The following is a 224,592-nucleotide window of genomic DNA, read 5'->3' on the forward strand; positions in this document are numbered from 1 at the left end:
ACTTGGTGATTGCTGCGGTCAGCGTCGTCTTGCCGTGGTCAACGTGGCCAATCGTGCCAATGTTGACGTGCGGTTTTGTACGCTCAAACTTTTCCTTTGCCATGATGGCCTCCTTTTTCGGAAATGAAGGGAGCCCGGGCAGCAGGCTCCCTCTATTTTTCGGTTATGCGTATTTTGCCTGGATCTCTTCCGCGATGTTCTGCGGAACCGGATCATAGTGGTCGAACTGCATGGTGAACTGGGCGCGGCCCGACGACATCGAACGCAGAGTGTTGATGTAGCCGAACATGTTGGCCAGCGGCACGAATGCGTCGATCGCAATCGCGTTGCCGCGCGGCTCTTGTCCAGACACCTGGCCCCGACGCGAAGTCAGGTCGCCGATGATACCGCCGGTGTACTCTTCCGGGGTGATCACTTCGACCTTCATGATCGGCTCCAGCAGTTTCGCGCCGGCCTTTTTCAGACCTTCGCGCATGCACATCCGCGACGCGATTTCGAACGCCAGAACGCTCGAGTCGACGTCGTGGAATTTACCGTCCAGCAGGGCAACCTTGAAGTCGATCACGGGGAAGCCGGCCAGCGGGCCGCTGTCCATGACGGACTGGATGCCTTTTTCGACACCGGGGATGTATTCCTTCGGAACGGCACCACCAACGATGCGGCTTTCGAACGAATAACCTTCGCCCGGTTCGGTCGGAGTGATCTCGAGCTTGACCTCAGCGAACTGACCCGAACCACCCGACTGTTTCTTGTGGGTGTAGGTGTGTTCGATCGGCATCGAGATGGTCTCACGATAGGCCACCTGCGGCGCACCGATGTTGGCTTCGACCTTGAACTCGCGCTTCAGACGGTCAACCAGGATGTCCAGGTGAAGTTCGCCCATGCCCTTCATGATGGTCTGACCCGATTCCAGGTCGGTTTCCACGCGGAAGGACGGGTCTTCGGCGGCCAGACGGGCCAGACCCTGAGACATCTTTTCCTGGTCGCCCTTGGTTTTGGGCTCGACCGCGATCTCGATCACCGGATCGGGGAAGGTCATGGTTTCCAGAACCACGGGATCCTTCGGATCGCACAGGGTGTCACCGGTGGTGGTGTCTTTCAGACCCGCCAGAGCGATGATGTCGCCTGCGAACGCTTCTTCGATCTCTTCCCGGTTGTTCGAGTGCATCATCATCATACGACCGATGCGCTCTTTCTTGCCTTTGGTCGAGTTCAGGATCGAGTCGCCCTTGTTCAGAACGCCCGAGTAGATCCGGGTGAAGGTCAGCGAGCCAACGAAGGGGTCATTCATGATTTTGAACGCCAGGCCCGAGAAGGCCATGTCATCGTCAGCGCGACGCGCGATGTTACGGACTTCTTCCTCGTCACCGGGTTTGAAGCCCATGTAGTCGACAACGTCCAGCGGGCTGGGCAGATAGTCGATCACGGCGTTGAGCAGCGGCTGAACACCTTTGTTCTTGAACGCCGAACCACCCAGAACCGGCACGAAGTGCAGCGCCAGGGTACCCTTGCGCAGCAGTTTGCGCAGGGTCGGAATGTCGGGCTCGTTGCCTTCCAGGTATTCCATCATCGCGTCGTCGTCTTCTTCGACGGCCGCTTCGATCATCTTGCCGCGCCATTCTTCAGCCATGTCCTTCAGGCTGTCGCGGATCGGAGCCTTGACCCAGCTTGCGCCAAGGTCTTCGCCCTGCCACAGCCATTCTTCCATGGTGACCAGGTCGATCAGGCCTTCAAGTTCGTTCTCTGCACCGATCGGGATACCGACGGGAACGGCGCGCGCGCCGGTGCGGTCTTCGATCATGCGAACGCAGTTGAAGAAGTCCGCGCCGATCTTGTCCATCTTGTTGACGAAGACCATGCGCGGAACCTTGTAGCGGTCAGCCTGACGCCACACGGTTTCGGTCTGGGGTTCGACACCGGCGTTTGCGTCCAGAACGCAGACGGCACCGTCGAGAACCGCCAGCGAACGCTCGACTTCGATGGTGAAGTCAACGTGGCCGGGGGTGTCGATGATGTTCAGGCGGTGCTTGGGGGTATCGGCGGTCTGACCGTCCTCGGTGCGCTCCCAGAAGGTGGTGGTCGCAGCCGAAGTGATGGTGATGCCGCGTTCCTGCTCCTGCTCCATCCAGTCCATGGTGGCTGCACCATCGTGCACCTCACCGATGTTGTGGGATTTGCCGGTGTAATACAGGATACGCTCCGAGCAGGTGGTCTTGCCTGCATCGATGTGCGCCATGATACCGAAGTTACGGTATAGTTCGAGCGGATATTCGCGTGCCATTTGGATAAGCCTCTGGGATTACCAACGATAGTGGCTGAAGGCTTTGTTCGCCTCGGCCATCTTGTGGGTGTCTTCGCGCTTCTTAACGGCAGTACCGCGGGACTGTACGGCGTCCAGCAGTTCGCCGGCGAGGCGTTCTTCCATGGTGTTTTCGTTGCGGCCGCGCGCGGCGGTGATCAGCCAGCGGATGGCCAGAGCTTCGCGGCGCTCGGGGCGCACTTCGACCGGAACCTGGTAGGTTGCACCACCAACCCGGCGCGAGCGAACCTCGACCGACGGCTTGATGTTGTCGAGTGCTTCGTGGAACACCTCGACAGGAGCGCGCTTGATCTTGCTCTCAACGCGATCAAAGGCGTTGTAGACGATACGCTCTGCGACCGACTTCTTGCCGTCGATCATCAGGTTGTTCATGAATTTGGTCAGGACCTTGTCGCCAAATTTGGCGTCAGGCAGGACTTCGCGTTTTTCGGCGGCGTGACGACGTGACATATCAGCCTCTCCTTCTTACTTGGGACGCTTCGCGCCGTACTTCGAACGACGTTGCTTACGGTCTTTGACGCCCTGGGTATCCAGAACACCACGCAGGATGTGGTAGCGGACACCCGGAAGGTCTTTCACACGGCCGCCACGGATCAGAACAACCGAGTGTTCTTGCAGGTTGTGGCTTTCACCCGGGATGTACGAAATGACTTCGTAACCGTTGGTCAGGCGCACCTTGGCAACCTTACGCATAGCCGAGTTCGGCTTCTTCGGCGTGGTGGTGTACACGCGTGTGCAGACGCCGCGCTTCTGCGGGCACTGCTCCAGGTGCATGGACTTCGAGCGTTTTACTTTGGGCTGCCGCGGTTTGCGGATAAGCTGTTGAATAGTTGGCATTCCGGTTTCTTCCCCGTTTTGCAACACACATGACATGCACGCGCGTTGCGTGCGGCTAACTTCGCTGCGCCAATGCGTCCACAAGCGCAAAACCCGCGAGCGTTCCCATTCCGAGGTGAACGTCGCGGTTGGTTATCAGAGGGCGCGAACTGCAAAATTGTCCGGGCCTTGACCAGTTCAATACTGAAATCGGTTTTGGGGCGGCCCCCGGTACCGAGATGACGGGCGTATAGGGGGAGTCGGCCCGACTGTCAACAGCCCCGGCAGATGGCCGCCCGCCTCGCAGCCGTGCGTCGCGGCGGAAGCGACATCGGTTGCGGTGTCACATCCCTCGGGGCATAGTCCGCACTGGTGTATTCCTACCGGAAGTGAAGATGCAAGTCATTGGTCTGTGCCGTTTCTCCTACCCGGCCATCGGCGGGTTCCAGACCATGCACGAGTCGGTCGAAGCGCGCCGGCGCCACTTGTACGACCCCCGGCGTCTGGACGAGCGGTTCCGCCTGTTCGAGACCTGCGCCCTGCCCGCCCTGCGCGCCCAAACCGATCCGCGGTTTCAGTTTGTGATCGTGACGGGGACCTGCCTGCCTCGGGTCGCCCGTGATCGTCTGAACGACCTGACTTCGGGCATGAAACAAGTGCAAATCGTCTCGCAGGAACCCGGCCGGCATCGCTCTGTCATGAAGGACGTCCTGAATCGGGCACGCTTGAACCCTGACCTGCCATGCCTGCAATTCCGCCACGATGACGACGATGCGGTTGCGGTGGATTTCGTCGAATTACTGCGCCGCGCGGTTCAGGACGCCGAAGGGCTGGTACGGCGCAACAAGATGGTTGCCATCGATTTCAATCACGGCTTCCTTGCCCGGTTCGACGCCAGCGGAATCCAGGCCACGCCGGTTCACCGGTCGCTGCTGGGTGTTGGTTTTGGGATGTATGTGCGCGGCGGGTGTGAATTGACGATCATGAACTTTGCCCACCACAAGATCGGCAACTTCATGCCAGTCATCAGCCAGAACGAACCGCCGATGTGGGTGCGCAGTCTCAACGGGTTCAACGATTCACCCAACACCCGCACAAGCAAGGCCAAGCTGGAACCGTTGACCCCCGCTCTGGCAAAGCAGTTCGAAACCCGGTTTGCAATTGATCAGACGGTGGTCCGACGCGTCTATTCGGACGCCTGAAGCGCCCGCTCACGAAAGAGGGTGAACAGCCCCGCGCTGACCACCAGTGCAGCGCCCAGCATGGTGATCCGGTCGGGCCAATCCCCGAAAACCGCCCAGCCCAGACCCAAGGCCCAGATCAGGCTCGAGTATCGGAACGGTGCGACAAAGCTAACCTCGCCAACGCGCATCACCATTACGCTGAAGAGATACCCGAGCAGGACGAAAACCGCTGCCGAGGCAATCAACATCCCCGACCCGGCCGTCATCGGCACCCAACCCTGAAAAACCGAGGCAATTGCCGCACCGGTGGTAATCGTCAATGAGGTTGCCAAAGTAACGACCATCGACGGTACCTCGGGCGACATTCGGCGGGTGATCAAATCCCGAGCCGTCACGCAGATGACGGCAATCAGGGCATACATGGCATAGATGCTGAATCCGTCCGGACCCGGTCGCACGATCAGCAGCATGCCCGCAAACCCCAATGCAATGGCCATGATCCGCCGCCACCCGATCTGTTCCGAAAAGAACAGCGCCGCACCCAGGGTTACGGTCAGCGGCAGGGCCTGCAGAACCGCGGTCACATTGGCCAGTGGCATGTGCATCAACGCCGTGAGGAAGAAGAACGTCGCCGACAATTCCGCCACGCAGCGAAAAGCCACCAACCAGCGGTCGTGCCGCCCGAACTGCAGATGCAATGCCCCCAGATGCCGCGCCAACGCAAAAACCAGGATCGTCGCCAACAACCCACGCAGAGCCACCAGCTGGAACAGTGGCACCTCCTGACCGGCCGCCTTGACCAGCGTATCGTTCACAGTGAATGCGGCCATGCTGCCCATCATCAGCAGGGCGCCTTTGACGTTCGGTGTCATTGCCATGGCCCGGTTTCAATCTGGTCCCGGCATTGGCATCTCACCTGAGCAGATTGTCAACTTGTGATACGGCCAATTCGATTTTGTTTGGTCCGATCGCAGTTGTACCTGATCACTGCCATGGGGTGGGTTTCTGCGTTGCCGCCTACAGGTAGTTCAGCTTCTGCGTGACCCAGAACAGTATCTCTGCAAGTGGCGAAATCGGCCCGGCCTTGTCGGTCATCACAAGCGCGGTGCCCGACGCGCCGAATTGAAGTGTTTCCAGAGGTACATCGCCAGGAAGTTCGATGAGGACCGGAAAGCTGGTGATCCCGACAAGTTCGCGCATCGAGGGCAAACCGGAGCGGAGATCCAGTGCGCCCTCAGACAGGGCCGGCGGAAACCCTGAAATAGTTCCCGTGATCTCGGATCCCGGCTGGGTTCGCAGCGCCACACGGATTTCATCGCCAAGGCCGACATTGGATCGGCTGGATTGGGGCAGCGAGGCCACCAACGCGTGGTTCGTCGGATCTATGAAGGTCAATGCGCCCTGGAAGGTTGTCGCGCGATTGCCCGGGCGCAGCGTGACCGCACTGACGATCCCGTCGCCCGGCGCAAAGACTTCCGTCTGCTTTAGGTTCCATTCGGCCTGCGCAAGCGCCTGTTCGGCCTCCACGACCGCCACATCCTCACCGTCGATCTGAGCCGCGATCCGGCGCTCCAGCCCTGCTTTTCGGGCTTCTGCTGCACGAATGCTTGCGGTGAGTTGTTCGATCGTCGCGACCGCTTCCTGCAGTTTGAAGGTGGTGGATGCGCCACGCTCTTCCAGTTGAACGATGTCATCCCGCCGCTGCTGCCCAAAAACAAGTTGCGCGGTCAATGAAGCGATATCGGCTTCGGCAGCCGCCAGATCCGTGGTCAATTGGTCCGCTACCGACCGGGCGGCTTCCAGAGATGCCTCCAGCCGCGCTACCTCGAGCACGTAGAACTCGGGATCGATTCTGAACAAGAGATCGCCTTCGTTGACCTTCTGGTTCGGCTCAACGGCAACTTCGACGACCGTTCCGGAGACATTAGGCACAATGCTTGTCTGAACACCCAGAACCGACACAGGCCCCGTAGGCGCCGTGTGGTTGAGTGCGCCGATGACAACCAACGCGACGACGGCGGCCCCACCGTATGACACGGTCTTCCAGAAGCCATTCCAAGGCAGCAGGCTGAACTTGGAAAAGACCAGCCAAATCACGCCAAAATACAATCCGAGGACTATGAGCATCCGTGCAAGACCCGTGTTGAATTCCAAACAGCGGTTACGGGAGCAACTCCATTACCACATTCCGATTTTTGAGTATGCGGCAGTTCCGTTTGAAATCACAGTGTTTGGATGGACCCCTGACCGCTTCCGGTACCGGCCAAAACAAAAAAGGCCCTGCGGAACCGCAGGGCCTTTCTGAGTTTCTCGTCGCCGATATTATTCGCGGCTTTCCGGAGTTTCCACCAGCGAGTCCAGCTCGTCGCCGACCATGTCATCATCCATCATCGGAGCGGCCAGCGCGGCTGCGGCCTCGGCCTCTTCGCGACGTGCCTCGATGACGACATTGTCACGCTGCTGCGCGATCTGGCGGACTCGCTGTGTCGCACCACCGGTACCGGCCGGGATCAGACGGCCGACGATGACGTTCTCTTTCAGGCCAACCAGCTTGTCCTTCTTGCCCTGAACCGAAGCTTCGGTCAGCACGCGGGTGGTTTCCTGGAACGATGCCGCCGAGATGAACGAACGCGTTTGCAGCGAAGCCTTGGTGATCCCCAGAAGGATCGGCTCGCCCTGGGCCGGACGACCACCGCGGGCGATGGTCTTCTCGTTGGCAGCATCGAACTCCTGTTTGTCGACATGCTCGCCCTTCAGCAGGGTGGTGTCGCCCGAGTCCAGGATCTCCCACTTCTGCAGCATCTGGCGTACGATGACTTCGATGTGCTTGTCGTTGATCTTCACGCCCTGCAGACGATAGACGTCCTGCACCTCGTCGATCATGTAATCCGCCAGCGCTTCGACACCCATGATGGACAGGATGTCGTGCGGAGCCGGGTTACCGTCCATGATGTAGTCACCCTTCTGCACGAAGTCGCCTTCCTGCACCGGGATGTGCTTGCCCTTGGGCACCATGTACTCGATCGTCTCCAGCGACTCGTCGACCGGCTCGATGCTGATGCGGCGCTTGTTCTTGTAATCGCGGCCAAAGCGCACGTAACCATCGGCTTCCGCGATGATTGCGTGATCTTTCGGACGACGCGCTTCGAACAGTTCGGCCACACGCGGCAGACCACCGGTGATGTCCTTGGTCTTGGCGCCTTCACGCGGAATACGCGCAACAACGTCACCGGCCTCGATCTTCTGACCGTCTTCGACCGACAGGATCGCGTCCACAGACATCGGATAGTGAACCGGGTTGCCCGCATCGTTTCGGACCGGCTCGCCATTGTCATCCACAAGAATGATCTCGGGCTTCAGATCGCTGCCTTTGGGGGCGGCGCGCCAGTCGATCACGATCTTCTGGGTCATGCCGGTTGCATCGTCGGTCTCGTCGCGGACAGCAATGCCCGAAACCAGGTCGACGTATTTTGCGGTACCGGCTTTCTCGGCGATGATCGGCAGGGTGTAGGGGTCCCACTCGAACAGCTTGTCGCCGCGCTTGACCTTGGTGCCTTCCTTGACGAACAGCTTCGAGCCGTAGCCCAGCTTGAAGCTGGCGCGCTCTTCGCCGTGTTCGTCGTTGATCACCAGCTTCATGTTCCGGCCCATGACCAGGCTTTCGCCGGCGGCATTGACCAGGATCTGCGGGTTCTCAAAGGCAACGACACCGTCCTGGTTCGCTTCCTGGAACGACTGCTGACCACCTTGCGCAACACCACCGATGTGGAAGGTCCGCATCGTCAGCTGCGTACCCGGTTCACCGATCGACTGCGCGGCGATGATGCCGACAGCCTCACCGGTGTTCACCATGGTCCCGCGTGCAAGGTCACGACCGTAGCAGGTTGCACAGACGCCTTCCTCGGACTCACAAGTCAGAGGCGAGCGGATGCGCATCGAGGCAACACCGGCCTCGTCGATCGTATCGGCCATGCGTTCGTCGATCAGCTGTCCGGCGGCGACGATGACCTCGTCGGTACCCGGACGCAGAACGTCATCTGCGGCCACACGGCCCAGAACGCGTTCTGCCAGCGACGCGACGACTTCACCGTCATTGACCGCAGCCTCGGCCGTGATCGCACGGTCGGTTCCACAGTCGACCTCGCGCACGATGCAATCCTGCGCCACGTCAACAAGACGACGGGTCAGGTAGCCCGAGTTCGCCGTCTTCAGAGCGGTATCCGACAGACCCTTACGGGCACCGTGGGTCGAGTTGAAGTATTCAAGAACGGTCAGACCTTCCTTGAAGTTCGAGATGATCGGCGTCTCGATGATGTCGCCGTTCGGCTTGGCCATCAGGCCGCGCATACCGCCCAGCTGCTTCATCTGGGTTACCGAGCCACGCGCACCGGAGTGCGCCATCATGTAGACCGAGTTCGGCTCTTTGTCGGCGCCGCCCTCATCCTTGGCCACGGCCGAGATGGTGCGCATCATGGCTTCGGTTACGCGGTCGTTACACTTCGACCAGGCATCGACAACCTTGTTGTACTTTTCGCCCTGAGTGATCAGGCCGTCCATGTACTGCTGTTCGAAGTCTTTCACCTGTTCGCGGGTTTCGTCCACGATGCCCCACTTGTCTTCGGGGATCACCATGTCGTCCTTGCCGAACGAGATACCGGCCTTGAACGCTTCCTTGAAGCCCATCGACATGATCTGGTCGCAGAAGATCACCGACTCTTTCTGACCGCAGTAGCGGTAGACGGTGTCGATCACCTGCTGCACTTCTTTCTTCCGCAGCAGGCGGTTGACCAGATCGAACGGCGCCTTGTTGTTCTTGGGCAGCAGAGCCCCCAAGCGAACACGGCCCGGCGTAGTTTCAAAACGCTTCTGAACCTCGTTGCCTTCTTCGTCGATCTGGGTGATCCGCGCGGTGATTTTCGAGTGCAGGTGCACCTCGCCCGCGTCCAACGCGTGCTGGACTTCGTCGATCGAACCAAAGACCTTGCCTTCACCCGGCATGCCTTCGCGTTCCAGGGTCACGTAGTAGAGACCCAGGATCATATCCTGCGACGGAACAATGATCGGCGCGCCGTTTGCAGGCGACAGAACGTTGTTCGTCGACATCATCAGAACACGCGCTTCCAGCTGCGCCTCAAGGCTCAGCGGAACGTGCACGGCCATCTGATCCCCGTCGAAGTCGGCGTTGAAGGCCGAACAGACCAGCGGGTGCAGCTGGATGGCTTTACCTTCGATCAGAACCGGCTCGAACGCCTGAATGCCAAGACGGTGCAGCGTCGGCGCACGGTTTAGCATGACTGGGTGTTCGCGGATCACCTCGTCGAGGATATCCCACACTTCGGGACGCTCCTTCTCGACCAGCTTCTTCGCCTGTTTCACGGTCGAAGACAGACCCTTGGCTTCAAGGCGCGAGTAGATGAACGGCTTGAACAGTTCCAGCGCCATTTTCTTGGGCAGACCACACTGGTGCAGCTTGAGTTCCGGACCGGTCACGATGACCGAACGGCCCGAGAAGTCGACGCGCTTACCCAAAAGGTTCTGACGGAAGCGGCCCTGCTTGCCTTTCAGCATGTCCGACAGCGATTTCAGCGGACGCTTGTTGGCGCCGGTGATCACGCGGCCGCGACGGCCGTTGTCGAACAGAGCGTCCACGGATTCCTGCAACATCCGCTTTTCGTTGCGGACGATGATGTCAGGCGCGCGCAGTTCGATCAGACGCTTCAGACGGTTGTTCCGGTTGATGACGCGGCGATACAGATCGTTCAGATCCGACGTTGCAAAACGGCCACCATCCAGTGGAACCAGCGGACGCAGTTCCGGCGGAATCACCGGGATCACGGTCATCACCATCCACTCGGGCCGGTTGCCCGACTCGAGGAAGGATTCAACAACCTTCAGACGCTTGATGATCTTCTTGGGCTTCAGTTCGCCGGTCGCTTCGGCCAGATCAGCACGCAGCTGCTCGGCTTCGGCTTCCAGATCGATCTGGGCCAGCATCTCACGGATGGCTTCAGCACCGATGTTCGCGGTGAACGCGTCCATGCCATAAGCATCCTGCGCATCCATGTACTCTTCTTCGGTCAGCATCTGGCCGTAGGTCAAGTCTGTCAGACCGGGCTCGATGACGACATAGTTTTCAAAGTACAGAACGCGTTCCAGATCGCGCAGCGTCATGTCCAGCATCAGACCGATGCGGGACGGCAGCGATTTCAGGAACCAGATGTGAGCGACGGGCGCGGCCAGTTCGATGTGGCCCATACGCTCGCGGCGGACTTTCTGCAGGGTGACTTCCACACCGCATTTCTCGCAGACAACGCCGCGATACTTCATCCGCTTATATTTGCCGCACAGACATTCGTAATCTTTGATCGGGCCAAAGATACGCGCGCAGAACAGACCGTCACGCTCGGGCTTGAACGTCCGGTAGTTGATGGTTTCGGGTTTCTTGATCTCGCCATAGGACCAAGACAGGATCCGCTCGGGCGACGCCAGAGAGACCTTGATCTCGTCGAAAACCTTCGGGGGCGTCAGCGGGTTGAACGGGTTGTTGGTGATTTCCTGGTTCATTTGTTACCTCAAATCTTGCGGAAGGGGGGACGGGAGAAAGGGCAGCGCCCTTACTCCTCAACCTCCGCATCCAGGAGTTCCATATTCAGGCCGAGGCCACGGACTTCTTTAACCAGAACGTTGAACGATTCCGGTACGCCCGCCTCGAAGTTATCCTCGCCCTTGACGATCGACTCATAGACCTTGGTCCGGCCGGCGACGTCATCCGATTTCACGGTGAGCATCTCCTGCAGGGTGTAGGCGGCGCCGTAAGCTTCCAGCGCCCAGACCTCCATCTCACCAAAGCGCTGACCACCGAACTGCGCCTTACCACCCAGCGGCTGCTGGGTCACCAGGCTGTACGGCCCGGTCGAACGCGCGTGGATCTTGTCGTCCACCAGGTGGTGCAGTTTCAGCAGGTACTTGATGCCCACGGTCACCGGACGCGCGAACTGCTCGCCGGTGCGACCGTCGAACAGGATCGACTGACCGCTTTCCGAGAAACCGGCGCGGATCAGCGCGTCGTTGACGTCGGCCTCTTTGGCGCCGTCAAAGACCGGGGTTGCGATTGGAACACCGCGGGTCACGTTGCTGGCCGCTTCGATCAGCTGATCCTCGTCCATACCGCTGATGCCCTCTTCGTAGACATCCTCGCCATAGGCGTGTTTCATCGCATCACGGACCGGCGTCAGGTCGCCCGAGCGGCGGTATTCCTGCAGCGCCTCGTCGATCTTCAGACCCAGACCGCGCGCGGCCCAACCCATGTGGGTCTCAAGGATCTGACCGACGTTCATACGCGACGGCACGCCCAGCGGGTTCAGACAGAAGTCGACCGGAGTACCATCGGCCAGGAACGGCATGTCCTCCATCGGCACAACCTTCGAGATCACACCCTTGTTCCCGTGACGGCCGGCCATCTTGTCGCCCGGCTGCAGCTTGCGCTTCACGGCGATGAAGACCTTGACCATCTTCATCACGCCCGGCGGCAGGTCGTCGCCACGGCGGACCTTTTCGACCTTGTCCTCGAAACGGGCATCCAGGGCGCGCTTCTGCACCTCGTACTGCTCGTTCAGCGCCTCGACGATCTGAGCGTCCTTCTCGTCTTCCAGCGCCAGCTGCCACCACTGACCGCGGGTCAGCGACTCGAGCAGCTCTTCGGTGATCTCCGAGCCCGCCTTGACGCCTTTCGGCCCCTTGACGGCGGTTTTACCCAGGATCATCGACTTGAGACGCGCATAGATGTTGCGGTCCAGGATTGCCAGCTCGTCGTCCCGGTCACGGGCCAGACGTTCGACTTCCTCACGCTCGATCTGCAGCGCACGCTCGTCTTTCTCGACGCCGTGACGGTTGAAGACGCGGACTTCGACGACCGTACCGTAATCGCCCGGCTTCACGCGCAGCGAAGTGTCGCGCACGTCAGATGCTTTTTCACCAAAGATGGCGCGCAGCAGTTTTTCTTCCGGGGTCATCGGGCTTTCGCCCTTCGGAGTGATCTTGCCGACCAGAATATCGCCCGGCTCAACATCCGCGCCGATGTAAACGATGCCCGCCTCGTCGAGGTTGCGCAGCGCTTCTTCACCGACGTTCGGAATGTCGCGGGTGATCTCTTCCGGACCCAGCTTTGTATCACGGGCGGCGACTTCGAATTCCTCGATATGGACCGAGGTGAATACGTCGTCACGCGCGATACGTTCCGAGATCAGGATCGAGTCTTCGTAGTTGTAACCGTTCCACGGCATGAACGCGACGACCACGTTCTTGCCCAGAGCCAGTTCACCCATATCGGTCGACGGACCATCGGCAATGACCTCGCCCTTCTGGACGGTGTCACCCACCTTGATCAGCGGACGCTGGTTGATGCAGGTGTTCTGGTTCGACCGCTGGAATTTGCGCAGACGGTAGATGTCCACACCAGCGTCGCCCAGTTCCAGATCTTCAGTGGCGCGGATAACGATGCGCTGGGCATCGACCTGGTCGATGATACCGGCACGTTTCGCCTGGATCGCAGCACCAGAGTCAATCGCAACCTTTTCCTCGATCCCGGTACCGACCAGCGGTGCCTCGGCCCGCAGCAGCGGAACCGCCTGACGTTGCATGTTCGAGCCCATCAGAGCGCGGTTGGCGTCGTCATTTTCAAGGAACGGGATCAGCGAGGCCGCAACCGAGACCAGCTGCTTCGGCGACACGTCGATCAGGTCAACATTCTCGCGCGGGGCAAGCGTGTAGTCACCGGCCTGACGGGTCGAGACCAGATCGTTGATGAACTTGCCATCCGTATCCAGCGTCGCGTTGGCCTGCGCCACGGTGTGACGCATTTCCTCGGTCGCGGACATGTAGTGGACCTCGTCGGTCACCTGCCCGTCTTTCACGACGCGATAGGGGGTTTCGATGAAACCGTACTTGTTCACGCGGGCAAAGGTGGCCAGCGAGTTGATCAGACCGATGTTCGGACCTTCCGGCGTTTCAATCGGGCACATCCGGCCATAGTGGGTCGGGTGCACGTCGCGCACCTCAAAGCCCGCACGCTCGCGCGTCAGACCACCCGGGCCAAGCGCCGACAGGCGGCGTTTGTGGGTGACTTCCGACAGCGGGTTGGTCTGGTCCATGAACTGCGACAGCTGCGAGCTGCCGAAGAATTCACGCACGGCGGCCGCCGCCGGTTTCGCGTTGATCAGGTCCTGCGGCATGACGGTGTCGATCTCGACCGACGACATACGCTCTTTGATGGCGCGTTCCATGCGCAGCAGGCCGACGCGGTACTGGTTTTCCATCAGTTCGCCGACCGAGCGCACACGACGGTTGCCCAGGTGGTCGATATCGTCGATGTCACCTTTGCCATCACGCAGTTCGACCAGCGCTTTGATGCAGGCCACGATGTCTTCGCGTCGCAAGGTGCGCAGCGTGTCCGGCGCATCCAGAGCCAGGCGCATGTTCATCTTTACACGACCAACAGCAGACAGGTCATAGCGTTCGCTGTCGAAGAACAGTGTGTCAAACAGGGCCGACGCAGCCTCGACGGTGGGCGGCTCGCCCGGGCGCATGACGCGGTAGATGTCCATCAGCGCGCTTTCGCGGCCCATGTTCTTGTCCTGCGCCATGGTGTTGCGGATGTACGGACCGACGTTGATGTTGTCGATGTCCAGAACCGGAATATCGGTGATGCCGGCATCGATCAGCTCCTTCACGGTGCCGCCGATCAGCTCGCCATCCTTGTCATATTCCAGCGTCAGCTCATCACCGGCTTCGACATAGATCGCACCGGTTTCTTCGTTGATGATGTCCTTGGCGACGAACTTGCCCACGATGTGGTCGAACGGCACCAGAAGGTCGGTGACCTTGCCCTCGTCAATCAGCTGCTTGACCGCACGCGGAGTGACTTTCTTGCCGGCTTCGGCAATCACTTCACCGCTTTTTGCGTCGATCAGGTCATAGGTGGGACGGGTGCCGCGCACACGTTCGGGGAAGAACGGGGTGACCCAGCCCTTCTTCTTGTTCAGCTTGTAGGACACGGTGTCGTAATACGCGTCCATGATCGCTTCCTGGTCCAGGCCCAGGGCATAGAGCAGCGTGGTCACCGGCAGTTTGCGGCGACGGTCGATCCGGGCATAGACGATGTCCTTGGCGTCGAACTCGAAGTCCAACCAGCTGCCGCGGTACGGGATAATGCGGCAGGCAAACAGCAGCTTGCCCGAGGAGTGGGTCTTGCCCTTGTCGTGGTCGAAGAACACGCCGGGCGACCGGTGCATCTGGGACACGATCACACGCTCGGTGCCGTTCACGATGAAGGTGCCGTTCGGCGTCATCAGGGGCATGTCGCCCATGAACACGTCCTGTTCCTTGATGTCCTTGACCGATTTGGCCCCGGTGTCTTCGTCGACATCAAACACGATCAGGCGCAGGGTGACCTTCAGCGGCGCGCTGTAGGTCATGTCGCGCTGCATGCACTCTTCAACGTCGTATTTCGGCTTTTCCAGCTCGTATTTCACGAATTCCAGTACGGAAGTTTCGTTGAAATCCTTGATCGGAAAGACCGATTGGAACACGCCGTTGATACCTTCGCCGTCGGTCGGCTGGTCGGCATCGCCAGAGCGCAGGAATAGATCATAGGAGGATTTCTGGACCTCAATGAGGTTCGGCATTTCCAGGACTTCGCGGATTTTGCCGTAGTATTTCCGAAGACGTTTCTGGCCAAGGAACGATTGAGCCATGTCAGATGTCACCTTTCGATGTTCTCAGCGGGCAAAAACACCGTCGGGCCCCGGCGCCTTGCACATACGAGACGACACGTCCGGATCAATTCGTGGCCACCGTCCCGAATGGTAGCCTCCCGATCCGCGAACCGCGTCTTAGAAAACGCCCCAGCATATGAGGCCCTTTCTAAGACAGGTTCGGCTGGACCCGGATTTCTCCGGGCCCAGCCAAATTCCACGGCGCATCCGCGATGCACCGAAAGACAGGCTTAGGCCAGCTCGACCTCGGCGCCAGCTGCTTCCAGCTTGCCCTTGATCTCTTCGGCTTCTGCCTTGTCCACGCCTTCTTTGATCTTGCCGCCGGCTTCGACCAGTTCCTTGGCTTCTTTCAGGCCCAGGCCGGTGATGCCGCGAACTTCTTTGATGACGTTGATTTTCGAAGCGCCGGCGTTCTTCAGAACGACGTCGAATTCGGTTTTCTCTTCCTCAGCTGCACCGCCGGCATCGCCAGCTGCGCCTGCGACCATGACGGCGCCGCCAGCTGCGGGCTCGATGCCGTACTCGTCCTTGAGGATGGTTTTCAGTTCTTGTGCTTCCAGCAGGGTCAGACCAACGATCTCTTCTGCCAGTTTCTTCAGATCAGCCATTGTATCAGCTCTTTCCGTTTACAGTGTGTGTTCCAACGTCAGGGCATGTGCCCCACGCAGATCATTCAGTGCCAACCGCTTACGCAGCTTCCGCCTTCTCTTCGATGGTGGAAAGGATGCTTGCGATGTTGCTTGCAGGTGCGCCAATTGCACCGGCGATGTTCGAAGCAGGCGCGCCGATGCAGCCCACGATCGAAGCAATAAGCTCTTCACGCGACGGCATTTTCGACACGGCTGTGACACCAGCCCGGTCCAGAGCGTTCTCGCCCATTGCACCGCCAAGGATCTCGAACTTCTGGTTCTCCTTGGCGAAGTCCTCGGCCACCTTGGCTGCTGCCACGGGGTCCTCGGAATAGGTCAGAACAGTCATACCCGTCAGCAGGTCAGCAATGCTCGCACATGGCTTACCGTCGAGGGCGATTTTGGCGAGCCTGTTCTTGGCAACACGCACGGAGCCGCCCGCGTCACGAGCACGTGCGCGAAGGTCCTGCATCTCGGCAACTGTCAGACCGGCGTAGTGAGCAACCACTACGACGCCAGAGCTTTCGAAGATTTGGCCGAGTTCCTCGACCACTTTCTCTTTCTGGGCTCTATCCACAGTTCTCTCCAAGTTAGGGGCGATGCTTCACCCCGGCTCATATTTGCCGAGGGCTGCGCCCCGGCGTTCAGGTCCGTTGTTACGGGATTGGCCAAAATGCGCCCGAGGGTCTGGACCCTCGAAATTCTTTGGTCTTACCCGTCTCAGGCAGGGAATTAAGGGGCCGGAAGGACCCACCCACCGTCTTGGACGAAACGAAATAAAGCGCACGACGAATCGCACGCTTTACTCCGCAACCCTCTTTAGGGCAGATGGCCGGGGTTTCCAAGGGGTAAATTGGCCCGCACCCCAAGCCGGTAGACAATGACCGCAAACCCGAACAGGATCAACGGATGATCAAATTGAAATCCATTTCCAAGCCGCAATTCCTGTTTCGTCAGATTTCTCGCCAATTGTGGGTTCGCACCAGCCTGATCGCCGCTCTCGCCGTGGTCAGCGCAGGGATTGGCACCTACCTCGGCGGCTTCGTCCCCGACTTTCTCACACAACGGCTGAGCACCGAGGCCGTGGCAAAGATCCTCGGCATTCTGGCGTCGTCCATGCTGGCGGTCACGACCTTTTCGCTTTCGATCATGGTCGCAGCACAGCGATGGGCCTCGAACCAGTCCTCCCCGCGCGCCCAGCAGGTGATCGAAGAAGACAGTGTCTCGCAAAACGTGCTGGCCACGTTTCTCGGCGCATTCATCTTCGCGCTCGTATCCCTGATCCTTGTCGAAACCGGGGTCTACACCCAGCAGTCCATCGCCGTTGCGCTTGCGTTCACCTTGGTGGTGATCTTTTTGGTTACACTGGCGCTCTTGCTCTGGATCGACCAATTGCCCAGCTATGGCAGCATCTCCGAGACGGCGCGCAAGATAGAAAAGAACGCCAGGGACACCATGGCCCGAGCCATGGAACTGCCGAGCCTCGGAGCCATTCCGTATCAAGCCGCCGCGGATGTTCCGCAAACCGGTCACGACGTGCGGGCCAGTTCGACAGGGAATGTGCGCCACGTGGATGTCGGTATGCTGAATTCCTGCGCCGAAGAGAATGACTGCGAGATCTGGATCATGGCGCTGCCGGGGCAATTCGTGACCGAAGGCCAACCCCTGGCCAGAGCGACCCGGAAAATGGATGGTGAAACCATCCGGGAAGCCTTCGTGATCGGAACCGAGCGCAGCTTCAATCAAGACCCCCGCTTTGGCATTCAAACCTTGTCCGAAATCGCGCAGCGCGCGCTCTCGCCGGGTATCAACGACCCAATGACGGCAATTCAGATGGTCGAGAGGTTGCTGCGGGTTCTTCTGCCAATTGGCTCGCGGCCCACCCAGCCCGCCGACCCGCAATTCCCGAGAATCCATGCCCCCGAGATCGCGATCGACACGTTCCTGCGTGACGCTTATGCGGCCATTTCCCGGGATGCCGGTGACAAAGTCGAAGTCCACGAGGCCATTCTCAGCGCGCTGACCCGACTGACGCAGACTCAAGACGGAGCAATGACAACCGCCGCCCGCGCGGCTGCGAACCAGGCATTGACCGTTGCCGAGCGCGACCTCAGGCTGGAGGCCGACAAGGCACGCGTACGCGAAATACCCAATCAGGTCACAGTCGAACCTGCTATCTGAGAGCAAAAGAAAACCCCGGGCAGCATGACCGCCCGGGGTTCGACTTTTCGAAAGAACGTGTCGGCTTATTCGCCCGCAGCTTGCGCCACATCCACGGTCACGCCGGGGCCCATGGTCGAGCTCAGCGCGATTTTCTTCATATAGGTGCCCTTGGCGCCCGACGGCTTCGCCTTGGCAACGGCCGAGATGAAGGCACGGACGTTTTCTGCCAGCTTGGCTTCGTCGAACGACGCCTTGCCAACGCCTGCGTGCACGACACCACCTTTTTCCGCCTTGAACTGAACTTCACCACCCTTGGCTGCTTCCACGGCCGCTTTCACGTCCATGGTCACGGTGCCAACCTTGGGGTTCGGCATCAGGTTGCGGGGGCCCAGAACCTTACCCAGACGGCCGACGATCGGCATCATGTCCGGGGTTGCGATGCAACGGTCAAAGTCGATGTTGCCGGCCTGGATGCTTTCCATCAGGTCCTCGGCGCCGACGATGTCCGCACCGGCTTCTTTCGCCTCGTCAGCCTTGGGGCCGCGCGCGAAGACAGCAACGCGCATGTCCTTGCCGGTGCCGTTCGGCAGACCGACGACGCCGCGCACCATCTGGTCTGCGTGACGGGTGTCGACGCCCAGGTTCATGGCGATTTCGATGGTTTCGTCAAACTTCGACGTTGCGTTGGCCTTGACCAGTGCAACTGCCTCTTCGACCGACAGGTTTTCCTTGCCGGCGACGGCTTCGCGCGCTGCGCGGGTACGTTTACCGAGTTTTGCCATCTTACTTCACCTCGATGCCCATGGAACGGGCCGAGCCCAGGATGATCTTCATTGCGCCTTCGACGTCGTTGGCGTTCAGATCCTTCATTTTGGCTTCGGCGATCTCGCGCACCTGCTTGGTGGTTACGGTTGCCACGGTCTCACGGCCGGGGTTCTCCGCGCCACGAGGGCGGTTACGCTTGCCGACCGGCTTCAGACCGGCCGCCTTCTTCAGGTAGTAAGACGCGGGAGGCGTCTTGATGTCCATGGTGAAGGACTTGTCCTGATAGTAGGTGATCACGGTCGGGCACGGAGCGCCGGGCTCCATGTCTGCGGTCTTGGCGTTGAACGCCTTGCAGAATTCCATGATGTTGATGCCGCGCTGACCCAGCGCCGGACCAACTGGCGGCGACGGGTTCGCCTGACCTGCAGGAACCTGCAGCTTCATCGTACCAGCAAGCTTCTTGGCCATTTGGTTTTCCTTTCAACGTGAATGGGACGCGTCCCATCCGGTTTTATGTTGCGTGGTCCGATCCGGAATCGCGATCCCTGCGATCTCCCACGAGAGAATCTCGCCCGAAGACGATAGGGGCGGCGTTTACAGGGGAACGAATGGGTTGGCAAGAGCATGCCACTGAAAACAGGATGGCTGGCGAAGCCTCCTTCCCAACGGCGTCCGTCGGCATGCAGGCCCCGCCCCCGCTATGGACCGGCAGACGACTCCGGCTGCACGGCGCGCTGGTAGAGATGCCAAGTGGTATGCCCAAGGATCGGCAACGTAAAGACAAGCCCAAGGAACGCCGGCACCAACGACAACAGCATAGTGACCGAGATGATGGCCGCCCAGCCTAGCATGACCACAGGGCTTTCGGCGACAACGCGGAGCGATGTAAGCATGGCCGTTACGAAATCGGTGTCGCGATCCAGCAGCAAGGGCATGGCAACAACAGTCACCGAAAACAGTACGGCGGACAGAAACGCACCGACGCAGGTGCCAACAGCCAGGAAAGCCCAGCCTTGGGGGGTAAAGAACACGGTGTTCAGGAACCCATCGAAATCCGAAAACGAGGCATTCTGCAGGATGATCGCCAACCAAAGCCGAACCTGGTAGATCCATACCCAGAAAACGAACAGCGTAACGAAGGCCATCCAGCCCATTTCCCGCTTACGCTGATTGGCCATGACCGTCAGTATTTCCGACCAGCCAAAATCCTCTCCGGCCTGAAGTCGACGCGACATCTCATAGAGGCCTGCAGCAGCGAAGGGGGCGACCAGCGGAAATCCCACGACGGCGGGAATGATCATCCAAATCTTGCCAAGCCAGACCAGGCTCCAGACCAGCAGAAATCCGAAGACGGCATAGAACAGTCCGAAAAAGCCGCTCATGATGGGACGCGCCAGGAAGTCGGAAAACCCGGCCTTCAGCGAGTCGGTGATGTCGGCGGCGGTGACCGTGTTGACCACAGGCATCGTCCGCTGAGGCGGGGTCGGCCTGTCGGGTGGCGCGGGGCCTGCAGCCTTGGATGTCATGACAGAGTCCTCCCAAAGCATCACTGCGGGCAAATCCTCTGGCCCATGAGCCCGGCTGCGCAACGGTCATGCCTGTACCAAGTATAAGTGTGCATCAGGCAAGGAGTTAGGGCAAGCGGCCAAGGCTGTGGCGAAACCTTACCGGCAACCACCTGAAACAGTTGCGCCGCCTGTTACAGCGGCGCGTTCGATTCCTGCAAAGTCAGTTCCTGAAAGAAAAATCAGCTCTGCTTGGTGACCTGCGTAAAGTCCAGCTCGACCGGAGTTTCGCGCCCGAAGATCGAGACGGTAACCTTCAGCTTCTGGTTCTCGTCGTCCACGCCCTCGACCATACCGTCGAAATCCTCGAACGGGCCGTCGTTGACTTTGACCTTCTCGCCAACCTCGAAGCTGATCATCAGCTTGGGTGCTTCCTCGCCTTCCTGAACACGGTTGAGGATCTGGTTCACCTCGGCGTCGCGCATCGGCATCGGGCGGCCCTGCGGACCCAGGAAACCGGTGACCCGGTTGATCGAGTTGATCAGGTGATAGCCCTGATCCGACATTTCCATGTGCACCAGTACGTAGCCGGGCATGAAACGGCGTTCAGTCGTGACCTTCTTGCCCCGGCGCACCTCGATCACCTCTTCGGTGGGAACCAGAACCTCGTCGATCTCGTCCTCAAGGCCGTGCTCGGCCACCGACGTGCGGATCTGCTCTGCGATCTTCTTTTCGAAATTCGAAAGAACGCTGACCGAGTACCACCGTTTCGCCATGAACCTGTCGTCCTTGTTTGCCTTTGGCGCGCCGCGTCGGGCGGAAGCACCTGAATTGAAATTTCGTCGCGGCCCGGCCGCGTGTTCCGGAATAAAAAGCGGCGCGCAGTCCGAATCGCCGCACGCCCATCCCGAAAGGTCCCGCGTCAACTACTCTGACATTGCCTGCTGTGCAAGGGGGCAGTGCCGGTCGGGCGCCCGAAGCGGGCGCGTCTCGGCGCGATCCGACGGGACCCGGCAGTCGGCTTTAGCTGAACATACCCAGGATCAGTTGCAGACCGCCGCGAATGCCCAGATCCACCAGAGCAAAGAACACGGCAGTCAGAGCCGCCATGATGAACACCATGACCGTGGTCAGCAGAACCTCGCGCCGCGTCGGCCAGACGACCTTTGCAACTTCGGAACGGACTTGCTGAATGAACTGGATCGGGTTTGTGGTGGCCATTAGGCTTGGTCTCTCTGCTAGCGGATGGGCCGGACATAGCCGGGCATTGCGGCAATTTCAAGGGCCGTCGGCATCACGATTGCACCCGGTCAGGACTTGGGGCGATCATCCCACTCGTCGCTCAGAATCCGTCGGGCATCGCCTTCGGGGTCGTCATATTGGTTGCTGCGGACCGTATAGATGAATGCCACCAGCCCAACACCGCCCAACAGCAGCGAAATCGGTATCAAATAGGCCAGAACTTCCATAAGGATCACCTCAGGCGCAGAGCGTTCAGGGATACGGTAATCGACGATGTGGACATCGCCAAGGCCGCGATCAAGGGCGTCGCAAGGCCGGCAACGGCCAAAGGCACCGCGATGACATTGTAGATCGTCGCAATCTGAAAATTCTCGCGGATGCGCTGCGTCGCCCGGACAGCAGTATGGCAGGCATCGGCGATCGGCGACAGGTCATTGCCCAGCAGAACGATGTCCGAAGCCACACGGGCCGCATCCAGTGCCGAAGCCGGAGAGATCGAGGCATGGGCCGCCGCCAGCGCGGCTGTGTCGTTCAACCCGTCACCGACCATCAAAACCCGGCGGCCTTGGTCTGCCAGCTTCTGAATGTGTCGCGCCTTGTCCTGCGGCAGTGCCCGCGCGATCCAGGTCTCGATCCCCAGCTTCTCGGCCAGAGCTTTCACGGCGTTGGTCGTGTCCCCGGACATGAGGATGACGTCCTTGCCCGCATCACGCAAAGCCGCGACCGCGTCGGCGGCGCCGGGGCGCAAAGAGTCGGCAAAGCGGAACTCGACCGGGCGATCGTCCCCCACCGCCAACCAGGCCGCGGTGTAATCACCTTCCGTCGCGCCCACCCATTCGGCTCGGCCCAGCCGCACGAGTTGCCCCTGAAACTGGCCCTCGGTCCCGTGACCGGGAATCTCGGTGACGTTTTCAACCTCGGCCGGGGTATACCCCTCGTCCCGAGTGGCCCGGGTCAGGGCGACCGCCAGCGGATGCGCCGAAGCCTGTGCCAAGGCCAGAGCGATCTCGATCTCACGGCCTGTGTGTTTGCCACCGTTGACCAGTTGAGGCGCGCCTGATGTGAGCGTTCCGGTCTTGTCGAACACCACGGTGTCGACCTCGGCCAACCGCTCCAACGCCGTGGCGTCCTTGATCAGCATCCCCTTGCGGAACAGCCGCCCCGAGGCCGCGGTGGTGACCGCAGGAACCGCCAACCCCAACGCACAGGGGCAGGTGATGATCAGCACAGCGGCGGCGATGTTCAGCGCTGTGCGCAGATCGCCAGAATAGATGTACCAGCCAACGAAACTGAGTGCGGACAGGATATGAACCCCGGGGGCATACAGCTTGGCCGCCTTGTCCGCCAAGGACGTATAGCGCGACCGCCCGGATTCCGCGATGGCCACAAGATCTGCCATGCGGTGCAGCGAAGTCTCTTCGCCCACCGCCGTTGCCTGAATGATCAGCGGCCCGGTCAGGTTGACCTCACCCGCGCTGACTTGCGTGCCTGGCTGGGCAAATACCGGCAGGGTTTCACCGGTCAGCAAAGACCGGTCCAACTCGGATTCACCGGTCACGATCTTGCCGTCCACCGGCATCCGCCCCCCTGGTCGCACCAGGATCAGGTCACCGACGGCCAGTTCGGCAACGGCGACCTCGCGTTCGGCCCCGTCAACAAGACGGATGGCGCGCGGCACCTCGAGGGCTGTCAGCTCTTCCGCGGCGGACCGGGCCGCGGCACGGGTGCGGTAATCCAGATAGCGCCCCGCCAGCAGAAAGAACGTCAGCGTCAAAGCCGCATCGAAATAGGCGTGCTCACCGCTCAGCGCCGTTTCCCAAAGCGAAGTGACCAAGGCCAGCAGGATTGCCAGAACGATCGGCACGTCCATGTTCAGGCGGCGAACACGCAGCGCGCTCCACGCGTTGGCAAAAAACGGTTGGGCCGAGAACGCAATGGCCGGGAGGGCGATGGCCGCCGATATCCAGTGAAACATGTCGCGCGTCGCGTCAGTGGCGCCGGACCAGACGGACACTGACAGCAGCATCACGTTCATCGATGCAAAGCCGGCGACCGCGAGCCGCATCAAAAGGTCTCGTCCGGCCTTGTCTGATTGCGTGGCTGACAGGGCACCGGGATCCAGCTCATGCGCCTCGTACCCGGCCCGATCGAGGACCGGGATCAGGTCCGTTGCCCGAACCTCGGGGCCTGCCTTGATCAGAGCGCGCTTGAGCGTCAGGTTGACCCGCGCGTCCTGTACGCCGGGGTGCGCGTTCAACGCACGTTCGACATTGGCAATACAGGCCGAGCAATGAATGCCCGGCAGTGACAGCGCGATCTGAACGTCGACCGGTACCGGCCTGGCCGGTTCCGCCGGAGCCGCGATGCAGCCCGGACAGGCCGCGGTCCCGGATGTCACCTGCGACGACATCGGCCTAACCCTTGATGTACAACGGAATGCGCCGACTGAATTCCGCGCCGTCCGCATCGCGCGCGACAATACGGACATTCCAGTTGCCTTTTCCAAGCGTCGCCGGGGTGGAATACGCCACACCGTCAAAGGTGAAGTCCGGCGAAAAATCCTCGCGCATATGAGTTGCGCGGCCGACCACGGCCTGCAGTTCGGCCACCCGCACAGGCACGCCTTGCGCATCCGTGATGCGAAGGATCAGCAGGCCGCCCTTGGTTTCCACCTCTGCATCCCAGCCCAGAGACTGCTGCTCCTTCAGCTTTTCATTGAACTCCTGACTGGCAACGTAGGAGTTCTTGACCTCGAGCCCGGGGAATGTCGCGACTGCCTTGTAGGCCAGCACCAGATTAACTGCGATGATGACCCCGAAGGCCCCGACAAAAACCGCAAGAGCGTGCTTTCCGGTGAATTTGCGCTCGGCCATTATTCAGTTCCCCCGCCCGTTGAACGTGGTGTCCTTGTAGGCGCGCTCGCCGCTTTGCAGGTCTTCGACCCAGATCCGGACCGGTGTCGTTTCAGCCATTGCGGGCGCTGTGTCTTTCGCGGCGACGATGTAGACCCGGGTCAACTGTGCCGTGTCCGCAGTTACGTTTACCGTATCCAGTTCCGTTCCTTCAATCTGAACCTGCAGGCTTGGGTCACCGACCAGAGACAGTTTGAACAGGCGGTCTTCGCCATGTTTGTTTCGCAACCGCACGTCGTAGGTGTTGCGGATCGAACCGTCGGACATGGTCACGAATGTCGGATTGCGCACTGGCGCCACCGTCAGATCGATATCCGACCGGATGAACAGCGCAAACAGCAGGCCAAAACCCACCAACGACCAAAGCGCGGTATACATGATTGTCCGGGGCCGCAGGATGTGCTTCCACACATTTTTTGGGGGGTGGCCCGCGCGTTCACGCGTTTCGTCGCTGAGCGCCATATAGTCGATCAGACCGCGCGGCTTGCCGATCTTGGCCATCATGTCGTCGCAGGCATCGATGCACAGCGCGCAGGTTATGCACTCCAGCTGTTGGCCATCACGGATGTCGATCCCGACCGGGCAGACATTGACGCAGGCCATGCAGTCGATGCAGTCGCCCAGTTCAGAGTCGGCCGTCCGTTTGCCCTTGCCGCGCGGCTCGCCCCGCCACTCTCGGTAGCCAACCACCAGCGTGTCCTCGTCCATCATCGCCGCCTGAATTCGCGGCCACGGACAGGCATAGATGCAGATCTGCTCGCGCGCGAACCCACCGAAGAAAAAGGTCGTGCCGGTCAGAACCAGCATGGTGGTATAGGCGACCGGATGAGCGTTGCCGGTCACAAGGTCCCGCGCAAGGGTCGGCGCATCCGCGAAATAGAACACCCAGGCCCCGCCGGTCGCCAGACCGATCAGGAACCAGACCACCCATTTGGTCAATCGCAGGCGAACCTTGCGGAAATCCAGCTTCTTCTGACGATGCAGGCGCAGGCGGGCGTTTCGATCGCCCTCGATCCAGCGTTCGACCAGAATGAAAAGGTCGGTCCAAACCGTCTGTGGGCAGGCATAGCCGCACCACACTCGGCCCAAGGCCGACGTAAACAGGAACAGGCCCAAGCCGGCCATGATCAGCAGACCGGCTACAAAATAGAATTCGTGTGGCCAGATCTCGATCCAGAAGAAGTAAAAGCGGCGGTTCGCAAGATCCAGCAGCACCGCCTGATCCGGAAGGCTGGGCCCCCGATCCCACCGGATCCACGGCGTCACATAATAGATGCCAAGCGTGACGGCCATTATGATCCATTTGAGGTTCCGAAACTTGCCGGAAACGCGCCGTGGAAAGATCGGTTCCCTTGCGGCGTAAAGGCTGGGGGCTGGGGTGTGATCGCTCACGGCATGGCTCCGGATCTTGCTGTTTGTCGGGCGACTTGTTCCAGATCATACACCGGACAACTTTGACATGGGTCAAAAGCGCATCGCGCAGACACCTTTTGTCACACCTGGTTCGCTTGGCGTTTCAGCCACCCGACGAACGTCTTCACCGCCTTTCTCTGCGGCGTTTGCGCGGTCACGATGTGGTAGCCTCGGGCGTCAGGTGCGACATGAAGTTCAACTAGTCTTCCGGCCACGATATCACGTTCGACGAAATGTCGCACCGTCACCGTGACCCCCTGCCCCGCGCGAACGCCCTCAAGGACCAGGTTGCCCGGCAGACTGGTCCGTCCGGCGCCTGGGTCCATGGCCGCCCCATGTTGTGCCAGCCATGTGCTGGCTTCGGTCGTGCCCACCTCTTCCAGCCACGGCAAACGGGCCAGATCAGCCGGCGACCACTCGGATCTGGACCCTAAGAGACTGGGCGCGGCAACGATGACCATCGGGGTTTTCAACAACATCTCGGACCGGACGCCCGGCCAACCGCCTGCCCCGTATCGAATCGCGACATCCACCCCGCCGGGGCGCAGATCGACCAGTTCCGGTGACGGATCCAAGGTCAGATCGATCCCCGGGTGATCCGACCGGAAAATCGGCAGCCGCGGCATCAGCCATGAAGCTGCAAATGAGGAGGTCAGCGAAACGTGTACCGGCCGATCCTCTCCCGCGTGCACCAGGTCCGAGACCGCCGCATGGATGGCGCCAAACCCCAGCTGAACGCTGCGGGCCAAGTGTTCGCCATCCGACGTCAGGACCAGAGTCTTGCCCGACCGGTCCAACAGGGTCACGCCCATATGCGCCTCAAGCGCGCGCAACTGCTGGCTTATGGCGGCATGACTTACATTCAACGCATCGCCAGCCTTGACGATGTTTCTGTGCTCGGCGAATGCAGCGAAAGCCCGTAGCGCCGATAGTGGCGGAAGGTTCAGCCAGTCCATATGTAACCTGTGCTTACATATGAACACGGTAATTGAGTCGCAAATATCCGGTCAAGAGCCGATGCTGGAACCCGAGTTCATCGCATCAGGAGAAAGACCATGCTGAACATCTACGCTGCTTCCTTCATGACCGCCACGCGGTTGAACGCACCCAAGCTGCGCGACGCGCCCAAACCGAATGCGCCAAAAAGGAAAAAATGGCTGCCCGCCGGACACTGGTGGGTCAGCAAGAGCCGCGAGTTGGATCCGCGCAACCTTTAGGATCAGTTTGCGTGCCCGCGCTGGACCGGGGCCATTGTCGGCACTATTTTCGGAAAATGCGGTGCCGGCTGTTCAGGAAACGCGCGAACAGATGGAACAGCCGGCACCTGGGCCTTCGGGCGGCACGCCGCCCGAAGGTGTTCTCGGATCTTATTGACCGCCACCCAACTGGTGGACATAGGCCGACACGGCGCGGATCTGCGCCTCGGTCAGACGCGTGTCCCAGGGGGGCATGACGCCAAACCGGCTGTAGGTCACCGTTTCGGTCAGCGTTTTCTCATCGCCGCCATACAGCCAGATCGCATCCGTCAGGTTCGGTGCGCCCTGCGCAATATCGCCCTTGCCGTCTTCACCGTGACAGGCTGCGCAATTGTCCTCGTAGACAACCTTGCCCGCCTGCGCCGCAGCATCGTCGGTTTGGGCGTTGGTCAGCGACATCACATATTGCACGACCTGGGTGATTTCCTCGGGCTCGAGGATCTCGCCGAACGCCGGCATTTCGGAGTAGCGCGCGTCGTCGCTTTCTTCGTTGCGAATGCCGTAGCTGACCGTTGTGACGATGTCATCCAAGGTGCCGCCCCACAGCCAGGCGTCGTCCAGAAGGTTCGGGAAACCCTTTGCGCCCTGCGCGCCCGAACCGTGGCACTGAGCGCACCAGGTGCGGAACACGGCGCCACCGGCGTTGACCGCATATTGCTGCAGCTCGGCATCCTTGGCGATATCATCCAGCGGTGTCTCGACCAGCTTGGCGTTCCACGGAGCGTTGGCCTCTTCGAACGAAACCATCTCCTTCTGCACCAGCTCGCGCGAGGACCAGCCAAGCACACCGGCGGTTGCAGATTGCACCAGCGGCCACGCCGGATACATGATCGTGTAGATCACACCCCAGAAGATGGTCGCGTAGAAGGTCCACAACCACCAGCGCGGCATCGGATTGTCGAATTCCTCGATGCCATCCCAGCTGTGACCGGTCGTCTTGGGGTCACCCGGCTGTTTTTCAGGTGTCTTGCTCATTTCCGCGCCTCCTCGGATGTGGCGGGTTTGTCTTGATGCCGGAACGGGATGTTTGCGGTGTCCTTGTATTCCTTGCTGGCACCGGGGCGGAACACCCAGATGACGATGCCGACAAAGAAGGCGAACAACAGCAGCAGCATCCAGCTATCCGCGAATTGCCTCAGGATCGTGTATTCTTCCATCACACCCTCCTTTAGCGGCTTGCATCCGGGGTGAAGGTCGAGAAGTCGACCAGCGTTCCCAGCATCTGCAGATATGCAACCAACGCATCGGCTTCGGTCAGTTCCGGCTGACCATCGAAGTTGCGCACGTTGACGTTTTCGCCGTAACGCTCCAGCAGCCCGTCATAGTCGCTGTCCGGATCGGCCTGCGCCCGGAAATCGGCAACTGCGTTTTCCAGCATCTCGTCTGTGTAAGGCGTGCCCAAAACCGCATTGGTGGCCATGATGTCACCGATATACCGGCCGTCGATCTTGCGGTTTTCCAGAAAGCCGTATTTCGGCATCACGGACTCCGGCACCACCGATTGCGGATCACGCAGATGGTCCACGTGCCATTGATCCGAGTAGCGGCCACCCACACGGGCCAGATCAGGCCCGGTGCGTTTGGACCCCCACTGGAACGGGTGGTCGTACATCGACTCGGCCGCCAGCGAGTAGTGGCCATAGCGCTCGACCTCGTCCCGCATCGGGCGGATCATCTGACTGTGGCAGACATAGCAGCCTTCGCGGATGTAGATCTCACGCCCCGCCATCTCGAGAGGGGTGTAAGGGCGCATGCCCTCCACCTTCTCGATTGTGTTCTCAAGGTAGAACAGCGGGGTGATCTGAACGATGCCACCGATGGTCACGACCAGGAAGCTGAAGATCAGCAGGAGGGTCGCGTTGGTCTCGAGGATCTTGTGTTTGTCGAGAATTGCCATTGCTCCGGCCCTCCTTATTCAGCCGGGACCGCGACGGTCAGGCTGGCCTCTTTGGCCGGAGCCCGCCGGACGGTCATCCACAGGTTGTAGCACATGATCAGCGCACCAGCGACGAACAGAACACCGCCCAGCGCACGCACCACATACATCGGGAACTTGGCCGCAACGGTGTCGGCGAACGAGTTCACCAGGAAGCCGTTGGCATCCACTTCACGCCACATCAGGCCTTCCATGATACCGGTGACCCACATCGACGCGGCGTAGAGCACGATGCCGATGGTGGCGAGCCAGAAGTGCCAGCTGACCATCTGCAGCGAGTACAGACGCTCGCGCTTCCAAAGAACCGGCACCAGGAAGTACAGCGCACCAAAGGTGATCATGCCGTTCCAGCCCAGCGCGCCGGAATGTACGTGACCAATGGTCCAGTCAGTGTAGTGCGACAGCGAGTTCACCGCGCGGATCGACATCATCGGACCTTCGAAGGTGGACATGCCGTAGAAGCCGACCGAGATCACCATCATGCGGATGACCGGGTCGGTACGCAGCTTGTCCCAAGCGCCCGACAGGGTCATCAGGCCGTTGATCATGCCACCCCACGAAGGCATCCACAGCACGACCGAGAACACCATGCCCAGCGTCGAGGCCCAGTCAGGCAGCGCGGTGTAGTGCAGGTGGTGCGGACCAGCCCAGATATACAGGAAGATCAGCGCCCAGAAGTGGATGATCGACAGTTTGTAGCTGAAGACCGGGCGTTCGGCCTGCTTGGGAATGAAGTAATACATCATGCCCAGGAAGCCCGCGGTCAGGAAGAAGCCCACGGCGTTGTGCCCATACCACCACTGGATCATGGCATCCTGCACACCAGACCAGACGATGACCGATTTCGAACCCCAGATGCTGACCGGAATGGTCATGTTGTTGACCAGGTGCAGCATCGCGACGGTAACGATGAACGCCAGGTAGAACCAGTTCGCCACATAGATGTGGGGCTCTTTCCGCTTGACGATCGTCCCCAGGAACACGGCCAGATAGGCCACCCAGACGATGGTCAGCCACAGGTCCACATACCATTCAGGCTCGGCATATTCCTTGGACTGGGTCCCGCCCAGCACATAGCCGGTCGCGGCAAGAACGATGAACAGCTGATAGCCCCAGAACACGAACCAGGCAAGGTTTCCGCCCCAGAGACGCGCGGCGCTTGTGCGCTGCACGACGTAGAAGGATGTGGCGATCAGGGCGTTGCCGCCGAACGCGAAAATGACCGCTGATGTGTGCAGCGGGCGCAACCGGCCAAAGTTCAGAAGCCCCTGCGCCCATTCGAAGTTCAGCACCGGAAAGGCCAGCTGGAACGCGATGAAGGTTCCCACCAGGAACCCTACGACACCCCAAAAGGCGGTTGCGATCACGCCATAGCGGATCACGCCATCCATGTACTCACCCGAACGATCGACAAGAATATCCGGCTCATCCGTATTTCGCAGCGTCCAGATGAACAGGCCACCGGCGATGAGCATCACCAGTATCGCGTGCACCTGATACGCCAAATCCCGCGCATAGTTGGATCCGATCGCTGCGAACAGCACGACCAGACCAAGCGCGATCAGCTTGATGTAATTCGACATATTGCGTCCCTTTGCCATGCTCCGGGCGATTCTTGTGCCGCATGGAGCTTTCGTTGACTGGTTGCTGTATGATCCATGCACAACCAATGCTGCTTTGATCTGCATCAAGACAATAGCCTGAAAACTGTGACAGGCATAAGCAAATGAATGGGTTACCTGGTCGCACAGGTTTCAGAACCCGAAACACGAGGTCGAAATGGCTTATAAATCTCTTCTCACCGTCATGACGGAAACCAAGTTTGCCGAGCCGGCTCTGGCCCAGTTGGTCGCCTTGGCCGAAGCGCAGGACGGCCATGCCGAAGCGCTGTGCCTCGGTGTCGACCGTAGCCAGACCGGCTACTACTACGCGGGCGCAAACGCCCTGATCCTTCAGGAGACCTTGAAGCGCGCAAATGCCGAGGCCGATGAAGTGCTTGCCTTTGCCGAGGATTTCCTGGGCAAGTCAGGCGTACGCTGGTCCGCTGAAAACGGCGTGGCGCAGATCGCCGACTTGGGTCGGCACGTCGCGCACCGGGCCCGTTTCTCGGACCTTGTCGTTTTGCCCCAGCCCTATGGCAAAGATCGCGGCGCCGAGGCCGAACCGATCATCGAGGCCGCCATGTTCGAGGGTCACGCCCCGGTTCTGGTGGTACCGGATGAGGCGAAACCATTCGCCAGCCCTCGGACGGTTCTGATCGGCTGGAATGAGAGTGTCGAGGCGATGAATGCCATTCGGCGCGCGCTGCCGTTCCTGCGGGCGGCCGAACTGACCCGGATCGTTGTGATCGACCCGCCGCGTCACGGCCCTGATCGCTCGGACCCGGGCGGTATGCTGTCGCAAATGCTGTCCCGCCATGGCGTGAAATGCGAAATCGACGTGCTGAGCAAGACGATGACGCGTGTGTCCGACATTCTGAACCGTCACGCCGCAGACGTCGAAGCCGACATGATCGTGATGGGCGCCTATGGTCACTCGCGGTTCCGCGAGGCCATTCTGGGTGGCGCGACACGGAACATGTTGGAACAGTCCTCGGTTCCGGTTTTCCTGGCCCACTGAACTGCGGGCACGGCAAAAGAAATAACCGCCCCAGACGGGGCGGTTATTTCGTCAGACCTTTTTGACCAAACCGATCAGGAACAGAAGGATGACGGCTCCGATCGTTGCAAAGAAAATCGACGACACCATACCGCCGCCGACGGAAAACCCGAGTGCGGGAAAAATCGTTCCGGCGAGAAAAGCGCCAACGATCCCGACGATGATGTTCCCGATCACGCCAAAGCCGCGCCCCTTCATGATCCTGCCCGACAACCAGCCCGCGATCGCGCCGATGATCAGCATTGCCAATAGGCTACTGAATTCCATGCCTTGCTCCTGAATATTGTTTCACGCAAAGGCATTAGAACACGGCCGGGCCGTTGGGTCACGCACGAACGTAGTGCATCCCCTGGAACCCGGATCGCAGATCCCGCACCTTGGGCGCAACCGATGCGGGATCATCCGCCGACAGTGCCTCGGCGAACAGGGCCACAAGGTCTCCGGCATGTTCGGGGGTCACTCCCCGCCGGACCAACTCGGGCGTTCCGATCCGCAATCCGTTCATGTCACCCGCAACCGAGGCGATCGGCAAACCGATACCACATGCCAGGAACCCAGCCCGCCGCAGGTGTTTTGACACCGCCTGCCCGCCCCCATAGTCGGCGGCCTTCAGCGCGAATTGGTGCGAGGTGGTGACGCCACCAGCCCCCTTGAACACTGGCAATCCCTGATCTTCCATCTCGCTGGCAATTGCCTGCGCAAGATCGATCATCGCTTGCCCATAGGCCGGCCCGCAGTCGACCCAGTCCAGCAATGAAATTGCCAGAGCCGCCGATTTCGCGGCATCGAAATTGGCCGTCATTCCGGGAAAGGCGATGGCGTCCAGCCGTTCGGCAATTTCGGCGTCGTTGGTGACGATCAGCCCACCCGCAGGGCCGCCTAGGCTTTTGTAGGTGCTCATCGTCATCAGATGCGCGCCTTCATCCAACGGATTCGCCCAAGCCCCGCTGGCAATGATCCCGCATTGGTGGGCCGCATCGAACAGAACCTTGGCCCCAATTTCGTCGGCAATTTCGCGCACGGCCGACACAGGATGCGGAAACAGGTTCAGCGAGCCACCAACGGTGATCAACCGGGGGCGGTGCGTTTTGGCCATGTCGCTCAGCGCGGCCAGATCCAGACTGTACCCGTCCGCATCCACTGGTGCATTGATCGTTTGCAGCCCATAAAGCCCTGCGCAGCCACCCTCATGGTGGGTCACGTGCCCGCCGATCGCTGCCGGCGGCGTGATGATCGTATCGCCGGGCCGTGTCAGAGCCATGAAGCCATACAGATTGGCCAAGGCGCCGGATGCCACCCGGATTTCGGCGTATCGCGCGTTGAACACGCGGGCCGCAAGCTCGGCCGCGATCACCTCGATCTCCTCGATGGCCTCAAGCCCCATCTCGTATTTGTCGCCCGGATAGCCCAAAGATGGACGACTGCCCAGACCCGCGGCGAGTGCAGCTTCAGCCCTTGGATTCATGACATTCGTCGCCGGGTTCAGATTGAAACACTCGGCATCATGAATATCCGAGTTTCGCGCGATCAGCGCGTCGATCCGGGCCTCAATCGCCTCCGAGCTGCTGTCGGCAACTTGCCGGGCGATGGTCTGAACAAGGTTTTCGCAGTCGCCCGGAACCCAGGCACGGTGAGCAAGGTGCTGCATCTGATCCTCCGTCTTTGCGGCCAACGATGCAAAGATCCTGACTTGCGCGCAAATCAGTTTTGCGAAAAATTAGGGTCAGAAAAATTGAGCCTAAATCCATGCCCGTTGCTCCACCGCGCCCCAAGCCCCTACCTTTGAACGCGCTGCGGGCGTTTGAGGCCGCTGCCCGCCTGGGCGGGTTCTCGGCGGCGGCTACGGAACTTGGCGTCAGCGCAGGGGCGATATCAGCCCATGTCAAAACGTTGGAAGACGAACTGGGTGCGCCCCTGTTCGAGCGCACCGCGAGAGGCGTTGCCCTGACCGCGCTGGGGCACAAGGCGTTGCCGGACCTGACCAAGGCCTTCGACACCTTGGGACAAGCCACGTTGACCATGCGCGCCCAGGCACAGCCGCAGGTGGTGCATATCGTGACGCTACCCTCGATTGCACAGCTATGGCTGTCGCCAAGGTTGCCCGAACTTCGAGCCGCAGAGCCGGAAATCGAAGTTTCGCTCACGGCCGAGGAAACCCCGCCCAACCTCAAGCGCGCGCCCTTCGACATCTACCTGTTTTTTGGCGGAGACTTGGGGGACCCCATCGCCGAAGACGCCATCTTTCCGGTTTGCGCGCCGGCCTTGGCGCATCGCCTGACTACGCCCGAGGACCTGGCGAATGTGACCTGCCTGTCCGACTCTACCTGGTTCGACGATTGGCAAACCTGGGTGGCCGCGGCGCGACCCGGATGGGCGTTCACACCCCGCGGGCCGGTCTTCTCTTTGTACGCGCTGGCAGTCGAAGAAGCGCTGAACGGTGCGGGAGTGTTGATGGGACACAGGGCGCTGGTCCAGCCGCATCTGGACAGCGATCGACTGGTGGCTCCGTTCGAAACGGTGGTCACTCTTCCCGACAGGCTCAAGCTGTGGTCGCCACGTGCGGTCCGGTCGCAGACACCGGTTGGGCGCGTTGTCGAGTGGCTCAGAAAAACCGCTTAGACCAGAAACCCGCCGTCCGAATCATCCCCGGCCTCTTCCATCAGGCGGCCGATATCTGGAACGGTCACGTGGCGCTTGCCCTGCAGCAGGATCACTTCATCCTTTTTCAGCGCAGATATCTGACGGCTGACGGTTTCGAGCGTCAGACCAAGGTAGTCGGCCATCGCCTCGCGGGTCAGCGGCAGGTCGAAGACGATTGGGCCGGATGAACCCTTCTGGCTGGCAGACGCATCGCGGCGCGCGATGATCGACAGCAGGCTGGCAATCTTCTCGCGCGCGGTCTTGCGGCCAAGAACCAGCATCCATTCACGCGCCGCGTCCAACTCGTCCAACGTCATCTGCAACAAGCGGTGGGCAATATGCGGCGTGCGGCCCATGAGGTCCTCGAACGGTTTCTTGCGGAAACAGCACATGACCACGTCGGTGGTGGCTTGCACGTCATAAGGCGCCGAGTCGCGCCCCGGCCGCCCTACGAAGTCGCTGGGCAGCAGCAGGCCCACCATCTGGGTGCGCCCGTCCTCCATGGTTTGGGTCAGAGACGCGATCCCGGACACGACCGAGCCGACGAAATTCATTTGATCGCCCGACCAGATGATCGTCTGACCGGCCTCGAAGCTGCGGTAATACTTGATCTCTTCCAAAGCGACCAACTCGTCCGCATCGCAGCGCGCGCAGACGGCTCGATGCCGAATTGGGCAGTCTTCGCAATTGGAGTGGTCAACGAGGGTATTCAGAGTCATGCGCGCGTCCACTTGATCTCGGTCAAGGTTTTCTGGTCGTCGAGCCTATACCGGTGTCGTCATGATAGTAAAACCTCAATTGGCAAAGCTCGGACTTTTTGACGCGAAGGTACCGCGTTATACCAGCTATCCGACCGCCCCCCACTTCAGCAATGACGTGGGGCCCGACATGTTTGGCGACTGGATTTCCGCCATCCGGCCGGGCAGTTCGATCTCGCTCTATGTCCATGTGCCGTTCTGCCGCCGGCTGTGCTGGTTCTGCGCCTGCCGCACCCAGGGCACCCAGACCGACAACCCGGTCATCGCCTATGTCGATGTCCTCAAGGCCGAGTTGGACCTGCTGGCCGCGCGCCTGCCCAGCGGGGTGACCCTGTCGCGCCTGCATTGGGGCGGGGGCACGCCCACGCTGCTGAACCCCGACCTGATGCGCGAACTGGCCGCGCATATTCTGGGCATCGTCCCACTGGGACACAACGCGGAATTCTCGGTCGAGATCGACCCCAACGAGGTGGATGCCGCCCGGTTGGATGCGCTGGCCGAAGCCGGGATGAACCGCGCCTCGATCGGGGTTCAGGATTTCGATGACGAGATCCAGAAGACTATCGGGCGCATCCAGAGCTATGACACCACCCGCGAGGCGATCGACATGATCCGCGAGCGCGGCGTGCCCAGCCTGAACGCTGACATCCTGTATGGACTGCCACACCAGACCAAGGCGCGGATGACCGAAAGCGTGCAAAAGCTGCTGTCGCTCAACCCCGACCGGGTGGCCCTGTATGGCTACGCGCATGTGCCGTGGATGGCGAAACGCCAGCAGCTGATCCCGTCCGACGCCCTGCCGACGCCGGAACAGCGGCTTGATCTGTTCTATACCGCCCGCCGTCTGTTCCTGTGGGACAATTACAAAGAAATCGGCATCGACCATTTCGCCACCAAGGATGACGGGCTGACCCATGCACTGAAAGCCGGGCGGCTCAAGCGGAACTTCCAGGGCTACACCGACGACCAGGCCGAGGTTCTGATCGGCGTCGGCGCCAGCTCGATCTCGCGCTTCCCGCAGGGCTATGCGCAGAACGCGCCAGCCACGTCGGCCCATACCAAAGCGGTACGCGATGGCCGGTTCTCGACCTCGCGCGGGCATCTGTTCAAGGATCAGGACATTCTGCGTGCCCGTTTGATCGAGGCCCTGATGTGCGACTTCCGCATCGACACGGCCGAGATCCTGCGCGACCACGACATCTCGGCGGCCGAGCTGACGGCGATGTACCAGCGCGCCAATGACACCTTCGACGGGCTGTTGCAAGTCACCGATGACGGGCTGTTCATCCCGCCCGAAGCGCGTGCCTTGACCCGGATGATCGCCCGCACCTTCGACGCCTATGACCTGAGCAAGGCGGGCCACAGCTCGGCGATCTAACGACAGGCGGCAGGCCGCATGCCGGCCAGTCGCCACAATGCTAAAAAGCGGGGGGTTGACGCGCGCGGTGGGTTTTCCCCACACTCGGAAGACGGGCGGCAGGCCGCCCGACGCCGAGGCAGGCCATCATTCAGACAAAACTCGCCGGCGCATCCGCGTCCGACAGGTCCTTTCGTGCAGCCACTCTGCAACTTGACGAAGGGACTACACCCATGCGCGTTTTCACCGTCCTCGGCCCCAGCCAATCGGGCAAGACAACACTGGTCGAGGCCATCAGTCGCCTTGATGGCCGGCCCACCACATTCGACCTATCCGGAACCGTGCATCTGCACGGTTTTTCTTATCTGGACGAACCGTGGTGCGCGATCGACGTGGATGGCGGGGGCGATGCGCTGGCCTATGCCGGGCCCGCCATGGCCATTTCCGACGCGGCGGTGGTCGTGGTCCCGCCGGATCCGGACGCGGCGGTTTTATGCGCCCCCTATCTGCGGCTGGTCGAGGAGGCGGGCATTCCCTGCTTTCTGTTTATCAACCGGATGGACAACCCCAACGGCCGCATCCGCGACATCATCGCCGCGCTGCAGACCTATTGCAGCCATCACATCACCTTGCGGCAGGTTCCGATCCGTGAAGGCGAAACCATCATCGGGGCCGTCGACCTGATTTCGGAGCGCGCGTGGAAATATCAGGAAGGTCAGCCCTCGGCGCTGATCGAACTGCCGCAATCGGTTGCGGATCGCGAGGCCGAAGCCCGCACCGAACTGCTCGAAACCCTGTCGGATTTCGACGACAACTTGCTCGAGCAGCTGATCGAGGACAAACAGCCGCCTAGCGCCGAGATCTATGACTTGGCAGCGCAGGTGTTGCAGAACCACCAGCTGATCCCGGCCTGCCTGGGCGCGGCCAGCCATGGCAACGGGCTGACCCGCCTGATGAAGGCCCTGCGGCACGAGGCGCCCGAGTTCGACATCGCCGCCGACCGGGACGCGGCGCCCGAGGCCGCCCGCGCCATCGCCGGGTTTGCCGACGTCAAGAAGCACATCGGCAAGATCATCGTCCTGCGGGGGCTGGGCGACGGGATCAAGGCGCATGACCCGCTGGGCGGCGAAACCGTTGGCAACCTGACCGCGCTGGACGCCAAAACCCAGATCGACGGGCTGAAGGCCGGCGAGATCGGGCTGGCGGTGAAATCCGATCACCTCAACCCCGGCAATATCTATGACAGCAGCGGCTCCACGCCGCTGCCGGATTGGGCCAAGGCGCATCCGGTCGCCTATCGGCAGGTGGTGTCGCCGGCCCATGAACGCGACGACGTGCGCCTGTCCAACGCGCTGTCCCGGCTGGTCGAGATCGACCCGGGCCTGACGCTGGAACAGGACGAGCTGAGCGGCCACGCCGTTCTGGGCTCGCAAGGCCCGCAGCATATGCGTCGGGTGGTCGCCAAGCTGGCCGAGGATTTCGGGATCGAGATCGAAACCTCTCCGGTCGAGACTGCCTATCGCGAGACCATCCGCGCCACCGTCGAACACCGGCACCGCCACCGCAAGCAATCCGGCGGCGCGGGGCAGTTCGCAGACGTGGTGATCTCGGTCGCGCCGCTACCGCGCGGATCTGGCTTTCAGTTCGACGAGGTGGTCAAGGGCGGGGCGGTGCCCAAGAACTATATCCCCTCAGTCGAACAAGGCGCGGTCGATGCATTGGCGCAGGGCCCCGAGGGTTTTCCCGTGGTGGATGTGAAGGTCACGCTGCATGACGGCAAGCATCACAACGTGGACAGTTCCGATTTTGCCTTCCGGACGGCCGGCAAAAACGCCGTGCGCGAGGCCTTGCCCCAGGCCAAACCCGTCGTGTTGCAGCCGATCCTGAACGCCGAGATCCATGTTCCGTCGGCCTTCGTGGGCGATCTGGTACCCACGATCAGTTCGCTTCAGGGGCAGGTCCTGGGGTTCGAGGGCAACCCGAACGCGCCGGGCTGGGAAATCTTCAACGCCAAACTGCCCGCCGTGGCCGAGGACGAGCTGCACCGCACGCTGGCCAGCGCCACGCGCGGGACCGGCTGGGTCAAGCTGCAATTCGACCACTATGAAGAGCTTCGCGGCCCGGTGCCGAAATCGGCGGCGCGCGAAGCGGCCAACGCCTAGCCCGCCGCTGCGATCAGTTCGCGGGTATAGTCATCCTGGGCGTTGACGAAGAGGTCTTCGGCAGCGCCCATCTCGACCACGTCTCCGTTGCGCATGACGATCACCTTGTGTGACATCGCCCGCACCACCTTCAGGTCGTGACTGATGAACAGGTAGGCCAGCCCGTATTTCTTCTGCAGGTCGCGCAGCAGTTCGACGATCTGCACCTGCACCGTCATGTCCAACGCACTGGTAGGTTCATCCAAAACCAACAGCTTGGGCCGCAGCACCATGGCGCGGGCAATCGCGATGCGCTGGCGTTGCCCGCCCGAAAACTCGTGCGGGTAGCGGTCCATGGCCGCCGGGTCCAGGCCCACCTCGGTCATCACCTCGGCCACCAGCTCGCGCGGGGCGCGGTGCGGATCAACCTTGTGGATCGCCAGACCCTCGGCAATGATCTGCTGGCAGGTCATACGCGGGCTGAGGCTGCCGAACGGGTCCTGAAACACGATCTGCATGTCCTTGCGCAGGCGGCGCAGTTCACGCGTGGACCAGCGGCGCACATCCTGCCCGCGGAAGGTGATCCCGCCCTCGGAGGCGATCAGCCGCATGATCGCCAGCGCCAGCGTGGTCTTGCCCGAGCCGCTTTCGCCCACGATCCCAACGGTTTCGCCCGCCCGCACGCTGAGCGTAGCGTCGTTCACGGCCTTCACATAGCCGACCGTGCGCTTCAGGAACCCGCGCTGGATCGGGAACCAGACCTTCAGATGCTCGGTCCGGGCCACTTCTTCGGCCGCGGGGTCGATCGGGTCGGGTATGCCCGTGGGTTCGGCCGCCAGCAGCTTGCGCGTATAGGGATGCTGAGGGTTGTCGAAGATCTCGGCCACAGGGCCGGTCTCGACGATCTCGCCATCCTTCATCACGCAGACCCGGTCGGCGATGCGTCGCACGATGCCCAGATCATGGGTGATGAACAGCATCCCCATGTTTTCCGATTTCTGCAGTTCGGCCAGCAGTTCGAGGATCTGCGCCTGAATGGTCACGTCCAGCGCGGTGGTCGGCTCGTCAGCGATCAGGATGTCGGGCTGATTGGCCAGAGCCATGGCGATCATCACCCGCTGCCGCTGTCCGCCGGACAGCTGATGAGGATAGGCGTCCAGCCGTTCCTCGGGGTCGCGGATGCCGACCTTGTTCAACAATTCGACGATCCGGGCCCGCGCCGCGTCGCCCGTCAGCCCCTGGTGCAGGGCCAGCGATTCCGCCATCTGCTTCTGGATCGTGTGCAGCGGGTTCAGCGAGGTCATCGGCTCCTGAAAGATGAAGCTGATGTCGTTGCCGCGCACCTCCATCAGGCGCTGCTCGGATGCGCCGATCATCTCTTGCCCGTCATAGGTGACCGACCCTTCGACAATCGCGCTGTCGCCCAGCAGCGACACGGTGGACAGAGCCGTGACCGATTTGCCGGAGCCGGATTCGCCCACCAGCGCCACGGTTTCCCCGCGATCGACATGGAACGACACACCCCGAACCGCCGTGGTCACCTGCCCATCCTGACGGAACGAGACCTTCAGGTTTTTGACATCCAACAAGCTCATGAGAAGGTCTTTCGCGGGTCGAACGCGTCACGCACGCCTTCGAAGATGAAGACCAGCAGCGACAGCATGATGGCAAAGGTGAAAAAGGCAGTGAAGGCCAGCCACGGCGCCTGCAGGTTCTGCTTGGCCTGAAGGGTCAGTTCACCCAGCGAGGGCGCCGAGGACGGCAGGCCAAAGCCCAGGAAATCGAGGCTGGCCAGCCCGCCGATCGTGCCGGTCACGATGAACGGCATGAAGGTCAGCGTGGCCACCATCGCGTTGGGCAGCATGTGGCGGAACATGATGGTCAGGTTGCCCACGCCCAGCGCCTTGGCCGCGCGCACATATTCCAGGTTGCGGGCGCGCAGGAACTCGGCCCGAACCACGCCCACCAGGCCTGTCCAGGAAAACAGCACCATCAGGACGACCAGCAGCCAGAAACTGCGCCCCAGCACCGCGAACATGATGATGATGACATAAAGCGACGGGGTGGATGACCAGATCTCGATGATGCGCTGGAAGATCAGGTCCAGCCAGCCACCGAAAAAGCCCTGCAGCGCGCCGGCGAATATGCCGATCAGGCTGGCGGCGCCGGTGACGATCAGGGTGAACAGGATCGACAGGCGGAAGCCATAGATGACGCGCGCCAGCACGTCGCGCTTGGTGTCGTCGGTGCCCAGCAGGTTCTGCCGGTTGGGCGGCAGCGGCGCGGCGCCGGGACGATCGACGCTGGTGTTGAAAGAATAGGGGATCGGCGGCCAGATGGCCCAGCCACGCTCGAAACCCTCGGCTTGGAACGTTCCCGCCTCAATCTGCTCGATGATGCCTTCGGGGTCATCGAAACAGTCATCCAGTCCGCCGCTGTCGATCAGGCAGCGGACCTCGGGGTCGCGGTAGATCGCCTCGGTCTGGAAGTCGCCGCCGAACTCGGTCTCGGCGTAGAAGTTGAAGATGGGCGTATAGAGCTCGCCCCGATACTTCACAAGGATCGGTTTGTCATTGGCGATGAATTCCGCGAACAGCGACAGACCGAACAGCACCGAAAAGATGATCAGCGACCAGAAGGCCCGGCGGTTGCGGCAGAAATTGCGCCAGCGACGTTGGTTCAGAGGAGAAAGTGCCATTTACCCCTCGCGTTTCTCGAAATCGATGCGCGGATCGACCAGCACATACATCAGGTCGCTGATGATGCCGACGACCAGACCGAGCAGACCGAAAATGAACAGCGTCCCGAAGATTACCGGATAATCTCGCGCCACTGCGGCCTCAAAGCCCAGACGACCAAGGCCATCCAGCGAGAAGATCGTCTCGATGATGATCGACCCGCCGAAGAACACGCCGATGAACACCGCCGGGAAGCCGGCGATCACGATCAGCATCGCGTTGCGGAATACGTGGCCGTACAAAACGCGCTGCTCGCTCAGCCCCTTGGCGCGGGCGGTCATGACGTATTGCTTTTTGATCTCGTCCAGAAACGAATTCTTGGTCAGTAGCGTCAGCGTGGCAAACGCGGAAATCGTAAGTGCGATGGTCGGCAGGGCGATGTGCCAGAAGTAGTCGGCCACTTTGCCCAGCAGGCTGAGGTCTTCCCAATTGTCCGAGGTCAGCCCGCGCAGCGGGAAGATCTGCCAGTAGGAGCCGCCCGCAAACAGCACCAGCAGCAGGATCGCAAACAGGAAGCCGGGAATCGCATAGGCCACGATGATGGTCGCGCTGGTCCATGTGTCAAAGCGTGAACCATCCTTGACCGCCTTTCGGATGCCCAGCGGGATCGAGACCAGATAGGCGATCAGCGTCGACCACAGGCCCAGCGAGATCGAGACCGGCATCTTCTCGAGCACCAGGTCGATCACCGAGACCGAGCGGAAGTAGCTTTCGCCAAAATCCAGCGTCAGATAGTTGCCCATCATGTTCAGGAACCGCTCGACCGGCGGTTTGTCGAAGCCGAATTCTTTCTCCAGTTCGGCGATGAATTCCGGCGGTAGGCCGCGGGCGCCCACGTATTTGTCATCGAAAACGCCACCGCCGGGTTCGGCCCCGGCACCCGCGTCACCGGACCCCGCAAAACCCGCAAATACATCGCCCTGCCCTTCGATCTGGGCGATGATCTGCTCGACCGGACCGCCGGGCACGAACTGCACCAGCGTGAAGTTGACGATCATGATGCCCAGAAGGGTCGGAATGACCAGCAACAGGCGTCGAAGAATATATGCGCCCATGTTAACGCAGCGCGCCTTCTGCTTTCAGGGCCGCTTCCTTTTCGGGATTGATCCACCACAGATCAAGGTATCCCAGCGCATAGGGCGGCAACTGATCGGGGTATTCGTACATGTTGTAGTAGGCTGTCCAGTATTCCGCGATATACCCATCCGGTATGATGAAGAACTCATAGCGCAAGGCGCGATCCAAGGCCATAAGCGCTGCGTCCTGATCAGTTTGATTGTTGGTCGCGAAAGACGCCTCGATGATGGCGTCCACCAACGGGCTGGCAAGGCCTGCCGGGTTGAACAGGCTGAACTCGGCCTCTTTCGAGCCATACATCTGACTGAGGCCACCGCCAGTGGACAGGAACGCGCCATAGCGTGTTGAATAAACCATGTCATAGTCACGCTCGCGGCTGCGCAGGGTGTACTGCGCCGGATCGACCTTTTCGGCCGACGCATCCACGCCCAGCGCCTGGAGGTTTTGGACAAAGGTCTCGATCATCGTGGCTGTCGATGTCGGCAGGTTGGACGGATAGGGGATGTTCACCCGCAGGGTCTGACCCTGAGCATTGCGGCGCAAGTTGCCGTCGCCCACCGGCCATCCGGCTTCGTCCAACAGTTTTGAGGCTTTGCGCAGGTTGCGCCGATCGTTCAGGCGCGCCGGGTTGGATTCGTGAACGGTCGTCACCGGTTCGGAAAACAGCTCGGGTGGAACCACGTCGCCCAAAGCTTGCAGAAATGCCAGCTCTGGCCCCTGCGGTGTATCCATCGCTTCAAGCGGCGTGCCTTCGATGAACGAATCGCGGGCCGAGTTCAGCCCGAACAGCAGAGACTCATTGGCCCATTCAAAGTTGAATGCCAGCGCCAGTGCCTTTCGAACATTCTTGTCCGCAAATTGCGGACGCGCGAGGTTGAACACAAATCCCGACGGGGTCGGCGGACTGCCATTCGCAATCGCGTCCTTGACGACATAGCCCTCTTTCAACTTGGGGAAGTCATAGCCGGTCGCCCACAGTTTGGGATCGCTTTCGATCCGCAGCGTGTATTCGCCTGCCTTGAAGCCTTCAAAGGCGGCTGTCTGGTCCGCGAAATACTCGACTCGGATGGTATCATAGTTGTGCCGGCCCTTGTTGAACGGCAAGTCCTTGCCCCAGTAGTCGTCCCGGCGTTTGTAGACGATGCGCCGGTTGATATCGTAGCTCTCCAATTTGTACGGCCCAGATCCAACGGCCACTTCCAGGCGCGGCTCGTCGAGGCGACGGGACGGATCGGCCTCGAACCACGCTTTCGAAAATACGGGCGTCGCGCCGACGGTTTCGATCCGGCTGCGGGCCGTCAATTCGGGATTGAACGTGAACTTGACCGTGTGCGTATCCAGCGCCTCGGCGCCGGTCACCATCCGCCCGACGGCCTGCGCATATGACGGCAGGCCCTGTTCGATGAACAGGCGGTGGCTGTAGACCACATCCTCGGCGGTGACGGGCGTGCCATCCCAGAACGTCGCTTGGGGGCGCAGGTGGAAAATGACCCAGTTGCGGTCGGCGTCATACTCCAGGCTCTCAGCCAATACGCCGTAGTACTGGCCGACACTGTCATCGGTGCTGTCCATCAGCCGATCGTATTGCAGTGTCGTCAACGCTCCGGGGCGACCTTTGCGTGAATATGGATTCAGGGAATCAAACGTGCCCGATGCGGCCAATGACAGCTCGCCGCCCTTGGGTGCATCCGGGTTGGCATAGTTCAAGTGCGTGTAGTCGGCGGGGTAGTCGAGATTGCCGAAGTACGAGTAGCCATGGCTGCGAATGATCTGGTCCTCGTCGGCCCGGACTGGCCCCGCCTGCCCCAGAACCAACGCCGCCGAAATGCCCAATGCCGCGACCCAATGACGAAAACCTTGTTCGCGCGCGCCAGGCAGATGGGAAATCATACGGGTCATCCTTCGATGTTGTCTTCTGTCCATGTCCTTGTGGGCAAGCTAAAAGCCCAGCACTGACACTTGCAAGTTTAGAATGCGTGAGCGCTTTGTGAAGTTTTGCTCAGACAAAAAAAGCCGCTGCACATGGCAGCGGCTTTCGCATTTCGGTGTCTGGATGGGCAGATCAGCCGCCAATCGTCTGCAGGTACGCGATCAGGTCTGCGCGTTCCTGAGCCTTTTTGAGACCGGCAAAGCTCATCGAAGTGCCTTGGATATAGCCTTTGGGGTTTGCAATGAACGCATCCAGCTCTTCCGGGGTCCAGTTGCCGCCGTGCGACTGCATCGCCGCCGAGTAGCCGAAGCCCGCGGCCGCCGCGACCGGGCGGTCCACGACGCCATACAGGTAGGGACCGGTGCCATTGGCGCCTTCTTCCAGCTTGTGGCAAGCCGAACACTTGCGGAAAACCTTCGCGCCCTTTTCCGGGTCAGCTGCGGCCAGCAGATCGGCAAAGACCACCTCTTCGCCGTCAGCGCTTTCGCCCGAGCTTTCGGTTTCAATAACATAGGCGGCTTCGCCGTGCCCGCCGACATGGTAGAGAACGTCGCCCCCCCATTTTGCCAGGAGGAGTACAAGGAAGGCACCGAACAGGCCGGCTGCGGCCTTGGTAACTGTCATCGTGTCGAACATTGATCGCGAGTCCATTTCAGCTGTCTTCGGGGTGTCTAAGGCTTCCCCTTGCAAGAGGCAAGGTATAGACACCGCGACGAAACGCCCAATTCTGGAACTTGTTGCACGGAATCGACCAAATGACCAAACGCATCGCCTTTCAGGGGGAACCCGGCGCCTACAGTCACGAAGCCTGTCGCAATGCGCGTCCGGATATGGAGGCCCTACCCTGCCGAACATTCGAGGACGTGATCGAATCGGTGCGCTCGGGCGAGGCCGATCTGGCCATGCTGCCGGTCGAGAACAGCACCTATGGACGAGTGGCCGATATCCACCGCCTGCTCCCGCACAGCGGGCTGCACATCGTGGACGAGGCCTTCGTGCGGGTTCACATCAACTTGCTGGGCGTGCCGGGCGCAAAACTCGAAGATATCACCGAAGCCCATTCGCATCTGGTGCTGTTGCCGCAATGCGCAAGCTTCCTGAAGGCCCATGGCATCCGCGGGCGGGTCAGCCCTGACAACGCCCGCGCGGCGCGTGAGGTCTCGGAAGCGGGTGAGAAACATTCGGCGGCCCTGGCCAGCGAGCTTGCTGGCGAAATCTATGGCCTTGAACTGCTGGCGCGCCACATCGAAGACAGCGACGACAACACGACCCGCTTTCTGGTGATGTCGCGCGAGGACGACCGCAGCCGCCGTGGCGAGCACGGGATGATCACCAGCTTCGTGTTCCAGGTCCGGAACATTCCGGCGGCGCTGTACAAGGCCATGGGCGGTTTTGCCACCAACGGCATCAACATGACCAAGCTGGAAAGCTACATGGTTGATGGCTCGTTCACGGCGACTCAGTTCTACGCGGACATCGTCGGCCACCCGGAAGACCGCAACGTGCAACTCGCGATGGATGAACTGCAGCATTTCACCACGAATGTGGAAGTGCTGGGCGTGTACCCCGCTGCTCGACCACGCGGTTAGTCTGCTCCCACGCGCAAGCCGCTTGGGACTGCTGGAGGCCGGTCAAATGCCGGCTCTCAAGCCCCGTGCAGATAGCGTTCTTCCATTTCGCGCGCAAAATCGCTCAGTCGCATCTGGAACTGGCGTCGGAATCTGGCCTTGCCCAGCTTCAACGACTGCAGAAGCAGACGCGCAGGCAAGGTCTTGGCCGCCAGTGACATCTCGATGCTCAGCCGCGTCTGCTTCTGCGACAGCGACAGAAGATCAATCGTGGTCAGGCCGTTCATCCCCTTGCTTGTCGATCGAAACCGCATGGCTGTGGGGCGATCGAACTCGGCCACCTCGACCGCGACGTGGCGGGGCTTGCCACGGATCATGATATCGGCTTCCCAGCACGACCCGACCCAGTGACCCGGCATCTCGACGGTGCGTCGAACCTCGACACCGCGGCGCATCGCCATGCGCTCGAACCGTTCGAAATCCGCGACCATGTCGAACACCGCATCGATCGGCGCCTGGATATCTTCGCGTGCTGAAACCTGCATGTCGGCCTTTTCTGCTCAGTCAGGGTGCCAGTGTTTCGTCAGTCCAGCGTATCTGCAAGCCAGTTACGCAAAAGAAAATGCGCGATTGCCCCCTTCCGCGCTGGCAGAAGCTTGGGGTGCTCGCCTGCAAAAGCCTGCATCATCTCGGATTTGGTGACCCACATCGCGTCCTCGATCTCGACCGGGTCGATCGTGATCTCGCGCGACAGCGCCTGCGCTGCACACCCGAACATCAGCGACGACGGAAATGGCCAGGGTTGACTTGCCAGATAGCTGACGGGTCCGACCGGAACGCCGGCCTCCTCCATGACCTCGCGTCGCACGGCGGCCTCAAGGGTTTCGCCCGGTTCGACGAAACCGGCCAGCAGTGAATACATACCGTCGGGCCACCCCGGAGATCTGCCCATCAGGACAGTATCACCATGCGTGACCAACATGATCACCACCGGATCGGTGCGTGGAAAGTGCTGCCCGCCACAGGCCGGGCACAGCCGTTGCCACCCGGCCTGTGAAATGTTGGTCGGGTTGCCGCAGCGCGCGCAAAACCTGTGCGTCTCGTGCCAGCCGATCACGGCCTTGGCGGTGGCTGCCAATTCGGCGTCCCGGGCCGACAGCCGGGTCATGATCCGACGAAGCTCGGCGAACACGTGGCCCACGGGCAGCCCCGGATGCTGCTGTTCGGTTCGGTCCACGAACGCTCCAACGCCCGACAGGTCCAACCCGTCGGCAGACCAATTCGAAATGTCCATTGCAAACAGCGGCGCACCCGCATCACTGCGCCCCAGCAAGATCGGTTGGTCAACCGCCCCGCCGGGTCCGTTCGCAACCAGATCGTGGTCCATCGGAACCAAGGCCAACTGGTCCAGCGCTTCGCCCATGACCAGCGGTTTGCCCCGCCACATCAGGATGCACCGCGCCGTGCGATCGGACCGTGCTGCCTCCAAAGCTCTGGCATCGGTACGGATCTGCGCCGCCCGGTCCAGTCCAGAGCTGCCAAATGTCACGCTTTCCGCCCGTTTCATGCCTGTCCCTTTGGAATTTGCACAAGGGCTGCCACGACTTGGGCACTGGTGCAATGGGAATTCACACTCGCAAAAAGCATCGTTGTCGCAAAGGACGCATGGAAGCCCTGACGATTACCTGTATTCTACCTTTCAGTGAAAACGTATGCACAACAGCAACTAAAAGAAGAAAATTGGCTCTGAAATCCTCCCTGCTTCAGGCACATCCCCACTTGAAAACCGCGCACATCCGGATTCTTGCAACGACCGATCTGCACATGAATCTGACCAGTTTCGACTATTATGCTGACCGGCCGGAACCGAGTGTGGGCTTCACCCGAACCGCCAGTTTGATCCGCTCTGCACGTCGAGAGGCGGAAGAGGCAAATGCAACTGTCCTGCTGTTCGACAACGGCGATTCCCTTCAGGGGACACTTCTGGGTGACTGGGCGGTCGAACAGACCGACGCGACCCACCCTTTGATGTCCGCCTTTGGGCGCTTGGGCTACGACGCAATTGCGCTGGGGAACCACGATTTCGGCTTTGGTCTGCCAGCTCTGGGCCGGATCGTTTCTCGGGCACCTTGCCCGGTTTTGTGCAGCAACATGCAGTGTCTGACCGGGGTAGCGCCCTGGCAGAAACAGGCCATCCTGACCCGTCATGTCCACATCAACGGCCAAAGCACTCCTGTCCGAATTGGCGTGTTCTCGATCCTGCCACCGCAGACGGTGAAGTGGGAAGCACCACAATTGGAAGGCCAGGTTGCAGCCGAGGATGCCGTCGCCACGGCGCGCCGGATGGCCGAGAATTTGCGTCGTCAGGGCTGCGACCTGATTGTGGCTCTTGCACATTCTGGTCTAGGCGAGCCCGACGTCGCGCCGATGTCGGAAAATGTGGTCGCACAGCTTTCTGCTCTGGACGGTATTGATGCAATCGTGGCCGGACACACGCACCTGACACTGCCCGACCCAAGCGATGGTAACCCGCAGCAGGCCAGACCCGTGGTCATGCCCGGATCAGCGGGGTCGCATTTGGGGGTGATCGACCTCACGCTTGCTATGAACGCCGCGGGAGAAGCGAGAATTGCTGGTCACAGCGCGCATCTGCGCGCGATCTGCCCGGGCGGGGCTGAAGCCGGAGATTGGGTCGTTCCTGAAGACCCTGAGATGGTCGAACTTTTTGCCGCAGCCCACAAAGCGACCCGCAAAGCCGCTGCCCAGCCGGTGGGCCGGATCAATCGTCCTTTGCATAGCTATTTCACCTTCTGCGGGGTGGATCAGGGGCTGAACTTGGTCGCCGCAGCCCAGGCGGCAGCCCTGCGACCGGTTCTGGCCGGGACGGCCTTTGAGACTCTGCCAGTTCTGTCCGCAGCCGCACCTTCGAAATTCGGAGGCCGGGCCGGCCCAAGACACTACACCGAAGTCCCGGCTGGCGATGTCACCGTACGGCATGTCTCGGACTTGCATGTGTTCCCGAACCAATTGGCCGCCATGCTGCTGGATGGCCGCCAGATCGCCGATTGGCTGGAGATGTCGGCTGCCCAATTCTCGCAACTTGGCGATAGCGACGAGCAGGTTCTGATCAACCCCGAGGGCACCGGGCACAATTTCGACGTGCTGCATGGGGTGACCTACAGGTTCGATCTGACGCAGCCCGCGCGATATGATTTGGGCGGCCAGTCGATCGACACGTCCCATTCCCGCCTGCGCGATCTTGCCTATCAGGGTCGCCCCGTCGATCCGGATGAACAATTCGTCGTTGCATCAAACAGCTACCGAGCCAATGGCGGCGGCAACTTTCCCGTCCCAGACCCGGCCCGGCTGATCCCGGTGCCGCCGCTGAGCCTCCAGGGAATCTTGCGCGACTACCTGGCGGGACGATTGGGTCCGGATCCGGTGGAAAACACCGCCCAAAGCTTTTCCTTTGTTCCGCAGGCGGGCCGGTCCGTGATTCTGAAGACCGGGCCACGCGCTGCAAACTACCTGCGCGAGCTCGACCACTTTGCAGCCACCACCGACGGGCAGGACGCGCGCGGGTTTCTTAGGGTACGCCTGTCTTTGTGACGGGTTGCCAAGCGGGTGCGTGATGCCTATATCGTCGGTCGAGAGGTTGGCGCGGGCAAGCGCCTCGCCAACCTGGTCAGGTCCGGAAGGAAGCAGCCACAACGAGCCCCGCTTGGGTCGATGTCCAACCTCTCACTTGACGCCGCGCCACGTATTCGGCCCGGTCAATCCAACCTCTGTATTTCGTCGTTGTTCCTGAAAACCGCGCTTGCGGGCGGGTCAGGCGATCAATCGCGGCCAAACGGCACTGCTGCGCCGGGCGAAGGCGCCGATATGACCGATTTCGGACAGTCCGAAATCCCTCGGCTCCAACAAATGCCGACGGGCGGTCGGACCATAGAGTTCAGCCAGCCGCCAGACGGCGGGCGGTGGCACAGTCTGGTCATCCTCGAACGCAATGATATCCGCCGTGGCGTTCGCCCGACTCCAATCCGCTTGGGGAAGCGTGTCTCCCAATTCGGGCAGATAGCTGGTGGGCGATGTACACCACTTGCGCCATTGCCAATAGACGCCCGCCGGCAAATCGGCTCCGAATCCCAGAAGTTTCCCCGGCAGGTACCCCAGAAGACGCACCAGAGGTGGCACGTGGCCATACCAGAACAAAGTCGCCAAGCCCTTGTAGGGCCACGGGTGATCGGCCACCGTCACCAAACCTGCGCACACACAGATCATCCGGTCGATCTGTTCGATTTCCGGTTGCAGCGGACCCAGCATTCCACCGACCGAATGCCCGATCACCCACAGTTTTGCCTGCGGGTATCGACGGCGCATCTCGGCACGCGCTGCGGGCATGTCGATCAGCGCCCAGTCCGCCATCGTGGCCTTCGAGTCTTTCAGCCGCCCGGTCAGCGAATGCTCGAAATCCCGGTAATCATATGTCAGGCAAGCCATACCGCGCTCGGCGGCCAGCCAGCGAGCAAAGTGCTGATAGTAGTCACGTGGCACTCCTGTTGCGCCGTTCAGCACAACAACGGTTTGCGGCTCGACCGCCGGAGTGTAAAGCCGCGCCGCCAGCTGGGTCTGGCCCGACGGAAACTTAAAGTCTTCCACGTCAACCGCGTGCTGCGAATCCAACATCTTTGCCTCCAAACACTCTGGACCGATCGGTCTAATACTTTGTGTCTGGACCAATTGGTCTAGGCCTGTCAATATTTGGCCTGCATGACCCAACGTCCACCAAACACCAAAGATCGCCTGATCGTGACTGCCGCCCGACTGTTCCAGCGCTCGGGCTATAACGGTGTCGGTCTGGCGGAATTGCTGGCCGAAGCGCAAGCCCCCAAGGGTTCGCTTTATCACCATTTTCCAAAGGGCAAGCCGGATCTGGCCCTGGCGGCGGCCAGTTGGGCCTCGGACGGGATGTTGAGCATGATTGCTGCGGCATTCGACGACGCCGCGGATTTTCGCGACGGGGTCACCACCCTGTGCCACAAGATCGCGAAGCTGTTCGACACCTCGGCCCAATGGGAGACCTGCCCGATCGCCGCCACCCTGTTCGAAAGCCCCGACAACCGCGCGTTTCGGGAACATGCCGACCGTCTGTATGAAAGCTGGATCATCGAAGTTCGAAACCACGCCGCGCGGTTCGGAGTTTCCGACCCTGAAAATGCTGCGGACACCCTGTTCATCGTGATGCAAGGCGGCTGGCAATTGGCCCGTGCCCGCAGGGATTCGAATGTGCTGCGCAGACTGCCTGATCTGTTCCCTTGGGACTCACTCCGGCAACCGGGCTGAAACCGTCTTGACTCGATCCCGGATACACCGCTAGCGATGAGGGGATGGTTCCCGTGCCGTTTCGGTCCGGGATGAAAAGGGAACACGGTGCGGTCCAACCCGGAACTCCGGAGCGGACCAAGGCCGCGACTGCCCCCGCAACTGTAGGCGGAGAGCGATGCCTAAATACCACTGACCGCAAGGTTGGGAAGGTCGGCAAAGCAAAGACCCGCAAGTCAGGAGACCTGCCATCAAACGTGAAACCGAAACTCGGACGGGGTGTCCGGGCAGGGTCTGGCCTTGAAACCGGCGTCTGTCCAAATCCACCTCGCCCAGCGCGCGGAGGGCGCAACATGATTTGGAAGACCGATACCCATGAATTCGCGGCAACCATCTGCCAGCGCACCGGAAAGACCTGCCCGGCATTGGCGCGCATGGCACGGGCCATCGCGCAGGCAATGGCGACGGCGCAGGCCGCTACATCCCCCGACTTCCAAGTGGAAGGCAGTAGCGAACTGGCCCATTGCGAACATGGCTGCACGGCGCGGTTCGATGCACGTCCCGAACGGATCCGCGTGTATTGCGGAGCGGCCGCCGACACACCGTCCGACTGCCTTGATACCTACGCCGACATGCTGTTTGACGACCAGAGCGACGCCCTGCCTGCGCAGGTCATCAGTGATCGACCCTGTGCGATGCTGCAGGCCACGGCGATCATGCCCGTGGTCAGGGCCGAGCGCGAGTTCCGCGCAACCGCCTGAAGGTCAGGTCGCCAGTGCCTCGCGCGCCGGGGCGACGGCCCAGTCCATCTGAGCATCAGTCTCGACCGCGCAGGGGCGTACGGCCCGCAGGCGTTTCAGGGCCTGTTCCGGCTGCTCGCCGCTCTCGATCATCAAGCGCAGAACAACCATGCCAGACCGCCCACAACCGCCCCGGCAGTGGACCAGTACCCGCCCGCCGCCCGACAGCGCATGGCGGGCGGCGGCGCTGACTTCGGGCCAGCGGCCGGATATCTCGGTCGACGGCGCCGAGAAGTCGGCGACCGGCAGATGCGCCCACCGACAGGCGCGCCGATGAATGTCACAGCCCAATTCGCCTGCACCCACAGAAACCAGTTCGGCAAGGGTTGTCATCGAAATCACCAGCCCCGGCGCCCAGGCTGAAATCAGGTCCAGGTCTCCTTCATAGTCGCCGCCACCGCCGGGAACCGAGGTCAGGGCCAGCGTGCCGCCACCCACCTGCAATGCATGAACCACAAGATTTGTCATCAGACGTTCCCCCCGAAACTGGCTGATTGAACTTGATCCGCGCAGTATGCCTCACACGGCGCGCTCGCCAAAGCGAAAAACCTGCACCGGCGCTGTGGACGCGGGGCACCGGGAACTCTACCCTGCATCGTCAGTACGAATCCGTCAGAGCAGACATGACCACACAGTCCAGCCCCGCCTATCAGGTTCTCGCCCGAAAATACCGCCCGGAAACCTTTGCCGATCTGGTCGGTCAGGATGCCATGGTGCGCACGCTGAAAAACGCGTTCGAGGCGGACCGGATCGCGCAGGCCTTCATCATGACCGGCATCCGCGGCACCGGCAAGACGACCACGGCCCGGATCATCGCCAAGGGCATGAACTGCATCGGCCCCGACGGCAATGGCGGCCCAACGACCGAACCCTGCGGCCAGTGCGAGCATTGCGTGGCCATCATGGAAGGTCGCCATGTGGACGTGCTGGAAATGGACGCCGCCAGCCGAACCGGCGTGGGCGACATCCGCGAGATCATCGACAGCGTGCGCTATCGCGCCGCCAGCGCGCGCTACAAGATCTACATCATCGACGAAGTCCACATGCTGTCGACCAGCGCGTTCAACGCGCTGCTGAAAACGCTGGAAGAGCCGCCCGAGCATGTGAAATTCATCTTCGCCACGACCGAGATCCGCAAGGTTCCGGTCACCGTGCTGTCGCGCTGCCAACGGTTCGACCTGCGCCGGATTGAGCCCGAGGTGATGATCGGCCTGCTGCGCAAGATCGCCACCGCCGAAGGCGCGGAAATCTCGGATGACGCGCTGGCCCTGATCACCCGCGCCGCCGAAGGCTCGGCCCGGGATGCGACCTCGCTGCTGGATCAGGCGATCAGTCATGGCGCCGGCGAAACCACTGCCGACCAGGTGCGCGCAATGCTGGGACTGGCCGACCGGGGCCGTGTGCTGGACCTGATGGACATGATCCTGCGCGGCGATGCGGCCGGGGCCCTGACCGAACTGGGTGCGCAATATGCCGAAGGCGCCGACCCGCTGGCGGTGCTGCGCGATCTGGCAGAAATCACGCATTGGGTCTCGGTGGTGAAGATCACCCCTGACGCGGCCGAAGACCCGACCGTCTCACCAGACGAGCGCACCCGCGGCCAGCAGATGGCCGAGGCGCTGCCGATGCGGGTGCTGACCCGGATGTGGCAGATGCTGCTGAAGGCGCTCGAGGAAGTCTCGGCCGCCCCCAACGCCATGATGGCCGCGGAAATGGCGGTGATCCGCCTGACCCATGTGGCCGATCTGCCCAGCCCGGAAGAGTTGATCAAACGCCTTCAGGACAGCCCTCCGCCGCCCGTCGGCGGGCCGGGGGGCGGCGTTCCGGTTGCCGGCAACACCGCCCCGCCCGTGACCGCGACGGCCTCGGCCCATGCGCCGGCCCCGCGCGGTGTGGGCGGCGCGCCCACGGCGGCGTTGGCTCAGGACGTGCAGACCGCGCTGGCGCGTTATCCAACGTTTGAGCATGTGGTCGAGCTGATCCGCGCCAACCGCGACGTGAAACTGCTGGTCGAGGTCGAGAACGGCGTCCGCCTTGTCTCGTACCAGCCGGGCCGGATCGAGTTCACGCCCACCGAAAAGGCGCCCACCGACCTGGCCGCGCGGCTCGGGTCCGCGCTGCAGCGCTGGACCGGCAATCGCTGGGCGGTCTCGATCGTCTCGGACGGGGACGCGCCCACCATCGCCGAACTGCGCGACGCGGCCGAGCTGGCGCTGAAGGCCAAGGCCGAAGAGCACCCTTTGGTGCAGGCGGTTCTGACACAGTTCCCCAAGGCCCGCATCACCCGGATTGAAACACCCGAGGACCGTGCGGCCAAGGTCGAAACCGAAGCCCTGCCCGAGGTCGAAGACGAATGGGACCCGTTCGAAGAAGACTGATCATCCGCGCAGAAGGCGCGCTGCCCTTGTGAAGGACGCAGACGGCCCGTATTTAGGCCGCAAATCGAATGACAGGAGACATACAGATGCTCAAAGGACTCGGCGGTCTGGGCGACATGGCCAAGATGATGAAATCCGCGCAGGAACTGCAGACCAAGATGGCGCAGATGCAGGAAGAGCTGAACACCATCATGGTCGTCGGCGAATCCGGCGCGGGCCTGGTCAAGGCCACGGCCTCGGCCAAGGGCGAACTGAAAGGTCTGGACATCGACCCCTCGATTTTCAACAGCGACGACAAGGAAGTGGTCGAGGACCTGATCCTGGCCGCAATCAAGGACGCGCAGACCAAAGCCGCCGAGCGGTCGCAGGAAGAAATGGCCAAGCTGACCGAAAGCATGGGCCTGCCGGCGGACATCAAGCTGCCGTTCTGATCTTCGCCCCTCAAACCCCCGCCGCCAAAGCCACGCAGGACAGGCCATGAGTTCGAACAGTGACATCGACGCCCTGATCGATCTGATGGCCAAGCTGCCGGGGCTGGGACCGCGCTCGGCCCGGCGGGCGGTGCTGCACCTGATCCGCAAACGCGCCCTGCTGCTGACGCCGTTGTCGGACGCCATGCAGCAGGTCGCCGCCACCGCACGCGAATGCCTGAACTGCGGCAACGTGGGCACCACCGACATCTGCGACATCTGCAATTCCGAAGACCGCGCCACCGGAGAGCTGTGCGTGGTCGAAGACGTGGCCGACCTGTGGGCGATGGAACGCGCGGGCGTGTTCAAAGGCCGCTACCATGTGCTGGGCGGAACGCTCTCGGCGCTGGACGGCGTCGGCCCGGAAGACCTGCGCATCCCCCGCCTACGCGACCGCGTCACCGCCGAAAACATCACGGAAGTAATCCTGGCCCTGAACGCGACCGTCGACGGGCAGACCACGGCCCATTACATCGCAGATCAGTTGGAAGGACAGGTCCGCCTGACCTCGCTGGCGCAGGGCGTGCCGATCGGGGGCGAGTTGGACTATCTGGATGACGGGACCATCACCGCAGCGCTGCGGGCGCGGAAAGAACTGTAGCCGCCGCGTGCTGCCTGCAAGCAGCACGCTCTCGCCCCTCCTCGATTGCAAGGTACCACTTTACCCATCGGTCAGGTGTAGGCACCCGACGAGTAGGTCAATTCATAGGAATGGCTGTAGATCTCGAAGACTATCCCAAACGGATCCTCGACATAGACCATGCGGTAGGGTTTCTCGCCGGGGTAGTAGTATCGGATAGGCATGCGTTGTTTCCCGCCGGCCGCCACGATTTTTTCCACCAAGCCTTCGACATCAGGATCCTGGACGCAGAAATGGAACGTCCCGTTCCTGCGAAAGTCGATGTTGTTTTCCGGCGCGTAGTTTCCATCAAACTCAAAAAGCTCGATCCCGATACGATCGGCGGTCGCCAGATGCGCGATACGCAGTTTTTTCCAATTCGGGCCAAACACGTCCGTGCACATCACGCCGATGTCCGTGTCATCCTCGACCACGTCGGTTGGCGGCATGATCACGTAAAATCCCAAAACCTCGGAATAGAATTTCACGGCTTCGTCCACGTTCGGGACGGACAACCCGATGTGAGAGAATGTTCTTGGATGTTGAGGCATGGCTTGCTCCTTGGTCTATTGGGCAAGACGTATTTTGCAACGTCCTTGTTTCAAGCGCCCGCCCCACAAGGCAAAGCCGTGTTGTTCCATGCACATAGATCATCATGCACTGCTGCCGAGGCCTAGAATGATCTTTCCGTCGACCCCCCACCGTGTACTATGCCCTAGCCTGACCCATTTGATATCGGAACCCGCCATGAAACGCCTTCTCGCCCTGACCTTCGCCGCCTTCACCGCCACTTCCGCGTGGTCACAGCAACTGGTCGACAAGGGGTTCGTCGAAGGCTGGAACATCATGATGGACCCCAATCTGGGCAACGGCTGTCTGATCCAGACAGTGTATCAGGACCTGTCCGTGGTGCGCCTGGGCTATGATGCTCTGGACAATCGGGGCTATTTCACCGTTTTCCACAAGGGGTGGGGCAACATCGAGCCCGGCAAATCCTATCCGATCCGGTTCGAGCTGGACGGCAAGAGCTTTGACGCCACAGCCATCGGGTTCAAGCAGGATCGGGTGCCCGGTGCGACCGTTTTCTTCACCGACCGGAACTTTGTTGCGGCCATCGCCCAGAACAAGACGATGACGATCTACAACCCCGCAGGCGAGCGGGTTTTGGCGATCGATCTGAAGGGCACCGCCAAGGCATTGGACTATGCGCGGGACTGCCAGAACAAGAAGCTCTAGCGAATCGGATCGAACAACGCATCCGAAGCGGTGCAGTCCCGGATCACGTCCCGCCCACAGGGCACCGGGTCCAGATCACGTGACAGACAGACGCGCACTTCTTCGATGTAACCCTGCTTGCAAGTGACGGTGATCATGTCTGGCTCGAGCCCCGGATTGGCGTCGAGGAAGGCATCCTCGACCACGCGCGCCGGCAGTTTCACGGCTTTGTCCAACTTGCGAAACACCGGCGGTCGGGTGATGCGGTCATAGGCTTGCCGGGACAACGCGTAGTAGTCCGCTGCGGACAGGCCCGAACAGGTGCCGTGTTTCTTCCACTGGTACCAGGCCAGACCCGAACTGCCTTGAATATCTTCCATCTGTCGGGTCATCGCACGGGACGGCGGCGCCTTGGCTGTCGGGCAATAGGAGGGCCAGCCTTGGTGATATTGCGGCCACAACCCGTGCAGGATCCAGCCGTGATCGTGGCGCGCATCGCATTGGTCGGATCCGCGCGCGTCGCCTTCGCGGGCGCACCAGTTGGGCGACCAGCTCAGCGACAGGACGTAATAGTCGAACACGCCCGACTTCTCGCCATCGGCCAGCGCGGCCGTCGCGCCCAAAGTCCACACCAGCAGCCCCAATAACGCCCAGCGCATTCGCCTCTTCCCTTCTTGCATCTGCACGACTATATACGGGCCAAGTTCCCCGACAACGGAAACCTGCCCCAAGACCACGGGGCCGCCGAATTCCGGCGACGGGACAGATGTATTCAAAGGAGACGGGCTGATGGCAAAACCCCTGATGGCCAAGGCAACCGCCGTTTGGCTGGTGGACAATACCACGATCAGCTTCAAGCAGATCGCGGATTTCGTGGGCATGCACGAGTTGGAAGTGCAAGGCATCGCTGATGGCGATGTGGCGGCAGGCGTTAAGGGGTTCGACCCGATCGCCAACAACCAACTGACTCAGGAAGAGATCGACAAGGCCGAGAACGATCCGCTGCACAAGCTGAAGCTCAAGTTCAACCCGGCCGCCGCCGGCGAGGAAAAGCGCCGCGGTCCGCGCTACACGCCGCTGTCCAAGCGTCAGGACCGACCGAACTCGATCCTGTGGCTGGTCAAGTTCCACCCGGAGCTGACCGATGGCCAGATCGCCAAACTGGTTGGAACCACCAAGCCCACGATCCAGTCGATCCGCGAGCGCACCCACTGGAACATCGCCAATATGCAGCCGATCGACCCGGTCGCGCTGGGCCTGTGCAAACAATCCGAACTAGATGCCGCCGTCCAGAAAGCCGCCGCCAAGAAGGCCGCCGAAGGTGGCGTCATGAGCGATGACGAGCGCCGCAAGTTGGTCTCTACCGAACAGTCGCTGGAAATGGATGCCGCTCCCAAGATCCCCACGGCGATCGAGGGGCTGGAAACCTTCTCGCTGTCCGATGACGGCGACGAGGAAAAAGAAGACGAAGCAGTGGTGGATGCCGACAGCTTCTTCAACCTGCCCAAGGGCGGCGCCGAAGAAGACGACGAGGACGACCTGCGCAACTGACACTGTGCTGGCCCCGGTCCGATGGACCGGGGCCTTTTTGGAACTGGACCATGCTGAACATTCTATCGTCTATCTTCGGGCCGCACCGGGCGGTTTCGATTTACGCTTTCGCAAAAACCAAGGGACTGGCCATTCTGGGCGGCGTGGCCGTTATCGCCGTAGCTGCCGGTCTGCTGCTGTTCAGCGGCGATGGGAAACACGAACACAAAGCGTTTCTGACCGTTCCCGTATTATCGGCCACACCGATCAATGGTGATCTCAAGAACGGGGTCATCGCGTCGGTTCGATTGCCGGACGGATCGGCAACTTCAATCACCGCGACCGAGGCGCCGATCGCGCGCAGTGTCGGAACCACGGCCTGTGTAGAAAAGCGGGTTTACGTGGACAGCGGCGAACCGCGCTATCGGTTCAAATTGCCAAGCAACTGCGGCGCAAGCTGATTTGCAGAACCGCCCGGAGAATACTCCGGGCGGTTTTCTTCTTACAAAAGCTGGAACAGGATCCCGGCTGCAATAGCTCCGCTGATCCCAAGCCCGATGTAGGCTGCGAACACACGGGGTTTGACCAGAGACCAGACAGCCGCCATGGCCGGAATGGAACTGACGGCCCCGGCGATCATGAAGGACATCGCAGCGCCCGCGCTCATCCCCTGCTCCATCAGGCCGGCCAAAAGCGGCGGCGCGACATACGAATTCAGGTAGGCCGGCATCCCGACAAAGGCGGCGATCACGATCGGCAAGGCACCGTCGCCACCGACCAGCCGCGCGATCAGATCAGCCGGAACATAGCTGACCAGCAGCGCCTCGAGCACATAGGCCAGAGCGAGCCACTTCAGCAGGAACAGGCCGTTCTGCACGAATTCCCGACGGAACCGGACGCGGCGTTCGGGCTCTTGCCAAAAGCGCCAAAGCAGCGTGTCTTTCTTCGGACCGCAGCCACAGCATCCGGCCGGTTCATAGTGGCGCAGAGGTTGGGAAAATGCACCCTGACGCATGAGAAAACGCACCGCGAACCCGCCGAACAATCCCAGTGCCACGGCAGCAACGGCTTTGCCGATCGCAAACGGCCAGCCCAAAGCGCCCGCCGTAATCAAAAGCGTGGGCGGGTCAATCAACGGCGAGCTCAGCCAGAAGGCCATGACCGCCGACAAGGGCGCACCCAATGCAAGCAGGCCTGCGATGAACGGGATCACCTCGCAAGAGCAGAACGGAGCCAACCCGCCAAACAAAGCGGCCAGCAGGATCATCCGGGTTTCGCGGCCCTCGAAGGCCCGGGCAACCATAGTCTCGGCCCCGCTGGCCTTGAGGTAGGACAGCAACAGCACTGCAAACAGGATGTACTGACCGGTGTGCACCAGAGCCTTGGCTGCAAAAGTCGTGACGTTCACCCTATTGCCCGGGTCCAGAATGGCCACAAGAACAAGGATCACCACGATCAGGGCCCAGGGTGTCTTCAGCAGACCGGACAGGGTTTGACCAACGGCCTTCGGGGATTGCGTCAATTCAGCCATCGTTGGCAACCTTTCTGGATTCATCCGCGCAGCATTCGCTGAGGATGAACTGCGCCAGTGATCTCAATTCATCGAAACATGCACGGTTGATTGTGGTCCGCCCGGATTTCTCCTGCTCGACCACGCCGCCTGCCGCCAAGAAACGCAGGTGATGAGCCAGGGTGGACGGTGCCATCCCAGTCCGGCTTTGGATTTCCCCGACCGTCAGACCCGCCTGTCCGGCCCGTACAAGGGTCTTGAGCACCTGCAATCGCGCCTCGGACCCCATCGCGGAAAACCCTGCAGCAGCTTTTTCCCACATTTGCTTATCTCCATTAAACTAGATTTCTAGTTTCTTAGTGATGAGCTATGCCCGTGTCAACCGTATGGGTAAATTTCCGTTGATCCTGAATAAGTCCAGATTGCCCTGCATTTAAGTCCAACATATAACGAGGCATGGGAATTTCGGTCGAAACCTTCTTTCTGAAACCGGGCGGTCAGGGCACTCTGCAGGCGCAGATCCAGCAGATGATTGCCGAGGGCATCCTGTCAGGCCGCTTTCATGTCGGTGAGAAACTGCCGTCGTCGCGCAAACTGGCCGCGCATCTGGGTGTCAGCCGCATCACCGTGACGCTGGCCTATACCGAGTTGCTGGCAAATGACTATCTGACGGCCAAAGGCCGGTCCGGGTACTACGTGTCGCAGAACGCGCCAGTGCCGCCGAAATACACACCGGTTCAGCGCAGCGAAGAAACCGTCAACTGGGACGCCGCACTGGCCCGCCGTTTTTCCGACGGTGATTTTCTGGCCAAGCCACCGGATTGGCGGGAATACAGCTATCCGTTCATCTACGGCCAGGCCGACCGCACCCTGTTTGATCATGCGAACTGGCGCCTCTGCGCCGTTCGGGCCCTTGGCCACAAGGATTTCGACTCGCTGACCGGCGACTACGTGGATCAGGACGATCCATTGCTGATCGAGTTCATCGCTCGCCACACGTTGCCCCGCCGCGGTATCGCTGCACGGCCCGAGGAAATTCTGATCACGCTGGGCGCTCAGAACGCCCTGTGGCTGACCTCGCGCATTCTTCTGGGCCAAGGGCGCAAGGCGGCGATCGAGGATCCCAGCTACTACGCTCTGCACGAACTTATGCGCTGCTCGGATGCCTCGATGACACCATTGCGGGTGGACAAGGATGGGTTGCCGCCCGAGTCCATCCCGGACGGCACCGATGTGATCTACACCACGCCCAGCCACCAATGTCCGACAACTGCGACAATGCCCGTCGCCCGGCGTCACGACCTGTTGAAACGCGCCCGCGAACTGGACGCGATGATCGTCGAAGATGACTATGAGTTCGAGATGGCCTTTCTGGGTGCCCCGTCACCGGCGCTCAAGTCTTTGGACAAGGACGGGCGTGTGGTCTACGTGGGCAGCTTTTCCAAGTCGTTGTTCCCGGGGTTGCGGCTGGGGTACATGGTCGGATCCGAACCGTTCATCCGCGAGGCCCGCGCGCTGCGGTCGCTCGTTTTCCGACACCCACCCGGCCATATCCAGCGAACGGCGGCCTATTTCCTGTCGCTCGGGCATTATGATGCTCAGATACGGCGTATGTCCAAGGCTCTGATGCAGCGGCGCAAGACGATCGAGGACGCGATCGAGGCGAACGGGTTGACCGTGGCCGGGCGCGGCGTCTTTGGTGGATCGTCGATGTGGATGAAGGCACCGGACCATGTCGACACGGCGGAACTCGCGAAAACGCTGCAGAATCAGAGTGTTCATATCGAGCCCGGCGCTGCGTTCTTCTCGGGGCCGGATCGGCCCAGGAACTATTACCGCCTCGGATATTCCTCGATTTCGGCTGACCGGATACCCGCGGGAATCGAACGGGTTGCGGCCGTGATCCGGGCCTGCTGAGGCCACACTGGACCTACTCCGGCGCCGTGTCTGGCCCTAACCCAGATGCCCCCGTTGCGCCAAAACCAATGGCAAGCCAAGGCGTATCGCCTGACCGTTTCCACCATTGCTTGGAGAGCGTCCAAATGAAAATGACGACAGAAGAGGCCTTTGTTAAGGTTCTGCAGATGCACGGCATCGAACACGCGTTCGGGATCATCGGCTCGGCCATGATGCCGATCTCGGACCTGTTCCCCAAGGCCGGGATCATGTTCTGGGACTGCGCTCATGAAGGCAGCGCCGGCATGATGGCCGACGGCTACACCCGCGCCACCGGCAAGATGTCGATGATGATCGCGCAGAACGGCCCCGGCATCACCAACTTCGTCACTGCCGTCAAAACCGCTTACTGGAACCACACACCGCTGCTGCTGGTCACACCGCAAGCGGCCAACAAGACCATCGGTCAGGGTGGTTTCCAGGAAGTAGAGCAGATGAAACTGTTCGAGGACATGGTCGCGTATCAGGAAGAGGTCCGCGATCCGTCCCGCGTCACCGAGGTTCTGAACCGCGTGATCATGAAGGCCAAGCGCGCCAGCGCCCCGGCCCAGATCAACATCCCGCGTGACATGTGGACTCAGGTCATTGACGTCGAACTGCCCGCGGTCGTCGATTTCGAGCGTCCCGCAGGCGGTGAAACCGCAGTCGCAAAGGCCGCCGAACTGCTGTCGAACGCCAAGAATCCCGTGATCCTGAACGGAGCGGGCGTGGTGTTGGCCAAAGGCGGCATCGAGGCCTCCAAGGCTCTGGCCGAGCGTCTGGATGCGCCGGTTTGCGTCGGCTACCAGCACAACGACGCCTTCCCCGGCAGCCATCCGCTGTTTGCCGGCCCGCTGGGCTACAACGGGTCCAAGGCAGCGATGGAGCTGATCAAGGAAGCCGACGTGGTCCTGTGCCTCGGCACGCGCCTGAACCCGTTCTCGACCCTGCCGGGCTATGGCATGGAATACTGGCCGGCTGACGCCAAGATCATCCAGGTCGACATCAACCCCGACCGGATCGGCCTGACCAAGAAGGTCTCGGTCGGTATCGTCGGCGACGCGGCCAAGGTGGCGAATGGCATCCTGGCGCAGCTGAGCGACACGGCCGGAGACGAAGGCCGCGCCGAACGCAAGGCCAAGATTGCCGAGAAGAAGTCGCGTTGGGCCCAGCAGCTCAGCAGCATGGACCACGAGGACGACGATCCAGGCACCAGCTGGAACGAGCGCGCACGCGCGGCCAAGCCCGACTGGATGAGCCCCCGCATGGCCTGGCGCGCCATTCAGGCCGCGCTGCCGAAAGAAGCCATCATAAGCTCGGACATCGGCAACAACTGCGCCATCGGCAACGCTTACCCGTCCTTTGAGGAAGGTCGCAAGTATCTGGCCCCCGGCCTGTTCGGACCATGCGGATATGGACTGCCCGCCATCGTCGGCGCCAAGATCGGCTGCCCGGACGTGCCCGTAGTGGGTTTTGCCGGTGACGGCGCCTTCGGCATCGCGGTGAACGAACTGACCGCCATCGGCCGCGAGGAATGGCCTGCCGTGACGCAGATCGTGTTCCGCAACTACCAGTGGGGCGCGGAAAAACGCAACTCGACCCTGTGGTTCGACGACAACTTCGTGGGCACCGAACTGGACACCAAAGTGTCCTATGCCGGCATAGCCCAAGCCTGCGGCCTTAAGGGTGTCGTCGCCCGCACAATGGACGAGCTGACCGCCGCCCTGAACCAGGCCATCGAAGACCAGAAAAACGGCATCACCACCCTGATCGAAGCCCTGATCAACCAGGAACTGGGTGAGCCGTTCCGCCGCGACGCTATGAAAAAGCCTGTGGCGGTGGCCGGTATTTCGGCCGACGACATGTTGCCGCAGCAGGTCTGAGCGGGAACGGAGCTGGAGCGGATGACCCTGACACCCATTGAGTTGTTGCGTCAGCAAGCTCCGGCAATCCGGCCAGTCGTTGCACTGAGCGAAGGCAGTGATCCCCGCATCGTTGCGGGGGCGCTTGCCGCCCGGTCCGCAGGGCTGTCCGACATCATCCTTGTCGGTCCGCGGGCAGAGATCGAAACCGAGTTGCTGGCGCAGGGCGCCGCATCGGGCGATGACCTTTCCATCCATGACCCGACCGAGTCGCCGCTGACCGAGGAGTTCGCGGCCATCTACCACGATCTGCGCCGGCACAAGGGCGTGGATGCGGTGTCGGCCCGGTCCGCCGCCGAAACGCCCTTGGTCTACGCGGCCATGCTGGTCCGGACGGGCCGTGCCACGGGAACGGTCGGTGGCGCTGTCCACACGACCGGTGAGGTGGTTCGCACGGCGATTCAGGTGATCGGCCTGGCCCCGGATGCCGGATTGGTGTCCTCGTTTTTCCTGATGTACCCGCCGGATCCGGGCGGACCTGATGCGCGCGCGATGCTGTTTTCCGATTGCGGGCTCGTGATTGATCCGACCGCATCGGAACTGGCCCATATCGCGGCGGCCTCGGCCCAGTCGGCCCGGGCCATCCTGCGGGAACAGCCGTCGCTGGCGATGCTGAGCTTTTCAACCAAAGGCAGCGCAAGACATCCCGGTGTCGACAAGGTTACCGAGGCAACGCGCCTTTTGCGCGAACAGCATCCCGAGCTGCATGTCGACGGCGAGCTGCAATTCGACGCGGCTTTCCACCCCCCCGTCGGCCAGAAAAAGGCTCCGGGATCGACTGTGGCCGGCAAGGCCAACGTCATGATCTTTCCCAATCTGGACGCGGGAAACATCAGCTACAAAATCACCCAGAGGATCGGTGGATACATGGCGATCGGTCCGGTGCTGCAGGGTCTGGCCCGACCGGCGAATGATCTGTCCCGGGGCTGCAGCGCAGAGGATGTCGACCAGATGATCGCCGTGACCGTGCTGCAGGCATTGGGAACATGACCATCAAATCTGACGCCATCGTCAGAACAGTATTCTAAATCCGGGCTGAAAGTGACAAGTTCGTCCCGACGCAAACGACTGGATCCGCAAATGACCCATCAGCAGCCAATCCTCGACACGTCCCCCAAGGTCTCGGACGAGGTTCGCAAGACAACCTGCTACATGTGTGCCTGCCGGTGCGGGATCAACGTCCACATGAAAGATGGCAAGGTCGCATATATCGAGGGCAACCGTGACCACCCGGTGAACAAGGGGGTTCTGTGCGCCAAAGGCAGCGCGGGCATCATGCAGGTCAACGCCCCGTCACGCCTGCGCGCTCCGCTCAAGCGGGTGGGTCCGCGCGGGTCGGGTGAGCTCGAGGAAATCAGCTGGGACGAAGCGTTGGACATCGCGGTCGGCTGGCTCAAGCCGCTGCGCGAGGACAACCCCGAGAAACTGGCCTTTTTCACCGGCCGCGACCAGTCGCAGTCCTTCACCAGCTTCTGGGCCCAGAATTTCGGCACCTGCAACTATGCGGCCCATGGCGGTTTCTGCTCGGTCAACATGGCGGCCGGCGGCATCTACACGATGGGCGGCGCGTTCTGGGAATTCGGCCAGCCCGATTGGGACCGCACCAAGCTGTTCATGCTGTTCGGCGTGGCCGAGGACCATGACAGCAACCCGATCAAGATGGGCATTGGTAAGATCAAGGCGCGCGGTGCCCGCGTGATCGGGGTGAACCCGATCCGCACCGGCTACAACGCAGTGGCCGATGACTGGGTCGGCATCACGCCCGGCACCGACGGTCTGTTCATCCTGTCGCTGATCCATGTGTTGATGAAGGCCGGCAAGATCGACCTGGATTACCTGAGCCGCTACACGAATGCGCCGGTGCTCATCAACGCCGCCGAAGGCCCCGAGAACGGCCTGTTTCTGCGGGACGCGGATGGCAAGCCGCTGGTGATTGACCGGGTCACCGGGCAACCGACGGCCTTTGACAAACCGGGCGTCCGGCCCGACCTGACCGCCACCTATGAAATGGACGGCATCACCCACAGGCCGGTCTTCCACCTGATGGCGGAAAAATACCTCAGCGACGAATACGCCCCCGAAGCGGTGGCCGAGGAATGCGGCGTACCCGCCAGCCGGATCGGCGCCATCGCCGGTGAGCTGGCGCGCGTCGCTTTTGACGAGGCCTTCGAGCTGGACCAGGAATGGACTGACTTCCGGGGCGAAAAGCATAGCAAGATGATCGGCCGGCCGGTGGCCATGCATGCCATGCGCGGCGTTTCGGCCCATGCCAACGGGTTTCAGACCTGCCGTGCGCTGCACGTGCTGCAGATCCTGCTTGGCACGGTCGAAGTCCCGGGTGGGTTCCGCTTCAAGCCGCCCTATCCGAAGCCGGTCGAAGCACACCCGACCCCCCATTGCAAGGTCACGCCAAACTCTCCCCTGGACGGCCCGCATCTGGGTTTCGTGCGCGGCCCCGAAGATCTGGCCCTGAAGGCCGATGGCAGCCCGGCGCGCATCGACAAGGCCTTTACCTGGGAAAACCCGATGTCCAGCCACGGGCTGATGCACATGGTGATCTCGAACGCTCACGCGGGCGATCCCTACAAGATCGACACGCTGTTCATGTACATGGCCAACATGTCCTGGAACTCGACCATGAACACCAAGGGCGTGATCGAGATGCTGACGGATAAGGATGACAACGGCGACTACGTGATCCCGCGGATCATCTATTCCGACGCCTATTCCTCGGAAATGGTGGCCTATGCCGACCTGATCCTGCCCGACACGACCTATCTGGAGCGCCATGACTGCATCTCGCTCCTCGACCGCCCGATCTGCGAGGCCGACGGAGCCGCAGATGCGATCCGCTGGCCGGTGATCGAACCCGATCGCGACGTGCGCGGATTTCAGACGGTGCTGATCCAACTGGCCAACAAGCTGGGTCTGCCGGGTTTCACGGATGAGGACGGCTCGGCCAAGTATACGGACTACGCCGACTACATGGTCAACCACCAGCGTAAGCCCGGGATCGGCCCGCTGGCTGGGTTCCGCGGCGCAGATGGCTCGCAGGTGGGTCGGGGCGACGTGAACCCGAACCAACTGGAGCGCTACATCGAGAATGGCGGCTTCTACCTGGAACACATCCCGGACGAGGCCCTGTTCTACAAACCCTGGAACGCCGCCTATCAGGACTGGGCAGTGGGAATGGGCCTGTATGACAGCCCGCAACCCTACCTGTTCCAGCTCTATTCCGAGCCGATGCGCAAGTTCCAGCTGGCCGCCGAAGGCTATGGTGACCGCCAGCCACCCGAACACCTGCGCGGCCGTATCAGGGAAACCATGGACCCGCTTCCGATCTGGTACGAAACCGACCAGACCGGAAACGAGGGCTTTACCGTCAACGCCCTGACCCAGCGCCCCATGGCGATGTATCACAGCTGGGGCACCCAGAATGCCTGGTTGCGGCAACTGCACGGGCGCAACCCGCTTTATGTTCCCACCAAGCTGATGCGCGAACACGGACTGAAGGACGGGGATTGGGCCAAAGTCAGTTCTCCGCACGGAGAAATCACTGTGCCGGTGATGGAAATGGCGGCGTTGAACGACAACACCGTCTGGACATGGAACGCCATCGGCAAACGCAAAGGGGCATGGGCGTTGCAGCCCGACGCGCCCGAGGCAACTAAAGGATTCCTGCTCAACCACCTGATCCACGAATTGCTGCCGCCCAAGGGCGACGGTCTGCGCTGGGCCAATTCCGACCCGATCACGGGACAGGCCGCGTGGTTTGACCTCAAGGTCAAGATCGAAAAAGCCGAAGCACCGGCAGACGCCCAAAGCCAACCGGAATTCCCGCCAATCAAGTCTCCGGTCGGCACCGGCCCCAAGGATCTTGCATGGAAGATCGGCAAATGACCCAGCGCCACACTCCATTTGGCCCGCAATACTCCGGGGATGAATTGAGCCGAGCGGCTCAGGAGGGGGCTGGCCCCCTGTCGGCCCCGGCCCTCGACAAAGAGCAGACGCCATGACCCAACTTCCCCAATCCACCGAGCGAAAAATGGGCCTGGTCATTGACCTGGATACCTGCGTCGGCTGCCACGCCTGCGTGATCTCCTGCAAGGGCTGGAACACCGAGAACTACGGCGCGCCCCTGTCCGATCAGGACGCCTATGGCGCCGACCCCTCGGGCACATTCCTGAACCGGGTGCACTCCTACGAGGTGCAGCCGGCCGAAGGTGCCGCCCAGCTGATCCATTTCCCCAAATCCTGCCTGCATTGCGAGGATGCCCCCTGCGTCACCGTCTGCCCCACCGGCGCCAGTTACAAGCGGGTCGAGGACGGGATCGTGCTGGTCAACGAAAGCGACTGCATCGGCTGCGGCCTGTGCGCCTGGGCCTGCCCCTATGGCGCGCGCGAACTGGACGCCGCAGAGGGCGTCATGAAGAAATGCACCCTGTGCGTCGATCGCATCTACAACGACAACCTGCCCGAGGAAGATCGCGTTCCCGCTTGCGTGCGGACCTGCCCCGCGGGTGCCCGCCATTTCGGTGACCTGGGCGACCCCGACAGCGAGGTCAGCCAACTGGTGGCCGAGCGCGGCGGAATGGATCTGATGCCCGAAATGGGCACCAAACCGGTCAACAAATACCTGCCACCCCGCCCCAAGGATACGGTCGAAGAGCAGATCGACATCCTGGCGCCCCTGCTGGCGCCGGTCGCCGACGAGCCGAAGGGCTTCCTTGGCTGGCTGGACAAGGCATTGGAGAAGCTCTGACATGCATCCCGCACCTTCCGTCATCCTGTTCACCACCCTGTCGGGGCTGGGCTTCGGCCTGCTGTTTTTCCTGGGCCTCGGCTTTCCGAATGTCTCGGGCTGGGTGGCCTTCGTGTTCTTCGCCATCGCCTATGCGCTGTCCGTGGGTGGGCTCATGGCCTCGACCTTTCACCTCGGCCACCCCGAGCGCGCCCTCAAGGCGTTCACCCAATGGAAGACAAGCTGGCTCAGCCGCGAGGGCTGGTGCGCAGTTCTGGCCCTGTTGGTCATGGGGCTCTACGCGATCGGTGTGATCTTTCTGAACCAACGCTGGTCCGGTCTGGGTCTGATCGGTTCGCTGCTCTCATTGGCGACCGTTTTCACCACCTCGATGATCTACACGCAACTCAAGACGATCCCGCGGTGGAATCTGACACTGACGCCCGTGATGTTTCTGAGCTTCAGCGTGGCTGGCGGCGCGCTTTTGGCGGGGCAGACCGCGTTTGCGATCCCGCTGCTGTTGATCGCCGCGCTGGTTCAGATCCTGTACTGGCGTTCGGGCGATCAGGCCTTGGCCAACTCGGGAACCAACCTTGGTACGGCAACTGGCCTTGGCGACCGGGGTTCTGTCCGCGCGTTTGAACCGCCGCATACAGGAACCAACTATCTGCTGCGCGAATTTGTTCACGTTGTCGGACGCAAACACGCAGACAAGCTGCGGGCCATTTCCTTTGCCTTGGCCTTCGTGGTTCCCGTCGGTCTGTTGATCCTACCGTTCAACCACCTGGTCGGAGCGCTGGCGGTGCTGTCTCATATGGCGGGTATCGCAACTTCGCGCTGGCTGTTCTTTGCCCAGGCTGAACATGTGGTCGGGCTGTACTACGGCAAGCGCTAAGTCACCCTGCAAACAAGAAAAGGGCGGTGCCGGTTCTCCCGGACACCGCCCTTTTTCTTTCGGAACGCGCCTGATCAGATCAGGCCTGCATGCTCCATCGCGGCATCAATCGCGGCCTTTGTGCTGTTTTCCAGCGTCGTCAGCGGCGACCGCACTTCTTCGGTGCAGCGTCCCAGTTTGCTGAGCGCGTATTTCGCACCCACCAGGCCCGGTTCGATGAATATGGCTTCGTGCAGCGGCATCAACCGATCCTGATACTCCAGCGCCGTCGCATAGTCGCCGGACAGGGTCGCCTGCTGGAACTCGGCACACAGCTTCGGGGCCACGTTTGCGGTGACCGAGATACAGCCGACGCCACCATGGGCGTTGAAACCCAGGGCTGTCGCGTCCTCACCCGAAAGCTGGCAGAAGTCTTTGCCGCAGGAAGCGCGCTGCTGGCTGACGCGGGCAAGATCGCCCGTGGCGTCCTTGACACCGATGATCCGAGGCAGTTGCGCCAGCGCACCCATGGTGTCCGGGTTCATGTCGATGACCGAGCGGCCCGGGATGTTGTAGATGATGATCGGAATATCCGCACAGTCATGCAGCGCCCGAAAATGCGACAACAGACCTTTCTGAGTCGGCTTGTTGTAGTAGGGCGTGACGACCAGGGCCGCATCCGCACCCACTTTCTGTGCGAATCGCACGAACCGGATGGCTTCGACCGTGTTGTTTGACCCGGCCCCGGCGATGACCGGCACGCGCCCCGCGGCGGCCTTGACCACCTCGGCCACTACGGTTTCGTGTTCCTCGTGGCTCAGCGTCGGGCTCTCGCCGGTCGTGCCGACGGGCACCAGACCGGTCGACCCTTCGGCAATTTGCCATTCCACCAATTGTTTGAGCGTATCCAAGTCCAACTCGCCGTTGCGGAACGGGGTGACGAGAGCTGGCATCGAGCCTTTGAACATGGAACGCTCCTTGAGGTTCAATCGTGTGATGCGCGCCGCGGGCCGACACGAATTTAGGTTTCTTGAGTTGATCCCGGCGGCGCAAGGTTTATCCTGAATGGCTGTATCCTCGGTTGGTCGGGAAATGCAAGGGATGACACGGATTCTGTCGCTGATCGCGACGATGATTCTAGCTTTGACGCTTCAAACTCAGGGCGTGCGGGCCGATGCGGTATCCGATCTTCGGGCCGCAATGTCCGAAATGCGCAAAGGCGACTGGAACGCCGCCTTGCGCGTGGCCGGCACCCGCGGCTCGGTCGCGCGCGACATCATCGTGTGGCACTGGCTGCGCCAAGGGTTTGGCAGTTCGGGCGATGTTCTGGTCTTTCTGGACCGGCGGCCCGATTGGCCGGGCCTTGCCTGGCTGCGCCGCAAAAGCGAGCCGTCCTTTACCGGCGCGGACCCGGACCGGGTGCTGAAGTTCTACAAGGACAACCCGCCACAGACCGCCGAAGGAGCTCTGAACTATGCCGTGGCACTGAAGGCCAAAGGCCGGACCGGTGAGGCCGAGGCGGATATCGTCACTGCCTGGCGGACGATGCCGATGGGTTCGGGCCTGCAGCAGGACTACGTTCAGAACTTCGGGTCATTGCTGAAACCGCATCACGAGGCTCGTCTGGACCGGATGCTGTGGGATGGCCATCTGATCAGCTCGACCCAGATGCTGCCACTGGTCAGCGAAGACTACCGCAAACTGGCCGAAGCGCGGATCGCCCTGCAAAAGCGCCAACCCGGCGTGGATGGCAAGGTTGCCGCCGTTCCGAAGGCGCTTGCCGATGATCCGGGGCTGGCCTTTGACCGGTTCGTATGGCGGGACCGCAAAGAGCTGGACGACAGCGCCATTGACCTGATGCTGGCGCGCTCGACCAGCCCACAGGCGCTGGGCGAACCCGACAAGTGGGCCGAAGGGCGGCGTAGGCTGGCTCGGCTGGAAATGCGTCAGGGTGATGCGAACCGGGCCTATGCCATCGCCGCCAATCACCACATGACACCCGAGATGGGGTATGGTTATGCCGACCTTGAGTGGCTGTCGGGTTTCCTGGCGTTGCGCAAGCTGAACGACCCGGCCACAGCGGTTCGGCATTTCCAGAACTTCCTGGGGGCCGTGAAGTCTCCGATCTCGATGGGTCGGGGCGGGTATTGGCTGGGCCGGGCCTACGCTGCCACCGGAAACGCCGAGAAAGCCTATGAGGCTTATGCAATCGGCGCCGACTACCAGACCTCGTTCTATGGCCTGTTAGCTGCAGAACAGATCGGACGGCCATTTGACAGCGACTTGGCCAACCCGCGCCGGGCGCCCCATTGGAAACAGGCCGAGTTCGCCAAGTCCAGTGTGCTTGAGGCGGGGCTGCTGCTGATACGAGCTGGTGAGCCGGAATTGGGCGAACGGTTCCTGACGCACCTGGTCGAAAGCCTGGATCCGGTGCAGGCCGGCCAGCTGGGTGATCTGGCGGTCGAGTTGAAGGAGCCGCACTTGGCGGTGATGATCGCCAAACGGGCCGCGACGAATGGCGTGGTATTGCCTGCGGCGTATTACCCGGTCCATCCCGTTGCGGATATCGGATTGCCCATGGCCAAGGAAATGACCCTGGCCATCGCCCGTCGGGAAAGCGAATTCGACCCGGTTGTAATCAGCGGTGCCGGCGCGCGCGGCCTGATGCAGGTGATGCCTGCGACCGCCAAGCTGGTCGCGCAGGAACTGGGCATTCTCAGCGGCCATCAGACGGGACGTTTGACCTCGGATTGGCGATACAACGCCAAACTGGGGGCAAATTATCTGGCCGGGCTGGCTGACGAATTCAACGGCAACGTCGTGATGATGGCCGCAGGTTACAATGCCGGCCCCAATCGCCCGAAATCATGGATGGACCGCTACGGCGACCCGCGAACGGGCGCAGTGGATATCGTCGACTGGATCGAGACGATCCCATTCAACGAGACCCGCAACTATGTGATGCGGGTGACCGAAAGCCTGCCCGTCTACCGCGCAAGGCTGGGCAAACCCGCGCTGCCGATCCCCTTCTCGCAGGAGTTGGTCGGATCAACCCTGTCTGCGTTCGCGCCATAGGGTGAACAGACCCGCCGCCACCACCAGCCCCGCCCCCGCGACCACCGCGGGGCGCAGGGTCTCGTCAAAGATCGTGATGCCCAGGATTGCGCTCCACATCAGGTGGAAATAGGCAAAGGGCTGTACGGCGCTGGCCTCGGCCATCTCGTAGCACTTGATCAGCAGCCAATGCCCCAGAACACCGGTGATGCACAGCAGCCCCATCCAGAACCAATCCCGCGGTACCATCGGCTCCCAGAACCACAGGCCGATGCAGGTCATGACCAATGCTCCCACGATCCCGGTCCAGAAGAAGCTGGTTGCGGTGCTGTCCTGACGCGCGGCATAGCGGGTCAGCAGACCGTAGAACGCAAACATCAGCGCCGAGATCAGGGGGATCACTGCCCACGGATTGAAGACGCCCATGCCGGGCTGCAGAATGATCAGCACGCCAACGCATCCGACCCCGATGGCCGACCAGCGCCGCCAGCCGACCTTCTCGCCCAGCACCGGCCCGCTGAGCGCGGCGACCAGAAGAGGATAACAGATGAACACCGCCTGGCTCTCGATCAGTCCGAGAATGGTAAAGCCGTAGACGGCGACGCAGATCTCGCCGGCAAGCAGCAGGCCGCGCAGGATCTGCAGGCCCGGTTGCCTGGTCCGGGCCGCGGCCGCCAGACCGCCGGGTGCACGTGCCGCCAAGGCAATCACGAAGGCCGCAAAGAACCAGTATCGCAGCATGACCACCATGTAGGTGTTGTACGTGCCAGCCAGATGACGCGAGATGCCGTCCTGCAGCGCAAACACGATCGTGGCCGCGATCATCAGCGCAATACCCGCCCGCACGTTGTTTGTCTGGGTCATGCCTTGGTCGCCCGCGTCATGTGCCGTTTGCGGCCGTATCCCGGCGCGCGGGATACCGAAAACCCGGCATCCTGCAACCCACGCCGCACGAACCCGGCTGCAGTATAGGTGGCAGCCGTCCCTTCGGGCGCGGTATGGGCCGCCACTTGCCGCATCATTTCCGGCTGCCACAGCTCAGGGTTCTTGGCGGGCGAGAACCCATCCAGGAACCAGGCATCGGCGAGCCCGTCCCAAAGGGGCAGGGTCTGGCGGGCATCACCTTCGATCACGGTCAGACGCAGCGTGTCCAAATCACAGCCGCCACCCTGCCATCGGTCAAGGAACCGGTTGGCCCAAGGCGCCAGCTCGGGAAAGGCCGCAAGCGCGCGTTTCATGTCGGCAGGGGCCATTGGAAAGGCTTCGAAACTGGTGAACGTCAGCGGACCCGATTGTCCGGACTTCTCCCATTCCGACCAAGCGGTCAGCATGTTCAGTCCGGTTCCGAATCCCAGCTCGGCGATGTGAAAGCCGGGGGCAAAGCGCGCGGGCAGATCGTTGCCCTGCAAAAAGACATGACGGGTCTCCTCCAGTCCGTTCTGAAGGCTGAAATAGGGGTCGTCGAAACGATCAGAAACAGGGACTGTCTCATCCCTCCACGACAATTTGGCGCGCTGGTCTGCCATCGGGAATTCCTGTAGCTAAGCGGCGCGACACTGAACAAGGAAAAGGGGATTGGCAATGGTCGATGTGACGATCCGCGGGGCTGGTATATTTGGCCTGTCCATCGCCTGGACTTGTGCGCGACGTGGCGCCAGGGTCCGGGTCGTCGATCCCTACGGCGCGGGTTCAGGGTCCAGCGGCGGGCTGGTGGGTGCCCTTGCCCCGCACGTTCCGGAAAACTGGAACGACAAGAAAGCATTCCAATTCGAAAGCCTGCTGATGGCCGAACCGTTCTGGCGACAGGTGGAGGCCACCGGCGGCGTTTCGCCCGGCTATGCGCGTCTGGGGCGGATCCAGCCCATCAACGACCCAAAGAACCTCGACCTGGCGCATCAGCGTGCGGCCTCGGCCCGCGACCTTTGGCAGGGTCGGGCTGAATGGACCGTGGTCGAGGCGCGCTCGGTCGGATCATGGTGCCCGCCCAGCGCAACGGGATTCGTCATCCACGATACGTTGAGTGCACGCATGCATCCACGCCGGGCCTGCGCCGCGCTGGTGGCCGCGCTGGCCGTGATGGGGGTTGAGGTCGTGCCCGAGGCCCCGGACACCGGGGCAGTCATTCATGCGACCGGGGTGTCCGGCCTGTTGGAGCTGTCCGATGCTTTCGGCAAGGCGGTCGGAAACGGGGTCAAGGGACAGGCGGCACTGCTGCGGTTCGACGCGGGCCAGGTGCCGCAGCTGTTTGCGGAGTCGATCCATTTCGTGCCCCACGCCGACGGGACACTGGCCATCGGCTCGACGTCCGAGCGGGACTATGACGACCCGACCGGCACCGATGCTGCGCTTGACGATGTGATCCAGCGCGCGTTGCAGGCGGTTCCTGTTCTACACGGCGCGGAGGTGATCGAGCGTTGGGCCGGGGTCCGCCCCCGCAGCAAGAGCCGAGCGCCAATGCTGGGCGCACACCCGCTGCACAAGGGCCAGTTCATTGCCAATGGCGGCTTCAAGATCGGGTTCGGCATGGCCCCAAAGGTGGCCGAGATCATGGCAGACCTTGTACTGGACGGACAGGATTCGATCCCCGAAGGCTTCCGCCCCGAGGCGTCACTGTGACCGTGGAAGGGCCACGGCCTGCATGCACTGCCGACCGTCAGGACCGCGGACCCAAAAATCGTTCCCGTTTCGGCACAGCGTGGCAGCCTCGAGATGCATCAGCGGAGAGGACGCGCGAAAGGAAAACTCGGCCAGCGGCCCCATGAGATCAGTGGCGAGCAGCATCAGATGCTGCGCCAGAAGCGGTCCATGAACCACCAGCCCGGCATAGCCTTCGACATCGCGGGCATAGTCAAGGTCATAGTGGATGCGGTGGCCATTGAAAGTCAGCGCCGAGTACCGAAACAGCAGCGTGGTGTCGAACGCGACCTGGCGCAGGTCTGTTTCGTCCGTCCGGGCAACCGAGGCCTCTGGTTTTGGTGCATCGGCCGACGGATCCTCGCGATAAACAAGGTCCTGCCATTCGGTCAGGCACAGCGTATCGACCTGCCAGATTTCGTGCTTGAGGGTCACAAACCCCAAAGGTCCTGTCCGTCCGGTCTTGGCGCTCACATTGCTCAAGGTTGAGCGGCGTTCGGCTGGTGTGCCAGCGATCAGCGGAGCGGCGAACCGCAGTCGCCCACCGGCCCACATCCGACGCGGAAGACCGAGATCGGGGACCAGCCCTCCGCCCACCGCGGGGTGGCCGTCGCGCCCCAAGCCCTCGGGCGGGCGCGGTGACCAGAAATACAGCTGGTGAAAAAACGGCGGCAGCGACGTGCCCATGCCGATCGAAGGTGCCTGCCCCAACGCCACCTGAAACGCCGCCGCCCGGGCAGGGTCCATCACGTCATGTTGAATTTCCGAGGAAACTTGATCCGTCATGGCCGCACCCTAAGCAGGCTCGGTCAGCCCGACAAGGCTCAGAAATCTGCTTCGGCCCGCAGCTTCTCCATCAACTGGCCCAGCGTCCGTTCGTACCGGTCGCTGCGCAACCGACCTGAATCGTCGAACTCGTTCGAGCTGTCGGCCAGATGAATTTCGGGGCCCTGCAGGATGCGCGGCTGAAACGGCACCATGAAAGACCGCAGGATCATCTGCGCCCGTTCGCCTCCGGCCCGGCCCGCCGCTGCTGACATCACCGCAACCGGTTTGTCGGCCCAGGGATTGCCCTTGGTCCGGCTGACCCAGTCCAGCGCGTTCTTCAGAACGCCTGACGGCCCCTTGTTGTATTCCGGAGTGGAAATGACCACCGCATGGGCACCAGCGATCTGATCCGCCAGGATCTTAACTTCGGCCGGAACCCCCTCGGCCTCCTCAGCATCTCCATCATAGAGAGGCAGATTCAGATCAGCTTCGATAAACGTACCCGCGCCGAACAGGCGCGCCGCTTCGCGGATCAGGCGTCGATTGGTGGCGTTCTGCCGCAACGAGCCGGACAGGCCCAGAAGGATCGGTTCGGACATCAGGATATCTCCGTCATGTGTTTCGGCTGCAGTTTAGTCATCCCGACCGCAAACCATAGCCCGCCTGACGCGCAGTCAATGTGCAAAAAGAAAGGGGCCGCTCGCCGCGGCCCCCGGCGGTTGGCTGTTGATCGGCTCAGGCGTTGCCGCTTGGCACGATCACGATCTCGACCCGGCGGTTCTGCGCCTTGCCCTCGGGCGTCAGGTTCGAGGCGATCGGTTGGTTTTCACCACGGCCGATCGTGGCGATACGCGCATAGCTGACGCCATTGGCCTGCAGAACATCCGCCACCGCGTTGGCGCGGCGTTCGGACAGGATCTGATTGTAGCCGGCTTCACCATCGCTGTCGGTGTGCCCGATGATCTGTACGTTCGAGTTGGGATAGTTCACCAGGTTTTGCCCCACGCGGACCAGATCCGCTCTCAGCGCAGGCCGGACCGTGGCGCTGTCGGTATCGAAGGTGATGTCATTCGGAACCGTGACGATCAGCCGGTCTCCGGCGTTGACGATCGTGATACCGTCATTGGCCAGTTGCTGACGCAGTTCGGCTGCCTGCCGGTCCAACTGGTTGCCGATCAACCCGCCGCCGGCAGCACCGATGGCCGCACCGGCAACGGCACCCAGCCCAGGGTTCGAGTCATTGGCGATGGCGCCAACACCGGCGCCAATCAGACCGCCCAGCAACGCTCCCTGCTTGGCGTTCTGGTTCGGGTCGTCCTGAACCCGCAACGTACCGGGGTCGGTACAGGCCCCCAGCACAAATGCGGCGCTCAGCCCGACCGGCAGCAAGAATCTGGAAATTTTCATGGGTTCACCTTCTGCTCCTGCACCCGTTTTTCCGGGTTACGTGTTTGACGTGATTATAGCACGCCTGACACAAACAGGCTCAAGCGACAAAAACGTGAGATCGGCGAATACCCGCCGCCCCCAAGGCGCTCAGAAATCCGGCAGAGCGCGAAATTTCATCGATATGCCATCCTCGGGGTGTTTGACGCGCAATTCCTCGGAATGAAGCATCAGCCTGGGGAAATCGCGCGCCGGTCCTTCGGCATAGAACGGGTCGCCCAGGATCGGATGGCCCAGTGCTTGCATATGGACCCGCAACTGGTGCGAGCGACCGGTTTTTGGAAATAGGCGAACGCGGGTGGTGTCCCCGTCGTACCGGACGACCCGCCAATCCGTGACTGCCGGCTTTCCGGTTTCGTGGCACACCATCTGGCGCGGCCTGTTGGGCCAATCCACGATCAACGGCAAGTCTACCGTGCCGGTCTTTGGTTCCACCCGGCCCCACACACGGGCGACGTAGGTTTTTCGTGTCTGCCGGTTTTCGAATTGCTGTCCCAGATATCGTTGGGCGTGCGGGGTCTGGGCAAAGATCATGACGCCTGAGGTATCGCGGTCCAACCGGTGGACCAGCAAGGCCTGCGGGAATGCGGCCTGCACACGGGCCAGCAGACAATCGGCCAGGTGCTCTCCCCGGCCAGGCACCGACAGCAGGCCCGCCGGCTTGTTCACCACGATCACCTGCGCATCCTCGTGCAGCACGTCCAGCGGCGTTTTGGGGGGATCATAGGTATCGCTCATGCGGGCTGCCTATCGCAGGGTGCCGCCTCTCGCAACGTCGTCCTTGCGATGAGAAGGCTTCTCGGCAACTCTCGCGCCAGGCAGAGGAGATGACATGCACCCGACGATCGAACGAATGCAGGAAGTGGTCGCCAAGGGCGACGAGAGCCTGATCCATGAATTACTGGCCGAAGACGTGCAGTTCCTTCCGCCGACCTACTACAGCACCTGGACAGGCCGCGCCCCGGTGGCGGCGGTATTGGGTCATGTTGGACAGGTTTTTTCCGAGTTTCGCTATCGCCGGATCATGGGCGATGGCAAAGACTGGGCATTGGAGTTTCAATGCAAGGTGGGTGAACTGGACGCTGTTGGCGTTGACCTGATCACGCTCAACGATGACGGGCTGATTCAGACATTCGAAGTCGCCATGCGTCCCTACAAGACCGTTGGCGCCCTGCGCGAGGCCATGATGGCGCGCGTCATGAAAGACCACCGGTTCCTGGAATTTCGGAACGCTTTGAGCTGAGCCACCCGTGTCCATTGCCGCCGATCAGCTTCTGAGAGTTCCGCTGCTGCCGGTGTTGGCGGCACAGGCTCTGCTGGTTCGGCAGAGGGCCGTGCGGCTGCCCGAACCTTCCGGTGCGCGTGAGGGCCGGCAAGGCCGCGGGCCGAGGCTGCGCTTGCTGATCGCCGGTGACAGCTCTGCCGCGGGCGTTGGGGCTGGAACTCAGGAACAGGCGCTGTCGGGCCAGTTGGTGAAACTGCTCAGCCGCCAGTTCAGCGTTGAGTGGCGCCTTGTTGCAACGACCGGCCACACGACCGGTGACACGATCGAAGACCTGCGCGGGATCGAAGGCCAGTTTGACGCGGCTGTTACGGCCTTGGGCGTCAACGACGTCACTCGAGCCGTGTCCTGCAGCCGGTTCAAACGGCAACAGGCCGAGTTGATGCGCTTGCTCACCGTTGATCTGGGCGTGCGGACTGTGATCGTGACGGGCGTCCCGCAGATGGATCGGTTCCCGGCCTTGCCACAGCCCTTGGCATGGGTTCTGGGCCGGCAATCCGCGCGCCTTGACGAGGGGTTGAGAGAGGTGATCGCGAGCTTCCCCAAGGCCCGGCATCTGGCGCTGCACCTGCCCGACGATCCGGCCCTGGCCGCTGTGGACGGCTATCACCCAAGCCCCAAAGCCTATCGCCTTTGGGCCGAGCAGGCCGCGCGAATGATCCTCGATCAGGTCTGACCGCGCACCTGACGGATCATGGGCACTGAATAGACAACCAGTGCGGCCCAAATCAGCGGAAAGGCAATCATGCGCCCGCGGTCGATCTGCTCACCAAACAGCGTGATCGCCGTGATGAATATCATGGTCGGCGCGATGTACTGCAGGATGCCCATGGTCGAAAGTCGCACCAGCTTGGCCCCGTTGGCATAGACCAGCAGCGGAACGGCGGTCACGATACCCGCCCCGGCCAACAGTATGGTATCTGTTGCGGCGCCTCCAAAATGCCCGGTGCCCTGCACGCCCAACCAGGTCACATAAGCCAGCGCGGGAACCAGCAAAATCAAAACCTCAAGCAGGAAACCCTGGTTTGGTCCGATGGGCAACGAGCGCTTGAAGAACGCATAAAATCCCCAGCTGACCATCAACCCCAGCGCCGCCCATGGCAGACGGCCGGCCTCGACCACCAGAACCAGAACGCCCAAGGCGGCAAGCCCCACGGCAATTAACTGTGTTCGGGTCAGGGACTCGCGTAGCAGGATCGCTCCCAGCGCTATGCTGAACAGCGGGTTGATATAATACCCCAGCGCCGCGTCCAGAGCGTTGCCACTGGCGATCGCCCAGACATAGATAGCCCAGTTCACCGAAATCAGGGCCGCCGTCACGCATGCCATTCCCAACATGCGCGGATCGCGCAGCGCCGCCTTCAGATCACCGGTTCGCCCCAGCGCGACCAGCAACAGCCCGGCCACCGGCACCGACCAGATGATGCGATGCGCCACGATTTCGACGGGACCGATATGCGCCATTGCCTTCATGTAGAGCGGCAGAAAACCCCAAAGGACATACGCCGTAACAGCCAGCGCAAGGCCTTTTGGCGAATCCGTGTTCTGGGCTTGGGTCGGGCGCTCGGCCATGAATGGTCTCCAGCTGATACCCCCCGTCTTTAGGCAAAGTCCCTTGCCATTGAAACTCAGAAAAGCTTGAAGACGCTCATAACGAATTGTGATGGGTCGGCGGCCCTATCGTCCGGTGTGCGACCGGCAGAACCATGTTCGGCTATGCTTGGTTTTCCGGTAAAGTCTTGTCCAGATGGAGGCCTCGTCAAGAACCTCCATCCGGCGCTATGCAATTGCATAGGAGCAACGCCCCCAACCCGCCATCAGACCTTCACACGTTCGGATTTCGGATCGTACATGGGTTTGAGCGACGCCTCGGCGCGGACCTTTACTCCGCAGACGTCAATCTCGTATGTCGAGGACAGCACGTCGGCCGCGCTTTCGCCCTTGCAGGGGACATAACCCATGCCGATCGCGCCACCCAAAGTGTGGCCATAGTTTCCTGAGCTGATGTAGCCCACATATTCGCCATCTCGGATAATCGGTTCGTTGTGGAACAGCAGAGGTTCAGGGTCGGTCAGCTTGAATTGCAACAGCCGGCTGTGGGGGCCGCTGTCCTTGCGGGCAATCACCGCATCTCGGCCAATGAAATCACATCCCTTGTCCACCTTGACGGCAAAGCCGAGACCGGCGTCCACAACGTGATCTTCGCAGGTGATGTCATGGCCGAAGTGACGGAAGCCCTTTTCGATCCGGCAGCTGTCCATCATGTGCATGCCGCACAGCTTCAGGCCCATGTCCTGCCCGGCCTCGTGCAGCGTTTCAAAAACGTGGCCGGCCATATCCGACGACACGTAGACCTCCCACCCAAGTTCGCCCACATAGGTCACGCGGTGAACGCGTGCCAGGCCCATTCCGATCTCGATTTCCTGCGCGGTGCCGAATGGGTTTGCCGCGTTCGAGAAGTCGTTGGGCGAAACTTTTTCAAGCAAGTTCCGCGCGTTGGGCCCCATCACCGCCAGAACGCCTTCGCCTGCCGTGACATCGGTGATGACCACATTGAAATTGCCCGAATGACGCATCATCCACGTCTGGTCGGCCAGTCGCGTCGCCGCCGGGGTCACGACCAGATAGGCGGTCTCGGAAAGGCGGGTCACGGTCACGTCTGCCTCGATCCCGCCATGCCGGTTCAAGAATTGGGTGTAGACGATCTTGCCGTTTGGAACCGCGTAGTCGCCGCCACCGATATAGTTCATGAAAACCTGGGCATCGGGGCCTTCGACCCGAATTTTTCCGAACGAGGACATGTCATACATGCCCACGTTCTCGCGCACTGCACGGTGTTCGGCGGCCGAGTTTTCGAACCAGTTCTGGCGCCTCCAGCTGTAGCGGTATTCGCGTTCCTGCCCCTCATTGGCGAACCAGTTCGCGCGCTCCCAGCCGGCCAGCTCGCCAAAGACGGCCCCGTTTTCTTTCAGGTGGTGGTGGAACGGCGTCCGGCGCACGCCGCGCGCCGTGGCCTTTTGCCGATAGGGGTAGTGGTCGGCATAGAGCAGGCCCAGCGTTTCCTTGGACCGCTCGAATAGATACTGCTTGTTGCCCTGGAATGGCTGCATCCGGCTGATGTCCACGTCGCCCAGGTCAAAGGGTTTTTCACCCGAGTCCATCCATTCCGCCAGCGCCATTCCCGCGCCGCCCGCAGACTGGATCCCGATCGAGTTGAACCCGGCGGCGACCCAGACATTGTCCATCTCGGGCGCAAGGCCAAGGTGATAGGCGTCGTCGGGAGTGAAGGATTCCGGCCCGTTGAAGAAGGTATGGATGCCCGCCTCGGCCAGCATCGGCATGCGGTTGCAGGCGGCCTCGAGGATCGGTTCGAAATGGTCGAAATCCTCGGGCAGTTGGTCGAACTCGAAACTGTCGGGGATGCCGTCCATCGCCCAGGGCTTGGCGTTGGGCTCGAAGGCGCCCAGCAGGATTTTCCCGGCGTCCTCCTTGTAATAGGCGCATTCGTCCGGCACCCGCAGAACCGGAAGCTGGGTCAGGCCGTCGATGCCCTCTGTCACGATGTAGAAATGCTCGCAGGCATGCAGCGGAACGTTCACGCCCGCCATGCGCCCCACTTGATGCCCCCACATGCCGGCGCAGTTGACCACCATGTCACACTCGATATGGCCCGAGGCGCTGCCATCATCCGCCACCCAGTCGACGCCGGTAACTTTGCGGCCCTGCTTTGCGATCTCGGTGACCTTCACCCGTTCCTTGACGACTGCGCCGCGCTGACGGGCACCCTTGGCCAGCGCCAGCGCAATGTTGGCCGGATCGCCCTGCCCGTCCAGCGGCAGATAGACCGCGCCCTTGACCCCATCCAGATTAAGATGCGGATACAGTTCGGCCACGCGTTCGTTCGAGATCTCTTCGACCTCGACCCCGAAGGCGCGGGCCATGGCGGCCTGGCGGTAGATCTCTTCCTTGCGCTCATCCGTCAGCGCCACGGTGATCGAGCCACAGCGTTTGAAGCCCGTGGCGACGCCGGTTTCCTCCTCGAGCGCGCCATAGAGTTCCTGGCTGTATTTCGCCAGCTTGGTCATGTTCGCGGTCGCGCGCAGTTGAGCGATCAGGCCAGCCGCGTGCCAGGTCGTGCCACTGGTCAGCTGCTTGCGCTCCAGCAGAACAACGTCGCTCCAGCCTTTCTTGGTCAGGTGATAGGCCACCGAGCATCCGATCACACCGCCACCGATGATCACCACGCGGGCCTTGCTGGGAAGATCAACCATTCCGAAGTCTCCAATCTCGAGTCGGCGTCAGAGTGCCACGAACAGGCGACAAAAAATGCAGCAAAAACGTCAACTGCGGCACAAAAATCACCGCAGCGCCGATTGGCGTTTCTGGCGGCGCAGAGCGAATGGCGTGATCCCGAAAAAACTTTTGTAAACGGACGAGAACCCGTTGGGAAAGCCGCAGGCGAGGCCGATTTCGCGCACGCTCATAGTGGTATTCAAAAGCAGGTTGTTGGCCTTGGCCAACCGCATCTCCCGATAGAACCCGTTCGGCGTGGTGCCGAAGAATGTCTTGAATTTGCGCTCCAGCGAGCGGTTCGACATTCCAAGCTCTTCGACCAGTTGATTGATGGGCAACGGATCTTCGATATTGGCCTGCATCAACTTGATGCACTGATCCAGCCGGGCGTCCCCGGTCGTTGTCGTCTTGGCGCCCGAAAACGGCTGCAACGAGGAAAAGTCGCGGATGTGTTCGTGCAGCATGATGTCAGCCACTGTCATCTTGGCCGGCCCCGAGATGTGACGCCCGATCACCGCCAAAGCAATATCGGCCGTGGCCCCCATCCCCGCGCAGGTCACGACCGGGCCCTGCTCGGTCGCGATCGAAAGCTTGGCCTCGAACCGGGCACCCCGCTCGCGGAAGATCGACGCGTTTTCCCAATGTGTTGCCATATCGGGCGTGCCGTGTTCGTCGATGTATCGGCTGGCGGCCTCGGCCAGCAAAAAGACTTGGGCACCGCGATAGGTATAGTCGGACACAACCCGGCCCAGCGACAGCTCGGGCTGGTCCGGGTCGGTGTTGCCGATCACGAACAGATAGTCGGCGTCCGGTTGGCGCGTAACGGGCTGGGTCGGAATGCTGGCGCCGCTGCTACTGACGATGGTCCCTCCCTTGAGCGACCGATAGGCATAAGTGAACGGCGGGTGCGGGCAAACCCGATTGGCAAGACGCAGCACATCCACCACCGACGCCAGTTCCAGCAGAACGAAGCCCGGCGCGGTGATGATGTCAAAATGCCACTGCGCCCTGACGCCTTCGGGTTTTCCAGGGTCCGGTTTCTCCGCCATACCCGCCACTCACACGATCCTGTGCCCGGCCGAGCGCAGGGCGTTGGCCAAAGCTTCGATGTGCTCAGGGCCCACTTCGCAGCATCCACCGATGATCGTGGCCCCTTGGTCAACCCAACTCATCGCATGTACGGCATAGGCCGACGGGCCCAGATCGTGGCGCGCCTCCAGCGCGTCGACTGTCGGAGCGTCTTTCAGGAAGCCGTCGGAAATCCGGGTGAAACCATTCGCGTAGGCACCGTAAGGTCTTTGAAGTGTCGCAAGGATCTCCAGCGCCGCGGGCACCGCCTCGGGCCGGGTGCAATTGATCAGAACCGCCTGGGGATCGAAGCGTTCGACCAGTGGCGCGATCGCGCCCAACGGTTCGCCCGACCTCAGCCGCGTACCGTCCTCGTCCATGACCGACAGGGCCAGCCAGACCGGCTTGCCACAGCCTTCAGTTCCACGCAGCGCGCCTTCGGCCTCGGTCACGGACGAGACGGTTTCGATCAGAAACAGGTCCACCCGGTTCTGCATCAATCGCACCAGTTCCGAGAATTTCTGCGCGGCCTCGTCGGGATCGGGGTTCAGATCGGGGCGATAGGTGGCCAGCAAGGGGCCCAGCGCACCGGCGATACGCCCCGCCCGCCCATCGCGCGCCAGTTCGGCCTGTGTCAGAGCCGCATCAATAAGTTGCTCCAGCTGGTCCTCGATCCCCGCTCGTACGAGGCGAGAGCGGTGGACGGCATAGGTGTTTGTCGTCGCAACGGTTGCCCCGCGGTCAAAATAATCCCGATGGATGTCTCCGACCAACCCAGGTTCGTCGATCATTACGCGGGTTGACCACAAGGCGGTTGGCTGTTCGCCACGACGTTTGACCAGCTCTTGACCGATCGAACCATCCAACAGCGTGATGTCTGCCATCTCGGTGCCTCCTTACGGTATGAGAACCAGCTTTCCGGGCAGGGTCTTTGATTGAAAGTCCGTCTGCGCCTGCACGATCTCGCGCAGCGGGTACGTCTTGGAAATCAACGGCTTGATCCGACCCGCGTTCATCAACTCGACCAGTCGGCCGAAGACCTCGAAAGCCTGATGGGTGCAGCCGTGGATCGTGATGTCACGCAGGTAGATTTCGCGCAGATCAGCCTGCACGATCGGGCCGGCGATGGCCCCGGACACGGCATATTGGCCGCCCGGCTTCAGTGCCAGGATCAGGCCGGGAAAGGCCGGGCCGCCAACCACGTCGATCACCACGTCAAAGCTGTCCTGCGGCAGCGGCGCGTCGCGCTCGAACGTACCAGCCGCACCCTGCGCCCGCACCACTTCGGCCTTGGCCGCACTGGTCACCCCCCACACGGTTGCTCCCCGCAGGGCTGCCAATTGCACGGCCGCCAGCCCGACGCCGCCCGAGGCGCCGGTGATCAGCACCTTGTGCCCGGCAGTCACGCCCGCGCGGGTCAACAGGTTCTCGGCCGTGCCAAACGCACAGGGGATGGCGGCGATTTCCACATCCGACAGCGGTGAGGCGGTCACGTCATAGAGGTCATCCGCCTCGAGCAGGCAGTATTGCGCAAAAGCCCCGTCGATCTCGGACCCCAGCGCGATGAAGCCTGTCGGGTTACCCGGGCGCGGGCGCGGCAGGTTGATCGGGCAGGTCACGCGTTGCCCCGGTTTGAAGCCGGCACCCGGCCCGATCTGCTCGACTATGCCGCAAAGATCTCCGCCTTGAATGCGGGGGAAGGACAGCGCGCCGCCCCACCCGCCGGCTTCGACCTCTTGGTCAACCGCGTCCGTCGCGCCGGTGACGTCCGAGGAATACCATCCGATCCGCGTGTTGATGTCGGTGTTGTTGACGCCCGCCGCAGCCACGCGGACCAAAACCTGCCCGGGCCCGGGTACCGGAACCGGAATATCCTCGCGCCATTCCAGAACTTCGGGGCCACCGTGACCCGTCAGAAAGACACCGCACATCGTCTTTGGAGCATTCATTTCGCTGGCTTCTCAGGTCTGGTCGTCGGGATGGGGTGGAACCGGCCCCATCGGCACGATGTCGTAGCGGGCATTCAGATCAGCCATCTTGGCCTCGTCCTCAAAATCTGCCTGGGTCATGGTTGCCAGTTCCGCAAGGAAACCGTCAAACCCGGAGGGTTGAAAGATCATGAGCATCCGTGCCGGTTTGTCGTCGGCGACGCGGCAGGCATGCGGCACACCCGGCGGAACATGCATGGTGGTGCCCGGCGTGCACAGGTGCCAATCTCCGTCGACGTAGAAATCCACGGCGCCCTCGAGGAAATAGAAAGTCTCGGCGTGGCTGTCGTGGCGATGAAGGCCAAGCGCGAAGCTGGCCTTCAAGTTGTCTTCCATCAGGGTGTAGGCCCCGCCCGTGTCCTGACCGGAAACCTTCACGAAGGTATGGTCATTCTCCCAGTCATAGTTGGGACCCTCACCGGGTCCCTGCTTGGAATATCGCGGGCGCATATGGGCCTCCTTGTTTCAGGCGCGCAGCCGCTCGTTTGCGGGATCCCACAGCGGCTGATCCTCCTGTACCACGGCGCGACACTTTTCGCCGTAGATTTCCACCTCAAGCTCGGTGCCCGGGTTGGCCAGATCGGCCTTGATCATACCCAGCGCGACGGACTTGCCGACACGATAGCCCCAGGCGCCCGATGTGGTCTCGCCCACGATCTGGTCGCCCTGCCAGATGCAGGACATGTAAGGCGCATCGCAGCCACCGGCCTCGACGACCAGCGTGACGAAAGACTTCTTCACTCCACGCTGCTTTTCCGCCAGCAACGCGGTCTTGCCGGGGAAATCCTGCGGCTTGTCGAACTTGACGAAGCGCTCCAGCCCGCCTTCGAGCAGCGAGTAGTCGGTGCTGAGATCTCCCTTCCACGCGCGGTATCCCTTTTCGATGCGCAGGCTGTTCAGCGCATACATGCCGAACGGCTTGGCCCCGGCGGCAAGGATCGCGTCATAGATCGCGGGCATGTGCTCGTTCAGCGCATGCACCTCCCAGCCCAGTTCACCGGCAAAGGACACACGGATCAGGTGGGCGGGCTGTCCGGCCACGGTGGCCGCCTGATGGGTCAGCCAACCCAGCGAGAGGTCGGCATCGGTCAGACCCGACAGGATCTCACGCGATTTCGGACCGGTCACGATCAGCGTGTCGCGGGTGGTGGTCACGTCCTCGACCGTGACACCCGCGGGCATCGCGTTCACAAGGATGTCGCGGTCGTGCCATTGCGCGGTGGCGGCGGTGATCATCACGAACTCATCCTCGCCCAGGCGCATGCAGGACATCTCGGTCAGGATGCGGCCGCGATTGTCGGCGATGTAGACGAGGTTGATCCGCCCCACCTTGGGCAGGCCGCCGGTGACCAGCCCGCGCAGCGCCTCGGCCGCGCCTTCGCCCTTGACGACAAAGCGCGAGAAACCCGGCAGGTCGAGCACGCCGCAATGGTCGCGCACGGCCTCGCATTCTTCCTTGATCCGCTGCTCCCACGGACCCGAGCGGCCCCAGGTGTGGGTGCTTTCCTCGGAGGTGTCGTCACCCGGCTGCGCGAACCAGTTGGCGCGCTCCCAGCCGTTGTAGACGCCCATGACGCCGCCCAGTTCCTTGACCTTGGCATGCACGGGCGACAGCTTCTTGTCGCGCGCGGCGGGCCATTCGTGATGGGGGAAGTGCATGGCGTATTCGTTGCCGTAGACCTCCATGCCCTTCTGGTTGCAGTAGTCCTGATCGGTGTAATCGGTGTAGCGTCGCGGATCGACGGCCCACATGTCCCATTCGGTGGCACCATCCACGATCCATTCGGCCAGCACTTTGCCTGCACCGCCGCCTTGGGCGATGCCGAAGGTGAAGGTATGCGCCTCGAAGGCGTTCTTGACGCCGGGCATCGGCCCGATCAGCGGCAGGCCGTCGGGCGCATAGGGGATCGGCCCGTTGATCACGCGGCCCACGCCCGAGGTCGCCATCAGCGGCACCCGCTCCATCGCGTCAGTGACGATGTCCTCGATCCGGTCCAGATCGTCGTTCCACAACTGGAAGCTGAAATCCTCAGGCATCGGGTCGTCCTCGGTCATCCAGTGGCCCTTGCAATTGGGCTCGTATGGGCCAAGGTTGAAGCCGTGCTTTTCCTGTCGCAGGTAGTAGGAGATATCCACGTCGCGCAGCAGCGGCAGCTTGCCACCGTTTTCCTTGGACCAGGCTTCGACCTCGGGGATCTCGTCGGTCAGCAGGTACTGGTGGCTCATGACCATCGCGGGCACGGTGCGGCCGCCAAAGGGTTTGAACCATTCGCCCACGCGCTGCGCGTAGTAGCCGGCCGCGTTGACGACATAGTCGCAGTCGATGTCGCCTTTTTCGGTGTGGACGGTCCAGGTGCCGTCGTCATGCTGGGTCACGCCGGTGGCCGGGCAGAACCGGATGATCTTCTGCCCCATGTCGCGTGCGCCCTTGGCCAGCGCCTGGGTCAGCTGCGCCGGGTCGATGTCCCCATCGGTCGGGTCATACAGAACGCCCTCAAGATCATGAGTTTCCAAGAACGGGTAGCGTTCCTTGGCCTGCTCCGGCGTCCACATTTCCATCGGGATTCCCTGGTAGCGGCCCATCGACATGGCCCGCTGGAACTCCTGCATCCGCTCTTTGCTGTGCGCCAGACGGATTGATCCCGACACGTGGTAGTTCATCGGGTAGTCGACCTCTTCGCCAAGACGTGAATACAGCTCGGTCGAATAGCGCTGCATGTTCATGATCGCCCAAGAGGTCGAGAAGGTCGGCACGTTGCCGGCCGCGTGCCAGGTCGAACCTGCGGTCAGCTCGTTCTTTTCCAGCAGAACGCAGTCGGTCCAGCCCTTTTTGGCCAAATGGTACAGCGAGGACGCCCCTACGACGCCGCCACCGATGATGACCACGCGGGCCTTGGTCGGAAAATCGCTCATGTTTCTAGATCCCTGTCATTGTGCCCTTTGGGGCAGTTCATCCGTGATGTCGTAGTAGTCGCCCTTGTCCGCCACGAAGATGTGGCGAGCCAGTTTCAACTGAGTGGGCTGGTCCAGTGCACCCATCGAAACCGAAATCGTGTCTTCGTCCTTGTGCTGCCAGAACAGAAAGCTTCCGCATGCCTTGCAGAAACCACGCCGGGCCGTGTCCGAAGCCTGAAACCATCCCAAAGTATCGCTGCTATTCACGGTCAGGTTGTCCTGGTGGGTCGCGGTCGAGGCCCAATAATGCCCTGACTGCCGACGGCATTGCCCGCAGTGGCAGGCCGAGGGCGGTGACAGCTCTCCGTTGATCGTGAAGGCCACCGAACCGCAAAGGCACGATCCTTTTTGCATGGCTCTATCCCTTTCCTGCAGGTGTCGCGCTGGTTCCCAGCAGGACGCCATAAATGATGAAACAGGTGGCCATGACGCGGCGCACCCAGACGTTGAACACGGCGCCCAGTGCCGCCCGCCCCATCACCGCACCCAACAGTGTGAACCCGGTGTAGCTGAGCGTCGTGATGATCAGCGCCGTCGGCATGATGATCGCCATTTGCTGCCAGATCGGCACATCAAGCTGCACGAACTGGGAAAACGCGGCCAGGTAACCTGCGACGCTCTTTGGATTGATCGTGGCGACGGCCAAGGCATGGAGATAGACACGGCGGGCCGGGCGCTGGCTGGCCGGCGCGGGACGCGCGGCGTTCATCCACCCCCGGAGTCCCATCCAGATCAGGAACCCCGCCCCGATCAGCTTGGCCACAAAAAACCCGGTTGGCGAGGCCGCGATCAGGGCTGTCACCCCCAGAGCCGACAGGATCAGAAAGGCGCTGGCCTGGGTCAGGATCGCCAGAACCCCAAGCATCGCCTTGGGAAATGGCAGGCTCATCCCGTTCGAGATGCAATTCACCGCATTCGGACCCGGCGTGGTCACGAACACCACCCAGAACATCGCGAATATGGTCCAGGCCTCAAAGCTCATCAGTACACCGGCGGAGCGATCACCCAGACGGCCACGGCGGGCTCGTCGTAAGGGTTTGCCCATTGGTAGGGTTCGTGCTTGATCCGAAAGCTGTCCCCGACGCCGACGGTGAAATTTCGGCCTCCGATCGTCAGGTCGAGACGGCCCGAGATCATGTATCCAACCTCTTGCGTCGGACGGTTGGCCGGGGTCTGCATCCGGGAATGGGGCTCAAAGGTGGAATGCACCATCTCGAAATCATCGGTCAGGTCAGGTGACAGCAATTCCTCGATCAGCCCTTCCTCGCCCGACCCCATCGGCCGGCGCGAACCGGCGCGCACCACATAGCCCTGTTCCTCGGCCAGAACGCCGGTGTGGGCGAACAGCATCGACATTGGCACGCCCAGGCATTCCGCGATCAGGCGCAGATCCGATATCGACGGAGCAGACAAATCGCGCTCGACCTGGCTAAGCCAGCCCACCGACCGGTCCAACCGCGAAGCGATATCGGTCAGCGTCAACCCGCGCGCCTTGCGCAGCGCGCGAATGTCCGCCCCCAGCGTCGCAGCGATATGGGCCTGATCGTTCACGCTTTCCCCTCCGAGTCATGAAATTTACGTCACATTTTTCACGATGTCCCGAATCGGTGAAAATTCCAAGATATTTTTCACTACCGGTCCCGATCCTTCCACGCTATGGCTGCGGAATGTGGATCGTCATTCTGTATTTCTGGGCCATCAACGCGTTGACTTTGCTGGTGTTCGGCTGGGACAAGCTGCGGGCGATCCGACGCAGGCGGCGTGTCCCGGAGAAGTGGCTTTTGCGACTGGCGCTGTTGGGCGGCAGCCCCGCAGCTTTGTTGGGTCGCTGGATATTCGGGCACAAGACCCGAAAAAAGCGGCTGACGACTCTGCTGTGTGCCATTGCGGCTCTGCAGGCGGGCGCGATCTACCTGTTCCTCACCTACAGTTCTGTTTGAAACTGGCAATTGGCAGTGCGATCGGGCAATGGTTGCACATGATTGACAGAACTTCGTCCCAGGCGCTGGCCATCGGGTCAGTGGCGGTGTCCCTGCTGGTGCTGCTGCTCAAGGTCCTGGCATGGCATTTGACCGGGTCGGTCGCTCTGTATTCCGACGCAATGGAGTCTTTAGTCAACGTGGTTGGCGCGCTGCTGGCGTGGTTTGCCATTCGGATGGCAGAGCGTCCTGCCGACAGCAATCACCCTTTCGGGCATCACAAGGCCGAGAACTTCTCGGCCATCGCCGAGGGGACCCTGATCGTTCTCGCCGCAATCCTGATCATTCAGGAAGCCTGGGGCGCCTTGTTCGCCCCTCACCTCGACCAGCTCGGGCCGATCGGGCTGGCCGTGAACGCCGCGGCCATGGTTCTGAACCTGGTCTGGGCACGCGTGCTGATCTCGGCGGGTCAGAAACGGCGCTCGCCGGCCATGACGGCCAATGGGCGCCACCTGATGACCGATGTCTGGACCTCGGCCGGGGTCTTGTTGGGACTGATCCTCGTATTGCTGACAGGCTGGGCCGTTCTGGACCCGCTGCTGGCCATTCTGGTGGCCGCAAATATTCTGCGCGAAGGCTGGAAGGTCATTTTCCATTCGGCCGGAGATCTGATGGATTCAGCGGCCCACACCGAGGACACGGACATCATCGAGGCCGCCGTTCGGAACTCGTCTCAGGGAGCCTTGCAGATCCACGATCTGCGCACCCGACGGGCCGGCAAAGCCGTGTTCATCGAATTTCATCTGGTCGTCGATCGCAACATGACAGTCGGTGACGCCCACGACATCTGTGACGCGATCGAAGATGCAATCGCCGAAAAGCTGCCCGAGGCCCGGACCATCATTCACGTGGAGCCGGACTCTCAGCTCAAAGCCTCGGGAATCGAACCGGAATAAAGGTTCTACTGACGCCCGAAAACCTGCGCGAGGATATGCGACAGCCCATCGGCATCGGCTTGTTCGAACGCATCGGGCTGATCGCTGTCGATATCAAAGACCCCGATGACATGCCCCGCAGAGTCCCGCACCGGCAGAACCAGTTCGGACCGGGTCGACGAGGCGCAGGCAATGTGTCCCGCAAACGCATCCACATCCGGGACCAGCTGAACCTCTCCGGTGCGCGCCGCTGCCCCGCAGACCCCGCGCGAGAACGGAATGACCAAACAGCCGTGCCCGCCTTGATAGGGTCCGATCTTCAACAACTCCGGCTCGGTCACACGGTAAAACCCTGTCCAGTCAAAGCGGTCGTCGCTGTGATGCACTTCGCAGGCGACGGTGGCCATCAGAGCGACCTGATCAGTTTCACCTTCCGTCAGGGCTTGGATGGTTTTGGACAAGAGCGCGTAGTCAGCTTTCATGGGGTCATTTCCAATGTGCAACCGGGCCGCAACCTCTGCGGCCCGGCTCAGCTAATGGCAAAATGCCAAAGCGTCAAACCCGCTCGATCGCGATTGCGGTGCCCTCGCCGCCTCCGATGCAGATCGCGGCCACTCCGCGCCTCAGGCCACGCTTCTCGAGTGCATTTAGAAGCGTCACCATGATACGTGCACCTGAGGCACCGATCGGATGACCGAGGGCGCAGGCGCCTCCGTTGACGTTGACCTTGTCGCGCGGCAGGCCCATTTCGTGCATGAAGGCCATCGGAACAACGGCAAAAGCCTCGTTCACTTCCCACAGGTCCACGTCGTCCTTGCTCCAACCGATCCGTTCCAGCAGCTTCTGCGCGGCCGGGACCGGAGCCGTCGTGAAAAGGCCTGGCGCCTGGGCGTGGCTCGCGTGGCCCAGGATGCGGGCACGGACATTCAGGCCGCGCGCCTCGGCCGTGTCAGCCGCGGCAAGAACCAGCGCCGCCGCGCCATCCGAGATTGACGAGGAATTGGCCGCCGTCACCGTTCCATCCTTGCGGAATGCCGGCTTCAGCGTCGGTATCTTTTCCGGCCGCGCCGATTTGGGCTGCTCATCCGAATCCTGGATGATCTCACCTTTGCGGCTTCGGACCGTGACGGCTGCGATCTCGTCCGAGAAGGCTCCGCTGGCCTGCGCTTCGAGCGCATTCGACAGCGACTTCAACGCGTATTCGTCCTGCGCCTCTCGGGTGAATTGATAAGCCTCGGCGCAATCTTCGGCAAAAGTGCCCATCAGGCGGCCCTTGTCATAGGCATCTTCCAACCCGTCCAGGAACATGTGATCCACCACCTGGCCGTGACCGATACGAGCCCCGCCGCGCATCTTGGGCAGCAAGTAGGGCGCATTCGTCATGCTTTCCATTCCACCCGCAACCATCAAGTCTGCATGGCCAAGCGCGATCTGATCGAACGCCATCATCGCCGCCTTCATGCCCGACCCGCACATCTTGTTCAGTGTGGTCGCAGGCACCTCTTCACCCAGACCTGCCGCAAACCCTGCCTGCCGCGCCGGAGCCTGCCCCTGACCGGCGGGCAGAACGCAGCCCATCAAAACCTCGTCGACCGTCTGCGTCTTGGCGTTTTCAAGCGCCGCACGAATGGCGACGCCACCCAGTTCCGCCGCAGGCACGCCGTCGAACACTCCTTGAAACCCGCCCATCGGCGTCCGGGCCGCACCAGCGATCACAACCTCTTTCATGTGACGACTCCTCCTTTTTGTCGAGTGCTTGGATACCGAATGGTAAGAAACGCCGTCTAGCGTATTTCTACGATCGATCGACGGAATCCGAGGGTAGTCACGTGACACTGAGCAGCAAAACGACAGGCGAGACGCAGATCATCACAGTCGACGCCGCCCGCATCGACGCCGCCATGGCGATACAGTTCAAGGAAGACATGCGGACCCAAACCGCAGATGGCACCGGTCGGATCATCCTGGACCTGTCTGCGGTCGAGTTCATAGACTCCAGTGGATTGGGCGCGATCGTGGCGTCCATGAAGCAGATTGGAAATGGGCGCAGGCTGGAACTGGCGGGATTGCAGCCTGTCGTGGCAAAGGTTTTTCGGCTGACGCGGATGGATACGGTTTTCAAACTGCATCCCAACTTGGATGACGCGCTGGCCTCCGAATTGGAGTGAAGCGCCAGGGGGCAAATGGCGTGACAGTCAACTGCGAAGACGGCCGACTCGAAGTGGCGTTCCCTGCCGTCGAAGCCGAGGCCAGCCGCGCCATCGCTTCGCTGCACGCGGGGCTGTCAAATTTCGGTTTGCCGGGGCAAAAGACTGCGGACATCAAAATCGTGTTGGCCGAGGCGATCAACAATGTTGTCGAGCACGCTTACGCAGAGCGCGCGCCCGGAATGGTCCGGGTTTCCATGCTGGATTCCAAAGATCATCTGGAGGTCCAGATCGCCGACACTGGGCACCCCTTGCCCGGCTTGAAGATGCCTGATGGCATTCCTGCCAGTGTGGAAACCGATACTTCAAATCTGCCCGAAGGTGGATTCGGTTGGTTCCTGATCCGCACATTGGCCGACGAGGTGCGGTATGACCGCAGAAATGGCCAGAACCTGCTATTCTTGCGGTTTGAGCGCACAAAAAAAGCGGATCGGCCACAATAACGCCCAGATCGGACCATTGTCGCGCCGCAAACGATGGGCAGAAACAAGGGGTAGCTCAGATAGCTTCCCTCGGCGCCATGTGTCACAGCCCCCACCCAGTGAACGGCGCCGAGGACCTTCTCCTTGAAATGACTGGACATCAGCCATCGGCACCCTAGTGTCGACCCGTTCAGGAGGAGACCCATTCCATGCGCGATTTCCATGCCCCCGGCCGTTCCGAGGTTTTGTCGACCGAAGGGATGTGCGCAACCTCGCATCCGCTGGCTGCAAAGGTGGCGCTGGACATTCTGGGCCGCGGGGGAAACGCGATGGACGCCGCCATTGCCGCGGGCGTGCTTCTGGGCATCTGCGAACCGCAGATGACAGGTCTGGGTGGCGACTGTTTCGTTCTTTTCAATCGCGCGGGCGAAACGACGGTTCGCGCGCTGAACGGCTCTGGGCGGGCGCCCGCTGCAGCCTCGGCCGAAGATCTGCGGGCTCGTGGGTTGGCTACGGTGCCACTTGACGGCCCCGAAGCGGTGACAATCCCCGGCGCCGTCGACGCATTCTGCCACCTGTCAGAAGCCGAGGGCCGATTGGGGATCGAGGCCCTTCTTCAACCTGCAATTCACTATGCCGAAACGGGCGTTCCAGTTGCACCCCGCGTTGCGCATGACTGGTCGCTCGGGGCCGAAACACTGCAGGGCGCAGCGCGGGATCACTATCTGATCGACGGCCGCGCCCCAACGACAGGTCAGATGTTTCGCGCTCCGGGTCAGGCAGAAGTCCTGCGTCGCGTGGCCCGAAATGGGCGTGACGCCTTTTACGAGGGCGAAATCGCCGATGACATGCTGGCTGCCTTGAATTCCCGAGGCGGGATTCATTCGGCCACCGATTTTCACGACACAAAGTTCATCGAAGCCTCACCGGTTGGAGGTGACTACCGCAACGCTGAACTGCTTGAACATCCGCCGAACGGACAAGGCGCGACTGCGATCCTGCTTCTTAACATCCTTAAGCATTTCGACATTGCCGGCATGGACCCGTGGGGCGCCGAACGGGCGCATATCGAAGCCGAGGCGACCAAGCTGGCCTACGATGCACGCAACCGGTTCATCGCCGACCCGGATCATACGTCGCGCATGGAACATTTTCTGGCGCCGGAAACGGCGGCAAAGCTGGCCGAGCTGATTGATCCCCGGCGCGCCATGACCGCCGCCGCCCCGCTGACCGAAGCGGTGCACAAGGACACGGTTTATGTCACGGTCGTCGACCGCGATCGTATGGCTGTTTCTCTGATCTATTCGATCTTCCACAGCTTCGGATCGGGCATCGCCTCGGAAAAGTTCGGCATTCTCCTGCAGAACCGCGGATGTGGTTTCAACCTTGAACCGGGGCATCCGAACGAGCTAGGCGGCGGCAAGCGCCCGATGCACACCATCATTCCCGCGATGCTGAAGCAAAACGGCCAGATTGCCATGCCGTTCGGCGTGATGGGCGGGGCCTATCAGCCGACGGGCCACGCGCGCCTGGTTTCCAACCTTCTGGATTTCGACTTGGGGCTGCAGCACGCCGTCGACGCGCCCCGCGTTTTTGCCGACGGTTCAATCTTGAAGATCGAACCCGGCTACGATCGCAGGATCGCGCAACAATTGTCAGACTTGGGTCACAATGTCGTCGATACGGAAACACCTTTGGGCGGTGCACAGGCGATCCGAATCCATCAAAGCGGAGTATTGGAAGGCGCTAGCGACCCCCGAAAGGACGGCTGCGCTTTGGGTTACTGACGCCGCAACGGCGTCAGCACCGCATCAGTTCAGTTGGAAGTGCAGCGGATAGCTGCCGTCCTGAAACGGCCCGAACATGTTGGGAATGTCAGGATGATCAACAGGTTCGCCTGACTGGTCGGCAATCAGATTTTGCTCTGATACATAAGCCACATAGAAGGATTGATCGTTCTCGGCCAGCAAATGGTAGAACGGCTGATCCTTGATCGGGCGGCTGTCTTCGGGAATTGCCTCGTACCATTCCTCGGTGTTCGCAAATTCCGGATCCACGTCAAAAATCACCCCTCGGAAGGGATGTTTCTTGTGACGAACCACCTGGCCCAGGCGGTACTTTGCATGTGTCTTCAGCATTGTTTCAGCCCCCAAGGCACTTACTAAACCTTTCCGCCGGCAATTGCCAATCATTGATCTGAAATTCCCGGAAACAGTCTGTGAACCTATGCCTGACAGTCGGCGGCCTGCTGCACAGTTTCTTATACGATTGTGATTTCCTCAGCCTGCAATCTGCGCTAGAATAAAGAAAAAAAGGCACGAGGCACATGAGCAGAAAACTTCTCGTACTCTTCGGGGTGCTGTTTTTGGCATCCTGTGGGGGCGGCGCACAGCGTCCGCCCAGCAACCTCAATGACGCTTGCGCCATCGCGCGCGAGCGGCCGGACATGATCAAGGCGTTCAAAAGCACCGAACGCAAATGGGGTGTCCCGGTTCATGTCCAGATGGCAACCATCTACCAAGAAAGCCGCTATCGTCACGACGCGCGGACGCCCCACAAATATGTTCTGGGGGTTATTCCGATGGGCCGTCAGAGCAGCGCCTATGGCTTCAGCCAGGCCCTCGACGGAACCTGGGAAGAATATCAGCGCGAAACTGGGAAGCGGCGCGCCAAGCGTGACCGCATTCGTGACGCGTCAGATTTCGTCGGATGGTACATGAACAAAAGCAGTCAGAAGATCGGCATCTCGACCAGCGACACGCGGAACCAATATCTGGCGTATCACGAAGGTCGCGCGGGTTACGCACGCGGCAGCCACTACGGTAAAACATGGCTGTTGAACGTAGCCAACGACGTGGATGCACGTGCGCAGATGTACCAGGCGCAGCTGTCCAGCTGCCGCTACTGAAAGAGCCGCGGGTCAGCGGTTTTCTGACCCGCGCCGCGCCTTGTTCGAAAACAGGTCACTGTCGATTCTGACATCTTCGTTGAGGGGTCCCAGCAGCACCGTGGTTTGACCCCCGGCGTTGTCGTAGATGACCCATTTCCTCAACTCGATCGGATTTGCCGTGAACATCAGCTCGATCCGTCCGGACTCGGGGTTTTTCGGGTCCTGCGCGGTGACGACCGTGGCTGTGCCATCAAATGTGTGGCCGACCACCATGTTGGCCTGCGACAGGTTCACGTTGCGCGCCAGAACCAGCGACAGCGGCGTGCGCTTCAACGGGTACTGCTCGGGCGGCTGGTTTGATTTGGGGTCGAACACCATCACGGTGCCGGCATTAGCCAGCACGACCGCACTGTTGGGCGGATCGTATTCGAACCGCATCTTGCCGGGGCGCTGCAGCCACAGCTTGCCGGTACTCAGCGATCCGTCATCGTTGACTTGGGTAAACGTCGTCTGAACGGCCTTCAATCCGTTCAGATAGTTCGAGATCTGCGACAAGGGCAGCTTGTCGGCGGCCCAGGCTGCCGGGGCAGTCAAAGCAAGGGCAAGGGCAAAGGCAATCTGTTTCATGACACACAGATATGCGCTCTGCCCTTGTTATTAAATATCCTACTGTTCCGGGACGAGGATTTCGCGTTTGCCCACGTGATTTGCTGCCGAAACAACGCCTTCGTCCTCCATCTGCTCGACCAGCCGCGCGGCCTTGTTGTAGCCGATGGCAAGTTTTCGCTGGATGTACGAGGTTGAACACTTGCGATCCTTGATCACGATGGCAACCGCCTGATCGTACAGGGCGTCCTCACCATTGGTGTTGCCGCCGGTATTCAGGCCCAGAACCGCGTCGATATTGTCGGCCTTGTCCTCGGACGGTCCATCCAGCACGCTGCCGACATAGTCCGGCGGACCATACTGCTTGAGGTGGTTCACCACCTCCTCGACCTCTTCATCGGACACGAACGGCCCGTGGCAGCGGGTGATCTTGGCTCCGCCAGCCATATACAGCATGTCGCCCTGCCCCAGCAGCTGCTCGGCCCCCATTTCCCCCAGGATGGTCCGGCTGTCGACTTTCGACGTCACCTGGAACGAGATCCGGGTCGGGAAGTTAGCCTTGATCGTACCGGTGATGACGTCTACCGAGGGCCGCTGCGTGGCCATGATCAGGTGGATGCCCGAGGCCCGTGCCATCTGCGCCAGACGCTGGATACAGGCCTCGATCTCCTTGCCCGCGACCATCATCAGGTCGGCCATCTCATCGACGATGACGACGATATAGGGCATGGCCTTGGGTTCGAATTCCTCGGTCTCGAAGATCGGCTCTCCGGTTTCGTCGTCGAACCCGGTCTGGACCGTGCGGCTGAACATCTCGCCCTTGGACAGCGCGTCCTTCACCCGGCCGTTGTAGCCGGCGATGTTGCGCACGCCCATCTTGGACATCTTGCGATAGCGGTCCTCCATCTCGCCCACGACCCATTTCAGGGCGACCACCGCCTTTTTCGGGTCGGTCACCACCGGCGACAGCAGGTGCGGGATGCCGTCATAGACGGAAAGTTCCAGCATCTTGGGGTCGATCATGATCAGGCGGCACTCATCCGGTGTCAGCTTGTAGAGCAGCGACAGGATCATCGTGTTGATTGCCACCGACTTGCCCGAACCGGTCGTCCCGGCGATCAGCAGGTGAGGCATCTTGGCCAGGTTGGCCACGACCGAGTCGCCGCCGATATCCTTGCCCAGCGCCAGCGGAAGCGCATGGGTGCCGTCGCCGAAATCGCGGCTTGCCAGGATTTCGCGCAGGACCACCATCTCGCGGTTCTCGTTGGGCAGTTCGATGCCGATGACTGAGCGTCCGGGCAGGGTCGAGACCCGCGCCGACAGGGCCGACATCGACCGGGCGATATCATCCGCCAGCCCGATCACGCGGCTCGCCTTCAGGCCCGGCGCGGGCTCCAACTCGTACATCGTGACGACGGGGCCGGGGCGGACACTGACGATCTCGCCCTTGACGCCATAGTCATCCAGCACGTTTTCCAGCATCCGCGCGTTTTCCTCTAGCGCCTCGTCGCTCAGGTGATGGCGCGGGATGCCCGACGGGTTCGTCAGCAGGCTGAGCGGCGGCAGTTCGAAATCCGTGTGCCGCTCTTCGAAGGACAGGCTGGGCTGAGCCTCGGCCTGAGCCCGTCGCGAGGGCAGGACATTGCGCCGGACAGGCTGCGCGACAACTGGCTTGCGCGGTTCGGCAACCGGGATCTTCATCGCCGGACGCGCCTCGGCGATTGGGTCTTCTGCATCCTCGAACACCTGATCGTCGTCGGCGTCCAAAGGCGAATACTCTGAGACCTGGTCTTCGGTGAACGTCTCAATTTCCGCATAAGGCTGCGCTGGCTGACTGGTCAACGGCGGCTCGGGCGGAAGCCCGGCAGCAGTCAGTGGAGGCTCGGTCGGAAGGTTGCCCGCTCGCGGCGCATTCAGGATCAGCGGGTCGGGGCCACGGCCACGCCCCTTGGTCAGCGGGCGGTTCGGATCGGGCTCGGGCGCGATTTCACCGGTGGCGACCTTGCGGTTCTGGATCACCGCGGAAATCTTCGAGCGGATCCGGTCCTCACCCGGCATCTCGTCATATCCGGTGACAGGTTCCGGGTCGACCAGTTCGGGTTCGGGCATCGGCTCGGGGCGGCGGATCAGGCCGGGCATGCGCGCAAGCAGGCCCGTCTTGACGGGTTTGGGTGCTGCGATCTCGGGCTCTTCAAAGACCGGATCGGCATAGGCCAGTTCATCCTCAAATTCGGCGCCAGCGGCCTGGGTTGCCTTGCGTTCCTGCCATTTTTCCCGGCGCGCCTGTGTGGCCCGGGCGGTGGCCGACGCCCCCTGCCCCAGCGCGGTCATCAGCATGTCATAGGCCATCACCAGACCCAGCAGGAAAGCCCGGAACCCGCGCCGGACATCCGACTTGGTGAAGCCCAGAACAAAAACGCCCAACGCCAGCATACCGGCCGCCATGGCCAGCGACATCAGCTTGACCATGAAATGCGACGAGATGGGCAACAGCGTCAGCAGCGCCCCCATCACCGTATCGCCGAACAGGCCGCCCAGGCCAAAGCTGTGCGTCGCTCGCCATTCAGCTCCGGGCACCAGCGTCGCGGCATAGACCGAAAGGACGGCGATCCAGATCGGCGCGAAAATCAGGCGGGCCACGGCGCGATCCTCGCCGAAATGGCCGGCGAACCGCACGCCCCAGCCGACCAGCACCAGCGCGATGCCAAAGCTGCCCCAGCCCACGATCATGAACAACGGCGCGGCGATCGAAGCGCCGAACCGGCCCAGCCAGTTCTGCACCGGCGCGTCGGTCGAGACCATCCAGTTCGGATCATCCGGCGTGTAGGACCAGATCATCGCCGCGGCGGCCAGGCCGGCCAAGATCAAGGCGATCCCGATCAGTTCCTTGCTGCGCCGCTCGATCGCGGCCTGGGTGGTGCTGTCCAACAATGGGTCGCGGTTGCGCGCGTTGTAAGATGCCATGTGCCCTCGTACCTCACGAATAGATGCAGTCGCGGAGCGTGATCAGCCCGCGCTGCATCTCTGTTTTTGGGGCCACCATCGCGACCCTGATAAAGCCTTTGCCCGGGTTCTGCCCCGGATCCCCTTGTGAAAGATATGCGCCCGGCAGGACCCGAACCCCGGTTTCCTGCCACAGCTTCAATGCCGCCTGCTCGCCATCTTCGACAGGCAGCCAAAGAAAGAACCCCGCCTCGGGCGGCATATAACCCTGAACGCCCGCGAATACCTGATCGGCGATGGCGTATTTTTCCTGATACAGCGCGCGGTTTTCCTGAACATGCGCCTCGTCGGCCCAGACCCTGGCCGCGGCGGCCTGCAACGGCGACGGCAAGGGCGCCCCGGCATAGGCGCGCAACTGCTTGACCCGCTTGATGCTTTCCGGCCCGCCCGCTATCAGCCCCGACCGCAGCCCTGCCAAGTTCGACCGTTTCGACAGCGAGTTGAACAGCGTGATCCGCTCGGGGTCGGCGCCCAGCTCCTGCGCGACGGTCAGGATGCCGGTGGGCGGCGTATCGCGGAATATCTCAGAATAGCACTCGTCGGCGAAGATGCGGAAATCATACTGCTCGGCCAGCCGGATCAGCTCGGCCCAGTAGTCGCGCGGGGCGACGGCCCCCTGCGGGTTGGCGGGCGAACAGATATAGGCCACGGCGGTGCGGTTCAGCACATCTTCTGGCAGGCTGGCATAGTCCGGCAAGTGCCCGGTGGCCGCGGTGGCCGGCACGAAATACGGCTGCGCCCCGACCGAGATCGAGGCCACCATGTAGACTTGGTAGAACGGGTTGGGGCACAAAACGATCGGCTGCTGGCCGTTCTTCTGCTCGGGGCACAGGGCCATGGCGACGTTGTACAACCCCTCGCGCGTGCCGTTCAGCGCCATGATGTTGGTCTCGGGGTCCATCCGCACGCCATAGCGGCGGTCGATCCAGTCGGCGATGGCCCCGCGCAGCGCGTCCGACCCCTCGTTCGGCGGGTATGTCTGGAACCCGGCGGCGTTTTCCACGATGACATCGGTCACCCAGGGCGGAAAGTCATGCTTGGGCTCGCCAATCGTCATGTGCACGACATCGCCACCCGGCGCGTGATGGTCGAGCAGGGCGCGTAGACGCGGAAAAGCATAAGCCGGTAGGTTCGAAAACCGCTCGGGGAAATTCATGACTGCTGCCTCGATACCGGGATCATTGGCGCCCCGGTTTTCCAGCAGATTACAGGCCGAACCCCCGCGCGTCCAGACAAAGAGGTTCCGAATCAGGGGATTGTGGCATTCAGGTCAGAACCACCTCGGCCGCCGCACCCAGCCGCAAAAGCGCCTCTTCCGAGCCCGGATAGCCCAGCATCATCAGCCCGCAGGACGGTGTCGAAGTGGGCAGCGACAGCGCCGCCAGCCCCATCAGGTTGCCGATCCGGGTATTGCGCAGGGCCAGAAGGTTCTCGGTGACGTAGTAGTCATGGTCGTTCATCAGCCGGTCCAGATCCGGCGGCAGGATCGGCGCGGTGGGGGCCAAAACCGCGTCGAAGCCGGCGGTGGCCGCGTCCCAGACCGACCGGCAGGCCTTCAACCGAGACCACGCGGCCACGTAATCCGGGCCGGAATGCCCCTTGCCCGCGCGGAACCGTTCAAGGATTTCGGGATACATCGCCTCAGGGTTGGCCTCGATCACGTCGCGCCACAGGCCATAGGCTTCGGTGGTGTAAAGGACACCGGACAGGCCCATCGCCTCGGCCAGTTCCGGCACCTCCAGCGGCACGATCTCGGCCCCGGCATCTCGCAGGCGGTCCAGCGCCTCGGCATAGGCCTGGCGTGGTGCGTCGCGCAGATCGTCCTGCGCGATTGTCTGCAGATCCGCAAACCGCCGCCCCTTCAGGCTGGCGCCCCGCAGATCGGCCGGCGTTCCGCCCTCCAGCAGCGCCAACATCTGCGCCGCATCCTCGACCGACCGAGTCAGCGGGCCGACCGTGTCGAACCGCAGGCACAAGGGGACCACGCCCTCAAGACTCAGCCGACCCGAGGTGGTCTTCAGCCCCACCAGGTCGTTCCACGCGGCCGGAATGCGCACCGATCCGCCCGTATCCGAGCCGATCCCGCAGGCTGCCAGACCAAAGGCCACCGAAGCCGCTGCGCCCGAAGACGACCCGCCCGGAACCGCCTTTTCGTCATTCACGCAGGGCGGCGTCGCGGTGACGGGGTTCAGGCCAAGGCCCGAGAAGGCCAGCTCGCTCATATGCGTCTTGCCCAGACAGACCGCGCCCATGGCCGTCGCGTTGCGCAGAACGGTTGCGTCATGGTCGGGAACCCGGCCGCGCAGCAGGGCCGATCCGGCCTCGGTTCCGATCCCGGCGGTGTCGAACAGATCCTTCCAGCTGATCGGCACCCCATCCAGCAGGGACCGGCGCAGCCCTTGGGCCGCCCGTTCCTTGGCTGCGCGGGCTTCGGCGCGGGCGCGGTCATGCGTGACGCGGGCATAGATGCGGTCGCGGTGCGGATGGGCGTCGATGGCCGCCAGATAGACCTCGGTCAGCTCCTCGGGATCGATCTGACCCATGCCGATCCCCCGGCCCAGGTCACATGCCGTCATGGTCAGCCAGTCCTGCATCTTTGCCCCCTTGTCGGAAAAATTCGTGTTTCGGCGACGGTAGCGACAGGACTGCACATGGACAATCCCGAAAGGGCGCGCATATTGCACCGCATGACACAGGTTTCCGATATCTTGATCGTGGGCGGCGGGCTGAACGGCCCCGCCCTGGCGCTGGCGCTGGCGCAGACCGGGCACACCGTTACCGTGATCGACGCACTGGCCGAGAAGGTGCGCAAGAACGCGGCGTTCGACGGGCGTGCCTATGCGCTGGCGCTGGCCTCGCAACGGTTGCTGGCCGCGATCGGCGTCTGGGAGTGGGTCGCGGAGCACGCCCAGCCGATGTTGGATATCAAGGTGACTGATGGCCATGCGGGCGCAGGTCCGTCGCCGTTTTTCATGCATTTCGACCATGCCGAGATTGAGGAAGGCCCGATGGGCTATATGGTCGAGGACCGTCACCTGCGACGCGCATTTCTTGCGGCGATGGAGGCGGAACCGGCAATCACCCGGGTCAGTGGCAAAACCGTTGTTGCGCAGGAAGCCGGTCCAGGCAGCGTGACCGTGACGCTGGATGACGGATCGGCGCTGTCCGGTCGGCTTCTGGTGGGGTGCGACGGCCGCCGCAGTGGCACCGCCGCCCGCGCCGAGATCAAGCGGACCGGATGGGACTACGGCCAGACCGCGCTGGTCTGCGCCATCGAACACGATCTGCCGCATCACGGCATCGCACATCAGTTCTTCATGCCCCCCGGCCCGCTGGCGATCCTGCCGCTGACCGGCAATCGCAGCTCGATCGTCTGGAGCGAACGCTCTGACACCGCGCAGCGCATCAACGCGCTGGACGAGGCCGAGTACCTTCAAGTTCTGCGGCCCAGATTCGGCGATTTTCTGGGTGACATCCGCCTGCAGGGCGACCGGTTCACCTATCCGCTGAACCTGACCATCGCCAATTCCTTCATCGCCGAGCGGCTGGCGCTGGTGGGTGATGCGGCCCATGGCATGCACCCGATCGCCGGTCAGGGGCTGAACGCCGGGCTGCGCGACGTCGGCGCGCTGGCCGAGGTTCTGACGCTGGCCGGGCGGCGCGGCGAGGACATCGGCTCGGTGCTGGTTCTGGAGCGCTATCAGGAATGGCGCCGCTTTGACACGGCGGCCCTGGCAATGGCGACGGATGTGTTCAACAAGCTGTTTTCGAACGACAATCCGATACTGCGGCTGGGGCGCGACATCGGAATGGGCATCGTGGGCTCCCTGCCCAGCCTGCGCCGCGGCTTCGTGCGCGAGGCCGCCGGTTTGACAGGCGACCTGCCCAAGCTGCTGCAGGGCCGCCCGATCTAGTCGAGCTTGCGCGCCTCATCCACCAGCATCACCGGAATCCCGTTGCGGATGGGAAAAGCCAGACCAGCGGCTTTCGAGACCAACTCCTGCCGCTCGGCGTCATATTCCAGCGTGGTATGAGTCTGTGGGCAGATCAGCGCCTCGAGCATGTGGCGGTCGAATCCCGGTTCCGTCTCTGTCATTGCAATTGTTCCTCGTTTGAACCCCCGCGCAGCGAGAATTCGATCAGTGTGACAAGCGTTTCGCGCCGGGTGCGCAGACAGGGCGCCTCAAGCAGGGCCTGCTTGTCCTCAGGGTCGAAATCCAGAAGCATAGACAGGGAATTGACCAGCAATTCGTCATCCGCCTCGTTCAGTGACTCCCAATCGGTCGACAGTTGGCGGGCGGAAAAGTAACGCCCCAACAGACGCAGGAAACCGGACCGGTCGAACGTATCGTCTATTTCCCCTTTGCCCAGATCGCGGTCGAACCCGTCCCAGGTAACGGCGCAGCGACGATACGGCGTGAAACCATCAAATTCGGATTGGATGCGAAACCGGGATACACCGGACAGAGTGATCAGATAGCGCCCGTCTTCGGTCTCGGAAAACTGCGTGACACGTCCGGCGCATCCGATCCGATGCAATTTGGTGTCGTCGTTCTGACAAGGGTTCGGCTGGACCATGCCGATCAACCGCTCTTTGGTTTTCAAGGCGTCATCCAGCATTTGCAGGTAGCGGGGCTCGAAAATATGCAGCGGCAGGCGTGACCGGGGCAGCAACAGCGCCCCGGGCAGAGGAAACACGGACACCGTGTCCGGCAGATCGGCGGGATGCATCATGTTTCCGATACTAGCTCTGATGCGCGGTTAGGCAAATATCATCGAACTGAGTTTGCGGCGACCGTTCAAAACGATCGGGTCATTGGCCTTGAGCGCATCGAAGATGGTGAACAGCTGCGCCTTTGCTGCGCCATCATTCCATTCCCGATCGCGGCGAAACAGCTCGAGAAGCTGGTCAACCGCCTCGGCGGCCTTGCCGTTGGCATAGAGCGCCTGCGCCAGGTCGAACCGAGCCTGATGGTTGTCGGGGTCAGCTTCGACCGCTGCCGTCAACTCGGCCACCGGCCCGGCATTTGCGGCCTGTTTGGCCAGTTCCAGCTGCGCATGGGCAGCTTCCAACTCTGCAGTCGTTGAAATCTCGGCCGGAGCGCCGTTCAGGATCGCCTCGGCCTGATCAAGGTCACCCATCGCGATATGCGCCCGCACCAGGCCGCCATAGGCCGCGGCATGTTTGGGGTCTTCGCCAAGAATGGCGGCAAAGGTCTGGGCCGCATCCACTGCCGCGCCATCATTCAGCATCTCTTCGGCGGCCTCCACGGCCTCGTCCAGCTGGCCGCCCGGGCTCTGGCCCCCGGCGGCCTCGATCACACGGTCGATAAAGGCCTTGATCTCCGATCCTGGCAATGCGCCTTGGAATCCGTCAACCGGCTGCCCCTTGAAGAAGGCATAGACGGTCGGAATCGACTGGATGCGCAATTGCGAGGCGATCATCTGCGCCTCGTCCACGTTGATTTTCACCATCTTGACCGCGCCCTTGGCCGCGGTCACGGCCTCTTCCAAGGCCGGACCCAAGGTCTTGCAGGGACCGCACCACGGCGCCCAGAAGTCGACGATAATGGGCAATTCCTGCGATGCCTCGACGACATCGGCCATGAAAGTGGCCTCGGTTCCGTCTTTGATCAGATCGGTGGCTGCGGGGCTGCCTGCGCCGTTCAGAAGTTCCATGGCATTCACTCTCCGGATTCAGTCTTGCGCCTTATATGCAACCAGCCGACCGGGAAACCAAGGGCCGAGTTGCGGAATCCCGCACCGATCAAAGATCGAAACTGGCAAAGACGGGCGCGTGGTCGCTGGGCTTCTCCCAGCCGCGCGCGTCGCGCAGGACGCGGCTGGAATGGCCGGCGTTCGAGATATCAGGCGTCGCCCAGACGTGATCCAGGCGCCGCCCCTTGTCAGCCGCATCCCAGTCGCGGGCGCGATAGGACCACCAGCTGTAGAGCTGTCCCTCGGGGATGTCCTGCCGGGTGATATCGACCCAGCCGCCCGCATCCTGCGTCTCGGCCAGTTGCGCGACCTCGATCGGCGTGTGCGACACGACCTTGAGCAGTTGCTTGTGCGACCACACGTCATCCTCGCGAGGGGCGATGTTCAGGTCACCGACCAGAATGGATTTCTGCGGCTTTTCAGCGTGGAACCAGTCGCGCATGTCGGTCAGGTAATCCAGCTTCTGGCCAAATTTCTCGTTCACCTCGCGATCGGGAACGTCGCCGCCTGCCGGGACGTAGAAATTGTGGATGATCACCCCGTTTTCCAGTTGCCCCGCCACATGCCGGGCATGGCCCAGCCCGGCAAAGTCCTGATCGCCCAGATCCGTGATCGGCAAGCGCGACAGGATGGCCACGCCGTTGTAGCCCTTCTGACCGCGGGCGATCATATGGGTGTAGCCCAGTTCCGCGAAGCCCTCGGTCGGGATCTTGTCGACCGGCGATTTGCATTCTTGCAGGCACAGCACGTCCGGCGCTTCCTCCTGCAGCAATTTCAGCACGATCGGCTCGCGCAGGCGAACGGAATTGATGTTCCAGGTGGCCAGAGTGAAAGGCATGATCGGGGTTCCCTTGTCGCGACTCGGGCAAACTAGCGCGGCAGGTGCCGGGGTGCCATCCGAAAAAAAGCCGGGCCAAAGGCCCGGCAGTCCAACAGGGAGGTACATGTCATGACCCGGACATGCACGGGATGGGATTATCCTAAAGATGCTTCAAGAGTATCACTTTGATCCACATCAATCCACCTATGGTTACGACACCAGTCGATATCCACCAGATTCTGTGACCAAAAGGCGCGCATTGGAGGGATCGGGCTCGATTTTCTGACGCAGGCGGTAGATGTGCGTTTCCAGCGTATGTGTGGTTACACCGGCGTTGTAGCCCCAGACCTCGTGCAGCAGCACATCGCGCGCCACCACGCCGTCGGTCGAGCGATACAGGAATTTGAGAATGTTGGTTTCCTTCTCGGTCAGCCGAATCTTGCGGTCGTCCTCGGTGATCAACATCTTCATCGCGGGTTTGAAGGTATAGGGCCCCAGGACAAAAACCGCATCCTCGGATTGTTCATGCTGGCGCAGCTGCGCACGGATCCGGGCCAGAAGCACCGGGAACTTGAACGGCTTTGAGACATAGTCGTTGGCACCCGCGTCCAAACCCAGGATCGTATCGGCGTCGCTGTCATGGCCGGTCAGCATCAGGATCGGGCTCTTGACCCCCTGCTTGCGCATCAGCCGGCACAGCTCGCGCCCATCTGTGTCGGGCAAACCCACATCCAGGATCACAAGGTCATAGATGGCTTCGCGCGCCCGCTCCATCGCGGATTGGCCGTCGGAGGCTTCGAATACATCAAAGTCCTCGGTCATCACCAACTGCTCGCTGAGCGCTTCGCGCAGGTCTTCATCGTCATCGACCAGCAGAATTTTCTTGAGTTGCGCCATGTCCCGGTCCTCCTAAACCTTTTGCAACACTTGAGCTTGGAAGATGCAATCAACAAGTTTTGCTGCAATGCTCTCACGCCCTCGTGTCTGGTGGGCCGGAAATGTTTCACATTTCCTTTCGAACGGGCTAGGACGAGGGTCGAACGTTACAGGATAACATCAATGAGTCTCATTCCAGACATCACCGAGTTGCTGGCCCGGGCGCGTGCCGACCTTCGGATGGGCGTTCCGGTCGTGCTGACGGATGACGGGGATTTCAGCGTTGTTGCCGTCGCCGCAGAGACACTCAACCCGCAGCGTCTGGCGGACCTGAGGGGGCTTGGCGACACGCCTGTGGTTGCCATCACAGGACGACGGGCCGAAACGCTGAAAGCCCGCGCCTATGACGGTGATCTTGCTCGGGTCGTGATTCCGGCCGAGGCTGATCTGGGGTGGGTGCAGGCGGTTGCAGACCCGTCCGATGACCTGAATGCCCCGATGAAGGGGCCCTTGATGACTCAGCGCCAGGGCAATGCACACCTGCATCGCATCGCAATCGCACTGACCAAATCCGCCCGCCTGCTGCCGGCCGCTGTGGTGGTTGCAGTCGAAAACGGCCAGGCCTTTTCGGCGACACACGGTCTGACCTGCATCGACCACACACGCGCTGCGCCGCATCTGGCCGATCGCAGCCCCTTGCACGAGGTGGTCGCCGCGCGCCTGCCGATGGAGGTGTCCGAGGCCGGTCGTCTGCACGTCTTCCGCCCAGAGGACGGTGGCGAGGAGCACTATGCCATCGAAATCGGCCGCCCGGATCGCTCGAAACCTGTTCTGGCACGGTTGCATTCGGCCTGTTTTACCGGTGACCTGATGGGCAGCCTGAAATGCGACTGCGGCCCGCAACTGCGCGGTGCCCTGGCCCAGATGGGGGCCGAGGGGCATGGGGTTCTGCTGTATCTCAACCAGGAAGGTCGCGGGATCGGCCTGGCCAACAAAATGCGCGCCTATTTCCTGCAGGATCAGGGCTTCGACACCGTCGAAGCCAACCACCGGCTTGGGTTTGAAGATGACGAGCGCGATTTCCGCCTTGGATCGGACATCCTGAAATCGCTCGGGTTCAGTTCGGTCCGGTTGCTGACCAACAACCCCGCCAAGATCGCAATGATGGAACGGACCGGGATTGCCGTTACCGAGCGTGTGCCGCTGAAGGTCGGGGAAACTGCCCACAACCGGGCCTATCTGGCGACCAAGGCCTCGAAATCGGGCCACCTGCTGTGAGCCCTCTTGATCTGGTGGTAACGCCGACCGGAGTGCGGTTCTTCGGCCGCAGGTTTCCCTGCACCGTCGGCAGAGGTGGCCTGAGCAACCACAAGCGCGAGGGCGACGGGGCCACCCCCACAGGGCACCACCACATTGTCGGGATGCTGTACCGCCCGGATCGGATTGCCCCGCCCGCCCCGTGGGCTTTGCCCATCGGGCCGGGCGATCTGTGGTCGGATGACGATAGGGATCTGGATTACAACCAGCACGTTCGGGCGCCCTATCCATGCAGTCACGAACGCCTGCGTCGGGCAGACCCGCTGTACGATCTGGTGCTGGTTACCGATTGGAATTGGCCTGTCGCCACACCGGGCGGCGGATCAGCGATCTTTCTGCATCAGTGGCGCAGGCCGGGCTATCCGACCGAAGGCTGCGTGGCCTTCCGGCGCGACGATCTGCACTGGATCGCGCGGCGCGTCGCACCCGGAACCCGGATCATTATTCCGCGGGTTTGACCCGGTCACCAAAAATGGCGGACCCCACCCGGACATGAGTTGCACCCAGCGCGATCGCAGTTTCAAAATCGCTGCTCATCCCCATGGACAAGCCTTCCAAACCGTTTCGGCGCGCGATCTTGGCCAGCAGAGCAAAATGCAGCGCGGGCTCTTCGTCGACGGGCGGAATGCACATCAACCCACGCACCGGCAGGTCAAGTGATCGACATTCAGCGACAAAATCATCGGCCTCGGCGGGCATAACCCCGGCTTTCTGGGCCTCTTCGCCGGTATTCACCTGAATGAACAGATCAGGACACTGCCCCAGCTCTTGCGCCAGCCGCGCAAGGGTTTTGGCCAGTTTGGGACGGTCGACCGAGTGGATCGCGTTGCACAGCTCCATCGCCTGCCGGGCCTTGTTGGTTTGCAGCGGACCAATCAGATGCAGATCAATATCGGGATAGCTTTCACGGAAGGCGGGCCACTTGCCGGCGGCCTCCTGCACCCGGTTTTCACCAAAACACCGGTGACCCTGCTTCAACACGGCCTCGACCCGATCGTTGGGCTGCACCTTGGATACGGCAATCAGCCGGACCGAGCCCTTGGGGCGGCCGGCTGCGGCTTCGGCCTTAGCGATGCGGGCGGTGATTTCTTGCAGCGACATGGATTCCCTCTGTTTCCATTTGTCCGCAGAAAAACACCATGTCGGCGCAAAAGAAAAGGGCGGGTCCGAAGACCCGCCCTCAAACCTTGCGGTTCAGATCAACTTAGAAGTTGAACTGAGCACCGAAGTCAGCGCGCAGGCGGCTGTCGCCGTCACCCGCTTTCGACTGGCCGATACCACCGCGCAGCGATGCACCGCCGCCCAGGTCGTAGATGGCGCCAATGCCGTACTGCTGGGTGTCGTTGTCAGCCGAACCGTCGCCGTAAGCAAAGGTCAGGGTGGTTGCAGCGCCAACGTTGTAGGCTGCCGACAGACCGTATGCGGTACCGTTCAGGTCCTCGTCTGCAACGTCATCGTCTGCGACGAAGATGGTGCCCGAGAAGTCGCCGAATTCAGCACCCAGGGTCAGAACTGCCAGGCTCTGCTTCTCAACAACGTCGCCGATGGCGCTGGTTTCACCATAAGCAACAGCTGCGGTGAAGTTGTTGAAGCTGTAGGTGAAGCTGATGTCCCAGCGGTCTGCGCTGTCTGCAACACCGTTCAGGCCAAAGGTTGCCTGGTCGTACGATGCACCGAAGGCGAAGTCACCAACTGCGTACTGGAAGAACACAGCGTTCGAACCTGCACCGGTCGACGAGTAGCCCAGGAAGCTGTAGTCAACGCCCGAGTACTGGCCGATGAAGTTTTCCAGGCCCGGCTCGTTACCGTAGTAGTTTGCCAAGTTGTCGAACGAACCAGCAACGTTGCCGGCGTCAACACGCAGACCACCGTAGATGACCGAGAAGCGAGCGCCGTTCAGGCCGGCTGCGTTTGCTTCGCCGGTTCCGGCGTTTTCGTCAGCCTGCAGACGAACACGTGCTTCAAAGCGGACGCCACCGTCGGTTTCCGCGATGCCGTCGATGTTCAGGCGGAAGCGCGAGACCAGGATGGTTTCGTCGGTTGCAACGGTCGTGGTGTTTGTGGTGGTGGTGGTAACCGTCGCACCACTGGTTGTGGTCACGGTGGTCATGCCGCCACTTGCGGTAGTGGTCATAGCGGCTTGGCCGGTGTTGAAGTTGGTCACAACGCCGGTACGGTCTTCCAGGTAACCGATACCAAAGCGGCCATAACCGCTGAACTTAACTTCGGCCGCGGCAACCGATGCGGTTGCGATCAGTGCGGTCGATGCGAAGAGAACTTTTTTCATCTTGTTTCCCTCGGTTTCAATAATTTCTACTCGACACATACCTGCTGCATATGTCTCAGCACGCAGACCGTTTCGCTCTTTTTGCCCCTGTTGCGCAAGCATGCCTTGGACAGCTTCGGTTCTTTGGCCCCAAATTGGTGCAAGGATGCCACAGTCGAATTCACCCCGATATTTCAGCGACACCGGTACGTAAGCCAAGAATGGGGTTGTTGCAGCACAGTACGTTGTCTAGGAGTATCTCCTAGCAAAGCAAAACATGTGAAAACAGGACCTGCCGACGATGCGCCTGCTGACGATTTTGGGTTTGACCGTTTTGACTGCCTCCGTTTCTGCGTGCGGACAGAATCGGAGCACGTCGCCCAACCCCAATGTTCTATCCGCCGACGGCAGCTCGTCCGAGGCCCGCGAGCTCAACGATCCGAATCGTTCGACCATCTGGGATGTGTTCGGCCCCAACAACTCGGAACAGGTCACCCAGGTCAACCGGTACCTATGGGCGGCGTCGCTGGATGTGCTCAGCTTCCTGCCGGTGCAGGAGGTGGATCCGTTTACCGGCGTGATCATAACGGGTTACGGCAAACCGCCGGGCGGTGGGCGGTCCTATCGGGCAACCGTGCACATCAGTGATCCGGCCTTGGCGGCGCGGTCCCTTTCGGTGGCTCTGCAGACCAGCGGGGGCGCTCCGGTCAGCGCGGCGACCACGCGTGCGGTCGAAGATGCGATTCTTTCGCGGGCGCGCCAGCTGCGGATCGCGGACAACAAGCTCTAGCAACCCGCAGAAAATCACAATATTACCACGCCGGGCCCCTGCCCGGCGTTTTCATTCACGAAGGACCGCATGATGTCGCGTTACTCGGCCAACGAAATCGAAGCAAAATGGCAAGAGGCCTGGGACAAGGCCGGGATCTTCACCGCCAAACGGACGGCGGACAAACCGAAATACTATGTGCTGGAAATGTTCCCCTATCCGTCGGGGCGCATCCACATGGGGCATGTGCGCAACTACACCATGGGTGACGTGATCGCGCGCCACAAGCTGAGCACCGGGCACAACGTTCTGCACCCGATGGGCTGGGACGCTTTCGGGATGCCGGCGGAAAACGCGGCCATGGCCATCGGCGGCCATCCCAAGGACTGGACCTATGGCAACATCGCCGACATGCGCGCGCAGATGAAGCCGCTGGGCCTGTCGATCGACTGGTCGCGCGAATTCGCGACCTGTGACCCGGAATATTACGGCCAGCAGCAGGCGCTGTTCCTCGACATGCTGGATGCGGGCCTGGTCTATCGCAAGAACGCCGTGGTCAACTGGGACCCGGTGGACATGACCGTGCTGGCCAACGAACAAGTCGAAAACGGCCGCGGCTGGCGCTCGGGCGCATTGGTCGAGCGGCGCGAGCTGACCCAGTGGTTCTTCAAGATCTCCGAGTTCTCGGAAGAGTTGCTTGATGCGCTGGATACGCTCGACAACTGGCCCGCCAAGGTGCGGCTGATGCAGGAAAACTGGATCGGCAAGTCACGCGGGCTGGAGCTTTCCTTCGAGCGCACCGACGGCAGTGCACCCATCACCGTCTATACCACGCGGCCGGACACGCTGTTGGGGGCGTCTTTCGTGGGTATCTCGCCCGATCACCCGATAGCCAAGCAGCTTGAGGCCGAGAACCCCGAAGTCGCTGAATTCGTTGCCGAATGCCGCAAGGGCGGCACCACGGAAGAGGCCATCGAGACCGGCGAGAAGCTGGGTTTCGACACCGGCATCCGCGTCAAACACCCGCTGGACCCGAACTGGGAACTGCCGGTCTGGATCGCGAATTTCATCCTTATGGATTACGGCACCGGCGCGATCTTTGCCTGCCCCGCGCATGACCAGCGCGACCTGGATTTCTGCCGCAAATACGACCTGCCGGTAATCGACACCTTCTTTGCGCTGGATGACGACACGCCGGTGGACAAGATCGCTTTCGTCCCGCCGAAAGAGCAGAAAGTGCGCTGGGTCAACCATTTCGCCGGTCTGACCGAGGCCACCGGGCAGGAAGCGATCGACGCGACCGTCGATTTTGCCGAGAAGGCCGGCTGGGGCAAGGGCGTGACCAAGTACCGCCTGCGCGACTGGGGCCTGTCGCGCCAGCGCTACTGGGGCTGTCCGATCCCGGTGGTGCATTGCGACGATTGCGGCGTGGTGCCGGAGAAAAAGGAAAACCTGCCGATTCGCCTGCCCGACGATGTCACCTTCGACAAACCGGGCAACCCGCTGGATCGTCACCCGACCTGGCGCGACTGTGCCTGCCCGTCCTGCGGCAAGCCGGCCAGGCGCGAAACCGACACGATGGACACGTTTGTCGATTCGTCGTGGTATTTCGCCCGTTTCACCGCCCCGCGGGCGGAAACGCCGACCGATCTGGCCGAAGCCGAATACTGGATGAACGTGGACCAGTATATCGGCGGCATCGAACACGCCATCCTGCACCTGCTGTATTCGCGGTTCTTCGCCCGGGCCATGCATCTGACGGGGCATCTGCCGAAAAAGGCGATCGAGCCGTTCGACGCGCTGTTCACCCAGGGCATGGTCACCCATGAAATCTATCAGACCCGCGACGACAAGGGCCGCCCGGTCTATCACCTTCCCGAAGAGGTCGAGGACGGCAAGCTGAAGGCGACGGGCGAGCCGGTCGAGATCATCCCCTCGGCCAAGATGTCGAAATCGAAGAAAAACGTGGTCGACCCGGTCAGCATCATCTCGGCCTTCGGGGCGGATACCGCGCGTTGGTTCGTTCTGTCCGATTCGCCGCCCGAGCGTGACGTGGAATGGACCGCCGCCGGCGCCGAGGCCGCGCACAAGCACCTCAGCCGCGTGCATCGCATCGTGTCCGAGATCGCCGCGTCCGACGCCCCGGCCAATGCCGAGGACGAAGCGCTGCTGCGCGAGATGCACAAGACCATCCATGACGTGACCGGCGGGGTCGAATCCTTCGGCTTCAACGCCTCGATCGCCAAGCTCTATGCCTTTACCAACACGCTGGCCAAATCCAAGGCGGGCGCACAGGCCAAGCGGCAGGCGGCCAAGACGCTGGCGCAGCTGATGTCGCCGATGACCCCGCACCTGTCCGAAGAACTGTGGCAGATGCTGGGCGGCGAAGGGCTGGTGGCGCTGGCGCCCTGGCCGGTGGCAGACGAGTCGATGCTGGTCGATGACACCGTCACCCTGCCCATCCAGATCAACGGCAAACGCCGCGCCGAAATCAGCGTCGCCAAGGATCTGGACAAGACGCAGGTTGAAAAAATCGCGCTCAGCACCGAAGCTGTGCAGAAGGCGCTGGATGGCGCTGCTCCGAAGAAGGTGATCGTTGTTCCGGGCCGGATCGTGAATGTCGTTGTTTGACCGCAGAAACCTGCTGCTTTCGTTGGCGGCGTTGACCGTGGCGCCCGCTTGCGGGTTCCAGCCGGTTTATGCCCCGGGCGGCGCCGGCAGCGAATTGTACGGCAAGGTCGCCGTGTCAGCGCCGGATTCGGTCGAAAGCTACCTTCTGGTGCAGAATCTGGAGCAGTCACTGGGGCGCAGCGTCAGTTCGGCCAAGGATTACAGCCTGAATGTGCAGGTCTCTACGGTGACCCGCGGGGCCGCGATCACGACCTCGAACGAGACCAACCGGTATTCGATCGACGGGCGCGCCAGCTATACGCTGAAATCCAATGAAACGGGCCAGATCCTTGTGTCCGGCACTGTGGCCGATTTCGTAGGCTACTCCGCCGCGGGGTCTACCGTTTCCACGCTCGCTGATGAACGGGATGCCAAAGAGAGGCTGATGGTCATCCTGTCCGATCAGATCGTCACGCGCCTGTATTCCGCACCGGGCTTGGCTTCATGAAGCTGTCCCCGCGCGACGCCGAGGGGTATTTCGCCAAACCTGACCCCGACAAGACTGGATTGTTGATCTACGGCGCCGACGCAATGCGCGTCGCGCTCAAGCGCCAGCAGGTATTGGCCGCGCTGCTGGGCCCGGGTGCCGAAGAGGAAATGCGCCTGACCCGTCTTCCGGCCTCGGATCTGCGCGCGGATCCTGCCCTTCTGCTGGATGCCGTGAAGGCTGTCGGGTTCTTTCCCGGCGCGCGCGCCGTATTCGTCGAGGATGCAACCGACGCCGCAAGCCCGGCGATCGCCGCCGCGCTCGAGGATTGGGCGCAAGGCGACGCTCAGATCATTGTGACCGCCGGGCAGCTCAAGGCCAGCTCGAAGCTGCGCAAAGCGTTCGAAGGCCATCGGGCTGCCTATGCGGTCGGGATCTATGACGACCCACCGTCGCGCGCGGAGATCGAGCGTGTTCTGGCCCAAGCCGGACTTGCGAGCGTTCCCCGTGACGCGATGTCCGTACTCAGCGATCTGGCGACCGAACTCAGCCCGGGCGACTTTGCGCAAACCGTTGAAAAGCTGTCTCTTTACAAACGCGGCGATGCGTCAGACGTTGCCGTCGAAGACATCGAGGCCTGCGCACCGCAATCCAATGAGGCGGCCCTGGACGACGTTCTCAACGTCGTTGCCGAGGGCCGATCCGGTGAAATCGGGCCCCTGATCCGACGGTTGCAGGCGCAAGGAACCAATGCGGTTTCCCTATGCATCGGTGCGACCCGCCATTTTCGCACGCTCTATGCCTGCGCCTCGGACCCCGGTGGCGCGGCGCAAGGGATCGGCAAACTCCGGCCGCCGGTCTATGGCAAACGGCGTGACCGGATCCTTCGGCAGGCGCAGAATTGGGGCGCACACAAGCTGCAGACCGCTTTGACCGTGTTGACGGACACGGATCTGTCTCTCCGGTCGGCGGGGCAGACTGCCCCGGCCATGGCCCTGGTCGAGCGCGCTCTGATCCGGCTGGCCATGCTGGCGCGGTCACGCTGAATTGAACTGACGGCGCGTCCGACTTGACGCGGCGGCGCAGTCCCCCACCCTGTCGCCAGTGCAACCACGCAGGAGCATGACATGTACAAGATCTACGGGCGCATCCAGAGTCGTGCCTCTCGGGTGATCTGGCTATTGGAAGAGTTGGGGCAGGACTATGAGTGGATCGATGCCGGCCCGCACGATCCGCGCGTTCTGGACCTGAACGGAACGGGCAAGATCCCTGTCCTGCAGGATGGCGACGCAGTCATTTCGGACAGCGCGGCGATCATGACCTATCTGGCGGACAAGCACGGGGCCTTCACTTTCCCGGCCGGCACCCCGGAACGGGCCGAGCAAGATTCGTTGTTGCACGCGCTGTTGGAAGAATTCGATGCTCCGCTTTGGCTGGCCGCCCGCCATATGTTCATCCTGCCCAAGGACAAACGCGTTCCACAGGTCGTCGAAACTGCCAAATGGGAGTTTGACCGCAGCTTCCAACGCATGGGGCAACGGTTCAAAGGACCATTTCTTCAGGGCGAGCAGATGACGATCGCGGACATCCTGTGCATTCACTGCATGAGCTGGGCAAAATCGGCTGGCTTCCCGATGAATTCAGACAGCCTGAAAGCCTACGGCAAGCGCGTTCGCGAGCGTCCGGCCTACAAGAAACTGGGTGAAATGGCCAAATCCGCCTAATCCGCTTGGGACGGCCCGGCCCATTCTGCGGCCGAGCGCCCTGCCCATCGACCTGTCGCCAGGCATGCGGTCAACAGATAGCCGCCGGTCGGGGCTTCCCAATCCAGCATCTCGCCTGCGCAGAACACGCCGGGCTTGGCTTTCAGCATCAGCCCCGAGTCCAGCCCGCTTCTCGCAACGCCACCCGCAGTCGAAATGGCTTCGTCCAGCGGGCGCAAGCCTGCATTGCGAACAGGCAAAGCCTTCAAAGTCTTGACCCAATCATCGCGGCGGAGATTCTGCCCGTGGGTCATTTCGTGAAACAAGGCGATCTTTGGCTGAGGCAGGCGCAGGCCGTTCTTCAACCAACGCGTCAATGTGGTTTTCGGGCCAGCTGTCGACAAACGCCTGGACAGATCGTGGATCGTGCGGTCCGGCACGAGGTCCACATACAGATCTGATCCCTGCCGCAGTTCGGGTGTCAGCGGATAAAGACCGCCGCCTTCCAGGCCTTTGGCCGAAATGACCGCCTCGCCACGGCTGGCAAGGTCGCCCGCGCGCCACCGAACCGATTTCAGCGCCTGGCCGAAATGCGCGGCCATGTGGGGGCTCCATTCGACGGACAGCGCCGCGTTCGATGGTGCAAAAGGGACCAGCGGAACCCCAGCCTCGGCCAGAGCCGGCGCCCAAACGCCATCCGATCCCAGACGCGCCCAGCTGGAACCGCCAAGCGCCAGAACCGTGACGTCAGCAAACACTTTCTGCCGACCTTCCGGCGTATCAAAGACCAGCGCGGGGCCGTCCCAACCCAACCAGCGCCAACGGGTGCGGATCTCGACCCGCATCTCGTCCAGCCGCGCCAGCCAGGCGCGCAGCAATGGCGAAGCTTTTTTTGATTTGGGAAATACCCGCCCTGTGGACCCCGTGAACAGATCTTGGCCCAAGTCCCGCGCCCAGCTTTGCACGCTCTGCGCATCGAAGGCGGCAATCATTGGGTGCAACCAGTCCGCCGCATCGCCGTAGGCCGAAATCAGGCGGTCAAACGGCTCGTCCTTTGTCAGATTCAGACCGGACTTCCCCGCCATCAGGAATTTGCGGGCCACCGAGGGTTTGGCCTCGGCAACCAGCACATTGTGTCCGGCCCCGGCAAGCTCTTCGGCAGCCATCAGCCCGGCGGGCCCCGCCCCGATCACCACTGCCTGTGCCATATCTGCCCTCTTGCCTGACTTGCGTTCAGCCGCGACTGTGTTCCGGTGATGACGAACAGCGATCCGATCTGCCCGCTCTGCAACCGCCCGATCCCGAACGGGACCGGCAGCCTGCACCATCTGATCCCAAAACTCAAAGGTGGCAAGGGCGGTCCCACGGTTCTGCTGCACAAGATCTGCCACAAGGAGGTGCACGCCACCCTGACCGAAGCCGAGCTTGCGCGAGACTTCAACACTGTCGAAAGCCTGCGCACGCATCCCCGGCTGAACCGATTTCTGGACTGGGTACGCAAACGTCCGCCTGGATTTCAATCCAAAGTCCCGGGCCGACGCCGCGGCCGTTGATCAGGCTGGCAGGAACGGGTCACCCATCGGGTCTGTTTCCGTTGCAGCCAGGCCCTCGACCTCGATGCCCAGAAAGTCTGGCGCGGGAACGATCCGCGCATCGGGAATATGCTGATATTCCAGAGTGGTATAGGGACGTTTCCACAGCCATTCGCGATTTGCGACCGCCCAGAGATCAGGGTCCGGCGGCACCTCGGTCGTGAAGGCATAGTAATGCAGATCAAACCCGTGCGAGGCCACGTCCTGCATGGAAAGCAGGCGCAGGCCCAAATCCCTGCAAAACGCATCCTCTGCCGAAATGTCGCCGGTCCGCAGAGTGATCTGGCCCACGGCGGCCTGTCCGAACGGGTTCTCATCCCGCTGCTTTTTGGGCCGCTTCCCCTCAAAATCATGCTGAAGAAGCTCGATCGAGAAGCCTTCGGGGTCCGAGAGGTGGCACATGTAACCGATATCTCGAAACTGGGCCGGACGGCTGACGTTGATGCCAGCGCGCCGAAGCCATTCCGCCGCTTGGTCGAGATCTGGCAAGGTGATGCCGATCTTCCAATATCTCTGACCCCGGCCGTGGGCGTATCCGCCGCCTCCGGGCAACAGCAGAAGGTCGGCGCTGGGCCCCGGATAGCTCACTCGCCGCGCATCTCCCTCGGCACGAACGACCATGCCGAAGTTTACCCTGTAGAAATCGGCCAGTCGTGCGGGATCAGCCACACGCAGGCGAAGGGCAGCGATCCTCATCCGCACATCCCGGCGATACCGGCCGCCGTCTGCGGATCAGCGGCCAGGCTGTCGGCAACCAGGTCCCGCGCGGTCTGCATCAGATCTTCCGGGGCGACCACCCGGTCCACCAGGCCAAAGGCAAGCGCTTCGTCTGCGGTGACCTTCTGGCCTGCCATCAGGATCAACTTGGTCCGGGCGGGGCCGATCAGCGCACGCATGCGTTTCACATCCGATGGCTGCGGCAGGAACCCCAACCGCATGACCGGGTAGAATACTTTGGCCGTGGGCACCGCGATGCGCAGGTCACAGGCCAATGCCATACCGTTGGCCCCGCCCGCCATGGTGCCGTTCAACGCAGCAACGGTCAGGCAGGGCAGCGCCGCGATGGCTCCGGACAAACGCTCCCACAGGTCCGAGGTCGCAAGACCTGCCCGAGCCTCGTCCAGATCGGCGCCGGCACTGAACACCTTGCCCGCTCCGGTCAGGATAAGGGCGCGCGCCTCTTGGGCGGCTTCGGCGATCTGCAGCAGGTCCGACAACATGGCCCCGGTCAGGGCATTGGCCTTGCCGGGGTTGTTGATCGTGACCGTCCACAGACCGTCCTGCTGGGTCAGGTCGATCACGTCAGGCCGATCCTCTGGCGAATGTCATCACGGCGCAGCGAAATCTCGGTTCCCAGAAACTCGTCCGCATCTTCCGAGCACATCCACAGCAGCGCCCGCGCCGGCCAGTCGGCCGGGATGTGATCGTCCCAGTCCAGCTGGCTGACCGGGTTGATGCCGCTGGCCTTGATGACCCGCTGCATGTCGGTCGCCACCGTGCCCGGGGACAGGCCCATGGCGCGAATGCCGTGATGAGCCTCTTCGAGGTGCAGACATTCGGTCAGCATTTTCGCCCCAGCCTTGGACGCGCAGTAGTGGCTCCAGGCCTCGACCGGATTCGAGGCGGCTCCGGAGGAAACGGTCAGAACCGTCCCGCCGCCCGCCGCCCGCATCAGCGGCAGAACCGCGCGCATCCCGTGGAACACACCTTTGAGGTTGATGTCGATGGCCTTGCTCCAGGCTGCTGGATCGGCATTTGACAGGTGAAAAATCGGATCGATCACACCCGCATTGCCGATCAGCACGTCCACACGGCCAAAGCGGTCGGCGCAATCCGCAACCGCTTGTTCGACCTGCGGAAAATCGCTGACATCGCAGGACAGCGCGATGGCGTTCTCACCCAACGCCGCGGCCAATGCGTCGATCTGATCATGGCTGCGCGCGACCAGCGCGACATTGGCGCCGGCTGCGGCAAATACGCGCCCTGCTTCGGCGCCGATGCCGCGGCTGGCTCCGGTGATCAGTACTGTTTTGCCCTTCATATGCATCGTGTAATCCTTTTGGATTGAAATCGGTTAAAGTGGTACCGCGCAAACGGGGAAATCGTCCAGCCCTTGCCCCTTGACGGCAGCCGCGACAACCACGACCATGCGCGCAAATTTTACCGAGAAGGGTTCCCTTATGTCCGTTTTCTTCCGCCGCAGCTGCGGTGCCGCGCTGGCTTATGCCGTTGCAACCCAAGGCGCTTTTGCCGATCTGTCCGCCAACGATGTCTGGTCAGATTGGCAGGCCTACATGGGCAGCATGGGGTACACCATCACCGGCGAGCAGAACACCTCTGGCGACGTCACCACCATCACGAACATGACCATGAAGATGGACCTTCCCGAGGGAGAAGGCTCGTTCGACATGGTCGTTCCGGAAATGACCCTGACGGAGAACGGCGACGGAACGGTCAGCATCGAATTCCCCGAAAGCTTCCCCATGACGGTATCCGGCCAGGCCGAGGAGGAGGAATTCTCGGTGGATATCCTGTACTCGCAGACCGGTTTGAAAATGCTGGTTTCGGGGTCGCCCGACGACATGACCTATGACTACTCTGCCAGCAAGCTGGCGCTGGCACTCGACAACATCATGGTCGATGGCGAAGCGATGCCCGACGACGCGCTGGATCTGGGTTTTGAGATGATCAACCTGGCCGGTGCATCCCGGATGCAGATCGGAGAGGGCCGCAAGGTCGACCAGAACTTCACGGCAGCAAACCTGACCTATGACCTGAATTTCCAAGACCCGGAAACGGGCGAAGATGCACGCATCAACGGCAAGCTCGACCAGCTGGAGTTTGAAGGCAAGAACGTAATCCCCGAAGGCTTCAGCCTGGCGGACGTGGAAGGCGCATATGAGGCTGGCTTCGCCTTTGACGGGATCTTCACCTACGGCGCTGGCCAAACCAGCATCGCAGGCACCAGCGAGGGCGAGGCTTTCTCGATGGCCAGCAGTTCGGACGGTGGCCGCTTCGGTGCCAGCATCGACGCCGAGCGTCTGGCGTATGACGTCGAACAGAACAATGCAAAGCTCGAAGTAACCACGGCAGACCTGCCATTTCCCATCGAGATTGCAATGGCGAAGGCCGGTCTCAAACTCGAGGCACCTATCCAGGCATCCGAAGAGGTCAAGCCGTTCGGCTTTGCGATGAACCTGACAGACTTCACCATGTCCGACATTCTGTGGAGCATGTTCGACCCCGCAGGCGCTTTGCCGCGCGATCCAGCCACGATCGCGTTGGATGCAACGGGCACCGCAAAGGTTCTCCTGAACTTTCTGGACCCTGAAGTTGCCGAAGCTTTGGAAAGCTCGGACGAAGTTCCGGCCGAACTGCATTCGCTCAAAGTCAATGAACTGCTGGTCTCGATGGTCGGCGCCAAGCTGACCGGAACCGGTGATTTCACCTTCGACAACTCGAACACCGAAGAGTTCGGAGGCGTTCCGGCGCCGGCGGGTGAGGCAAACCTCCAGTTGGTAGGTGCCAACGCCCTGATCGACAAGCTGATCGGAATGGGGTTCATGTCCGAGAACGACGCCATGGGAGCGCGCATGATGATGGGTATGATGGCCGTTCCCGGCGACCAGCCCGATACGCTGAACTCCAAGATCGAGTTCACCAAGGACGGCCAGATTTTGGCCAATGGTCAACGGATCAAGTAAGAAATTTTTCCTCAGTGAGGACGCCAAAAAAAGGCGGCCTCACACGTATACTACAGTTGCACGTTATTGTTTTCGAACGCGGCGGAACAGAACTGACCCGCCGCAACTAACTCTTTGATCGTATGCGAACCCCAATGCGGACAAGGAATCAAAACAAGACTGAATGCCGCGCAACCCGATCTTCCGAGTGTGCACTTCTAGGTAGATTTTTTGGATACCTACCAAATCTATGTCATCGAATAGAGTTCTTTCGCCCCCTTCAATATCGACAATCAAAACATTTGCTCTGGTCTCCCTTAGCACATCGGACAAAGGAATCTTGTCCACTTCTATTGACTTTTTGTACTCAGGCTCAGGATCAAGTGACGACGACCAGAATGGTTCCCGCAAGTAGAACCTTGATTTTCCCGCAACTTCACTGGCCCCTACTGCCACCGTGTTTAGTACGTTCAATCCGGTTGCGTCATTAGCTCTGTGAACACGACCGATGAACTCGCAGAGCGAAGGATTTGCTTCTATACAGGTTAACTTTGACACTCCAAGCTGCGTATACAGAAAGGTCGAAATAAAACCTATACCCGCACCAAGCTCAACAACGCGGTCGTCAGCCTGGATGAACTTCGGCAACCCCCCAACCTCGTCCCTCTCGTATCTTCCAGCGAGTATCGAGCGTTTAACTTGGGGGGTTATGATTTGAGGGTCGTCGGGAATCTGGACACCGCGTAGCGTAAGGTGTTTCTGCATCTTTCTCCTGTCTGTGACTGGCACTCCGATATTTCGTTTATGGCAGTGCTTGTTCCTTCGCATGAGCAGGTTGTGCGAACAACAACCAGCTCTTCCACGAAAAGGATGCTTCAACAAGTTGAAGAGAATTGCAAACGATCACAGGGCTTGCGAGGCGGGTTGACCAAGGCTAGGTCCAATACAATCAATTGGAGGCACCATGACCCGATCACTCGAAGCAATCAGCCACGAAATGCTGGACCTGGCCCGCAAGGCCGGAGCCGAAGCGGCCGACACGATCGTGATCGACGGATCCTCGGTCTCGGTCGAGGTGCGTGGCGGCGCTTTGGAGCACGCCGAACGCGCCGAAAGCACCGACGTGGGGTTGCGTGTTTTCATCGGCAAGCAGCAGGCCATCGTGTCCGGCTCGGACAGTCGTCCCGAAACGCTTGCCGCCATGGCCGAACGGGCCGTAGCGATGGCGTGCGAAGCGCCCGAGGATCCGTTCGCTGGCCTTGCAGATCCGGAACAACTGGCCAGCGATTTTTCCGTCGACTCCTTGGAGCTTTTTGACCCCACGCCCGAACCTTCAGCAGACGCTCTGATGCAGGACGCGCTGACCGCCGAGGCTGCGGCCCTGGCGGTGGAAGGCGTTACCCAGGTATCTGATGCGGCGGCATCCTATGGCACGCACCGGGTTCATCTGTCCGCGACAAATGGATTTTCCGGTGGCTATGCGCGCAGCAGCCGCTCGGTTTCATGCGTGGCGATCTCGGGCGAAGGCACCGGGATGGAACGCGACTATGACGGAGACAGCCGCAGCTTTCAGTCCGACCTGCGCAGCCCCGACGAGATCGGCCGGATCGCGGGCGAGCGTGCCGTGCAGCGAGTGGGTGCCCGAAAGCCGGAAACAGGGCGTTTCCCGGTATTGTTCGACGAGCGGATTTCGTCCTCATTGATCGGGCATCTTCTGGCGGCCAGCAACGGCGCGGCGGTGGCCCGCGGCGCCTCCTGGCTCAAGGACAGCCTGGGCCAGCAGGTGCTGCCTGCACATCTGTCGCTGATCGAAGACCCCTATCGCCCCAGAATTGCAGGATCGCGCCCGTTTGATGCCGAAGGATTGCCGACCGCGCGCCGGATGATCGTCGAAAACGGCGTGCTGACCGGATGGACACTGGATCTTTCAAGCGCGCGCAAACTGGACATGAATTCCACCGGGAACGCCGCCCGTGGCGTGTCCGGTCCTCCATCTCCCAGCAACTGGAACCTGAGCCTGACCCAGGGCGAGTTCAGCCGCGACGACCTGCTTCGCGATATGGGAACGGGGTTGCTGGTGACCTCGATGATCGGGTCCACCATCAACCCCAATACCGGCGATTACTCACGCGGTGCGTCGGGTTTCTGGGTCGAAAACGGCGAGATCTCGCACCCGGTCAACGAATGCACGATTGCCGGAAACCTGCGGGACATGCTGATGCGGATCATCCCGGCCAACGACGCGCGCACCTATCTGTCCCGGGTCGTGCCCTCGCTTCTGATCGAAGGGATGACACTTGCCGGAAACTGACCTGTCCCTGCTGATCGACGCCGCACGTGAGGCTGGCCGGATTGCTGTCGCCTACGCAGGCCGCGAGATGCAGAGCTGGGACAAACCCAAGGGCGCCGGGCCGGTGACCGAGGCTGATCTGGCCGTCAACGCGATGCTGGAACAACGCCTGCCCAGCGCGCGGCCCGGATATGGCTGGCTGAGCGAGGAGACCGAGGACAATCAAGACCGATTGACCCGTGACCGAGTGTTCATCATCGACCCGATCGACGGCACCCGCAGCTTTGCCGAAGGGTCGCGCACCTGGGCGCATTCCTTGGCGGTCGCCGATCGCGGACAGGTCATTGCCGGCGTAATCTACCTGCCGATGCGCGACATGCTGTTTGCTGCCGCGCGGGGACATGGGGCAACCCTGAACGGTCAGCCGATCCGGGTGACCGCGGCGGCCACAGAGGCCGAAGCCGAGGTTCTGGCCGCAAAGCCGAACCTGAAACCGGATCATTGGCAGGAGGGCGTCGCGCCGATCTTCCGTCGGGCCTATCGCCCGTCGCTGGCCTACCGAATGGCGCTGGTCGCACAGGGCAGGTTCGACGGGATGCTGACCTTGCGCCCAAGCTGGGAATGGGACATCGCGGCCGGGGACCTGATCCTGCGCGAAGCAGGCGGCACCTGTACAGACCGTACCGGGCGCACTTTGCGGTTCAACAACCCCAACCCACGGCTGAACGGTGTTGTTGGCGCCGGGTCCAAATTGCATAAGGTGCTGATGGGCCGACTGGATCAGCCAATTCAGGGGCACCGGGCATGAGCAAACCTCGATCCCTCAGCCTGGCGGCCTATCGCGCGTTGTCCTGGGGTGTTCCCAAGCCCCCCGGACACTACGCGCCGCCTCGCCCCGCGGGTGAGTTGCTTTGGATTCATGTTGCCAACGAACAGCGCCTGCGCGCGGTGAACGACTTTTGCAAGCGCCTGCAGCAGTCCCGGCCAGGGCTGTCGATTCTGTTGACCGTCCCGCCTGACGCGGACCTGACACGCTGGGCGGATTGCGACATGGAACTGGTTCCGTTGCCTGACGAACAAACCGGCGCGGCGCGTGGATTCCTGGAGCACTGGCAGCCTGACATGGGGCTGTGGGTTGGCGGCGGCCTGATGCCCAACGTGATCACCCGCGCGGCCGAACGCGGTATACCCATGGTCCTGCTTGAGGGCGAGAACGACGTTCGTGTTGCCTTTGTCGGGAAATGGCTGCCGGACATCAACCGCTATACCTTTGACTGCTTTCGCGCGATCCACGTCACGTCCGAGGATGCAGCCCGGCAAATCCGACGTCTGGGCGTCCCGACTTCGAAGGTGGCACTGTTTCCGCCGCTCAGTATCAGCCCCACCCTTCGCCCTTGGCCCGAGGACGAGCTGATCGAGACAAACCATGCGTTTGCAGGGCGGCCGGTCTGGCTGGCGGCGTGGGTCGACGCCAAGGAATTCATCTCGGTGCTCAGCGCACATCGGCAGGCCATGCGGATGCTGCCGAGGCTGGCCCTGATCCTGCATGTCGCGGACATATCCGAGGCAGCGCCCCTGCGCAAAAGGCTGGAAACGATGGACCTGCGCTGTGCCAACTGGGAAGATGGGGACATGATCGAAGACATGACCCAGGTCATCCTTGCGTCGGACCCCGAGGCCCTTGGCCTGTGGTATCGCGTCTCTCCGGTGACGTTCATGGGCAGCACGCTCGAGCCGGGAATAGGCGGGCATGACCCGATCGCGGCCGCAGCCCTGGGCTCGGCCTTGATCCATGGACCGGACGTGAGCGGCCACAAGGCCCTTTATGACGCGCTTGATGGTGTAGGAGCCGCTCGTGAAATTCGCACCGCCACCGAACTGGGCGATACTGTCGTTGAACTGCTGGCCCCGGACCTGGCCGCGAACATGGCCCTTGCCGGTTGGCAACTGGTGACCGAGAGCGCGCCCCAGGTGGATACCCTGATCGACATGGTACAGGAACATCTGGACCAGCACGGAGCGGAACATGAGGGCACCTGAATTCTGGGACAACGCGCCGGATCACCCCGGCCTGCGCGCAAGGCTGCTGGCGCCGCTTGGCCGCGTCTATGCGCAGGCAACGGCGCGGCGGGTGGCGTCGGGGCCCGGGGTTGATCCGGGTGTGCCCGTGATCTGCGTCGGCAACCTAAATGCTGGCGGCACTGGCAAGACACCGACGGCAATATGGGTTCTGGAACAGTTGCGTGACGCGTATCACACGCCGCATGTGGTCACCCGCGGCCATGGCGGATCGCTTGAAGGCCCGGTTCGGGTGGACCCGGTCCGACACACGGCGGCGCAGGTTGGTGACGAACCATTGTTGCTGGCGGCATTCGCCGAGGTCTGGGTCGCCAAGGACCGTGCCGCCGGCGCCCGCGCCGCCGCCGAGACCGGCGCCACCGTGATCGTGCTGGACGACGGGTTCCAGAACCCCTCGGTGACCAAGACCTTCTCGATCGTCGTGGTGGACGCGGCCCGCGGCTTTGGCAACGGCTTGTGCCTGCCCGCCGGACCGCTGCGCGAACCGGTCGATGTCGGGCTGCAACGGGCCGATCTTGTGCTGTCACTGGGTGACTTGGCCGCGCAGGAGAGGTTCGTGCAGCTGTGGGGCAACAAGCTGGGCGTTCCGCACGCCACCGGTCAGGTCACGGCACTGCAAACCGGGATGGACTGGAGCGAAACTCCGGTTCTGGCCTTTGCCGGCATCGGCCACCCCGAGAAGTTCTTTCAGACCCTGCGCCAGCAGGGCGCGCGGCTGCTGCGGGCCGAGGCTCTGGACGATCACCAGACGCTGACGCCGGCCCTGATGACCCGGCTGGAGAACGAGGCACGGCTGCTGGGCGCGCAAATGGTCACCACCGAGAAAGACGCCGTTCGCCTGCCGCCCGCCTTTCGCAGCAAGGTCATCACCCTGCCGGTGCGCCTTCAGGTGGATCAGGCCGACGACGTGCGTCAACGGTTGCTGACGGCCGCGCCGCCGCCCTAGGCGTCTTCGCCCAGTTTCGGGGCGGGGCGCGACAGATTCAGATCGGCATCCGAAAAGACAAACGGCGCGCGAATCCCCGGCACGCCGTCCAGGTCAATCTGCATGCCGCGCGCGATCACCTGCGGATCTGCCATGACCTCGTCCAGCGTATTGATCGGACCGGCAGGGATGCCTTGCGCCTCGCAGGCGGCCAGCAGGTCGGCCTTGGCCCAAGTCGCCGTGGCGCCGTTCAGCCGTGCGATCAGGGTTCGGCGATTGGCCAGCCGGTCCTTGTTGTGCAGATATTCGGGCGCCTCGGCCATGTCGGGCAGGTTCAACACCTGGCACAGGCGCTGATATTGCCGGTCATTGCCGGTGGCGATGATAATGTGTCCGTCGGCACAATCGAACACCTGATAGGGCGCCAGGTTCACATGCGCGTTGCCCATGCGCTGCGGCACCTGGCCCGTGGTCAGATAGTTCAGCGCCTGGTTTGCCGTGACCGCCACGGCCACGTCCAGCAGGGCCATGTCCACATGCTGCCCGCGCCCGGTGCGCTGGCGCTGGTGCAAGGCGGCCAGAACCCCGGCCACTGCATAAATGCCGGTGAACACGTCGGTGATCGCCACGCCTGCCTTCTGCGGCTGGCCGACGGGCTCTCCGGTCACGGACATCAGACCCGACATGCCCTGGATGATGAAATCATAGCCAGCCCGATGCGCATAAGGCCCGGTCTGCCCGAACCCGGTGATCGAGCAATAGACGAGGCGCGGGTTCAACTGGCTGAGGCTGTCATAGTCCAGCCCGAATTTCTTCAGCCCGCCAACCTTGAAATTTTCGATCACCACATCGGCGTCAGCGACCAGTGCGCGCACCTTCTCCTGCCCTTCGGGGGTCGAGAAATCGGCGATTACCGACGCCTTGCCGCGGTTGGTCGAATGGTAATAGGCCGCCGAGACATCCTGATCGCGGGTCACGAAGGGCGGACCCCAAGCGCGGGTGTCGTCGCCGGCCGGAGATTCCACCTTGATTACCTCGGCGCCCAGATCGGCAAAGGTTTGGCCGGCCCAGGGGCCAGCCAGAATGCGCGCCAGTTCGACAACCTTGAGACCGGCCAGAGGCCCGGTCATCAGTTGCCCAGTTCCTTTTCGATCAGCGCCTTGAACTCGTCATAGGACTGGTTGTCGACCTTTTTGCCGTTGACGACAAAGGACGGGGTGGCTTGGATACCGTCTTGCTCGGCGTTTTTCTGGTACCAGGCGACGAGGGTCTGCGCCTTGGTGCCGTCCTGCAGGCAGGCTTCCAGCTGATCGTTGCTCAGCCCGGCCAGACGGCCGATCTTGCGCAGTTCTTCCACGATCTCGGCCGGGCCGCCGGCGCGGGTCCATTCGGACTGGCCCTGATAGATCAGGTCGGTGATGCCAAAGAACTTCTCAGGGCCACCGCAGCGCGCCACCATTGACGCCCAGATGCCGTAGCGGTCGAAATAGACCTCGCGGTAGATGAACTTGACCTTGCCGGTGTCGATGTATTCCTTCTTGAGCTGCTTGTACGGCCCCTGATGGAAATTCGCGCAGTGCGGGCAGGTATAGGACGCATATTCGATGATCTCGACCGGTGCGTCCTCGGCCCCCTGAACCATCTCGACGATGGTCGAGGTGTCCAGATCGGCGTTTTGCGCTTCGGCGCTGCCGACCAGTTGTGGCACAGGTACGGTGCTTGGCGATTGGGTCAGCCAATAGCCGCCTGCGGCCAGCGCCACGGCCGCGCAGATTACGGTTGCAATACGGCTCATACTCAGCCCTTTCTCAGCGTTTTTGTTTGGATAGAACGTTCCGGCCCAGTCGTTCAAGGGCCGCGCGCAAGTCTTGGTCGTGAACCTCGCGCGTCACTTTGTCTGCCTCGGCAACGACTTCCGGTGCGATGGTGGGTTTCGCCTGTTTCGGCCGATGCTCGAAACTGGCCTGCCCCTCGGCAAATCCTGTAGGAGCAGTCTGGGTGATGCGGATGCGGCTGATGGCACTGTAGCCATAGACGGCATTCACTTTGTCGCGCAGACGGTCCTTCTGCATCTCAAGCATCGGGGCCTGCGGTCCGGTGGTCAGCACGGTCAATGTGGCGCCGAACCCACCCTTTCCATAGCCCACCTTGACCGGTCGGGCGATGGCGGCGATGTCGGGGCCCACGATATCGGCCCAATGGGTCAACAAGCGCGACACGGCAAAGCCGCGACTTTCACCGGCTTTGCGGATCCGATCGCTCAGCAAGGACGCGGTGCGTTTGAACCCGCGGGTGGTGGACCGTCTTGTTTGCATCTGGTTTCCAACTCCTGCGCCGCTATTGTAATGGGCGTGCATCCGGGCGCCAGCGAAACCCGACAGAGAAATGGATAAAACTTGCGTGACATCGCCACTTTCGACCTGAGCCGCAGCCTGCTTGCCTGGTACGACCGCCACGCCCGCGACCTGCCGTGGCGGGTCAGCCCCGCCGACAGGGCCGCGGGCGTGCAACCCGACCCCTATCGCGTGTGGCTGTCTGAGGTGATGTTGCAGCAGACCACGGTGGCCGCCGTGCGGGATTATTTCCTACGGTTCACCTCGCGTTGGCCGGATGTCCGGGCGCTGGCCGCCGCACCCGATGACCAGGTGATGGCGGAATGGGCCGGGCTGGGCTATTACGCCCGCGCCCGCAACCTGCTGAAATGCGCCCGCGCGGTGGTGGACCAGCACGACGGGCGCTTTCCTGACAGCCATGATGCGCTACTGAAGCTGCCCGGCATCGGCCCCTACACCGCCGCCGCCATCGCGGCCATCGCCTTTGACCGGCCGGAAACCGTGCTGGACGGAAATGTCGAGCGGGTCATGGCCCGGCTGTATGACATCCACGACCCGTTGCCGAAATCGAAACCTCTGCTGAAGGCGAAAGCCGCCGCGCTGACCCCGGACGACCGCCCCGGCGACTATGCTCAGGCGGTGATGGATCTGGGGGCCACGATCTGTACGCCGAAGTCTCCGGCCTGTGGCATCTGCCCCCTGCGAGACCCGTGCGAGGCCCGCGCTGCCGGAACACAGGCCGACCTGCCGCGCAAGACGCCCAAGGCACCGAAGCCCACCCGGCTTGGCCACGTCTACATCGCGCAGCGCGCCGATGGCGCAATCCTGTTGGAGCGCCGACCGGAAACGGGGCTGTTGGGCGGGATGCTGGGCTTTCCGGGCTCGGACTGGGCCGAGGACGCGGCCGAGACGCCGCCCTTTCCGGCTGATTGGACCCTGTTGCCCGCCGAGGTGCGCCATACCTTTACCCATTTCCACCTGATCCTGCGCGTCTGGACCGCCGCCGTACCCGCAGAGGTGGACCCCGTGGGGTTGGTCGTGATGCCTAAACATGCCTTTCGCCCCGGCGACCTTCCGACCGTGATGCGCAAGGCGCATGATCTGTGGCGCGGCAGTTCTGCATCTGGGAAAATGGATCGGGCAGGATTATCCTGACGGCAGAGTTTCGGAGCCTGACCATGATCTCGACTGACACCCTGTCGCGCTGGCAAACAGCCCTTCCTTTCTGGGTTTCGTTCCTATTGATCCCGATCCTGTGGTTCACCGCTTTCGCCGGCGCCTGGTGGGTATTGCTGGTGCCGCTGTCCACCTGGTGGTTGTTTGCAGCGCTGGACGGGCTGACCGGGCTGAACCTTGAAAACGCCGACCCCGAAACGCCCGAGGACGCGCTGCGCTGGTACGTTCTGCTGACCAAGGCCTGGGTTCCGGTCCAGTTTTTCACGCTCTATGGCCTGATCTGGTACGCCACCCGCGCCGAACACCTGTCATCGCCGGAAAAGATCGGGCTGTTCTTCGGGATGGGCGTGATCTCGGGCACGATCGGCATCAACTACAGCCACGAACTGATGCACCAGAAGGGCCGGCTGGAGCGTTGGCTGGGTGATATCCTGCTGGCGATGGTTCTGTATTCGCATTTTCGGTCCGAACACCTGCTGGTGCATCACCGCTACGTGGGCACCCCGCGCGACCCGGTGACCGCACGCTACAACGAAGGGTTCCACCGCTTCTACCCGCGCGTCCTGCGCCAGTGCCTGGTGTCCGCGTTTCAGGCCGAAAAGGCCAAGCTGGCGCGCAAGGGGCTGAACTGGACGGACCGGGCAAACCCGTTCTGGCGGTATTGGGCGCTGCAGGGGCTGATGCTGGCGCTGGCGCTGCTGCTCGGCGGGTGGGCAGGGCTGGGGCTGTTCCTGGTTCAGGCGGGCACCGCGATCTGGCAGCTGGAGCTGGTCAACTATGTCGAGCATTATGGGCTGACGCGCAAATACCTGGGCGACGGCAAGTACGAACATGTCCTGCCGCGCCATTCGTGGAACGCCGCGCACAAGGCCTCGAACTGGCTGCTGATCAATCTGCAACGCCACTCGGACCATCATTACAAACCCAACCGGCGGTTTCCGCTGCTGCAGAACCACCCTGCCGAAGCGGCCCCGCAACTGCCCTATGGCTATCCGGTGATGACGATCGCGGCGATGGTCCCGCCGCTGTGGCGGCGTGTGATGAACCCGCGGGTGCGGGCTTGGCGGCGACAGTACTACCCCGAGATCACGGACTGGAAGCCGTACAACAAGGCAATGCTTCCGATGCCACGGTCCTGAGAGCGGTCAACGCAGCGCCCAGATATCGACCGGCCGCTCGACGCCGCCAACCGCCTGTGCATCGTGGCGCTGGAACCCGTTCATCAGATCGGCAGCCGTCGACGCTTCGCTTAGGGCCTTTTCGCGCAGCGCGTCGCTGATGACAATCCGCGCACCCATCTTTCGCGTCATTGCTTCAAGCTTGGCAGCCAGATTGACCGCGTCTCCGATCACCGCGAATTCCAGCCGGTTGGCCCCGATGTCGCCCAGAACGACCGGACCGTAGTGAACACCGATGCCAACCTGAATCTCCTGCTCGCCTGCCCGTCGGCGTTCCAGATTCCAACGGTCGATGATGTCAGCCATTGACCGCGCGCAGGACAGGGCGTTGACAGCGTCCAGCGGGGTTGGAACCGGCGTGCCGAACGTGGCCATCAGCCCGTCGCCCAGATACTTGTCCAAGGTTCCGTGGTGATGGAACACCTCGGCCTCCATTCGCGCATGGAAGCCCCGCAGCACCTCGATCACCTCATACGGGTCGCGGCCGGCAGCGAATTTCGTGAAGCCCACGATGTCGATGAACAGAACCGCGATGTTTTCCTTGCGCACCTGCTTGAGCGGTTCGTCGTTCTGGCTCAGCTCCTCGACCACGTTGGGCGAGAAGTATCGCGACAGGTTGGCGCGTTCCCGCTCCAGTCCGGCATTTGAGATCAACAGGCGATTGAGCCGCCGCATCGACACGCCCAGCGTAACCGCGACCATCATGAACACGATCACCTCTTGCACGCGCATCGGAACCATGAAGCTGTTGGGGTCCAACAATTCAGCCACGGCCGGATAGCCCCGCAAGGCGGCCGCAACCTTTTCGCTGAGCCCGGGGATGGGCGTGGCCACCCACCAGGCGACGACCCAGCCCGCCGTCCACATCAGGGCCGTCCAGCTGCCCATGGCGATCACCGTGCGCCAGGAATAGGCCAGCGTACCTGCGGCCAGGATGATGAAGAAATACTGGAAATTGTCGAACCGGTACTGCATCGCCAGCGGGCGCACATCGTCGCTGAACGGGTTGGGAACGACCATGCCCAGCGTCATGATCAGCAGATCGGCGAATATCAGCAGAAGCTCGATCCGGGATTGGCCCACACGGCCAGCGCGCCGGATCAACCAGCCGTTGCCGCAGAGCAGCAGCAGGATGAAATGATACCACATCACATCCCAGTTCGGATTCAGAAACACCAGCAGGACACCGGTCAACGCCATGGCGATCCAGCGGGCGCGGACGGCCAGTTCCAGCCCCTCGCGCTTGTGCCGTTCCAGCGCGGCTTCGGTGTATTTGTTGTCCAAATTGAATTTGTCCGGCGTGGTCACGAAAAACCGCTGAAACCGGGATTGGCTGGCCGTGGTATCAGACATTTCTGATGCTCCCTCGCTATGTAGCGGGATATGGGGTCGCACCATCCAAACATCACGGGGCCAAAAACAAAAGACCCCGCCGGGTTCGGCGGGGCAAGGCTTGGTACCATGTGTCAGGCCACAGGCACCGGCGGTATTGGTGTGATCAGTTGTGCAGTTCGGCCCGGATCTGCTGGCGCAGCACGTCGATCGGAACGGTTTTTCCGTCGCGCTTGAAGCACCAGTATGTCCAGCCATTGCAGGACGGCGCGTTTTCCAGATGCGCGCCCACCTGATGGATCGAGCCCTTGATATTGTCGCCCACCAGCGTGCCGTCGGCCCGCACCTTGGCCTTGTGCCGCTGGTTCATCGAATACAGCTCTTCGCCCGGGCGCAACATGCCGCGTTCGACCAGCTGGCCGAAAGGCACGCGCGGCTCGGCGCGTTTGCTGGCGCTGACCTCGAGCGCGTCACGGTCGAACTTGCGCACCTTGGCGATGCGCTTTTCGGCCACCTTGCGATAGCTGTCCTCACGCTCGATCCCGATGAACTCGCGGCCCAGCATTTTGGCCACTGCGCCAGTGGTTCCGGTGCCAAAGAACGGATCAAGCACCACGTCACCCGGGTTGGTCGAACCAACCAGAACCCTGTGCAACAGTGACTCGGGCTTTTGCGTTGGGTGCGCCTTGTCACCATTTTCGTCCTTTAGACGCTCGTGGCCCGTGCAGATCGGCAGCACCCAGTCGCTGCGCATCTGCACGCCTTCATTCAAGGCCTTCAGCGCCTCATAGTTGAAGGTGTATTTCGCCCCTTCCCGCTTGCTGGCCCAGATCATCGTTTCATGCGCGTTGGTGAACCGCTTGCCGCGGAAATTCGGCATCGGGTTCGACTTGCGCCAGATCACGTCGTTCAAAATCCAATAGCCCGCATCCTGCAGGGCCGAGCCCACACGGAAGATGTTATGATACGAGCCGATCACCCAGATCGCCCCATTGGGCTTGAGCAGGCGATGCGCGGCCTTCAGCCACTCGCGGGTAAACTGGTCATAGGCGGCAAAGCTCGAGAACTGGTCCCAGTGATCATCGACCGCATCCACCTGGCTGTTGTCCGGGCGATGCAACTGTCCTTTCAGCTGCAAATTATACGGCGGATCCGCAAAAATCAGGTCGACCGACGCCTCGGGCAGACTGTTCATCACCTCGATGCAGTCGCCAGATAGAATCGTGTTTAAAGGGAGCGCGGATGCGCCCTTTGTCTTGGTAGTTGTCATGTCTCTGCCTCAAGTTCCACGGCGCTTTTGCGCTCATTTGGTTGAGACTAGGATGAGTCAAACCGGATTCGGCGTCAAATTCTTTTTTGAATCAGAGGGTTACGATTTACTCTTGATACAAGATATTGTGGACGGGCTTGAATGAACGTCTATGGTGTGGGGTTACCCCAAGATTTTGCAGCGCCTCGCGGTGTTGTTTGGACGGATAGCCCGCATTGGTTTCCCAGCCGTAGCCCGGATGCTGTTGCGCCAAATCCACCATCAGCTGATCGCGCCAATTCTTTGCAAGGATCGACGCCGCCGCAATCGAGACTGACTTCGCATCCCCTTTGACCACAGCCTGCGCCGGCAAGGTCAGCCCTTTGGGGATCAGATTGCCGTCGATCAACAGGTAGTCCGGCGCAGGATGCAGGGCGGAGACTGCGCGCTCCATCGCCAGATGAGAGGCATACAAGATATTGAGGTCATCAATTTCCTCAACCGACGCCTCGGCAATGGCAAACTCGGCCCGGGCGCGCAGATCTTCTTCAAGGGCGAGCCGCCTGCGCGCCGTCAGCTTCTTGGAGTCATTCAAACCGTCGGGAATGTCTTGCGGATTCAGAATGACCGCAGCCGCCACGACCGGACCGGCCAATGGGCCGCGGCCAACCTCATCTACACCTGCTATTCGGGGGTAGCCCTGCGCAATCAGCGCCTGTTCCAATTCAAACGTCGGAGTCGTCATCCCATCGGCAAACCGTTTTTTGGCCCGAACCGCAACAAAAAAGAAGGAGGCGACCCAGGCCGCCCCCCTCCCGCACAGCGCTTCTGCGGCGCTGCTCCTGCTCGAAACCGATTACTGGTAAACCACGCGGTATCCTTTCTGGCGCAGGCAGGCGGGTTCGTAGGCCCGCTTCACCTTCTTGCCGTCCCAGAACCCCACTTTGCACTGTTGTGGCAGGCTATTGGCATGTTTGTAGTGTTTCTCGAGGCAGTTCGGCCCCAGCAAAGGACGTTTCTTCGAATAGCCGTTGTAGGTCTTCAGGCAACGTTGCGGCAGGTCATAGCGGGCGACACGCCGGGGCAGAGGGCGGATATGATCCGGCCGAACGTTTTGCGGCTGGTGGACATAGTTGTTCTGCCGGGTGACACGCTCTTTGCGCTTTTCCTTGTTATAGTGATTGACGGCCGCGCCGATGATGGCAATGGCCGCCAACCCGCCCAGAATGTCATGGGCGTCGGCCGCCTTGGCCTGGGATGCGGAAACGCCGGTGATGGCGACTGCGGTGGCGACGACGAGGGCGATGAACTTCCGGTGCATGACAAGTGTCCTTTCAAAGCGGGACGCGGCGCCAGTGGCTAACCGCGAAACTGATGCAACAGCTTTCGGCCACCCGCCGACAGACAAGCAATAACGGCCCGGTGTTATCCGATATCATCGCCGCAAACCCTTTGAGATATTGAATATCGTGCCAAGCCATGCGCAGGATGCAGCCTATGAAACAGATCCTCTCTTTCCTGGTCGTTGCGACGTTGATATCGCTGAGCACCACCGTTTCGGCGGCCGAATGCTATGCCGATTACAAGGCCAAACAGGACAACCCGCTGCGCCTGCACTATGGCGTGATGCAGGTGTCCGCCTGCAAAAAGGGGCAAGCCAAGCAAGAGGTGGCCAAAAGGCTGAAATCCTCGGGGTGGACGTTGCTCAACGTGATCAGCGTTTTTGGACCGGAAGGGTTGGATCAAAGGAAGGCCAATGCCGGAAAATTCTATCTCCGTTTCTGAGGCGCGGCGGTCTGGCACCCGGCTGGTTGGAGCAGGCATCGCCGCAATTGTCGTGATCCTGATTACGGCCGCAGCCTTCTTGTTCTGGACCCTGCCCGATGCCAATGCTTTCAACGCTCGGGTCGAGCGGCTGTTCGTCGAAAGCGATCTGACCACCCAGGCTGAAATCCGATTGCTGGAGATCCTCGCGCAATCCGGAACCGCATTTGCCGACACGCTGGCCAGCTACCGGATGGTGATCTTCGTGCTGCTGATCTTTGCCACGGCCATGCTGTTGGCCGCCTTGGTCTTTCTGGTGATGCTGGTGACGTTGAACCGTAGAATGGCCCAGATCGAGCGCACGGGAATCCAGGTCACGTCGCTGCTGATCAGTCGCGAAGAGAACACCGTCTACCTGAACAACATGGATTTCAAGCTGACGCCCGCAGCGATGGAAACGCTGGCCGTCCTGGCCGAGTCCCGTCTCGACGACGAAGTGCTGTCGGGGGTTCAGATCGAAGCCATGATCTCTGGCCGAGACATATCGGACTGTGACGAAGCCGCCGGGGCCACGCGCATCAAACGGCTGCGGGACGCGCTGGGCAATCAGATGGTCAGCGAGCTGTTGGTCAAAAACATCGCCAAAAAGGGCTATATGCTGGCGATCGAAAAAGACGTGATCCAGATGGTCTGACCGTCTCGGCCGTGGATCGCGATCGGTAAATTCTGTGTTGCGCCCCTTGGAAATCGGGCTGCAAAAGCCCATCCTCTAGGGACCCGGGCAAGGGAGACGGCCGATGAATGTCCACGCCACACGGAATACGAACGGCTACGGAATTTCGATCGAAACGCTTGACGGCAGGGTTGCCATCTACCGCGATGACATCCTTCTGGCTGAAAGCACGAATGCCAAGGTCATGTATGAAACCCGGCTGCCGCCTGCGATTTATGTTCCGCGCGAAGACGTGCGCGTTGATCTGAGCGGTGAGACCGAGTTGCAGACCTTCTGCCCGTTCAAGGGCACGGCAACCTATCACGATGTCCTGATTGGCGACGAACGGTTGGCAAACTCGGTTTGGGCCTACGAGGATTCCCTGCCTGAAAGCAAAGCCATCCAGGGTCACATCGGCTTCATGCCGGCGGCGTACACTCATATCGATCTGGGCGACAATCAATTGCGCCAACCGCGAGACGGCAACATCAGCGGCCCGTTGATCGATTGGCTGATGCGTGGCGCGGGGTCGATCGCAACACCCGAAGATTTCACCAAGACCCTAGCCGAAAAAATGCTGGAACACGGCATCGCGATTCAACGTCTCAGCATCCTTGTCTGGTCGCTGCATCCCCTGATCGCAGGTAAGCACTACATCTGGGAAAAGGGTGCCGAGGAGATTTCGACCAATATTCCAACCTACGAGATTCACGATCACCCCGCTTTCATCAACAGCCCCTTGCGGCATGTCTCGAACGGGTTGGGCGGCGTTCGGCAACGGCTGAACGTCGACAACCCCCACAACAGTTTCCCCATCATGGAGGACCTGCGCGCCAAGGGGGGCACCGATTACGTGGCAATGCCTCTGCCGTTTTCCGACGGGCGCATCAACGTCCTGACGTTGACCTGCGACCACCCCAACGGCTTTACCACGGAAAACCTGGGGCTTGTCTTTGAGTGCTCGGCCGTCATCGCCCGCTACTATGAGGTGTTCATGCAGCGCGAGAATGCCCAGGCCCTTCTCGAGACCTATGTGGGCAAAAGAACCGGGGCCCGTGTTTTGGGCGGCGACATTCGTCGCGGCGACGGCGATGACATCGACGCGGCCATCATGTTCTGTGACCTGCGCAACTCGACCAGTCTGGAAGAGGATCTGGGCCGCACGGAATACATCAACCTGTTGAACGAATTCTTCGAAACGGTGTCCGGCATCGTCCACGAAAATGACGGTGAGGTTCTGAAATTTATCGGCGACGCCGTTCTTGCGGTTTTCCCGGCAGGTGAGGACCCCGGCAAGGCACGGTCAGACGCTCAGCGCAGTGCCGTTGAAATCGTCGAGAAATTGGCCGAGTTGCGTCGCTCCGACAAGAACCGGCAATGCGATTGTTCGATCGGCGTATCGTTCGGGCGTGTCACGTACGGAAATGTCGGTTCGCGCGAGCGGCTTGATTTTACGGTGATCGGACATGCAGCCAATGTCGCGGCGCGGTTGGGCGAGTTCGGCAAGCTCAATGGCCATCGGATCGTCGTGTCCGAAGATATCGAGCCGGCCTGTTCCCGGGCCGTCCCATTGGGGCCGGTCGACCTGCACAACGTTTCGCATCCGGTGATGTCTTTTGCCTTGCAGACATCCGCTGACACGGTTCTGGATGCCTGAGCACCCGGCACCCTTGCCCCCCGATCCTAAATGGCCACTCATAGCTGCGCACGGCACTGGTGCGTCTTTTGATCCTGGCGCGAGGTACTGACCTTAGCCCGAACGGTTTAACTTGCGGCACCCAGCAAAATCAAAGCAGTTTGCGCGGGAGAAATCGAACTTTGCATCTGTGCGATCCGAGTCCGGGCGAGATAAGTATCCGTCAGCTCGGCAATGGCATCGGCATCGACGAACTGCGAAAGGTTCGGCGAACCAGTCACTCTACTCAGCCTGTCCCGAAATACGTCCAGCTGCTTGTCGATATCCAGCTGTCCAAAGCTTGCCGGCAGGCCCAGCGCTGTTTCCATCATGCTGCGCAACGGCGGTAGGCTCATCAGATCGTACCACTTCTTGGTCTCGCTTCCGGACTGCCCGGCAAGGTCTTTCAAAGCGTGCTGGGCAAAAAGCGCGATCCGCATGGAGTCGTCGGCTTCTCCGACCGAGCTTTCGAACCGGGCGACGACATTTTTCTGAGCGATCTTCTCCATGTCAGTGATCAGTGCGGTTTTCCGGACTTCGCCCGGACCCAAGCCGAATGCTTCGGAAAACTCCCGATATCTGCTGTCAGCAAGCCGGTTCGCAAGGGCGTCATCCGAACTCGTACCGTCTGACAAGACCTTTTGAATGAAGTACCGATTGTCCAGATCACCGTCCAATCCGAACGCGCCCAACGCGACCTGCAGCAGTCGCCGGTCAGAGACCAAATCTTCTGCCGACCGGACGTTTCGGATGTTTTCCACAAAATACTGCGTGTCCCGGTCATTGACCACCGAGGTGGAAAAGGCCTGCAACTGGGCGTCATAGGTGCGCTGCAAAAAACGCCACCCCACGATACCCCCGGCTGGAATGACCGGCAGGAATGTCATTGCCGATAGGCCATCAGACGCTCTTCGCGCGGCAGCAACGATCGAAGAGCCTTCAGGCATTTGTAGTACTGCTCGGTCACCAGGGCTTCGGTCGCCTGTGCCAGGACCCGGCGACTGTCGACATCCGTGAAGACCTGGCTCAGTTCCTCGATCCGTCGCAGCAGCTGTTGTTTTGCGTCTCCGGCTTCCAGATCTCCGGACAGGACCAGCTGGGCCGCGTAACACACGCGCCTGACCGGGGTCGTCACTTCGTCGGGATGTATCGCGTCGCGCAACCGAAGGACATTTGCCTCGGGCGTCATGATTGAAAAGCGGGTCCGGCGGTCGCCGTTCTCGATCACAACGCCATTGATCAGAACCCGCTCTTTCGGAGCCAGCTTCAGAACCAGCCCGCCCATTACGCGGTCCCCCGCTGACGTAGCCCGCGCAAAACCGCCAGATTGATTTCAAGCAGCGGCTCGACCCCGGCCTTGCTGGCCAGAACCTGGCCTGTATGCTGCTCGGTGAACTCGGCCAGATAGAAAATCCGCGCGCGCAGCTCATTCGGCAGTGCATTGTCCGAGTCCACGACGCCATTGGCCAGGACGGACCACAAGCGGCGGTTTTCATGCAGGGCCTGAACAAAGCCCGCGAAATCCGAGGCTTTGCGCGCGGCCGCTGCCTTGAGCCGATGCGTGATCTTTGAAATCGCCTCATACTCGGTATCACGCGGGGTTCGCGTCGGAGCGGCGGACTGAGCATATGCCCGTTGTGCAAGCGTTTGCGGGGTCACTTGAAATCCTTTCAAAAGGCCGTCGTATTTGCAGTCACAGCCGGGGCGCGTAGATCACGCCCCGGCCAAGTTTCCGCCTTAGCGGAACAGCGAGAGGATCGACTGCGGCGCCTGGTTGGCGATCGACAGCGATTGTGTCGCCAATTGCTGCTGGACCTGCAGGGCCTGCAGACGGGCCGAGGTCTCTTCCATATCGGCGTCCACCAGCGAGCCGATGCCGGATTTGAAAGAGTCAGTCAGGTTCGAGATGAACTCCTTCTGGGTCTCGATCCGCCCTTGGGCCGAACCGAACGCGGCCGACGCATCAATCGCCGTGTCGATCAAGGTTTCGATCGTGCCCAGTGCTGCGGCAGCGCCGGCACTGGTCGAAACGTCAATCGACGACAACGCACCAAGACCGCCAGAACCGGCATTGGTGAACTGGGCCGAAACGGTTACGTCGCGATCTGCGTCAGCACCAGCGGTTGCGGTCCCGGTCACGAAGGACAGCGTACCCGGCGCGCTGGAGTCATAATCGATCGCAACACCGGTGATCCCAAGCGCGTCGATCTGGTTCTTCAGCCCCACTGCCACGATGGCATCTGTGTAGGCAGAGTCATAGGTTCCCGAAGGGTCCAGATCGCTGGCCTGTACGGTGTACGAAGCAACTTTGTCCCCGATCGTGATCGACACTTTGTCACCGACGGCGAAGTTGTCGGTCGAACTATCGATCACGATGTCACCAGACCCGCCCGACTTGTCCATTGTGAACCCGGCGGCGTCATTGTCAGTGGTCGCGTTGTCCGAGCCGGCCAGAACACCCTTGCTGGCGTATCCACCGGTCGACAGGTCCTGGCTGGCCACCGAAATCGACGACGAGGTCACGTTGCCCGCACTGTCGCGATCCAGCGACGACAGGATCGATGCGGTGCCCGCTGACCCGTCCACAAGATTGAGGCCGTTGAACTGTGCGGCACCGACAACCGATGCGATCTGGTCCCGCAGGGCGGTTACGTCATCATTGATCTTGCCGCGGTCGACGTTGTCCTCCTGTGCGGCGACGATCTTGTTCTTCATCTGGGTCAGCAGGTCGGTCACGGTTTCCGAAGCGTTCCGCGCCACGGCGACAGTCGATTCACCCAGTGCCAGGCTATCCTTGATCGCGTTGAAACCGTTGACGTCGGATTCCATCACCTTGGAAATCGCCCATACGGCCGAGTTGTCCTTGGCGGTAGCGACATCTTTACCCGTCGAAATCGCGTTCTGGGTTGCTGCAAGGTTCTTGTTGACCGATTTCAGGGTCTGCAGCGCCACCATCGCGCCGTTGTTTGTCAGAATGCTGGACATGTTTTTCATCCTTTTCTATTCGGGCCTTCTTCGCCCAGTGACGCCCGACCATCATTGGCGGACGTGTTGTCGTTCTGACCTGTGCGAGCTACCGGTCGGTGCTCGCGCCACCTTCTTTCGAGGTGCGGGACCACTTTTGGGCCTGACCTCCTAACGGAGTGCTAAGGCGGTCCGACGGAAAAGGACGGATTTGAATCAAACCGGCCGCTAGGCACGTTTTTCCAGTTTGGGGTCCTGACGGACGGCGAAACCATTGCGTTGTCCGGCCGCGTCATAGGTCGTAAATTCCTGCCGGATTTTTCTGAGTTCAGCCATCCGGTTCATGACCGCCCGGATCCCTTCGGCCGCGCTGTTCAGCAGGCCTTGATTGCGCTCGACCTTCTGGTGCAGCCGAATCAAGTCGTCACTGTCGTGCACCTGCATCTCGTTGATTGCGCCGATCAGCTTTTCCTTCTGCGGCATCATCTGGCCCAGTCGATCCAGGTCCCCCTCGACCAAAGCCCTGCGCTCGAGATCGAGAACCTCCTCGAGAGCCTTAATCAGTCCCTGCTTGTGCTCAGTCGGCATGGGTCTTCTCCAACATTGCATTGAAAAGGGTTTCAGACAGTCCGATCCCGCCGGATCGGGCCAATTGCCTGGCCTGCTCCTGCAATAGGAAAGACGAGAACTGGTCTTCGCCCGCGCCACCTCCGAAAGCCTGCCGCGCCTTGTCCAAGCCTGCGGCCTTCAGCATCTCGGCTAGAAAAGTTGCCTCAAGCTCGACCGCCGCGGCCTTGAGTCTTTGTTCGGTCATATTGCTGCGCGGTACCGGCGCGAAGTTTGGGATTTCCATCGCCCTCTCCGAAAATTGTTTCGATCTTTGTGGATCAAAGCGAAGAGCGGTTAAAATAAACGTAACTACCTTGAGGGCAGGTTTGGGCCAAACAACCGGAGCCGGAGCAAAATGCCCAACGCCCTGACCATGATGACCAATGTGATTTCCGGCGGAAAGCAGGATTGGGCCGCAAAGCCCGAGCCCGCAGCAAAAGGCGACTCTGATTTCGCGGAACTCATGGCCGAAGAAGAGATGCCGAACCTCGAGGCCGAGGCGAAACCTCATCCGGACAGCCGCACGGATCCAGAAATCGTGGATGACGATGAAGACACCAGCCCGGATGTCCCGCAGGCCGAACCTGATTTGGCTGAACCGCTGGAATTGCAGGGATCACAACAGGACGCCCGACTGAAAGACACACCTCTGTCCGCGGCAACGCCCGGTGAACTTCCAAAGCGCGAGGCGACGGCGCACGCCACTCTCGGGGCAAGTCCCCCTGCGGAGGGGCGCCAGTCAACTGCCGCCGCGGCCATGCACGCAGAAACCGATGATCCCGATCGCCGATCACTCGCTGGCGACTTGGGCAAGGGAACCGAAGCGTCCGAGCGTGCCGGGAACACACCGTCGCAACCTACGCCAGCTGCAAAAGAGCAGTTGAACGCCACCGAACCTGGAATGAGTGGGGGCCTGCATAACCGTAAGGACGAATTGCGCACTGCAGCCGGAAAAGAAGCCAGACGAGACGAGCAGGCCACCGGATCGGGGGTGGTGGTTCAGCGGCCGGCCAAACCTGCCGGCCAGGGAACCGAAGCCATCATCCGGGCACAGATCGTCGGAACACCGGACCGCGCAGCGCTGAAGGAACCGATGCCGGAGGACAGTCTGCACGACCGGATGCCAACGCAGGACTTGGGTGCGTCCCCAGCGCAAAGGGATACAGGCCCGACCAACGGCGCCCCGTTCTCGGGCCGGGCGGAAATTGCTCGGGCGGTCGCCGGGCAAATGGCGGCCACCATCGTCGCAAAGCCGGGAAGCGGTAGCGTGGAGATCGCACTGACTCCGGAAGAGCTGGGCAAAGTTTCGATCAAGGTGACCGGGCGCGAAGACGGGTTGCACATGATGATCGTCGCTGACCGGCCCGAAACCATGGACCTCATGCGCCGGCATATTTCGATCCTGTCAGCCGAATTCAAAGAGATGGGGCTGGGCGATCTTTCCTTTTATCTGGGCACCTCGGCGAACCCAGATCAGGACGGTGAGCCACCTGAACGCAGCACATTCATCACCGCGGGAGACCTTGACCCTGCAACCGAAACACCCGCTCGGGCCCGCCCAACCCAGGTGGACCGGGCGTTGGACCTGAGGCTTTGACCCATGATCACCACAGCGGCATCCGCGACACAAACACCCTCAACAGCGCAACCAACGGGAACCTCGGCGGCAACAGGGCTGACCTCGGACTTCGAGACGTTTCTAATGATGTTGACAGCGCAGGCGCGCAACCAGGACCCTCTGGAGCCACTTGATTCGTCGGAATATGCATCGCAGCTCGCCCAGTTTTCGATGGTCGAGCAGCAGGTTCAGACCAACGACCTTCTGGCAAACCTCACCGCCGCCCTGAGCAGCGTCAACCTGGATGAGCTGTCCAACTGGATTGGGGTCGATGTGCAGGGGGCAACCACCTTCCGGTTTGATGGCCAGCCACAGACCATATTCACTCGGCCCGACCTGGGCGCGGATGCGTCTGTGCTGGTCATCAAGGATTCTGACGAAACCGAAATCGATCGGGTCTCTGTTCCGGTATCTGAAACCGAGTTTCTTTGGGCTGGAGTGGATGCGTCGGGCAATCCGCTGCCCAACGGCACCTATTCCGCAACGCTGGAAAGCTATTTGAGGGATGAACTGCTCTCGGCGCGGCCCGCGGCCACCTACAGCCGCGTCGTCGAAGCCCAAGTCGGGGCCGGTGTTGTCATGTTGACCTTGGACAGTGGCGTCGTGATTCCGGCGACCGACGTCGTTGCCGTTCGTACCGGCGCTTGAACTCGGGAGCGCTGCGGGCCAAGGATTGGCCATCCAGATTCGCAACGCTCCGGTGTCCCAACTGTCCGTTCCAACCGCTCCTCCACCTGGCCTTTCAGACCAACTTGTCGAAAGCGGGTTGATCGCAAAAGACGCCCAGTTCGAGACGCTGTATGGCGGACGCACGAACCAGGTGTGGAAGGTATTGGACGCCGAGCCGGACCGGGTTTTGAAGTTCTACCGGTCTTCGCTACAAAACCCGCTATTTCGCAACGACGCCCAACTCGAAGCAGCCTGTCTGCACGCGCTTGCAGCGACGGGGTTTGTTCCGCGGCTTCGCGCCTCGGGCCGCTTTGGCCCGGATCGCTGGGTTTTTTATGACCATGCGGCTGGGACACCATGGCGAGAAGGCACCGCGCAGGTGGCGGAACTGCTGCATGATCTGCACACCCAAGAAGTCGTGCTTGAGGTCCCTAAGGGATGCAATGGAAGCGTTGATCTCGATCATCACGGCACCCGTATCTTGAAGGGTTGCCGCTCGGAACTCAGCGCCGTTCTGGCCGACTGCAAACCCGGGACCCAGGTGCCGCCAACCCCCCGAGTATGCCTGATCCATGGCGACCCAGTGGCCGGCAACATCCTCGTCTCCTCTGCGGGGCTGACACTGATCGACTGGCAATGCCCGGCGATGGGTGACCCATGCGAGGATCTTGCCCTGTTCCTGTCACCCGCTATGCAGCACCTCTATCGCGGCAAGGCGCTGAGCCCCGAGGAAGAGGCTACGTTTCTGTCGGCCTATGACAGCCCGCAGACGGTGCGCCGATACCTCGCGCTGAAGCCCTGGTACAATTGGCGCATGGCTGCCTACTGCCTGTGGCGGGCCGAGAATGGCGCGCCAGCCTATAGGGCCGGCTTTGACCTTGAGGTTGCGGCCCTCTGACTGTGGGCCGTATCACAAATCGGCAAGTGCCATCGCCGCATAAGCCGGTGGCATCAGAAGTCGCCGCCAGCGCCCGAAGGGGAACTTTGACGGCGGTTTGGCGATGACGTCCGGAATATTCGCGGGCTCACCCAAGACCAAGCGGGCCAATGCCCGCCCGCAATAGCTGCCCATCGCCACGCCGTTCCCGTGATAGGCCAGACCGGCAAACAAGCCCGGGTGGCCCGGAACCTCCCCGACGAAGGGCAGCAGGTCGCGGGTCAGGCAAACCATACCTGACCACATATGAGTTGCCTCAACCTCGGCCCAACCCGGGAACATGCGATCAAAGTCACGGCGTACTTTGCGACGGATCGCAGCCTCGGCGCTCGGCGAGGACATAAGCCCACCCCGCATACCGAACAGGAACCGATTATCCGGCATCAGACGGAAATAGTGCAGAAGGTTGCGCGTGTCGTACGCCATCTGGCGCGAAGTCCAACCCTGTACCTGCAATTCAGCGCCGGTCAGCGGACGTGTCACCATGACCGTGGACTGAGCGGGCATGTAACGGGCGGCCAACCAGTCGGGCAGATCGTCGCTGGAATATCCATTGGTGCAGATCAACACCATCTTGGCCTGAACACGGCCCGTGGGGGTGGTCATCTTGTACCCGGACACGGCATTTTTGATGAACTGAACCGTGCTTTTCGAGAATACTGCGGCTCCTTGCGCCTGCGCGGCCCGGGCCAACCCGAACAGGTATTTCTGCGGGTTCAGCCCAAAACCGACCGGGTCGGTATATCCGCCAAAGAAACGGCCCCCCATACCGAGGCGTTCCAAATCCGACGGCTCATGCAGAACCCCACCGCTGTCCGCGCGACGCCGAAGCCTCTCCATCGCGCGCGGGCTGTGCGCCAGCTGCGTCTCTCCTTCTGAGTGAACGTCGGCATCGATCCGAAAGCGCTGCAAAAGATCCGCAACCAAGGCGACAGCTTCGGTTTCGGCCTGCGCATAATCCTGTGCCGCCGATACCCCATAGCGCCGCTCCAGTGTCGCGGAACCAAGCTTGGACCCTCCTTGGCAGCAAAATCCACCATTGCGTCCCGAAGCGCCCCAGCCCGGAGCTTCGGCCTCGAACACGGCGACAGACACACCGCGTTCGGCGAGGTGCAGGGCCGCAGACAATCCGGTGAACCCGCCGCCGACAATCGCAACGTCGGTCGACAAGTCACCTGAATGAACGGGCCAGTCAGGCGCTGGCACGGTTTCATCCCACCAACACCCCGCGCGGGGGCCGGGGCCATAGGTATAGGCCGGAAAGATCCGCCTCATTCGGTGCGCGCGGCGGCTTGTTCCTCTTGCCGCTGCCGGACCATCGCGCGTTTCGACACCAGCGAAGCGGTGATCACGCCCACGGTGACCACGGCGATCATGATGGTCGACAACGCGTTGATTTCCGGGCTGACCCCCAGACGTACGGCCGAGAAGATCTTGATCGGCAGGGTCGTGGCCGAGGGGCCGGACGTAAAGGACGCGATCACCAGGTCATCCAGCGACAGGGTGAAGGCCAGCAACCACCCCGAGATCACCGCAGGCGCGATGATCGGGAGCGTCACCAACCGAAAGGCCTGCGCCGGCGAGCAGCCCAGATCCAACGCCGCCTCTTCCAGCGACTGATCGAACGTCACCAGCCGCGAGGACACCACGACCGAGACGTAGCACATCGAAAAGGTCGTATGCGCCAGCACGATGGTCAGGATGCCTCGGTCCAGCCCGATGCCGATGAACAGCAGCAACAGCGACAGGCCGGTGATCACCTCGGGCATCACCAGCGGCGCATAGATCATCCCGGAGAACAGCGTGCGGCCAAAGAACCGCCCGCCGCGCACCATGACATAGGCGGCCATGGTGCCCAGAATGGTCGCCAGCGTCGACGAGAACACGGCAACGCGAACGGTGACCCAAGCAGCATCCAGAAACGCCTGGTTCTGCATCAGCTCGCCATACCATTTGGTCGAGAACCCGGCCCAGACCGTGACCAGCTTGCTTTCATTGAAGCTGAAGATGATCAGGATCACCATCGGGATGTACAGAAACGCAAAGCCCAGCGTCAGCGAGACCGTGTTGAACCAGCTCAGCCTGTTCATTGCTCTGCCTCCGCCTGTTTCTGCTGGTTGCGCTGGAACAGCACGATCGGGATCACCAGGATCAGCAGCAGGATCACCGCCACGGCGCTGGCCACCGGCCAGTCGCGGTTCGAGAAGAACTCCTCCCACAAGACCTTGCCGATCATCAGTGTGCCCGACCCGCCCAGCAGCGAGGGGATCACGAATTCACCGATCACCGGAATCATCACCAGGAAGCATCCCGCAATGATGCCCGGGCGCGACAGCGGGATGGTCACCAGCCAGAAGGCCTGCGTGCGCGAACAGCCCAGATCCTCGGCCGCCTCGATCAGCGAGCCGTCCAACCGATCAAGCGCGGCATAGATCGGCAGGATCATGAAGGGCAGATAGGTGTAGACGATGCCGATATAGACGGCCGTCTGCGTGTTCAGAATGGTCAGCGGGGTCGAGATGATGCCCGTCCACAGCAGGAACTGGTTCAGGTAGCCTTCGTTCGATAGGATCCCCATCCACGCATAGACGCGGATCAGGAACGAGGTCCAGAACGGCAGGATGACCAGCATCATCAGCGTCGGGCGCCATTCCTCGGGCGCGCGGGCCATGCCATAGGCGATGGGATAGCCCACCAGCAGGGTCAGCGCGGTCGCGATCAGCGCGATCTTGACGCTGGACAGGTAGGCTTTCCAGTACAGGTCGTCCTCGGTCAGCCAGACGAAATTCTCGAAATCCAGCTGGCTGAAGAATTCCTTGATCCCGGCCCAGCCTTGCGACAGATCAAGAGTCGGGGTGTAGGGCGGGATCGCAAGCGCGATGTCCGACAGCGAGATCTTCAACACGATGAAGAACGGCACCAGGAACAGGGCCAGCAGCCAGACATAGGGAATGGCGATCAGGACTGCGCGGCGCATCAGTCTGCCAGCAGAACCGCCGCCGTGGCTGTCCAGGACAGCCAGACAGGGTCTTCCCAAGTAAAGGACCGGCGGGAAATCCGCCGTGTGTTGGCCGTTTGCGCCTTGATGATCGTCCCGTTTGGCAATTCGACATGGTAGGTCGACAGGTTGCCCAAATAGGCAATGTCATGCACCTTGCCCTGCACTGCGTTGACGGCATCGGCAGGACGCTCGGCCGAGATCGTTACCTTTTCCGGCCGGATGGCCAGGTGACAGGCCTGCCCGTTTCCAAAGCTTGCCGCCGATGTCGCCGTCAGTGGCGGCTGGCCCTCGGCCCATTCGATACTGTACGAGCCCTCACCGGCGGCGGTTGCACGACCTTCGATGATGTTCACGTCCCCAATGAAATCGGCGACATAGACCGAGTTCGGGTTTTCGTAGATCCGGTCCGGCGTGGCGACCTGCATCAACTGACCCTGATCCATCACCGCAACGCGACTGGCCACCGTCATTGCCTCTTCCTGGTCGTGGGTCACGATCACGAAGGTGGTGCCGGTCTTTTCCTGAATGTCCATCAGTTCGAACTGGGTGTCCTGGCGCAACTTTTTGTCCAGTGCACCAAGAGGTTCGTCCAGCAGCAGCAGTTTCGGCGCCTTGGCCAGCGACCGGGCCAGAGCCACGCGCTGCCGCTGCCCGCCCGAGATCTGATGCGGCTTGCGGCGGGCGAATTTTTCAAGACGGGTCAGGCGCAGCATCTCCTCGACCCGGTCTTCCAGATCATGCTTGGGCATGTTGTCCCGGCGCAGGCCAAAGGCGATGTTGTCCCAGACATTCAGATGGGGAAACAGCGCATAGGACTGGAACATCATGTTGACCGCCCGCTTGTTCGGCGGCACCGGGTCGATGTCCTGACCACTCAGCATGATGTGGCCATCGGTGGGTTTCTCGAACCCCGCCAGCATCCGCATCATCGTCGTCTTGCCGCAACCCGACGGCCCCAGCAAAGCAAAAAATTCCCGCTCGAAGATGTCCAGCGACAGATTGTCGATGGCAGTAAAGTCCCCGAATCGCTTGGTCACATTTTTGAACTGGATCAAGGGTTTCGCCTGCGGATCTTCCCACGGCGCAAAGACGGTAGAGTTCAAATCGGCCCCCGTAAGTCAGCCTGTACAGGTTGTGCGCAAGGCAGAACCATTCTGCCTTGCGCAATCATTTCGGATCAGGTGCCCGATTTGATCTTGGTCCACAGGCGGGTCACGACCCGCTGCGTTTTGGCCGGGTAAGGCGTGGTGATGTAGAGGTTCTGCATCGTGGCATCATCCGGGTAGATCGCCGGATCGCCGATCACGTCTTCTTCCAGAAACTCCTGCGACGCCTTGTTGCCGTTGGCGTAGTAGACGTAGTTCGACGCCGCCGCCATGTTGTTGGCATCCAGGATGAAGTTCAGGAATTTATGCGCGCCGTCCGGGTTGGGTGCATCCACCGGAATGGCCATCTGGTCGAACCACATCAGCGAGCCTTCGGCAAACGGATGGTATTCGATGGTCACACCGTTGTCGGCCTCATCCGCCCGATCGCGGGCCTGCAGAATGTCGCCCGACCAGCCCACGGCCACGCAGATGTCCCCATTGGCCAGTGCATTGATGTATTCCGAGCTGTGGAACTTCTGAATGTAGGGACGCACGCCCATCAGCACCTCTTCGGTCTTGGCGATCACGTCGGTGTCATGGCTGTCCGGATCTTCGCCAATGTACTGGAGTACCATGGGAATGATCTCGGACGGCGCGTCCAGGAAATGGACGCCGCATGAGGCCAGCTTTTCCATGTTCTCGGGCTTCAGCACCAGGTCCATGCTGTTCAAGGGCGCATCGTCGCCCAGCACTTCCTTGACCTTGTCGACATTCACGCCCAGCCCCGTGGTGCCCCACATGTAGTTGATCGAATAGGCGTTGTCCGGGTCATATCCGGCCGTACGTTCCTGGATCACATCCCAGAGGTTAACTGCATTGGGCAGCTTGGACATGTCCAGTTTCTGGAAGGCTCCAGCCTGGATCTGGCGCTGAAGGAAGGTGCCCGACGGCACCACCACATCGTAACCGGATCCTCCGGCCAGCATCTTGGTTTCCAGAACCTCGTTGCTGTCGAACACGTCGTAGATCAGGGTCAGACCCGTCTCTTCCTGGAATTTGCTCAGCAACTCCTCGTCGATGTAGTCCGACCAGTTGTATACGCGCACCTCTTCCGCAACAGCGGCCGACGTCCCCAATGCGACAATTGCCGTCATCGTCAGCGTTTTGATTTTCATTTTCTTCTCCCTGCAAGTGTACGGGCATTTTCCCGTTTTTTTGGATTTGATCAAGTTTTGCGTTTTCCCTCGATACGTCGTATGGTTTCACGGGGCAAGAAACCTGACAAGCCGGGAGCATTGGGATCGGGGTGAACCAATTGGATTTGATCAAAAATAAGGCATCTGCTGCAGTGACCCAGACCGAAAAACGACCAGCACATGAACAGGTGTACCAGACACTGAAGTCGCAGATCATGTTCGGCGATCTGGTACCGGGGCAACCGGTCACGATCCAGGGCCTGACCGATTCGCTGGGCGTAGGCATGACCCCGGTGCGCGAGGCCATCCGGCGCCTGATCTCGGACGGTGCGCTGATCTTTCAGGGCAACCGGCGGGTCAGCGTTCCCCTGCTGACTGCAACGGACGTAGAACAGATGATTTTTGCCAGAAATGCCGTAGAATCAGAGCTTTCCCGGCGCGCGGCAGTCAACATGACCACGGCAGATATCGACCAGCTTGAAAAGATCGACGAACAGCTGGATCGCACGATCGCCGACGGGGACGTTGGCGGCTATCTTCGCCTGAACCACGCATTCCACGAAAAACTCTATGACCACGCTGGTGCGCCGATTCTAAAGGATCTGGCCGAGCGCCTGTGGCTGCGATTCGGCCCGTCCTTGCGCGTCGTCTGCGGGCGCTTCGGCACCCAGAGCCTTCCGGACCGGCACAAGGACATCATCGATGCCCTGCGCGCCAGCGACGCTGAAAAAGTGGCAAAAGCAACGACCCAGGATATCGAACAGGGCATGGAACTGATGGCCGAGGCGCTGGCGACCGAATAGGTCAGCGCGATTCGATTGACAGAAAAAAATTTGATCATATTGTGACGGCAACCGCTGTTTCAGGAGTAGAGACCGATGTCGACCATCACCAACCACATGCCGACCGCCGAATTGCAGGCTCTGGACGCGGCGCATCACCTTCACCCATTTTCGGCCAACGGCGCACTGGGCAAGGAGGGCGCACGCGTCATCACTCGTGCCAAAGGCGTTTATCTGACCGACAGCGAGGGCGAAGAGATCCTGGATGCCATGGCCGGTCTGTGGTGCGTGAACGTCGGCTATGGCCGCGACGAACTGGCCGAAGTGGCGGCGCGCCAGATGCGCGAACTGCCCTACTACAACACCTTCTTCAAAACGACCCATGTCCCGGCCATCGCGCTGGCGGCCAAGCTGGCCGAGTTGGCGCCGGGTGACCTGAACCATGTCTTCTTCGCCGCCGGCGGGTCCGAGGCCAATGACACCAACATCCGTCTGGTCCGCACCTATTGGGCGGAAAAGGGCCATCCGAACAAGAACATCATCATCAGCCGCCACAACGCCTATCATGGGTCGAGTGTGGGGTCGGCCTCGCTGGGCGGCATGGCCGGCATGCACGCGCAGGGCGGCATCCCGATCCCGAACATCCACCACATCAACCAGCCCAACTGGTGGGCCGAGGGCGGCGACATGACGCCCGAAGATTTCGGCCTGGCCCGCGCACGCGAGCTGGAAGCGGCGATCCTGGAACTGGGCGAAGACCGCGTTGCCGCCTTCATCGCCGAGCCGGTTCAGGGTGCAGGCGGCGTAATCGTCGCGCCCGACACCTACTGGCCGGAAATCCAGCGCATCTGCGACAAGTACGACATCCTGCTGATCGCCGACGAGGTGATCTGCGGCTTTGGTCGAACCGGCAACTGGTTCGGCTCGCAGACCATGAACATCCGCCCGCATATCATGACCATCGCCAAGGGGCTCAGCTCGGGCTATGCGCCAATCGGCGGCTCGATCGTCAATGACGAGATCGCCGAGGTGATCGGCGGAACCGAGTTCAACCACGGCTATACCTATTCGGGTCACCCGGTCGCGGCGGCCGTTGCGCTGGAAAACCTGCGCATTCTGGAAGAGGAAAAGATCGTCGAGCATGTGCGCGATGTCGCCGCCCCCTATCTGAAACAGAAATGGGAGGCGCTGGTCGATCACCCGCTGGTCGGCGAGGCCAAGATCGTGGGCATGATGGCCTCGATCGCGCTGACGCCGGACAAGGCCAGCCGGGCCAAGTTCGCGTCCGATCCGGGCACGGTCGGGTACATCTGCCGCGATCGCTGCTTTGCCAACAACCTGATCATGCGCCATGTGGGCGACCGGATGATCATCTCGCCGCCGCTGATCCTGACCCCGGCCGATATCGACGAGATGTTCGTGCGCATCTACAAGTCTCTGGACGAGGCGCAGGCCGAGATCATCGCCCAAGGCTTGATGAAAGCGGCCTCGTGAATTCAGGAAAACATCGGAAATGGGCGGTCCGGCAGGGCCGCCCTTTTTCGTTCAACGCATCCGTTCAAGCAATTGAACGGTGGCGTATCCATCGGGCAAAAGACCCCGCGCCATCTGATAGGCCCGCAGCGCATTGATAGTGTTCGGACCGATCCGCCCGTCGATGGCCTGCGTGTCGAACCCGGCCAGGGTCAGGCGCAGTTGCAGTTCCTTGCGTTCGGCAAAGCTCAGCACCCGTTCGCCGCGCGGCCAGCTTGCGCGGAACGGGCCTTGCCCGGCCAGCCGGTCTGACAGGTGGCCGATGCCGATCACATAGGCATCGGCGCCGTTGTAGCGCTCAATCACGCTGAAATTGTCAAAGATCATCAAGGCCACGCCACCGCTGCCGGCCGGCAGCAGGATCGAGGCGGGTCCAAAATCTGCGATGCCACCGCCGTTCGCGGCGCGGACGCCGCGTGCGGCCCACTCCGAGGGCAGCAAACTAACGTCCCGACTGGCGCTGGCATAGTCGAACCCTTTCGGCAAACGCACCTCGACCGCCCAGGGCTGACCTTTGGTCCACCCGAACTTGGCAAGGTAGGCGGCAGCGGACGCAAGCGCATCCGTAGGATCGTCCGACCAGATGTCGCGGCGTCCGTCGCCGTCGAAGTCAACCGCATGCTCCAGGTATGAGGTCGGCATGAATTGCGTGTGCCCCATGGCACCCGCCCAACTGCCCGTCATTCGGTCCGAGGTGATGTCGCCGGCCTGCACGATTTGCAATGCCGCCAGCAACTGCGTTTCAAAAAACTGCGCACGCCGCCCGTCATGGGCAAGCGTTGCAAGCGATTGGATTGTCTGACTGCTGCCCCGATACGTGCCGTAGGACGTTTCCAGCCCCCAGACCGCGACCACCACCTCTTTTTCGACCCCGTACCGGGCTTCGATCCGGTCCAGCGTATCGTTGTACCGCACCAGCGCCTTGCGCCCATTCGCGATGCGCAGGTCTGACACCGCCGAATCCAGATACTCCCAGATCGGTTTCGAAAACTCGGCCTGACTGCGATCGCGCTTGATGGCGTCGGTGTCATAGGTCAGGCCGGACAATAACCGGTCCAGGACCTGTGGCCGGATACCTGCCGCAACTGCCCGGTGCCGGAAGGCGTTCAGCCAGGTCTCGAAGCTGGTGTTGCCTTCGACGACCACCCGGTGCATGCCCGTGGTCGGCCTTGGCACCGGCCGGATCGAAACCGTCAGATCGGCCGACGCCAACTGGATCGAATCCAGCGCCGGTCTGATCTGTGGTCGTTTGGTTGTATTCGAAGTCTCCGCCTGCAAGATGGATGCCCAAAATGCGGCGGCCACAAAGCCACACACATATTTCATGATTCAGGTTTTCCTGATTACTGCTCGCGGACAGGGTACCCCAGATTGCGCAAATCACAAAGCGCTCAGGACTGGCTCCCTTGATCTTTTGCTTCACGCTCGGCCCGGATCTTGGCCAGCGCCTCGCGCAGTAAAGATACCCGGTTGGGGCGGAAACTTTCCTCGGTGACGGACATCGCGCGCATCCGGTCCAACCGAAACACGCGAAAATCCCGCCTCAGATGGCACCAACTGAGAAGCACGCTGGCATGATCCATGTACACGATGCTCAGTGGGCTCACGCGGCGCTGCGTGTCGTCACCTTTCGCATCTGTATAGTCGAATTCGACCACACGCTCGTCCCACGTCGCCTGCCGCAGGTCGGCAACTTCTATGCTGGGTGCGGCGGGACGGTCGAACCGGGTGGCGGTCAGGACTGCGTGGCTTAGGCGGTGGGACTGGCGGTGGGGCAGCCGGCCCTGCAGTTTGCGCAGCGCCGCGCCGGCGGCGTCCGACAGAGCCGGGTCTCCGATCAGTTGCACCTCGCGCAGGCCAAGAACCAGCGCCTCCAACTCGTCATCGGTGAATCCCAGCGGCGGCAGTGTCGCGTCTTCGATCAGGGTAAACCCGAACCCGGCCTCGCCATCAATGACTGCACCGAGACCACGCAGGGCGTCGATGTCGCGATGCACGGTGCGTGCCGAAACCCCCAGATCCTGCGCCAACTGCGCCGAGGTCTTGGGCGACGGGCCAGACCGCAAGGCCTGCATCAATTGGAACAGTCGGGCGGTTCGGGACATGATGTCATTCAATCTAAACCTAATGACAGAAACTGTCATTAGCTCGCGTTAGACCGGCGGCACCCCAATTTCGGAGCCCAATTATGTTGACCCTTCTTACCTACCCTTCCGCTTTCGGACTTTTCAGCGCCAGCCCCTTTTGCGTCAAAACCGCCTATATGCTGCAGCTGGCCGGGCTGCATTGGCGCCGCTCGGACATGGTCGATCCGCGACAGATGCCGCACAGCAAGTTGCCGGTTTTGCGCACACCCGAACGCCTGGTGCCAGACAGCGACCAGATTCGCGACTGGCTGGAAGCGCAGGGCGCCGAATTCGACGGTGGCCTGAGCGATGTGCAAAAGGGCCAGTCCCGCGCGTTGATCCGCATGGCCGAGGAACATCTGTATTTCCAGATTGTCATGGACCGCTGGGCCAACGACGAGGTTTGGCCAGTTCTGCGCGACACCTTCTTCTATGAGATTCCCCGAATCGTCCGACGCCCGATCTCGAACTCGGTCCGTAAATCGGTCTTGAAAGGCCTTCGGTCGCAAGGGATCGGACGCTTCTCCGAGGCCGAACGGATGGCACGGGTCGAACGCGACCTCGAGGCGATCTCAGCCTATCTGTGGCAGGCCCCGTATCTTTTGGGGGATCACCCCACTTCGGCCGACCTCAGCGTCGGCCCGATGCTGGCTGCGATGCGGGCCACTCCGGCCGATACCCGGCTGACCCGGCGCATCAAACAGGATACGCTGCTGAACAGTTATGTTGACCGGATGGAACAGGCGATCCCCCTGCCATGAGAAGTTTCGATGACCCCAACGTGGCGTCTGCCTACGAGGCATTCGCCGCGGACACCAGGCGCGGAGCTCTGGTTTTGCGCGATCTGGTCCTCGCCACCGCGCAGGAACTTCAGCCGGCGGTTTCGGTGACCGAGGCTCTGCGATGGGGCCAGCCGGCCTATCTGAGCCCCAAGGGCACGACAATCAGGCTGGGCGGGCACACGTCCGCCCGGTTTGCCCTGTTTGTCCACTGCCAGACCCGGCTTATCGGTGAGTTTACCTCGGCCTTTCCCGGCGCTGACAGGATTGACGGCAATCGCGCCATCCTGTTCGACGAGGTCGGAAAGATCGACCCCGTCAGGCATGGATGGCTGATCGCCCGGGCGTTGATCTATCACCGCTGACGGCGCTTGCGCTCGACCTTGCGCTTGATCTTGTCCTTCTTGCGCTTGGTGCTGACCGCCTTGCGCCGTGTCGGACGACCCGACTTGCCACGACCGCCGCCGCGCGGCATGGCCTGATCTTCGATCGACAGCAGCTCCAACTCCAGCCCGCCAGTTACCGGCGTGGCCTCGGTCAGGCGCACGGTGACGCGCTGGCCGATGGCGATGGTCAGGCCGGTATCGGCTCCCATCAGGGTGCCAGCCTCGGCGTCGAAGTGGAAAAACTCGCGCCCCAGTGACCGCACCGGCACCAGCCCGTCGGCCCCGGTTTCGTCCAGTTTGACAAAGGCCCCGAACCGGGCGATGCCGCTGATGCGGCCGGTGAACTCGTTGCCGACGCGCTCGCTCAGATAGGCCGCCAGATAGCGGTCGGTCGTGTCGCGCTCGGCCATCATCGAGCGGCGCTCGGTGTCCGAGATGTGGGTGGCGGTCTCCTCCAGACGCTCGATCTCGTCGGCGGTTAGCCCGTCCTTGCCCCAGCCATGGGCCGAGATCAGCGCCCGGTGCACGATCAGGTCGGCATAGCGACGGATGGGCGAGGTGAAATGCGCGTAGTTGCGCAGCGCCAGCCCGAAATGCCCGAAATTTTCCGGGCTGTAATAGGCCTGCGCCATCGACCGCAAGGTGCTGAGATTGATCAGCTCGGCATCCTCGGTGCCGGCGGCGGCATTCAACAGCGCGTTCAGGTGACGGGTCTGCAGCACCTGCCCCTTGGCCAGATTCAGCCCGGCGGCCTGCGCCGTCTCGCGCAGGCTTTCCAGCTTTTCGGGCGCGGGTTCCTCGTGCACCCGGAACAGAAGCGGGCTGCGCTTGGCGATCAGCGTCTCGGCCGCGGCCACGTTGGCCAGAATCATGAATTCCTCGATCAGCCGGTGCGCATCCAGCCGTTCGCGGAAGGCCACGCTTTCGACCTCGCCCTTGTCGTTCAGCACGATCTTGCGTTCAGGCAGGTCCAGGTCCAGCGGCTGGCGTTCGTTGCGGGCCGTCTTCAGCGCGCCATATGCGGCATAGAGCGGCTTCAGAACGCTCTCCAGCAGCGGGCCGGTCCGGTCATTGGGGGTGCCGTCGATAGCCTCCTGCACCTCGGCATAATGCAGAGACGCGGCCGAGCGCATCAGCCCCCGCACAAAGCGGTGGTCGATCTTGTTGCCGTTTGCATCGATCCGCATCCGCACCGCGATACAGGCGCGCGGCACGCCTTCGTGCAGCGAACACAGATCGCCCGACAGACGGTCGGGCAGCATCGGCACCACGCGGTCAGGGAAATAGGTTGAATTGCCCCGCTTGCGCGCCTCACGGTCCAGCGCACTGCCGGGGCGCACATAGGCGGCCACATCGGCAATGGCGACCCAGATCACATGACCGCCCGGGTTTTTCGGGTCGTCATCGGCATGGGCATAGCAGGCGTCGTCATGGTCGCGCGCGTCCGATGGGTCGATGGTCAGCAGAGGGATGTCCCGCAGATCCTCCCGCCCTTTCAGCCCGACGGGCTTGGCCCGGTCGGCCTCGGCGATCACGTCATCGGGAAAATCATCCGGGATGCCGTGCTGGTGGATCGCGATCAGCGACACCGCCTTGGGCGCGGACGGATCGCCCAGCCGCTCGACGATGCGCGCACGCGGCAGCCCCATACGATTTTTCGGCCCCGCCTGCTCGGCCTCGACCAATTCGCCATCCTTGGCGCCCAATGCCGCGTCTTCGGCCACCAGCCATTCGGTCGATCCGGCCTTGTCGATGGGCACGATCCGCCCGCCCTCGGCGCCCTTGCGGAAAATCCCCACGACCCGGCGTGGATTGGCGCCGATGCGGCGGATCAGGCGGGCCTCGTAATTGTGGTCTTCTTCATGCACCTGGGTCAGGCGGGCAAGGATGCGGTCACCTTCACCCAGCGCCGGGTCGCTGGCACGCGGAATGATCAGCACGATCGGCTCGACGCCTTCGCCATGCCATTCCAGCGGCCGCGCAAACAGGTCGCCATCGGCATTCGGCGCCTTGACCTGCAGCACGCTGACCGGCGGCAGGCGGTCCGGGTCGCGATAGCTGCGCTTGCGCTTTTCAAGATGCCCCTCGGCCTCAAGCTCTTTGAGGATCCGTTTCAGGTCGATCCGGTCCGCGCCCTTGATGCCAAAGGCCTTGGCAATGTCGCGTTTCGAGGTGAGCGTGGGGTTCGCCGAGATCCAGTCGAAGATCTCCTGCTTGGTCGGTATGCGTTTCATGATTTCCGCCTAGCACGCCGATACGACCGCGTCATGACCAAAAAGTGGCCGGGCGCATCAATCGCTCAGGCGAAATAGTCGGCCAGGATCCGGGCATAGATCGCCTTGAGCTGGCGGATCTGCTCGACCGGGACGGATTCGTCCACCTGGTGCATGGTGCGTCCGACCAGGCCGAACTCGACCACGGGGCAGTGGTCCTTGATGAACCGCGCGTCCGAGGTGCCCCCGGTGGTGGACAGCTCGGGCCGACGGCCGGTCTCGGCCTCGACGGCCCGGGCGACCAGATCCGACAGCGGCCCCGGAGGGGTCAAGAAGCTTTCGCCCGAAACTTTGATCCGCGTATCGATCTGCACGCCAAACTCGGCCGCCACGTCGGCCGCCTGCGCCTTCAGCCAGTCGCTGAGGCTGGCGCCCGAATGCAGGTCGTTGAACCGGATGTTCACCGCCCCACGGCACTGGGCCGGAATGACGTTGGTGGCCGCGTTGCCGGTGTCCATCGTGACCACGGCCAGGGTCGAAGCGTCGAAATGATCCGTCCCCCGATCCAGCTCGTGACTGGCCAGCCGGTCCATCAGGCGCGCCAGCGCGGGCAGCGGGTTTCTGGCGCGATGCGGATAGGCCGAATGGCCCTGCACGCCCGTCACCTCGAACCACGCGGTCATCGACCCGCGCCGGCCGATCTTCATCATCTCGCCCATCTCGTTGGGGCAGGTCGGCTCGCCCACCAGACAGACCGACATCCGCTCGTCCCGCGCCTGCATGTAGTCCAGCAGCGCGGTGGTGCCGTCCACCGCATCGCCTTCCTCGTCCCCCGTGACGGTCAGGATGATGGCCCCGTCCGGCGGGGTGTCGCGCACGAAATCCACCGCGGCTGCGACAAAGGCCGCCACCCCCGATTTCATGTCGGTCGCGCCCCGGCCGTACAGAATGCCATCATGGATTTCCGCGCCGAACGGCGGGCGGGTCCATGCGGCCTCGTCGCCCACCGGCACCACGTCGGTATGTCCGTTGAACCCGAAACTGCGCGCATGCCCCTTGTCGCCCCACCGGGCAAACAGGTTGCAGACGCCGCCGCGTTCCACCCGCGTGCAGGTGAAACCGGCCCGCGTCAGGATATCTTCCAGCAGAACCAGCGCCCCGCCCTCCTCGGGTGTGACCGAGGGGCAACGGATCAGGTCTGCGGTCAACTGGACAGGGTCGGTCATTCAGGGGCCTCGCAGGGTCGGCAGGATGTGGGTTCACGCACAGATTCAACGAATTGGCCGCAATGCCAACCCCGATCGGCGGTTTTCCGGTCGCCCAGCCCGAAAAAATGGCAAAAAGAAATCCCGGTCGATGACCTCGCGACGACCTTGCCGCGCCATAGCAAATTGCGCTAGAGCGCCGCGAAACAGGTGAACCAGCCATGACGCGCGCCCTTTTCGCATTGATCTGCCTGACCTACGCGGTCTTTGCACAACACAGTCAAGCCGAAACCCTGACGGTCACGACGGTGGAGCGTCCTCCGTTCTCGTATGTGGACGATGGCGAGGACACCGGCTTCTCTATGGACCTGCTGGCCGCGCTGGCTGAAGAACTGGGCTGGGAATACACGGTCGTTCGTGTCGACGCATTCGGGGACATGCTGTCAGCGGTCGAAAACCGCGAAGCCGACATGGCCATCGCGAACATTTCGATCACCGCAGGCCGTGAAGCCCGGATGGATTTCAGCCAGCCGATTTTCGAGGCCGGCCTTCAGATCATGGTACCATCAGACGCAGCGCGCAGCCCGTCCCTGATGCAGGCACTGCTGTCGCGCGAACTGTTCATCGCCATCGGGCTGGCCTTTGCCATCCTGCTGGGTGGCGGAATGCTGATGTGGGGATTCGAACGCCGGTCCCAACCCTATTTCGACCGCGACCTGAACGAGGCCTGGTTCCCATCCTTCTGGTGGGCATTGAATCTGGTGGTCAATGGCGGATTTGAAGAGCGGATGCCCCGGACCCCGTTCGGGCGAGTTCTGGGTGTGATCTTGGTCGTATCCTCGCTGTTCATCGTGTCGGTTTTCACCGCGCGGATCACCTCTGTCATGACGGTGGATGCGATCACCAGCAACATCAACTCGGTCAACGATCTGTACGGCAAACAGGTCGGGACAATCTCGGGTTCGACCGCAGCCAGTTTCCTGAACCGGCGCGAGGTCGAATTCACCGGGTACGAAGACCTGGATAGCATGTTGACGGCGTTCAGGGATGGGGACCTGGATGCCGTCGTGTTCGACGCACCGATCCTGTCGTATTTCGCTGCACATGAAGGCCGCAAGATTGCGGCGATGACCGGCGGCGTCTTCCTGCGCGAAAACTATGGCATGGTCTTCCCGACCGGGTCACCTCTGGTCGAGGATGTGAACCAGGCGCTTCTGGGCCTCCGCGAAGATGGCACCTATGACCAGATCTATCGCAAGTGGTTCGGCACGCGCCGCTAGGCGCCTTCGGGCTTGTCGCCGAAGAAGGGCGTCATCTGCGCAACAATAACCGCATTTTCCTCAAGCGCCCTCTGCATCAGAGCGCGTTCGTCGGGGTCGATCTCGTGCCCCTGCGCCTCGCGCTCGGCCAGGGTGCCATAGCCGGTCACGTCCAGCGGAGCCGTATCGGCCTGCTTGAGAATGGCCACGGTTTCGCGCACGGCCTCGGCCTCGTCCACGCCGCTGGCATAGCAAATCAGCGCCGCGCCGGTGGCGCCTTCGGGCAGGCCGTCGCCATCCTTGCGGCCAATCTGGACCAACAGAGTATAGACCTGCTGGCGCGAGGGTTTCTTTTGCTTTTCCATGCCGTGGGCCTTAGCCGGGGGGCGGTCGATGGTCAAGCATGGCAGCTGGACGCGGTTCCCGGATGCCGTGTCGTTTTTTGACGCGCTCAAGCCCACCGTCCAGTCAGACTGGTCCCGAAAAACGACGGAGGACATCATGACCAAACGCGGCCGCTGCCCGTGCGGTGAAACCCGCTGGGAGTTTGAGGGCGCCGAGAGCTGGAGCTGCTATTGCCATTGTGACGATTGCCGCCGCAATTGCGCCGCGCCCGTGGTCGCGTGGTTGGGCGTACCCTTGCGCAATTTCCGATGGACCGGTGCAACACCGCGTACTTACGCCAGTTCGAAAGGCGTCCAGCGGCATTTCTGCGCAACCTGTGGCTCCCCGATGGGGTTCGAGGCCGACCACTATGAGGGCGGGATGCACCTGTACGCGGCCTCGCTGGAAGACCCTTCGGACTTTGCGCCAACCTTTCACGTCAATTTTCAAAGCAAGCTGCCCTGGCTGGATCTGCGCGATGACTTGCCGAAATACGAAAGCACCCTGCTGCACGCGCCCGAGGATCTCGCCGACTACGAGGCGGGATAGGTCGGACACTGCCCAACGAAAAAGGCCGCGGACCAGAGCCGCGACCTTTGGAACTTTGAATGATGTCTGCGATCAATCGCGCAGCAGCTCGTTGATCCCGGTCTTCGAGCGGGTCTTTTCATCCACCCGCTTCACGATCACCGCGCAGTACAGGTTGATCCCGTTCTTCGACGGCATCGAACCGGAGACCACCACCGAATAAGGCGGCACCTCGCCATAGAAGACCTCGCCCGACTCGCGGTCGACAATCTTGGTGGACTGGCCGATGTAGACGCCCATACCCAGAACCGAGCCTTGCCGGATGATGCAGCCCTCGACCACCTCGGAGCGGGCACCGATGAAGCAGTTGTCTTCGATGATGGTCGGACCGGCCTGCATGGGTTCCAGCACGCCGCCGATGCCGACGCCGCCCGACAGGTGCACGTTCTTGCCGATCTGCGCGCAGGACCCGACAGTGGCCCAGGTATCGACCATGGTGCCTTCGTCCACATAGGCGCCGAGGTTCACGAAAGACGGCATCAGCACCACGCCCGGCGCGATATAGGCCGACTTGCGCACCACGCAGTTGGGCACCGCGCGGAAACCGGCCGCGCGCCACTGGTTTTCACCCCAGCCGGCGAATTTGCTGTCGACCTTGTCCCACCAGCCGCCGCCCTGCGGGCCGCCGGACTGAATTTCCATGTCCTTGATGCGAAAGCCCAGCAGAACCGCCTTCTTGGCCCACTGGTTCACATGCCAGCTGCCATCGGCCTGCTTCTCGGCGACCCGCAGCGTGCCGCTGTCCAGCGCGTTCAGCGTGTCCTCGATCGCTTCGCGCTGTTCACCGGTGGTGGCGGGCGTGATCGTGTCGCGGGCCTCCCATGCGGCCTCGATGGCGGTTTCCAGTTGGGCGTTGGACATGGGGTAACTCCGTGCTGACTCTCGTTTGGTTGGTGTTGCCTATATGAAAGCCGGGGCCAATGCGCAATGCGACGTTGGCGGAGCCGTTTGCGGCCACCCGGCGCGAAAACCCGTCGGTCTCAGCTGGCGCGGCGGATATGGCGCACCAGAATCGCTGTGGCCGTGGCGGTATCGCGGCGCTTCATCGCCTGCACGATGGCGGCGTGGTCGGTGTCTTTCCGCTGGACCCAGCGGTGACGCCAATGGGCAAAAAGATGGCGGGCGCTGGCGATATGCAGATCGTCGATCGTATGCAGCAGGCGCGGCCGCGCGCAGGGTGTCAGGATCGCCCGATGAAAGGCGCGGTTCCGGGTTTCCCATGTGGGCATGTCCTGCGCCTCGTCGCAGGCGATGCGGGCCTTGTCGGCCGCCTTGAGATCCGCCGGTGTCAAATTCTGGATCGCATGTTGCAGGGCCAGCGATTCCAGGGCCACGCGCATCTCGATCACCTCGCGCACCTCGGCCGGGTCCAACGCGGTGACGCGCATGCCGCGCCGTGGTTCGCTGTGGGCCAGGCCATGCGCCTGAAGCCGCAACAGCGCCTCGCGCACCGGGACATGGCTGGTGTCGAACGCCCGCGCGATATGGTCCTGCCGCAGTTTCTCACCCGCGGGCAGCTCGCCCGTGATGATGCGCTGGCTGAGCCGGTCATAGATGGAATCTGCGATCGTGGCGGTCATGGGATTTTATCTATAATCCCAAGGCTCGGGCCTCAAGGCGCAAATTCAGGCGGTCAGAGGGTCAGGTGCGATATTGCCCCCGCAGACCAGAACCGCGACCCGTTCGCCCGGTTCCGGCGTGTAGACGCCCGAGGTCAAGGCCGCCAGGGCCGTCGCGCCCGCCGGCTCGACCAGAATGCGATGCGCCTGCCACAGGCGCTGTTGCGCCTCGGCGATCGCGTCATCGCTGACCAGCACCGACGTCATCCCCTGCGCCAGCCCGAAACAGATGTCGCCGATCCGCCGCGCACCCAGCGCGTTGGCAGCTATGCCGGAAACGGACACATCCACGGGCGCTCCGGCCTGCAACGCCGCGTTCAAGGCACATGACGTTTCCGGCTCGACCGCAACGACCTTGCGCGCGCCCTGAAACCAGGCCAACGCGCCCGCAATCAGCCCGCCGCCGCCCACTGCCACCAATACGGTATCGGCCTGCAGGCCCTGGCTGTCCCATTCGGCGAAACAGGTGCCCTGCCCGGCCACGGTGGCCGGCGCATCATAGGCATGGATCTGCATCGCACCTGTTCGATCTTCGTGTTCACGCGCCATCGCCAGGGCGTTTGCGTATTCACCCGGCACCACGCTCAGATCCGCGCCGATCCGTTCGATCAGAGCAATTTTGGACGGGCCGGCCATTTCGGGCACGAAGATCTTGGCCGGATGGCCCAGCGCCCGCGCGGCATAGGCTGCAGCCGCACCGTGATTCCCGCCCGATGCCGCCACGACCCCTGCCGCCGGAACATCGAGGCTGAGCAACGTGTTGAACGCCCCGCGCGCCTTGAAACTGCCGGTGTGCTGGAAATGCTCCAGCTTCATCTCGACCGGCTGCGCCAGTCCCAGCGCGTCGCTTGTCATGACCGGTGTCACCTGCGCGTGGCCATTGATGCGTTCGGCTGCGGCCGAAATTTCCGTCTTCCAATCCATTCTCGTCTTTCCGTGACTGGCACTCTGCCCGCGAACCCTATAGCTGTTTGAAAAACACGCAAGCAGGGAACCCCCAGCAATGAGAGAAGACCGCCTCAGCCCTTTCCGCGATGCGCATACCGACCGCTCGACCGCAAGCGAAGTCCCCGACACGCCGCAGACACGCTCGCCCTCGTACCGGCTGGCCTTTGCCGATGACGATTTCCTTTGCCGCGAGGAACTGCGGCCCGTGCGTCTGCAACTGGAACTGCTGAAGCCCGAAATGATCATGGCCGAACGCCAGATCACGTCGACCATCGTGATGTTCGGTGGCGCGCGAATCCCGGAACCGGCCAAAAAGGACAGCGCCCGGACGGCCACGCTGGCCGGTCTGTCGCAATACTATGACGAGGCGCGCGAATTCGCCCGGCTGATGACCGAGAAATCCAAGCAAAGCGGGTGCCGCGAGAACGTCATTGTCACCGGCGGTGGCCCCGGCGTGATGGAGGCCGGAAATCGCGGCGCCAAGGATGCCGGTGGCTGCTCGATCGGGCTGAACATCGTGCTGCCGCACGAGCAGGCGCCCAATGCCTATGTCACCCCTGAGCTGAGCTTCAATTTCCACTATTTCGCCATACGCAAGATGCATTTCCTGATGCGCGCCCGTGCGATCACTATCTTCCCCGGCGGGTTCGGCACGATGGATGAGTTGTTCGAGTCCCTCACCCTGATCCAGACCGGCCGGATGGAGCGCGTGCCGTTCCTGCTGTTCGGGCGCGAGTTCTGGGAGCGGGTGATCAATTGGGAAGCGCTGGCCGATGCCGGGACCATCTCCGAAGAGGATCTGGACCTGTTCCGCTTTGTCGATACCGCGCAGGAGGCGGTCGACATCATCGAGCGCTGGGAACCCGCCCCGCCGCGCGACGACATTCCGGGGCGCTGAGCGATGGCGCGCACCCCCAAGACAGGTGAGATGCTGCATCTGCGCGGCAATGCCCTGAGCAAAGGCGAACCGGTGGCCTTGCCGCTGACCCAAAGCAGCATGTTCCACCTGCCCGGCGCGCCGGACGGTCACCCGACCTATGGCCGCGTGGACAACCCGACCTGGACACAGGTCGAGCATGTGCTGGCGCATCTCGAAGACGCACCCTGCCTGATTTTTCCGTCCGGCATGGGTGCAATTTCGGCGGCGTTGTTCGCGACCGTGCGCGCGGGGTCGCGCATCCTGATCCCGTCGGACGGGTATTATGTCACCCGCCTGCTGGCCGACCGGTTCCTCGCCCCGCTGGGCGTGTCGGTCGAAGAGCGCCCAACGACCGCATTTGCGCAGGGCGGGTTCGACGGGTTCGACGTGGTCTTCGTCGAAAGCCCCTCCAACCCCGGGCTCGACATGATCGACCTGGCGCAGGTGGCCCGCGACGTGCGCGCCGCGGGAGGCATCACCATCGCCGACAACACGACGCTGACCCCGCTGGGACAGCGCCCGCTGGACCTGGGCATCGACATCGTCGTCGCCTCGGACACCAAGGCGATGGGCGGGCATTCCGATCTGCTGATGGGCCATGTGGCCAGCCGCGATGCCCAGATCATGGAACGGATCGAGGAATGGCGTCGCGTCTCGGGCGCGATCCCAGGCCCGCACGAAGCCTGGCTGCTGCATCGCGGGCTGGAGACGCTGGACGTTCGGTTCGACCGCATGTGCAGCTCGGCGCAGGTTCTGGCCGAACGGCTGGCCGATCATCCGGCGGTCACGCAGATCCGCTATCCCGGCCTGCCGACGGACCCATCGCACGATCTGGCCCGCGAACAGACCGCACGGTTCGGTTTTCTGCTGACGATCACGCTGGCCTCGGAAGACCAGGCCGAACGGTTCATCAATGGCTGCCCGCTGTTGCGCCCGGCCACGTCCTTCGGTGGCGTGCACAGCTCGGCCGAGCGGCGCGCGCGCTGGGGGGATCAGGTCGATCCCGGTTTCGTGCGCCTGTCGGTCGGGTGTGAACCAGTGGACGAGCTGTGGCAGGCTCTGAACGACAGCCTAAATGCGCTGGCCTGAGCCTTATTTCTTGGGCCCGCGCAGTTCGGTGAAGACGTAGATCGGCAGCAGAACCCCGGCGATCAAGGCGCCCAGCCACACCAGCAGCGTCGCCGCCAGCAGGTTCGAGATCCCGCCCACGGTCAGCCCTGCGGCGATCAGATCGGTGATCAGCAGGCCCACGAAGGTGACCACCAGCGCGATGCCGCCCTTCAGCGCCGGCACGTTCTTTTCCCCGATCTTCAGGATCAATGGCTCGGCCACGACCTGAACCAGGGTGAACACGATCACCACCACGATGAAGGACACCGGTTTGATCGAAAAGCCGGTCAGCAACAGGCTGGCCAGCAACAGACCGATGGCATTGCCCGCCAACAAGGCCAGGGCCGACTTGATTCTGCGTGACATGCGTTTGACTCCATCCGCAACAGTTCGAAACATGCGGATATTATCAGGATGTCGGAATTTTTCGAGAAAATTCAATCTCCTCGGTATTCGGTCCTGTTGAAATTCCATGACAGGACACAATCTGAAGGGTTAACTGCCAACAACATCCACTGGCGAAACCCATCTGAAACGAGAGATATATGAGCGACAATCCATATTCGGTGTTGGGCGTCTCGAAAGACGCCAGTGCCGCCGAAATCAAGAAAGCCTACCGGCGCATCGCCAAGGACTGCCACCCGGACCTCAAGCCCGGGGACGCCAAGGCCGAGGCCAAGTTCAAGGCCGCCGCCGCAGCCTATGACCTGCTGAAGGACCCCGAAACCCGGGCAAAATTCGACCGGGGCGAGATCGACGCCTCGGGCCAAGAGCGCCCGCAGCAGCAATACTACCGCGAATATGCGGAAACCGCGGGCAACCCCTATCGCGCGGCCGGCGGGGTCGAGGACGACGACATGTCGGACATCTTTTCCCAGTTCTTCGGCAGCCGTGGCAACGGTGGCTTCAACGGGGGGCGTGCGCGCGAATTTCATGCGCCCGGTCACAACGTGAACTACAGCCTGCAGATCAGCTTCCTGGACGCGGTGTTTGGCGCCACGCAAAAGCTGACCCTGCCCAATGGCGACCGGATCGAGGTGAAGATCCCCGCCGGTATCACCGACGGCCAGACCATCCGCCTGCGTGGCAAGGGCGCGCCGGGCTATGGCGAGGGGCCGCCGGGCGACGCGCTGGTCACGATCCAAGTGGCCGAACACCCGGTGTTCAAGCGCGAGGGCGACGACATCCGCATCACCCTGCCGATCACCATCGACGAGGCCGTTCTGGGCGGAAAGGTCCCTGCGCCCACGATCGACGGCCGCGTGAACGTGACCGTGCCCGAGGGCACCAGCAGCGGCAAGACCCTGCGCCTGCGGGGCAAGGGCGTCAGGAAACGCGGCTCGGACAAACGCGGCGACCAGTTGATCGAGCTGAGCGTGGTGATGCCCGACAAGATCGACGACGAACTGAAGCAGTTCATGCAGAATTGGCGCAAGTCGCACAGCTATGACCCGCGGAAAGGAATGCCGGCATGACCCGTTCTCTGACCGAAGCCGAACTGATCGAAGCCGTCCAGAACCTGACATCAGAGCGGTTGTCCCGGTTCCTGTCCGCCCGGATCGTGATCCCGCGCCAGTCCGACCAGGGGCTGGTCTATGAGCGGCTGGACATGGCCCGCCTGCAACTGGCCTGCGAGTTGGACGACCAGTACGAGATGGAGCCCGACGCCCTGTCGATGGTGCTGTCGCTGATCGACCAGATGCACGGTCTGCGGGCGGAACTGCGCGAGGTGCTGCGCGCCATCGACGCCCAACCCGACCCGGTGCGCAGCCAGCTGGTCGAACGGATCGGAACAGCGCGGTTCCGCCGCAGCTAGGGCCAGTGCGCAAGGCAGGTTTGCCCTTCTGAACGCGGTGGTTTTGCCTTAGAAGGCGCCATCGAGTCGGAACCGGGTGCTGCGATGACACGGACCAAATCGGAATTGCTGATGCCTGCGGGCAATCTGCGCAAGCTGAAACTGGCCATCCTGTACGGGGCAGACGCGGTGTATCTGGGTACGCCCGACATGTCCCTGCGCACCAAGTCCGAGTTTTCGCTGGACGAGGTGATCGAAGGGGTCGAGTTCTGCCACGCGCATGGCCGCCGCGCCTATCTGACGCTGAACCTGTTCTCGCACAACAAGGACATCCCAAAGCTGGACGAATACATCGACACCGTCCGCAAGGTGCGGCCCGACGGGTTGATCATCGCCGACCCCGGCGTGTTCCAGTACGTGCGCGACCGCGCGCCCGAACTGCCGCTGCATATCTCGACCCAGGCCAATATCTGTTCGTGGCTGTCGGTGAAGTTCTGGCAGGATCAGGGCGCCGAACTGGTGGTGCTGGCGCGCGAGGTCTCGTACCCCGAACTGGTCGAGATCCGCGAGAAATGCCCCGACATCCGGCTTGAGGCCTTCGTGCACGGCGCCATGTGCATGACCTATTCGGGCCGCTGCCTGCTGTCGAATTTCATGGCGGAACGCGGCGCCAACCAGGGCAACTGCGCCAATTCCTGCCGCTGGAACTATGCGCTGAAGCTGCGCCTGAAGGACAGCACCCATCAGGAACTGCGGATCACCGAGGAAAACGCCGACCTGTTCGAATTTCTGCTGGAAGAAGGCTGCCGCCCGGGTGAACTGATGCCCATCGAGGAGGATGATCGCGGCTCGTACATCCTCAACTCGCGCGATCTGTGCATCATGCCCAAGCTGGACGAATACTTGAAGATCGGTGTCGACAGCCTCAAGGTCGAAGGGCGCGGCAAGTCGGAATACTATGCCGCCATCGTCGCGCGCGCCTATCGCATGGCCATCGACGATTACTATGCCGACCCCGAGAACTGGGACCCGAAACCCTATATGCGCGAGTTGGAGACCGTGGGAAACCGCGGCTACACGCTGGCTTTTCACGAAGGGCGGCTGACCAATTACGCGCATGATTACGAACACACCGCCACCATCGCGCAATGGGAATATGCCGGGCTGGTGACCGACGTGACCGAGGATGCCTTCCTGGTCGAGGTGAAGAACAAGCTGGAACCCGGCGACGTACTGGATTTCGTCTCGCCCATATCGCGCGAGACGGTCCTGCTGCGCGTCTACGAGTTCGAACGCGCCAGCGACGGAGCCAAGCTGGACGTGGTGCATGGCAGCACGAAAACCGTGATCCGCCTGCCGTTTGCCCTGTTCGATCACGAAGACCCCGACGACCTGCGCGCCTGTTTCCCGGTATATTCGGTCCTGCGCAAGGAACGTGCCCTGACCGACGAACATTGGAGCCGCATCCGCTTTGACAAGCTGGTGCAGGGGTTGGAAACCTCGGGGCGCGACAATCCCGCGGCCTATGCGCGCCGCCGCGACGAGCTGGTGGAGAAGATCGGACAGGACGGCACCGCGCGCCGGTTCAAGACCAACCGCGTCGGCACCGAGGGTTGCTGCGGCAAGGGGTGCAACGGCTGCCTGATCTTCTGGCAGGATGACAAATACGCGCTGGCGCGCGAGGTTCTGTCAAAACGCAAGCAGGGCGAACAGCTCAGCCGGCGCGAGGCCGCCGCCCTGAAACTACCCGGTGACGCGTCCCGCGATCAGTTGCCGACGCGGTAATCCTCGGGCACGAAGAACGTATAGTCGCGGTCGGCGACCGCTTCGTGGCAGACGTGACAATAGGCAACCGCCCCCGCGCGATCCCCCATCGTGTCACCAAACAGCGACCCGTCGGGCATCACCATGACATAGCGCCAGTCGGCGGTGTCGGGGCTGGTGCCTTCGGGCAGTTTCTCCATCACGAACAAGGCGCCGGGATGCACCCGGCCCTCATCCGTGACGGTCATGCTGTCCTTGGCCAGAACCGAGCCCACGGGCAGCTTTTCACCCGGTTGCAAGGTGCCGTAATTGTGGGCCATCCGGTTGGCATAGCTGTTGACGTAGCGCTGCCCATGCGTGGCCGACAGATACGGCGCGTCGTTGAACAGCGGCCAGTTTTGATAGTTCATCAGTTGATCCAGATGCGCGGTGGCATAGCCGCGATCCATCTGTTTCTTGAGGCCGCGATAGTGCTGCCGCGCGCCCTCTTTGCTCAGGTCCGCCGGGTTCTCGATCGCCAGATGCGCCTCGGACTCGTTGGATTGCGCCCATGCAACAGCTGCGCCCGATGCGACCAACGCGGCGGTCATGCAGATCGTGGACAGTTTCCTCAGTGCGTTCATGTATTGGCCCACCCTGTTCAAGGCTTGCCTGAATTCCGCAGATTTCCCCGACAAATATGAGCGGACTGGACGAAACGCACCAGAACCGGACTGTCCAACTCACCGTCTTGTGCGCAGATTTTACGTGCGCGCAACCGCGCACCTCTCATGGATCAAGACTACCAAATCCGGCCGTAGAATCACACACCATTTGCCCGCGAACCCGCGGGCGTCAGATCAACCTTTCAGCCCGGCCTCGGCCTCGATCTGGCGGCGCGATTTGCGGGCGCGCTCGGTGGCCGATTTCAACTGGCCGCAGGCGGCCATGATGTCCTCGCCCCGCGTCTTGCGGATGGGCGAGGCATACCCGGCCTGATAGATGATGTTGGCAAAGGCCCGGATCCGGTTGTTCGAGCTGCGCTTGTAGGGCGCGCCCGGCCATTCATTGAACGGGATCAGGTTGATCTTGGCCGGAATGTCGTGGCGTTTGATGTGGTCGATCAGGCGATGCGCATCCTCGTCGCTGTCGTTCACGCCGTCCAGCATCACGTATTCAAAGGTGATCCGCTCAGAATTCGACGCGTTGGGATAGCTGGCCAGCGCCTGCAGCAGTTCCTCGATGTTCCAACGCTTGTTGATAGGGACCAGAACATCGCGCACCTCGTCCGTGGTGGCGTGGAACGAGATCGCCAGCAGGCAACCGATCTCTTCCGCCGTGCGGGCGATCTCGGGTACCACGCCCGAGGTCGACAGAGTGATCCGCCGGCGCGACAGGGAAATGCCCTCGGGATCCATCGCGATCTTCATCGCGTCGCGGACGTTCTCGAAATTGTACAGTGGCTCGCCCATGCCCATCAGCACGATGTTGGACAGCAGGCGCGTTTCGTTCTTGGGCGCGCCCGGGGTCGGCCATTCGTCCAGATCGTCACGCGCCATCATCACCTGACCGATGATCTCAGCGGCGGTCAGGTTGCGCACCAGCTTCTGCGTTCCGGTGTGGCAGAACGAACAAGTCAGCGTGCAGCCCACCTGCGACGAGATGCACAGCGTGCCGCGATCCTCTTCGGGGATGTAGACGACCTCGACCTCGTGCCCACCGGCGATGCGCACCAGGTACTTGCGGGTACCGTCCTCCGAGACCTGGCGGGTAACCACCTCGGGGATTTCGATCACGAAATGCTCGGCCAGCTGCGCGCGATAGGCCTTGGCCAGATTGGTCATCTGATCAAAATCGCGCACGCCCCATTGATAGATCCACTGCCAGATCTGGTTCACCCGCATCTTGGCCTGCTTTTCAGGCGTCCCATGTTCGATCAGAACTTCGCGCAGCCGGTCGCGGGTCAGGCCAACAAGGTTGATCTTTCCCTCGGGCAATTTGCGGGGAATGGTCATGACATCCTGGGTGATCGGCGCTTTGGCGGACATTGTGGTTCTCGGGCGTTCTGGCTTGGGATGCGCCTCTATATAGGAACGCCGCCAAAGATCAAAAGGATTCGTGAGAACCTGTCCGAATGTCAGTCGAGGAACCGCAACAGCTCGGTGACACGGGCCCGCCCCAACTCGACTCGGCACGAGGTGATTGCAATGCCAGTTCCGGATCCACCACCAAAAGACGCGCCAACTGCTTCGCACTGCGCATCGCGGTAAGTCTTCCAGGCTTCTTGAGAAGTCTCAAGCGCCGGCAAGGCGACAGCCCGGCCCGTCACTTCGTCCAGTTCCTTCGCCGCATCGACCGCGAACCCAAAGGCCACGACCAACGCGGCCTCGACATTGGTTTCGGCCCGACCGACGCATGTCCCGATCTCGACCTGAGATCCGGCATCGGCACATTCCAGCGCAGGGTCTGCAAATGCCGATACCGGAAGAAGAATTGCCACCCAAACCCAACGCATGTCCGTCTCCTCGCCTGTCTACCCACGGTTTCAGACAGAGCTTAGCACAGCGGCCAGGCTTGGGCACGATTTAGGTTCAGCGGGCGATCACACCCCGGCCTGCGGGATGTAACAGTCCTCGGCATCCAGTGTCTTGACCGGATCATTCGGGCCGCATTGCTCGCCCGTGACCGGATAGGTTTCGGTGGATTTCTCGCACGCGCTCAGAGTTGCTGCTGCAACAATCAGAACCGCAACAAGGGGTTTGGTCGACATGTCTGGACTCCTTCTTCGTTGTCTGAACCGATTGGTTCAGAAATCGAGTCCGTCAGCCTTGATGCGGATCAAGTTTTGGTGCGGACGTTGCGTAAACGGGCGGCACAAAAACGCAAAACCCCGCCATTTTGGCGGGGCATGAGATCTGGACTGGTTGGGCAGTTACTTGGTGCAGCGCTTCTCGGCGTCTTCGATGGCTGCGGTAAAGCCCAGCAACGAGAACGTGTCCTTGGTCTGGGTGCCGCGTTCGGATCGCGCAGTCAGCACGGCCTCGGTCCCGCGCTTCATCGCCGTGACGATCTTTGCATCATCCGTAGCGCTGGCGGGCCACGCCCACTCGCCCTCGGTGAACAGTTCGAACTCGGATCCGTCGATTTCCAGATTCACCGTGGACCCGGGGGCGAATGGGTAGCCTCCGGTGAATGTCACCTGACCTTTGACCTCGGCGTTGGGGCGATAAAACACGAACAGCAAAATGTCGCTGCGACGCACCGATACCACACGGCCACCGCGGGTATTCACGGTCTCCTTGGGGGCGGATACGCTCCAGCACTCGGTCGGATCGTCTTCGACGAACACGCTCCAATCAGTCTGAGCGGACACACGGTTCGTACTGGTCGCCTGCTGGGCGATCGCTGTCGTGGCCATCCCTGCCACACAAAGGCCCGCGCATACGCGGGCGAGCATTGTTTTCATTCGTTCAGCCTCCTAGCTCGACCCACACCTCAACTCCATCCCGGAAGGCCGCGAACCCTGACGGTCCGTCTGTTGCAGTTGCGCATCCGGATGATTGCCGACATACACACACTAACGCAGGTTTCGCCACAGGCGAAAGGGCGATTGGCAGAATTTTGCGCACATTCCGGAGGGACGACATGACGCAGCCAGTACCGATGACCGAACTGTGGCGCGGACCGCTGTTGGAGAGCCTTCATCTGGGCCATGCGGTGATCTGCGACGACAGCGGTCAGATCGTGCGCAGCTGGGGCGATCCGAACGCGGTGATCTATCCGCGGTCGTCGGCCAAGATGATCCAGGCGCTGCCGCTGATCACCTCGGGCGCGGCGGCCAAATACGGGCTGGGCTCCGAGCATCTGGCGCTGGCCTGCGCCTCGCACAACGGCGCGGCGATCCATACCGAGCGCGTGACCGCCTGGCTGGATCACCTGGGCCTGTCCGAGCCCGATCTGCGCTGCGGCCCGCAGGAGCCGGCCGACATGGCCGCACGCGACGGCCTGATCCTGGCCGACGACACCCCCTGCCAGATCCATAACAACTGTTCGGGCAAGCATTGCGGGTTCCTGACCCTGGCCCGGCACATGGGTGCAGGCCCCGAATATATCGAGATCGACCACCCCGTGCAGCAGGCCTGCCTGTCTGCCTTCGAAGAGACCACGGGCGAGGACAGCCCCTGTTACGGGATCGACGGCTGCTCGGCGCCCAATTTCGCCACTTCTCTGGTGGGACTGGCGCGGTCGATGGCGTGGTTTGCCTCGGCCGGCGACCGGTCGGACCGGGCCAGCGACGCGGCCCTGCAATTGACCCGGGCGATGGTCGCCCACCCCGAGCTGGTGGCGGGCGAAACCCGCGCCTGCACCGAACTGATGCGGGTGATGAACGGCCGTGCCGCGATCAAGACCGGGGCCGAGGCCGTGTTCGTCGCGATCATCCCGGAAAAGAAGATGGGTGTGGCGCTGAAGATCACCGATGGCACCACCCGCGCCAGCGAGTGTGCCATCGCCGCCATTCTCGTCAGCCTCGGCGTGCTCGAGGCCGATCACCCGGCCACGCGCAAATTCATGAACGCCACGCAATACAGCCGCCGCGGGCTGGAATGCGGCGTGATCCGCCCCGCGCCGGGTTTCCCCGGCTGAGGGTCACATCTCGATCTCGTGGATCTCGGCCACCTCGACCGAGCCCGAGCCGTTGACCACCATGGGGCAGCCCTTGGCCATGTCGGTGGCGGCTTCGATGCTGTCGGCCTTGACGACGGTAAAGCCCGAGGCCGGGTTCGGCCCGCCATTGCCGGCCACGCCATCGGCGCTGACGGTATGGGACTGGCCTACCGGGTTGCCGGGGATTTCCAGCGCCGGCCCCATGTTCTGGAACCACGCGCCCCAGGCGGCCATGGTGGCTTCGATCTCGGCCGGGTCGGTCGGCGTGGTGCCGCCGTGATAGACAAACAGGTACTGAGGCATTTTCTGGTCTCCCTTTTGGTCAGACGGGGTTGGCAAGCCGGGCTTCCAGCTTGCGCAGCGACGAAGTCCAGCCGCTTTCATGATTGGCCGAGACGTCGTCATCGCCCAGATCGCGGTGATCCAGGATCAGGCGCGCTCCGGTGTCGGTCGGCTCGACCGCCAGCTTCACATGGCTCTCGGCGCCGCGCTGGTCCTGGTCGTCATGCCAGCCCCAGGTGAACCCGACCGAGTTCGGTGGGTCCACATGGGTCACATGCCCGGACACCTTGAAACGCTGCCCCTCGCGATTGACCATGACCGAATACCACGGACCTAGGCGCGAGAAATCCAGATCGTGCTCCGGCACCTCGACCCCTTCGGGCCCCCACCACTGCAACAATCTGGTTCCGTCGCTGATCCAGGCGAACAGGGTTTCGGCGCTGACCGGAAAGTCGCGCACCAGCTTCAGGTCGGCCATGAGGAGTCCTCCTGCAGAATGTCGTCCAGGCGGTCCAGGCTGGCCTCCCAGAACTGTCGTTTCGAGATGGTCCATTCGGCAATCGCGCGCAGCCCCTCGGGGCGGATCGAATAGATGCGCTGGGTGCCGTTGACGCGCTGATTCACCAGCCCGGCCTGCCGCAGAACCTTCAGGTGCCGGGAAATGGCTGCGCCGGACATGCCCTTGCCCTGGGCTAGGTCTCCGGCAGGCAGTTCGCCGTGATCCATCAGTTGTTCAACGATCGTGAATCGGGTCGGGTCGGACAGGGCCGAAAAGGCATCGAGCAGCGTGTTCATAGCTATTGATTAACACGAATGTTAAACAATGGGAACCCGAAACCGTCGGATCAGCCCCGCGCAAAGTCCGATCGGGCATATCCCTGCAGGTACAGCAGCGCGGTCAGGTCGCCATGGTTGATGCGCACGTCGCATTGCGCGGCGACCGAGGGCTTGGCGTGCAGGGCCACGCCCGTCCCGGCGCGCTCCAGCATGCCCAGATCATTCGCCCCGTCGCCCACGGCGATCACTTCGGCCTCGGAAATACCCAGCCGGGCCGAGATCTGTTCCAGGGCCTCAACCTTGGCCTGACGGCCCAGGATCGGGCGCTGCACGTCACCGGTCAGTTTGCCGTCGGCCGCCAGCAGCGTGTTGGCGCGGTTCTCGTTAAAGCCCAGCAGCTCGGCCAGGCGGGCCGTGAACGCGGTGAACCCGCCCGAGACCAGCGCGGCATAGCCACCATTGGCCCGCATCGTCGCAACCAGTTCGCGGCCGCCCGGCATCAGGGTGATCCGCTGGTTCAGCACCCGGTCGATCACCGACACGTCCAGCCCCTTCAGAAGGCCCACCCGCTCGGTCAGCGCGCCTTCGAAATCCAGTTCGCCATTCATGGCGCGGGCGGTGATGTCCTTGACCCGCTCGCCCACCCCGGCCTCGTCCGCCAGTTCGTCGATGCATTCCTGCTGGATCATCGTGCTGTCCATGTCGGCCAGCAGCATCTTCTTGCGGCGGCCCTTGGCGGGCTGCACCACCAGATCGACGCCCAGTTTCTGCAGTTCGGCCCAGACATCCCAGCGGTTGGCCGGAACCGCCGCCAGGGCAAATTCGGCCGCCTCGTCGGGGCTCAGCCACTGGATGTCGCCCCCGCCCCAGGCATTGCGCAACGCGTCGATCAGCGCCCCGTCCAGCGAAGGCGTCTTGGGGTTGGTCAACAGGGTGGCAACGTACATCTTGATCCTCCGGCAGCCTGCCCTGCGCATATCGCAGGCGCAGCATTTCCGCCAGAGGCCAATTCCGCGCCGCTACCCCAGAATGCCCGGCAGGCACAGGCCGTGTTCGCGGGCGCAGTCCTTTGCGATGTCATACCCCGCATCCGCATGGCGCCACACGCCCGAGGCCGGGTCGTTCCACAACACCCGCTCCAGCCGCCGCGCGGCGTCCTCGGTGCCGTCAGCGCAGATCACCACGCCCGCGTGCTGGCTGAAGCCCATGCCGACTCCGCCGCCGTGATGCAGCGACACCCAGGTCGCGCCGCTGGCGGTGTTGATCAGCGCGTTCAGCAGCGGCCAGTCCGACACGGCGTCGGACCCGTCCAGCATCGCCTCGGTCTCGCGGTTGGGGCTGGCGACCGAACCGCTGTCCAGATGATCCCGTCCGATGACGACCGGTGCGCTCAGTTCTCCGTTCGCGACCATCTCGTTGAAGGCCAGCCCGGCGCGGTGCCGGTCGCCCAGCCCGATCCAGCAGATCCGCGCGGGCAGACCCTGAAACGCGATCCGGTCACGGGCCATGTCCAGCCAGCGGTGCAGATGCTCGTTCTCGGGGAACAGCTCCTTCATCTTGGCATCGGTCTTGTAGATATCTTCGGGGTCGCCCGACAGCGCGCACCAGCGGAACGGGCCGATGCCACGGCAGAACAGCGGGCGGATATAGGCCGGGACGAAGCCGGGAAAGGCAAAGGCGTTCTCAAGCCCCTCGTCCTGCGCGACCTGACGGATGTTGTTGCCATAGTCCAGCGTCGGCACGCCCGCGTTCCAGAAATCGACCATCGCCGCGACATGCTGCTTCATCGAGGCGCGCGCGGCCTTTTCCACCGCTTTAGGGTCTGTTTCCCGCTTTTCGCGCCACTGGGCGAGGGTCCAGCCCAGCGGCAGATACCCGTTGATCGGGTCATGGGCGCTGGTCTGGTCCGTCACGATGTCGGGGCGCATCCCGCCGGCCGCCATGCGGCGGTAGATCTCGGGAAAGATCTCGGCCGCATTGCCCAGCAGCCCCACGGACTTCGCCTCGCCCGCCTTGGTCCAGCGGTCGATCATGGCCAACGCCTCGTCCAGCGTTTCGGCCTTTTCATCCAGGTATTTGGTGCGCAGGCGAAAATCGATGCTGTCGGGGTTGCATTCCACCGCCAGACAGCAGGCCCCGGCGAAGACTGCCGCCAGAGGCTGTGCTCCGCCCATGCCGCCCAGCCCACCGGTCAGGATCCATCGGCCGGTCAGGTCGCCGCCATAGTGTTGGCGCCCGGCCTCGGCGAAGGTTTCATAGGTGCCCTGAACGATGCCCTGCGTGCCGATATAGATCCACGACCCGGCCGTCATCTGGCCGTACATCATCAGGCCCTTCCGATCCAATTCGTTGAAATGGTCCCAGGTCGCCCAATGCGGCACGAGGTTGGAATTGGCGATCAGCACCCGCGGCGCGTCCTTGTGCGTGCGGATGATCGCCACCGGCTTGCCGGATTGCACGATCAGGGTCTCGTCGGACTCGAGATCCTTCAAACTGGCCACAATAGTGTCGAAATCCTTCCAGGTTCGAGCCGCACGGCCGATGCCGCCATAGACCACCAGTTCGTGCGGATTTTCGGCCACGTCGGGGTGCAGATTGTTCATCAGCATCCGCAACGGGGCCTCGGTCAGCCAGCTTTTGGCATTCAGGTCCGGCCCGGTCGGCGGAAAGACGTCACGGCTGTTCTTGCGCGGGTCACTCATTTCGGGACTCCTATTTAGGCCAGCGCGCCCGACAGGGCCAGGGCACGCAGGCGGTCAAGCATCTCTTGCAGGTGTGGGCGCAGGCGTTCGGCCCGGTCCGCTCGCCATGTCCAGGGCGGCGTCTCGTCCATATAGGCGCGTTGCGCGATCTCCATCTGGATCGCATGTATGCCCTTGTCCGGACGGCCATAGTTCCGGGTGGTCCAGCCGCCCTTGAACCGGCCGTTCAGCACCGCGGTACAGCCCGACGCCCGGGCCACGGCGTCCACCGCCTGCGCGACCTCGGGTGCGCAGGTGGTGCCGTTATTGGTGCCCGTGTTGAACACCGGCAACTCTCCGTCGAACAGGAAGGGGATCCGCGACCGGATCGAGTGGCAGTCGAACAGGATCGCCACGCCATACCTGGCCCGCACCCGCTCCAATTCTTCCTGCAACGCGGCGTGGTAGGGGGCGTGGAACTTTTTGCGCCTCTCCTCGATTTCATCCTTCGACGGCTCCTGCCCTTCCAGCCAGATGGGTTGCCCGTCGAAATCGGTCAGCGGCACCAGGGTCGTCGTGTTCTGCCCCGGATAGAGCGACTGACCTGCGGGGTCACGATTGGCGTCGATCACATAGCGGTGCACGCGGGACTGAACCACCGTCGCATCGCCCAAAATCCCTTCATAGAGCCTGTTTATGTGCCAATCCGTGTCGGCCAACGCCCGGCCGGTCTGGTTCAGGCGCGCATGGATCTCCTCGGGCACGAAGGTTCCGCCATGCGGTTGGCCCAGCACGATCGGGCCCTGCCCCCGCTGCACCTCGACCACACTCATGCCGTAACCTCCGGCAGCGGTACGCCCAGCGCCCCCAGGATCGCGCCGCTGGCCACAAGATCCTTGGCCTGCTCCAGTTCCGGGGCCAGGTACCGGTCCTCCGCCAAAGGCGGGATATCGGCGCGCAGCCGCGCAATCACCCGCTGCAAGGGCGCGCTGGTCACCAGCGGGGCGCGGAACTCGACGCCCTGGGCGGCGCAGAGCAGTTCGATCCCAAGAATGTGGTTCAGGTTTTCTACCATGCGCGTCAAACGCCGCGCCCCATGGGCGGCCATCGAGACGTGATCTTCCTGGTTGGCCGAGGTGGGCGTGCTGTCGGTGACGCAGGGGTTGGCCAGATGCTTGTTCTCGCTCATCAGCGCGGCGGTCGTGACCTCGGCGATCATGAAGCCGGAATTCAAGCCCGGGTCGGGGGTCAGGAATGGCGGCAGATCGAAGCTGAGCGTCGGATCCACCATCAGCGCGATCCGGCGTTGCGCGATGGCCCCGATCTCGGACAGGGCCAGCGCGATCATGTCGGCGGCAAATCCCACCGGTTCGGCGTGAAAATTGCCGCCCGAAACGATCATGTCGGGATCGGACAGCACCAGCGGGTTGTCGGTGGCCGCGTTGGCCTCGGTCTGCAGGGTGGCGGCAGCCTGCCGGATCACGTCCATCGCGGCACCGGTGACCTGCGGCTGGCAGCGAATGCAATACGGATCCTGCACGCGGCTGTCGCCCTCGCGATGGCTTTCGCGTATTTCCGACCCCTGCAACACGGCCCGCATGGCGCTGGCGGCCTCGATCTGGCCACGATGACCGCGCAGGGCATGGATCTCGGGTTGCAGCGGCGCGGTGGAGCCCATGATGGCATCGGTCGATACGGCCGAAACGACGAGCGCATTCTGCGCCGCGCGCCAGCCCTCGAACAGGCCCGCCAAGGCGTAGGCCGTCGAAAACTGGGTGCCGTTGATGAAGGCCAGGCCCTCTTTCGGCCCCAGCTGAACAGGCTCTAACCCAGCTTTTTTCAAGGCTTGGGCGCCCGGCATGACCGTACCGTCCAGTTCGGCTTCGCCTTGGCCGATGACCACCGCCGTCATATGCGCCAGCGGCGCCAGATCCCCCGACGCCCCCACCGAGCCCTGTGCCGGGATCACCGGTGTCACGCCACGGGCCAGCATCTGCTGCAGCAGGTCCACCAGCACCCACCGCACCCCAGATGCGCCGCGCCCGAAGGACAACAGCTTGAGCGCCATCATCAGGCGCGCCAACCGCCGCGGCACCGCCGGGCCGACCCCGCAGCAATGGCTGAGGATCAGGTTGCGCTGCAGCGCCGAAGTGTCCTTGGCCGCGATCTTGAGGCTTGCCAGCTTGCCGAACCCGGTATTCACGCCATAGACAGGTTGATCACCGGCGGCGGCCTCGGCGATGCGGGCGGCAGCGGCCTCGACAGCCGGGCGACAGCCCTGATCCAGAACCACCGGCGTTTCGTTCCAGTAGATGTCCGCCAGTTGGGCCAGCGAGACCTGCCCTGGAACCAAGGTCAGGGCGCTCATACCTCCCCTCCGAAAATGCGTGCGTGCAGCGGGTTGAACCCGATCCGATAGGCCAGCTCGGCCGGGTGAGAGACGTCCCACACGGCCATATCCGCCCGCTGGCCCGGCGCGATCGAGCCGGCATCGGCCAGCCCAAGCGCGCGGGCGGCATTGCGGGTAACCCCGGCCAGCGCCTCGGCCGGGGTCATGCCAAACAGGGTGCAGCCCATGTTCATCGCCAGCAGCAGCGACGTCAGCGGCGAGGACCCCGGGTTACAATCGGTGGCCAGGGCCATCGGCACCCCGGCCTTGCGGAACAGGTCGATCGGCGGGACCTGCGTTTCCCGCAACGTGTAGAACGCGCCGGGCAGCAGAACCGCGGTCGTTCCAGCCTCGGCCATGGCAGCCACCCCGGCGGCGTCCAGATATTCGACATGATCGGCTGACAGGGCGCCATAGGACGCCGCCAGCCGGGCCCCGCCCAGATTTGACAATTGCTCGGCATGCAGCTTGACCGGCAGCCCCAGGTCACGTGCGGCGTCGAACACCCGCGCGATCTGAGTCGTATCGAAGGCGATGCCCTCGCAGAACCCGTCGACTGCGTCGACCAGCCCCTCGGCATGGGCCGCGCGCAGGGTCGGGATGCAGACCGTATCGAAATAGGCGTCTGCACGCCCTGTGAATTCGGGCGGCACTGCATGAGCGCCCAGAAAGCTGGTCCGGACCCGCACCGGGCGCTGCTTTGCAATTTCTCGGGCCGCGCGCAACATGCGCAGCTCGGTGTCCTGATCCAGTCCATAGCCGGACTTGAGTTCAATGCAGGTCACACCCTCGGCCAACAGCGCGTCTATGCGAGGCAGTGCCTCATGGATCAGGTCCTGCATACTGGCGGCGCGTGTGGCTGTGACCGTCGACAGAATCCCCCCTCCGGCGCGCGCGATCTCCTCGTAGGTTGCCCCGTTCAGCCGCATTTCGAACTCAACCGCCCGGTTGCCCCCGAAAATCGCATGCGTGTGCGGATCGATCAGGCCCGGAGTGATCAACCGATCTGCAAAATCGACGATCGGCCAGCCGGCGTGATCCGGCGGCAGATCTCGGTGCGGCCCGATCCATTGGATCCGGCCCGATGAAACAGCAATCGCCGCGTCTTCGACCAAGCCATAGGACGCACCCCCATCCGCCATGGTTGCGACCCGCCGACAACAAATCACCGAATTTCTGGTCATCGCGATTCTTTTGGACTCCCCTCGGGTTTCAATTTTTCGTATACGTGTAAAAAATTAAAGTCTACACAAAAAGAAGCACTGATGCCGATCCATGCCAAAACCGCCTTGTTAGGCTCTGACTGGGTTTCGAACCTGAGGGTCGAAACTGCGAATGGCGTCATCACCGGATTGGAGATCGGCGCGCGTCCGCAGTCGGCCGACACCAGCGTTGATGTCCTGCTGCCAGCCTTGTCGAACCTGCACAGCCACGCGTTTCAGCGCGCCATGGCCGGTATGACCGAGTTTCGCGCAGCCGGGCGGGAAAGCTTCTGGTCCTGGCGAAATCTGATGTACCGCTTTCTGGACAGGTTGACGCCCGCGCAGATGGAGGCCATCGCTGCGCTGGTGTTCCTTGAGATGCAGGAGGCCGGATATGCCGCGGTCGGGGAATTCCACTATGTGCATCACCAGCCCGGCGGCGCGCCCTACGACCAGCTTTCCGAGCTGAGCCAGCGTATCTTCGCAGCAGCTTTGCGGACGGGAATCGGTCTGACCCATTTGCCGGTTCTCTATTCCTACGGCGGCGTCCGGCAAGAGCCCCTGTCTGGCGGCCAGTTGCGGTTCGGCAATGACGTAGACCGGTTCATGGACCTGTATCACGAATGCCGGTCGGCTGCCGCAGATCTTGCCGCGGACACGGTGGTCGGCATCGCGCCGCATTCCTTGCGCGCCACCTCACCCACAGACTTGGCCCTGCTGCTGGCGCAAGTTCCGGAGGGTCCGGTTCACATCCATATCGCCGAACAGGTGAAAGAGGTCGAGGACGTGCAATCCGCTTTGGGCCAACGCCCGGTCGCCTGGCTTCTGGACAATGCCCAGGTCGATTCACGCTGGTGTCTGATCCATGCTACCCAGATGAACGACGCCGAAACACGGGCTCTGGCGCGTTCGGGGGCCGTGGCCGGCCTGTGTCTGATCACAGAAGCCAACCTAGGCGACGGGATCTTCAACGGAGTGCCCTACCTTGAAACTCAAGGACGGTTCGGTGTCGGATCAGACTCTAACGTGCGGATTTCTCTGCCAGAGGAGTTGCGCAGTCTGGAATACTCCCAGCGCCTTCGCGACCGATCCCGCGCGGTTCTGGCGGCAGCCAACGGTTCCGTGGGACATGCGTTGTACACCGGCGCGGCACAAGGCGGGGCGCAGGCTCTGGGCCGCAATGCCGGAAAGATCGCGGTCGGCAAACTGGCCGACCTGGCGGCGGTTGACCGGTCGCACCCGACGCTTTGCGCGCTGGCGGATCATCAACTTCTGGACGGCTTGTGCTTTGCCGCACCCGATGGTCTGGTAACGGATCTGTGGTCGGCGGGCCGTCATATGGTGCGGGATGGCAGGCATATTGCGCGCGAGACGATAATCAGAGACTACAAAGCCGCGATTGCAGACCTGTTGACCGACGTCTGAACCGGCAAAGAACTGAGTTGAGATCAAGATGACCCAGACCGCTGACACGACCGGCTACAAGGAAATCAAGCAGACTGTGCTTGACCGCATCCGCTCGGGCCAGTGGCTGCCGGACATGTTGCTTCCCAACGAGCAGGACCTTGCGGTCGAATTTTCGTGCACGCGTACCACGGTCAATCGGGCACTGCGCGAACTGGCCGAAGAAGGATTTCTGGAACGCCGCCGCAAGGCCGGTACCCGGGTGCTGAGCGCGCCCCAAAGACAGGCCCGGTTCAACATCCCGCTGGTCCGGGAAGAGGTCGAAGCTCTGGGCGGCACCTACCGGTATGCACTTGTCTCGGCCCAAGCCGATCAGGCACCCGAATGGCTGGCCGCGCGGCTGGCGCTGGGTTCGGATCGGCGGGTGATTCATGTGCGGTGTATGCATTTTTTGGACAACACCCCGTTTCAGTTTGAAGATCGCTGGATCGTTACGGCCAGCGTCCCGGCTGTCGAACAGGCTGATTTCTCGACGCTGGGACCCAATGAATGGCTGATCCAGACGGTCCCCTTCACCAATGTCGAGCTGTCTTTTCTGGCAAGCCGCGCCGGTGCCGAACTGGCCGGGTTTTTGGACGTAACGGTTGGGGAGCCGGTTTTTACCGCGGAACGTATCACTTGGTTGCAAGGCAGCCCGGTTACCTTCGCCAAGATGTATTTCGCGGCAGGCTACCGGATGACCACCCGGTTCTGAGGTTGTCCGGGCCTTTACCGCGGCCCGAATCCGGTACAGGTTCGCCTTGACCGAACAACGGCAACACGGAGAACGGGATGAGCAACCCGCTATACGATCGACTTTTCGGCATTCACGCGGGCAAGACAACGCCGTTCCTGCATCTGCCGGACGGACGCGTTCTCTCACATGCCGATTTCCTGGACATGGCGGCCCGGATCGCCAACGCTTTGACGGCCTGCGGACTGGAACCTGATGACCGCGTTGCGGTGCAGGTCGCGAAATCGCCCGAGGCACTGGCGCTTTACGCAGCCTGCGTTCAGGCCGGGCTGATCTTTCTGCCGCTGAACACCGCCTACACGACAGACGAGCTGCGGTATTTCATCGAAAACAGCGGTGCTCGGATGGTTGTCGCGGATGCCAATTCACAAGCCGATATCGAGCCGATTGCCCAAGCGCAGAATGCAATGCTCGAAACCCTGAACGCGGACGGTTCCGGCAGCCTGATGCGGCGCGCACTTGGGATGTTGCCAGCCTTCGAACCCGCGCACAGGACCGAGGATGACCTGGCGGCCTTCCTTTATACTTCGGGCACCACCGGGCGGTCCAAAGGCGCCATGCTGACGCAGGCGAACCTGCTGTCGAACGCCGAAACGCTGGTGCAGGAGTGGCGCTTCACCGCGGACGACGTGTTGCTGCACGCGCTGCCGATCTTTCACACCCATGGCCTGTTCGTGGCCACCAATGTCATGCTGTCGGCCGGCGGGTCGATGATCTTTCTGCCGGGCTTCGATCTGGACGACATCCTGCGCCTGATGCCCAAGGCGACCTCGATGATGGGGGTGCCGACCTTCTATACCCGGCTTCTGGACGACGACCGATTCACCGGGGACCTGGCACGGCACATGCGGCTGTTCATATCCGGTTCGGCGCCGCTGCTGGCCGAAACCCACACGCGGTTCGAGGACCGCACCGGCCACCGGATCCTGGAACGCTATGGCATGACCGAGACCAACATGAACACCTCGAACCCCTATGAAGGCGAGCGCCGCGCCGGGACGGTGGGCTTTCCGCTGCCGGGGGTCGAGTTGAAGATCACCGACCCCGAAACGGGCGAGCCGCTGCCACAGGGCGAGATCGGCATGATCGAGGTGCGCGGGCCGAACGTGTTCAAGGGTTATTGGCAGATGCCCGAGAAAACCGCCGCCGAACTGCGCGAGGACGGGTTCTTCATCACCGGCGATCTGGGCCGCATCGACGCGGATGGCTATGTGCAAATAGTGGGACGCGGCAAAGACCTGATCATTTCGGGCGGATACAACATCTATCCCAAGGAAATCGAGCTGGTTCTGGATGACCAGCCCGGCGTGCTGGAAAGCGCGGTGATCGGCGTGCCGCACCCGGATTTCGGGGAAACCGTGCTGGGCATCCTGGTGCCCGAGGTCGGCGCGGCACCGGATCTGGATGCGATCATGGAGGCGGTGAGCAAAAGCCTTGCCCGTTTCAAACATCCCCGCAGGCTGATCCTGCTGGACGAACTGCCCCGCAATACGATGGGCAAGGTGCAGAAAAACGTTCTGCGTGAGACCTACAAGGACATGTTCGCGGGCGGCTGATCAGGGGCGCAGCGGCACGCGTCCGGCTTCGGTCAGCAGCCAGCAGTCGCGCCCCTCGAACACGGCAACCCCGGTTTGGCGGGCGTAGCCTGCGCCGCTGTCCAGGTTGATGCGGTTCCCGTAATGGGCGGGGCGGTCCACCACCGTGTGGCCATGCACGATCAGCTTGGGGTGCGGGGTTTCGCAGGCGTGAAAACTCTGACGGATCCAGACCAGATCGTCTTCGGCCTGCGCGCTCAGCGGCACGCCCGGCCGGATGCCGGCATGGACAAAGGCAAGCTCGGGGGTCTGATGCATCCGCACCAGGTCACGCAGAAATGCCTTGTGCGCGGTCGGCACCGCCGCAAGGGCCGCGCGATGCACATCTTGCAGCCGGGTGCGGTCCTCGAATTCGACGCCATAGCTGCGCAGGGTTTCGGTGCCGCCCAGCCGCTCGTGCAGCCAGTGGTACCCGACCAGAAGATGCGGATCATGGCGCGGCTCATCCTGCAGGAACCACGCGAACATGCGGTCATGGTTGCCCAGCAGCGTGACCCAGTTCCGCCCGGCGTCGCGCCCGGCAATCAGCCGGTCCAGCACGCCCTTGCTGTCGGGGCCGCGATCGACGTAGTCGCCCAGAAACACGATCCGCGCATCGCGCCCGCCATCCTGCTCGATCAGCGACAAGGCGCGGTCGAACTCGGCCGTCTGGCCGTGCAGATCTCCGATGGCGTAGATGGGCGCAGTCATGTCCATGTCTCCGTTCCGGGCCGGGTTGGATTTGCGGGCCTTTGCAACGACAACGCCTGCACCGGGTGGGTGCAGGCGTCAATCGCTTTCATCCGGGTCTTGCCGGATCAGACCACGTCGAACTCCAGCGGCTTGATCTGGGTGAACAGCCCGGTTTCAGCCAGCTTGGCGCGGGCTTCGGCCGGAACCGGCTCGTCAACATACAGCAGCGCGATCGCTTCGCCGCCCGCCTGGGCGCGGCCCAGGGTAAAGTTGGCGATGTTCACGCCATGCTCGCCCATGGTCTTCCCCAAGGTGCCGATGATGCCCGGCACGTCCTCGTTGGTGGTGTACAGCATGTGCGCGCCGACCTCGGCATCGATGTTGATGCCCTTGATCTGGATGAAGCGCGGCTTGCCGTCGCTGAACACGGTACCCCCGATCGAGCGTTCGCGCTTGTCGGTCACCACGGTCACCTTGATATAGCCCTCGAAGGCGCCCGATTTGTCCTGGTTGGTGGTCGAGATCTTGACGCCGCGCTCTTTGGCCACGACCGGGGCCGAGACCATGTTCACCTCGGGGTTCGAGCGTTTCATGATCCCCGCCACCACCGCGCAGTTCAGCGCGGCCAAGTTCATCTGCGCCGCCACGCCATCATACAGGATGTTGATCGCCTTGATCGGCTCGTCGGTCATCTGGCCGATGAAGCTGCCCAGATGGCCGGCCAGCTTGATCCACGGGCCCATGACCTTGGCCTCTTCGGCGGTGACGCTGGGCATGTTCAGCGCATTCTCGACCGCGCCGGTCAGCAGATAGTTCGAGATCTGCTCGGCCACCTGCAGCGCCACGTTTTCCTGCGCTTCGGTGGTCGCCGCGCCCAGATGCGGGGTGCAGACCACGTTGGGCAGGCCGAACAGCGGGTTTTCCTTGGCCGGTTCCTCGCTGAACACGTCGAACCCCGCGCCGGCGACATGGCCGGATTTGATCAGTTCGGCCAGCGCCTCTTCGTCGACCAGACCGCCGCGGGCGCAGTTGATGATACGCACGCCCTTCTTGGTCTTGGCCAGATTCTCGCGGCTGAGGATGTTGCGGGTCTGGTCGGTCAGCGGCACGTGCAGGGTGATGAAATCGGCCCGTGCCAGCAGCTCGTCCAGCTCGACCTTTTCCACGCCCATCTTGTCGGCCTTCTCCTGGCCAAGATAGGGGTCATAGGCGATGACCTTCATCTTGAGGCCCTGCGCCCGATCGCAGACGATGCCGCCGATATTGCCGGCGCCGATCACGCCCAACGTCTTGTTGGTCAGCTCGACCCCCATGAATTTGGACTTTTCCCACTTGCCCGCATGGGTGCTGGCATTGGCCTCGGGGATCTGGCGCGCCACAGCGAACATCATCGCGATGGCGTGCTCGGCGGTGGTGATCATGTTGCCGAACGGCGTGTTCATCACGATCACGCCCTTTTTCGAGGCCGCGTCCTTGTCGATATTGTCAGTGCCGATACCAGCGCGGCCGATCACCTTCAGCTTGTCGGCCTTTTCCAGGATCTTCTCGGTGACCTTGGTGGCCGAGCGGATGGCCAGGCCGTCATAGTTGCCGATGATCTCGGCCAGCTTTTCCTTGTCCTTGCCCACGTCGGGCATGAAATCCACGTCGATGCCGCGGTCGCGGAAGATCTGAACCGCGGTTTCGCTGAGCTTGTCGGATACGAGTACTTTGGGGGCCATGTGCGTGGTCCTTGAATGGGATGATAACTCCGGGCCGGACACGGCCCGGATCTTCTAAGGGAAAGGGGTCAGGCGGCTTCGGCCTGGGCCGCGATCTCGGCCTCGAATGCCCATTTCAGCCAGGGCAGCATCGCCTGGATGTCGGACGTCTCGACCGTGCCGCCGCACCAGATGCGCAGCCCGGCCGGCGCATCGCGATACGCGCCGATGTCCAGCGCCACGTTCTCGGCCTCCAGCCGCTTGGCGACCGCCTTGGCAAAGCTTGCGCCGTCGCGAACACGCGGATCGGTGAATTTCAGGCAGACGCTGGTGTTCGACCGCGTGGCCGGGTCCTCGGCCAGGTTGTCGATCCAGTCGTTCTGGTCGCAAAACTCAAAAATCGCCTGAGCGTTGGCATCGGCGCGGGCGATCAGGCCCTGCAGCCCGCCGACCGAGCGCGCCCAGTCCAGCGCGAACAGGTAATCCTCGACCGCCAGCATCGACGGCGTGTTGATGGTTGCGCCGGTAAAGATGCCCTCGATCAGCTTGCCACCCTTGGTCAGGCGGAAGATCTTCGGCAGCGGCCATGCGGGGGTATAGCTTTCCAGCCGCTCAACCGCGCGGGGGCTGAGGATCAGCATGCCATGCGCGGCCTCGCCACCCAGAACCTTCTGCCAGCTGAAGGTGGTGACATCCAGCTTGTCCCAGGGCAGGTCCATCGCGAAAGCGGCGCTGGTGGCGTCGCAGATGGTCAGGCCGGCGCGGTCATCGGCGATCCAGTCGCCATTCGGAACCCGCACGCCCGAGGTGGTCCCGTTCCAGGTAAAGACCACGTCATTGTTGAAATCGATGGACGCCAGATCGACGATCTGCCCGTAGTCGGCGGTTTTCACCTCGGCGTCGATCTTCAGCTGTTTGACTACGTCGGTGACCCAGCCCGCGCCAAAGCTTTCCCAGGCCAGCATCTCGACCTTGCGTTCGCCCAGCAGCGACCACAGCGCCATTTCCACCGCGCCTGTATCCGAGGCCGGAACGATGCCGATGCGATAGTCGGCCGGAATGCCCAGCAGCTCGCGCGTGCCTTCGATGGCGGCCTTCAGCTTGTCCTTGCCGACGGCGGCGCGGTGCGACCGACCCAGCGCGGCACCGGCCAGCTTGTTCAGCTCGAATGTAGGGGGTTTGGCGCAGGGGCCCGAGGAAAAACGCGGGTTGGCCGGCCGCGTTGCCGGTCGTTCGATGGTCATTGGTGTTACCCTTCCAGATATACGCCCCTCGTTGGGGAGGGGTGTCCCGCGGCCAGACCTAGGGGGCCGCGGATGGGCGGGCAAGCGGAAAAGACGCTTTGAATATCAAAAACGACACGGGCGGTGACGCCAAATCGGAACACAGGTTTCCGATCGGCGCATTTTGCACCCGCAGAAAGACCTCAGCGATCCAGCCGGACCGTTTCACCCGTGGCAAGCGATTGCTGTGCCGCCAGCCCCATGCGCACGGCCCACATGCCGTCGGTCAGGCTGACATCCGGGGCGTCGCGCTCACCGCGCACCAGTGCCAGAAAGCCCTGGTGCTGATAGAAGGTCGAGCCGTTGTGGTCGCCCGCCGCCAGCAGGAGCGGATCGACGGGAATGTCGCGGGCGATCGGGCCCTTGGGGTCGCGCGGGCTGACGATCAACTGCGGCACCGGCGGCGCGCCCAGATGTTCGGGCCAGAACCGGCCCGGCCCGGGCACCAGTGCCTCGATCTTGGCCTTGGGGCCGATGACCGAGATTTCCTCCTGATACCGCGCGCCCTCGGCGAACATGCACAGCTCCAGCATCGCGCGCGCGCCCGAAGCGAAATCGACGATGACATAGCCGTGGTCCAGGATGTCGGGGGTTTCCCCGTCATAGGTTTCGTCCAGATGGTTCACGGCCTGCCCGCCGCTGGCACTGATGCGCACCGGGTCGGATTGCAGGATCAGGCGCATCAGGTCGAAGAAATGACAGCATTTCTCGACGAAGGTGCCGCCCGTGTTGCGGTTGAACCGGTTCCAGTTGCCGACCTTTTCCAGAAACGGAAAGCGGTGTTCGCGGATGCTCAGCATCTTGACCCCGCCGCTGGTGTCCTGCGCCTCGGCGATCAGGGCGGCGATGGGCGGCATATAGCGATATTCCATCGCCACCCAGATCGGACAGGGATAGCTGCGCTCTATCTCGGCCAGACGGGCCGCATCGTCGGGGTTGGTGAACAGCGGCTTTTCCACCAGCAGCGGCAAGGGACGGGTCTGGGCGATCTGGGCGATCTGATCCACATGCAGATGGTTGGGGCTGGCGATGACCAGGCAGTCCAACTCCGCGACCGCCAGCAGGTCCTGCAGCGACGGCACCATCCTGGCCCCCGGCGCAATCGCCTGCGCGGCGCGCGCCATCGCGGGGTCGGGCTCGAAAATGGCGGCCACTTGCGTGCCCTCCAGCAGGGCGATGTTGTGCAGGTGTTCCTGCCCCATCATGCCACATCCGATCAGCCCGTAATTGATGGTCCGGGTCATGCGCGTTTCCTCGTCATTTCAGTCGTTGGACGTAAGTTGCCCGGTCCGGGTCGAACCAGGTTTTCGAAAACTCGACGGGTTCAGGCCGTTCCGACCAGCTGAACCGCTCGATGTAACCGACGGTCTCGCCCGCAGGCCGGGTGAAGTGCGCGGGGGTCCAGTCGGGCAGCCGGCCGACCGAAACCCGATCCTCGGCGCGGGTGATCCAAAACCCAAGCTGCTGCTGGTAATAGCGATAGAGCGAGTCCGACAGCAGCCGCCGGTCGATCAGACCGGCTGATTCGTCCAGCCAGATTTCCTCGACCGCGATGATTGTGTCATTCAGATACCGCATCCGCCGCACGCGCGACCCGCGCCGCGAAGTGCCGAAATCGGGCAGGTCGGCGGGCTTGTCCAGGTGATCGACCGACAGGATGTCGGCGCGCGGCAGGCCGCCGCCCTCGGGCAGTTCCAGCCGGAACATGGCATAGACGCTGTTCTGGGTCCCGGTCTCGCGCACATAGTTGCCCGAGCCCTGGATCCGCTCGAGCATCCCCTTTTTTTCCAGCTCGGCAAGCGATTTTCGCAGCGTCCCGACCGAGACGTTCAACTGCGCCGCCATGTCCCGCTCGGGCGGCAGACGCTCGCCGTCGATCAGCCGTCCGGCGGCGATGTCGCGGATCAGCAGCTCGGCGATCTGCACATAGATCGGCAGGGCGTTGGGGTTTCTGGTCGATGGGGACACGCGGGCGCTTCACTTGGTCGCAGAAAAAATTGATACACTATTGATCTACATCAATGTGGTTGCTACGCAAGAGAAAAGTTGAGCCCGGCAGGAGAGAGAATCAGATGACGATCGTCCCCATCACATCCCCCGATCTGGATGCGGCCGAGGTTTCGTGGTTCGCGGCGCTGTGCTCGGACGATTATCAGTTTCTCGGCGTGCCCGACGGCGATCTGCGCTCCAGCTGGGAACATTGCTCGGGCATCGTGAAAGAGGCCGAGGCGCAGGGCTTTCGCAACATCCTGTGCCCGTCCTCGTATCAGGTGGGGCAGGACACGCTGAGTTTCGTGGCCGGCTGCGCGCCGATCACCGAAAAGATCAACCTGCTGGCCGCCGTGCGCTGCGGCGAGATGCAGCCGATCATGCTGGCGCGCACCATCGCGACGCTGGACCACATGCTGAAGGGGCGGCTGACGGTCAACATCATCTCGTCGGATTTTCCGGGGGAAAAAGCCGAAAGCAGCTATCGCTACCAGCGCTCGCGCGAGGTGGTCGAGATTCTGAAACAGGCTTGGACGCAAGATGAGATCAATTACCAGGGTCAGGTCTACAATTTCTCGGGTCTGACGACTGATCCGGCCAAACCCTATCAGACCGGCGGGCCGCTGCTGTATTTCGGGGGCTATTCGCCCGATGCGCTGAAGCTGTGCGGCCAGCATTGCGACGTCTATCTGATGTGGCCCGAAACCAAGGACCAACTGGCCGAGCGGATGAAGGCCGTGCACGCGGTGGCCGACGAGTACGGCCGCACGCTGGATTATGGCCTGCGGGTGCACATGATCGTGCGCGATACCGAGGCCGAGGCCAAGGAATACGCCGACTACATCGTGTCGAAACTGGATGACGAATACGGCCGCGCGATCCGCGAACGGGCGCTGGACGCCACCTCGCTCGGTGTTTCGCATCAGGCCAGGAACCGCGAGCTGGCCGACAAATACGGCTATGTCGAGCCGGGCCTGTGGACGGGCGTCGGCCGGGCGCGGTCAGGCTGCGGCGCGGCGCTGGTGGGCTCGACTGATCAGGTGCTGTCGAAGATCGAAGAGTATCAGAAGATGGGCATCCGCGCCTTCATCTTCTCGGGCTATCCGCATATGGACGAGGCCCGCCATTTCGGCACCCGCGTGATGCCGCATCTGAAAACCTGTTCCCTTCCCGAAGCCTATGGAAGGGTTCCTGCTGACACCCCGGCGACGCCGCTGGGCAACGGAGTTCGTCGTTGATGCAACGTATCAAGCTTTCAGACACCCTGGAACTGAGCCGCCTTGTCTATGGCATGTGGCGGCTGGGCGATGACAGCGACACCTCGGCCGCGCATGTGGCGGCCAAAATCCACGCCTGTCTGGATCAGGGCATCACCAGCTTCGATCAGGCCGACATCTATGGCGACTATGGCGCCGAGGCGATTCTGGGCAACGCCCTGCGCGCCAATCCCGGCCTGCGCGACCGGATGGAGATCGTCACCAAATGCGACATCGTCGCCCCCTGCGGGCGCTATGCGGATGCAAAGGTGAAATACTATGACACCTCGCGCGCGCACATTCTGAAATCGGTCGACACCTCGCTGCGGGAAATGGCGATCGACCGTATCGACCTGCTGCTGATCCACCGCCCCGACCCGTTCATGGACCACCATGAAACCGGCGCCGCGCTGGACGAGGTCGTGGCCAGCGGCAAGGTCCGCGCAGTGGGCGTGTCGAATTTCCGCCCCTGGGACTGGCAACTGCTGCAATCGGCCATGAAGACCCCGCTGGTGACCAACCAGATCGAGATTTCTCTGGGCGCGATCGCTCCGTTCACCAATGGCGATCTGGCCTTTCACCAGCAGCACGGCCACCCGGTGATGGCGTGGTCGCCGCTGGGCGGCGGAGCGCTCATGGCGGGCAATCCTCCGGTGGGCGTGGTCGCGGACGAGATCGGCGCGCAGTTCAACGTCGATCGGGCCGCGGTGGCCGTGGCCTTCCTGCTGGCCCATCCGGCCGGCATCATGCCGGTTCTGGGCACCAACAGCCTGGATCGCATCAAGCGCATCTCGGACGCCCTCAAAGTCAATCTGGATCGTGAAGCCTGGTTCCGCCTCTACGAGGCGGCGCTGGGGCATGAGGTACCATGATGAACGCATTTTCGAACGACATGGCGCGCACCTTCATTCCGCACAAGGACGACACCCGCACCCTGCGGGACGCTTTCGGCCGGTTCGCCACCGGCGTTACCGTGGTGACGTGCGACAGCCCCGACGGGCCGGTCTGCATCACGGCCAACAGCTTTTCCTCGCTGTCGCTGGACCCGCCTTTGGTGATGTGGGCCGGCGACAGGAATTCGCGCCGGTTCCCCTATTTTCACAAGGCGCGTCATTTCAATGTTCATGTTCTGTCGGCCGACCAGGCCGAGCTGTGCTTTGGCTGCTCGAAAGACGCCTTTGCCCTGCGCGACATCGACCACGACCGCTGCGAAAACGGCACGCCGCTGCTGCGCGGATGCCTGGCGCGGTTCGAATGTGAACAACATGCGTATCACGATGCGGGCGATCACGTTATCGTGGTGGGCAAGGTCTTGCGGGCCAGCATGGCGGACGGAGACGCGCTGACCTTTTACGCCGGCAAGCTCGGCCAATTCGCGCACCAATAAGCGCGGGACACGGTCGCGGGCCAAACCCGCGGCCTGAACAGGGAGGATCCGCATGGGCGGATTGACGTCGGTGCTTGCGCCGATTGCATTCGTGAACGAAACCGCGCTGCGTGTGGGCCGCGCGGTTGGTGTCGTTGCGATCGCCTTCATGGTGATCGCGATCCTGATCCAGGTGTTCTTCCGCTACGTTCTGGGCAACGCCCTGCCCTGGCCTGACGAGGCGGCGCGGTTCTGCATGTTGTGGATGACCGGCCTGATGGCACCCACCGCATTCCGGCGCGGCGGGTTCGTGGCCATCGACATGCTGGTCCGCTTTCTGCCGCGCGTACCCGGCCAGTTGCTGAACCTGTTTCTGCTGCTGCTCAGCCTGACGGTTCTGGTGGTCGCCGTGCGCATCGGCTGGTCCGAGGTCACGGGCTTTGGCGGGCGTTTCGCCACCGCAGCGCTGTACCTGCCCACCTCGCTGGGCTTTGACGAATGGTACCGGATCCCGCGCAGCTGGATGATGGCCTCCCTGCTGGTGGGTGTGATCCTGCTGCTGTCGGTCAACATCGAACTGATCCTGCGCTCGATCATCACCATGCTGGGCGGCGGTGACCTGCTGCCCGAGATCCCCGAAGCCGCCGTGGGGGCCGAATAGATGCTGGTCTGGTTCCTGCCCGTCTTTCTGGTGTTTCTGCTGATCGGCCTGCCGGTCTTTTTTGCACTGCTGGCCGCGCCCGGCCTGCTGCTGTGGCTGAATGGCCAGACCAACGACATCACGCTGCTGTACCGCAATGTCTACAACGGGATGGACAGCTTTCCGCTGATGGCCATCCCCTTCTTCATGCTGGCCGGAGAGCTGATGAACCGCGGCGGCATCACGATCCGCCTGGTCGAGTTCAGCCAGGCGCTGATGGGGCATCTGCGCGGCGGGCTGGCGCATGTGAACGTGCTCAGCTCGATCCTGTTCGCGGGGCTGTCGGGCTCGGCGGTGGCCGATACCTCGGCGCTGGGCTCGATGCTGATCCCGGCGATGGAGAAGCAGGGCTATACCCGCAAGTTCGCCGCCGCGATCACCGCCGCCAGCTCGGTCATCGGACCGATCATCCCGCCCTCGGGGATCATGATCATCTATGCCTATGTCATGGGAGAAAGCGTCGCGGCCCTATTCCTGGCCGGCATCGTGCCGGGCGTCATGGTGGGCATCGGTCTGATGCTGATGATCAAGGTCATGGCCGACCGGTATGATTTCCCGGTGGCCAGCCGCAAATACACCTGGCCCGAGCGCGGTCAGGCCAGCCTCAAGGCCTTTTTCCCGCTGATGACGCCGGTGATCATCCTGGGCGGTATCCTGGGCGGCATCTTCACCCCGACCGAGGCCGCCGCCGTCGCCGTGGGTTATGCCTTCATCATCGGGTTTTTCGTGCTGCGCACGCTGACCTTGAAAGAGGTGCCCGACGTCCTCAGCAACGCGGGCATGACCTCGGCCGTGGTGCTGCTGCTGGTGGGGGCGGCGATGGCGTTCAAGACCGTGGTCAGCCTCAGCCACGCGCCCGAGCAACTGGCCGCGCTGATCCTCGGACTGTCGGAAAACCCGCTGATCCTGCTGTTCCTGATCAACCTGCTGCTGTTCGTTGTGGGCATGTTCCTGGATGCAGGCCCGGCGATCATCATCCTGGGGCCGATCCTGGGCCCGATCTTCACCAGCCTGGGCGTCGACCCGATCCATTTCGCCATCATCATGAGCGTCAACCTGACCGTTGGCCTGGCCACACCGCCTATGGGGCTGGTGCTGTTCGTGGCCGCCGCCGTGTCACGCGAACGGGTGGAAACCATCGCCAAGGCGATCCTGCCGTTCCTGGCCGTCGAAATCGCAGTGATCTTCCTGATCACCTATGTCCCCGCAATATCCATGACGATCCCGCGTTTGACGGGATTTGCAAACTAGACTGAGTACCACAGGGAGGAAACGCATGCTCAGAACATTCTTCAAAACCGCAGCACTGGCCACGTCGCTGGTGGCGGCCTCGGCGCTGGCGGCCTCGGCGGCCGACTATACGCTGCGCGCCACCGCCAACTCGAACGAAAACGACGAGGACTATGACGGCCTGGTCGTGTTCAAGAACTTCGTCGAGAACGCCTCGAACGGCGCGATCGAGGTCGAGCTGTTCATCGGCACGCAGCTGTGCTCGAACGGGGCCGAATGCCTGCAGGGCGTGGCCGACGGCACCATCGACATCTACATCTCGACCTCGGGCGGGGCCTCGGGCATCTTCCCTTACGTGCAGGTACTGGACCTGCCCTATCTGATGGCCGACGACCGCATCGCCGAGCGGGTTCTGTCGGGTGATTTCACCCGCAAGATGCGCGAAATGGCGCTGGAGGATTCGGGCGGCGCGATCCGCCTGATGACCATCGGCAACACCGGCGGCTGGCGCAACTTCGCCAACACCAAGCGCCGCGTGACCCAGCCGTCCGACATGGACGGGCTGAAGATCCGCACCGTGGTCGCAGACCTGCCCCAGGAACTGGTCAAGGCCCTGGGCGCCTCGCCCACTCCGATCCCGTGGCCGGAACTGTTCACCAGCTTCCAGACCGGCGTGGTTGACGGCTCGAAGAACGGCATCACCGACATCATGGGCATGAAATTCCCCGATGCCGGCCTGCAATATGTCACGCTGGACGGGCACGCCTATATGGGCGCGCTTTGGTGGATGAACAACGCCAAGTTCCAGGAAATGCCCGAAGATCTGCGCCGTGTCGTCGTCGATGGGTTCTATGCGCTGCAGCAGGCCACCTTTGCCTCGCCCAAGCGCAAGTCGATCCAGGCATACGAAGACTTCGTGGCCGGTGGCGGCGACCTGTACGTGCCGACCCCCGAAGAAAAAGAGGCGTTCAAGCAGGCCGCGACCCCGGTCTATGACTGGTTCCAGCAGAACGTCGCACGCGGGGACGAGATCTATGGCGCGCTGACCGCGGCCGTGGCCGAGGCCGAGGCAGAGATCAACGCGGAACGCGCCGCCGACCTGAACTGATGCGGTTCGGGCCGGGGTGTCGCGTCATCCCGGCCCGCCCTTACCGAAAGGGGTACATCCACCCCTTGTAGTCATAGACCAGCACATGGGCTTTTTCGATCTGTTCGGGCGTCATCTTCTTGACCACCTCTTCCAGGCTGATCGCCGCATCGGGGTCGCCGCCGATGGCGCTGAGTGTGTACCACATGTAGGCCCGCACCAGATCGGGCGCAGGCAGGCCCAGGCCCAGCTCGTAATACCATCCCACACCCGATTGCGCGCCCGGGTGCCCCTTCATCGAGGCACGCAGATACCATTCGAACGCCCGTTCGTAATCCTGCTCGACCCCAAGGCCAAGGCCGTACATCACGCCGATCAGCTCCTCGGCCTCGGCGTTGCCCGACCGGGCCGCCGGCAGAAGCTGTTCGCGCGCGGCGGCAAACTCGCCTGCCTCCATCAGGTCACGGGCCTGTTCCAGTTCGGCCCAGACGGGCGTAGCGGCAAGACAAAGGGCAAGCACAAGCTGGCGCATGGGGCGGTGGGTCTCCTGTTTTGCGGGGCGGCCTGGGCGCAGGACCTGCCCTCGCCCCTTACCGATGACGACTTTCTGTTCTTTGATAGGGAACAGGCCGCGATCGGTCACCAGCTATTTTATGACCCGATCCTGTCGGGCAACCGCAACATCAGCTGCGCCCATTGCCACCACCCCGATTTCGGCACCTCCGACGGTCTGTCGCTTGGCATCGGCGAGGGCGGCGAGGGTCTTGGCCCCGACCGCACACCCGGCACCGGGGCGGACCGCATCCGCAAGCGCATCCCGCGCAACGCGCCGGGCCTGTGGAACCTGGGCGCGCGCGACATCCACACGATGTTCCATGACGGGCGGCTCAGCCTGTCGGACGTCTATGGCAACGGGTTCAACTCGCCCGCGCAGGAATGGCTGCCCGAAGGGCTGAACTCGCTGCTGGCCGCGCAGGCGCTGTTTCCGCTGACCGCTCAGTTCGAAATGGCCGGGAACGTGGCCGAGAACGAGGTTACCGGCGCCGTGCATGACCGGATCGACAAGGGCTGGCCGATCATCGCCAAACGGGTGCGGACCGACCCGAAATACGGCCCCGCGATGGTGGCCGCCTTTGACGACGTGGACAGCACCGAGGACATCACCATCACCCATGTCGCCAACGCTCTGGCCGCTTTCATGGCCATCGAATGGCGCAGCACCGACAGCCCGTTCGACCAGTACCTGGCCGGAGACGAGACCGCCCTGACCCCCGATCAGAAGGCCGGGATGCAGCTGTTCTACGGCAAGGCGCGGTGCGCCGCCTGCCATTCGGGGCCGCTGCTGTCGGATCAGAAATTCCACGCGCTGGCCCTGCCGCCATTCGGCCCTGGCCGCACCCGGCAATGGGACGCCTATGCCCGCGACGTGGGCCGCATGGGCGAAAGCGACCGGCTGGAGGACGCCTACCGGTTCCGCACGCCCATGCTGCGCAACGTGGCGCTGACGGCGCCCTACGGCCACAACGGCGCCTTTCCCGACCTCGAAGGGATCATCCGTCACCACCTGAATCCGGCAACCAGCCTGTCACGCTGGACGACCGATCAGGCCGCGCTACCCAAGGTGCCGTGGCTGGAACAGGCCGATTTCATCGTCTGGCAGGACCGGTTCGAGATGGCGCGCCAACGCGCCAAAGTCGACATCACGCCAGTTGACCTGAGCGACGGTGAAATCGCGCAACTGCTGGCGTTCCTGCACGCCCTGACCGGAACGAGCGTGGAGACGCCGCCTTTTGGCGTGCCCGCGGACTTCAAGCCCTGAGAAAAACCCCCGCCGGATCGGGCGGGGGTTTCAGTGTTTTTATTCGGCAGCTTCCTCGTAAGCCTCCATCGGGGGGCATGTGCAGACGAGGTTCCGGTCACCGTAGGCGTTATCGACGCGGTTGACGGGCGACCAGTATTTGTCGACGCCCATAGATCCCGGCGGGAAGCAGGCCTGTTCGCGGGTATAGGGTCGGTCCCACTCGCCCACCAGGTCGCGCACCGTGTGGGGGGCGTTCTTCAGCGGGTTGTTCTCGGGGTCGATCTTGCCGTCGATGACATCCTGCGCCTCGGCGCGGATCGACAGCATGGCGTCGCAGAAGCGGTCCAGCTCGTCCTTGGGTTCCGATTCCGTCGGCTCGACCATCAGCGTGCCGGCCACCGGCCAGGACATGGTCGGCGCGTGGAAGCCGCTGTCGATCAGCCGCTTGGCCACGTCGTCAACGGTGATGTTGCCGGCCTCGGCCAGCGGGCGGGTGTCGAGGATGCATTCATGCGCCACCCGGCCGGACTCGGAGGTGTAGAGGATCGGATAGGCCTCCTGCAGGCGCGCGGCGATGTAGTTGGCGTTCAGGATCGCCACCTTGGTCGCCTGCGTCAGACCCGCGCCGCCCATCAGCAGCACATAGGCCCAGCTGACCGGCAGGATCGACGGAGACCCGAATGGCGCCGCCGAGACCGGGCCCACGGCGGTGCCGTATTCCGGGTGGCCCGGCAGGTGCTCGGCCAGATGCGCCTTGACGCCGATCGGGCCCATGCCGGGGCCGCCGCCGCCATGCGGGATGCAGAAGGTCTTGTGCAGGTTCAGGTGGCTGACGTCGCCGCCGATGTCGCCGGGGCGTGACAGGCCCACCATGGCGTTCATGTTGGCCCCGTCGATATAGACCTGCCCGCCGTGGTCATGGGTGATCTGGCAGACCTCCTGCACGGTTTCCTCGAACACGCCGTGGGTCGAGGGGTAAGTGATCATGCAGCCGGCCAGGTTTTCCGAGTGCTTCTCCGCCTTCTCGCGGAAGTCGGTCAGATCGATGTTGCCCTTCGCATCCGCCTTCACCGGCACCACCTGCCAGCCGACCATCTGCGCCGAGGCCGGGTTGGTGCCATGCGCCGAGGTCGGGATCAGGCAGACATTGCGATGCCCCTGCCCGTTGGCGATATGATAGTTGCGGATCGTCAGCAGGCCCGCATATTCGCCCTGCGCGCCCGAGTTGGGCTGCTGGCTGATCGCGTCATAGCCGGTGATCTGGCACAGCTTGTCATTCAGGTCGGCGATCATCTCGTGATAGCCCTGCGCCTGATCTTCCGGCACGAACGGGTGCATGTTGGCGAACTCGGGCCAGGTGACCGGGATCATCTCGATCGTCGCGTTCAGCTTCATGGTGCAGCTGCCCAGCGGGATCATCGCCCGGTCCAGCGCCAGGTCGCGGTCGGCCAGGCGGCGCATGTAGCGGGTCATTTCGGCCTCGGCCCGGTTCTTGTGGAAGATCGGGTGGGTCAGATAGGGCGTCTCGCGCAGCGCATAGTCCGGCAGGCGGTACTGCTTGTTCGAGCTGTCGTCCTTCTTGTCGATGCCAAAGGCGCCCCAGACTGCCTCGATCGTCTCGGCGCGGGTCTGTTCATCCAGGCTGATGCCGACGCGGGTCTCGCCGACCTTGCGCAGGTTGACGCCGCGCGCCACCGCCGCCTCCATGACGGTCTTCTGCAGCGGGCCGACCTCGACCGTGATCGTGTCGAAGAACACCTCGGGTTCGACCTTGAAGCCGTGCTCTTCCAGGCCCGCGGCCAGGCGCGAGGTCTTGCGGTGCACCGACTGGGCGATCGCCTTGATCCCGTCGGGGCCGTGGTACACGGCATACATCGAGGCGATCACCGCCAACAGCGCCTGCGCGGTGCAGACGTTCGAATTGGCCTTCTCGCGGCGGATGTGCTGTTCGCGGGTCTGCAGCGCCAGGCGATAGGCCTTGTTGCCGCGGCTGTCGATGCTGACGCCGATGATCCGGCCCGGCATCGCCCGTTTCAGCTTGTCTGTGGTGGCCATGTAGGCGGCGTGCGGGCCGCCATAGCCCATCGGCACGCCGAAGCGCTGGGTCGAGCCCACGGCGATGTCGGCGCCCATCTCGCCCGGCGATTTCAGCAGCGCCAGCGACAGGATGTCGGCGGCCACGATGGCGATGGCGTTGTGTTCATGCAGCGCCGCGATTTCCTTGGTGAAATCGCGCACATGGCCATAGGTGCCCGGATACTGGAAGATCGCGCCGAACACCGCGCCCGCATCCAGCTCGTCAGGGTCGGCAACCGTGACGTCGATACCCAGGGGCTCGGCCCGGGTCTTGATCACCGCGATGGTCTGCGGGTGACAGTTCTTGTCCACGAAGAAGGCCGCGTTGTTGGCCTTGGACCGGCCGCCGCGCTTGGCCATCGCCATCGCCTCGGCCGCTGCGGTCGCCTCGTCCAGCAGGGACGCATTGGCCACGTCCAACCCGGTCAGGTCGCTGACCATGGTCTGGAAGTTCAACAGCGCCTCGAGCCGGCCCTGGCTGATCTCGGGCTGATAGGGCGTATAAGCGGTGTACCAGGCCGGGTTTTCCAGGATGTTGCGCAGGATCGGCGCAGGCGTGGTGGTGCCGTAATAGCCCTGACCGATCAGCGAGGTCAGAACCTTGTTCTTACCCGCCACTTTTTTCATGTGATAGAGCGCGTCGCGTTCCGTCATCGCCGGACCCCAGTCCAGCGGGTCTTTCTGCCGGATCGCCGGGGGGACGGTGGCGTCGATCAGATCGTCCAGCGTCTTGAAGCCGATTACCTTGAGCATGTCGCGCATCTCGGTCGGGCTGGGACCGATATGGCGGCGGTTGGCAAAGTCATAGGCTTCGTAGTCGGTCAGTTTGAAGGCCATTGCAGCGCTCCCATGGATAGGTCAGGCCCGGCGGAGACTGCGGGAGCCTCCGACGGGGATATTTCTTGCCAGATGAAGGGCGGAGCCCAAATTCGGCGGTATATGAAAAACGATGGAGCCCCATGCCGGGACTCCGGTCGGGTTTACCCGATGAACGTCTTGTAGGCGGCCTCGTCCATCAGATCTTCCAGCTGCGCGGCATCGGTGATCTTGATCTTGTAGATCCACGCTTCGCCCTCGGGATCCTCGTTCAGCGCGCCCGGGTTGTCGGCCAGCGTCTCGTTCACCTCGAGGATCTCACCATCGACCGGGGCATAGATCTCGGAGGCCGCCTTGACGGATTCGATCACCCCGATCTCGCCGTCCTTCGCAAACTCTTCACCCACGTCCTGCTGCTCGACGAACACCACCTCGCCCAGCTGCTCGGCCGCGTGCTTGGTGATGCCCAGCGTGGCCGTGTCGCCCTCGACCGTCAGCCATTCATGTTCTTCGGAATAATAGGTTGCCATGCTGTCTCTCTCCTGACTTCAACGCTTGTAATTCTGTTTGACGAAGGGCAGCGCCACGATCTGCGCCGGCTGCGCCTTGCCCCGGATGATCAGATTTACCTGTTCGCCCGGCTCGGTGTGGCCGGCCGCGACATAGCCCATCGCAACAGGGCCGCCGACCGTTGGGCCGAACCCGCCCGAGGTGATCTGACCGATCGTGTTGCCCTGAAGATCCTGCACCTCGACCCCCTGTCGCGCCGGGGCGCGGCCGTCGGGTTTGATCCCCACCAGCTTGCGTGCCGGGCCTTCGGCCAGTTCGCGCTGGATGCGATCCGCGCCGGGAAAGCCGCCCTCTTCCTTGCGCCGCTTCTGGATCGCCCAGGCAAGGTTGGCCTCGATCGGCGAGGTGCTTTGGTCGATGTCATTGCCGTAGAGGCACAGACCCGCCTCCAGCCGCAGGCTGTCGCGCGCGCCCAGGCCCGCTGGTTCGCAATCCTCATGCGCCAGCAGGGCGCGGGTGACCTCGATCGCCTTGTCCTCGGGGATCGAGATCTCATAGCCGTCCTCGCCCGTGTAACCCAGTCGCGAGATCCGGCATTCGACGCCGTTAATCCGGGCCACGGTGGTTTCCATGAACTTCAGATCGCGGGCCGCGGGGCACAGTGCGCCCACCACGTCCTCGGCTTTCGGGCCCTGAACCGCCACCAGCGCGCGGTCGAAGATCTCGGTCACCTCGACCCCGTCCAGATGCGCGCGCATGTGCGGAATGTCCTGATCGCGCAGCGCCGCGTTTACCACCACGAAGAAATGATCGCCCGCGTTCGACACGATCAGATCATCCATGATCCCGCCGTCCGCGTTGATGAAGAACCCATAGCGCGCCTTGCCCTCGGGCAGCGTCGCAAAAGCCTGCGGGCACAGCGCCTCGAGCTTCTCGCCCACATTCTCGCCCCGCAGGATCACCTGGCCCATGTGGCTCACGTCGAACAACGCCGCCTTCTCGCGGCACTGCTTGTGTTCGCCCATGATTCCCAAAGGATACTGAACGGGCATCTCCCAGCCCGCAAAATCAACCAGCTTGCCTCCCAACTCAACATGAAGGTCATACAACGGCGTGCGCTTCATTCCAGGCATGTCAGTGTTCTTTCTTTTGGCAAAAGTGACGCGATGGACTGGATCCGGAAGCATATGGCTGGGAATACCATGCCACGGCAGCCTTTTCGGATCGAGTCAGAGGAATTCTGGCAGGGCGACATGCATTTTCCGGTACCGGCAACTTCACGGCTGGCGGTGTTCCGTCCGACTTCAGATCGCAGGTATTCATCACGGCCTAAATCGCTCATGGACAAGGAGTATACATCTGCATGCTGCAGCTTTGTGTCGTATAGGAAACTTTTTTCCGTTACGCAACAGCTGAAATTGCAATATTCACGGTCGGCGGCCACATACCTCAGCGATCGGCAAGTGCCGCCTCCAAGGCCTTCAGCCCCGTCACCAAATCGGCCTCGGCGGTATCCTCCGCGAAGTCATGACTGATACCGTTGATGGATGGAACGAACAGCATTCCGACCGGCATCAAGGCTGCCACGTTCGACGCATCGTGCAAGGCCCCGGACGGCATGACCCGCCAGTTGCCGGGCGCGACGGTCTGGGCTCCGTGTTCCAGCGACCGCCGGAGGGTTGGATCCATTTCAACCGGTTCGATGCCCAGCATTGGCCCGAACTGCGCTTCGCCCCCGATGGATTCACTGACCTCTTGGGCGGTCGTACGAATAATGCTTTCCATTCGGGCCAGACGATCCGTGTCCTGATCGCGCCACTGCATCGAGAAACGGACCCGACCAGGAACGATTGACGAGGCATTCGGAGACAGCTCAACATGACCGATCGTCCAGACCGTCTGCGGGGTCACCACGTTGCGGAACCGCTCGTTGATCAGGCCATTGAAGATCGTCAGAGCCTGGAACGCGTCTCGGCGCAAGTGCATCGGCGTCGTGCCGGCGTGGTTCTGCTGGCCGGAAAACTCGATGACCATGTCGCGAATGCCCACGATGTCCGAGACCACACCGATGGCCTCGGCGTTGGCATCCAGAATCGGACCCTGCTCGATATGCATTTCGATGAACCCGGTGAATTGGGCGGGGTTCACAAAATCCTGCATCAGACTTTGCATCCGAGCGCGCGCGTCACCGAACCGTTTGCCCGCGTGGTCGGTCAGGTCGTCAGCCTGCGCAAGGGGCAACTTGCCGGACCAAATGGCTGATCCGGTCGTGACGCCGAACCGGCCTTCCTCATCCTGAAAGCTGACCACCGAGATCGGGCGCTGGCTGGAGCGAGCCAGCTCCAACGCCGCGATTACGCCCAGCGCGCCATCCAGCCAACCGCCCTCGGGCTGGCTGTCTGAATGTGACCCCATCAAAAGCGACGGCGCGGATGCCAGACCGAACAGGTTTCCGACCGGATCAAAATGCGGTTGCAGCCCGGCCTCCTGAAACCGGTCGGCCAGCCATCGCCGCGCCGCAATGTCCGCGTCTGAATATGCCGGGCGCACGACGCCTTTACCAACCCCCGCAGCTCCGAATTCCCGCAGCTTGTGCAGATCATCCAGAAACCTCTGCGCATTCACGGCCATTGCGCTGTCCTTTCTTGTCGCTTGCCGCAACTCTATCGCCGGGCCGTCCGCCCGCAAGCCCGGTTGCAGCCTGTCCCGGTTTTTTGACGGCAACCGGCCGAACACCTCTGGCCCCTGCGTGCAAGCTGCCCTAAGACTTCGGGCCAAGAGGGACCGACATGTCATACATCACATTGGTACGCCACGGGCAGGCCAACACCACCGCACGAGACGAAGACAGTTATGACAAGCTCAGCGAGCTTGGGCATCAGCAGGCGCGCTGGCTTGGGGCCCATCTGCGCGAGACCAAAGCCCATTATCCACGGGTGTTTTGCGGCACCCTGACCCGGCATGTGGAAACGGCGGCAAGCATGGGTCTGCCGGAACCCGTCCGTGATGCACGTCTGAATGAAATCGAGTATTTCACCCTTGCGCAATTGTTCGAAGAACAGCACGGCGTGACGATCCCGACGGACCGCGAAGGCTTCGTTCAGCACCTGCCGCTGACCTTCAAGGCCTGGGCCAACGGCGACATTCGGAACGCGCCCGAAACCTTCGACCAGTTTGAAACCCGCGTCTCGGACGCTCTGCGTGAAATCCATGACGGCGACGGGCCGGCCATCGTGGTGACCTCGGGCGGGTTGATCTCGATGGTGGTGCGGCAGGCGATGGGGCTGGACATTCCGGCGATGGCGCGCGTGGCCCTTGCCATCATGAACACCTCATTGCATCGTCTGCACCCGATCGGAGCGGACCTGAGCCCGGTTCTGTTTAACGCGGTTCCACATCTGGAAGCGCCGGACCGGCATTTCGCCCAGACCCACCTGTAACCGGATCGGAGGTCCCAGATGCAGATCTACTACGCACCCCGCACTATCTCGATCGCCGTCGTCATCGCGCTGGAGGAGGCCGGTCTGGATTATGAGGCGATTAAACTGGACTTCGCTGCGGGCGAGCAGACGACGGCGGCCTACAAGCAGATCAACCCCAAGGGCCGCGTTCCCGCTCTGGTGGTCGATGGTGGCATTCTGACGGAAACCGGCGCTCTGCTTGAATACATCGCAGCCAAGGCCCCGAAGGCCGGGCTTGTTCCGGACGATCCGGTCCTGGCCGCTCGGATGCGCGAGGTGATGCACTACCTGGCCTCGACTATGCATGTGAACCATGCGCACAAGATGCGCGGTCACCGTTGGGCGGATCAGGAGTCCAGCTGGCAGGACATGAAGGACAAGGTGGCCCAAACAATGACCGAGTCCTGCGCTTACATCTCGTCAAACGGGCTGCGCGGCCCGCTTGTTTTGGGCGAGGCATTCTCGCTGGCTGACGCCTATCTCTACGTGGTTTGCAGCTGGTTGGAAGGTGACGGGGTCGATGTCACGACCTTTCCCAAGATCCAGGCCTTCCGCGCGGCGATGGAGGCCCGACCCTCGGTTCAGGCGGTACGGGCCGCCGGAATGCTCTGACAAAAGGACATCGCATGACACATCTTTGGGTCCGGGCTGAACAACGCCCGAACGAGGAACGGGTGGGGCTGACGCCCGGAGGCGCGGCGCAATTGATCGCGGCGGGCATCCGCGTGACGGTCGAGGAAAGCCATGTCCGCGCCATCCCGATCGACGGCTACCGCGACGCGGGCTGTGAGATCGCGCCGGAGAACTCGTGGCCGGATGCGCCGTTGGATGCGGTCATCTTCGGCTTGAAGGAACTGCCCGAGGACGGCACGCCCTTGCCGCATCGCCACATCATGTTCGGCCATGCCTTCAAGGGCCAGCATTCGGGCCGCAAGCTGCTGGAGCGGTTCAAGGCCGGTGGTGGCACGCTGTATGACCTGGAATACCTGGTGGACGAGACCGGGCGGCGGGTCGCGGCCTTCGGCTATTGGGCCGGGTATGCCGGCGCGGCGGTCACGCTCAAGACTTGGGCGGCGCAGCAACGCGGCGAGATCTGCGGCCCCGTCGGCGTCTATCCCGGCAAGGACGCGTTGAACGCCGAACTTCTGGCCGAGTTGGACGCCACTGGCGCTCCCCGCCCCCGCGCCATCGTCATCGGCGCGCTTGGAAGGGTCGGCACCGGCGCGTCCGATCTGTGCGAGGCGATGGGGGTCGAGGTGACCAAATGGGACATGGCCGAAACCGCCGATGGCGGGCCGTTCCCGGAGATCCTCGAAAACGACATCTTCCTCAACTGCATCTTCGCGCGCCCCGGCACCCCGGTCTTTGTCCCGCGCGAGGCGCTGAATGCCCCGCGCAAGCTGACCGCCATCGGCGACGTGGCCTGCGACCCCGACAGCGACTACAACCCGGTGCCGGTCTATGACCGCGCCACAACCTGGGAAGAACCCGCCCTACGCGTGGCCACCGACCCGGTTCTCGACGTCATGGCCATCGACAACCTGCCCTCGATGCTGCCGGTCGAAAGCTCGGAAGACTACGCCGCGCAGCTTCTGCCCTCGTTGCTGACCCTGACCGACCTGACCTCGGGCGTTTGGGCGCGGGCCGAGGACACCTTCAAATCCCATATCGAAAGGATCTGAGCCATGACGATTCACTGGTGTGGCACCGGCCTGTCGGCCATCCCCGGCCTGCGCCGCCTGATCGAGGCCGGCCACAAGGTCACCGTCTGGAACCGGACCGTCGACAAGGCCCGCGCCGAGGTCGGTGACCTGACCGACGACATCCGGGCCTTCGACATTGATGCGTTGGGCGCGGTGCTGGAAAAGGGCGACGTGATCGTCTCGATGCTGCCGGGCGACTGGCACGTGCCGCTGGCGGAACTGGCGATCGAGAAGGGCGCGCATTTCGTCTCGTCCTCCTACATCGCGCCCGAGATGCGTGCGCTGAACGACAAAGCCCGCGAGGCCGGCGTCGCGCTGGTCAACGAGGTCGGGCTGGACCCGGGCATCGACCACCTGATGGCCCATGCGCTGGTGGACGATTACCGCGCGTCCGACGCCTTCGACCCGGAAAACCACCTCAGCTTCATTTCCTATTGCGGCGGCATCCCCAAGAACCCCAACCCGTTCCGCTACAAGTTCAGCTGGTCGCCCTTGGGTGTGCTCAAGGCGCTGCGTTCGCCCTCGCGGTCGATCCGCGACTATGCCCCGCTGGACGTGGCCCGGCCCTGGGACGCGATCAGCACCTATGTCGCGCCGCTTCCCACGCCCGAGAGCTTCGAGGTCTATCCGAACCGCGATTCAATCCCCTTCATGCAGCAGTACCATTTCGAGGAGCACTGGCCGGTCAAGGAGTTCGTCCGCGGCACCCTGCGGCTGAACGGCTGGTCGGATGCCTGGTCGGACGTGTTCCGCGAGATCGAAACGCTGGAAGGCCCCGAGGGCGATGCCCGGCTCAAGGAAATGTCCGACCAGTTCTGGGCCGAGAACGCCTATGAAGAGGGTGAGCCGGACCGCGTCGTGCTCTGTGTCGGGCTGAAGGCCGAGAAGGATGGCAAGGCCGTCTGGCACAAGACCTACGTGATGGATGCCTGGGGCGACGCGCGCGGCAGCGCGATGGCGCGTCTGGTGTCGATCCCGGTTTCGCTGGCGGTCGAGGCGGTGCAGGACCGCGCCATTCCCGCCGGTGTCCATGCCGCGCCCAGCGATCCGAAACTGGTTCAGGCCTGGATGGCCGAGATCGACAAGCTGGCACAGCACCTGCAGGTGGTCGACCACTTGGCCTGAACCAACCAAAAAAGCCATTCCGGACGCACCGGAATGGCTTTTTTCTGGTATTGTGACCGACCGTTCGATCGGCGCCTGTGGTTCAGATGTAGCGCTCGATCGTTTCCTCAAGATCGCTGCGGTTGATGCCAAGCTCGGACAGCTGCCGGTCATCCAGACCACTCAGATGTTGCGCCGCGCGTACGATGTCATCCTTGACCGCCCGGATGCGCATGGCGCGATCGAACAGTAGCAGCGCGCTGGCGGATGGGCAGGGTTGTTGAGTCGGTTGCATTGTGTCGAGCATCGGCTGTTTCCTCCCTGTTTGGCCGGTGTCCTGGTGGGGCGCGGCCCCGGTTACTGCGTCAACGCGGCGCGCTGATAGACGCTCTGATAGGCCGTTTGGGGGATGTCTGAGCGGGTGATGCCGATATCGTGCAGCTGCTGGTCGCTCAGGCGTTCGAGGTCACGGACCGTCTTCGCAAAGATCTGCTTCCGAAACCGTTCGGTCTTGGCCTCGGCGTATTTTGCAAAAAGGTCATGAAACAGGCTGTGGTTCGACTGTGTGGTTTGTGCGGTTGCCATTGGTTTGTCCTCCTGAAATCCGAACTGCATCGCAGTACTGTCATCAGATAAAAGGACGCCGCATTAACGGTTCCGGACCAACGGATTAAGCTTTGTTAACCTAACGTAAGGGTGGGCGGGGTCACTGACCGGATGGCAGGGCCACCCGGATGGCGAAGGCGGTGGCGGGGTCGATCTGCGGGTCAGCCAGAAGCGCCCGCAGCGCAGGGGCAAGCGTATCATCCCCCCAATCGCGCGTGGCCAGGGCGATCTGCCCGGCCGTGCTTTGGTCGCGCGCTATCTCACCGGCAAAGATATCCAGGATCTTCCCGCGGTGTTCCGGCATCGCATCGCCGCCGTCGATCAGCGCCGCGATGATCGCCCGGCGATCCTTTGGAGAAAGCGGGCTGGCGGTCAGAGCCTCCTTGATCGTATTCAGGGCTTGGTCGCCGTCAATTTCGATACCGGCAAGCGCCCATTCGCGCAGGTTGAACCCTCCGGTGGCGACCGCCTTTGGATAGACTGCGCGCACCGCCTCTGCCGCGGCCGGATCAGATTGCAGGCCCAGCAGCCGGATCGTTGCCGGGGCATAGGCTACGCGATTCAGGCTCCGCAAATCGCGCAGAAGATCCGGAGTTGCAGCAGCATCGCGCAGGTCGCGGACAGCCGCATAGGGTGCCCGGTGGAGTTCGATGAGAGCGGTGTTCCGCAACAACCGGTCACCGGAACTCAGATAGACGGCGAAAAACGCGGCGCGCTCGGCGGATCGGGATCCGTCCAACCGCCAGCCTTGGCCTTGCGCCTGTACCTCGACAACAAAACCGGACCGCTGCGGCGTCATCAGAAACCCCTTGGTCCAGGACTGATCAAAGGCGCGCCCGGCCTTGTCCCGGCTGCCTGGGCCATAGATCATCAGGACCACCCGGTCAGGATCGGCCCGCAGGGCATTCCGCGTGCTGCTGTCCACCAGAAACGGTATCTGGGGGAGGTTCGAAACCTCGTCCCAACTGCCTTTCAGCAACCCGACGGGTGCATAGCGGAACGGGTCGTCGGGCGCGGGCGCGGCCAGAACGATGACCGAAGCAGACAACAACCGGTCGGCCAGAGAGTTTTCGGGAAGCGACAGACAAACAGTGCAGGCCCGCGCCGGACGCTGCGGCCACGCCGGAACGGCCATAAGGGCCAACACCAATATCGTCTTCAACATCCGCGGCATCTGGCGCCCCTGCTGTGGACCGGGCGCTGTGCCATACACGGCGCCCTCTGCCCCGGAGCATAGCGCAGAAACACCGTGCGGGCGACCAAGTCTACATCAGGTCGTTCTCGACATCTTCGGCCGAGATGCCCAACGCGTCCAACCCGTTCTCAAGGTGATCCGACAGATGCGGCGTGCCGATCAGGTAATCGGCACATGGCGTCGATGCCTCGGCCTTGGCCGTAGCGATCGCCTCGCTGAGGTCGTCCGGGAAAAAGCTTTCACGTCCAATCCACATGATCGCGACCAACTCGGCTTGCTCGTCCTCGTCCATGCGATCGATAAAAGCTCGCAGCTCGCCCTCGGCGCGATCCAGTTCGCGGCCCATCATGGCGACCTGGGCGACTTTGGTTGGCGAGATTTCCAGCATTGGTTTCAACTCCTCTGTCCGCAATTGGAGTCCATCTCAACCATTGCACAGCGCCTGCGTCCTTGATCTTGCGCAAACTGCAGATCGTCACTCGTGCGGGCGCGAGACGGGGTGAGATGGCACCGGTGCGGTGCGGAACGGTCGGAAGGTGGCCTTCTTGACCCACAGTTTCAGTGCCTGCCAGTGGATCAATGCAACCGCCCGCCGCGCGCCAAACGGGCGTCGCAGCAGCGAACGAAGGATCGCGCCATTGGTGAGAGGTTGCCGGATGCCCGTGAGCGTGGCAATCAAACCGCCCCCGTCGCGGCCGTAGTCGATCCAAACCCCGACCCGATCCGGGCGCAGGTCGAACCGGAAAGTGTAGGTGCCCTCGATCTTTTGAAAGGGCGAGACATGCATGACCTTGGTCGCGCAAATCCGGTCAGAAGGAGCGATCACGTCAAACCCCGGCTTGTGGCAGACATAGCTGTGCCGCGTTCCATGAGTGTTGGTGACCTCGGCCACCACGGCAAACAGTGCGCCTGCGTCATTCAGGCAAAACCAGAAACTGACCGGGTTGAATACATGGCCCAGCACTCTGGGCTGGGTCAGCAGCAGAACCTGCGCGGGTTGGGGGATTTGCATCGCCCGCAGACTGTCGCGGAGCCAAGGGGCACCCCGACCAACACCGGGCTCCCCTCCGTGATCGCGGGTCCGCCAGCCGGTGAGGTTGGGTTTATCCACCGAAAACAACGCGGGCGTTTCCGATGCCTGTTCGGGATCCAGCAGGATGTAGTCGACCGAGTAGCGAAAGGCGTTCTCGATCGCACCTTTCCGTCCGTGAAAGGTATGGGCCGGAACGAAGTCGATTTCTGGCATGGGCGGACTGATCTTTTCTGGCGGTCAACATTCTGGATCGGCTGGGTTTTTCAGCGAACATCCATGGTCATGATACGAAAAAAACGCGCGACCGGATCAAAAATCTCGGTCAGGCGTGATCCGACTTGGGTGCGGCAGCGTAATACAGTTATGTTTACCGAGATGGACACCGTTGTTCAGGACGATGTCGCGACCGCCCCGGCGGCGCGGCCGGCTGGGCGCGGCACGAAACGAACCAAGGGATCGTCGGTGAACGGTACGAAGAACAATGGCGCGGCAAGATGCGAGTGGGTGTCCCACGTCCAACGCATCCGGCAGTCGCAGGATCAGGCGGCGTTTGCCGAACTGTTCCAGCACTTTGCCCCTCGGGTCAAAGCGTTCCTGATCCGGTCGGGTTCGGACGCGACGTTGGCCGAGGAATGTGCGCAGGAAGTCATGGCCACGTTGTGGCACAAGGCGCATCTGTTTGATCCGTCACGGGCTACCGTGGCGACATGGGTCTTTACGATCGCGCGGAACAAACGCATCGACGCCATTCGCAAACAGCGGCGTCCTGAACCGGAAGAACTGACATGGGGTCCCGAAGCGGAACCCGAACAGGAAGACGTAATCGCGCTGCAACAGGAAACGGCGCAACTGAAGACGGCCCTGCTGCAATTGCCCGAGGCACAGCGGGAACTGATAGAGAAGGCATATTTTGGTGACCTGAGCCATCGCGAGATCGCCTCGCAGACCGGGCTTCCGTTGGGCACCATCAAATCGAGAATACGGCTGGCGCTGGACCGCTTGCGCCACGCGATGAACTGAGATGATAGAGATGAGCAACGAGATCAAACATCACCTGACGGACGACCTGCTGATGGCCTACGCCTCGGGCACACTGCCCGAAGCGTTCGACCTGATGGTCGCGACCCACTTGTCCCTGTGCGACCGTTGTCGCGCCCGCGCCGAGAGTTACGACGCGGTGGGCGGACACATGCTTGAGGACCAGGTCGAAGCCGCGCCTTTGTCCGCAGATGCGCTGTCGTCGACAATGGCTCTGATCGCGCAGGGTGCGCCGACCCCCAAGCCCGCGCGCGCGAAATGCGACGTGCTGCCGGCCCCGTTGCAGGATTACGTCGGCGGTGACGTGAACAGCATCCGCTGGAAGCCGATTGGCATGGGCGTCAAGCAGGCCATTCTGCCAACCTCGCGCGATGCCACGGCGCGCCTGTTGTTCATTCCGGCCGGTGCCGCGGTACCGGACCACGGCCACAAGGGCATGGAACTGACCATGGTTCTGCAAGGCGCGTTTTCCGACGAGGTGGATCATTTCGCCCGCGGCGACGTCGAGATTGCAGACGAAGACCTGGAACATACGCCCGTGGCAGACATGTCCGAGGATTGCATCTGCCTGGCGGTGACCGACGCTCCGCTGAAGTTCAACAGCCTGATCCCACGTTTGGTGCAGCCCTTCCTGCGAATCTGAACGGTCCCTCGTTTGTGCTAGGCTTGTTGCCGGGAATCACCGGGAGGATATTCAGAATGTTGAAACAAGCTCTGGCAGCCCTGTTCATTGCCGTTGTGGCCGTGCCCGCATCGGCCCAAAGGACAGCCGAGGTGGAATTCCAGCCCGGAAATTTTGGCACAATGGTCAACGGCACCGTTACGGGTGATGAATACTTCGACTACGTACTGGGCGCCAAGGGCGGGCAGGAGTTGTTTGCCGAGCTTCAGGTCAGCGAAACCAATGGCAGCGGCGTAGCCTATTTCAACATCCTGCCGCCGGGCAGCGACGGGGTCGCGATCTACAACGGCTCGATCGACGGCAACACAGCCCGCATCACCCTTCCCGAGGACGGAGACTATACCATCCGCGTCTACCTGATGGGCAACGACCGCGATACCGGCAAGACCGTCGGCTACAATCTGGACCTGTCGATCCAGTAGGCCTCAGCCCTCGGACTTGCCCAGCGGCACCACGTTGGCGCGGTCTTCGGGGGCCAGTTCCTCGAAATCGAAATTGTCCAGCCGCTGCGCGCGGCGACCGGCCTTCTCGGCGCTGATCTTGATTTCCGAGATATCCTTGGCCGCCTGCCCGAAATGCCGGTCGAGATTGGCCACCCGGTCGCCCAGACGCTCGACATCCTTGTGCAGCATGCCCAGTTCCTTGCGGATCGCGCCCGCCTGTTCGCGCATCCTCGCGTCCTTGAGGATCGCCCGCATCGTATTCAACGTGGCCATGCAGGTGGTCGGCGAGACGATCCAGACCCGTTTCGAGAAACTCTCCTGCACCAGTTCGGGGAACTTGGCGTGCAACTCGGCATAGACCGCCTCGGAGGGCAGGAACATCAGCGCCCCGTCGGCGGTTTCGCCGTCTAGGATGTACTTGGTCGAGATATCGGTGATGTGCTTGCGCACCGTGCTACGGAACATCTGCACCGCCGCCTTCAACTCCATGTCATTGCCGGCGCCCACCAACGCCTCATAGGCCTCCAGCGGGAACTTGCTGTCGATCACGATGGGCCCCGGCGGGTTGGGCAGGCGGATCAGGCAGTCGGCGCGTCTGCCGTTCGACAGGGTCGCCTGCAGCACATAGCTGTCCGAGGGCAGCGCCTTGGACACGATGTCGTTCAACTGGATCTCGCCGAAGGCGCCGCGGGTCTGCTTGTTCGACAGGATGTCCTGCAGCGACAGCACGTCGCCCGAAAGCTTGGTGATGTTGTCCTGCGCCTTGTCGATGGCGGCCAGACGCTCTTGCAGCTGGGTCAGCGAGGTCGCTGTCTGCTTCGACGACCCATGCAGGGTTTCCTTCATCCGCTCCTGCATCTCAGCCAGCGCGCGGGCGGATTTCATGGCGTTGTCGGCCAGCCGGTCGTTCATCTGCTGCTGCACCGCCGACAGCCGCGCCTCGACCGTCTGGATCACCTGCACCTGCGCATTGGCCTGCGTGTCCGAGACATGCTGCAACCCGCCGCGCAATTGCTCCTGCCCCTGCCCCAACTGCTGCACATGCTGGCCCAGATAGGCCAGCTGCTGCGCCAGCGGCTCGGCCATCCGGGCCGAGCGGTTGGCCGCGCGCAGGGCCAGGAACAGCAGAACGAGGATCAGCAGAACCACCCCCGCCCCGATCAGGGCGGCCATCACCATGGGATCGTTCAGTGAATATTGGGTGCCTGCGATTTCTATCATCTCAACCTGCGCGTTCTTGTTTTGTTTCTTCTTTTCTACCGCCGACCGGCGGTCGGATCAACTGCGGCCGAACAAGCGCTCGATATCGCTCAGCTTCAGTTCCACGTAAGTCGGCCGCCCGTGGTTGCACTGGCCCGAATGGGGCGTCGCCTCCATCTCGCGCAGCAGGGCGTTCATCTCTTCGGCGCGCATCCGGCGGCCCGAGCGGACCGAGCCATGGCAGGCCACGCGGCTGAGAATCGCTTCGATCCGCGCCTGCACCGTCTGGCTTTCGCCCTGATCGGCCAGCTCGTCCAGGATATCCAGGATCATCGCCCGCGCATTGACCTCCCCCAAAATGGCCGGGGTTTCGCGCACCGCCAACGCTCCGCCGCCGAAGGGCTCGATGGTCAGACCCAGGCGCGACAGGTCGTCGGCCACCGCGAGCAGGCGGGCGCAGTCGCCCTCGGACAGTTCCACGATCTCGGGGATCAGCAGCGCCTGCGCGGCCACGCCGTTCTCGGCCATCTGCTTCTTGAGTTTCTCATAGACCAGCCGTTCATGCGCGGCGTGCTGGTCCACGATCACCATGCCGTCGGCGGTCTGGGCGATGATGTAGTTTTCATGCACCTGCCCGCGCGCGGCCCCCAGGGGCAGATGCTCGGGCGGTGTCTGGTCGGGCTGCGCAGAGGCGGGCTCGGCCACGGGCTCGACCACGCTGCCGCTGTAGGCATTGGCAAGATCAGCAAAGCCAGGTGCCTGCGCCTGATAGGCCATGGCCCGTGTCGCGGGCGAGGGCCGGTCCATCTGATAGACCCGCGCGGGTGCCACCGGGGCCGGTTCGGGCCGCATCGCACCCAGCGTCGCGTTGGCCACGGTGGTCGAGGCGCGGTGCCCCGCCTCGGCCAGCGCGTGCCGCAGGCTGGAGACGATCAGCCCCCGCGCCACGCCGGGATCGCGGAACCGCACCTCGGATTTCGCGGGGTGCACGTTCACGTCCACCAGCGTTGGCTCGCAGTCGATGAACAGCGCCGCCGCCGGGTGCCGGTCGCGGCTGAGGAAGTCGAAATAAGCCGCGCGCAAGGCCCCGGTCAGCATCTTGTCGCGCACCGGACGGCCGTTGACGAACAGGAACTGCGCCACCGCCGCGCCGCGCGAATAGGTCGGCAGCGCGGCATATCCGTACAGCCTGATCCCCTCACGCGTGGCGTCGATCCGCAAGGCATTCTCGGCAAACTCGCGCCCCAGGATGCGGGCCAGCCGGGCGTGCAGCGCGTCGAACAGGTCTCCGTTTTCGCGGTCGGCGCGGAACACCACGCGCCCCTCGCCCCCGCCCGAGACATCGCGCAGGGTGAAGGTGATGGAGGGTTCCGCCATGGCCAGCCGCTTGACCGTGTCCGAGATCGCCTGCGCCTCGGCCCGGTCGGTGCGCATGAATTTCAGCCGCGCGGGCGTGGCATAGAACAGGTCGCGCAGCTCGACCACGGTGCCCGCCCGCAGGGCGGCGGGCTTGACGCCTTCCATCTTGCCGCCGGCGACGCGGATCTGGGCCGCCTCGGCCCCCGGCGCGCGGCTGGTGATGGTCAGACGCCCAACCGCGCCCAACGAGGGCAGCGCCTCGCCGCGGAACCCGAAGGTGTGGATGTTGAGCAGGTCGGACCCGTCGATCTTGGAGGTCGCGTGGCGCGACAGGGCCAGCGGCAGATCCTCGGGCGCGATGCCGCACCCGTCGTCGGTGACGCGAATCAAGGTCTTGCCGCCGTCGGCGATGTCGATGGCGATCCGGGTCGCTCCGGCGTCGATCGCGTTCTCCACCAGTTCCTTGACGGCGGAAGCGGGGCGTTCGACCACCTCGCCCGCGGCGATGCGGTTGATCGCGGCCTCGTCGAGTTGCCGGATTACCGAGCGATTTTCGCTGATATTGGGGTTTGCCTGCGCCATACCGCTAGACCTAGCACAATCGCACGCGATTCTGCCACCGGTTTACGCTGCTTTGGTCTAGGGGGTCGGATCGCCCGGCCAATCGAGATGCGCAACCCGAATTGGTTGCCAAGAGTTTCACGATTGCCCGGACGATCCGTGGTGAGTGGTGGTCATTAACTGTGTAATGGCGCGGTGTCTAACACGGTGCGTTGGACAAATCTGCTTAAGGTTCGCTTGCCCCGTTTGGTGGGCAAAGTTTGGCCGATCACCGACCCGAGCCGGTGGCGGGAACACGCCGGATCAGCCCGGACCCGGCGCCGCTGCGCGCATCCGGCAGGGGCCAAACACGGCCGCGACAGCCAGAATCAGGCCGGACATGGTGGCAATCATCCCGGCCGCACTGACGGCGTCCGATCCGCCCAACCACAGCGGGCCATAACCAGCCAGGACATAGCCGGACACGGCGGACAGGATGGCGAAGACAACACTCCAGGCAATCTGGGTCTCAAGCCGGTCGGTCATCATCCGGCCGGCGGCCGGCGGGCAGATGAACATTGCGATCACGATGATCGAGCCGACGGCATCAAACGCGGCCACGGCTGCAATCGCCGCCGCAATCACCAGCGCCATTCCCAGCGCCCCGGTTCGAATTCCGATCGTCCGGGCAAAGCCTTCGTCGAAGGTCGAGATCTTGAGCGGCCGCCAGAACAGCCAGACGAACAGGCTGACACCCACCAGGGTCAGGGCGATCCGAGCAAGCTCGGGTGGCAGGCCGGCCAGCGCGACCGGATCCAGCAGCGAGGACCAGCCAGTCGCGTCAAGCCAGATCAGGCTTTCCAGGCTCCCATAGAGTGCGTGTTCGACATCCAGATGAACGCTCGAAGTGTCGGTCTGCTCCAACAGCAGCACCCCTCCGGCAAACATGGTGGTGAACACGACTCCCATTGCGGCGCCCGGTTCGATTTGGCCCAGCCTCCGGATGGTCTCGATCAGCACAACGGCGACAACCGCCGCGCCGGCGGCGCCCAGCATCATCGGCCAGGTCGAGATCGCGCCGGTGACGAGAAAGGCCACGACGATTCCGGGCAGAACCACATGGCTGATGGCGTCGCCGATCAGCGCCTGTTTGCGGAGCACAAGGAAGTTTCCTGGCAATGCGCAGGCGATGGCCGCGAAGGTCCCGATCAGCAGCGGCGTCAGGGACAAGGGAACGAATTCTTCACCGCTCATGGGCGAACCTCCCGTGGTCTGCCGATGCGGCGGTCGATGTCGTCGATCTGGTCCCGGGTCAGAACCGTTTCGATGTCGCGTAACCCGTCATACAGGGCGGCGGCTGCCTCGTGCGCATTGTCGGCGCGTACGATTTCCCAGCGTTTCTCGTCGCGCAGCGCCTTGGCCGCCTGCGCTCTGCCGGCATCCGTAGCCACCCCGTCGGGCCGGGCAAGTCCGGCCTGACGCAGCAGGCGAAGTGTGTAGGGCTCATAGATGTTCTGGCCTTGTGCAAGCGCCAGCAACCCCTGTCGGATGTGAACCCGCCGCTGGAACCGCAGATGCCGCACGATTGCGGCCAATACGCCGCGCACCGGAGCCAGAAACAGCGATACGACAAAAAAGCCAAAGCTGAACAGGACGATGATCGGTCCGGTCGGCAAGTTGGGCGCCGAGGCGGACACCGCCGCACCCAGATAGCCCGACAACCCACCAATGACCCCCGACAACAGCACCACATGGTCGGACCGGTCCGACCAGAACCGCGCCGTGACGGCGGGTATGATCAGCAAAGCCACGATCAGGATCAATCCGACGATCTTCAGCCCGACAACCGTGACCGCCATGACAAGTCCCATCATCGCAAGGTCGATGCGATGCACTGGCAGCCCCAAGGCGGCCGCATATTCGGAATCGAACGCCACCATCATCATGGGGCGGCGGATGATCATGACGAGCAGCAGCGTTGCAGCGCCGCCGATCGCGATGATCAGAGCGTCAGACCACAGCATCCCGGCCGTCGAGCCCAGCAAGAACCCCTCAAGCCCGGCCTGTCGGCCCACTCCCATGGTCTGGATGATTGTCAGCAGAACGATACCAAAGCCGAAGAAGACCGACAGGACCGCCCCGATCGCCGCGTCCTCGGCCAGACGGGTGCGGCGGATCAGCCAATTCATGCACAAAAGGCCCATGGCGGCCGAAATCGCGGAACCGGACAGCAGTCCGATCAGGTTTCGCCCGGTTCCGCCCAGCGCCACTAAAACCATAAAGGCGATGCAGACGCCCGGAAGCGTCGCGTGACTGATGGCGTCACTGACCAGCGCTCGCTTGCGCAGAAACAGAAAGGTGCCTGTCACGCCAGCCGAAAAACCAAGCAGCGTGGCCCCGATGGCAACCAAGGTGGCGTTGTACCCCAATTGCAGGGTCAGAGCGTCCCACAGCATGTGTCAGCCCGAAGTGCCCGAGATCTGGTTGATCTGGGCGGTGGCAAGCCGCCCCCCGTAGGCGGCCTGAAGAGTTTCGGCGGTAAAGGCCTGCTCGACCGGGCCCTCGGCGACCTTGCGGGTATTGATCAGGAACACGTGGTCGAAATAATCTGCGACCGTGGCAAGGTCATGGTGGACCACGACCACTGTCTTGCCGGCTTCCTTTAGGGATTTGAGGACCGAGATGATGGCTTTTTCGGTGGCGGCATCGACCCCGGCAAACGGTTCATCCAGCAGGTACAGATCGGCATCCTGAGCAAGTGCGCGCGCCAGGAACACCCGTTGCTGCTGACCCCCCGAAAGCTGGCCGATTTGGCGGTCCGCAAACTCATGCATCCCGACCCGATGCAGACACTCCATCGCGTGGGCCATGTGTCGCATCCGGACCCGGCCCAGCAAGCCCAGTTCCCGCGACAGGCCCATCAGGACCACGTCGATGACCCGCGTCGGGAAGTCCCAATCGACGCTGGCGCGCTGCGGCACATAGGCGATTCGGGCCCGCTGCCGGTACAACGCCTTGCCGAACACCAGCACCTGACCCGACAGCGGCTTGACGATACCCAGCGCCGCCTTGAGCAGCGTCGATTTGCCAGCGCCGTTCGGTCCGATGATGGCCGTCATGGCCCCGGGTTGCACCGTCACGTCTACCGAGAAAATGGCCGGCTTCTGACCGTAGGATACCGTCATCCCCCGGATCACGAGCGGGCTGTCCTGCACCGTCAGGTCCCGGTTTGATGACGATTTGCCAGCCGCAAGCTCCAACATGGTCAGAGCCCCGCCGACAGCTTGCCGGACATGCCGCGTTCGGGCACATCCGCACCCAGGCCCCGTGCAATGACCGTGATGTTGTGATCCAGCATCCCGATATAGGTGCCCTCATAGGTGCCCGGCTCGCCCATGGCGTCCGAATACAACTCGCCCCCGACCGAGACGGTATGACCCTTCGCCGCCGCACCCTCGATCAACGCCCGCATCGACCGATCCGAGACCGAGCTTTCAACGAAGACGGCGGTCAGGTTGCGCGCGACCAAAGTGTTGACCAATTCTCCGATCCGGTTCAGCCCCGCCTCGGACTGGGTCGAGATACCCTGTATCCCCAGCACTTCGAACCCGAATTCCTCACCGAAATAGGCAAAGGCGTCATGGGCGGTGACCAGAACACGGTTGTCTTCGGGCACCTGGGCCAGCACCTTTTTCCCATAGGCGTGCAACTGGTCGATTTCAGCCAGAAAACGCTGGGCGTTGGCGGCGAAGTAAGCGGCGGAGTCCGGCCGCACGTCGGTCAGCGCCTTTTGCACCTCGACCACGACGTCTTTCCACAGAACCGGGCTCATCCACACATGCGGATCGTATTTGTCGGCATAGTCGGCATGTGCACGCAGTTTAGACTTGTCGATGGCATCCGCCACGGCAACGACTTTGCGTTTGCGCCCGAGGTCGTGGAAGAAGTCTTCCATCTGCGCCTCAAGATACAAGCCGTGCCACAAGACCAGATCGGCCCTTGTTGCGGCAACGATATCGCTGCGGGTCTGGCGATAACCGTGCGGGTCGACTCCGGGCCCCATCAGCCCTTTGACTTCGACCTGATCACCGCCGACCTGCTGCACGGCGTCCGCAATCATTCCGGTCGTCGCCACGACCTTCAGCGGCGCCTCGGCCCACGCCGCCAAGGGCAGCGCGGCACCAAGAGCAAGGGCAAAAAGAAAACTGCGGCGAATCATATGTGACCTCGTTCCGAGTACCAGTTGAGAATGAATATGCGAACCATTCGCAACTAAGTCAACCGTGTTGCGAATTACTCGCAAGAAAAAGCCGGATTTGTCCATTTGGTCAAAAAAGTGGCCAAAGGCGTCCAGTTTGCCTTTCCTTTGGCCGTTTCCCGTGCGATTTTGGCGCAAACCTCCCAAAGGACGTGACAATGGATACGCAGAGCTCAGAAAGCCCCGTGCGCACCGCGCATCTGCCGCAAGTGACCGAGCCCCGAAACCCTGGCATGGATCTGGACCTCGACTGGGTGCGCGCCGTGCAGGCCAACACCTCGGCCATCGAGCGCCGGGCCGCGACCCTGCCCGGGCGCCGGTCGGTCAAGAAAGAGCATCAGGCCGCCTGGCTGCTGAAGGCGATCACCATGATCGACCTGACCACCCTGTCGGGCGATGACACCGAGGGCCGCGTGCGCCGCCTGTGCGCCAAGGCCCGGCAGCCGGTGTCCCCCGCCCTGCTGAGGGCGCTGGACATGCCGCCGATCACCACCGGCGCGGTCTGCGTCTATCACGACATGATCGAAACGGCGGTGGATGCGCTGAAGGGCACCGGCATTCCGGTCGCAGCCGTGTCCACGGGCTTTCCGGCGGGCCTGTCGCCCTTTCACCTGCGCGTGGCCGAGATCGAGGAAAGCGTGAAGGCCGGGGCCGAGGAGATCGACATCGTGATCTCGCGCCGCCATGTGCTGCAGGGCAACTGGCAGGCGCTGTATGACGAGATGAAGGCGTTTCGCGCCGCCTGCGGCGAGGCGCATGTAAAGGCCATTCTGGCCACGGGTGAGCTGGGCAGCCTGCGCAACGTGGCGCGTGCCTCGCTGGTCTGCATGATGGCCGGGGCCGATTTCATCAAGACCTCGACCGGCAAGGAAAGCGTCAACGCCACCCTGCCCGTGTCGCTGGTGATGATCCGCGCCATCCGCGACTATTATGACCGCACCGGCTATCGCGTGGGCTACAAGCCCGCGGGCGGGATCTCCAAGGCCAAGGACGCGCTGGTTTACCTGTCGCTGATCAAGGACGAGCTGGGCGACCGCTGGCTGCAACCCGACCTGTTCCGGTTCGGCGCGTCGTCGTTGCTGGGCGATATCGAGCGGCAGTTGGAACATTTCGTCACCGGGGCATACTCGGCCGGATACCGGCACCCGATGGGCTGAGGACAGGAACAATGACAGTCAAAGAGATTTTCGAGACCATGGAATACGGACCCGCCCCGGAAAGTGCCGCCGAAGCCCTGGCATGGCTGGTCGATCAGGGCGACAAGTTCGGCCATTTCATCGACGGCGCCTTCACCAAACCCGGCAAGGGTTTTGAAAGCCGCAACCCGGCCACGGGCGAGGTTCTGGCCAAACTGACCCAGGCCACCCAAGCCGATGTGGACGCCGCCGTGTCCGCCGCCCGCAAGGTGCAACCCAAATGGGAAAAGCTGGGCGGCCCGGCCCGCGCCCGCTACCTCTATGCGATCGCGCGGCTGATCCAGAAACACGCCCGCCTGTTCGCGGTGCTGGAGACGCTCGACAACGGCAAGCCGATCCGGGAATCGCGCGACATCGACGTTCCTCTGGTGCAGCGGCATTTCTACTATCACGCGGGCATGGCCCAGCTGATGGAAACCGAGCTGCCCGACGCACAGGCGCTGGGGGTCTGCGGCCAGATCGTCCCGTGGAACTTCCCGCTGCTGATGCTGGCGTGGAAGGTGGCCCCGGCGCTGGCCATGGGCAACACGGTGGTTCTGAAGCCCGCCGAATACACATCGCTGACGGCGCTGCTGTTCGCCGATATCTGCATGCAGGCCGGTCTGCCCAAGGGCGTGGTCAACATCGTCACCGGCGACGGCGCGGTGGGCGAGATGATCGTGGCCGCGGACGTGGACAAGATCGCCTTTACCGGCTCGACGATCGTGGGGCGCCGCATCCGCGAGGCCACCGCCGGGTCTGGCAAGTCCCTGACGCTCGAGCTGGGGGGCAAGTCGCCCTATATCGTCTTTGACGATGCCGACATCGACAGTGCCATCGAAGGTCTGGTCGATGCGATCTGGTTCAACCAGGGCCAGGTCTGCTGCGCAGGTTCGCGCCTGCTGGTGCAGGAGGGCATCGCCGAGCGGTTCTACGCCAAGCTGCGCGCGCGTATGGACACGCTGCGCATCGGCAACCCGCTGGACAAATGTATCGACGTGGGTGCCGTGGTGGACCCGGTGCAGCTGCAGACGATCAAGTCGATGGTCGAGGGCAACGCGGTGGGCCAGGTTTACCAGCCCGCCTGTGAGTTGCCCGCCAACGGCTGCTACTATCCGCCGACGCTGATCACCGGACTCGAGACCTCGGACCCCCTGATGCAGGAGGAGATATTCGGCCCGGTTCTGGTCTCATCGACCTTCCGCACCCCGGCCGAGGCGGTCGAGCTGGCCAACAACACCCGCTACGGACTGGCCGCAACGGTCTGGACCGAGAACGTCAACCTTGCGCTCGACATCGCGCCCAAGCTGGTCGCGGGCGTGGTCTGGGTCAATGCTACCAACCTGTTCGACGCGGCCGCGGGCTTTGGCGGCGTGCGCGAAAGCGGCTTTGGCCGGGAAGGTGGCTGGGAAGGGCTGAGCGCCTATACCAAGCCCAAGGGCAAAGCCAAGCCGGTGGCCAAGATCGAACCTATCGTGGGCGAAGGCGGCCCGGTCGATCCGGTCGACCGCACGGCCAAGCTCTATGTCGGCGGCAAGCAGGCCCGGCCTGATGGCGGCTATTCCCGCGCGGTCTGGGGCAAGGCGGGGCTGCTGGGCCATGTGGGTCTGGCCAACCGCAAGGATGTGCGCAACGCGGTCGAGGCCGCGGCAGGTGCGGCGAACTGGTCGAAAACCACCGGCCATCTGCGGGCGCAGATCCTGTATTATATCGGCGAGAACCTCTCAGCCCGCGCCGACGAGTTCGCGCATCGCATCGACGCGATGACCGGCCGCAAGGACGGCGCGAAAGAGGTCGACGCCGCAATCCAGCGCCTGTTCACCGCAGCCGCCTGGGCCGACAAGTATGACGGCCAGGTGCATGGCGTTCCGATCCGGGGCGTGGCGATTGCCATGAAGGAACCGGTGGGCGTGATCGGCGCGCTTTGTGC

At 62.3% G+C, this 224,592-nt stretch carries 223 protein-coding genes, 1 other RNA gene and 1 riboswitch (1 of these 225 only partly in view); of the genes, 87 read left to right on the plus strand and 137 right to left on the minus strand.

What is annotated here, in order from left to right; all coding sequences use genetic code 11:
• The 4 genes from ACR0NY_RS10675 to rpsL form a co-directional block, all read right to left on the minus strand.
• The coding region (locus ACR0NY_RS10675) for a GTP-binding protein (protein ID WP_377181647.1) at positions 1-103 on the minus strand (103 nt) is incomplete at its 3' end.
• Between the two features lie 60 nt (positions 104-163).
• A complete protein-coding gene (fusA, locus tag ACR0NY_RS10680; protein WP_093964349.1) occupies positions 164-2,281 on the minus strand; it encodes an elongation factor G in 2,118 nt (705 codons plus the stop codon).
• An 18-nt stretch (positions 2,282-2,299) separates the two neighbouring features.
• Positions 2,300-2,770: a 30S ribosomal protein S7 gene (rpsG, locus tag ACR0NY_RS10685; RefSeq protein WP_093964348.1), complete on the minus strand. Its 471-nt coding sequence runs from the start codon at positions 2,768-2,770 to the stop codon at positions 2,300-2,302.
• A 15-nt stretch (positions 2,771-2,785) separates the two neighbouring features.
• Positions 2,786-3,157 carry a 30S ribosomal protein S12 gene (gene rpsL, locus ACR0NY_RS10690; protein ID WP_005980675.1) on the minus strand — a complete coding sequence of 124 codons (372 nt, stop codon included), beginning with the start codon at positions 3,155-3,157 and terminating at the stop codon, positions 2,786-2,788.
• A 374-nt stretch (positions 3,158-3,531) separates the two neighbouring features.
• Here rpsL and ACR0NY_RS10695 point away from each other — a divergent pair, with 374 nt between their 5' ends.
• Positions 3,532-4,338, plus strand: a complete 807-nt coding sequence (locus ACR0NY_RS10695; protein WP_170369237.1) for a putative rhamnosyl transferase — start codon at positions 3,532-3,534, stop codon at positions 4,336-4,338.
• On the opposite strand, the gene ACR0NY_RS10700 is transcribed toward ACR0NY_RS10695, so the two are convergent.
• From ACR0NY_RS10700 to rplJ, 6 genes are all read right to left on the minus strand, one after another.
• Complete coding sequence (locus tag ACR0NY_RS10700; RefSeq protein WP_170369264.1) at positions 4,323-5,192, minus strand: DMT family transporter; 870 nt, start codon at positions 5,190-5,192, stop codon at positions 4,323-4,325. The two genes, ACR0NY_RS10695 and ACR0NY_RS10700, sit on opposite strands and share 16 nt — an antisense overlap.
• A 145-nt stretch (positions 5,193-5,337) precedes the next feature.
• Positions 5,338-6,447, minus strand: a complete 1,110-nt coding sequence (locus ACR0NY_RS10705; RefSeq protein ID WP_170369235.1) for an HlyD family secretion protein — start codon at positions 6,445-6,447, stop codon at positions 5,338-5,340.
• Between the two features lie 195 nt (positions 6,448-6,642).
• Positions 6,643-10,884 carry a DNA-directed RNA polymerase subunit beta' gene (rpoC, locus tag ACR0NY_RS10710; RefSeq protein ID WP_170369233.1) on the minus strand — a complete coding sequence of 1,414 codons (4,242 nt, stop codon included), beginning with the start codon at positions 10,882-10,884 and terminating at the stop codon, positions 6,643-6,645.
• Between the two features lie 50 nt (positions 10,885-10,934).
• Complete coding sequence (gene rpoB / locus ACR0NY_RS10715; protein ID WP_093964344.1) at positions 10,935-15,071, minus strand: DNA-directed RNA polymerase subunit beta; 4,137 nt, start codon at positions 15,069-15,071, stop codon at positions 10,935-10,937.
• Between the two features lie 251 nt (positions 15,072-15,322).
• Positions 15,323-15,700: a 50S ribosomal protein L7/L12 gene (gene rplL, locus ACR0NY_RS10720; RefSeq protein WP_093964343.1), complete on the minus strand. Its 378-nt coding sequence runs from the start codon at positions 15,698-15,700 to the stop codon at positions 15,323-15,325.
• A 79-nt stretch (positions 15,701-15,779) separates the two neighbouring features.
• Entirely contained in the window at positions 15,780-16,298 is a 519-nt protein-coding gene (gene rplJ / locus ACR0NY_RS10725) for a 50S ribosomal protein L10 (RefSeq protein ID WP_093964423.1), read from the minus strand.
• 332 nt (positions 16,299-16,630) lie between these two features.
• On the opposite strand from rplJ, the gene ACR0NY_RS10730 reads away from it, so the two are divergent.
• Positions 16,631-17,902 carry a DUF2254 domain-containing protein gene (locus tag ACR0NY_RS10730; RefSeq protein WP_170369231.1) on the plus strand — a complete coding sequence of 424 codons (1,272 nt, stop codon included), beginning with the start codon at positions 16,631-16,633 and terminating at the stop codon, positions 17,900-17,902.
• Positions 17,903-17,967: 65 nt separating this feature from the next.
• On the opposite strand, the gene rplA is transcribed toward ACR0NY_RS10730, so the two are convergent.
• The 10 genes from rplA to ACR0NY_RS10780 all read right to left on the minus strand — a co-directional run bounded on the left by rplA (position 17,968) and on the right by ACR0NY_RS10780 (position 26,677).
• Positions 17,968-18,666: a 50S ribosomal protein L1 gene (gene rplA / locus ACR0NY_RS10735; protein WP_170369229.1), complete on the minus strand. Its 699-nt coding sequence runs from the start codon at positions 18,664-18,666 to the stop codon at positions 17,968-17,970.
• A gap of 1 nt (position 18,667) precedes the next feature.
• Positions 18,668-19,117: a 50S ribosomal protein L11 gene (gene rplK, locus ACR0NY_RS10740; RefSeq protein ID WP_093964340.1), complete on the minus strand. Its 450-nt coding sequence runs from the start codon at positions 19,115-19,117 to the stop codon at positions 18,668-18,670.
• Positions 19,118-19,347: 230 nt separating this feature from the next.
• Positions 19,348-20,175 (minus strand): DUF2189 domain-containing protein, encoded by an 828-nt coding sequence (locus ACR0NY_RS10745; protein WP_170369228.1) that lies wholly within the window; start codon positions 20,173-20,175, stop codon positions 19,348-19,350.
• Positions 20,176-20,396: 221 nt separating this feature from the next.
• On the minus strand, positions 20,397-20,930 hold the full coding sequence (nusG, locus tag ACR0NY_RS10750) for a transcription termination/antitermination protein NusG (RefSeq protein WP_093964422.1): 534 nt from the start codon (positions 20,928-20,930) through the stop codon (positions 20,397-20,399).
• A 247-nt stretch (positions 20,931-21,177) separates the two neighbouring features.
• Positions 21,178-21,375 (minus strand): preprotein translocase subunit SecE, encoded by a 198-nt coding sequence (gene secE, locus ACR0NY_RS10755; protein ID WP_170341433.1) that lies wholly within the window; start codon positions 21,373-21,375, stop codon positions 21,178-21,180.
• An 89-nt stretch (positions 21,376-21,464) separates the two neighbouring features.
• On the minus strand, positions 21,465-21,623 hold the full coding sequence (ccoS, locus tag ACR0NY_RS10760) for a cbb3-type cytochrome oxidase assembly protein CcoS (protein ID WP_170341432.1): 159 nt from the start codon (positions 21,621-21,623) through the stop codon (positions 21,465-21,467).
• Between the two features lie 5 nt (positions 21,624-21,628).
• Positions 21,629-23,806 carry a heavy metal translocating P-type ATPase gene (locus ACR0NY_RS10765; RefSeq protein ID WP_170341431.1) on the minus strand — a complete coding sequence of 726 codons (2,178 nt, stop codon included), beginning with the start codon at positions 23,804-23,806 and terminating at the stop codon, positions 21,629-21,631.
• 4 nt (positions 23,807-23,810) lie between these two features.
• Positions 23,811-24,269 carry a FixH family protein gene (locus ACR0NY_RS10770; RefSeq protein WP_093964335.1) on the minus strand — a complete coding sequence of 153 codons (459 nt, stop codon included), beginning with the start codon at positions 24,267-24,269 and terminating at the stop codon, positions 23,811-23,813.
• Positions 24,270-24,272: 3 nt separating this feature from the next.
• Positions 24,273-25,700 (minus strand): cytochrome c oxidase accessory protein CcoG, encoded by a 1,428-nt coding sequence (gene ccoG / locus ACR0NY_RS10775; RefSeq protein ID WP_170341430.1) that lies wholly within the window; start codon positions 25,698-25,700, stop codon positions 24,273-24,275.
• Positions 25,701-25,801: 101 nt separating this feature from the next.
• The gene (locus ACR0NY_RS10780) at positions 25,802-26,677 is read right to left on the minus strand and encodes a LysR family transcriptional regulator (RefSeq protein WP_170365010.1); all 876 of its coding nucleotides are present in this window, start codon (positions 26,675-26,677) and stop codon (positions 25,802-25,804) included.
• A gap of 99 nt (positions 26,678-26,776) precedes the next feature.
• On the opposite strand from ACR0NY_RS10780, the gene ACR0NY_RS10785 reads away from it, so the two are divergent.
• The gene (locus ACR0NY_RS10785) at positions 26,777-26,938 is read left to right on the plus strand and encodes a hypothetical protein (RefSeq protein WP_170342401.1); all 162 of its coding nucleotides are present in this window, start codon (positions 26,777-26,779) and stop codon (positions 26,936-26,938) included.
• Positions 26,939-27,088: 150 nt separating this feature from the next.
• On the opposite strand, the gene ccoP is transcribed toward ACR0NY_RS10785, so the two are convergent.
• From ccoP to ccoN, 4 genes are read right to left on the minus strand one after another with little or no spacing between them, the layout of a single operon-like run.
• Positions 27,089-27,952 (minus strand): cytochrome-c oxidase, cbb3-type subunit III, encoded by an 864-nt coding sequence (gene ccoP / locus ACR0NY_RS10790; RefSeq protein ID WP_170342399.1) that lies wholly within the window; start codon positions 27,950-27,952, stop codon positions 27,089-27,091.
• Entirely contained in the window at positions 27,949-28,134 is a 186-nt protein-coding gene (locus tag ACR0NY_RS10795) for a cbb3-type cytochrome c oxidase subunit 3 (RefSeq protein WP_093964331.1), read from the minus strand. The genes ccoP and ACR0NY_RS10795 overlap by 4 nt, the downstream gene beginning before the upstream one ends.
• 11 nt (positions 28,135-28,145) lie before the next feature.
• The gene (ccoO, locus tag ACR0NY_RS10800) at positions 28,146-28,874 is read right to left on the minus strand and encodes a cytochrome-c oxidase, cbb3-type subunit II (RefSeq protein WP_093964330.1); all 729 of its coding nucleotides are present in this window, start codon (positions 28,872-28,874) and stop codon (positions 28,146-28,148) included.
• A 14-nt stretch (positions 28,875-28,888) separates the two neighbouring features.
• A complete protein-coding gene (gene ccoN, locus ACR0NY_RS10805) occupies positions 28,889-30,496 on the minus strand; it encodes a cytochrome-c oxidase, cbb3-type subunit I (protein WP_093964421.1) in 1,608 nt (535 codons plus the stop codon).
• Positions 30,497-30,692: 196 nt separating this feature from the next.
• Here ccoN and ACR0NY_RS10810 point away from each other — a divergent pair, with 196 nt between their 5' ends.
• Complete coding sequence (locus ACR0NY_RS10810) at positions 30,693-31,532, plus strand: universal stress protein (RefSeq protein WP_170341422.1); 840 nt, start codon at positions 30,693-30,695, stop codon at positions 31,530-31,532.
• A 51-nt stretch (positions 31,533-31,583) separates the two neighbouring features.
• Here the strand turns inward: ACR0NY_RS10810 and ACR0NY_RS10815 are convergent, their stop codons facing one another.
• Complete coding sequence (locus ACR0NY_RS10815; RefSeq protein WP_093964328.1) at positions 31,584-31,838, minus strand: GlsB/YeaQ/YmgE family stress response membrane protein; 255 nt, start codon at positions 31,836-31,838, stop codon at positions 31,584-31,586.
• Positions 31,839-31,896: 58 nt separating this feature from the next.
• A complete protein-coding gene (locus ACR0NY_RS10820) occupies positions 31,897-33,219 on the minus strand; it encodes a serine hydroxymethyltransferase (RefSeq protein ID WP_170369226.1) in 1,323 nt (440 codons plus the stop codon).
• A 98-nt stretch (positions 33,220-33,317) separates the two neighbouring features.
• Between ACR0NY_RS10820 and ACR0NY_RS10825 the strand changes: the two genes are divergently transcribed.
• Positions 33,318-34,190 (plus strand): LysR family transcriptional regulator, encoded by an 873-nt coding sequence (locus ACR0NY_RS10825; RefSeq protein WP_170341418.1) that lies wholly within the window; start codon positions 33,318-33,320, stop codon positions 34,188-34,190.
• On the opposite strand, the gene fnrL is transcribed toward ACR0NY_RS10825, so the two are convergent.
• Complete coding sequence (gene fnrL, locus ACR0NY_RS10830; protein WP_170341416.1) at positions 34,187-34,930, minus strand: transcriptional regulator FnrL; 744 nt, start codon at positions 34,928-34,930, stop codon at positions 34,187-34,189. The genes ACR0NY_RS10825 and fnrL overlap by 4 nt on opposite strands.
• A 61-nt stretch (positions 34,931-34,991) precedes the next feature.
• On the opposite strand from fnrL, the gene hemN reads away from it, so the two are divergent.
• Together hemN and ACR0NY_RS10840 are read left to right on the plus strand one after the other, a co-directional pair.
• Positions 34,992-36,347, plus strand: a complete 1,356-nt coding sequence (gene hemN, locus ACR0NY_RS10835) for an oxygen-independent coproporphyrinogen III oxidase (RefSeq protein WP_170341414.1) — start codon at positions 34,992-34,994, stop codon at positions 36,345-36,347.
• A 212-nt stretch (positions 36,348-36,559) separates the two neighbouring features.
• Entirely contained in the window at positions 36,560-38,488 is a 1,929-nt protein-coding gene (locus tag ACR0NY_RS10840) for an elongation factor G (RefSeq protein WP_170341412.1), read from the plus strand.
• Here the strand turns inward: ACR0NY_RS10840 and ACR0NY_RS10845 are convergent.
• The 5 genes from ACR0NY_RS10845 to ACR0NY_RS10865 all read right to left on the minus strand — a co-directional run bounded on the left by ACR0NY_RS10845 (position 38,485) and on the right by ACR0NY_RS10865 (position 44,848).
• A complete protein-coding gene (locus tag ACR0NY_RS10845; protein ID WP_170341409.1) occupies positions 38,485-40,062 on the minus strand; it encodes an ABC transporter ATP-binding protein in 1,578 nt (525 codons plus the stop codon). The two genes, ACR0NY_RS10840 and ACR0NY_RS10845, sit on opposite strands and share 4 nt — an antisense overlap.
• The gene (locus ACR0NY_RS10850) at positions 40,059-41,165 is read right to left on the minus strand and encodes an ABC transporter permease (protein WP_170369224.1); all 1,107 of its coding nucleotides are present in this window, start codon (positions 41,163-41,165) and stop codon (positions 40,059-40,061) included. Before ACR0NY_RS10850 ends, ACR0NY_RS10845 begins: the two co-directional genes overlap by 4 nt.
• Positions 41,166-42,260, minus strand: a complete 1,095-nt coding sequence (locus ACR0NY_RS10855) for a microcin C ABC transporter permease YejB (RefSeq protein WP_170341405.1) — start codon at positions 42,258-42,260, stop codon at positions 41,166-41,168.
• A gap of 1 nt (position 42,261) precedes the next feature.
• Positions 42,262-44,181: an extracellular solute-binding protein gene (locus tag ACR0NY_RS10860; protein WP_254432938.1), complete on the minus strand. Its 1,920-nt coding sequence runs from the start codon at positions 44,179-44,181 to the stop codon at positions 42,262-42,264.
• A gap of 163 nt (positions 44,182-44,344) precedes the next feature.
• The gene (locus tag ACR0NY_RS10865; RefSeq protein ID WP_170341467.1) at positions 44,345-44,848 is read right to left on the minus strand and encodes a c-type cytochrome; all 504 of its coding nucleotides are present in this window, start codon (positions 44,846-44,848) and stop codon (positions 44,345-44,347) included.
• A gap of 119 nt (positions 44,849-44,967) precedes the next feature.
• Between ACR0NY_RS10865 and ACR0NY_RS10870 the strand changes: the two genes are divergently transcribed.
• On the plus strand, positions 44,968-45,801 hold the full coding sequence (locus ACR0NY_RS10870; RefSeq protein ID WP_093964319.1) for a prephenate dehydratase: 834 nt from the start codon (positions 44,968-44,970) through the stop codon (positions 45,799-45,801).
• A 56-nt stretch (positions 45,802-45,857) separates the two neighbouring features.
• Here the strand turns inward: ACR0NY_RS10870 and ACR0NY_RS10875 are convergent, their stop codons facing one another.
• Together ACR0NY_RS10875 and nudC are read right to left on the minus strand one after the other, a co-directional pair.
• Complete coding sequence (locus tag ACR0NY_RS10875; RefSeq protein WP_170341401.1) at positions 45,858-46,325, minus strand: SRPBCC family protein; 468 nt, start codon at positions 46,323-46,325, stop codon at positions 45,858-45,860.
• Positions 46,326-46,363: 38 nt separating this feature from the next.
• A complete protein-coding gene (gene nudC / locus ACR0NY_RS10880) occupies positions 46,364-47,347 on the minus strand; it encodes an NAD(+) diphosphatase (RefSeq protein WP_170369222.1) in 984 nt (327 codons plus the stop codon).
• Positions 47,348-47,445: 98 nt separating this feature from the next.
• Here nudC and ACR0NY_RS10885 point away from each other — a divergent pair, with 98 nt between their 5' ends.
• Together ACR0NY_RS10885 and ffs are read left to right on the plus strand one after the other, a co-directional pair.
• Positions 47,446-49,389 (plus strand): bifunctional 2',3'-cyclic-nucleotide 2'-phosphodiesterase/3'-nucleotidase, encoded by a 1,944-nt coding sequence (locus tag ACR0NY_RS10885; protein ID WP_170369220.1) that lies wholly within the window; start codon positions 47,446-47,448, stop codon positions 49,387-49,389.
• Between the two features lie 39 nt (positions 49,390-49,428).
• An RNA gene (gene ffs / locus ACR0NY_RS10890) (signal recognition particle sRNA small type) lies at positions 49,429-49,527 on the plus strand.
• A gap of 81 nt (positions 49,528-49,608) precedes the next feature.
• Here ffs and ACR0NY_RS10895 read toward each other — a convergent pair.
• A complete protein-coding gene (locus tag ACR0NY_RS10895; protein ID WP_170341395.1) occupies positions 49,609-50,466 on the minus strand; it encodes an alpha/beta hydrolase family protein in 858 nt (285 codons plus the stop codon).
• 123 nt (positions 50,467-50,589) lie between these two features.
• Here ACR0NY_RS10895 and ACR0NY_RS10900 point away from each other — a divergent pair, with 123 nt between their 5' ends.
• Together ACR0NY_RS10900 and ACR0NY_RS10905 are read left to right on the plus strand one after the other, a co-directional pair.
• On the plus strand, positions 50,590-51,123 hold the full coding sequence (locus tag ACR0NY_RS10900) for a TetR/AcrR family transcriptional regulator (protein ID WP_367646357.1): 534 nt from the start codon (positions 50,590-50,592) through the stop codon (positions 51,121-51,123).
• Between the two features lie 28 nt (positions 51,124-51,151).
• A riboswitch (cobalamin riboswitch) is annotated at positions 51,152-51,369 on the plus strand.
• 86 nt (positions 51,370-51,455) lie between these two features.
• Positions 51,456-51,863: a hypothetical protein gene (locus ACR0NY_RS10905; protein WP_170341391.1), complete on the plus strand. Its 408-nt coding sequence runs from the start codon at positions 51,456-51,458 to the stop codon at positions 51,861-51,863.
• A gap of 3 nt (positions 51,864-51,866) precedes the next feature.
• Here the strand turns inward: ACR0NY_RS10905 and ACR0NY_RS10910 are convergent, their stop codons facing one another.
• Positions 51,867-52,370 (minus strand): protein-tyrosine phosphatase family protein, encoded by a 504-nt coding sequence (locus ACR0NY_RS10910; RefSeq protein ID WP_093964312.1) that lies wholly within the window; start codon positions 52,368-52,370, stop codon positions 51,867-51,869.
• Positions 52,371-52,492: 122 nt separating this feature from the next.
• Between ACR0NY_RS10910 and ACR0NY_RS10915 the strand changes: the two genes are divergently transcribed.
• The 3 genes from ACR0NY_RS10915 (at position 52,493) to recR (ending at position 55,351) form a co-directional block, all read left to right on the plus strand.
• Positions 52,493-54,280 carry a DNA polymerase III subunit gamma/tau gene (locus ACR0NY_RS10915; protein WP_302478024.1) on the plus strand — a complete coding sequence of 596 codons (1,788 nt, stop codon included), beginning with the start codon at positions 52,493-52,495 and terminating at the stop codon, positions 54,278-54,280.
• 86 nt (positions 54,281-54,366) lie between these two features.
• A complete protein-coding gene (locus tag ACR0NY_RS10920) occupies positions 54,367-54,711 on the plus strand; it encodes a YbaB/EbfC family nucleoid-associated protein (RefSeq protein WP_005980576.1) in 345 nt (114 codons plus the stop codon).
• A gap of 46 nt (positions 54,712-54,757) precedes the next feature.
• Positions 54,758-55,351 (plus strand): recombination mediator RecR, encoded by a 594-nt coding sequence (gene recR / locus ACR0NY_RS10925; RefSeq protein ID WP_170341385.1) that lies wholly within the window; start codon positions 54,758-54,760, stop codon positions 55,349-55,351.
• A 71-nt stretch (positions 55,352-55,422) separates the two neighbouring features.
• Here the strand turns inward: recR and ACR0NY_RS10930 are convergent, their stop codons facing one another.
• Positions 55,423-55,920: a lactoylglutathione lyase family protein gene (locus ACR0NY_RS10930; RefSeq protein ID WP_093964418.1), complete on the minus strand. Its 498-nt coding sequence runs from the start codon at positions 55,918-55,920 to the stop codon at positions 55,423-55,425.
• Between the two features lie 196 nt (positions 55,921-56,116).
• On the opposite strand from ACR0NY_RS10930, the gene ACR0NY_RS10935 reads away from it, so the two are divergent.
• Positions 56,117-56,605, plus strand: a complete 489-nt coding sequence (locus ACR0NY_RS10935) for a hypothetical protein (RefSeq protein WP_170341383.1) — start codon at positions 56,117-56,119, stop codon at positions 56,603-56,605.
• Here the strand turns inward: ACR0NY_RS10935 and ACR0NY_RS10940 are convergent.
• Positions 56,602-57,243, minus strand: coding sequence for a ribonuclease T2 family protein (locus ACR0NY_RS10940; protein ID WP_170369216.1), 642 nt, complete (start codon positions 57,241-57,243; stop codon positions 56,602-56,604). The two genes, ACR0NY_RS10935 and ACR0NY_RS10940, sit on opposite strands and share 4 nt — an antisense overlap.
• A gap of 130 nt (positions 57,244-57,373) precedes the next feature.
• On the opposite strand from ACR0NY_RS10940, the gene ACR0NY_RS10945 reads away from it, so the two are divergent.
• On the plus strand, positions 57,374-58,135 hold the full coding sequence (locus tag ACR0NY_RS10945; protein ID WP_170341379.1) for a DUF1013 domain-containing protein: 762 nt from the start codon (positions 57,374-57,376) through the stop codon (positions 58,133-58,135).
• A gap of 50 nt (positions 58,136-58,185) precedes the next feature.
• Positions 58,186-58,575: a hypothetical protein gene (locus ACR0NY_RS10950; protein WP_170369215.1), complete on the plus strand. Its 390-nt coding sequence runs from the start codon at positions 58,186-58,188 to the stop codon at positions 58,573-58,575.
• A 41-nt stretch (positions 58,576-58,616) separates the two neighbouring features.
• On the opposite strand, the gene ACR0NY_RS10955 is transcribed toward ACR0NY_RS10950, so the two are convergent.
• Together ACR0NY_RS10955 and ACR0NY_RS10960 are read right to left on the minus strand one after the other, a co-directional pair.
• Positions 58,617-59,645, minus strand: coding sequence for a permease (locus ACR0NY_RS10955; protein WP_170369214.1), 1,029 nt, complete (start codon positions 59,643-59,645; stop codon positions 58,617-58,619).
• Entirely contained in the window at positions 59,638-59,946 is a 309-nt protein-coding gene (locus tag ACR0NY_RS10960; RefSeq protein WP_093964304.1) for an ArsR/SmtB family transcription factor, read from the minus strand. Before ACR0NY_RS10960 ends, ACR0NY_RS10955 begins: the two co-directional genes overlap by 8 nt.
• 134 nt (positions 59,947-60,080) lie before the next feature.
• Between ACR0NY_RS10960 and pdxR the strand changes: the two genes are divergently transcribed.
• The 6 genes from pdxR (at position 60,081) to ACR0NY_RS10990 (ending at position 69,117) form a co-directional block, all read left to right on the plus strand.
• Entirely contained in the window at positions 60,081-61,541 is a 1,461-nt protein-coding gene (gene pdxR / locus ACR0NY_RS10965; protein WP_170369213.1) for a MocR-like pyridoxine biosynthesis transcription factor PdxR, read from the plus strand.
• Between the two features lie 125 nt (positions 61,542-61,666).
• The gene (gene xsc, locus ACR0NY_RS10970) at positions 61,667-63,442 is read left to right on the plus strand and encodes a sulfoacetaldehyde acetyltransferase (RefSeq protein WP_170341371.1); all 1,776 of its coding nucleotides are present in this window, start codon (positions 61,667-61,669) and stop codon (positions 63,440-63,442) included.
• Positions 63,443-63,463: 21 nt separating this feature from the next.
• Positions 63,464-64,471 carry a phosphate acetyltransferase gene (pta, locus tag ACR0NY_RS10975; RefSeq protein WP_170341369.1) on the plus strand — a complete coding sequence of 336 codons (1,008 nt, stop codon included), beginning with the start codon at positions 63,464-63,466 and terminating at the stop codon, positions 64,469-64,471.
• 90 nt (positions 64,472-64,561) lie between these two features.
• Positions 64,562-67,381 (plus strand): molybdopterin oxidoreductase family protein, encoded by a 2,820-nt coding sequence (locus ACR0NY_RS10980; protein WP_170369212.1) that lies wholly within the window; start codon positions 64,562-64,564, stop codon positions 67,379-67,381.
• A gap of 112 nt (positions 67,382-67,493) precedes the next feature.
• A complete protein-coding gene (locus ACR0NY_RS10985) occupies positions 67,494-68,243 on the plus strand; it encodes a 4Fe-4S dicluster domain-containing protein (protein WP_093964299.1) in 750 nt (249 codons plus the stop codon).
• Position 68,244: 1 nt separating this feature from the next.
• Positions 68,245-69,117 carry a dimethyl sulfoxide reductase anchor subunit family protein gene (locus ACR0NY_RS10990; protein ID WP_170369211.1) on the plus strand — a complete coding sequence of 291 codons (873 nt, stop codon included), beginning with the start codon at positions 68,245-68,247 and terminating at the stop codon, positions 69,115-69,117.
• Positions 69,118-69,191: 74 nt separating this feature from the next.
• On the opposite strand, the gene dapA is transcribed toward ACR0NY_RS10990, so the two are convergent.
• Positions 69,192-70,064 (minus strand): 4-hydroxy-tetrahydrodipicolinate synthase, encoded by an 873-nt coding sequence (dapA, locus tag ACR0NY_RS10995; protein ID WP_093964297.1) that lies wholly within the window; start codon positions 70,062-70,064, stop codon positions 69,192-69,194.
• A gap of 133 nt (positions 70,065-70,197) precedes the next feature.
• On the opposite strand from dapA, the gene ACR0NY_RS11000 reads away from it, so the two are divergent.
• Positions 70,198-72,171, plus strand: a complete 1,974-nt coding sequence (locus ACR0NY_RS11000; protein ID WP_170341362.1) for a lytic transglycosylase domain-containing protein — start codon at positions 70,198-70,200, stop codon at positions 72,169-72,171.
• On the opposite strand, the gene ACR0NY_RS11005 is transcribed toward ACR0NY_RS11000, so the two are convergent.
• Positions 72,145-73,014 carry a DMT family transporter gene (locus ACR0NY_RS11005; protein ID WP_093964295.1) on the minus strand — a complete coding sequence of 290 codons (870 nt, stop codon included), beginning with the start codon at positions 73,012-73,014 and terminating at the stop codon, positions 72,145-72,147. The two genes, ACR0NY_RS11000 and ACR0NY_RS11005, sit on opposite strands and share 27 nt — an antisense overlap.
• Positions 73,011-73,676 (minus strand): tRNA (5-methylaminomethyl-2-thiouridine)(34)-methyltransferase MnmC2, encoded by a 666-nt coding sequence (gene mnmC2, locus ACR0NY_RS11010; protein ID WP_170369210.1) that lies wholly within the window; start codon positions 73,674-73,676, stop codon positions 73,011-73,013. The genes ACR0NY_RS11005 and mnmC2 overlap by 4 nt, the downstream gene beginning before the upstream one ends.
• A gap of 55 nt (positions 73,677-73,731) precedes the next feature.
• Here mnmC2 and ACR0NY_RS11015 point away from each other — a divergent pair, with 55 nt between their 5' ends.
• Positions 73,732-74,766 carry an NAD(P)/FAD-dependent oxidoreductase gene (locus tag ACR0NY_RS11015; protein ID WP_170369209.1) on the plus strand — a complete coding sequence of 345 codons (1,035 nt, stop codon included), beginning with the start codon at positions 73,732-73,734 and terminating at the stop codon, positions 74,764-74,766.
• On the opposite strand, the gene ACR0NY_RS11020 is transcribed toward ACR0NY_RS11015, so the two are convergent.
• From ACR0NY_RS11020 to ACR0NY_RS11035, 4 genes are all read right to left on the minus strand, one after another.
• On the minus strand, positions 74,758-75,570 hold the full coding sequence (locus ACR0NY_RS11020; RefSeq protein ID WP_170369208.1) for an HTD2 family dehydratase: 813 nt from the start codon (positions 75,568-75,570) through the stop codon (positions 74,758-74,760). The genes ACR0NY_RS11015 and ACR0NY_RS11020 overlap by 9 nt on opposite strands.
• Before the next feature lie 38 nt (positions 75,571-75,608).
• On the minus strand, positions 75,609-76,151 hold the full coding sequence (locus ACR0NY_RS11025) for an NADPH-dependent FMN reductase (RefSeq protein ID WP_170369207.1): 543 nt from the start codon (positions 76,149-76,151) through the stop codon (positions 75,609-75,611).
• Between the two features lie 136 nt (positions 76,152-76,287).
• On the minus strand, positions 76,288-76,959 hold the full coding sequence (locus ACR0NY_RS11030; RefSeq protein WP_170341353.1) for a YiaD family glycine zipper/OmpA-like lipoprotein: 672 nt from the start codon (positions 76,957-76,959) through the stop codon (positions 76,288-76,290).
• A 129-nt stretch (positions 76,960-77,088) separates the two neighbouring features.
• Positions 77,089-77,736 (minus strand): RluA family pseudouridine synthase, encoded by a 648-nt coding sequence (locus ACR0NY_RS11035; RefSeq protein ID WP_170341351.1) that lies wholly within the window; start codon positions 77,734-77,736, stop codon positions 77,089-77,091.
• A 94-nt stretch (positions 77,737-77,830) separates the two neighbouring features.
• On the opposite strand from ACR0NY_RS11035, the gene ACR0NY_RS11040 reads away from it, so the two are divergent.
• Both ACR0NY_RS11040 and ACR0NY_RS11045 read left to right on the plus strand, forming a co-directional pair.
• Complete coding sequence (locus ACR0NY_RS11040) at positions 77,831-78,241, plus strand: nuclear transport factor 2 family protein (RefSeq protein ID WP_170341350.1); 411 nt, start codon at positions 77,831-77,833, stop codon at positions 78,239-78,241.
• Between the two features lie 7 nt (positions 78,242-78,248).
• Entirely contained in the window at positions 78,249-78,956 is a 708-nt protein-coding gene (locus tag ACR0NY_RS11045; RefSeq protein WP_367646356.1) for an SGNH/GDSL hydrolase family protein, read from the plus strand.
• Here ACR0NY_RS11045 and rarD read toward each other — a convergent pair.
• The 10 genes from rarD to ACR0NY_RS11095 all read right to left on the minus strand — a co-directional run bounded on the left by rarD (position 78,947) and on the right by ACR0NY_RS11095 (position 90,135).
• Positions 78,947-79,852: an EamA family transporter RarD gene (gene rarD, locus ACR0NY_RS11050; RefSeq protein WP_170369206.1), complete on the minus strand. Its 906-nt coding sequence runs from the start codon at positions 79,850-79,852 to the stop codon at positions 78,947-78,949. The genes ACR0NY_RS11045 and rarD overlap by 10 nt on opposite strands.
• Positions 79,853-80,097: 245 nt before the next feature.
• On the minus strand, positions 80,098-82,551 hold the full coding sequence (locus tag ACR0NY_RS11055) for a GcvT family protein (RefSeq protein WP_170369205.1): 2,454 nt from the start codon (positions 82,549-82,551) through the stop codon (positions 80,098-80,100).
• A gap of 87 nt (positions 82,552-82,638) precedes the next feature.
• A complete protein-coding gene (locus ACR0NY_RS11060; protein ID WP_170341343.1) occupies positions 82,639-83,622 on the minus strand; it encodes a GlxA family transcriptional regulator in 984 nt (327 codons plus the stop codon).
• A 9-nt stretch (positions 83,623-83,631) separates the two neighbouring features.
• Positions 83,632-84,525, minus strand: a complete 894-nt coding sequence (locus ACR0NY_RS11065; protein WP_170341341.1) for a homocysteine S-methyltransferase family protein — start codon at positions 84,523-84,525, stop codon at positions 83,632-83,634.
• Between the two features lie 12 nt (positions 84,526-84,537).
• Positions 84,538-85,590: an alcohol dehydrogenase family protein gene (locus ACR0NY_RS11070; RefSeq protein ID WP_170341339.1), complete on the minus strand. Its 1,053-nt coding sequence runs from the start codon at positions 85,588-85,590 to the stop codon at positions 84,538-84,540.
• 12 nt (positions 85,591-85,602) lie between these two features.
• A complete protein-coding gene (locus tag ACR0NY_RS11075; protein WP_170369204.1) occupies positions 85,603-86,079 on the minus strand; it encodes a cupin domain-containing protein in 477 nt (158 codons plus the stop codon).
• Between the two features lie 15 nt (positions 86,080-86,094).
• Positions 86,095-88,542: a GcvT family protein gene (locus ACR0NY_RS11080; RefSeq protein WP_170369203.1), complete on the minus strand. Its 2,448-nt coding sequence runs from the start codon at positions 88,540-88,542 to the stop codon at positions 86,095-86,097.
• A gap of 15 nt (positions 88,543-88,557) precedes the next feature.
• A complete protein-coding gene (locus ACR0NY_RS11085) occupies positions 88,558-88,938 on the minus strand; it encodes a GFA family protein (RefSeq protein ID WP_170369202.1) in 381 nt (126 codons plus the stop codon).
• Positions 88,939-88,942: 4 nt separating this feature from the next.
• The gene (locus ACR0NY_RS11090; protein ID WP_170369201.1) at positions 88,943-89,566 is read right to left on the minus strand and encodes a LysE family translocator; all 624 of its coding nucleotides are present in this window, start codon (positions 89,564-89,566) and stop codon (positions 88,943-88,945) included.
• Positions 89,566-90,135, minus strand: a complete 570-nt coding sequence (locus ACR0NY_RS11095) for a helix-turn-helix domain-containing protein (protein WP_093964278.1) — start codon at positions 90,133-90,135, stop codon at positions 89,566-89,568. Before ACR0NY_RS11095 ends, ACR0NY_RS11090 begins: the two co-directional genes overlap by 1 nt.
• Positions 90,136-90,251: 116 nt before the next feature.
• On the opposite strand from ACR0NY_RS11095, the gene ACR0NY_RS11100 reads away from it, so the two are divergent.
• Together ACR0NY_RS11100 and ACR0NY_RS11105 are read left to right on the plus strand one after the other, a co-directional pair.
• Positions 90,252-90,524, plus strand: a complete 273-nt coding sequence (locus ACR0NY_RS11100; protein ID WP_170369200.1) for a DUF1294 domain-containing protein — start codon at positions 90,252-90,254, stop codon at positions 90,522-90,524.
• A gap of 38 nt (positions 90,525-90,562) precedes the next feature.
• On the plus strand, positions 90,563-91,459 hold the full coding sequence (locus tag ACR0NY_RS11105; RefSeq protein ID WP_170341329.1) for a cation diffusion facilitator family transporter: 897 nt from the start codon (positions 90,563-90,565) through the stop codon (positions 91,457-91,459).
• 5 nt (positions 91,460-91,464) lie between these two features.
• Here ACR0NY_RS11105 and ACR0NY_RS11110 read toward each other — a convergent pair whose 3' ends face one another.
• Entirely contained in the window at positions 91,465-91,920 is a 456-nt protein-coding gene (locus ACR0NY_RS11110) for a GAF domain-containing protein (protein ID WP_170369199.1), read from the minus strand.
• Between the two features lie 73 nt (positions 91,921-91,993).
• Positions 91,994-93,166 carry an acetyl-CoA C-acyltransferase gene (locus tag ACR0NY_RS11115; RefSeq protein WP_170369198.1) on the minus strand — a complete coding sequence of 391 codons (1,173 nt, stop codon included), beginning with the start codon at positions 93,164-93,166 and terminating at the stop codon, positions 91,994-91,996.
• A gap of 101 nt (positions 93,167-93,267) precedes the next feature.
• Between ACR0NY_RS11115 and ACR0NY_RS11120 the strand changes: the two genes are divergently transcribed.
• The 3 genes from ACR0NY_RS11120 (at position 93,268) to ACR0NY_RS11130 (ending at position 95,854) form a co-directional block, all read left to right on the plus strand.
• On the plus strand, positions 93,268-93,606 hold the full coding sequence (locus ACR0NY_RS11120) for an STAS domain-containing protein (RefSeq protein ID WP_170369197.1): 339 nt from the start codon (positions 93,268-93,270) through the stop codon (positions 93,604-93,606).
• 20 nt (positions 93,607-93,626) lie between these two features.
• Positions 93,627-94,088, plus strand: a complete 462-nt coding sequence (locus tag ACR0NY_RS11125) for an ATP-binding protein (RefSeq protein ID WP_170369196.1) — start codon at positions 93,627-93,629, stop codon at positions 94,086-94,088.
• A 188-nt stretch (positions 94,089-94,276) separates the two neighbouring features.
• Positions 94,277-95,854 carry a gamma-glutamyltransferase family protein gene (locus ACR0NY_RS11130; RefSeq protein ID WP_170341322.1) on the plus strand — a complete coding sequence of 526 codons (1,578 nt, stop codon included), beginning with the start codon at positions 94,277-94,279 and terminating at the stop codon, positions 95,852-95,854.
• Between the two features lie 24 nt (positions 95,855-95,878).
• On the opposite strand, the gene hspQ is transcribed toward ACR0NY_RS11130, so the two are convergent.
• The gene (hspQ, locus tag ACR0NY_RS11135; RefSeq protein ID WP_170341320.1) at positions 95,879-96,205 is read right to left on the minus strand and encodes a heat shock protein HspQ; all 327 of its coding nucleotides are present in this window, start codon (positions 96,203-96,205) and stop codon (positions 95,879-95,881) included.
• Between the two features lie 188 nt (positions 96,206-96,393).
• Between hspQ and ACR0NY_RS11140 the strand changes: the two genes are divergently transcribed.
• Positions 96,394-96,975, plus strand: coding sequence for a transglycosylase SLT domain-containing protein (locus ACR0NY_RS11140; protein ID WP_093964271.1), 582 nt, complete (start codon positions 96,394-96,396; stop codon positions 96,973-96,975).
• A gap of 12 nt (positions 96,976-96,987) precedes the next feature.
• Here the strand turns inward: ACR0NY_RS11140 and ACR0NY_RS11145 are convergent, their stop codons facing one another.
• The 4 genes from ACR0NY_RS11145 to ACR0NY_RS11160 all read right to left on the minus strand — a co-directional run bounded on the left by ACR0NY_RS11145 (position 96,988) and on the right by ACR0NY_RS11160 (position 103,160).
• Positions 96,988-97,584 carry a LolA family protein gene (locus ACR0NY_RS11145; protein ID WP_170341318.1) on the minus strand — a complete coding sequence of 199 codons (597 nt, stop codon included), beginning with the start codon at positions 97,582-97,584 and terminating at the stop codon, positions 96,988-96,990.
• A gap of 39 nt (positions 97,585-97,623) precedes the next feature.
• Positions 97,624-100,527, minus strand: coding sequence for a DNA translocase FtsK (locus tag ACR0NY_RS11150; RefSeq protein ID WP_170369195.1), 2,904 nt, complete (start codon positions 100,525-100,527; stop codon positions 97,624-97,626).
• A gap of 13 nt (positions 100,528-100,540) precedes the next feature.
• The gene (locus ACR0NY_RS11155) at positions 100,541-101,722 is read right to left on the minus strand and encodes an aminotransferase class I/II-fold pyridoxal phosphate-dependent enzyme (protein ID WP_170369194.1); all 1,182 of its coding nucleotides are present in this window, start codon (positions 101,720-101,722) and stop codon (positions 100,541-100,543) included.
• A gap of 109 nt (positions 101,723-101,831) precedes the next feature.
• Positions 101,832-103,160 (minus strand): amidase, encoded by a 1,329-nt coding sequence (locus ACR0NY_RS11160; RefSeq protein WP_170369193.1) that lies wholly within the window; start codon positions 103,158-103,160, stop codon positions 101,832-101,834.
• Between the two features lie 57 nt (positions 103,161-103,217).
• Here ACR0NY_RS11160 and ACR0NY_RS11165 point away from each other — a divergent pair, with 57 nt between their 5' ends.
• On the plus strand, positions 103,218-104,480 hold the full coding sequence (locus ACR0NY_RS11165) for an FAD-dependent monooxygenase (RefSeq protein ID WP_254432936.1): 1,263 nt from the start codon (positions 103,218-103,220) through the stop codon (positions 104,478-104,480).
• Here ACR0NY_RS11165 and ACR0NY_RS11170 read toward each other — a convergent pair.
• From ACR0NY_RS11170 to ACR0NY_RS11190, 5 genes are all read right to left on the minus strand, one after another.
• Positions 104,477-104,662, minus strand: coding sequence for a Trm112 family protein (locus ACR0NY_RS11170; RefSeq protein ID WP_093964266.1), 186 nt, complete (start codon positions 104,660-104,662; stop codon positions 104,477-104,479). The genes ACR0NY_RS11165 and ACR0NY_RS11170 overlap by 4 nt on opposite strands.
• The gene (locus ACR0NY_RS11175; protein ID WP_170369192.1) at positions 104,659-105,300 is read right to left on the minus strand and encodes an LON peptidase substrate-binding domain-containing protein; all 642 of its coding nucleotides are present in this window, start codon (positions 105,298-105,300) and stop codon (positions 104,659-104,661) included. The genes ACR0NY_RS11170 and ACR0NY_RS11175 overlap by 4 nt, the downstream gene beginning before the upstream one ends.
• Before the next feature lie 27 nt (positions 105,301-105,327).
• Positions 105,328-106,245, minus strand: coding sequence for a thioredoxin family protein (locus tag ACR0NY_RS11180; protein ID WP_170341311.1), 918 nt, complete (start codon positions 106,243-106,245; stop codon positions 105,328-105,330).
• A gap of 88 nt (positions 106,246-106,333) precedes the next feature.
• Positions 106,334-107,122 (minus strand): exodeoxyribonuclease III, encoded by a 789-nt coding sequence (locus ACR0NY_RS11185; protein ID WP_170364920.1) that lies wholly within the window; start codon positions 107,120-107,122, stop codon positions 106,334-106,336.
• A gap of 192 nt (positions 107,123-107,314) precedes the next feature.
• On the minus strand, positions 107,315-108,001 hold the full coding sequence (locus ACR0NY_RS11190; protein WP_093964262.1) for a response regulator transcription factor: 687 nt from the start codon (positions 107,999-108,001) through the stop codon (positions 107,315-107,317).
• 162 nt (positions 108,002-108,163) lie between these two features.
• Here ACR0NY_RS11190 and ribA point away from each other — a divergent pair, with 162 nt between their 5' ends.
• Together ribA and ACR0NY_RS11200 are read left to right on the plus strand one after the other, a co-directional pair.
• Positions 108,164-109,258 (plus strand): GTP cyclohydrolase II, encoded by a 1,095-nt coding sequence (gene ribA, locus ACR0NY_RS11195; RefSeq protein ID WP_170369191.1) that lies wholly within the window; start codon positions 108,164-108,166, stop codon positions 109,256-109,258.
• Complete coding sequence (locus ACR0NY_RS11200) at positions 109,255-109,755, plus strand: L,D-transpeptidase family protein (protein WP_170369190.1); 501 nt, start codon at positions 109,255-109,257, stop codon at positions 109,753-109,755. Before ribA ends, ACR0NY_RS11200 begins: the two co-directional genes overlap by 4 nt.
• Here the strand turns inward: ACR0NY_RS11200 and ACR0NY_RS11205 are convergent.
• Both ACR0NY_RS11205 and ACR0NY_RS11210 read right to left on the minus strand, forming a co-directional pair.
• Positions 109,739-110,398, minus strand: coding sequence for a YggS family pyridoxal phosphate-dependent enzyme (locus tag ACR0NY_RS11205; RefSeq protein ID WP_170369189.1), 660 nt, complete (start codon positions 110,396-110,398; stop codon positions 109,739-109,741). The two genes, ACR0NY_RS11200 and ACR0NY_RS11205, sit on opposite strands and share 17 nt — an antisense overlap.
• Positions 110,399-110,501: 103 nt before the next feature.
• On the minus strand, positions 110,502-111,584 hold the full coding sequence (locus ACR0NY_RS11210; protein ID WP_170369258.1) for a porin: 1,083 nt from the start codon (positions 111,582-111,584) through the stop codon (positions 110,502-110,504).
• A gap of 280 nt (positions 111,585-111,864) precedes the next feature.
• Between ACR0NY_RS11210 and ACR0NY_RS11215 the strand changes: the two genes are divergently transcribed.
• The 5 genes from ACR0NY_RS11215 to ACR0NY_RS11235 all read left to right on the plus strand — a co-directional run bounded on the left by ACR0NY_RS11215 (position 111,865) and on the right by ACR0NY_RS11235 (position 117,153).
• Entirely contained in the window at positions 111,865-112,353 is a 489-nt protein-coding gene (locus ACR0NY_RS11215) for a DUF3576 domain-containing protein (RefSeq protein WP_170341302.1), read from the plus strand.
• 72 nt (positions 112,354-112,425) lie between these two features.
• The gene (leuS, locus tag ACR0NY_RS11220; RefSeq protein WP_170369188.1) at positions 112,426-114,963 is read left to right on the plus strand and encodes a leucine--tRNA ligase; all 2,538 of its coding nucleotides are present in this window, start codon (positions 112,426-112,428) and stop codon (positions 114,961-114,963) included.
• Positions 114,950-115,450, plus strand: coding sequence for an LPS assembly lipoprotein LptE (gene lptE / locus ACR0NY_RS11225; protein WP_170341298.1), 501 nt, complete (start codon positions 114,950-114,952; stop codon positions 115,448-115,450). Before leuS ends, lptE begins: the two co-directional genes overlap by 14 nt.
• Entirely contained in the window at positions 115,447-116,475 is a 1,029-nt protein-coding gene (holA, locus tag ACR0NY_RS11230) for a DNA polymerase III subunit delta (RefSeq protein ID WP_170369187.1), read from the plus strand. Before lptE ends, holA begins: the two co-directional genes overlap by 4 nt.
• Positions 116,476-116,556: 81 nt before the next feature.
• Positions 116,557-117,153 carry a glutathione S-transferase family protein gene (locus ACR0NY_RS11235; protein WP_170369186.1) on the plus strand — a complete coding sequence of 199 codons (597 nt, stop codon included), beginning with the start codon at positions 116,557-116,559 and terminating at the stop codon, positions 117,151-117,153.
• On the opposite strand, the gene ACR0NY_RS11240 is transcribed toward ACR0NY_RS11235, so the two are convergent.
• A complete protein-coding gene (locus ACR0NY_RS11240) occupies positions 117,150-118,340 on the minus strand; it encodes a TIGR03862 family flavoprotein (protein ID WP_170369185.1) in 1,191 nt (396 codons plus the stop codon). The two genes, ACR0NY_RS11235 and ACR0NY_RS11240, sit on opposite strands and share 4 nt — an antisense overlap.
• 48 nt (positions 118,341-118,388) lie before the next feature.
• On the opposite strand from ACR0NY_RS11240, the gene ACR0NY_RS11245 reads away from it, so the two are divergent.
• Positions 118,389-118,685 (plus strand): HNH endonuclease, encoded by a 297-nt coding sequence (locus tag ACR0NY_RS11245; protein ID WP_170342229.1) that lies wholly within the window; start codon positions 118,389-118,391, stop codon positions 118,683-118,685.
• Here ACR0NY_RS11245 and ACR0NY_RS11250 read toward each other — a convergent pair whose 3' ends face one another.
• From ACR0NY_RS11250 to ACR0NY_RS11260, 3 genes are read right to left on the minus strand one after another with little or no spacing between them, the layout of a single operon-like run.
• Entirely contained in the window at positions 118,686-119,420 is a 735-nt protein-coding gene (locus ACR0NY_RS11250) for a VOC family protein (RefSeq protein WP_170369184.1), read from the minus strand. It abuts the gene before it with no gap.
• Positions 119,417-120,025 carry an enoyl-CoA hydratase/isomerase family protein gene (locus tag ACR0NY_RS11255; protein ID WP_170341288.1) on the minus strand — a complete coding sequence of 203 codons (609 nt, stop codon included), beginning with the start codon at positions 120,023-120,025 and terminating at the stop codon, positions 119,417-119,419. The genes ACR0NY_RS11250 and ACR0NY_RS11255 overlap by 4 nt, the downstream gene beginning before the upstream one ends.
• Positions 120,022-120,771, minus strand: coding sequence for an SDR family oxidoreductase (locus tag ACR0NY_RS11260; RefSeq protein ID WP_170369183.1), 750 nt, complete (start codon positions 120,769-120,771; stop codon positions 120,022-120,024). The genes ACR0NY_RS11255 and ACR0NY_RS11260 overlap by 4 nt, the downstream gene beginning before the upstream one ends.
• 133 nt (positions 120,772-120,904) lie before the next feature.
• Here ACR0NY_RS11260 and ACR0NY_RS11265 point away from each other — a divergent pair, with 133 nt between their 5' ends.
• Entirely contained in the window at positions 120,905-122,428 is a 1,524-nt protein-coding gene (locus ACR0NY_RS11265) for a DUF2125 domain-containing protein (protein WP_170369182.1), read from the plus strand.
• Between the two features lie 63 nt (positions 122,429-122,491).
• Here ACR0NY_RS11265 and ACR0NY_RS11270 read toward each other — a convergent pair whose 3' ends face one another.
• Positions 122,492-123,172, minus strand: coding sequence for an FkbM family methyltransferase (locus ACR0NY_RS11270; protein WP_170342222.1), 681 nt, complete (start codon positions 123,170-123,172; stop codon positions 122,492-122,494).
• Positions 123,173-123,371: 199 nt separating this feature from the next.
• On the opposite strand from ACR0NY_RS11270, the gene ACR0NY_RS11275 reads away from it, so the two are divergent.
• The 4 genes from ACR0NY_RS11275 to lpxK are packed head-to-tail and all read left to right on the plus strand — an operon-like array spanning position 123,372 to position 127,722.
• Positions 123,372-124,718 (plus strand): TldD/PmbA family protein, encoded by a 1,347-nt coding sequence (locus ACR0NY_RS11275; RefSeq protein ID WP_170341284.1) that lies wholly within the window; start codon positions 123,372-123,374, stop codon positions 124,716-124,718.
• The gene (locus tag ACR0NY_RS11280; RefSeq protein WP_170369181.1) at positions 124,705-125,505 is read left to right on the plus strand and encodes a 3'(2'),5'-bisphosphate nucleotidase CysQ; all 801 of its coding nucleotides are present in this window, start codon (positions 124,705-124,707) and stop codon (positions 125,503-125,505) included. Before ACR0NY_RS11275 ends, ACR0NY_RS11280 begins: the two co-directional genes overlap by 14 nt.
• On the plus strand, positions 125,502-126,737 hold the full coding sequence (locus ACR0NY_RS11285) for a 3-deoxy-D-manno-octulosonic acid transferase (protein ID WP_170341282.1): 1,236 nt from the start codon (positions 125,502-125,504) through the stop codon (positions 126,735-126,737). Before ACR0NY_RS11280 ends, ACR0NY_RS11285 begins: the two co-directional genes overlap by 4 nt.
• A complete protein-coding gene (gene lpxK / locus ACR0NY_RS11290) occupies positions 126,724-127,722 on the plus strand; it encodes a tetraacyldisaccharide 4'-kinase (RefSeq protein WP_170341281.1) in 999 nt (332 codons plus the stop codon). Before ACR0NY_RS11285 ends, lpxK begins: the two co-directional genes overlap by 14 nt.
• Here the strand turns inward: lpxK and ACR0NY_RS11295 are convergent.
• Genes ACR0NY_RS11295 through ACR0NY_RS11305 form a run of 3 tightly spaced genes read right to left on the minus strand, consistent with a single transcriptional unit; the run spans position 127,719 to position 130,016 of the window.
• Entirely contained in the window at positions 127,719-128,831 is a 1,113-nt protein-coding gene (locus ACR0NY_RS11295) for a CaiB/BaiF CoA transferase family protein (protein ID WP_170369180.1), read from the minus strand. The genes lpxK and ACR0NY_RS11295 overlap by 4 nt on opposite strands.
• Complete coding sequence (locus ACR0NY_RS11300; protein WP_170341279.1) at positions 128,831-129,496, minus strand: DsbA family protein; 666 nt, start codon at positions 129,494-129,496, stop codon at positions 128,831-128,833. Before ACR0NY_RS11300 ends, ACR0NY_RS11295 begins: the two co-directional genes overlap by 1 nt.
• Before the next feature lie 13 nt (positions 129,497-129,509).
• The gene (locus ACR0NY_RS11305) at positions 129,510-130,016 is read right to left on the minus strand and encodes a DUF721 domain-containing protein (protein WP_170369179.1); all 507 of its coding nucleotides are present in this window, start codon (positions 130,014-130,016) and stop codon (positions 129,510-129,512) included.
• Positions 130,017-130,097: 81 nt separating this feature from the next.
• Here ACR0NY_RS11305 and mutY point away from each other — a divergent pair, with 81 nt between their 5' ends.
• A complete protein-coding gene (gene mutY, locus ACR0NY_RS11310) occupies positions 130,098-131,189 on the plus strand; it encodes an A/G-specific adenine glycosylase (protein WP_170369178.1) in 1,092 nt (363 codons plus the stop codon).
• A 23-nt stretch (positions 131,190-131,212) separates the two neighbouring features.
• Positions 131,213-132,349: an alkane 1-monooxygenase gene (locus ACR0NY_RS11315; protein WP_170369177.1), complete on the plus strand. Its 1,137-nt coding sequence runs from the start codon at positions 131,213-131,215 to the stop codon at positions 132,347-132,349.
• Between the two features lie 6 nt (positions 132,350-132,355).
• Here ACR0NY_RS11315 and ACR0NY_RS11320 read toward each other — a convergent pair whose 3' ends face one another.
• From ACR0NY_RS11320 to ACR0NY_RS11335, 4 genes are all read right to left on the minus strand, one after another.
• Positions 132,356-133,741, minus strand: coding sequence for an adenylate/guanylate cyclase domain-containing protein (locus tag ACR0NY_RS11320; protein WP_170369176.1), 1,386 nt, complete (start codon positions 133,739-133,741; stop codon positions 132,356-132,358).
• A gap of 145 nt (positions 133,742-133,886) precedes the next feature.
• On the minus strand, positions 133,887-134,990 hold the full coding sequence (locus tag ACR0NY_RS11325) for a site-specific DNA-methyltransferase (RefSeq protein WP_170341272.1): 1,104 nt from the start codon (positions 134,988-134,990) through the stop codon (positions 133,887-133,889).
• A gap of 106 nt (positions 134,991-135,096) precedes the next feature.
• Complete coding sequence (locus ACR0NY_RS11330; protein ID WP_170369175.1) at positions 135,097-135,714, minus strand: ribonuclease HII; 618 nt, start codon at positions 135,712-135,714, stop codon at positions 135,097-135,099.
• A gap of 111 nt (positions 135,715-135,825) precedes the next feature.
• Positions 135,826-136,290, minus strand: coding sequence for a hypothetical protein (locus tag ACR0NY_RS11335; protein WP_093964236.1), 465 nt, complete (start codon positions 136,288-136,290; stop codon positions 135,826-135,828).
• 176 nt (positions 136,291-136,466) lie between these two features.
• Between ACR0NY_RS11335 and ACR0NY_RS11340 the strand changes: the two genes are divergently transcribed.
• The 3 genes from ACR0NY_RS11340 (at position 136,467) to ACR0NY_RS11350 (ending at position 139,102) form a co-directional block, all read left to right on the plus strand.
• Positions 136,467-136,754 carry a hypothetical protein gene (locus tag ACR0NY_RS11340; RefSeq protein ID WP_093964235.1) on the plus strand — a complete coding sequence of 96 codons (288 nt, stop codon included), beginning with the start codon at positions 136,467-136,469 and terminating at the stop codon, positions 136,752-136,754.
• Complete coding sequence (locus tag ACR0NY_RS11345; protein ID WP_093964234.1) at positions 136,726-137,427, plus strand: winged helix-turn-helix domain-containing protein; 702 nt, start codon at positions 136,726-136,728, stop codon at positions 137,425-137,427. The genes ACR0NY_RS11340 and ACR0NY_RS11345 overlap by 29 nt, the downstream gene beginning before the upstream one ends.
• A 103-nt stretch (positions 137,428-137,530) precedes the next feature.
• On the plus strand, positions 137,531-139,102 hold the full coding sequence (locus ACR0NY_RS11350) for a DUF427 domain-containing protein (protein WP_170341266.1): 1,572 nt from the start codon (positions 137,531-137,533) through the stop codon (positions 139,100-139,102).
• Positions 139,103-139,209: 107 nt separating this feature from the next.
• Here the strand turns inward: ACR0NY_RS11350 and ACR0NY_RS11355 are convergent, their stop codons facing one another.
• The 6 genes from ACR0NY_RS11355 to ACR0NY_RS11380 form a co-directional block, all read right to left on the minus strand.
• Positions 139,210-140,007, minus strand: a complete 798-nt coding sequence (locus ACR0NY_RS11355; protein WP_170369174.1) for a DUF1217 domain-containing protein — start codon at positions 140,005-140,007, stop codon at positions 139,210-139,212.
• A complete protein-coding gene (flbT, locus tag ACR0NY_RS11360) occupies positions 140,004-140,405 on the minus strand; it encodes a flagellar biosynthesis repressor FlbT (protein ID WP_170341263.1) in 402 nt (133 codons plus the stop codon). The genes ACR0NY_RS11355 and flbT overlap by 4 nt, the downstream gene beginning before the upstream one ends.
• A complete protein-coding gene (flaF, locus tag ACR0NY_RS11365) occupies positions 140,405-140,779 on the minus strand; it encodes a flagellar biosynthesis regulator FlaF (RefSeq protein ID WP_170369173.1) in 375 nt (124 codons plus the stop codon). The genes flbT and flaF overlap by 1 nt, the downstream gene beginning before the upstream one ends.
• 78 nt (positions 140,780-140,857) lie before the next feature.
• Positions 140,858-142,105, minus strand: a complete 1,248-nt coding sequence (locus ACR0NY_RS11370; protein ID WP_170341259.1) for a flagellin — start codon at positions 142,103-142,105, stop codon at positions 140,858-140,860.
• 207 nt (positions 142,106-142,312) lie between these two features.
• Positions 142,313-142,672 (minus strand): flagellar biosynthesis protein FlgN, encoded by a 360-nt coding sequence (locus tag ACR0NY_RS11375; protein WP_170369172.1) that lies wholly within the window; start codon positions 142,670-142,672, stop codon positions 142,313-142,315.
• Complete coding sequence (locus ACR0NY_RS11380; protein WP_170369171.1) at positions 142,662-142,937, minus strand: rod-binding protein; 276 nt, start codon at positions 142,935-142,937, stop codon at positions 142,662-142,664. The genes ACR0NY_RS11375 and ACR0NY_RS11380 overlap by 11 nt, the downstream gene beginning before the upstream one ends.
• Positions 142,938-143,048: 111 nt before the next feature.
• Between ACR0NY_RS11380 and ACR0NY_RS11385 the strand changes: the two genes are divergently transcribed.
• From ACR0NY_RS11385 to ACR0NY_RS11395, 3 genes are read left to right on the plus strand one after another with little or no spacing between them, the layout of a single operon-like run.
• Positions 143,049-144,290 carry a flagellar hook-length control protein FliK gene (locus ACR0NY_RS11385; RefSeq protein ID WP_170369170.1) on the plus strand — a complete coding sequence of 414 codons (1,242 nt, stop codon included), beginning with the start codon at positions 143,049-143,051 and terminating at the stop codon, positions 144,288-144,290.
• A gap of 3 nt (positions 144,291-144,293) precedes the next feature.
• Positions 144,294-144,959 (plus strand): flagellar hook capping FlgD N-terminal domain-containing protein, encoded by a 666-nt coding sequence (locus tag ACR0NY_RS11390; RefSeq protein ID WP_170369169.1) that lies wholly within the window; start codon positions 144,294-144,296, stop codon positions 144,957-144,959.
• 25 nt (positions 144,960-144,984) lie between these two features.
• The gene (locus ACR0NY_RS11395; protein ID WP_254432935.1) at positions 144,985-145,878 is read left to right on the plus strand and encodes a phosphotransferase; all 894 of its coding nucleotides are present in this window, start codon (positions 144,985-144,987) and stop codon (positions 145,876-145,878) included.
• 12 nt (positions 145,879-145,890) lie between these two features.
• Here ACR0NY_RS11395 and ACR0NY_RS11400 read toward each other — a convergent pair whose 3' ends face one another.
• The 5 genes from ACR0NY_RS11400 to ACR0NY_RS11420 all read right to left on the minus strand — a co-directional run bounded on the left by ACR0NY_RS11400 (position 145,891) and on the right by ACR0NY_RS11420 (position 151,181).
• Complete coding sequence (locus ACR0NY_RS11400; protein WP_170369168.1) at positions 145,891-147,192, minus strand: NAD(P)/FAD-dependent oxidoreductase; 1,302 nt, start codon at positions 147,190-147,192, stop codon at positions 145,891-145,893.
• Positions 147,189-148,007 carry an ABC transporter permease gene (locus ACR0NY_RS11405; RefSeq protein ID WP_170360749.1) on the minus strand — a complete coding sequence of 273 codons (819 nt, stop codon included), beginning with the start codon at positions 148,005-148,007 and terminating at the stop codon, positions 147,189-147,191. The genes ACR0NY_RS11400 and ACR0NY_RS11405 overlap by 4 nt, the downstream gene beginning before the upstream one ends.
• The gene (locus ACR0NY_RS11410) at positions 148,004-148,894 is read right to left on the minus strand and encodes an ABC transporter permease subunit (RefSeq protein WP_005980379.1); all 891 of its coding nucleotides are present in this window, start codon (positions 148,892-148,894) and stop codon (positions 148,004-148,006) included. Before ACR0NY_RS11410 ends, ACR0NY_RS11405 begins: the two co-directional genes overlap by 4 nt.
• Entirely contained in the window at positions 148,894-150,021 is a 1,128-nt protein-coding gene (locus ACR0NY_RS11415; RefSeq protein ID WP_170341251.1) for an ABC transporter ATP-binding protein, read from the minus strand. The genes ACR0NY_RS11410 and ACR0NY_RS11415 overlap by 1 nt, the downstream gene beginning before the upstream one ends.
• Before the next feature lie 74 nt (positions 150,022-150,095).
• Complete coding sequence (locus ACR0NY_RS11420) at positions 150,096-151,181, minus strand: polyamine ABC transporter substrate-binding protein (RefSeq protein WP_170341249.1); 1,086 nt, start codon at positions 151,179-151,181, stop codon at positions 150,096-150,098.
• Between the two features lie 140 nt (positions 151,182-151,321).
• On the opposite strand from ACR0NY_RS11420, the gene ACR0NY_RS11425 reads away from it, so the two are divergent.
• Together ACR0NY_RS11425 and ACR0NY_RS11430 are read left to right on the plus strand one after the other, a co-directional pair.
• Positions 151,322-152,005, plus strand: a complete 684-nt coding sequence (locus ACR0NY_RS11425) for a GntR family transcriptional regulator (RefSeq protein WP_093964408.1) — start codon at positions 151,322-151,324, stop codon at positions 152,003-152,005.
• Between the two features lie 75 nt (positions 152,006-152,080).
• Positions 152,081-153,478: an aspartate aminotransferase family protein gene (locus ACR0NY_RS11430; RefSeq protein WP_170341247.1), complete on the plus strand. Its 1,398-nt coding sequence runs from the start codon at positions 152,081-152,083 to the stop codon at positions 153,476-153,478.
• Between the two features lie 51 nt (positions 153,479-153,529).
• Here the strand turns inward: ACR0NY_RS11430 and ACR0NY_RS11435 are convergent, their stop codons facing one another.
• Positions 153,530-154,843, minus strand: a complete 1,314-nt coding sequence (locus ACR0NY_RS11435) for a lytic murein transglycosylase (RefSeq protein ID WP_170369167.1) — start codon at positions 154,841-154,843, stop codon at positions 153,530-153,532.
• 65 nt (positions 154,844-154,908) lie between these two features.
• Positions 154,909-155,622 carry a helix-turn-helix transcriptional regulator gene (locus ACR0NY_RS11440; RefSeq protein WP_170341244.1) on the minus strand — a complete coding sequence of 238 codons (714 nt, stop codon included), beginning with the start codon at positions 155,620-155,622 and terminating at the stop codon, positions 154,909-154,911.
• 83 nt (positions 155,623-155,705) lie between these two features.
• Between ACR0NY_RS11440 and ACR0NY_RS11445 the strand changes: the two genes are divergently transcribed.
• Both ACR0NY_RS11445 and ACR0NY_RS11450 read left to right on the plus strand, forming a co-directional pair.
• Positions 155,706-156,404, plus strand: a complete 699-nt coding sequence (locus ACR0NY_RS11445) for a glutathione S-transferase family protein (RefSeq protein WP_170369166.1) — start codon at positions 155,706-155,708, stop codon at positions 156,402-156,404.
• Positions 156,401-156,787: a DUF1801 domain-containing protein gene (locus ACR0NY_RS11450; RefSeq protein WP_170369165.1), complete on the plus strand. Its 387-nt coding sequence runs from the start codon at positions 156,401-156,403 to the stop codon at positions 156,785-156,787. Before ACR0NY_RS11445 ends, ACR0NY_RS11450 begins: the two co-directional genes overlap by 4 nt.
• Here the strand turns inward: ACR0NY_RS11450 and rnr are convergent.
• Together rnr and dapE are read right to left on the minus strand one after the other, a co-directional pair.
• Positions 156,778-159,042 carry a ribonuclease R gene (gene rnr, locus ACR0NY_RS11455; protein WP_170369164.1) on the minus strand — a complete coding sequence of 755 codons (2,265 nt, stop codon included), beginning with the start codon at positions 159,040-159,042 and terminating at the stop codon, positions 156,778-156,780. The genes ACR0NY_RS11450 and rnr overlap by 10 nt on opposite strands.
• Positions 159,043-159,107: 65 nt before the next feature.
• Positions 159,108-160,247, minus strand: coding sequence for a succinyl-diaminopimelate desuccinylase (gene dapE / locus ACR0NY_RS11460; protein ID WP_170369163.1), 1,140 nt, complete (start codon positions 160,245-160,247; stop codon positions 159,108-159,110).
• Between the two features lie 200 nt (positions 160,248-160,447).
• Here dapE and ACR0NY_RS11465 point away from each other — a divergent pair, with 200 nt between their 5' ends.
• On the plus strand, positions 160,448-161,506 hold the full coding sequence (locus ACR0NY_RS11465; RefSeq protein ID WP_170369162.1) for a transporter substrate-binding domain-containing protein: 1,059 nt from the start codon (positions 160,448-160,450) through the stop codon (positions 161,504-161,506).
• On the opposite strand, the gene ACR0NY_RS11470 is transcribed toward ACR0NY_RS11465, so the two are convergent.
• Positions 161,503-161,850, minus strand: coding sequence for a hypothetical protein (locus ACR0NY_RS11470; protein ID WP_170369161.1), 348 nt, complete (start codon positions 161,848-161,850; stop codon positions 161,503-161,505). The two genes, ACR0NY_RS11465 and ACR0NY_RS11470, sit on opposite strands and share 4 nt — an antisense overlap.
• Positions 161,851-161,878: 28 nt before the next feature.
• Here ACR0NY_RS11470 and ACR0NY_RS11475 point away from each other — a divergent pair, with 28 nt between their 5' ends.
• Complete coding sequence (locus ACR0NY_RS11475) at positions 161,879-162,418, plus strand: GFA family protein (protein WP_170369160.1); 540 nt, start codon at positions 161,879-161,881, stop codon at positions 162,416-162,418.
• 72 nt (positions 162,419-162,490) lie between these two features.
• Here ACR0NY_RS11475 and dapD read toward each other — a convergent pair whose 3' ends face one another.
• From dapD to ACR0NY_RS11490, 3 genes are all read right to left on the minus strand, one after another.
• A complete protein-coding gene (gene dapD, locus ACR0NY_RS11480) occupies positions 162,491-163,318 on the minus strand; it encodes a 2,3,4,5-tetrahydropyridine-2,6-dicarboxylate N-succinyltransferase (protein WP_170369159.1) in 828 nt (275 codons plus the stop codon).
• Positions 163,319-163,437: 119 nt separating this feature from the next.
• On the minus strand, positions 163,438-164,037 hold the full coding sequence (locus ACR0NY_RS11485; protein ID WP_093964210.1) for a GntR family transcriptional regulator: 600 nt from the start codon (positions 164,035-164,037) through the stop codon (positions 163,438-163,440).
• Positions 164,038-164,082: 45 nt separating this feature from the next.
• The gene (locus ACR0NY_RS11490; protein WP_170369158.1) at positions 164,083-165,000 is read right to left on the minus strand and encodes a threonine/serine dehydratase; all 918 of its coding nucleotides are present in this window, start codon (positions 164,998-165,000) and stop codon (positions 164,083-164,085) included.
• 79 nt (positions 165,001-165,079) lie between these two features.
• Between ACR0NY_RS11490 and ACR0NY_RS11495 the strand changes: the two genes are divergently transcribed.
• Positions 165,080-165,922, plus strand: coding sequence for an LOG family protein (locus tag ACR0NY_RS11495; protein ID WP_093964208.1), 843 nt, complete (start codon positions 165,080-165,082; stop codon positions 165,920-165,922).
• Positions 165,923-165,925: 3 nt separating this feature from the next.
• Positions 165,926-167,032 (plus strand): cystathionine gamma-lyase, encoded by a 1,107-nt coding sequence (locus tag ACR0NY_RS11500; protein ID WP_170369157.1) that lies wholly within the window; start codon positions 165,926-165,928, stop codon positions 167,030-167,032.
• A 3-nt stretch (positions 167,033-167,035) separates the two neighbouring features.
• Here the strand turns inward: ACR0NY_RS11500 and ACR0NY_RS11505 are convergent, their stop codons facing one another.
• Positions 167,036-167,419 carry a hypothetical protein gene (locus ACR0NY_RS11505; protein ID WP_170369156.1) on the minus strand — a complete coding sequence of 128 codons (384 nt, stop codon included), beginning with the start codon at positions 167,417-167,419 and terminating at the stop codon, positions 167,036-167,038.
• A 179-nt stretch (positions 167,420-167,598) separates the two neighbouring features.
• Here ACR0NY_RS11505 and ACR0NY_RS11510 point away from each other — a divergent pair, with 179 nt between their 5' ends.
• The 3 genes from ACR0NY_RS11510 to ACR0NY_RS11520 all read left to right on the plus strand — a co-directional run bounded on the left by ACR0NY_RS11510 (position 167,599) and on the right by ACR0NY_RS11520 (position 170,633).
• On the plus strand, positions 167,599-168,528 hold the full coding sequence (locus tag ACR0NY_RS11510; RefSeq protein ID WP_170369155.1) for a DnaJ C-terminal domain-containing protein: 930 nt from the start codon (positions 167,599-167,601) through the stop codon (positions 168,526-168,528).
• On the plus strand, positions 168,525-168,869 hold the full coding sequence (locus ACR0NY_RS11515) for a hypothetical protein (protein WP_093964205.1): 345 nt from the start codon (positions 168,525-168,527) through the stop codon (positions 168,867-168,869). The genes ACR0NY_RS11510 and ACR0NY_RS11515 overlap by 4 nt, the downstream gene beginning before the upstream one ends.
• Positions 168,870-168,953: 84 nt before the next feature.
• Positions 168,954-170,633, plus strand: coding sequence for a U32 family peptidase (locus ACR0NY_RS11520; protein WP_170369154.1), 1,680 nt, complete (start codon positions 168,954-168,956; stop codon positions 170,631-170,633).
• On the opposite strand, the gene ACR0NY_RS11525 is transcribed toward ACR0NY_RS11520, so the two are convergent.
• The 5 genes from ACR0NY_RS11525 to ACR0NY_RS11545 form a co-directional block, all read right to left on the minus strand.
• Positions 170,615-171,235 carry a cytochrome P460 family protein gene (locus tag ACR0NY_RS11525; RefSeq protein WP_254432934.1) on the minus strand — a complete coding sequence of 207 codons (621 nt, stop codon included), beginning with the start codon at positions 171,233-171,235 and terminating at the stop codon, positions 170,615-170,617. The genes ACR0NY_RS11520 and ACR0NY_RS11525 overlap by 19 nt on opposite strands.
• Positions 171,236-171,451: 216 nt before the next feature.
• Complete coding sequence (gene rlmN / locus ACR0NY_RS11530; protein WP_093964202.1) at positions 171,452-172,639, minus strand: dual-specificity RNA methyltransferase RlmN; 1,188 nt, start codon at positions 172,637-172,639, stop codon at positions 171,452-171,454.
• Positions 172,640-172,728: 89 nt separating this feature from the next.
• Positions 172,729-173,106: a lysozyme inhibitor LprI family protein gene (locus ACR0NY_RS11535; protein WP_170341218.1), complete on the minus strand. Its 378-nt coding sequence runs from the start codon at positions 173,104-173,106 to the stop codon at positions 172,729-172,731.
• 87 nt (positions 173,107-173,193) lie between these two features.
• Positions 173,194-173,361 carry a hypothetical protein gene (locus tag ACR0NY_RS11540; protein WP_170341216.1) on the minus strand — a complete coding sequence of 56 codons (168 nt, stop codon included), beginning with the start codon at positions 173,359-173,361 and terminating at the stop codon, positions 173,194-173,196.
• Positions 173,362-173,523: 162 nt separating this feature from the next.
• Entirely contained in the window at positions 173,524-174,057 is a 534-nt protein-coding gene (locus tag ACR0NY_RS11545; protein WP_170341214.1) for an invasion associated locus B family protein, read from the minus strand.
• Positions 174,058-174,236: 179 nt separating this feature from the next.
• On the opposite strand from ACR0NY_RS11545, the gene ACR0NY_RS11550 reads away from it, so the two are divergent.
• A complete protein-coding gene (locus ACR0NY_RS11550; RefSeq protein ID WP_170341213.1) occupies positions 174,237-175,235 on the plus strand; it encodes an asparaginase in 999 nt (332 codons plus the stop codon).
• A gap of 3 nt (positions 175,236-175,238) precedes the next feature.
• Here ACR0NY_RS11550 and ACR0NY_RS11555 read toward each other — a convergent pair whose 3' ends face one another.
• The 8 genes from ACR0NY_RS11555 to hutI all read right to left on the minus strand — a co-directional run bounded on the left by ACR0NY_RS11555 (position 175,239) and on the right by hutI (position 182,569).
• The gene (locus ACR0NY_RS11555; RefSeq protein ID WP_170341211.1) at positions 175,239-175,559 is read right to left on the minus strand and encodes a YciI family protein; all 321 of its coding nucleotides are present in this window, start codon (positions 175,557-175,559) and stop codon (positions 175,239-175,241) included.
• Positions 175,560-175,578: 19 nt separating this feature from the next.
• Complete coding sequence (locus ACR0NY_RS11560; RefSeq protein ID WP_170341210.1) at positions 175,579-176,016, minus strand: SRPBCC family protein; 438 nt, start codon at positions 176,014-176,016, stop codon at positions 175,579-175,581.
• Entirely contained in the window at positions 176,004-176,333 is a 330-nt protein-coding gene (locus ACR0NY_RS11565; RefSeq protein WP_170369152.1) for an ArsR/SmtB family transcription factor, read from the minus strand. The genes ACR0NY_RS11560 and ACR0NY_RS11565 overlap by 13 nt, the downstream gene beginning before the upstream one ends.
• Positions 176,334-176,383: 50 nt before the next feature.
• Positions 176,384-177,262: a phosphoserine phosphatase SerB gene (serB, locus tag ACR0NY_RS11570; RefSeq protein ID WP_170369151.1), complete on the minus strand. Its 879-nt coding sequence runs from the start codon at positions 177,260-177,262 to the stop codon at positions 176,384-176,386.
• A 72-nt stretch (positions 177,263-177,334) separates the two neighbouring features.
• Positions 177,335-179,017, minus strand: a complete 1,683-nt coding sequence (gene hutU / locus ACR0NY_RS11575) for a urocanate hydratase (protein ID WP_170369150.1) — start codon at positions 179,015-179,017, stop codon at positions 177,335-177,337.
• Positions 179,018-179,031: 14 nt separating this feature from the next.
• Positions 179,032-179,829: an N-formylglutamate deformylase gene (hutG, locus tag ACR0NY_RS11580; RefSeq protein WP_170369149.1), complete on the minus strand. Its 798-nt coding sequence runs from the start codon at positions 179,827-179,829 to the stop codon at positions 179,032-179,034.
• Positions 179,826-181,364, minus strand: coding sequence for a histidine ammonia-lyase (gene hutH / locus ACR0NY_RS11585; RefSeq protein ID WP_170369148.1), 1,539 nt, complete (start codon positions 181,362-181,364; stop codon positions 179,826-179,828). The genes hutG and hutH overlap by 4 nt, the downstream gene beginning before the upstream one ends.
• Positions 181,361-182,569 (minus strand): imidazolonepropionase, encoded by a 1,209-nt coding sequence (hutI, locus tag ACR0NY_RS11590; RefSeq protein ID WP_170341201.1) that lies wholly within the window; start codon positions 182,567-182,569, stop codon positions 181,361-181,363. Before hutI ends, hutH begins: the two co-directional genes overlap by 4 nt.
• 81 nt (positions 182,570-182,650) lie before the next feature.
• Between hutI and ACR0NY_RS11595 the strand changes: the two genes are divergently transcribed.
• From ACR0NY_RS11595 to ACR0NY_RS11605, 3 genes are all read left to right on the plus strand, one after another.
• Positions 182,651-184,012, plus strand: a complete 1,362-nt coding sequence (locus ACR0NY_RS11595) for a formimidoylglutamate deiminase (RefSeq protein ID WP_170369147.1) — start codon at positions 182,651-182,653, stop codon at positions 184,010-184,012.
• 28 nt (positions 184,013-184,040) lie between these two features.
• A complete protein-coding gene (locus ACR0NY_RS11600) occupies positions 184,041-184,745 on the plus strand; it encodes a GntR family transcriptional regulator (protein ID WP_170369146.1) in 705 nt (234 codons plus the stop codon).
• 77 nt (positions 184,746-184,822) lie between these two features.
• Positions 184,823-186,340 carry a malonate--CoA ligase gene (locus ACR0NY_RS11605; protein WP_170369145.1) on the plus strand — a complete coding sequence of 506 codons (1,518 nt, stop codon included), beginning with the start codon at positions 184,823-184,825 and terminating at the stop codon, positions 186,338-186,340.
• Here ACR0NY_RS11605 and ACR0NY_RS11610 read toward each other — a convergent pair whose 3' ends face one another.
• From ACR0NY_RS11610 to ACR0NY_RS11630, 5 genes are all read right to left on the minus strand, one after another.
• On the minus strand, positions 186,341-187,069 hold the full coding sequence (locus ACR0NY_RS11610; RefSeq protein WP_170341195.1) for a metallophosphoesterase family protein: 729 nt from the start codon (positions 187,067-187,069) through the stop codon (positions 186,341-186,343).
• Positions 187,070-187,176: 107 nt separating this feature from the next.
• The gene (serA, locus tag ACR0NY_RS11615; protein ID WP_170341193.1) at positions 187,177-188,772 is read right to left on the minus strand and encodes a phosphoglycerate dehydrogenase; all 1,596 of its coding nucleotides are present in this window, start codon (positions 188,770-188,772) and stop codon (positions 187,177-187,179) included.
• A 68-nt stretch (positions 188,773-188,840) separates the two neighbouring features.
• Entirely contained in the window at positions 188,841-189,995 is a 1,155-nt protein-coding gene (locus tag ACR0NY_RS11620) for a phosphoserine transaminase (RefSeq protein ID WP_170369144.1), read from the minus strand.
• 182 nt (positions 189,996-190,177) lie between these two features.
• Positions 190,178-191,278 carry a Gfo/Idh/MocA family protein gene (locus tag ACR0NY_RS11625; protein ID WP_170369143.1) on the minus strand — a complete coding sequence of 367 codons (1,101 nt, stop codon included), beginning with the start codon at positions 191,276-191,278 and terminating at the stop codon, positions 190,178-190,180.
• A gap of 13 nt (positions 191,279-191,291) precedes the next feature.
• On the minus strand, positions 191,292-192,002 hold the full coding sequence (locus ACR0NY_RS11630; RefSeq protein WP_170369142.1) for a GntR family transcriptional regulator: 711 nt from the start codon (positions 192,000-192,002) through the stop codon (positions 191,292-191,294).
• Positions 192,003-192,106: 104 nt separating this feature from the next.
• Between ACR0NY_RS11630 and ACR0NY_RS11635 the strand changes: the two genes are divergently transcribed.
• Genes ACR0NY_RS11635 through ACR0NY_RS11660 form a run of 6 tightly spaced genes read left to right on the plus strand, consistent with a single transcriptional unit; the run spans position 192,107 to position 197,683 of the window.
• On the plus strand, positions 192,107-193,261 hold the full coding sequence (locus tag ACR0NY_RS11635) for an LLM class flavin-dependent oxidoreductase (RefSeq protein WP_093964187.1): 1,155 nt from the start codon (positions 192,107-192,109) through the stop codon (positions 193,259-193,261).
• Entirely contained in the window at positions 193,261-194,151 is an 891-nt protein-coding gene (locus tag ACR0NY_RS11640) for an aldo/keto reductase (protein WP_170369141.1), read from the plus strand. Before ACR0NY_RS11635 ends, ACR0NY_RS11640 begins: the two co-directional genes overlap by 1 nt.
• Positions 194,148-194,666 carry a flavin reductase family protein gene (locus ACR0NY_RS11645; RefSeq protein ID WP_170369140.1) on the plus strand — a complete coding sequence of 173 codons (519 nt, stop codon included), beginning with the start codon at positions 194,148-194,150 and terminating at the stop codon, positions 194,664-194,666. Before ACR0NY_RS11640 ends, ACR0NY_RS11645 begins: the two co-directional genes overlap by 4 nt.
• Before the next feature lie 52 nt (positions 194,667-194,718).
• The gene (locus ACR0NY_RS11650) at positions 194,719-195,306 is read left to right on the plus strand and encodes a TRAP transporter small permease (RefSeq protein WP_170369139.1); all 588 of its coding nucleotides are present in this window, start codon (positions 194,719-194,721) and stop codon (positions 195,304-195,306) included.
• A complete protein-coding gene (locus tag ACR0NY_RS11655; RefSeq protein WP_170369138.1) occupies positions 195,307-196,596 on the plus strand; it encodes a TRAP transporter large permease in 1,290 nt (429 codons plus the stop codon).
• 25 nt (positions 196,597-196,621) lie between these two features.
• A complete protein-coding gene (locus ACR0NY_RS11660; protein ID WP_170341179.1) occupies positions 196,622-197,683 on the plus strand; it encodes a TRAP transporter substrate-binding protein in 1,062 nt (353 codons plus the stop codon).
• A 40-nt stretch (positions 197,684-197,723) separates the two neighbouring features.
• Here the strand turns inward: ACR0NY_RS11660 and ACR0NY_RS11665 are convergent, their stop codons facing one another.
• Positions 197,724-198,194 carry a tetratricopeptide repeat protein gene (locus tag ACR0NY_RS11665; protein WP_170369137.1) on the minus strand — a complete coding sequence of 157 codons (471 nt, stop codon included), beginning with the start codon at positions 198,192-198,194 and terminating at the stop codon, positions 197,724-197,726.
• Positions 198,195-198,200: 6 nt separating this feature from the next.
• Between ACR0NY_RS11665 and ACR0NY_RS11670 the strand changes: the two genes are divergently transcribed.
• Entirely contained in the window at positions 198,201-199,481 is a 1,281-nt protein-coding gene (locus ACR0NY_RS11670; protein WP_170369136.1) for a cytochrome-c peroxidase, read from the plus strand.
• Positions 199,482-199,520: 39 nt separating this feature from the next.
• Here the strand turns inward: ACR0NY_RS11670 and gcvP are convergent, their stop codons facing one another.
• From gcvP to ACR0NY_RS11690, 4 genes are all read right to left on the minus strand, one after another.
• Positions 199,521-202,376, minus strand: a complete 2,856-nt coding sequence (gene gcvP / locus ACR0NY_RS11675; RefSeq protein WP_170341173.1) for an aminomethyl-transferring glycine dehydrogenase — start codon at positions 202,374-202,376, stop codon at positions 199,521-199,523.
• Positions 202,377-202,519: 143 nt separating this feature from the next.
• Positions 202,520-202,885 (minus strand): glycine cleavage system protein GcvH, encoded by a 366-nt coding sequence (gcvH, locus tag ACR0NY_RS11680; protein ID WP_170341171.1) that lies wholly within the window; start codon positions 202,883-202,885, stop codon positions 202,520-202,522.
• A gap of 18 nt (positions 202,886-202,903) precedes the next feature.
• A complete protein-coding gene (gene gcvT / locus ACR0NY_RS11685) occupies positions 202,904-203,998 on the minus strand; it encodes a glycine cleavage system aminomethyltransferase GcvT (protein WP_170341169.1) in 1,095 nt (364 codons plus the stop codon).
• 316 nt (positions 203,999-204,314) lie between these two features.
• Positions 204,315-205,496, minus strand: coding sequence for a hydantoinase/carbamoylase family amidase (locus ACR0NY_RS11690; protein WP_170341168.1), 1,182 nt, complete (start codon positions 205,494-205,496; stop codon positions 204,315-204,317).
• 158 nt (positions 205,497-205,654) lie between these two features.
• Between ACR0NY_RS11690 and ACR0NY_RS11695 the strand changes: the two genes are divergently transcribed.
• Genes ACR0NY_RS11695 through ACR0NY_RS11710 form a run of 4 tightly spaced genes read left to right on the plus strand, consistent with a single transcriptional unit; the run spans position 205,655 to position 209,154 of the window.
• Positions 205,655-206,305, plus strand: a complete 651-nt coding sequence (locus tag ACR0NY_RS11695; RefSeq protein WP_170369135.1) for a histidine phosphatase family protein — start codon at positions 205,655-205,657, stop codon at positions 206,303-206,305.
• An 18-nt stretch (positions 206,306-206,323) separates the two neighbouring features.
• Positions 206,324-206,938, plus strand: coding sequence for a glutathione S-transferase family protein (locus tag ACR0NY_RS11700; RefSeq protein ID WP_170369134.1), 615 nt, complete (start codon positions 206,324-206,326; stop codon positions 206,936-206,938).
• 14 nt (positions 206,939-206,952) lie between these two features.
• Positions 206,953-208,008: a saccharopine dehydrogenase gene (locus tag ACR0NY_RS11705; protein WP_170369133.1), complete on the plus strand. Its 1,056-nt coding sequence runs from the start codon at positions 206,953-206,955 to the stop codon at positions 208,006-208,008.
• A gap of 3 nt (positions 208,009-208,011) precedes the next feature.
• Entirely contained in the window at positions 208,012-209,154 is a 1,143-nt protein-coding gene (locus ACR0NY_RS11710) for a saccharopine dehydrogenase family protein (protein WP_170369132.1), read from the plus strand.
• Between the two features lie 82 nt (positions 209,155-209,236).
• Here the strand turns inward: ACR0NY_RS11710 and ACR0NY_RS11715 are convergent, their stop codons facing one another.
• The 5 genes from ACR0NY_RS11715 to ACR0NY_RS11735 form a co-directional block, all read right to left on the minus strand.
• Entirely contained in the window at positions 209,237-209,440 is a 204-nt protein-coding gene (locus ACR0NY_RS11715; RefSeq protein ID WP_093964173.1) for a DUF1127 domain-containing protein, read from the minus strand.
• 50 nt (positions 209,441-209,490) lie between these two features.
• Positions 209,491-209,718 carry a DUF1127 domain-containing protein gene (locus ACR0NY_RS11720; protein ID WP_170360650.1) on the minus strand — a complete coding sequence of 76 codons (228 nt, stop codon included), beginning with the start codon at positions 209,716-209,718 and terminating at the stop codon, positions 209,491-209,493.
• 121 nt (positions 209,719-209,839) lie between these two features.
• The gene (locus tag ACR0NY_RS11725) at positions 209,840-210,913 is read right to left on the minus strand and encodes a hypothetical protein (RefSeq protein WP_170369131.1); all 1,074 of its coding nucleotides are present in this window, start codon (positions 210,911-210,913) and stop codon (positions 209,840-209,842) included.
• Between the two features lie 91 nt (positions 210,914-211,004).
• Positions 211,005-211,322 (minus strand): DUF3775 domain-containing protein, encoded by a 318-nt coding sequence (locus ACR0NY_RS11730; RefSeq protein WP_093964170.1) that lies wholly within the window; start codon positions 211,320-211,322, stop codon positions 211,005-211,007.
• Between the two features lie 87 nt (positions 211,323-211,409).
• Positions 211,410-212,180: a DUF1365 domain-containing protein gene (locus ACR0NY_RS11735; RefSeq protein WP_170369130.1), complete on the minus strand. Its 771-nt coding sequence runs from the start codon at positions 212,178-212,180 to the stop codon at positions 211,410-211,412.
• Positions 212,181-212,330: 150 nt separating this feature from the next.
• Here ACR0NY_RS11735 and ACR0NY_RS11740 point away from each other — a divergent pair, with 150 nt between their 5' ends.
• Genes ACR0NY_RS11740 through ACR0NY_RS11750 form a run of 3 tightly spaced genes read left to right on the plus strand, consistent with a single transcriptional unit; the run spans position 212,331 to position 214,109 of the window.
• Positions 212,331-212,987 (plus strand): sigma-70 family RNA polymerase sigma factor, encoded by a 657-nt coding sequence (locus ACR0NY_RS11740; protein ID WP_170369129.1) that lies wholly within the window; start codon positions 212,331-212,333, stop codon positions 212,985-212,987.
• A 10-nt stretch (positions 212,988-212,997) separates the two neighbouring features.
• A complete protein-coding gene (locus ACR0NY_RS11745; protein WP_170369128.1) occupies positions 212,998-213,648 on the plus strand; it encodes a ChrR family anti-sigma-E factor in 651 nt (216 codons plus the stop codon).
• A gap of 56 nt (positions 213,649-213,704) precedes the next feature.
• A complete protein-coding gene (locus tag ACR0NY_RS11750; protein ID WP_170369127.1) occupies positions 213,705-214,109 on the plus strand; it encodes a hypothetical protein in 405 nt (134 codons plus the stop codon).
• A 3-nt stretch (positions 214,110-214,112) separates the two neighbouring features.
• Here the strand turns inward: ACR0NY_RS11750 and ACR0NY_RS11755 are convergent, their stop codons facing one another.
• The 6 genes from ACR0NY_RS11755 to ACR0NY_RS11780 all read right to left on the minus strand — a co-directional run bounded on the left by ACR0NY_RS11755 (position 214,113) and on the right by ACR0NY_RS11780 (position 221,448).
• Positions 214,113-215,351: a DNA recombination protein RmuC gene (locus tag ACR0NY_RS11755; protein ID WP_170369126.1), complete on the minus strand. Its 1,239-nt coding sequence runs from the start codon at positions 215,349-215,351 to the stop codon at positions 214,113-214,115.
• A gap of 57 nt (positions 215,352-215,408) precedes the next feature.
• Positions 215,409-217,271: a DNA mismatch repair endonuclease MutL gene (mutL, locus tag ACR0NY_RS11760; protein ID WP_170341151.1), complete on the minus strand. Its 1,863-nt coding sequence runs from the start codon at positions 217,269-217,271 to the stop codon at positions 215,409-215,411.
• A gap of 282 nt (positions 217,272-217,553) precedes the next feature.
• Positions 217,554-218,483 carry a metal ABC transporter permease gene (locus tag ACR0NY_RS11765; RefSeq protein ID WP_170341149.1) on the minus strand — a complete coding sequence of 310 codons (930 nt, stop codon included), beginning with the start codon at positions 218,481-218,483 and terminating at the stop codon, positions 217,554-217,556.
• A complete protein-coding gene (locus ACR0NY_RS11770) occupies positions 218,480-219,685 on the minus strand; it encodes a metal ABC transporter permease (protein WP_170360633.1) in 1,206 nt (401 codons plus the stop codon). Before ACR0NY_RS11770 ends, ACR0NY_RS11765 begins: the two co-directional genes overlap by 4 nt.
• Positions 219,686-219,688: 3 nt before the next feature.
• Complete coding sequence (locus tag ACR0NY_RS11775) at positions 219,689-220,492, minus strand: metal ABC transporter ATP-binding protein (RefSeq protein WP_170369125.1); 804 nt, start codon at positions 220,490-220,492, stop codon at positions 219,689-219,691.
• Between the two features lie 2 nt (positions 220,493-220,494).
• On the minus strand, positions 220,495-221,448 hold the full coding sequence (locus tag ACR0NY_RS11780) for a metal ABC transporter solute-binding protein, Zn/Mn family (RefSeq protein ID WP_170369124.1): 954 nt from the start codon (positions 221,446-221,448) through the stop codon (positions 220,495-220,497).
• A 197-nt stretch (positions 221,449-221,645) separates the two neighbouring features.
• Between ACR0NY_RS11780 and deoC the strand changes: the two genes are divergently transcribed.
• Together deoC and ACR0NY_RS11790 are read left to right on the plus strand one after the other, a co-directional pair.
• Complete coding sequence (gene deoC, locus ACR0NY_RS11785; RefSeq protein ID WP_170364154.1) at positions 221,646-222,644, plus strand: deoxyribose-phosphate aldolase; 999 nt, start codon at positions 221,646-221,648, stop codon at positions 222,642-222,644.
• A gap of 11 nt (positions 222,645-222,655) precedes the next feature.
• Positions 222,656-224,592, plus strand: the 5' portion of a protein-coding gene (locus tag ACR0NY_RS11790) for an aldehyde dehydrogenase family protein (RefSeq protein WP_170369123.1). Its footprint extends 397 nt past the window's final position; 1,937 of the gene's 2,334 nt are visible here — the first part of the coding sequence; it begins with the start codon at positions 222,656-222,658; its stop codon lies beyond the right edge, outside the window.

Source organism: Ruegeria sp. BJ5, assembly GCF_056537865.1.

Bases quoted from the DNA above. Each gene is read 5' to 3' on its own strand.
- fusA (WP_093964349.1), bottom strand. From the start codon at position 2,281: ATGGCACGCGAATATCCGCTCGAACTATACCGTAACTTCGGTATCATG.
- rpsG (WP_093964348.1), bottom strand. From the start codon at position 2,770: ATGTCACGTCGTCACGCCGCCGAAAAACGCGAAGTCCTGCCTGACGCC.
- rpsL (WP_005980675.1), bottom strand. From the start codon at position 3,157: ATGCCAACTATTCAACAGCTTATCCGCAAACCGCGGCAGCCCAAAGTA.
- ACR0NY_RS10695 (WP_170369237.1), top strand. From the start codon at position 3,532: ATGCAAGTCATTGGTCTGTGCCGTTTCTCCTACCCGGCCATCGGCGGG.
- ACR0NY_RS10700 (WP_170369264.1), bottom strand. From the start codon at position 5,192: ATGACACCGAACGTCAAAGGCGCCCTGCTGATGATGGGCAGCATGGCC.
- ACR0NY_RS10705 (WP_170369235.1), bottom strand. From the start codon at position 6,447: ATGCTCATAGTCCTCGGATTGTATTTTGGCGTGATTTGGCTGGTCTTT.
- rpoC (WP_170369233.1), bottom strand. From the start codon at position 10,884: ATGAACCAGGAAATCACCAACAACCCGTTCAACCCGCTGACGCCCCCG.
- rpoB (WP_093964344.1), bottom strand. From the start codon at position 15,071: ATGGCTCAATCGTTCCTTGGCCAGAAACGTCTTCGGAAATACTACGGC.
- rplL (WP_093964343.1), bottom strand. From the start codon at position 15,700: ATGGCTGATCTGAAGAAACTGGCAGAAGAGATCGTTGGTCTGACCCTG.
- ACR0NY_RS10730 (WP_170369231.1), top strand. From the start codon at position 16,631: ATGATCAAATTGAAATCCATTTCCAAGCCGCAATTCCTGTTTCGTCAG.
- rplA (WP_170369229.1), bottom strand. From the start codon at position 18,666: ATGGCAAAACTCGGTAAACGTACCCGCGCAGCGCGCGAAGCCGTCGCC.
- rplK (WP_093964340.1), bottom strand. From the start codon at position 19,117: ATGGCCAAGAAGCTTGCTGGTACGATGAAGCTGCAGGTTCCTGCAGGT.
- ACR0NY_RS10745 (WP_170369228.1), bottom strand. From the start codon at position 20,175: ATGACATCCAAGGCTGCAGGCCCCGCGCCACCCGACAGGCCGACCCCG.
- nusG (WP_093964422.1), bottom strand. From the start codon at position 20,930: ATGGCGAAACGGTGGTACTCGGTCAGCGTTCTTTCGAATTTCGAAAAG.
- secE (WP_170341433.1), bottom strand. From the start codon at position 21,375: ATGGCCACCACAAACCCGATCCAGTTCATTCAGCAAGTCCGTTCCGAA.
- ccoS (WP_170341432.1), bottom strand. From the start codon at position 21,623: ATGGAAGTTCTGGCCTATTTGATACCGATTTCGCTGCTGTTGGGCGGT.
- ACR0NY_RS10765 (WP_170341431.1), bottom strand. From the start codon at position 23,806: ATGTCGTCGCAGGTGACATCCGGGACCGCGGCCTGTCCGGGCTGCATC.
- ACR0NY_RS10770 (WP_093964335.1), bottom strand. From the start codon at position 24,269: ATGGCCGAGCGCAAATTCACCGGAAAGCACGCTCTTGCGGTTTTTGTC.
- ACR0NY_RS10780 (WP_170365010.1), bottom strand. From the start codon at position 26,677: ATGGACTGGCTGAACCTTCCGCCACTATCGGCGCTACGGGCTTTCGCT.
- ACR0NY_RS10785 (WP_170342401.1), top strand. From the start codon at position 26,777: ATGCTGAACATCTACGCTGCTTCCTTCATGACCGCCACGCGGTTGAAC.
- ccoP (WP_170342399.1), bottom strand. From the start codon at position 27,952: ATGAGCAAGACACCTGAAAAACAGCCGGGTGACCCCAAGACGACCGGT.
- ACR0NY_RS10795 (WP_093964331.1), bottom strand. From the start codon at position 28,134: ATGGAAGAATACACGATCCTGAGGCAATTCGCGGATAGCTGGATGCTG.
- ccoO (WP_093964330.1), bottom strand. From the start codon at position 28,874: ATGGCAATTCTCGACAAACACAAGATCCTCGAGACCAACGCGACCCTC.
- ccoN (WP_093964421.1), bottom strand. From the start codon at position 30,496: ATGTCGAATTACATCAAGCTGATCGCGCTTGGTCTGGTCGTGCTGTTC.
- ACR0NY_RS10810 (WP_170341422.1), top strand. From the start codon at position 30,693: ATGGCTTATAAATCTCTTCTCACCGTCATGACGGAAACCAAGTTTGCC.
- ACR0NY_RS10815 (WP_093964328.1), bottom strand. From the start codon at position 31,838: ATGGAATTCAGTAGCCTATTGGCAATGCTGATCATCGGCGCGATCGCG.
- ACR0NY_RS10820 (WP_170369226.1), bottom strand. From the start codon at position 33,219: ATGCAGCACCTTGCTCACCGTGCCTGGGTTCCGGGCGACTGCGAAAAC.
- ACR0NY_RS10825 (WP_170341418.1), top strand. From the start codon at position 33,318: ATGCCCGTTGCTCCACCGCGCCCCAAGCCCCTACCTTTGAACGCGCTG.
- fnrL (WP_170341416.1), bottom strand. From the start codon at position 34,930: ATGACTCTGAATACCCTCGTTGACCACTCCAATTGCGAAGACTGCCCA.
- hemN (WP_170341414.1), top strand. From the start codon at position 34,992: ATGATAGTAAAACCTCAATTGGCAAAGCTCGGACTTTTTGACGCGAAG.
- ACR0NY_RS10840 (WP_170341412.1), top strand. From the start codon at position 36,560: ATGCGCGTTTTCACCGTCCTCGGCCCCAGCCAATCGGGCAAGACAACA.
- ACR0NY_RS10845 (WP_170341409.1), bottom strand. From the start codon at position 40,062: ATGAGCTTGTTGGATGTCAAAAACCTGAAGGTCTCGTTCCGTCAGGAT.
- ACR0NY_RS10850 (WP_170369224.1), bottom strand. From the start codon at position 41,165: ATGGCACTTTCTCCTCTGAACCAACGTCGCTGGCGCAATTTCTGCCGC.
- ACR0NY_RS10855 (WP_170341405.1), bottom strand. From the start codon at position 42,260: ATGGGCGCATATATTCTTCGACGCCTGTTGCTGGTCATTCCGACCCTT.
- ACR0NY_RS10860 (WP_254432938.1), bottom strand. From the start codon at position 44,181: ATGACCCGTATGATTTCCCATCTGCCTGGCGCGCGCGAACAAGGTTTT.
- ACR0NY_RS10865 (WP_170341467.1), bottom strand. From the start codon at position 44,848: ATGTTCGACACGATGACAGTTACCAAGGCCGCAGCCGGCCTGTTCGGT.
- ACR0NY_RS10870 (WP_093964319.1), top strand. From the start codon at position 44,968: ATGACCAAACGCATCGCCTTTCAGGGGGAACCCGGCGCCTACAGTCAC.
- ACR0NY_RS10875 (WP_170341401.1), bottom strand. From the start codon at position 46,325: ATGCAGGTTTCAGCACGCGAAGATATCCAGGCGCCGATCGATGCGGTG.
- nudC (WP_170369222.1), bottom strand. From the start codon at position 47,347: ATGAAACGGGCGGAAAGCGTGACATTTGGCAGCTCTGGACTGGACCGG.
- ACR0NY_RS10885 (WP_170369220.1), top strand. From the start codon at position 47,446: ATGGAAGCCCTGACGATTACCTGTATTCTACCTTTCAGTGAAAACGTA.
- ACR0NY_RS10895 (WP_170341395.1), bottom strand. From the start codon at position 50,466: ATGTTGGATTCGCAGCACGCGGTTGACGTGGAAGACTTTAAGTTTCCG.
- ACR0NY_RS10905 (WP_170341391.1), top strand. From the start codon at position 51,456: ATGATTTGGAAGACCGATACCCATGAATTCGCGGCAACCATCTGCCAG.
- ACR0NY_RS10910 (WP_093964312.1), bottom strand. From the start codon at position 52,370: ATGACAAATCTTGTGGTTCATGCATTGCAGGTGGGTGGCGGCACGCTG.
- ACR0NY_RS10920 (WP_005980576.1), top strand. From the start codon at position 54,367: ATGCTCAAAGGACTCGGCGGTCTGGGCGACATGGCCAAGATGATGAAA.
- recR (WP_170341385.1), top strand. From the start codon at position 54,758: ATGAGTTCGAACAGTGACATCGACGCCCTGATCGATCTGATGGCCAAG.
- ACR0NY_RS10930 (WP_093964418.1), bottom strand. From the start codon at position 55,920: ATGCCTCAACATCCAAGAACATTCTCTCACATCGGGTTGTCCGTCCCG.
- ACR0NY_RS10935 (WP_170341383.1), top strand. From the start codon at position 56,117: ATGAAACGCCTTCTCGCCCTGACCTTCGCCGCCTTCACCGCCACTTCC.
- ACR0NY_RS10940 (WP_170369216.1), bottom strand. From the start codon at position 57,243: ATGCGCTGGGCGTTATTGGGGCTGCTGGTGTGGACTTTGGGCGCGACG.
- ACR0NY_RS10945 (WP_170341379.1), top strand. From the start codon at position 57,374: ATGGCAAAACCCCTGATGGCCAAGGCAACCGCCGTTTGGCTGGTGGAC.
- ACR0NY_RS10950 (WP_170369215.1), top strand. From the start codon at position 58,186: ATGCTGAACATTCTATCGTCTATCTTCGGGCCGCACCGGGCGGTTTCG.
- ACR0NY_RS10955 (WP_170369214.1), bottom strand. From the start codon at position 59,645: ATGGCTGAATTGACGCAATCCCCGAAGGCCGTTGGTCAAACCCTGTCC.
- ACR0NY_RS10960 (WP_093964304.1), bottom strand. From the start codon at position 59,946: ATGTGGGAAAAAGCTGCTGCAGGGTTTTCCGCGATGGGGTCCGAGGCG.
- pdxR (WP_170369213.1), top strand. From the start codon at position 60,081: ATGGGAATTTCGGTCGAAACCTTCTTTCTGAAACCGGGCGGTCAGGGC.
- xsc (WP_170341371.1), top strand. From the start codon at position 61,667: ATGAAAATGACGACAGAAGAGGCCTTTGTTAAGGTTCTGCAGATGCAC.
- pta (WP_170341369.1), top strand. From the start codon at position 63,464: ATGACCCTGACACCCATTGAGTTGTTGCGTCAGCAAGCTCCGGCAATC.
- ACR0NY_RS10980 (WP_170369212.1), top strand. From the start codon at position 64,562: ATGACCCATCAGCAGCCAATCCTCGACACGTCCCCCAAGGTCTCGGAC.
- ACR0NY_RS10985 (WP_093964299.1), top strand. From the start codon at position 67,494: ATGACCCAACTTCCCCAATCCACCGAGCGAAAAATGGGCCTGGTCATT.
- ACR0NY_RS10990 (WP_170369211.1), top strand. From the start codon at position 68,245: ATGCATCCCGCACCTTCCGTCATCCTGTTCACCACCCTGTCGGGGCTG.
- dapA (WP_093964297.1), bottom strand. From the start codon at position 70,064: ATGTTCAAAGGCTCGATGCCAGCTCTCGTCACCCCGTTCCGCAACGGC.
- ACR0NY_RS11000 (WP_170341362.1), top strand. From the start codon at position 70,198: ATGACACGGATTCTGTCGCTGATCGCGACGATGATTCTAGCTTTGACG.
- ACR0NY_RS11005 (WP_093964295.1), bottom strand. From the start codon at position 73,014: ATGACCCAGACAAACAACGTGCGGGCGGGTATTGCGCTGATGATCGCG.
- mnmC2 (WP_170369210.1), bottom strand. From the start codon at position 73,676: ATGGCAGACCAGCGCGCCAAATTGTCGTGGAGGGATGAGACAGTCCCT.
- ACR0NY_RS11015 (WP_170369209.1), top strand. From the start codon at position 73,732: ATGGTCGATGTGACGATCCGCGGGGCTGGTATATTTGGCCTGTCCATC.
- ACR0NY_RS11020 (WP_170369208.1), bottom strand. From the start codon at position 75,570: ATGACGGATCAAGTTTCCTCGGAAATTCAACATGACGTGATGGACCCT.
- ACR0NY_RS11025 (WP_170369207.1), bottom strand. From the start codon at position 76,151: ATGTCCGAACCGATCCTTCTGGGCCTGTCCGGCTCGTTGCGGCAGAAC.
- ACR0NY_RS11030 (WP_170341353.1), bottom strand. From the start codon at position 76,959: ATGAAAATTTCCAGATTCTTGCTGCCGGTCGGGCTGAGCGCCGCATTT.
- ACR0NY_RS11035 (WP_170341351.1), bottom strand. From the start codon at position 77,736: ATGAGCGATACCTATGATCCCCCCAAAACGCCGCTGGACGTGCTGCAC.
- ACR0NY_RS11040 (WP_170341350.1), top strand. From the start codon at position 77,831: ATGCACCCGACGATCGAACGAATGCAGGAAGTGGTCGCCAAGGGCGAC.
- rarD (WP_170369206.1), bottom strand. From the start codon at position 79,852: ATGGCCGAGCGCCCGACCCAAGCCCAGAACACGGATTCGCCAAAAGGC.
- ACR0NY_RS11055 (WP_170369205.1), bottom strand. From the start codon at position 82,551: ATGGTTGATCTTCCCAGCAAGGCCCGCGTGGTGATCATCGGTGGCGGT.
- ACR0NY_RS11060 (WP_170341343.1), bottom strand. From the start codon at position 83,622: ATGGCGGAGAAACCGGACCCTGGAAAACCCGAAGGCGTCAGGGCGCAG.
- ACR0NY_RS11065 (WP_170341341.1), bottom strand. From the start codon at position 84,525: ATGGCAGACATCACGCTGTTGGATGGTTCGATCGGTCAAGAGCTGGTC.
- ACR0NY_RS11070 (WP_170341339.1), bottom strand. From the start codon at position 85,590: ATGAATGCTCCAAAGACGATGTGCGGTGTCTTTCTGACGGGTCACGGT.
- ACR0NY_RS11075 (WP_170369204.1), bottom strand. From the start codon at position 86,079: ATGCGCCCGCGATATTCCAAGCAGGGACCCGGTGAGGGTCCCAACTAT.
- ACR0NY_RS11080 (WP_170369203.1), bottom strand. From the start codon at position 88,542: ATGAGCGATTTTCCGACCAAGGCCCGCGTGGTCATCATCGGTGGCGGC.
- ACR0NY_RS11085 (WP_170369202.1), bottom strand. From the start codon at position 88,938: ATGCAAAAAGGATCGTGCCTTTGCGGTTCGGTGGCCTTCACGATCAAC.
- ACR0NY_RS11090 (WP_170369201.1), bottom strand. From the start codon at position 89,566: ATGAGCTTTGAGGCCTGGACCATATTCGCGATGTTCTGGGTGGTGTTC.
- ACR0NY_RS11100 (WP_170369200.1), top strand. From the start codon at position 90,252: ATGTGGATCGTCATTCTGTATTTCTGGGCCATCAACGCGTTGACTTTG.
- ACR0NY_RS11105 (WP_170341329.1), top strand. From the start codon at position 90,563: ATGATTGACAGAACTTCGTCCCAGGCGCTGGCCATCGGGTCAGTGGCG.
- ACR0NY_RS11110 (WP_170369199.1), bottom strand. From the start codon at position 91,920: ATGAAAGCTGACTACGCGCTCTTGTCCAAAACCATCCAAGCCCTGACG.
- ACR0NY_RS11115 (WP_170369198.1), bottom strand. From the start codon at position 93,166: ATGAAAGAGGTTGTGATCGCTGGTGCGGCCCGGACGCCGATGGGCGGG.
- ACR0NY_RS11130 (WP_170341322.1), top strand. From the start codon at position 94,277: ATGCGCGATTTCCATGCCCCCGGCCGTTCCGAGGTTTTGTCGACCGAA.
- hspQ (WP_170341320.1), bottom strand. From the start codon at position 96,205: ATGCTGAAGACACATGCAAAGTACCGCCTGGGCCAGGTGGTTCGTCAC.
- ACR0NY_RS11140 (WP_093964271.1), top strand. From the start codon at position 96,394: ATGAGCAGAAAACTTCTCGTACTCTTCGGGGTGCTGTTTTTGGCATCC.
- ACR0NY_RS11145 (WP_170341318.1), bottom strand. From the start codon at position 97,584: ATGAAACAGATTGCCTTTGCCCTTGCCCTTGCTTTGACTGCCCCGGCA.
- ACR0NY_RS11150 (WP_170369195.1), bottom strand. From the start codon at position 100,527: ATGGCATCTTACAACGCGCGCAACCGCGACCCATTGTTGGACAGCACC.
- ACR0NY_RS11155 (WP_170369194.1), bottom strand. From the start codon at position 101,722: ATGAATTTCCCCGAGCGGTTTTCGAACCTACCGGCTTATGCTTTTCCG.
- ACR0NY_RS11160 (WP_170369193.1), bottom strand. From the start codon at position 103,160: ATGCAGGACTGGCTGACCATGACGGCATGTGACCTGGGCCGGGGGATC.
- ACR0NY_RS11165 (WP_254432936.1), top strand. From the start codon at position 103,218: ATGGACAATCCCGAAAGGGCGCGCATATTGCACCGCATGACACAGGTT.
- ACR0NY_RS11170 (WP_093964266.1), bottom strand. From the start codon at position 104,662: ATGACAGAGACGGAACCGGGATTCGACCGCCACATGCTCGAGGCGCTG.
- ACR0NY_RS11175 (WP_170369192.1), bottom strand. From the start codon at position 105,300: ATGATGCATCCCGCCGATCTGCCGGACACGGTGTCCGTGTTTCCTCTG.
- ACR0NY_RS11180 (WP_170341311.1), bottom strand. From the start codon at position 106,245: ATGGAACTTCTGAACGGCGCAGGCAGCCCCGCAGCCACCGATCTGATC.
- ACR0NY_RS11185 (WP_170364920.1), bottom strand. From the start codon at position 107,122: ATGCCTTTCACTCTGGCCACCTGGAACATCAATTCCGTTCGCCTGCGC.
- ACR0NY_RS11190 (WP_093964262.1), bottom strand. From the start codon at position 108,001: ATGGCGCAACTCAAGAAAATTCTGCTGGTCGATGACGATGAAGACCTG.
- ribA (WP_170369191.1), top strand. From the start codon at position 108,164: ATGAGTCTCATTCCAGACATCACCGAGTTGCTGGCCCGGGCGCGTGCC.
- ACR0NY_RS11205 (WP_170369189.1), bottom strand. From the start codon at position 110,398: ATGTCGCTGCAAGAAATCACCGCCCGCATCGCTAAGGCCGAAGCCGCA.
- ACR0NY_RS11210 (WP_170369258.1), bottom strand. From the start codon at position 111,584: ATGAAAAAAGTTCTCTTCGCATCGACCGCACTGATCGCAACCGCATCG.
- ACR0NY_RS11215 (WP_170341302.1), top strand. From the start codon at position 111,865: ATGCGCCTGCTGACGATTTTGGGTTTGACCGTTTTGACTGCCTCCGTT.
- leuS (WP_170369188.1), top strand. From the start codon at position 112,426: ATGTCGCGTTACTCGGCCAACGAAATCGAAGCAAAATGGCAAGAGGCC.
- lptE (WP_170341298.1), top strand. From the start codon at position 114,950: ATGTCGTTGTTTGACCGCAGAAACCTGCTGCTTTCGTTGGCGGCGTTG.
- holA (WP_170369187.1), top strand. From the start codon at position 115,447: ATGAAGCTGTCCCCGCGCGACGCCGAGGGGTATTTCGCCAAACCTGAC.
- ACR0NY_RS11235 (WP_170369186.1), top strand. From the start codon at position 116,557: ATGTACAAGATCTACGGGCGCATCCAGAGTCGTGCCTCTCGGGTGATC.
- ACR0NY_RS11240 (WP_170369185.1), bottom strand. From the start codon at position 118,340: ATGGCACAGGCAGTGGTGATCGGGGCGGGGCCCGCCGGGCTGATGGCT.
- ACR0NY_RS11245 (WP_170342229.1), top strand. From the start codon at position 118,389: ATGACGAACAGCGATCCGATCTGCCCGCTCTGCAACCGCCCGATCCCG.
- ACR0NY_RS11250 (WP_170369184.1), bottom strand. From the start codon at position 119,420: ATGAGGATCGCTGCCCTTCGCCTGCGTGTGGCTGATCCCGCACGACTG.
- ACR0NY_RS11260 (WP_170369183.1), bottom strand. From the start codon at position 120,771: ATGCATATGAAGGGCAAAACAGTACTGATCACCGGAGCCAGCCGCGGC.
- ACR0NY_RS11265 (WP_170369182.1), top strand. From the start codon at position 120,905: ATGTCCGTTTTCTTCCGCCGCAGCTGCGGTGCCGCGCTGGCTTATGCC.
- ACR0NY_RS11270 (WP_170342222.1), bottom strand. From the start codon at position 123,172: ATGCAGAAACACCTTACGCTACGCGGTGTCCAGATTCCCGACGACCCT.
- ACR0NY_RS11275 (WP_170341284.1), top strand. From the start codon at position 123,372: ATGACCCGATCACTCGAAGCAATCAGCCACGAAATGCTGGACCTGGCC.
- ACR0NY_RS11285 (WP_170341282.1), top strand. From the start codon at position 125,502: ATGAGCAAACCTCGATCCCTCAGCCTGGCGGCCTATCGCGCGTTGTCC.
- lpxK (WP_170341281.1), top strand. From the start codon at position 126,724: ATGAGGGCACCTGAATTCTGGGACAACGCGCCGGATCACCCCGGCCTG.
- ACR0NY_RS11295 (WP_170369180.1), bottom strand. From the start codon at position 128,831: ATGACCGGGCCTCTGGCCGGTCTCAAGGTTGTCGAACTGGCGCGCATT.
- ACR0NY_RS11300 (WP_170341279.1), bottom strand. From the start codon at position 129,496: ATGAGCCGTATTGCAACCGTAATCTGCGCGGCCGTGGCGCTGGCCGCA.
- ACR0NY_RS11305 (WP_170369179.1), bottom strand. From the start codon at position 130,016: ATGCAAACAAGACGGTCCACCACCCGCGGGTTCAAACGCACCGCGTCC.
- ACR0NY_RS11315 (WP_170369177.1), top strand. From the start codon at position 131,213: ATGATCTCGACTGACACCCTGTCGCGCTGGCAAACAGCCCTTCCTTTC.
- ACR0NY_RS11320 (WP_170369176.1), bottom strand. From the start codon at position 133,741: ATGTCTGATACCACGGCCAGCCAATCCCGGTTTCAGCGGTTTTTCGTG.
- ACR0NY_RS11325 (WP_170341272.1), bottom strand. From the start codon at position 134,990: ATGACAACTACCAAGACAAAGGGCGCATCCGCGCTCCCTTTAAACACG.
- ACR0NY_RS11330 (WP_170369175.1), bottom strand. From the start codon at position 135,714: ATGACGACTCCGACGTTTGAATTGGAACAGGCGCTGATTGCGCAGGGC.
- ACR0NY_RS11335 (WP_093964236.1), bottom strand. From the start codon at position 136,290: ATGCACCGGAAGTTCATCGCCCTCGTCGTCGCCACCGCAGTCGCCATC.
- ACR0NY_RS11340 (WP_093964235.1), top strand. From the start codon at position 136,467: ATGAAACAGATCCTCTCTTTCCTGGTCGTTGCGACGTTGATATCGCTG.
- ACR0NY_RS11345 (WP_093964234.1), top strand. From the start codon at position 136,726: ATGCCGGAAAATTCTATCTCCGTTTCTGAGGCGCGGCGGTCTGGCACC.
- ACR0NY_RS11350 (WP_170341266.1), top strand. From the start codon at position 137,531: ATGAATGTCCACGCCACACGGAATACGAACGGCTACGGAATTTCGATC.
- ACR0NY_RS11355 (WP_170369174.1), bottom strand. From the start codon at position 140,007: ATGACATTCCTGCCGGTCATTCCAGCCGGGGGTATCGTGGGGTGGCGT.
- flbT (WP_170341263.1), bottom strand. From the start codon at position 140,405: ATGGGCGGGCTGGTTCTGAAGCTGGCTCCGAAAGAGCGGGTTCTGATC.
- ACR0NY_RS11370 (WP_170341259.1), bottom strand. From the start codon at position 142,105: ATGTCCAGCATTCTGACAAACAACGGCGCGATGGTGGCGCTGCAGACC.
- ACR0NY_RS11375 (WP_170369172.1), bottom strand. From the start codon at position 142,672: ATGCCGACTGAGCACAAGCAGGGACTGATTAAGGCTCTCGAGGAGGTT.
- ACR0NY_RS11380 (WP_170369171.1), bottom strand. From the start codon at position 142,937: ATGGAAATCCCAAACTTCGCGCCGGTACCGCGCAGCAATATGACCGAA.
- ACR0NY_RS11385 (WP_170369170.1), top strand. From the start codon at position 143,049: ATGCCCAACGCCCTGACCATGATGACCAATGTGATTTCCGGCGGAAAG.
- ACR0NY_RS11390 (WP_170369169.1), top strand. From the start codon at position 144,294: ATGATCACCACAGCGGCATCCGCGACACAAACACCCTCAACAGCGCAA.
- ACR0NY_RS11400 (WP_170369168.1), bottom strand. From the start codon at position 147,192: ATGAGGCGGATCTTTCCGGCCTATACCTATGGCCCCGGCCCCCGCGCG.
- ACR0NY_RS11405 (WP_170360749.1), bottom strand. From the start codon at position 148,007: ATGAACAGGCTGAGCTGGTTCAACACGGTCTCGCTGACGCTGGGCTTT.
- ACR0NY_RS11410 (WP_005980379.1), bottom strand. From the start codon at position 148,894: ATGCGCCGCGCAGTCCTGATCGCCATTCCCTATGTCTGGCTGCTGGCC.
- ACR0NY_RS11420 (WP_170341249.1), bottom strand. From the start codon at position 151,181: ATGAAAATCAAAACGCTGACGATGACGGCAATTGTCGCATTGGGGACG.
- ACR0NY_RS11430 (WP_170341247.1), top strand. From the start codon at position 152,081: ATGTCGACCATCACCAACCACATGCCGACCGCCGAATTGCAGGCTCTG.
- ACR0NY_RS11435 (WP_170369167.1), bottom strand. From the start codon at position 154,843: ATGAAATATGTGTGTGGCTTTGTGGCCGCCGCATTTTGGGCATCCATC.
- ACR0NY_RS11440 (WP_170341244.1), bottom strand. From the start codon at position 155,622: ATGTCCCGAACCGCCCGACTGTTCCAATTGATGCAGGCCTTGCGGTCT.
- ACR0NY_RS11445 (WP_170369166.1), top strand. From the start codon at position 155,706: ATGTTGACCCTTCTTACCTACCCTTCCGCTTTCGGACTTTTCAGCGCC.
- ACR0NY_RS11450 (WP_170369165.1), top strand. From the start codon at position 156,401: ATGAGAAGTTTCGATGACCCCAACGTGGCGTCTGCCTACGAGGCATTC.
- rnr (WP_170369164.1), bottom strand. From the start codon at position 159,042: ATGAAACGCATACCGACCAAGCAGGAGATCTTCGACTGGATCTCGGCG.
- dapE (WP_170369163.1), bottom strand. From the start codon at position 160,247: ATGACCGACCCTGTCCAGTTGACCGCAGACCTGATCCGTTGCCCCTCG.
- ACR0NY_RS11465 (WP_170369162.1), top strand. From the start codon at position 160,448: ATGACGCGCGCCCTTTTCGCATTGATCTGCCTGACCTACGCGGTCTTT.
- ACR0NY_RS11470 (WP_170369161.1), bottom strand. From the start codon at position 161,850: ATGGAAAAGCAAAAGAAACCCTCGCGCCAGCAGGTCTATACTCTGTTG.
- ACR0NY_RS11475 (WP_170369160.1), top strand. From the start codon at position 161,879: ATGGTCAAGCATGGCAGCTGGACGCGGTTCCCGGATGCCGTGTCGTTT.
- dapD (WP_170369159.1), bottom strand. From the start codon at position 163,318: ATGTCCAACGCCCAACTGGAAACCGCCATCGAGGCCGCATGGGAGGCC.
- ACR0NY_RS11485 (WP_093964210.1), bottom strand. From the start codon at position 164,037: ATGACCGCCACGATCGCAGATTCCATCTATGACCGGCTCAGCCAGCGC.
- ACR0NY_RS11490 (WP_170369158.1), bottom strand. From the start codon at position 165,000: ATGGATTGGAAGACGGAAATTTCGGCCGCAGCCGAACGCATCAATGGC.
- ACR0NY_RS11495 (WP_093964208.1), top strand. From the start codon at position 165,080: ATGAGAGAAGACCGCCTCAGCCCTTTCCGCGATGCGCATACCGACCGC.
- ACR0NY_RS11500 (WP_170369157.1), top strand. From the start codon at position 165,926: ATGGCGCGCACCCCCAAGACAGGTGAGATGCTGCATCTGCGCGGCAAT.
- ACR0NY_RS11505 (WP_170369156.1), bottom strand. From the start codon at position 167,419: ATGTCACGCAGAATCAAGTCGGCCCTGGCCTTGTTGGCGGGCAATGCC.
- ACR0NY_RS11510 (WP_170369155.1), top strand. From the start codon at position 167,599: ATGAGCGACAATCCATATTCGGTGTTGGGCGTCTCGAAAGACGCCAGT.
- ACR0NY_RS11515 (WP_093964205.1), top strand. From the start codon at position 168,525: ATGACCCGTTCTCTGACCGAAGCCGAACTGATCGAAGCCGTCCAGAAC.
- ACR0NY_RS11520 (WP_170369154.1), top strand. From the start codon at position 168,954: ATGACACGGACCAAATCGGAATTGCTGATGCCTGCGGGCAATCTGCGC.
- ACR0NY_RS11525 (WP_254432934.1), bottom strand. From the start codon at position 171,235: ATGAACGCACTGAGGAAACTGTCCACGATCTGCATGACCGCCGCGTTG.
- rlmN (WP_093964202.1), bottom strand. From the start codon at position 172,639: ATGTCCGCCAAAGCGCCGATCACCCAGGATGTCATGACCATTCCCCGC.
- ACR0NY_RS11535 (WP_170341218.1), bottom strand. From the start codon at position 173,106: ATGCGTTGGGTTTGGGTGGCAATTCTTCTTCCGGTATCGGCATTTGCA.
- ACR0NY_RS11540 (WP_170341216.1), bottom strand. From the start codon at position 173,361: ATGTCGACCAAACCCCTTGTTGCGGTTCTGATTGTTGCAGCAGCAACT.
- ACR0NY_RS11545 (WP_170341214.1), bottom strand. From the start codon at position 174,057: ATGAAAACAATGCTCGCCCGCGTATGCGCGGGCCTTTGTGTGGCAGGG.
- ACR0NY_RS11550 (WP_170341213.1), top strand. From the start codon at position 174,237: ATGACGCAGCCAGTACCGATGACCGAACTGTGGCGCGGACCGCTGTTG.
- ACR0NY_RS11555 (WP_170341211.1), bottom strand. From the start codon at position 175,559: ATGCCTCAGTACCTGTTTGTCTATCACGGCGGCACCACGCCGACCGAC.
- ACR0NY_RS11560 (WP_170341210.1), bottom strand. From the start codon at position 176,016: ATGGCCGACCTGAAGCTGGTGCGCGACTTTCCGGTCAGCGCCGAAACC.
- ACR0NY_RS11565 (WP_170369152.1), bottom strand. From the start codon at position 176,333: ATGAACACGCTGCTCGATGCCTTTTCGGCCCTGTCCGACCCGACCCGA.
- serB (WP_170369151.1), bottom strand. From the start codon at position 177,262: ATGTACGTTGCCACCCTGTTGACCAACCCCAAGACGCCTTCGCTGGAC.
- hutU (WP_170369150.1), bottom strand. From the start codon at position 179,017: ATGAGTGACCCGCGCAAGAACAGCCGTGACGTCTTTCCGCCGACCGGG.
- hutG (WP_170369149.1), bottom strand. From the start codon at position 179,829: ATGAGTGTGGTCGAGGTGCAGCGGGGGCAGGGCCCGATCGTGCTGGGC.
- hutH (WP_170369148.1), bottom strand. From the start codon at position 181,364: ATGAGCGCCCTGACCTTGGTTCCAGGGCAGGTCTCGCTGGCCCAACTG.
- hutI (WP_170341201.1), bottom strand. From the start codon at position 182,569: ATGACCAGAAATTCGGTGATTTGTTGTCGGCGGGTCGCAACCATGGCG.
- ACR0NY_RS11595 (WP_170369147.1), top strand. From the start codon at position 182,651: ATGCCGATCCATGCCAAAACCGCCTTGTTAGGCTCTGACTGGGTTTCG.
- ACR0NY_RS11600 (WP_170369146.1), top strand. From the start codon at position 184,041: ATGACCCAGACCGCTGACACGACCGGCTACAAGGAAATCAAGCAGACT.
- ACR0NY_RS11605 (WP_170369145.1), top strand. From the start codon at position 184,823: ATGAGCAACCCGCTATACGATCGACTTTTCGGCATTCACGCGGGCAAG.
- ACR0NY_RS11610 (WP_170341195.1), bottom strand. From the start codon at position 187,069: ATGACTGCGCCCATCTACGCCATCGGAGATCTGCACGGCCAGACGGCC.
- serA (WP_170341193.1), bottom strand. From the start codon at position 188,772: ATGGCCCCCAAAGTACTCGTATCCGACAAGCTCAGCGAAACCGCGGTT.
- ACR0NY_RS11620 (WP_170369144.1), bottom strand. From the start codon at position 189,995: ATGACCATCGAACGACCGGCAACGCGGCCGGCCAACCCGCGTTTTTCC.
- ACR0NY_RS11625 (WP_170369143.1), bottom strand. From the start codon at position 191,278: ATGACCCGGACCATCAATTACGGGCTGATCGGATGTGGCATGATGGGG.
- ACR0NY_RS11635 (WP_093964187.1), top strand. From the start codon at position 192,107: ATGACGATCGTCCCCATCACATCCCCCGATCTGGATGCGGCCGAGGTT.
- ACR0NY_RS11640 (WP_170369141.1), top strand. From the start codon at position 193,261: ATGCAACGTATCAAGCTTTCAGACACCCTGGAACTGAGCCGCCTTGTC.
- ACR0NY_RS11645 (WP_170369140.1), top strand. From the start codon at position 194,148: ATGATGAACGCATTTTCGAACGACATGGCGCGCACCTTCATTCCGCAC.
- ACR0NY_RS11650 (WP_170369139.1), top strand. From the start codon at position 194,719: ATGGGCGGATTGACGTCGGTGCTTGCGCCGATTGCATTCGTGAACGAA.
- ACR0NY_RS11655 (WP_170369138.1), top strand. From the start codon at position 195,307: ATGCTGGTCTGGTTCCTGCCCGTCTTTCTGGTGTTTCTGCTGATCGGC.
- ACR0NY_RS11660 (WP_170341179.1), top strand. From the start codon at position 196,622: ATGCTCAGAACATTCTTCAAAACCGCAGCACTGGCCACGTCGCTGGTG.
- ACR0NY_RS11665 (WP_170369137.1), bottom strand. From the start codon at position 198,194: ATGCGCCAGCTTGTGCTTGCCCTTTGTCTTGCCGCTACGCCCGTCTGG.
- gcvP (WP_170341173.1), bottom strand. From the start codon at position 202,376: ATGGCCTTCAAACTGACCGACTACGAAGCCTATGACTTTGCCAACCGC.
- gcvH (WP_170341171.1), bottom strand. From the start codon at position 202,885: ATGGCAACCTATTATTCCGAAGAACATGAATGGCTGACGGTCGAGGGC.
- gcvT (WP_170341169.1), bottom strand. From the start codon at position 203,998: ATGCCTGGAATGAAGCGCACGCCGTTGTATGACCTTCATGTTGAGTTG.
- ACR0NY_RS11690 (WP_170341168.1), bottom strand. From the start codon at position 205,496: ATGGCCGTGAATGCGCAGAGGTTTCTGGATGATCTGCACAAGCTGCGG.
- ACR0NY_RS11695 (WP_170369135.1), top strand. From the start codon at position 205,655: ATGTCATACATCACATTGGTACGCCACGGGCAGGCCAACACCACCGCA.
- ACR0NY_RS11700 (WP_170369134.1), top strand. From the start codon at position 206,324: ATGCAGATCTACTACGCACCCCGCACTATCTCGATCGCCGTCGTCATC.
- ACR0NY_RS11705 (WP_170369133.1), top strand. From the start codon at position 206,953: ATGACACATCTTTGGGTCCGGGCTGAACAACGCCCGAACGAGGAACGG.
- ACR0NY_RS11710 (WP_170369132.1), top strand. From the start codon at position 208,012: ATGACGATTCACTGGTGTGGCACCGGCCTGTCGGCCATCCCCGGCCTG.
- ACR0NY_RS11715 (WP_093964173.1), bottom strand. From the start codon at position 209,440: ATGCTCGACACAATGCAACCGACTCAACAACCCTGCCCATCCGCCAGC.
- ACR0NY_RS11720 (WP_170360650.1), bottom strand. From the start codon at position 209,718: ATGGCAACCGCACAAACCACACAGTCGAACCACAGCCTGTTTCATGAC.
- ACR0NY_RS11725 (WP_170369131.1), bottom strand. From the start codon at position 210,913: ATGCCGCGGATGTTGAAGACGATATTGGTGTTGGCCCTTATGGCCGTT.
- ACR0NY_RS11730 (WP_093964170.1), bottom strand. From the start codon at position 211,322: ATGCTGGAAATCTCGCCAACCAAAGTCGCCCAGGTCGCCATGATGGGC.
- ACR0NY_RS11735 (WP_170369130.1), bottom strand. From the start codon at position 212,180: ATGCCAGAAATCGACTTCGTTCCGGCCCATACCTTTCACGGACGGAAA.
- ACR0NY_RS11740 (WP_170369129.1), top strand. From the start codon at position 212,331: ATGTTTACCGAGATGGACACCGTTGTTCAGGACGATGTCGCGACCGCC.
- ACR0NY_RS11745 (WP_170369128.1), top strand. From the start codon at position 212,998: ATGAGCAACGAGATCAAACATCACCTGACGGACGACCTGCTGATGGCC.
- ACR0NY_RS11750 (WP_170369127.1), top strand. From the start codon at position 213,705: ATGTTGAAACAAGCTCTGGCAGCCCTGTTCATTGCCGTTGTGGCCGTG.
- ACR0NY_RS11755 (WP_170369126.1), bottom strand. From the start codon at position 215,351: ATGATAGAAATCGCAGGCACCCAATATTCACTGAACGATCCCATGGTG.
- mutL (WP_170341151.1), bottom strand. From the start codon at position 217,271: ATGGCGCAGGCAAACCCCAATATCAGCGAAAATCGCTCGGTAATCCGG.
- ACR0NY_RS11765 (WP_170341149.1), bottom strand. From the start codon at position 218,483: ATGAGCGGTGAAGAATTCGTTCCCTTGTCCCTGACGCCGCTGCTGATC.
- ACR0NY_RS11770 (WP_170360633.1), bottom strand. From the start codon at position 219,685: ATGCTGTGGGACGCTCTGACCCTGCAATTGGGGTACAACGCCACCTTG.
- ACR0NY_RS11775 (WP_170369125.1), bottom strand. From the start codon at position 220,492: ATGTTGGAGCTTGCGGCTGGCAAATCGTCATCAAACCGGGACCTGACG.
- ACR0NY_RS11780 (WP_170369124.1), bottom strand. From the start codon at position 221,448: ATGATTCGCCGCAGTTTTCTTTTTGCCCTTGCTCTTGGTGCCGCGCTG.
- deoC (WP_170364154.1), top strand. From the start codon at position 221,646: ATGGATACGCAGAGCTCAGAAAGCCCCGTGCGCACCGCGCATCTGCCG.